The 230686-nt window shown below is 71.8% G+C and carries 192 protein-coding genes and 1 pseudogene (2 of these 193 cut by a window edge); 114 read left to right on the top strand and 79 right to left on the bottom strand.

What is annotated here, in order from left to right; genetic code table 11:
• On the top strand, positions 1 to 10920 hold the 3' portion of the coding sequence (locus tag EJC51_RS07365; RefSeq protein WP_126270306.1) for a non-ribosomal peptide synthetase. 165 nt of this gene lie to the left of the window's left edge; 10920 of the gene's 11085 nt are visible here — the last part of the coding sequence; its start codon lies beyond the left edge, outside the window; its stop codon occupies positions 10918 to 10920.
• Positions 10907 to 12607 (top strand): ABC transporter ATP-binding protein, encoded by a 1701-nt coding sequence (locus tag EJC51_RS07360; RefSeq protein ID WP_126276856.1) that lies wholly within the window; start codon positions 10907 to 10909, stop codon positions 12605 to 12607. Before EJC51_RS07365 ends, EJC51_RS07360 begins: the two co-directional genes overlap by 14 nt.
• Positions 12608 to 12634: 27 nt before the next feature.
• Here the strand turns inward: EJC51_RS07360 and EJC51_RS07355 are convergent, their stop codons facing one another.
• Positions 12635 to 13723 carry an alpha/beta hydrolase-fold protein gene (locus EJC51_RS07355; protein WP_126270305.1) on the bottom strand — a complete coding sequence of 363 codons (1089 nt, stop codon included), beginning with the start codon at positions 13721 to 13723 and terminating at the stop codon, positions 12635 to 12637.
• 93 nt (positions 13724 to 13816) lie between these two features.
• On the opposite strand from EJC51_RS07355, the gene EJC51_RS07350 reads away from it, so the two are divergent.
• Positions 13817 to 14035: an MbtH family protein gene (locus tag EJC51_RS07350; RefSeq protein WP_126270304.1), complete on the top strand. Its 219-nt coding sequence runs from the start codon at positions 13817 to 13819 to the stop codon at positions 14033 to 14035.
• Here EJC51_RS07350 and EJC51_RS07345 read toward each other — a convergent pair.
• Both EJC51_RS07345 and EJC51_RS07340 read right to left on the bottom strand, forming a co-directional pair.
• Positions 14010 to 15836: a glycoside hydrolase family 15 protein gene (locus EJC51_RS07345; RefSeq protein WP_126270303.1), complete on the bottom strand. Its 1827-nt coding sequence runs from the start codon at positions 15834 to 15836 to the stop codon at positions 14010 to 14012. The genes EJC51_RS07350 and EJC51_RS07345 overlap by 26 nt on opposite strands.
• Positions 15837 to 16004: 168 nt before the next feature.
• Complete coding sequence (locus EJC51_RS07340; protein WP_126270302.1) at positions 16005 to 16784, bottom strand: DeoR/GlpR family DNA-binding transcription regulator; 780 nt, start codon at positions 16782 to 16784, stop codon at positions 16005 to 16007.
• Positions 16785 to 16925: 141 nt separating this feature from the next.
• Here EJC51_RS07340 and EJC51_RS07335 point away from each other — a divergent pair, with 141 nt between their 5' ends.
• Both EJC51_RS07335 and EJC51_RS07330 read left to right on the top strand, forming a co-directional pair.
• Positions 16926 to 17816, top strand: coding sequence for an SIS domain-containing protein (locus EJC51_RS07335; protein ID WP_126270301.1), 891 nt, complete (start codon positions 16926 to 16928; stop codon positions 17814 to 17816).
• A 2-nt stretch (positions 17817 to 17818) separates the two neighbouring features.
• A complete protein-coding gene (locus EJC51_RS07330) occupies positions 17819 to 18679 on the top strand; it encodes a class II fructose-bisphosphate aldolase (RefSeq protein ID WP_126270300.1) in 861 nt (286 codons plus the stop codon).
• On the opposite strand, the gene EJC51_RS07325 is transcribed toward EJC51_RS07330, so the two are convergent.
• Positions 18669 to 19796: a methyltransferase gene (locus tag EJC51_RS07325; RefSeq protein WP_126276855.1), complete on the bottom strand. Its 1128-nt coding sequence runs from the start codon at positions 19794 to 19796 to the stop codon at positions 18669 to 18671. The two genes, EJC51_RS07330 and EJC51_RS07325, sit on opposite strands and share 11 nt — an antisense overlap.
• A gap of 85 nt (positions 19797 to 19881) precedes the next feature.
• Between EJC51_RS07325 and EJC51_RS07320 the strand changes: the two genes are divergently transcribed.
• Complete coding sequence (locus EJC51_RS07320; protein ID WP_126270299.1) at positions 19882 to 20523, top strand: alpha-ketoglutarate-dependent dioxygenase AlkB family protein; 642 nt, start codon at positions 19882 to 19884, stop codon at positions 20521 to 20523.
• A gap of 36 nt (positions 20524 to 20559) precedes the next feature.
• On the top strand, positions 20560 to 21804 hold the full coding sequence (locus EJC51_RS07315; protein ID WP_126270298.1) for an ROK family protein: 1245 nt from the start codon (positions 20560 to 20562) through the stop codon (positions 21802 to 21804).
• Between the two features lie 52 nt (positions 21805 to 21856).
• Here the strand turns inward: EJC51_RS07315 and EJC51_RS07310 are convergent, their stop codons facing one another.
• Entirely contained in the window at positions 21857 to 22696 is an 840-nt protein-coding gene (locus tag EJC51_RS07310) for a helix-turn-helix transcriptional regulator (RefSeq protein WP_126270297.1), read from the bottom strand.
• A 101-nt stretch (positions 22697 to 22797) separates the two neighbouring features.
• Between EJC51_RS07310 and EJC51_RS07305 the strand changes: the two genes are divergently transcribed.
• Together EJC51_RS07305 and EJC51_RS07300 are read left to right on the top strand one after the other, a co-directional pair.
• On the top strand, positions 22798 to 23505 hold the full coding sequence (locus tag EJC51_RS07305; protein ID WP_126270296.1) for an SDR family oxidoreductase: 708 nt from the start codon (positions 22798 to 22800) through the stop codon (positions 23503 to 23505).
• A gap of 33 nt (positions 23506 to 23538) precedes the next feature.
• Entirely contained in the window at positions 23539 to 23973 is a 435-nt protein-coding gene (locus EJC51_RS07300; protein WP_126270295.1) for an RpiB/LacA/LacB family sugar-phosphate isomerase, read from the top strand.
• A 28-nt stretch (positions 23974 to 24001) separates the two neighbouring features.
• On the opposite strand, the gene ilvY is transcribed toward EJC51_RS07300, so the two are convergent.
• Positions 24002 to 24853 carry an HTH-type transcriptional activator IlvY gene (gene ilvY / locus EJC51_RS07295; protein WP_126270294.1) on the bottom strand — a complete coding sequence of 284 codons (852 nt, stop codon included), beginning with the start codon at positions 24851 to 24853 and terminating at the stop codon, positions 24002 to 24004.
• Positions 24854 to 24941: 88 nt separating this feature from the next.
• On the opposite strand from ilvY, the gene EJC51_RS07290 reads away from it, so the two are divergent.
• Positions 24942 to 26414: a ketol-acid reductoisomerase gene (locus EJC51_RS07290; protein ID WP_126270293.1), complete on the top strand. Its 1473-nt coding sequence runs from the start codon at positions 24942 to 24944 to the stop codon at positions 26412 to 26414.
• Between the two features lie 5 nt (positions 26415 to 26419).
• Here EJC51_RS07290 and EJC51_RS07285 read toward each other — a convergent pair whose 3' ends face one another.
• Genes EJC51_RS07285 through EJC51_RS07270 form a run of 4 tightly spaced genes read right to left on the bottom strand, consistent with a single transcriptional unit; the run spans position 26420 to position 28734 of the window.
• Positions 26420 to 26611, bottom strand: a complete 192-nt coding sequence (locus EJC51_RS07285; protein ID WP_126270292.1) for a DUF1272 domain-containing protein — start codon at positions 26609 to 26611, stop codon at positions 26420 to 26422.
• 40 nt (positions 26612 to 26651) lie between these two features.
• Positions 26652 to 27563, bottom strand: a complete 912-nt coding sequence (locus EJC51_RS07280; RefSeq protein WP_126270291.1) for a phosphotriesterase family protein — start codon at positions 27561 to 27563, stop codon at positions 26652 to 26654.
• Complete coding sequence (locus EJC51_RS07275; RefSeq protein WP_126270290.1) at positions 27560 to 28144, bottom strand: DUF4865 family protein; 585 nt, start codon at positions 28142 to 28144, stop codon at positions 27560 to 27562. Before EJC51_RS07275 ends, EJC51_RS07280 begins: the two co-directional genes overlap by 4 nt.
• Before the next feature lie 17 nt (positions 28145 to 28161).
• On the bottom strand, positions 28162 to 28734 hold the full coding sequence (locus EJC51_RS07270) for a TetR/AcrR family transcriptional regulator (protein WP_166682837.1): 573 nt from the start codon (positions 28732 to 28734) through the stop codon (positions 28162 to 28164).
• A gap of 164 nt (positions 28735 to 28898) precedes the next feature.
• Between EJC51_RS07270 and EJC51_RS07265 the strand changes: the two genes are divergently transcribed.
• The 8 genes from EJC51_RS07265 (at position 28899) to EJC51_RS07230 (ending at position 37359) form a co-directional block, all read left to right on the top strand.
• Positions 28899 to 29180: an SHOCT domain-containing protein gene (locus EJC51_RS07265; RefSeq protein ID WP_126270289.1), complete on the top strand. Its 282-nt coding sequence runs from the start codon at positions 28899 to 28901 to the stop codon at positions 29178 to 29180.
• A complete protein-coding gene (locus tag EJC51_RS07260; RefSeq protein WP_126270288.1) occupies positions 29177 to 29950 on the top strand; it encodes an ABC transporter ATP-binding protein in 774 nt (257 codons plus the stop codon). The genes EJC51_RS07265 and EJC51_RS07260 overlap by 4 nt, the downstream gene beginning before the upstream one ends.
• The gene (locus tag EJC51_RS07255; RefSeq protein ID WP_126270287.1) at positions 29947 to 32508 is read left to right on the top strand and encodes an ABC transporter permease; all 2562 of its coding nucleotides are present in this window, start codon (positions 29947 to 29949) and stop codon (positions 32506 to 32508) included. Before EJC51_RS07260 ends, EJC51_RS07255 begins: the two co-directional genes overlap by 4 nt.
• Positions 32509 to 32668: 160 nt before the next feature.
• Complete coding sequence (locus EJC51_RS07250; RefSeq protein WP_126270286.1) at positions 32669 to 33757, top strand: S-(hydroxymethyl)mycothiol dehydrogenase; 1089 nt, start codon at positions 32669 to 32671, stop codon at positions 33755 to 33757.
• A complete protein-coding gene (locus tag EJC51_RS07245; protein WP_126270285.1) occupies positions 33757 to 34386 on the top strand; it encodes an MBL fold metallo-hydrolase in 630 nt (209 codons plus the stop codon). The genes EJC51_RS07250 and EJC51_RS07245 overlap by 1 nt, the downstream gene beginning before the upstream one ends.
• A gap of 195 nt (positions 34387 to 34581) precedes the next feature.
• Positions 34582 to 34944 (top strand): bifunctional 3-phenylpropionate/cinnamic acid dioxygenase ferredoxin subunit, encoded by a 363-nt coding sequence (locus EJC51_RS07240; protein WP_126270284.1) that lies wholly within the window; start codon positions 34582 to 34584, stop codon positions 34942 to 34944.
• Positions 34941 to 36101 carry an NAD(P)/FAD-dependent oxidoreductase gene (locus EJC51_RS07235; protein WP_208870693.1) on the top strand — a complete coding sequence of 387 codons (1161 nt, stop codon included), beginning with the start codon at positions 34941 to 34943 and terminating at the stop codon, positions 36099 to 36101. The genes EJC51_RS07240 and EJC51_RS07235 overlap by 4 nt, the downstream gene beginning before the upstream one ends.
• A gap of 127 nt (positions 36102 to 36228) precedes the next feature.
• Positions 36229 to 37359, top strand: coding sequence for an aromatic ring-hydroxylating oxygenase subunit alpha (locus EJC51_RS07230; RefSeq protein WP_126270283.1), 1131 nt, complete (start codon positions 36229 to 36231; stop codon positions 37357 to 37359).
• Between the two features lie 2 nt (positions 37360 to 37361).
• Here the strand turns inward: EJC51_RS07230 and EJC51_RS07225 are convergent, their stop codons facing one another.
• Entirely contained in the window at positions 37362 to 38108 is a 747-nt protein-coding gene (locus EJC51_RS07225) for an IclR family transcriptional regulator (RefSeq protein WP_097260481.1), read from the bottom strand.
• Positions 38109 to 38310: 202 nt separating this feature from the next.
• Between EJC51_RS07225 and betA the strand changes: the two genes are divergently transcribed.
• Both betA and EJC51_RS07215 read left to right on the top strand, forming a co-directional pair.
• Entirely contained in the window at positions 38311 to 39987 is a 1677-nt protein-coding gene (gene betA, locus EJC51_RS07220) for a choline dehydrogenase (protein ID WP_126270282.1), read from the top strand.
• A gap of 3 nt (positions 39988 to 39990) precedes the next feature.
• Entirely contained in the window at positions 39991 to 40827 is an 837-nt protein-coding gene (locus EJC51_RS07215) for a methylenetetrahydrofolate reductase (protein ID WP_126270281.1), read from the top strand.
• Between the two features lie 87 nt (positions 40828 to 40914).
• Here the strand turns inward: EJC51_RS07215 and purU are convergent, their stop codons facing one another.
• Positions 40915 to 41787 carry a formyltetrahydrofolate deformylase gene (purU, locus tag EJC51_RS07210; RefSeq protein WP_126270280.1) on the bottom strand — a complete coding sequence of 291 codons (873 nt, stop codon included), beginning with the start codon at positions 41785 to 41787 and terminating at the stop codon, positions 40915 to 40917.
• 216 nt (positions 41788 to 42003) lie between these two features.
• Between purU and EJC51_RS07205 the strand changes: the two genes are divergently transcribed.
• The 10 genes from EJC51_RS07205 to folP all read left to right on the top strand — a co-directional run bounded on the left by EJC51_RS07205 (position 42004) and on the right by folP (position 57185).
• Complete coding sequence (locus tag EJC51_RS07205) at positions 42004 to 43473, top strand: aldehyde dehydrogenase family protein (protein ID WP_126270279.1); 1470 nt, start codon at positions 42004 to 42006, stop codon at positions 43471 to 43473.
• Between the two features lie 20 nt (positions 43474 to 43493).
• A complete protein-coding gene (locus tag EJC51_RS07200) occupies positions 43494 to 44579 on the top strand; it encodes a quaternary amine ABC transporter ATP-binding protein (protein ID WP_126270278.1) in 1086 nt (361 codons plus the stop codon).
• Entirely contained in the window at positions 44579 to 46582 is a 2004-nt protein-coding gene (locus EJC51_RS07195) for an ABC transporter permease (RefSeq protein ID WP_126270277.1), read from the top strand. Before EJC51_RS07200 ends, EJC51_RS07195 begins: the two co-directional genes overlap by 1 nt.
• A gap of 13 nt (positions 46583 to 46595) precedes the next feature.
• Positions 46596 to 47558, top strand: coding sequence for an ABC transporter substrate-binding protein (locus EJC51_RS07190; RefSeq protein WP_126270276.1), 963 nt, complete (start codon positions 46596 to 46598; stop codon positions 47556 to 47558).
• Positions 47559 to 47753: 195 nt separating this feature from the next.
• A complete protein-coding gene (locus EJC51_RS07185) occupies positions 47754 to 50192 on the top strand; it encodes a GcvT family protein (protein ID WP_126270275.1) in 2439 nt (812 codons plus the stop codon).
• 13 nt (positions 50193 to 50205) lie between these two features.
• Positions 50206 to 51066 (top strand): bifunctional methylenetetrahydrofolate dehydrogenase/methenyltetrahydrofolate cyclohydrolase, encoded by an 861-nt coding sequence (locus EJC51_RS07180; protein WP_126270274.1) that lies wholly within the window; start codon positions 50206 to 50208, stop codon positions 51064 to 51066.
• A gap of 37 nt (positions 51067 to 51103) precedes the next feature.
• The gene (locus EJC51_RS07175; RefSeq protein WP_126270273.1) at positions 51104 to 52336 is read left to right on the top strand and encodes a sarcosine oxidase subunit beta family protein; all 1233 of its coding nucleotides are present in this window, start codon (positions 51104 to 51106) and stop codon (positions 52334 to 52336) included.
• Positions 52337 to 52361: 25 nt separating this feature from the next.
• Positions 52362 to 55607, top strand: coding sequence for a sarcosine oxidase subunit alpha family protein (locus EJC51_RS07170; RefSeq protein ID WP_126270272.1), 3246 nt, complete (start codon positions 52362 to 52364; stop codon positions 55605 to 55607).
• The gene (locus tag EJC51_RS07165; RefSeq protein ID WP_126270271.1) at positions 55600 to 56190 is read left to right on the top strand and encodes a sarcosine oxidase subunit gamma; all 591 of its coding nucleotides are present in this window, start codon (positions 55600 to 55602) and stop codon (positions 56188 to 56190) included. The genes EJC51_RS07170 and EJC51_RS07165 overlap by 8 nt, the downstream gene beginning before the upstream one ends.
• Before the next feature lie 167 nt (positions 56191 to 56357).
• Positions 56358 to 57185: a dihydropteroate synthase gene (gene folP, locus EJC51_RS07160; RefSeq protein ID WP_126276852.1), complete on the top strand. Its 828-nt coding sequence runs from the start codon at positions 56358 to 56360 to the stop codon at positions 57183 to 57185.
• Between the two features lie 38 nt (positions 57186 to 57223).
• On the opposite strand, the gene EJC51_RS07155 is transcribed toward folP, so the two are convergent.
• Positions 57224 to 58021, bottom strand: a complete 798-nt coding sequence (locus EJC51_RS07155; RefSeq protein WP_126270270.1) for an IclR family transcriptional regulator — start codon at positions 58019 to 58021, stop codon at positions 57224 to 57226.
• A 183-nt stretch (positions 58022 to 58204) separates the two neighbouring features.
• Here EJC51_RS07155 and glyA point away from each other — a divergent pair, with 183 nt between their 5' ends.
• Together glyA and EJC51_RS07145 are read left to right on the top strand one after the other, a co-directional pair.
• Positions 58205 to 59461, top strand: a complete 1257-nt coding sequence (gene glyA, locus EJC51_RS07150; RefSeq protein ID WP_126270269.1) for a serine hydroxymethyltransferase — start codon at positions 58205 to 58207, stop codon at positions 59459 to 59461.
• Positions 59462 to 59529: 68 nt separating this feature from the next.
• On the top strand, positions 59530 to 60912 hold the full coding sequence (locus EJC51_RS07145) for an L-serine ammonia-lyase (protein ID WP_126270268.1): 1383 nt from the start codon (positions 59530 to 59532) through the stop codon (positions 60910 to 60912).
• 149 nt (positions 60913 to 61061) lie between these two features.
• Here EJC51_RS07145 and EJC51_RS07140 read toward each other — a convergent pair whose 3' ends face one another.
• Both EJC51_RS07140 and EJC51_RS07135 read right to left on the bottom strand, forming a co-directional pair.
• A complete protein-coding gene (locus EJC51_RS07140; protein ID WP_126270267.1) occupies positions 61062 to 61604 on the bottom strand; it encodes an ATP-binding protein in 543 nt (180 codons plus the stop codon).
• 186 nt (positions 61605 to 61790) lie between these two features.
• Positions 61791 to 62114, bottom strand: coding sequence for a hypothetical protein (locus tag EJC51_RS07135; protein WP_059196871.1), 324 nt, complete (start codon positions 62112 to 62114; stop codon positions 61791 to 61793).
• A 331-nt stretch (positions 62115 to 62445) separates the two neighbouring features.
• Between EJC51_RS07135 and cds1 the strand changes: the two genes are divergently transcribed.
• A complete protein-coding gene (gene cds1 / locus EJC51_RS07130; RefSeq protein WP_126270266.1) occupies positions 62446 to 63579 on the top strand; it encodes an L-cysteine desulfhydrase Cds1 in 1134 nt (377 codons plus the stop codon).
• On the opposite strand, the gene EJC51_RS07125 is transcribed toward cds1, so the two are convergent.
• Both EJC51_RS07125 and EJC51_RS07120 read right to left on the bottom strand, forming a co-directional pair.
• Positions 63547 to 64053, bottom strand: a complete 507-nt coding sequence (locus tag EJC51_RS07125) for an SRPBCC family protein (RefSeq protein ID WP_126270265.1) — start codon at positions 64051 to 64053, stop codon at positions 63547 to 63549. The two genes, cds1 and EJC51_RS07125, sit on opposite strands and share 33 nt — an antisense overlap.
• A 70-nt stretch (positions 64054 to 64123) precedes the next feature.
• Entirely contained in the window at positions 64124 to 64936 is an 813-nt protein-coding gene (locus tag EJC51_RS07120; protein ID WP_126270264.1) for a DeoR/GlpR family DNA-binding transcription regulator, read from the bottom strand.
• A 271-nt stretch (positions 64937 to 65207) separates the two neighbouring features.
• Between EJC51_RS07120 and EJC51_RS07115 the strand changes: the two genes are divergently transcribed.
• Complete coding sequence (locus EJC51_RS07115; protein WP_126270263.1) at positions 65208 to 67493, top strand: hypothetical protein; 2286 nt, start codon at positions 65208 to 65210, stop codon at positions 67491 to 67493.
• A 7-nt stretch (positions 67494 to 67500) separates the two neighbouring features.
• Here EJC51_RS07115 and EJC51_RS07110 read toward each other — a convergent pair whose 3' ends face one another.
• The 4 genes from EJC51_RS07110 to EJC51_RS07095 form a co-directional block, all read right to left on the bottom strand.
• Complete coding sequence (locus EJC51_RS07110) at positions 67501 to 69939, bottom strand: right-handed parallel beta-helix repeat-containing protein (RefSeq protein WP_126270262.1); 2439 nt, start codon at positions 69937 to 69939, stop codon at positions 67501 to 67503.
• A gap of 109 nt (positions 69940 to 70048) precedes the next feature.
• Positions 70049 to 70654, bottom strand: a complete 606-nt coding sequence (locus EJC51_RS07105) for an Rv1733c family protein (RefSeq protein ID WP_126270261.1) — start codon at positions 70652 to 70654, stop codon at positions 70049 to 70051.
• A 175-nt stretch (positions 70655 to 70829) separates the two neighbouring features.
• Entirely contained in the window at positions 70830 to 71657 is an 828-nt protein-coding gene (locus EJC51_RS07100) for an MOSC domain-containing protein (protein ID WP_126270260.1), read from the bottom strand.
• Positions 71658 to 71699: 42 nt separating this feature from the next.
• On the bottom strand, positions 71700 to 72134 hold the full coding sequence (locus EJC51_RS07095) for a DUF6643 family protein (RefSeq protein WP_126270259.1): 435 nt from the start codon (positions 72132 to 72134) through the stop codon (positions 71700 to 71702).
• Positions 72135 to 72430: 296 nt separating this feature from the next.
• Here EJC51_RS07095 and EJC51_RS07090 point away from each other — a divergent pair, with 296 nt between their 5' ends.
• Entirely contained in the window at positions 72431 to 73735 is a 1305-nt protein-coding gene (locus tag EJC51_RS07090; protein ID WP_126270258.1) for a TerD family protein, read from the top strand.
• A gap of 7 nt (positions 73736 to 73742) precedes the next feature.
• On the opposite strand, the gene EJC51_RS07085 is transcribed toward EJC51_RS07090, so the two are convergent.
• Positions 73743 to 74936 (bottom strand): glycosyltransferase, encoded by a 1194-nt coding sequence (locus EJC51_RS07085; protein WP_126270257.1) that lies wholly within the window; start codon positions 74934 to 74936, stop codon positions 73743 to 73745.
• A 39-nt stretch (positions 74937 to 74975) separates the two neighbouring features.
• On the opposite strand from EJC51_RS07085, the gene EJC51_RS07080 reads away from it, so the two are divergent.
• Together EJC51_RS07080 and EJC51_RS07075 are read left to right on the top strand one after the other, a co-directional pair.
• Entirely contained in the window at positions 74976 to 75761 is a 786-nt protein-coding gene (locus EJC51_RS07080) for a glutamate racemase (RefSeq protein ID WP_126270256.1), read from the top strand.
• An 84-nt stretch (positions 75762 to 75845) separates the two neighbouring features.
• Positions 75846 to 76391 carry a hypothetical protein gene (locus tag EJC51_RS07075; protein WP_126270255.1) on the top strand — a complete coding sequence of 182 codons (546 nt, stop codon included), beginning with the start codon at positions 75846 to 75848 and terminating at the stop codon, positions 76389 to 76391.
• Between the two features lie 2 nt (positions 76392 to 76393).
• On the opposite strand, the gene EJC51_RS07070 is transcribed toward EJC51_RS07075, so the two are convergent.
• Positions 76394 to 77464 carry an O-antigen ligase family protein gene (locus EJC51_RS07070; protein ID WP_126270254.1) on the bottom strand — a complete coding sequence of 357 codons (1071 nt, stop codon included), beginning with the start codon at positions 77462 to 77464 and terminating at the stop codon, positions 76394 to 76396.
• A 270-nt stretch (positions 77465 to 77734) separates the two neighbouring features.
• Here EJC51_RS07070 and lnt point away from each other — a divergent pair, with 270 nt between their 5' ends.
• The 4 genes from lnt to EJC51_RS07050 all read left to right on the top strand — a co-directional run bounded on the left by lnt (position 77735) and on the right by EJC51_RS07050 (position 82683).
• On the top strand, positions 77735 to 79345 hold the full coding sequence (gene lnt / locus EJC51_RS07065) for an apolipoprotein N-acyltransferase (protein ID WP_126270253.1): 1611 nt from the start codon (positions 77735 to 77737) through the stop codon (positions 79343 to 79345).
• Between the two features lie 9 nt (positions 79346 to 79354).
• The gene (locus tag EJC51_RS07060; RefSeq protein WP_126270252.1) at positions 79355 to 79834 is read left to right on the top strand and encodes an NUDIX hydrolase; all 480 of its coding nucleotides are present in this window, start codon (positions 79355 to 79357) and stop codon (positions 79832 to 79834) included.
• 54 nt (positions 79835 to 79888) lie between these two features.
• A complete protein-coding gene (locus tag EJC51_RS07055) occupies positions 79889 to 80689 on the top strand; it encodes a 3-hydroxybutyrate dehydrogenase (RefSeq protein WP_126270251.1) in 801 nt (266 codons plus the stop codon).
• 68 nt (positions 80690 to 80757) lie between these two features.
• Positions 80758 to 82683 (top strand): helix-turn-helix domain-containing protein, encoded by a 1926-nt coding sequence (locus tag EJC51_RS07050; RefSeq protein WP_126270250.1) that lies wholly within the window; start codon positions 80758 to 80760, stop codon positions 82681 to 82683.
• Positions 82684 to 82725: 42 nt separating this feature from the next.
• Here EJC51_RS07050 and EJC51_RS07045 read toward each other — a convergent pair whose 3' ends face one another.
• On the bottom strand, positions 82726 to 84120 hold the full coding sequence (locus EJC51_RS07045; protein ID WP_126270249.1) for an MFS transporter: 1395 nt from the start codon (positions 84118 to 84120) through the stop codon (positions 82726 to 82728).
• Between the two features lie 285 nt (positions 84121 to 84405).
• On the opposite strand from EJC51_RS07045, the gene EJC51_RS07040 reads away from it, so the two are divergent.
• From EJC51_RS07040 to EJC51_RS06975, 14 genes are all read left to right on the top strand, one after another.
• Positions 84406 to 86295, top strand: a complete 1890-nt coding sequence (locus EJC51_RS07040; protein ID WP_126270248.1) for a phage tail sheath subtilisin-like domain-containing protein — start codon at positions 84406 to 84408, stop codon at positions 86293 to 86295.
• Positions 86296 to 86301: 6 nt separating this feature from the next.
• Entirely contained in the window at positions 86302 to 86745 is a 444-nt protein-coding gene (locus tag EJC51_RS07035; RefSeq protein ID WP_126270247.1) for a phage tail protein, read from the top strand.
• A gap of 327 nt (positions 86746 to 87072) precedes the next feature.
• A complete protein-coding gene (locus EJC51_RS49540) occupies positions 87073 to 87273 on the top strand; it encodes a DUF6760 family protein (protein WP_399584436.1) in 201 nt (66 codons plus the stop codon).
• Positions 87274 to 87277: 4 nt separating this feature from the next.
• A complete protein-coding gene (locus EJC51_RS07025) occupies positions 87278 to 88228 on the top strand; it encodes an eCIS core domain-containing protein (protein WP_126270246.1) in 951 nt (316 codons plus the stop codon).
• Between the two features lie 2 nt (positions 88229 to 88230).
• On the top strand, positions 88231 to 88848 hold the full coding sequence (locus EJC51_RS07020; protein WP_126270245.1) for a CIS tube protein: 618 nt from the start codon (positions 88231 to 88233) through the stop codon (positions 88846 to 88848).
• A gap of 3 nt (positions 88849 to 88851) precedes the next feature.
• A complete protein-coding gene (locus EJC51_RS07015) occupies positions 88852 to 90420 on the top strand; it encodes a phage baseplate assembly protein V (protein WP_126270244.1) in 1569 nt (522 codons plus the stop codon).
• Between the two features lie 53 nt (positions 90421 to 90473).
• On the top strand, positions 90474 to 90788 hold the full coding sequence (locus EJC51_RS07010; protein WP_126270243.1) for a hypothetical protein: 315 nt from the start codon (positions 90474 to 90476) through the stop codon (positions 90786 to 90788).
• A gap of 2 nt (positions 90789 to 90790) precedes the next feature.
• Positions 90791 to 91171, top strand: coding sequence for a GPW/gp25 family protein (locus EJC51_RS07005; RefSeq protein ID WP_207924882.1), 381 nt, complete (start codon positions 90791 to 90793; stop codon positions 91169 to 91171).
• Complete coding sequence (locus tag EJC51_RS07000; RefSeq protein ID WP_126270241.1) at positions 91168 to 93240, top strand: baseplate J/gp47 family protein; 2073 nt, start codon at positions 91168 to 91170, stop codon at positions 93238 to 93240. Before EJC51_RS07005 ends, EJC51_RS07000 begins: the two co-directional genes overlap by 4 nt.
• Positions 93237 to 94799, top strand: coding sequence for a phage tail protein (locus EJC51_RS06995; protein WP_126270240.1), 1563 nt, complete (start codon positions 93237 to 93239; stop codon positions 94797 to 94799). The genes EJC51_RS07000 and EJC51_RS06995 overlap by 4 nt, the downstream gene beginning before the upstream one ends.
• An 11-nt stretch (positions 94800 to 94810) precedes the next feature.
• On the top strand, positions 94811 to 96763 hold the full coding sequence (locus EJC51_RS06990) for a hypothetical protein (RefSeq protein ID WP_126270239.1): 1953 nt from the start codon (positions 94811 to 94813) through the stop codon (positions 96761 to 96763).
• Positions 96760 to 98790: an ATP-binding protein gene (locus EJC51_RS06985; protein WP_207924883.1), complete on the top strand. Its 2031-nt coding sequence runs from the start codon at positions 96760 to 96762 to the stop codon at positions 98788 to 98790. The genes EJC51_RS06990 and EJC51_RS06985 overlap by 4 nt, the downstream gene beginning before the upstream one ends.
• Positions 98783 to 100870 carry a DNA/RNA non-specific endonuclease gene (locus EJC51_RS06980; protein WP_126270238.1) on the top strand — a complete coding sequence of 696 codons (2088 nt, stop codon included), beginning with the start codon at positions 98783 to 98785 and terminating at the stop codon, positions 100868 to 100870. Before EJC51_RS06985 ends, EJC51_RS06980 begins: the two co-directional genes overlap by 8 nt.
• 10 nt (positions 100871 to 100880) lie before the next feature.
• On the top strand, positions 100881 to 101759 hold the full coding sequence (locus tag EJC51_RS06975; protein WP_126270237.1) for a Pvc16 family protein: 879 nt from the start codon (positions 100881 to 100883) through the stop codon (positions 101757 to 101759).
• Between the two features lie 93 nt (positions 101760 to 101852).
• On the opposite strand, the gene EJC51_RS06970 is transcribed toward EJC51_RS06975, so the two are convergent.
• The 3 genes from EJC51_RS06970 to EJC51_RS06960 all read right to left on the bottom strand — a co-directional run bounded on the left by EJC51_RS06970 (position 101853) and on the right by EJC51_RS06960 (position 105130).
• Positions 101853 to 102875: a TolB-like translocation protein gene (locus EJC51_RS06970; RefSeq protein WP_126270236.1), complete on the bottom strand. Its 1023-nt coding sequence runs from the start codon at positions 102873 to 102875 to the stop codon at positions 101853 to 101855.
• Positions 102876 to 102990: 115 nt separating this feature from the next.
• Complete coding sequence (locus EJC51_RS06965) at positions 102991 to 104256, bottom strand: MFS transporter (RefSeq protein WP_207924884.1); 1266 nt, start codon at positions 104254 to 104256, stop codon at positions 102991 to 102993.
• A 25-nt stretch (positions 104257 to 104281) separates the two neighbouring features.
• Positions 104282 to 105130, bottom strand: a complete 849-nt coding sequence (locus tag EJC51_RS06960) for a glycosyltransferase family 2 protein (protein ID WP_126270235.1) — start codon at positions 105128 to 105130, stop codon at positions 104282 to 104284.
• Between the two features lie 500 nt (positions 105131 to 105630).
• On the opposite strand from EJC51_RS06960, the gene EJC51_RS06955 reads away from it, so the two are divergent.
• The 8 genes from EJC51_RS06955 (at position 105631) to EJC51_RS06920 (ending at position 116751) form a co-directional block, all read left to right on the top strand.
• Positions 105631 to 106935 (top strand): sugar transferase, encoded by a 1305-nt coding sequence (locus tag EJC51_RS06955; RefSeq protein ID WP_244362542.1) that lies wholly within the window; start codon positions 105631 to 105633, stop codon positions 106933 to 106935.
• A 41-nt stretch (positions 106936 to 106976) separates the two neighbouring features.
• Positions 106977 to 108026, top strand: coding sequence for a Gfo/Idh/MocA family protein (locus EJC51_RS06950; protein WP_244362540.1), 1050 nt, complete (start codon positions 106977 to 106979; stop codon positions 108024 to 108026).
• 32 nt (positions 108027 to 108058) lie between these two features.
• Positions 108059 to 109033, top strand: a complete 975-nt coding sequence (locus tag EJC51_RS06945; protein WP_126270232.1) for an SDR family NAD(P)-dependent oxidoreductase — start codon at positions 108059 to 108061, stop codon at positions 109031 to 109033.
• Positions 109030 to 110169, top strand: a complete 1140-nt coding sequence (locus tag EJC51_RS06940) for a DegT/DnrJ/EryC1/StrS family aminotransferase (protein WP_126270231.1) — start codon at positions 109030 to 109032, stop codon at positions 110167 to 110169. Before EJC51_RS06945 ends, EJC51_RS06940 begins: the two co-directional genes overlap by 4 nt.
• Entirely contained in the window at positions 110166 to 110855 is a 690-nt protein-coding gene (locus EJC51_RS06935; RefSeq protein WP_126270230.1) for an acetyltransferase, read from the top strand. The genes EJC51_RS06940 and EJC51_RS06935 overlap by 4 nt, the downstream gene beginning before the upstream one ends.
• The gene (locus EJC51_RS06930; RefSeq protein WP_126270229.1) at positions 110852 to 111973 is read left to right on the top strand and encodes a DegT/DnrJ/EryC1/StrS family aminotransferase; all 1122 of its coding nucleotides are present in this window, start codon (positions 110852 to 110854) and stop codon (positions 111971 to 111973) included. Before EJC51_RS06935 ends, EJC51_RS06930 begins: the two co-directional genes overlap by 4 nt.
• A gap of 62 nt (positions 111974 to 112035) precedes the next feature.
• Complete coding sequence (locus tag EJC51_RS06925; protein ID WP_126270228.1) at positions 112036 to 115629, top strand: DUF4082 domain-containing protein; 3594 nt, start codon at positions 112036 to 112038, stop codon at positions 115627 to 115629.
• A 75-nt stretch (positions 115630 to 115704) separates the two neighbouring features.
• Entirely contained in the window at positions 115705 to 116751 is a 1047-nt protein-coding gene (locus tag EJC51_RS06920; protein ID WP_126270227.1) for a glycosyltransferase family 2 protein, read from the top strand.
• Positions 116752 to 116765: 14 nt separating this feature from the next.
• Here the strand turns inward: EJC51_RS06920 and EJC51_RS06915 are convergent, their stop codons facing one another.
• Positions 116766 to 117437: a YveK family protein gene (locus EJC51_RS06915; RefSeq protein WP_126270226.1), complete on the bottom strand. Its 672-nt coding sequence runs from the start codon at positions 117435 to 117437 to the stop codon at positions 116766 to 116768.
• A gap of 113 nt (positions 117438 to 117550) precedes the next feature.
• Between EJC51_RS06915 and EJC51_RS06910 the strand changes: the two genes are divergently transcribed.
• Together EJC51_RS06910 and EJC51_RS06905 are read left to right on the top strand one after the other, a co-directional pair.
• Positions 117551 to 119578, top strand: a complete 2028-nt coding sequence (locus EJC51_RS06910; RefSeq protein WP_126270225.1) for an O-antigen ligase family protein — start codon at positions 117551 to 117553, stop codon at positions 119576 to 119578.
• Complete coding sequence (locus EJC51_RS06905; RefSeq protein ID WP_126270224.1) at positions 119575 to 120474, top strand: glycosyltransferase family 2 protein; 900 nt, start codon at positions 119575 to 119577, stop codon at positions 120472 to 120474. The genes EJC51_RS06910 and EJC51_RS06905 overlap by 4 nt, the downstream gene beginning before the upstream one ends.
• A gap of 104 nt (positions 120475 to 120578) precedes the next feature.
• Here the strand turns inward: EJC51_RS06905 and EJC51_RS06900 are convergent, their stop codons facing one another.
• From EJC51_RS06900 to EJC51_RS06830, 15 genes are all read right to left on the bottom strand, one after another.
• A complete protein-coding gene (locus EJC51_RS06900) occupies positions 120579 to 121553 on the bottom strand; it encodes an SAM-dependent methyltransferase (protein WP_126270223.1) in 975 nt (324 codons plus the stop codon).
• A complete protein-coding gene (locus EJC51_RS06895) occupies positions 121547 to 122224 on the bottom strand; it encodes a class I SAM-dependent methyltransferase (protein ID WP_126270222.1) in 678 nt (225 codons plus the stop codon). Before EJC51_RS06895 ends, EJC51_RS06900 begins: the two co-directional genes overlap by 7 nt.
• Before the next feature lie 65 nt (positions 122225 to 122289).
• Positions 122290 to 123075, bottom strand: a complete 786-nt coding sequence (locus EJC51_RS06890) for a glycosyltransferase family 2 protein (RefSeq protein WP_244362537.1) — start codon at positions 123073 to 123075, stop codon at positions 122290 to 122292.
• Positions 123072 to 124196: a right-handed parallel beta-helix repeat-containing protein gene (locus EJC51_RS06885; RefSeq protein ID WP_244362535.1), complete on the bottom strand. Its 1125-nt coding sequence runs from the start codon at positions 124194 to 124196 to the stop codon at positions 123072 to 123074. Before EJC51_RS06885 ends, EJC51_RS06890 begins: the two co-directional genes overlap by 4 nt.
• Before the next feature lie 5 nt (positions 124197 to 124201).
• A complete protein-coding gene (locus EJC51_RS06880) occupies positions 124202 to 125824 on the bottom strand; it encodes a lipopolysaccharide biosynthesis protein (protein ID WP_126270220.1) in 1623 nt (540 codons plus the stop codon).
• The gene (locus tag EJC51_RS06875; protein WP_126270219.1) at positions 125787 to 126629 is read right to left on the bottom strand and encodes a YveK family protein; all 843 of its coding nucleotides are present in this window, start codon (positions 126627 to 126629) and stop codon (positions 125787 to 125789) included. Before EJC51_RS06875 ends, EJC51_RS06880 begins: the two co-directional genes overlap by 38 nt.
• Before the next feature lie 48 nt (positions 126630 to 126677).
• On the bottom strand, positions 126678 to 127811 hold the full coding sequence (gene wecB / locus EJC51_RS06870; RefSeq protein ID WP_126270218.1) for a non-hydrolyzing UDP-N-acetylglucosamine 2-epimerase: 1134 nt from the start codon (positions 127809 to 127811) through the stop codon (positions 126678 to 126680).
• A gap of 3 nt (positions 127812 to 127814) precedes the next feature.
• Entirely contained in the window at positions 127815 to 129074 is a 1260-nt protein-coding gene (locus tag EJC51_RS06865) for a nucleotide sugar dehydrogenase (protein WP_126270217.1), read from the bottom strand.
• Complete coding sequence (locus tag EJC51_RS06860; RefSeq protein ID WP_126270216.1) at positions 129074 to 129844, bottom strand: WecB/TagA/CpsF family glycosyltransferase; 771 nt, start codon at positions 129842 to 129844, stop codon at positions 129074 to 129076. The genes EJC51_RS06865 and EJC51_RS06860 overlap by 1 nt, the downstream gene beginning before the upstream one ends.
• The gene (locus EJC51_RS06855) at positions 129841 to 131007 is read right to left on the bottom strand and encodes a hypothetical protein (RefSeq protein WP_126270215.1); all 1167 of its coding nucleotides are present in this window, start codon (positions 131005 to 131007) and stop codon (positions 129841 to 129843) included. The genes EJC51_RS06860 and EJC51_RS06855 overlap by 4 nt, the downstream gene beginning before the upstream one ends.
• 281 nt (positions 131008 to 131288) lie before the next feature.
• Positions 131289 to 131882, bottom strand: a complete 594-nt coding sequence (locus EJC51_RS06850) for an acyltransferase (RefSeq protein WP_126270214.1) — start codon at positions 131880 to 131882, stop codon at positions 131289 to 131291.
• A gap of 128 nt (positions 131883 to 132010) precedes the next feature.
• Complete coding sequence (locus tag EJC51_RS06845) at positions 132011 to 132868, bottom strand: SDR family oxidoreductase (RefSeq protein ID WP_126270213.1); 858 nt, start codon at positions 132866 to 132868, stop codon at positions 132011 to 132013.
• Positions 132869 to 132995: 127 nt separating this feature from the next.
• Entirely contained in the window at positions 132996 to 137018 is a 4023-nt protein-coding gene (gene fxsT, locus EJC51_RS06840; RefSeq protein ID WP_126270212.1) for an FxSxx-COOH system tetratricopeptide repeat protein, read from the bottom strand.
• Positions 137015 to 138076 carry an AAA family ATPase gene (locus EJC51_RS06835; RefSeq protein WP_126270211.1) on the bottom strand — a complete coding sequence of 354 codons (1062 nt, stop codon included), beginning with the start codon at positions 138074 to 138076 and terminating at the stop codon, positions 137015 to 137017. The genes fxsT and EJC51_RS06835 overlap by 4 nt, the downstream gene beginning before the upstream one ends.
• Positions 138076 to 139767, bottom strand: coding sequence for a VMAP-C domain-containing protein (locus EJC51_RS06830; protein ID WP_126270210.1), 1692 nt, complete (start codon positions 139765 to 139767; stop codon positions 138076 to 138078). The genes EJC51_RS06835 and EJC51_RS06830 overlap by 1 nt, the downstream gene beginning before the upstream one ends.
• Positions 139768 to 139979: 212 nt before the next feature.
• Between EJC51_RS06830 and EJC51_RS06825 the strand changes: the two genes are divergently transcribed.
• The gene (locus EJC51_RS06825) at positions 139980 to 142040 is read left to right on the top strand and encodes a galactose-binding domain-containing protein (protein ID WP_126270209.1); all 2061 of its coding nucleotides are present in this window, start codon (positions 139980 to 139982) and stop codon (positions 142038 to 142040) included.
• Between the two features lie 57 nt (positions 142041 to 142097).
• The gene (locus EJC51_RS06820) at positions 142098 to 142700 is read left to right on the top strand and encodes a TetR/AcrR family transcriptional regulator (protein WP_126270208.1); all 603 of its coding nucleotides are present in this window, start codon (positions 142098 to 142100) and stop codon (positions 142698 to 142700) included.
• Here the strand turns inward: EJC51_RS06820 and EJC51_RS06815 are convergent.
• Together EJC51_RS06815 and EJC51_RS06810 are read right to left on the bottom strand one after the other, a co-directional pair.
• Positions 142697 to 144079 carry a Tat pathway signal sequence domain protein gene (locus EJC51_RS06815; protein WP_126270207.1) on the bottom strand — a complete coding sequence of 461 codons (1383 nt, stop codon included), beginning with the start codon at positions 144077 to 144079 and terminating at the stop codon, positions 142697 to 142699. The genes EJC51_RS06820 and EJC51_RS06815 overlap by 4 nt on opposite strands.
• Before the next feature lie 167 nt (positions 144080 to 144246).
• Entirely contained in the window at positions 144247 to 145692 is a 1446-nt protein-coding gene (locus tag EJC51_RS06810; protein WP_126276848.1) for a glyceraldehyde-3-phosphate dehydrogenase, read from the bottom strand.
• A 193-nt stretch (positions 145693 to 145885) separates the two neighbouring features.
• On the opposite strand from EJC51_RS06810, the gene gndA reads away from it, so the two are divergent.
• The 9 genes from gndA (at position 145886) to EJC51_RS06765 (ending at position 155529) form a co-directional block, all read left to right on the top strand.
• The gene (gene gndA, locus EJC51_RS06805) at positions 145886 to 147325 is read left to right on the top strand and encodes an NADP-dependent phosphogluconate dehydrogenase (RefSeq protein WP_126270206.1); all 1440 of its coding nucleotides are present in this window, start codon (positions 145886 to 145888) and stop codon (positions 147323 to 147325) included.
• Positions 147326 to 147578: 253 nt separating this feature from the next.
• Complete coding sequence (locus tag EJC51_RS06800) at positions 147579 to 149774, top strand: xanthine dehydrogenase family protein molybdopterin-binding subunit (protein WP_126276847.1); 2196 nt, start codon at positions 147579 to 147581, stop codon at positions 149772 to 149774.
• A gap of 17 nt (positions 149775 to 149791) precedes the next feature.
• The gene (locus EJC51_RS06795; RefSeq protein ID WP_126270205.1) at positions 149792 to 150250 is read left to right on the top strand and encodes a (2Fe-2S)-binding protein; all 459 of its coding nucleotides are present in this window, start codon (positions 149792 to 149794) and stop codon (positions 150248 to 150250) included.
• 49 nt (positions 150251 to 150299) lie between these two features.
• On the top strand, positions 150300 to 151772 hold the full coding sequence (locus EJC51_RS06790; protein ID WP_126270204.1) for a purine-cytosine permease family protein: 1473 nt from the start codon (positions 150300 to 150302) through the stop codon (positions 151770 to 151772).
• Entirely contained in the window at positions 151769 to 152317 is a 549-nt protein-coding gene (locus tag EJC51_RS06785) for a cysteine hydrolase family protein (protein WP_126270203.1), read from the top strand. The genes EJC51_RS06790 and EJC51_RS06785 overlap by 4 nt, the downstream gene beginning before the upstream one ends.
• On the top strand, positions 152314 to 153018 hold the full coding sequence (locus EJC51_RS06780; protein ID WP_126270202.1) for a Type 1 glutamine amidotransferase-like domain-containing protein: 705 nt from the start codon (positions 152314 to 152316) through the stop codon (positions 153016 to 153018). Before EJC51_RS06785 ends, EJC51_RS06780 begins: the two co-directional genes overlap by 4 nt.
• 10 nt (positions 153019 to 153028) lie before the next feature.
• Positions 153029 to 153697, top strand: a complete 669-nt coding sequence (locus EJC51_RS06775) for a hypothetical protein (RefSeq protein ID WP_244362533.1) — start codon at positions 153029 to 153031, stop codon at positions 153695 to 153697.
• Between the two features lie 93 nt (positions 153698 to 153790).
• Positions 153791 to 155020, top strand: a complete 1230-nt coding sequence (locus tag EJC51_RS06770; RefSeq protein WP_126270201.1) for an acyl-CoA dehydrogenase family protein — start codon at positions 153791 to 153793, stop codon at positions 155018 to 155020.
• 104 nt (positions 155021 to 155124) lie between these two features.
• Entirely contained in the window at positions 155125 to 155529 is a 405-nt protein-coding gene (locus tag EJC51_RS06765) for an SseB family protein (protein ID WP_126270200.1), read from the top strand.
• A gap of 249 nt (positions 155530 to 155778) precedes the next feature.
• Here EJC51_RS06765 and EJC51_RS06760 read toward each other — a convergent pair whose 3' ends face one another.
• The 7 genes from EJC51_RS06760 to EJC51_RS06730 all read right to left on the bottom strand — a co-directional run bounded on the left by EJC51_RS06760 (position 155779) and on the right by EJC51_RS06730 (position 162176).
• A complete protein-coding gene (locus EJC51_RS06760) occupies positions 155779 to 156768 on the bottom strand; it encodes an AraC family transcriptional regulator (RefSeq protein WP_244362531.1) in 990 nt (329 codons plus the stop codon).
• 265 nt (positions 156769 to 157033) lie between these two features.
• A complete protein-coding gene (locus tag EJC51_RS06755; protein ID WP_126270199.1) occupies positions 157034 to 157423 on the bottom strand; it encodes a MarR family winged helix-turn-helix transcriptional regulator in 390 nt (129 codons plus the stop codon).
• Positions 157424 to 157469: 46 nt separating this feature from the next.
• Complete coding sequence (locus tag EJC51_RS06750) at positions 157470 to 157814, bottom strand: VOC family protein (RefSeq protein ID WP_126270198.1); 345 nt, start codon at positions 157812 to 157814, stop codon at positions 157470 to 157472.
• A gap of 183 nt (positions 157815 to 157997) precedes the next feature.
• Positions 157998 to 159029, bottom strand: a complete 1032-nt coding sequence (locus EJC51_RS06745) for a LacI family DNA-binding transcriptional regulator (RefSeq protein WP_126270197.1) — start codon at positions 159027 to 159029, stop codon at positions 157998 to 158000.
• Positions 159026 to 159931, bottom strand: a complete 906-nt coding sequence (locus tag EJC51_RS06740; RefSeq protein WP_126270196.1) for a carbohydrate ABC transporter permease — start codon at positions 159929 to 159931, stop codon at positions 159026 to 159028. The genes EJC51_RS06745 and EJC51_RS06740 overlap by 4 nt, the downstream gene beginning before the upstream one ends.
• The gene (locus tag EJC51_RS06735) at positions 159928 to 160851 is read right to left on the bottom strand and encodes a carbohydrate ABC transporter permease (protein WP_126270195.1); all 924 of its coding nucleotides are present in this window, start codon (positions 160849 to 160851) and stop codon (positions 159928 to 159930) included. The genes EJC51_RS06740 and EJC51_RS06735 overlap by 4 nt, the downstream gene beginning before the upstream one ends.
• Positions 160848 to 162176 (bottom strand): ABC transporter substrate-binding protein, encoded by a 1329-nt coding sequence (locus tag EJC51_RS06730; protein ID WP_126270194.1) that lies wholly within the window; start codon positions 162174 to 162176, stop codon positions 160848 to 160850. Before EJC51_RS06730 ends, EJC51_RS06735 begins: the two co-directional genes overlap by 4 nt.
• 182 nt (positions 162177 to 162358) lie before the next feature.
• On the opposite strand from EJC51_RS06730, the gene EJC51_RS06725 reads away from it, so the two are divergent.
• The 15 genes from EJC51_RS06725 (at position 162359) to EJC51_RS49385 (ending at position 178393) form a co-directional block, all read left to right on the top strand.
• Positions 162359 to 164380 carry a beta-galactosidase gene (locus EJC51_RS06725; protein WP_126270193.1) on the top strand — a complete coding sequence of 674 codons (2022 nt, stop codon included), beginning with the start codon at positions 162359 to 162361 and terminating at the stop codon, positions 164378 to 164380.
• Positions 164381 to 164510: 130 nt separating this feature from the next.
• Positions 164511 to 166070, top strand: coding sequence for a glycosyl hydrolase 53 family protein (locus EJC51_RS06720; RefSeq protein ID WP_126270192.1), 1560 nt, complete (start codon positions 164511 to 164513; stop codon positions 166068 to 166070).
• Positions 166071 to 166262: 192 nt separating this feature from the next.
• Positions 166263 to 166550, top strand: a complete 288-nt coding sequence (locus EJC51_RS06715) for a helix-turn-helix domain-containing protein (RefSeq protein WP_097260320.1) — start codon at positions 166263 to 166265, stop codon at positions 166548 to 166550.
• A gap of 29 nt (positions 166551 to 166579) precedes the next feature.
• Positions 166580 to 167542: an SMP-30/gluconolactonase/LRE family protein gene (locus tag EJC51_RS06710; RefSeq protein WP_126270191.1), complete on the top strand. Its 963-nt coding sequence runs from the start codon at positions 166580 to 166582 to the stop codon at positions 167540 to 167542.
• Positions 167543 to 167603: 61 nt separating this feature from the next.
• Complete coding sequence (gene crcB / locus EJC51_RS06705; RefSeq protein ID WP_126270190.1) at positions 167604 to 168062, top strand: fluoride efflux transporter CrcB; 459 nt, start codon at positions 167604 to 167606, stop codon at positions 168060 to 168062.
• Positions 168059 to 168439, top strand: a complete 381-nt coding sequence (locus EJC51_RS06700) for a DUF190 domain-containing protein (RefSeq protein ID WP_126270189.1) — start codon at positions 168059 to 168061, stop codon at positions 168437 to 168439. The genes crcB (EJC51_RS06705) and EJC51_RS06700 overlap by 4 nt, the downstream gene beginning before the upstream one ends.
• Complete coding sequence (crcB, locus tag EJC51_RS06695) at positions 168436 to 168789, top strand: fluoride efflux transporter CrcB (protein ID WP_126270188.1); 354 nt, start codon at positions 168436 to 168438, stop codon at positions 168787 to 168789. The genes EJC51_RS06700 and crcB (EJC51_RS06695) overlap by 4 nt, the downstream gene beginning before the upstream one ends.
• A gap of 48 nt (positions 168790 to 168837) precedes the next feature.
• Positions 168838 to 169674, top strand: coding sequence for an undecaprenyl-diphosphate phosphatase (locus EJC51_RS06690; RefSeq protein WP_126270187.1), 837 nt, complete (start codon positions 168838 to 168840; stop codon positions 169672 to 169674).
• 158 nt (positions 169675 to 169832) lie between these two features.
• Entirely contained in the window at positions 169833 to 170516 is a 684-nt protein-coding gene (locus EJC51_RS06685; protein WP_126276844.1) for a FadR/GntR family transcriptional regulator, read from the top strand.
• Complete coding sequence (locus tag EJC51_RS06680) at positions 170513 to 171967, top strand: amino acid permease (protein ID WP_126270186.1); 1455 nt, start codon at positions 170513 to 170515, stop codon at positions 171965 to 171967. Before EJC51_RS06685 ends, EJC51_RS06680 begins: the two co-directional genes overlap by 4 nt.
• 76 nt (positions 171968 to 172043) lie before the next feature.
• Entirely contained in the window at positions 172044 to 173060 is a 1017-nt protein-coding gene (locus tag EJC51_RS06675; RefSeq protein ID WP_126270185.1) for an asparaginase, read from the top strand.
• A 108-nt stretch (positions 173061 to 173168) separates the two neighbouring features.
• A complete protein-coding gene (gene aspA / locus EJC51_RS06670; protein WP_126270184.1) occupies positions 173169 to 174581 on the top strand; it encodes an aspartate ammonia-lyase in 1413 nt (470 codons plus the stop codon).
• Between the two features lie 49 nt (positions 174582 to 174630).
• Positions 174631 to 175563: a glutaminase gene (locus tag EJC51_RS06665; RefSeq protein WP_126270183.1), complete on the top strand. Its 933-nt coding sequence runs from the start codon at positions 174631 to 174633 to the stop codon at positions 175561 to 175563.
• 71 nt (positions 175564 to 175634) lie between these two features.
• A complete protein-coding gene (gene mptB, locus EJC51_RS06660; protein WP_126270182.1) occupies positions 175635 to 177020 on the top strand; it encodes a polyprenol phosphomannose-dependent alpha 1,6 mannosyltransferase MptB in 1386 nt (461 codons plus the stop codon).
• Positions 177017 to 178393: a glycosyltransferase 87 family protein gene (locus tag EJC51_RS49385; RefSeq protein WP_126270181.1), complete on the top strand. Its 1377-nt coding sequence runs from the start codon at positions 177017 to 177019 to the stop codon at positions 178391 to 178393. The genes mptB and EJC51_RS49385 overlap by 4 nt, the downstream gene beginning before the upstream one ends.
• Before the next feature lie 59 nt (positions 178394 to 178452).
• Here the strand turns inward: EJC51_RS49385 and EJC51_RS48605 are convergent.
• The 3 genes and pseudogenes from EJC51_RS48605 to EJC51_RS06640 form a co-directional block, all read right to left on the bottom strand.
• Positions 178453 to 179289 (bottom strand): annotated as a pseudogene (locus EJC51_RS48605) (D-alanyl-D-alanine carboxypeptidase family protein); the annotation flags it as partial.
• Between the two features lie 134 nt (positions 179290 to 179423).
• A complete protein-coding gene (gene rho, locus EJC51_RS06645) occupies positions 179424 to 180551 on the bottom strand; it encodes a transcription termination factor Rho (protein WP_126270179.1) in 1128 nt (375 codons plus the stop codon).
• A gap of 245 nt (positions 180552 to 180796) precedes the next feature.
• A complete protein-coding gene (locus EJC51_RS06640) occupies positions 180797 to 181624 on the bottom strand; it encodes a class I SAM-dependent methyltransferase (RefSeq protein ID WP_126270178.1) in 828 nt (275 codons plus the stop codon).
• Between the two features lie 101 nt (positions 181625 to 181725).
• Here EJC51_RS06640 and EJC51_RS06635 point away from each other — a divergent pair, with 101 nt between their 5' ends.
• Positions 181726 to 182646 carry a zinc-binding dehydrogenase gene (locus tag EJC51_RS06635; protein WP_126270177.1) on the top strand — a complete coding sequence of 307 codons (921 nt, stop codon included), beginning with the start codon at positions 181726 to 181728 and terminating at the stop codon, positions 182644 to 182646.
• Between the two features lie 27 nt (positions 182647 to 182673).
• On the opposite strand, the gene EJC51_RS06630 is transcribed toward EJC51_RS06635, so the two are convergent.
• Complete coding sequence (locus tag EJC51_RS06630; RefSeq protein WP_126270176.1) at positions 182674 to 183072, bottom strand: nuclear transport factor 2 family protein; 399 nt, start codon at positions 183070 to 183072, stop codon at positions 182674 to 182676.
• A 105-nt stretch (positions 183073 to 183177) separates the two neighbouring features.
• Here EJC51_RS06630 and EJC51_RS06625 point away from each other — a divergent pair, with 105 nt between their 5' ends.
• Positions 183178 to 183909, top strand: coding sequence for a class I SAM-dependent methyltransferase (locus EJC51_RS06625; RefSeq protein ID WP_126270175.1), 732 nt, complete (start codon positions 183178 to 183180; stop codon positions 183907 to 183909).
• Between the two features lie 83 nt (positions 183910 to 183992).
• Here the strand turns inward: EJC51_RS06625 and EJC51_RS06620 are convergent, their stop codons facing one another.
• From EJC51_RS06620 to EJC51_RS06610, 3 genes are all read right to left on the bottom strand, one after another.
• Positions 183993 to 184757, bottom strand: coding sequence for a GntR family transcriptional regulator (locus tag EJC51_RS06620; RefSeq protein WP_126270174.1), 765 nt, complete (start codon positions 184755 to 184757; stop codon positions 183993 to 183995).
• 120 nt (positions 184758 to 184877) lie between these two features.
• The gene (locus EJC51_RS06615) at positions 184878 to 186044 is read right to left on the bottom strand and encodes a serine hydrolase domain-containing protein (protein ID WP_126270173.1); all 1167 of its coding nucleotides are present in this window, start codon (positions 186042 to 186044) and stop codon (positions 184878 to 184880) included.
• Between the two features lie 105 nt (positions 186045 to 186149).
• Complete coding sequence (locus EJC51_RS06610) at positions 186150 to 187118, bottom strand: acetylxylan esterase (RefSeq protein ID WP_126270172.1); 969 nt, start codon at positions 187116 to 187118, stop codon at positions 186150 to 186152.
• A gap of 126 nt (positions 187119 to 187244) precedes the next feature.
• On the opposite strand from EJC51_RS06610, the gene EJC51_RS06605 reads away from it, so the two are divergent.
• Entirely contained in the window at positions 187245 to 188627 is a 1383-nt protein-coding gene (locus tag EJC51_RS06605; RefSeq protein ID WP_126270171.1) for an 8-oxoguanine deaminase, read from the top strand.
• Positions 188628 to 188708: 81 nt separating this feature from the next.
• Here the strand turns inward: EJC51_RS06605 and EJC51_RS06600 are convergent, their stop codons facing one another.
• From EJC51_RS06600 to EJC51_RS06590, 3 genes are all read right to left on the bottom strand, one after another.
• A complete protein-coding gene (locus tag EJC51_RS06600; protein WP_126270170.1) occupies positions 188709 to 189296 on the bottom strand; it encodes an Rv1733c family protein in 588 nt (195 codons plus the stop codon).
• Between the two features lie 105 nt (positions 189297 to 189401).
• Complete coding sequence (locus EJC51_RS06595) at positions 189402 to 190166, bottom strand: ferredoxin reductase (protein ID WP_126270169.1); 765 nt, start codon at positions 190164 to 190166, stop codon at positions 189402 to 189404.
• Positions 190159 to 190764 (bottom strand): sulfite oxidase-like oxidoreductase, encoded by a 606-nt coding sequence (locus tag EJC51_RS06590; RefSeq protein WP_126270168.1) that lies wholly within the window; start codon positions 190762 to 190764, stop codon positions 190159 to 190161. The genes EJC51_RS06595 and EJC51_RS06590 overlap by 8 nt, the downstream gene beginning before the upstream one ends.
• Positions 190765 to 190946: 182 nt before the next feature.
• On the opposite strand from EJC51_RS06590, the gene EJC51_RS06585 reads away from it, so the two are divergent.
• Both EJC51_RS06585 and EJC51_RS06580 read left to right on the top strand, forming a co-directional pair.
• Positions 190947 to 191873: an NADP-dependent oxidoreductase gene (locus EJC51_RS06585; RefSeq protein WP_126270167.1), complete on the top strand. Its 927-nt coding sequence runs from the start codon at positions 190947 to 190949 to the stop codon at positions 191871 to 191873.
• Entirely contained in the window at positions 191870 to 192595 is a 726-nt protein-coding gene (locus tag EJC51_RS06580; RefSeq protein ID WP_126270166.1) for a GNAT family N-acetyltransferase, read from the top strand. The genes EJC51_RS06585 and EJC51_RS06580 overlap by 4 nt, the downstream gene beginning before the upstream one ends.
• Here the strand turns inward: EJC51_RS06580 and EJC51_RS06575 are convergent.
• Positions 192592 to 192984 (bottom strand): MarR family winged helix-turn-helix transcriptional regulator, encoded by a 393-nt coding sequence (locus EJC51_RS06575; protein WP_126276843.1) that lies wholly within the window; start codon positions 192982 to 192984, stop codon positions 192592 to 192594. The genes EJC51_RS06580 and EJC51_RS06575 overlap by 4 nt on opposite strands.
• 151 nt (positions 192985 to 193135) lie before the next feature.
• Here EJC51_RS06575 and EJC51_RS06570 point away from each other — a divergent pair, with 151 nt between their 5' ends.
• Positions 193136 to 194164, top strand: a complete 1029-nt coding sequence (locus tag EJC51_RS06570; RefSeq protein ID WP_126270165.1) for an ABC-2 transporter permease — start codon at positions 193136 to 193138, stop codon at positions 194162 to 194164.
• 172 nt (positions 194165 to 194336) lie between these two features.
• On the top strand, positions 194337 to 195140 hold the full coding sequence (locus tag EJC51_RS06565; RefSeq protein ID WP_126270164.1) for a putative protein N(5)-glutamine methyltransferase: 804 nt from the start codon (positions 194337 to 194339) through the stop codon (positions 195138 to 195140).
• Here EJC51_RS06565 and EJC51_RS06560 read toward each other — a convergent pair.
• A complete protein-coding gene (locus EJC51_RS06560; RefSeq protein WP_126270163.1) occupies positions 195130 to 195846 on the bottom strand; it encodes a DUF5666 domain-containing protein in 717 nt (238 codons plus the stop codon). The genes EJC51_RS06565 and EJC51_RS06560 overlap by 11 nt on opposite strands.
• Before the next feature lie 119 nt (positions 195847 to 195965).
• The gene (locus EJC51_RS06555; RefSeq protein WP_126270162.1) at positions 195966 to 198047 is read right to left on the bottom strand and encodes a SpoIIE family protein phosphatase; all 2082 of its coding nucleotides are present in this window, start codon (positions 198045 to 198047) and stop codon (positions 195966 to 195968) included.
• 245 nt (positions 198048 to 198292) lie between these two features.
• On the opposite strand from EJC51_RS06555, the gene EJC51_RS06550 reads away from it, so the two are divergent.
• The 4 genes from EJC51_RS06550 (at position 198293) to EJC51_RS06535 (ending at position 202351) form a co-directional block, all read left to right on the top strand.
• Positions 198293 to 199168, top strand: a complete 876-nt coding sequence (locus EJC51_RS06550; RefSeq protein ID WP_126270161.1) for a hypothetical protein — start codon at positions 198293 to 198295, stop codon at positions 199166 to 199168.
• Positions 199169 to 199287: 119 nt separating this feature from the next.
• Positions 199288 to 199656 carry a hypothetical protein gene (locus EJC51_RS06545; protein WP_126270160.1) on the top strand — a complete coding sequence of 123 codons (369 nt, stop codon included), beginning with the start codon at positions 199288 to 199290 and terminating at the stop codon, positions 199654 to 199656.
• Between the two features lie 100 nt (positions 199657 to 199756).
• Positions 199757 to 201772, top strand: a complete 2016-nt coding sequence (locus tag EJC51_RS06540) for an NADPH-dependent 2,4-dienoyl-CoA reductase (protein ID WP_126270159.1) — start codon at positions 199757 to 199759, stop codon at positions 201770 to 201772.
• A gap of 21 nt (positions 201773 to 201793) precedes the next feature.
• On the top strand, positions 201794 to 202351 hold the full coding sequence (locus EJC51_RS06535) for a PadR family transcriptional regulator (RefSeq protein WP_126270158.1): 558 nt from the start codon (positions 201794 to 201796) through the stop codon (positions 202349 to 202351).
• Here EJC51_RS06535 and EJC51_RS06530 read toward each other — a convergent pair.
• The gene (locus EJC51_RS06530; protein WP_059196970.1) at positions 202339 to 202863 is read right to left on the bottom strand and encodes a hypothetical protein; all 525 of its coding nucleotides are present in this window, start codon (positions 202861 to 202863) and stop codon (positions 202339 to 202341) included. The genes EJC51_RS06535 and EJC51_RS06530 overlap by 13 nt on opposite strands.
• Positions 202864 to 203036: 173 nt before the next feature.
• Positions 203037 to 204002, bottom strand: a complete 966-nt coding sequence (locus tag EJC51_RS06525) for a fibronectin type III domain-containing protein (RefSeq protein ID WP_126270157.1) — start codon at positions 204000 to 204002, stop codon at positions 203037 to 203039.
• A gap of 391 nt (positions 204003 to 204393) precedes the next feature.
• On the opposite strand from EJC51_RS06525, the gene EJC51_RS06520 reads away from it, so the two are divergent.
• Complete coding sequence (locus EJC51_RS06520; RefSeq protein WP_126270156.1) at positions 204394 to 205089, top strand: glycoside hydrolase family 75 protein; 696 nt, start codon at positions 204394 to 204396, stop codon at positions 205087 to 205089.
• A 35-nt stretch (positions 205090 to 205124) separates the two neighbouring features.
• Here EJC51_RS06520 and EJC51_RS06515 read toward each other — a convergent pair whose 3' ends face one another.
• Complete coding sequence (locus EJC51_RS06515; protein ID WP_126270155.1) at positions 205125 to 205886, bottom strand: SDR family NAD(P)-dependent oxidoreductase; 762 nt, start codon at positions 205884 to 205886, stop codon at positions 205125 to 205127.
• A 153-nt stretch (positions 205887 to 206039) separates the two neighbouring features.
• Here EJC51_RS06515 and EJC51_RS06510 point away from each other — a divergent pair, with 153 nt between their 5' ends.
• Positions 206040 to 206678 (top strand): TetR/AcrR family transcriptional regulator, encoded by a 639-nt coding sequence (locus EJC51_RS06510; protein WP_126270154.1) that lies wholly within the window; start codon positions 206040 to 206042, stop codon positions 206676 to 206678.
• 37 nt (positions 206679 to 206715) lie between these two features.
• On the opposite strand, the gene EJC51_RS06505 is transcribed toward EJC51_RS06510, so the two are convergent.
• From EJC51_RS06505 to dhaK, 3 genes are read right to left on the bottom strand one after another with little or no spacing between them, the layout of a single operon-like run.
• Positions 206716 to 207126 (bottom strand): PTS-dependent dihydroxyacetone kinase phosphotransferase subunit DhaM, encoded by a 411-nt coding sequence (locus tag EJC51_RS06505; protein ID WP_126270153.1) that lies wholly within the window; start codon positions 207124 to 207126, stop codon positions 206716 to 206718.
• Positions 207119 to 207718, bottom strand: coding sequence for a dihydroxyacetone kinase subunit DhaL (gene dhaL, locus EJC51_RS06500; protein ID WP_126270152.1), 600 nt, complete (start codon positions 207716 to 207718; stop codon positions 207119 to 207121). The genes EJC51_RS06505 and dhaL overlap by 8 nt, the downstream gene beginning before the upstream one ends.
• A 38-nt stretch (positions 207719 to 207756) precedes the next feature.
• Positions 207757 to 208749, bottom strand: a complete 993-nt coding sequence (gene dhaK / locus EJC51_RS06495; protein WP_126276842.1) for a dihydroxyacetone kinase subunit DhaK — start codon at positions 208747 to 208749, stop codon at positions 207757 to 207759.
• A 215-nt stretch (positions 208750 to 208964) separates the two neighbouring features.
• Between dhaK and EJC51_RS06490 the strand changes: the two genes are divergently transcribed.
• Positions 208965 to 211151: an RICIN domain-containing protein gene (locus EJC51_RS06490; protein WP_126270151.1), complete on the top strand. Its 2187-nt coding sequence runs from the start codon at positions 208965 to 208967 to the stop codon at positions 211149 to 211151.
• 112 nt (positions 211152 to 211263) lie between these two features.
• On the top strand, positions 211264 to 212793 hold the full coding sequence (locus EJC51_RS06485; RefSeq protein ID WP_126270150.1) for a carboxylesterase/lipase family protein: 1530 nt from the start codon (positions 211264 to 211266) through the stop codon (positions 212791 to 212793).
• A 19-nt stretch (positions 212794 to 212812) separates the two neighbouring features.
• On the opposite strand, the gene EJC51_RS06480 is transcribed toward EJC51_RS06485, so the two are convergent.
• Both EJC51_RS06480 and EJC51_RS06475 read right to left on the bottom strand, forming a co-directional pair.
• Positions 212813 to 213163, bottom strand: a complete 351-nt coding sequence (locus EJC51_RS06480) for a DUF8129 domain-containing protein (protein ID WP_126270149.1) — start codon at positions 213161 to 213163, stop codon at positions 212813 to 212815.
• A 66-nt stretch (positions 213164 to 213229) separates the two neighbouring features.
• Positions 213230 to 213580 carry a DUF6479 family protein gene (locus EJC51_RS06475; protein ID WP_126270148.1) on the bottom strand — a complete coding sequence of 117 codons (351 nt, stop codon included), beginning with the start codon at positions 213578 to 213580 and terminating at the stop codon, positions 213230 to 213232.
• A gap of 114 nt (positions 213581 to 213694) precedes the next feature.
• Between EJC51_RS06475 and EJC51_RS06470 the strand changes: the two genes are divergently transcribed.
• Positions 213695 to 214060 carry a four-helix bundle copper-binding protein gene (locus tag EJC51_RS06470; protein ID WP_126270147.1) on the top strand — a complete coding sequence of 122 codons (366 nt, stop codon included), beginning with the start codon at positions 213695 to 213697 and terminating at the stop codon, positions 214058 to 214060.
• A 15-nt stretch (positions 214061 to 214075) separates the two neighbouring features.
• Here EJC51_RS06470 and EJC51_RS06465 read toward each other — a convergent pair whose 3' ends face one another.
• Positions 214076 to 214639 (bottom strand): histidine phosphatase family protein, encoded by a 564-nt coding sequence (locus EJC51_RS06465; protein ID WP_126270146.1) that lies wholly within the window; start codon positions 214637 to 214639, stop codon positions 214076 to 214078.
• A 285-nt stretch (positions 214640 to 214924) separates the two neighbouring features.
• Between EJC51_RS06465 and EJC51_RS06460 the strand changes: the two genes are divergently transcribed.
• The 3 genes from EJC51_RS06460 (at position 214925) to EJC51_RS06450 (ending at position 217257) form a co-directional block, all read left to right on the top strand.
• Positions 214925 to 215146, top strand: coding sequence for a CbtB domain-containing protein (locus EJC51_RS06460; protein ID WP_097260223.1), 222 nt, complete (start codon positions 214925 to 214927; stop codon positions 215144 to 215146).
• Between the two features lie 25 nt (positions 215147 to 215171).
• On the top strand, positions 215172 to 215936 hold the full coding sequence (locus EJC51_RS06455) for a CbtA family protein (protein WP_126270145.1): 765 nt from the start codon (positions 215172 to 215174) through the stop codon (positions 215934 to 215936).
• A gap of 142 nt (positions 215937 to 216078) precedes the next feature.
• Positions 216079 to 217257 carry an acyl-CoA dehydrogenase family protein gene (locus EJC51_RS06450; protein WP_126270144.1) on the top strand — a complete coding sequence of 393 codons (1179 nt, stop codon included), beginning with the start codon at positions 216079 to 216081 and terminating at the stop codon, positions 217255 to 217257.
• Here the strand turns inward: EJC51_RS06450 and EJC51_RS06445 are convergent.
• The 3 genes from EJC51_RS06445 to EJC51_RS47650 are packed head-to-tail and all read right to left on the bottom strand — an operon-like array spanning position 217214 to position 221721.
• Positions 217214 to 218377, bottom strand: a complete 1164-nt coding sequence (locus EJC51_RS06445) for a KamA family radical SAM protein (RefSeq protein WP_126270143.1) — start codon at positions 218375 to 218377, stop codon at positions 217214 to 217216. The two genes, EJC51_RS06450 and EJC51_RS06445, sit on opposite strands and share 44 nt — an antisense overlap.
• Before the next feature lie 34 nt (positions 218378 to 218411).
• Complete coding sequence (locus EJC51_RS06440; protein WP_126270142.1) at positions 218412 to 221543, bottom strand: CHAT domain-containing tetratricopeptide repeat protein; 3132 nt, start codon at positions 221541 to 221543, stop codon at positions 218412 to 218414.
• A gap of 10 nt (positions 221544 to 221553) precedes the next feature.
• Complete coding sequence (locus tag EJC51_RS47650; RefSeq protein WP_165951336.1) at positions 221554 to 221721, bottom strand: hypothetical protein; 168 nt, start codon at positions 221719 to 221721, stop codon at positions 221554 to 221556.
• A 107-nt stretch (positions 221722 to 221828) separates the two neighbouring features.
• Between EJC51_RS47650 and EJC51_RS06435 the strand changes: the two genes are divergently transcribed.
• From EJC51_RS06435 to EJC51_RS06425, 3 genes are all read left to right on the top strand, one after another.
• On the top strand, positions 221829 to 222488 hold the full coding sequence (locus EJC51_RS06435) for a DUF6338 family protein (RefSeq protein ID WP_126270141.1): 660 nt from the start codon (positions 221829 to 221831) through the stop codon (positions 222486 to 222488).
• 53 nt (positions 222489 to 222541) lie between these two features.
• On the top strand, positions 222542 to 223399 hold the full coding sequence (locus EJC51_RS06430) for an oxygenase MpaB family protein (RefSeq protein WP_126270140.1): 858 nt from the start codon (positions 222542 to 222544) through the stop codon (positions 223397 to 223399).
• Between the two features lie 62 nt (positions 223400 to 223461).
• On the top strand, positions 223462 to 225702 hold the full coding sequence (locus tag EJC51_RS06425) for a serine/threonine-protein kinase (protein ID WP_126270139.1): 2241 nt from the start codon (positions 223462 to 223464) through the stop codon (positions 225700 to 225702).
• A 15-nt stretch (positions 225703 to 225717) separates the two neighbouring features.
• On the opposite strand, the gene EJC51_RS06420 is transcribed toward EJC51_RS06425, so the two are convergent.
• Positions 225718 to 226008 (bottom strand): hypothetical protein, encoded by a 291-nt coding sequence (locus EJC51_RS06420; RefSeq protein WP_126270138.1) that lies wholly within the window; start codon positions 226006 to 226008, stop codon positions 225718 to 225720.
• A 75-nt stretch (positions 226009 to 226083) separates the two neighbouring features.
• On the opposite strand from EJC51_RS06420, the gene EJC51_RS06415 reads away from it, so the two are divergent.
• Entirely contained in the window at positions 226084 to 227649 is a 1566-nt protein-coding gene (locus EJC51_RS06415; RefSeq protein WP_208870690.1) for a phytoene desaturase family protein, read from the top strand.
• A 17-nt stretch (positions 227650 to 227666) separates the two neighbouring features.
• Here EJC51_RS06415 and EJC51_RS06410 read toward each other — a convergent pair whose 3' ends face one another.
• Positions 227667 to 230686, bottom strand: the 3' portion of a protein-coding gene (locus EJC51_RS06410) for a HEAT repeat domain-containing protein (RefSeq protein ID WP_126270137.1). 943 nt of this gene lie beyond the right edge of the window; 3020 of the gene's 3963 nt are visible here — the last part of the coding sequence; the start codon falls outside the window, past its right edge — the gene reads right to left on this strand; it ends in the stop codon at positions 227667 to 227669.

Raw genomic sequence — 230686 nt, 5'->3', positions numbered from 1 at the left:
GCCACCCTGTTCGCCGACGTCCTCGGCTGGGTCGACAACGGCGGTACCGGGCCCGGGAGTCGGGAGATCGACGGCGGCGCCTGGAGCGTCACCGTCCCGGACGGCGTCGACATCGCCGAAGCCCAACTCGCCCTGGACGACCTGGCCGACTTCCCGGACCGCCCCCTCGGCACGGTCGGCCCCTCCAGCGTCCCGGCGCGGCTCGCGGCACTCGCCGAGTGGAACGCGACCGACGCCGACCGGGTCCGGCCCACGCTCGTGGAGATGTTCCGCGCACAGGCGCGGGCCAGGCCGGACGCCGTCGCTGTCGTCGACGAACACCGCTCCCTGACCTACCGTCAAACTGCCGAGGCATCCAGTCAGTTGGCCCATCACCTGATCGAACGCGGGCTGACCGCCGAGCAGATCGTCGGCATCTCCCTGGGCCGCTCCGCGGACATGGTGATCGGGCTCCTCGCCGTGCTCCAGGCCGGGTGCGCGTTCGTGCCGCTCGACCCGCGGTGGCCCGCCGCACGCCGGGCCGTCGTCATCGAGGACGCCGGGGTCGTCCTCCAGCTCAACGACTGCGGCGAACACGCCCCGGGCGAACCGGAGGCCGTCGCCGTCGACCTCGACGACTGGCGGTACGGCGGCTACCCCACCGACGGCACCGGGATCACCGTCCCCGGGACCGGACTGGCCTACGTGATCTTCACCTCCGGCTCCACCGGCCGCCCCAAGGGCGCGATGATCCGGCACGAGGCCATCAGCGAACGCCTGTTGTGGCAGGTCCACCAGATCCTGGGCTTCGGCCACGACGACGCCTCACTGTTCAAGGCGCCCCTGTCCTTCGACATCTCCATCAACGAGATCTTCCTGCCACTGGTCTCCGGGGCCCGACTGGTGGTCCTGCGCCCCGGCGGCGAACGCGACCCGCACCATCTGCTGAGCGTGATCGCCGAACACCGCGTCACCTTCACCTACTTGGTGTCCTCCATGCTGGACGTGCTGCTCGACATCGCGGGCGACTCCGGGCAGTTGGACAGCCTGCGGCACGTGTGGTGCGGCGGGGAGGTGCTGACCCCCGAGCTGTACGAGCGGTTCCGCACCCAGCTCGGCATCCCCCTGTACCACGGCTACGGACCGGCCGAGACGACCATCGGCGTCTCCCACGTCATCTACCGGGGTGCCGCCGAACGCCTGTCGACCTCCATCGGCAAGGCCAACCCCAACACCCAGCTGTACGTCCTCGACGACGAACTGCGCCCCGTCCCGGTCGGAGTCGGCGGCGAACTCTACGTCGGCGGCTTCCTCCTGGGCCGCGGCTATGTGAACGCCCCCGGCCTCACGGCCTCCCGGTTCGTCGCCAACCCCTTCGCCGGCGACGGCTCCCGCCTCTACCGCACCGGCGACCTCGCACGCTACGCCCCCGACGGCTCGCTGGACTTCCTCGGCCGCGCCGACAACCAGATCAAGATCCGCGGCATGCGCCTGGAGATCGAGGACGTCGAGATCGGCCTCGCGGAACACCCGGGCGTACGGCACACCTGTGTCACCGCCAGGAAGAACACCGCCGGCGGCACCTACCTCGTGGGGTACGTCATCCCGGCCGCCGGGAGCCAGGCGCTGCGGGCCGACGAGGTCAAGGACTGGGCCGCCGAGCACATGGTCGAGTACATGGTGCCCGCCCACATCGTCGTCCTGCGCGAGTTCCCGCTGACGGCCAACGGCAAGCTCGACCGGAACGCCCTGCCGGAGCCCGAGCTCGCGACCGGCACGCTCGTCCCGCCCGCCACCGACGACGAACGCGTGGTCTGCCGGGCCGTCGCCGACCTACTGCGCCTCGACGAGATCGGCGCCGACCAGGACTTCTTCCAGCTCGGCGGCGACAGCATCCTGGCGATCTCCCTGCTGAGCGCGCTGCGCGCCCAGGGCCTGCATGTCACGGCCCGGCAGATCTTCGCCCACAGCACTCCGCGGGCGCTCGCGGCCGTGGCGAGCCGTGAGAACACCGCCACCGTCGACCACCGTGACGTCCCGACCGGCACCGTCGTCGGCTCACCCGTCGTGCAGTGGCTCGGCGAGACCACGAACGCCGTCGACGGCTTCGTGCAGTCGGTGGTCCTGAACACGCCGGCCGACCTCACCGCCGCCGCCCTCGACGCACTCCTCACCGCCGTCGTACGGCACCACCCCATGCTGCGCGCCAGGCTGGTGCGCGGCGACCGCTGGAGCTTCGACATCCCCGAGCCGGACGGGACCACGGTGGCCTGGCAGGAGAGCGACCGCCCGCTGGAGGAGTGCGTCGCCCTCGCCACCGCCGGACTCGACCCCGACCACGGAGTGATGCTGCGGGCCGTATGGCGGCCTGCGGCACGGCAGTTGGTGCTGGCCGCCCATCACGTCGTCGTCGACGGAGTGTCCTGGCGCGTCCTGATGGCGGACCTGGCCACGGCATGGCGGCAGACAGTCTCCGGCACACCGATCGAACTGCCCCCGACCGGCACGTCCTTCCGGCGCTGGACCCAGCTGCTGGAGCGTGCGGCCTTCGACGCCGACAGCTCCTTCTACTGGCGTCCGCTGCCGGGCGACGACCAACTGCTGGGCAGGCGAGCCCTGTCGGAGACCGACACCGTCGCGGGCGAACGCCTGCACACCGTCACCGTCGGCCCCGAGGCCACCGCCGCCCTGCTCGGCGAGATCCCCGCCAGGTTCCACGCCGGCGTCAACGACGTCCTCCTCACCGCCCTCGCGGTCACCCTCGCCCGCTGGCGTCACGACCGGGGCCAGGACCAGACGTTCGCGCACATCGAACTGGAGGGCCACGGCCGCGAAGGCCGCTTCGTGGCGGACACCGCCGGGTTCGAACCCGAACTCGGCCGCACGATCGGCTGGTTCACCACCCTCTTCCCCGTGGTCGTGGACCCCGGTGCGGCGACCGACTTCACGGCTCCCGGCTACCTGGCCACCGCGCTCAAGGCCGTCAAGGAAGACCTCGCCCGGGTGCCCCACAACGGCGTCTCCTACGGCGCCCTGCGCTACCTCACCTACACCGAGTTCGACGCCCCCGCGCCCCAGGTGCTCTTCAACTACCTGGGCCGCTTCGACGCGGGCTCCGCCACCGACTGGCAACTCGCCCGCACCACAGGACAGTTGGGTGAACGGCGCGACCCCGCCATGCGGCTGCCACGCGCACTGGAGTTCAACGCGATCGCCGAACCCGCCACGGCCGGCGGCGCGTACGAGCTCGTCACCACCCTCTCCTGGCCCGACGGCCTGTTCACCGACGAGGACATCACGACGATCGGCACCTACTTCCGTACGGCCCTCACCGGGCTCGCCGCCCTCGACCAGGGCGGCCACTCGCCCAGCGACTTCGACCTGGTCCCGCTCACCCAGGCCGACGTCGACGCCCTCGACGGCCCGGACCTGCGGGACATCCTGCCGCTCACCCCGCTGCAAGAAGGCCTGTACTTCCACTCGGTCTTCGACGACGACTTGGCCGGGGCCTACGTCGAGCAGCAACTCCTCACGCTGGAGGGCGAGGTGGACGCCGACCGGCTGGCGGCGGCGGCCACCAGCCTCCTCACCCTCTACCCGAACCTGGCCGCACGGTTCGTGGCCCTCGCCGACGGCCGTGTGGTCTCCGTACTGGAGGGCGGCGTCGAGGCGCCGTTCCGCATCCTGGACCGCCCCGGCATCACCGACGACGAGATCCGTGCGTACGCCGAGCGCGACCGCCGCGCCGGGTTCGACCTCGCGACCGGGCCGCTCATGCGGTACACCCTCGTCCGAGCGGGCGCCGGGCGCAGCGTCCTGGTGCAGACCGTGCACCACATCATCGCCGACGGCTGGTCGGTGCCGCCGATGCTCCGCGCCCTGCTCGCCGAGTACCGCGCGCCGGGGACGACGTATCCGGTCGGTGGCTTCGCCGACTATGTGCGCAGGCTCGCCGAGCGGGACGACGAGGAGAGCGACCGGGTGTGGCGCACCCAGCTCGCCGAACTGCCCGGCCCCTCCTTCGTCGCCGAGGGCCACACCCCGTCCGACCGGTTCGCCGACACCTCCCGCACCCCGGCCGACGACATCGACACCGCCGCCCGGTCGTCCGGTGTCCCGCTCAGCGTGGCCGTGCACAGCGCCTGGGCGGTGACCCTCGGCGGCATCCTGCACGGCACGGACGTCGTCTTCGGCTCCACCGTGTCCGGGCGGGACATGGACGTCCCCGGCATCGAGAACATGGTGGGCCTGTTCATCAACACCGTTCCCGTGCGGGCCCGTTGGACCGGGACGACCACCTCGCGCGACCTGCTCGCCTCGGTGCGCGAACACCAGAGCGCGGTACGCCCGCACCAGCACGTCTCGCTGGCGAGGATCGGCCGTGCGGCGGGCGCGGGCTCTCTGTTCGACACCCTGGTCGTCTTCGACGTGGCGACCGACGTGGCGGCGTTGCGCGGACCGGCCGACGACCTGGTCGTCACCGGCATCGTGAACGAGGGCGCCCCGCACTACCCGTTGACCCTGGTCGTGGAGCGCACCCTCGACGGCCGCCCCCGCTTCAACCTGATCTACGACGGCGAGCTGCTGCAAGAGGCCGGAGCCCAGGCGATCCTGCGCACCTTCGAGAAGGCCCTCACCGGCCTGCTCACCCGACCGGACGCGCTGGTCGGCGACCTCGCCACGGAGAGCTCACGGCCGCCTGCCCGCGTCACTCCGACCACCCTGGGCGCCCTCTTCGACGCCGCCGCACGCCGCGACCCGGCGGCCACGGCCGTCACCCAGTGCGCCCTCGACGGCGGCACCCGGGCCCTCACGTATGGTGAACTGGCAGCCAGGAAGGGTGAGTTGGCAGGTGTGCTGGCCGCTGTCGGGGTCGGGCCCGGCAAGCGGGTCGCCGTCGCCGTGCCGCGCTCGCTGGAGCAGGTCGTGGCCCTGGTCGCCGTCGTCAGCGCGGGTGGTGCCTACGTCCCGCTGGACCTGGCGTACCCCGACGAACGCCTGGAGTACATCCTCGCCGACGCCGCCCCTCAGGTCGTCCTGGTGGAGGCGGGGCAGCGCGAGCGTTTCACGGAACTGCTGGCCCGGGCCGGCGTACCGGCGCGGCTGCTCGTCCAAGGCGACGAATGTTCGCAGTCACCCGTCCGGTGCGAAGCCGACTGGCACGATCCCGCGTACGTGATCTACACGTCCGGCTCGACGGGCCGCCCCAAGGGGGTCGTCGTTCCGCACTCCAGCGTGGTGACCCTCCTCGCCAACACCCGGCCCGCGATGGACTTCGGCCCGGACGACGTGTGGGTCCAGTTTCACTCCTACTCCTTCGACTTCGCGGTCTGGGAGCTGTGGGGCGCGCTGGCGCACGGCGGTGAACTGCTGGTGCCGGAGTACGGGCTGACCCGCTCACCGGTCGACTTCCACCGGCTGGTCCGCGAGCACGGGGTCACCGTGCTCAACCAGACCCCGTCCGCCTTCTACCAGTTCATCGAGGCCGACCGGCAGGCCGAGAAGCCGCTTCTGGCCCTGCGCCGGATCGTCTTCGGCGGCGAGGCGCTTGACCTCGGGCGGCTGCGCGGCTGGGTCGAACGACACGGAACCGGTCGGCCCGAGCTGGTGAACATGTACGGCATCACCGAGACCACCGTCCATGTCACCCACCGGGTGCTGACCGACGAGGACTTCCGGCCCGGCGCCGAGGCGAGTCCGATCGGCGGTCCGATCCCCGGCCTGGTCACCTATCTGCTCGACGATCGGCTCAGGCCGGTACCGCCCGGCCGCGTGGGCGCCATCTACGTCGCCGGTGATCAGGTGTCGCTCGGCTATCTGGGCAGGCCCGGGCTCACCGCGGGCCGGTTCGTGGCGGACCCGTTCGCGGGTGACGGCTCCCGTATGTACCACACGGGCGACCTGGCCGTCCGTACCCTCGACGGCGAGCTGGAGTTCGTCGGACGCGCCGACGAGCAGGTCCAACTCAAGGGCTTTCGCGTCGAGTTGGGTGAGGTGGAAGCCGCCCTGCGGGAACTCGACGGTGTGGTCGACGCGGCCGTCACCGTGGCCGCGTCCGGCGATCACCTCGTCGCGCACGTCGTGGGCCGGGTCCCCGGCGATCTCACCGCCCCGCTGTCCGCGAAGCTGCCCGCGCACATGGTGCCGGGCCGGGTGCTTTCGGTCGACGCCCTGCCCTTGACGGTCAACGGCAAGCTGGACCGGGAGGCCCTCGCGGAGCGGGCCGCCGCCGCACCGGACACTCCCACAAGCGCCAACGACTCCGTGCCGGCCGCACCGGGCGCCTTTACGGCCGCCAACGACTCCACGCTCGCCGCACCGGACGTCCTCACGGTCGCCAACGACTCCACGCTCGCCGCATCGGACGTCCTCACGGTCGCCAACGACTCCACGCTCGCCGCACCGAACGTTCTCACGGTCGCCAACGACTCCACGCTCGCCGCTCTCGTCGACATCTTCGCCGCGACCCTGCCCAGCGGAGCCGGTGTGGACGCCGACACCGACTTCTTCAGGGCCGGCGGAGACAGCATCGTCGCCATCACCGTGATCAACCGGGCGCGAGCGCTGGGCTTGCCGATCGCACCCCGTGACGTGTTCCTGCTCCGGACACCACGCGCCCTCGCCGAGCACCTCGACACCCGCGCCGCACCAGAGGCGCCCGCATCCGTCCGCCGCGACGACGGCCCGTTCCCGCCGACCCCGATCATCCTGCGCCAACGCCAACTGGGCGGCTCACTCGCCCGGTTCGCGCAGGCCCGTACCCTGCTCGTCCCCGAGGGCATCGGGCACGCGGACATCGAACGCGCCGCGAACGCCGTCGTGGCCGCGCATCCGGCGCTCCGGCTGCGGCTGCGCGTCGAGCACGGCGTCTGGGCGCTCGGCACCGAACCCGACCGCGCGATCAGCGTCGTACGCCATGAAACGACCGATGTCGATCCGACCACCGTGGCGAACGCGGCCGCCGGACGGCTCGATCCCGAGGCCGGGGACGTCATCGCGTTCGCGTGGCTGGAGCCGGCCCGCACCCTGGTGGTCACTGTGCACCACCTCGCCGTCGACTCCGTGTCCTGGCTGATCCTCCTGGACGACCTGGCCACCGCCCTGCGCGGGGAGCAGTTGGCACCCCCCACCACCTCGTACGTCGCGTACGCCGAAGCGCTGGCCCTTGGGTCCACCCAGGCCCTCGACGGCCTCGGGCACTGGCGCACCACGCTCCAGGCGCCCGCGTTGCTGCCCGAGGTCGGCGGGCTCCGCGAGACCACGGTCGTCCTCGACCCCGAGGTGAGCGACCACGTCACCCGCACCGCCCCGGCGGCCCTCGGCGTCGGCCTCACCGAGCTGCTGTGCGGCGCGCTGCGCACCGCGCTCACCCGTGTCCAGGCCACCCCGACCGACCTCACGATCGACCTGGAGCGGCACGGCAGGGTCCCCGCCCTGGAGCACCACGACTACACCCGTACGGTCGGCTGGTTCACCTCCGTCGCCCCCGTACGGCTCACCGCGCACACCGATCCCGTGGCCGCCGCGCACGAGGTCGCCGCACGCCAGCCGGACGAGCGGGCGCACGTCAGGTACGGCCAACTCCGTTACCTCAACCCGCAGTCGGCGCCGCTGCTCACCGCCCGGCCGCAGGTGCTGTTCAACTACCTGGGCCGCGGCAGCGAGTCCCAGGCGCTGCGCATCACCGGTGGCGAGCAGGGCAGCCCGTACGCCGTCGAGGTCAACGCCTGGCTGGACGAGGCGACCGGCGGTCTGCACGCCGCGTTCGTGCTCGCCGAGGGCGTCTCCGACGACATCGCCGGGTACTGGCTGGACGCCCTGGAGGCCATCGCCGACACCGCGGCGACGGCCGAGCGCACCGCCCCGGTCACCCCGCTCCAACGCGGCCTCTTCTTCCAGGCCCAGCTGGCGGGCTCGACCGGACACTATGTCGCGCAGAGCTGGTTCACCTTCGACCGGCGGCTGGACACCGAGGCGCTGGCCGAGGCGATGGCCCACGTCATCGCCCGCCACCCGGTCGTGGGCGCGGGGTTCACCGTCGGTGACGACGGCAACCCGGTGCAGGTCCTCAAGGCCGGGCGCCGGGTCGGTGTCCGTACGGTCGAGCTGTCCACGGAAGCCGAGGTCGACGCCCTGCGCGCCCGCGACCGGGACACCGGCTTCGACCCCGGTGAGCCCCCGCTGATCCGGCTGACGGTGGTCCGGCTGCCCGGCGGGCGGGACGGGCTGCTCCTCAGCTACCACCTGCTGCTGTGGGACGGCTGGTCCCGCGAGATCGTGCTGCGGGACCTCTTCGACGCCTACGAGGCATTTGGCGCAGGCGAGTTGGCGGAACCAGTGCCCGCCCTGCCGAGCTTCGAGGAGCACGCCAGAGCGCTCGACGCCAAGGACACCGCCGTGTCCGAACGCTTCTGGGCCGAGCACCTGGCGGCCCTGCCCGGCCCGACCCTGCTCGCCGGGCCGGCACCGACGCTGACCGACGACCTGCCGGGCACCCTCGTGCACACCGTCTCCACCGAACTGTCGGAGCTGTTGCGGGACGCGGCGAAGGCGCACGGGGTCACGCTCAACTCGGTGCTGACCGGGGCGTTCGGGCTGCTGCTGGGCGCCCGCACGGGGCGTGGCGACGCCGTGTTCGGGGTGACCGTCTCCGGGCGGGAGGGGGAGGGACTGGAGGACGTCGTCGGCGTGCTGCTCAACACCGTGCCGATGTGGACGCGGGCCCGGCCCGGCGACACGGTCCAGGAGTACCTCGCGGGGGTGCAGGCGGCCCGGGTCGCGGCGATGGAGCACGAGCACCTCGGGCTGGGCGAGATCCAGCGGGCCGGCGGCCACGACACCCTCTTCGACAACCTGTTCGTGTGGCAGAACTTCCTCGACCTGGACGCCTTCGCCACGATGAACGCCCGGCACGGCATCACCTCGGTGCAGGCCGACGACTCCACGCACTACCCGTACACCTGGGTCGTCACGCCCGGCGACCGGCTCACGGTCAAGCTGGAGCACCGCGACGGGGACCCGGCCGGTGCCCGGCGGCTGCTCGACGACTATCTGCGGGTGCTGGCGGACGTGGCCCGCTCGACCGGGCCGGTCGGTGCGCTGCCGGGGCTGGGACCGGTTCCGGTGCCCGGGATGCGGACGGACGTCGGCACGGACACCGTCGTCGACCGGTTCGACCAGGCGGCGGACCGTGATCCGGACCGGGTGGCGCTCGTCGCCCACGGCCGGCGGATGACTTTCGGGGGACTACGGGACCGCAGCCGGGCCGTGGCCGGAGTGCTCGCCGGGCGCGGCATCGGCCCGGAGCGGACCGTGGGGATCGCCGTGCCCCGCTCACTCGATTCGATCGTGGCCCTGTTCGCCGTACTGCGCACCGGTGCCGCCTATGTGCCGCTGGAACTGGACCACCCGGACGAACGGATCGCGGCGATCGTCGAGGACGCCCGCCCGGACGTGATCCTCACCGTGAGCCCGGTGGCACCCCGCCTGACCGGTGAACTCGTCGAGCTGGACCGGCCGCTGCCCGCCGCCGAACCGTACGTGACCTTCGCCCCCGACGACCCCGACCGGCTGCGGCACCCGGCGTACACGATCTACACCTCCGGCTCGACCGGAAAACCCAAGGGCGTCGTCACCGAGTACGCCGGACTCACCAACATGCTGGTCAACCATCAGCGCCGCATCTTCGAACCGGTGCTGGCCGAGCACGGCCACCGCGTCTTCCGCGTCGCGCACACCGTGTCGTTCGCGTTCGACATGTCGTGGGAGGAGCTGCTGTGGCTCGCCGACGGGCATGAAGTGCACATCTGCGACGAGGAGTTGCGCCGGGACGCGCCCCGGCTCGTCGCGTACTGCCTGGAACACTCCATCGACGTCATCAACGTCACCCCGACCTACGCCCAACAGCTCATCGCCGAGGGCCTGTTGGACGACCCGGACCGGCGGCCGCCGCTGGTGCTGCTGGGTGGCGAGGCCGTCACGCCCACGCTGTGGCAGCGGCTCGCCGACACCGAGGGCACGGTCGGCTACAACCTGTACGGGCCCACCGAGTACACCATCAACACGCTCGGCGTCGGCACGTTCGAGTGCCAGGACCCGGTGGTGGGCGTGGCCATCGACAACACCGATGTGTATGTCCTCGACCCCTGGCTGCGGCCCCTCCCGGACGGCGTGCCCGGCGAGCTGTACGTGTCGGGCATCGGCATCGCCCGCGGCTACCTCGGTCAACCCGGCCAGACCGCCCACCGGTTCGTGGCCTGCCCGTTCGGTGCCCCCGGCGAACGCATGTACCGCACCGGCGACCTCGTCGTCCGGCGTCCGGACGGCAACCTGATGTACCTCGGCCGCACCGACCAGCAGGTCAAGATCCGCGGCCATCGCGTCGAACTCGGGGAGGTCGAGGCCGCGTTCGCGGCTCACCCCGCGGTGCGATTCGTCGCCGCCGTCGCCCAGGCCGATCCGCAGGTCGACGGCGCCCATCGGCTGGCGGCCTATCTGGTGCTGGAGGGAGCCGAGTTGGCCACCGTCGCCGCCGAAGTGGGCGCGGGGCTGCCGGACTTCCTGCGCCCCACGCACTACGCCCGGGTCGACAGCATCCCGCTGACCGTCAACGGGAAGGCCGACACCAAGGCGCTCCCGGAGGCCAGACCGCTGGGCGCACTCACCACGGCGGGGGAGCGGGGGCCGCGGACCGCGACCGAGAGCGTGGTGTGCGCGTACTTCGCCGAGGCACTGGACCTGGACGACGACGAGGTGAGCGCGGAGGGGGACTTCGTGTCCCTGGGCGGACACTCCATGCTGGCGGTGCGGCTGGTCGGCCTGCTCCGCCGCGAGTTCGGCCCCGTCATCACCGTCCGAGACCTGTTCACCCTGCGGACCCCGGAAGCGATGGCCCGTCACCTCGATGACCGACTTGATGACCGACTCGATGACCGCTCCTGACGCGCGAGTGCCCCGCTCCGGGGCCGACATCCTCCGCATCGCCCTGCGCCGCAACACCGGCGCCATGGTCGGGGGCACCGTCCTCATGGGCCTGTACCAGGCCGGCGAGACGGCGTTCCCGATCGCGCTGGGCCTCATCGTCGAGCACACCCTGCGGGACCGCAGCCCCCGCGCGCTCGGCCTGTCGATCGCCGCGCTGGCCGTGATCGTCACGACCGTCTCGCTGTCCTGGCGGTTCGGGATGCGTGTCCTGCAGAAGGCCAACACGACCGAGGCCCACCGCTGGCGGGTACGGGTCGCCGCCTGCGGACTCCAGCCGGTGGCCCGGGACGTCGACCTCAAGTCCGGCGAAGTGCTGACCATCGCCACCGAGGACGCCGACCAGACCGCCGACATCATCGAGGTGGTGCCGTTGCTGATCAGCTCGCTGGTCGCGGTGCTGGTCGCCGCCGTCGCACTGGGCCTGGCGGACCTCAGGCTGGGCCTGCTGGTGATCGTGGGAACCGTCGCCATCCTGTCGATCCTCAGCGTCCTGTCCCAGCGGATCGGCGACAGCACCCAGGAGCAGCAGGCCCGGGTCGCGCGGGCCGGTGCGAAGGTGGCCGACCTGATCACCGGCCTGCGTCCGCTGCACGGCTTCGGCGGCAACCACGCGGCGTTCGCGTCGTACCGCACGGTCAGCACCGAGGCCAGACACCAGGCGATCACCGTCGCCAAGGTCAACGGCGCCTACGCGGGCGCCGCCCTGGCCCTCAACGCACTCCTGGCCGCCGCCGTGACCCTGACGGCGGGCTGGCTGGCCTTCGAGGGCCGCATCACGGTCGGCGAGCTCGTCATGGCCGTGGGGCTCGCGCAGTTCATCATCGAACCGCTCAAACTCTTCTCCGAGATGCCCAAGTACGTGATGATCGCGCGCGCCTCGGCCGAGCGGATGGCGCTGGTGCTGACCGCGCCGCCGGTGACCACGCCGGGCTCCGAACGCCCTTCAGCGGGCGCTGACGTGGAGATCGACTGCGTCCGGCACGGGACCCTGCGCAAGCCGAAGTTCCGTGTGGCGGCGGGCGAGTTCGTCGCGATCACCGCCTACCAGCCGCGGGCCGCCGCCGACCTCGCGGCCGTCCTGGCCGTGCGCGTCCCGCCCGACGCCTACGAGGGGGCGGTCCGGCTCGGCGGACGGGAGCTGGCGGAGCTGTCCGTCGAGGCGGTCCGCGAACACATGCTGGTGAACCCGTACGACGGCGAGATCTTCGCGGGCACCCTCCGCACCAACATCGACCCCTCGGGCAGCAGCCGCACCGTCGCGGAGGCCGTCGAGGCGTCCCTGCTGACCGATGTCGTCGCGCTGCACCGCGAGGGTCTCGACCACGCCGTCCGCGACCGGGGCGCGAACCTGTCCGGCGGACAGCGCCAACGCCTGTCCCTGGCCCGCGCGTTGGCCGCCGACTCCGACATCCTGGTGCTGCACGACCCCACGACCGCCGTCGACGCGGTCACCGAACAGCTCATCGCCCGCAACATCACCAGGCTCCGCCGCGGTCGGACCACCCTCGTCATCACCAGCAGCCCCGCCCTGCTGGACGCCGCCGACCGCGTCCTCGTCCTGGACGGCGGTGTGATCACGGCCGAGGGCACCCACCGCGACTTGCTGGCTACGGACGCGGGTTACTGCGCGGCGGTGGCGCGCTGACCGGGTCCGTCAATGTGCGCCGTCCCGTCAGCCCAGCGCCCAGGCGACATCCCTGAGCAGCGCGTGCCGCCACCCGGCGCGGTCGTGCTCCGAAGGCGACCGTGAGACCCGTACGGTGGCGCCGCACCGCTCGGCGAGGGACTCGACGAGGGAGCAGTGCGGCAGCATCGGCGTCTCGTGCTCGCCCACGTCGAAGGCGACCCGCAGCCCGGACAGATCGGGAAGCCCGTGCAGGCGCTCGGCGATGCTGCCGCCCACCGGGCCGCCGAACGGATCCGCCGACTCCATCGCACCCGGCGTCCACCAGAACGAGCCCGACTGACAGGCGACGTGCGACACCAGCTCGGGGAACTCCAGCGCCGCGTACAGGGCGCTGAGCCCGCCGAGGCTCTGCCCGGCGACCACCAGCCGCTCCGGGTCGCCCGGCACGCCCGACTCCGCGACGAGCGGCAGCAGTTCGTCCCGTACGGCCTGCCACAGCTCGGGCCGGCACGCGTACTCGGTCCTCCGGTCCTTGGCCGGAAGGAAGACCAGTGTGACGGGAGGCATGTCACCACTGGCGAACGCCGACTCGAAGGCGGTCATGGCCGGTTGCAGATGCAGCCAGTCGTCGCCGTCCAGCAGCAGCACCAACGGCCCGCCGCCGCCCACCGGATGGACCCGTACGGTACGGCGCCCACCGAGGCGTTCCCCGGCCCAGCGCAGCCGGGTGCGGGGCAGCGGCAGGACGTCGTCGGCGCCGAGGTCGGGCCAGTGCGGCTGGGGCGGGGCGTCCGGCGTGGCCGCGATGGACCGGTCGCCGCCCGCGCCCGCCGGGTTGAACGGGTCGGCGTACGCGGTGCCCTCGACGAGGAACTGGTAGGTGACCCGCAGTCGTTCGGGCATGCGCACCTCGGCGTACCAGCAGTCCGTGTCGCCCCACCGGCGCAACGCCACCCGGTCCGACCAGCTCTCGAAGCCGACGCTCGCCTCGGACCCGCGCCAAAGGAACAAGGTCACCCATCCGCCGTCACCGGAGGGCACCGAGAGCGGCCCTCTCGCCTTCGCCCAGAACGCCTCGGACCCGGGCTCGCCCGACAGCCCGAACTCGCCGAAGCCGAGGGTCCGCTGGGCCATGGGCGACTCCTTGTCGGCGAGAACGCGAAAAGCTAGGCTCGATCCAATTAGGCGAGCCTAACCTAATGTTGACGTCCGCAGGAGGTACTCGACATGAGCACCAACCCGTTCGACGACACCGAAGGCCGTTTCCTGGTCCTGGTGAACGACGAGGGCCAGCACTCGCTCTGGCCCTCGTTCGCCGAGGTCCCCGGCGGCTGGACGGTCGTCTTCGAGGAGAACACCCGGGACGCCTGCCTGGCCTATGTCGAGACCAACTGGACGGACCTGCGCCCCAGGTCCCTGTTCAGCCCAGCGCCCGGTCCAAGTTGAACGCCGCGCTGATCAGCGCGAGATGGGTGAACGCCTGCGGGAAATTGCCCTGTTGCTCACCGGTGTGGCTGATCTCCTCGGCGTACAGGCCGAGATGGTTGGCGTACGTCAGCATCTTCTCGAAGGCGAGCCGTGCCTCGTCGACCCGGCCGGCGTGCACCATCGCCTCGACGTACCAGAACGAGCAGATCGAGAACGTGCCCTCGTCGCCGCGCAGTCCGTCCGGGCTGGCCAGCGGGTCGTAGCGGTAGACCAGCGAGTCGGAGACCAGCTCCTGGGTCAACGCGTCCAGCGTGGACAGCCACTTGGGGTCGGTCGGTGCGATGAACTTCGACAGCGGCATCATCAGCACGGCCGCGTCCAGCACGTCGCCGTCCTCGTGCTGCACGAACGCCTGGCGTGCCTCCGACCAGCCCCGGCTCATGATCCGCCGGTAGATGGTGTCCCGGCACTCCAGCCAGCGGGGCAGATCGGCGGGCAGGCCACGGCGGTTGGCCATGCGGATCGCCCGCTCGATCGCCACCCAGCACATCAGGCGCGAGTACAGGAAGTTCTTCCGGCCGCCGCGCGTCTCCCAGATGCCCTCGTCGGGCTGGTCCCAGTGCGCGCACACCCACTCGACCAGGGCGCACACGTCGTCCCACTGGGCGCTGGAGATCGGCTTGGCCCACTTGTCGTAGAGGTAGATGGAGTCGATCAGGGCGCCGTAGATGTCGAGTTGGAGCTGGTCGGAGGCCGCGTTGCCGATCCGGACCGGCGCGGAGCCCTGATGCCCTTCCAGGTGCGGGAGTTCGGACTCGGTGAGGTCGGTGCGGCCGTCGATGCCGTACATGATCTGCAACGGCCCGGAGGGTTTGCCGTCGCCCGGACTGACGTGCTTGGTCACGAAGTTCATGAACGCCTCGGCCTCCTCGGTGAAGCCGAGGCGCAGCAGCGCGTAGACGCAGAACGCGGCGTCGCGCACCCACACGTACCGGTAGTCCCAGTTGCGTTCGCCGCCCAGCTGCTCGGGCAGGCTCGTGGTCGGCGCGGCGACGATCGCGCCGGTCGGCGCGTAGGTGAGGAGCTTGAGGGTGAGGGCCGAGCGGTGCACCATCTCCCGCCAGCGGCCCCGGTACTTGGACTGCGACAGCCAGCGCCGCCAGTAGGCGACCGTGGTCGCGAACTGCTCCTCGGCCTCGGTCCGCGCGCATCGGCGCGGCGACACGTCCCCGCCGACCTGGTCCAGCGCGAACACCGCCGACTCGCCCTCCGCGAGCTTGAAGTCGGCGCGCGCGTCCAGACCGTCCGTCTCCAGCGGCACGGTCGCGGTCAGGCTCAGCGACAGCTGGTCGGACTCGAAGACCGCCACGTCGCCGACCATACGCAGCCGGTGCTGCTGCCGGCCGTAGTCGAAGCGCGGGGCGACCCGGGTCCGGAACGGAATCGAACCCCGTACGCACACCACCCGCCGGATCAGCCGGTGCCGCTCCACCTCGGCCTTCTCGCCGTCGACGGGCATGAAGTCCTGGACCTCGCCGACCCCGTCCTCGGTGAAGAAGCGGGTGATCAGGACGTTGGTGTCGGGGAAGTAGAACTGCTTGGTCCGGGCCGGCACCGACGCCGCCAGCTCGAACGCGCCGCCCCGTTCCGAGTCCAGGATCGCCGCGAACACGCTCGGCGCGTCGAAGGACGGGCAGCAGTACCAGTCGATGGTGCCGTCCGTGCCCACCAGGGCCACGCTGCGCAGATCGCCGATGAGACCGTGCTCGGCGATCGGCAGATACGGCTGGTCGGGCCGGTTGGTCGATGGTCCGCTCATGGCAGCCTCCATGGCACCCAGCCTAGGTCGATCCGGTGGCGCCGGTGCCCGGAACGAGCCGGACGGCGCGGTGCGGGGATCTTCGTCGGCCACGTCGGACCGGCGGAGTGCGGGGATCGTCGCCGGCCGTCTCGGACCGGCGGGATGCGCGGATCTTCGCCGGCGGTCTCAGACCGCGACCACCCTGACCCCCGCCTCCTCGAAGCGCCGTACCGTCTCCGCGCCCACGGCCGTGTCCGTGACCAGGATGTCCACCGACTCGGCCGCGCAGATCCGGGCGAACGCCCGCTGCCCCAGCTTGCTGGAGTCGGCGGCCACGACCACCCGCTCGGCCCGCTCGCACAGCAGCCGGTTGATCGCCGCCTCCGCCTCGTCGGCCGCGGCGGCCCCGTGCGTGACGTCGAAGGCGACCACACCGAGCACGGCCACATCGAGAGTGATCTGGCTCAGCACCCCGTCCGCGAGCGGCCCGATGAGCTCGTACGACTGCGCCCGCGCGACCCCACCGGTCACGACGATCTTGAACTGGGGGCGTACGGCCAGCTCGTTGGCGATGTTGAGCGCGTTGGTGACCACGGTCAGCGCGGGCGAGCCGGACGCCAGGTCGCTGCGCACGGCCAGGGCGCGCGCCACCTCCGTGGTGGTCGTACCGCCGGTGAGCCCCACGGCCTCGCCGGGTGCGAGGAGATCGGCGACCGCCTTGGCGATGCGCTGCTTCTCGGAGGCGTGCCGGGCGGTCTTGTACCGCAGCGGCAGCTCGTACGACACCCCGTGCACGACCGCCCCGCCCCGCGTGCGCACGAGCATCTGCTGCTCGGCCAGCTGGTCGAAGTCGCGCCGGATCGTCGCCGCCGAGACCTCCAGCTCGGCGGCGGCCTCCTCGACCTCCAGCCGGCCGCGCTCGACGAGCAGTTCCAGTAGCGCCTTCCAGCGGGCGTCGCGGGACATGCGCACTCTCCCATCCTCGATCACCCGGCGACCCTAGCGCACCCCACGCGGCCGCCCGAATGCTTGATCCTGCTCGAAAGCTCGCTATATCTTGCATGAACAAGCATCTGATGAGCAGGTATCCAGGGGAGGGGCAACGACATGACGCATGTCGAGGACGAGCTGACGAGCCAGCCCGAGTGCTGGACCCGCGCGGCGGCCGAGGCGGACGGACACCGCGGGGTGCTGCCGGTGCCGGGGGAGCGGGTCGCGATCGTGGGGTGCGGCACGTCGTACTTCATGGCGCAGTCCGCGGCCGCGCTGCGCGAGGGCGCGGGGCAGGGCGAGACCGACGCCTTCGCCGCGTCGGAGTTCCCGCAGGGGCGGCCGTACGACCGGGTCGTCGCCCTGACCCGGTCCGGCACCACCACCGAAGTCCTGGAACTGCTCGGCCGGTTGAAGGGGCGGACCCGCACCACGGCGATCACCGCCGACCCGCACACCCCCGTGATGGCCGCCGCGGACGACGTCGTGGTGCTCGACTACGCGGACGAACGGTCCGTCGTGCAGACCAGGTTCGCGACGACCGCGCTGACCCTGCTCCGCGCCCACCTCGGACTGCACACCGAGGCAGCCGTCACCGACGCCCGCACCGCACTCGCCGACCCGCTGCCCCAAGGCCTCGTCGACTGCACGCAGTTCACCTTCCTCGGCCGCGGCTGGACCGTGGGCCTGGCCAACGAGGCCGGCCTGAAGATGCGCGAGGCCGCGCTGTCCTGGACCGAGGCCTACCCGGCGATGGAGTACCGGCACGGCCCCATCAGCATCACGACCAAGGGCACCGCGACCTGGATGTTCGGCGACGCGCCCGAGGGCCTGGCCGAACAGGTGCGGGGCACCGGAGCGCTGTGGGTGGACGGCGGCCTCGACCCGCTCGCCGAACTGGTCCGCGCCCAGCGGCTCGCCGTGGCCGTCGCGGCCGCCCGGGGCCTCGACCCGGACCGGCCGCGCCACCTCACCCGCTCGGTGATCCTCGCCGGCGCGCAGGAGTAGCCGTGCCTCTTGTCCCCACCGGCGACCTGGTCGCCGCTGCCGCCGCCGCGCACTGTGCCGTCGCCGCCTTCAACGTCGTCACGCTCGAACACGTCGAGGCGGTCGTCGCCGGCGCCGAGTCGGCGGCCGCCCCCGTCGTCCTCCAAGTGAGCGAGAACGCCGTCAAGTTCAGGCGGGGGCGGCTGCACCCCCTGGCCCGTGCCGCCGTCGCGGTGGCCGAACGTGCCGCCGTCCCCGTCGGGTTGCACCTCGACCACGTCCAGAGCGACGACCTGCTGCGGCAGGCGGCGGACGCCGGGTTCAGCTCCGTGATGTACGATGCCGCCCGGCTGCCCTACGCCGAGAACCTCGCCGCCACCCGCGCCGCGGCCGACTGGGCGCACGCCCAAGGCCTGTGGATCGAGGCCGAGTTGGGGCAGGTCGGCGGCAAGAACGGGGAACCTCCGCTGGACGCCCACGCCCCCGGTGCCCGCACCGACCCCGCCGAGGCCCGCGCCTTCGTCGCCGACTCCGGCGTGGACGCCCTGGCGGTGGCCGTCGGCAGCACGCACGCCATGACGACCCGGACCGCCGCCCTCGACCACGACCTCATCAAACGCCTGGCCGCGGCGCTCGACGTGCCGCTCGTCCTGCACGGTTCGTCCGGCGTGCCCGACGACGAACTCACCGCGGCCGTCACCGGCGGCATCACCAAGGTCAACATCGGCACCGCCCTCAACATCGCCTTCACCGGAGCCGTACGGGAGTACCTCGGCGCCCACCCCAAGGCGGTCGACGCCCGCACGTACCTGGCCGTGGGACGGGAGGCGATGGCGAGGGAGGTGGAGCGGACCGTCCAGCTGCTCGGCCGGGCTACTTCCTGACGGCCCTGAGCACCACGAACTTCGGGTCGCCGGCGACCAGTTCGCTGTTCCCGAACAACCGCCGCAGCGTCACGTGGTACCCCAGGTGACGGTTGCCGACCACCCACAGCTCGCCGCCCGGCCGCAACGCGCGCCGGGCGTCGGCGAACATCCGGCGCGCGGTGGCGTCGGTCGTGGCCTGATGGGAGTGGAACGGCGGATTGTTGAGCACGAGGTCCACACTCCCGTCCGGCACCCCGCTCAGCCCGTCCCCGACCCGGAACTCGGCATGCCCCGGCACGTCGTTCGCCTTGTACGTGGCCTCCGCGGAGGCCACCGCCTGGAACGACTCGTCGACGAACAGCACCTCGGCCTGGGGATTCGCCAGCGCCACCGCCGTCCCCACCACTCCGTTGCCGCAGCCGAGGTCCACGACGCGCCGGCCGCCCCTGCTGTCCGGCAGATGGCCCAGGAAGAACCGGGTGCCGATGTCGAGCCGGTCGGCACAGAAGACGCCCGCGTGGTTGACGACGGTGCGCCCGGAGACCGGTCCGATGCCCTCGGGCAGGGCGTAGCTGTACGGCCACGGGGTGGCGGCGGTCTCGCCGGACGGGTCCGGGGTGCTGAAGATCAGCCGGGCCTTCTTCTCGGCGAGGGAGGTGCGGGTCGGGCCGATGATCCGCTCGAAGAGCTTCAGCGTGGAGGTGTGGATCTCCTTCACCATGCCGGTGCCGACGACGACCGTGTCCTCGTGCACCCCGGGCGCGAGGCGCAGCAGCTGGTCCTCCAGCAGGGCCAGGCTCTTCGGCACCCGCACCAGCAGCACGTCGATCCGTCCCGGCGGCGGGTCCTGGGTCGTGAGCAGCCGTACCGCACCGGTCTCGACACCGTTGCGGGCGAGGTTCGCCCGGGTCGCCTCCTGGCTCAGGTACGAGTCCGTGATCTGCGTCGGCCCGTGCGCGGCCAGCGCTGTCACCAGGGCGCCCCAGCGGTCGCCGAGGACCACGACCGTGCCGGACAGCGGGACCTCCCGCAGGTGCCGCAGCAGGTACTCGTCGGAGGCGTCCCAGGCACGCAGCCGGTCACGCGGGTCATCGGGAAATCGGGCCAGCGTCAGCTCGCCCCAGGGCGTCGTCATACGGTCGTTCATCGTGCGTCCAGGCTAAGCGACCCGGGGACGCCGGCGGAGCCGCAGCTCAGCGCCTCTTGTCAGGATGGTGTGCATGGACGCCGAGCTGTTCCCCAGGTCCCGTACGGAGGTCGCGCCGGGCGCGGTGCACGTGCCCGACTGGCTCGACGCCGCACGCCAACGGGAGCTGCTGGCGGCCTGCCGGGACTGGGCCCGCCCGCCGGCCGGGCTGCGGACGGTGCGCACACCCGGCGGCGGCACGATGACCGCCCGGCAGGTGTGCCTGGGGTGGCACTGGTACCCGTACGGCTACGCCCGCACGGTCGTCGACGGCGACGGCTCCCCGGTGAAGCCCTTCCCGGCGTGGCTCGGGGAACTGGGACGTGCCGCGGCGCGGGAGGCCCTCGGGGTGACGCCTCCGCCGTACGACATCGCACTGATCAACTTCTACGACGGCGACGCCCGCATGGGCATGCACCGCGACAGCGACGAGCAGTCGGACGCGCCGGTCGTGTCCTTCAGCCTCGGTGACACGTGTGTCTTCCGGTTCGGGAACACCGAGACGCGGACCCGGCCCTACACGGACGTGGAGCTGCGCAGCGGGGACCTGTTCGTCTTCGGAGGGCCTGCGCGGCTCGCCCACCACGGCGTACCGAAGGTGTACCCGGGCACGGCGCCGCCGGAGTTGGGGCTGACCGGGCGGCTGAACATCACGCTGAGAGTCAGTGGCCGGTAGGCGGCCCGCGCAGCGGATCATGGGAGACTCGCCCTCATGAGCGGCAACGCGGACCCCCGGCCGGCGGGGGAAGGGACCACCTCGAGGACGCGGTTGGACCGGGGGCGCGGTGCGCTCGGGCCCGCGCTGGAGCTCGTGCACACCGGACGCGCCCCGACCCGGGCCGTGCTCACCGCCGAACTCGGCGTGACCCGGGCCACGGCCGGAGCCGTCGCCGCCGAGCTGGAGGCCCTCGGACTGATCAGGGTCGACGCCCGGCCCGGCGCCGCCGCCGGTTCCCAGGGCCGGCCCTCGCACCGCCTCGCGGTCGCCGAGGACGGGCCCGTCGTCCTGGCCGCCCAGGTGCACGCCGACGGATTCCGCGCGGCGCTGGTCGGACTCGGCGGCCGGATCGCCGCCACCGCACCCGCCCGCGAGACCGTCGACGCCGACCCGGCGAAGATCATCGGCTCGGTCGTCGAGGCCGGCGCCGACCTGCTGCGCACCACCGGCCTCCGCTGCGTCGGCGCCGGCCTCGCCGTGCCGTCCGCGGTCGCCGAACCCGACGGCAGCGCGCTCAACCCGCTCCACCTGGCCTGGCCCGTCGGCGCCCCCGTGCGCCGGATCTTCGCCGAGTGCGTGCGCGCGGCCGGCATCAGCGGACCGGCGTTCGCGGGCAACGACGTCAACCTCGCCGCACTCGCCGAGCACCGGCACGGCGCCGGGCGCGGCGCCCGCGACCTGCTCTGCGTGGCCACCGGACACCGGGGCGTCGGCGGCGCGCTCGTCCTCGACGGCCGTCTGCACACGGGCAGTTCGGGCCTGGCGCTGGAGGTCGGGCACCTCACCGTCAACCCCGAGGGCCGCCCCTGCCACTGCGGCAGCCGCGGCTGCCTCGACGTCGAGGCCGACCCGCTGGCGCTCCTCACGGCCGCGGGGCGCGAGCCGGGACCCGTGGTGTCCCTGCTCCAGCAGGCCATCGAACTGATCCGCGACCACTACGACGACCCGACCGTCCGCACCGCCGCCGAGACCCTCATCGACCGCCTGGGACTGGGCCTGGCCGGGCTGGTGAACATCCTCAACCCCGACCGCATCATCCTCGGCGGCCTGCACCGCACCCTCCTCGCCGCCGATCCCGACCGGCTGCGCGCGGTCGTCGCCGACCGCAGCCTGTGGGGGCAGAGCGGCGGCGTGCCGATCCTGGCGTGCACCCTGGACCACAACAGCCTGGTCGGCGCGGCCGAGTTGGCGTGGCAGCCGGTGCTGGACGACCCGCTCAGGGCCCTCGGGCCTGTCTGACAATTCCCGCCTGCCGCGCGACGCCTGGCACGCACGCTCGGCAGACAGGCCCCTAGCCCACCAGTGACTGGGTCCCGAGGACGGAGAGCAGCGCCAGCTTCTCGGCCTCCTCGGTGCCCGGCTCCGCCGAATACACCAGGATGTGCAGGTCGTTGCCCTCCACCCGGAGCAGATCGCAGTCCAGCGTCAGCAGCCCCACATGGGGGTGCTCGATCGTCTTGCGCGAGCCCTCCAGCCGGCCGACGACCCCCGCGTCCCACAGCTCGGCGAACCGCTCACTGCGCGCCCTCAACTCCGCCACCATCCGCCGCAGTTGCCGGTCGGCGGGATAGCGGCCGTACGTCGCCCGCAGCTCCGCGACCATCCCGGCCTCGAAGTCGCGCCGCTCCTGCGGGGTGTGCCGGACCCGGGTGGGCGCACCGGTGAAGTTGCGCCACACCCCGTTGCGCTCGAAGCCGCGCAAGCCCGACGGATCACCCATCAGCGCCGCGTACATCGGGTTGGCCACGAGCAGCGTCATCGCCGCGTCGGACACGCCGACGGGCGTGTCCACGAGCCGGTCCAGCAGCCGCTGGACGCTCGGCGTGATGTACCCGGGCACCGTCTCGGGCCCCGGCGGCACCAGCCCGGCCAGCCGGAACAGATACTCCCGCTCGTCCCCCGACAGCCGCAGCGCCCGGGCGAGCGCCTCGACGACCTGCCCGGACGGGTTGGCCGCCCGGCCCTGTTCGAGCCGGGTGACGTAGTCGACCGAGATCCCCGCCAGCAGCGCCAGCTCCTCGCGCCGCAACCCCGCCGCGCGCCGCTGTCCGCCGGCCGGCAGCCCCGCGGTCTGCGGCGCGACCCGGTCCCGCCAGCGGCGCAGTGCCTGCCCCAGTTCCGTCGTCGTCATGCCCCCAGTGAACCGCGCCGGGCGGGCGGCCGCCTGGTACTGGGAGTCCCAGGAAGAAGAGTCGTCTGGCTGCCCGCCCGGGCCGGAGGGAGGGTGAAGCCATGACCACCACACTGATCACCGGAGCGAACAAGGGCCTGGGCTTCGAGACCGCACGCCGGCTCGTCGCAGCAGGTCACACCGTCTACATCGGCGCCCGCGACGCCGAACGCGGCCGCCGTGCCGCCGAACAGCTGGGCGCCCGCTTCGTCCAGCTCGACGTCACCGACGACGCCTCCGTCCAGGCCGCCGCGAAGACCGTCGAGGCCGAGGGCGGCCTGGACGTCCTGGTCAACAACGCCGGCATCGAGGTGCGCGGCCCGGACAACGCCATCCCGACCGCCGCCGGCACCACCGCCGACGAGATGCGCACGGTGTTCGAGACCAACGTCTTCGGCGTCGTCCGCGTCACCCACGCCTTCCTCCCGCTGCTCCAGCGGTCCGCGGCGCCTGTCGTGGTGAACGTGAGCAGCGGTCTGGCCTCCCTGACCGCACTGTCGGACCCGGACTCGCCGGCCCACTTCTACCAGGCCATCGCCTACCCGGCGTCCAAGACCACCGTCAACATGATCACCGTGCAGTACGCGAAGGCCTTCCCGGAGATGAGGATCAACGCCGTCGAACCGGGCTTCACCGCGACGGACCTCAACGGCCGCACGGGCACCCAGAGCGTCGAGGAGGGCGCTGAGATCATCGTCCGCATGGCCATGAGCGGCCCCGACGGACCGACCGGCGGCTTCTTCGCCGCCCAGGGCACCCTGCCCTGGTGATCTGGCCCTGGTGATCCGCGTAGGCTCGCGACCATGCGGATCTCAGTCTCCTCGGACATGGACGAACCCGTGGCGCGAGCCCTGGTCGCCGAGCTGCGCGCACGCGGCCATGAGGTGACCACCCACGGGGCCCTCCAGCCCGGCGCCGACCCCCAGTGGGCCGCCTGCTCGGAGGCGGCGGCCCGGGAGGTCGCCGACGGGACGGCGGACCAGGCGGTCGTCTGCTGCTGGACCGGCACGGGGGCGTCGATCGCCGCGAACAAGGTCCCCGGCGTGCGGGCCGCGCTGTGCACCGACGCCTACACCGCGGACGGCGCCCGCCGCTGGAACGACGCCAACGTCCTCGCCCTCGGCCTGCGCCTGACGTCCGAGCCGCTGATGAAGGAGATCCTCGACGCGTGGTTCGCGGCCGAGGCCAGCGAGGACCCGGAGGACCGGGAGAACGTGGAGCGCCTCAGGGGGCGGTGAGGCTCCATGGGCTCCGACGTGGAGCACGTCAGGGAGCCGTGAGGCTCCACAGCGCGGCCACCAGCGGCCTGCGCAGATCGGCCCGTCGTACGCACAACCCGATCGGGAACGGCTCGGGCGGTGGGTCCGCCGGAAGCACCGCCAGCCGTTCGCGCACCGCACTGTGCTCCAGCACCAGCCGCGGCACCACCCCCGTACCGCAGCCGAGGGCGACCAGTGTCAACAGCCCTTCGTGGCCGTCAGGTTCGCAGACGACCTCGGGCGTTTTGCCGCGGGCCCGGAACCAGCGGTCGGCGGCGTCCCGGACGAGCCCGCGGTGGGGGAGGACGAAGGGCCCGTCGAGGCCAGGGTCGGGCCGGTCCCGGGCGGTGACCAGGACCAGCTCGGTCACCTCGACGGTCCGCCCCACCAGGGGCTCGGGCAGCCGTGCCGGGATGCCCGCCACGGCGACGTCGACCTCGCCCTCGTCGAGCCGGGCCAGCGCCGCCGCCGCGTCGCCGGTGCGCAGGTCGAGCCGTACCTGGGGGTGGGCGGCCCGGAACGGGGCCAACAGGTCGGGCAGCAGCGCCTGGCAGGCGGTCACCGTGGCGAACACGGCCAGCCGGCCGGTCAGTTCGGCCGGGTCGGGATGTTCCTCGCGGTAGGAGCGCCACAACTCCAGTGCCTGGACGGCGTATGCACGGAACCGATGCCCCTCGGCCGTCAGGGACACCCCGCGCGGCCCCCGGTCGAAGAGCCGGTGCCCGAGATCCGCCTCCAGCCGCTGCACGGTCCGCGTCAGCGTCGCCGGGCTGACATGACAGTCGAGGCTGGTCCGTCCGAAGTTCAGCGACTGCGCCAGGTGCAGAAAAAGACGCAGCTCCCGATGGTCGTCACGCACCAGATCACCTGCGCCTTTCATCTCCTGCAAGAGGCCGCTTCACATGTTGCGCTTGCCGCAACGCTCGCCGCGAGCCTACAACTCGACCATGACCTCGACCACGCACACCTCCCGTGTCTTCAGCCTCGAGACGATGGACGTGCCCGGCGGCACGGAGACCATCCTGCGCGGCGGCCGGCATCTGTTCCCGCTGCTGCCGCGGGCCTTCGCCGGCGTGCGCCGCATCGGTGTCCTCGGCTGGGGCCCGCAGGGCCGCGCCCAGGCCCTCAACCTGCGCGACTCCCTCGCCGGCACCGACCTCACGGTGGCCGTCGGACTGCGCCCCGGATCGGCGTCGGCGGCCGACGCCCGTACCCACGGCTTCACCGAGGAGGACGGCACCCTCGGCGACTGGCTCGCCGTCGCCGCCGACAGCGACCTGGTGATCCTGCTGATCGCCGACGCGGCGCTGGCCGCCCATCACCCCGAGATCTTCACGGTGTTGAAGCCGGGCGCCGGCATCGGCCTCTCGCACGGCTTCCTGCTCGGGCACCTCCGGGAGACCGGCGGCGACTTCCCGCCCGGGCACCCGGTGGTCGCCGTCTGCCCCAAGGGCATGGGCGACTCCGTGCGACGGCTGTACCAGCAGGGCGCGGAGGTCAACGGCGCCGGGATCAACAGCAGTTACGCGGTCCACGCCGACCCGGACGGCCGGGCCGCCGACCTCGCCCTGGGCTGGTCGGTCGCGCTCGGGTCGCCGTACACCTTCCGCACCACCCTCGACAGCGAGTACCGCTCGGACATCGTCGGCGAGCGCGCGATCCTGCTCGGCGCCGTGCACGGCATCGTCGAGACCCTGTTCACGCGCTACCGCCTCGCCGGGAACGACGAGGTGACGGCGTACGAACGCTCCTGCGAGAACGTGACGGGCCCGATCGCCCGCACGATCTCCCGGGCCGGGCTGCGCGCGGTCCGCGAGGGCCTCGACCCGTCCGCCCGGGACGTCTTCGACCGCGCGTACACCGCGACGTACGCTCCCGCTCGGGAGATCGTCGCCGAGATCTACGACGAGGTCGCCGACGGCACCGAGCTGCGCAGCGTGATCCTCGCCGAACGCCGCCTGGGCGCCCGTCCGATGAGCGAGATCGGCGGCTCGCCCATGTGGTCCGTCGCGGAGCGGGTGCGGGCCCGGCGCGGTGTGCGCGAGCTGCCCGTCGACCCGTTCACGGCAGGGGTCTTCGTCGCCACCATGACCGCCCAGATCGACGAGTTCGCCGACCGCGGCCACCCCTGGTCCGAGATCGTCAACGAGTCCGTCATCGAGGCCGTCGACTCCCTGCTGCCGTACATGCACGCCCGCGACGTGGCCCACATGGTCGACAACTGCTCCCGCACGGCGCGGCTCGGCGCCCGCCGCTGGGGCCCGCGCTTCCAGGCCGCGTACGAGCAGATCGCCTACCCGGCGGCCGAACGCCCGGCGGACGCCGCCCTGTTGTCCGCGTTCGACACCCACCCGGCCCACGAGGCCCTGGCCGCGGCGGCGAAGCTGCGTCCGCCGGTGGACATCTCGGTGCCCGCGTAGGTGTGTCAGGCCGGGTCCGTTCGGGCGGGGCGTGGTCGGGGGACCAGTTCGCCGCCGCAGTTCGGGCAGATGTTCTGCATGGCCTCGCTGCACGCGACGCAGTACGTGCACTCGTAGACGCAGATGCGGGCGGCGGCGTCGGGCGGCAACTCGGCCGTCTCACAGCGCTCGCAACGGTCGCGCATTTCCAGTGCCATGTACTCCCTCTCGGCGTCGCCCGGTGCCGATCATGCCCGTTCACCGCCAGTCGACGGCGAAGGCCCGGCCGGGGTTCACCGTCATCATGCGCTCCACCGCCTCGGCACCGACGGCCGCCACCAGCCGCGGCCGCACCCGGCGCAGCAGATACGGCATCCCCGGTCCGCCGTCGACCGAGCGGGCCGCCGCGGTCGTCGTGTCGCCGCCCAGCAGCAGCCGGTCGCCGTACCCTGCCTCGGCCAGGGCCCGCACCGCGTCCGGCATCCGCCAGTCGGTGGCGTGGTGGGCGCGCGACGGCCCGTCGAAGGCGAGCCAGCAGCCGGAAGCCGCCGCTTGCAGATGCGTGACCGAGTCGGGGGAGCGGTTGAGGTGCCCCAGGACCACCCGGTGCGGCGGCACGCCGCACTCGCCGCACAGGAGGTCCAGTACGTCCAGTGCGCCGGTGCCCAGTTCCAGGTGGACCGCGATCGGCGCCCCGGTCGCGTGGTGGGCCTCGGCCGCCGCCCGCATCGTCCAGCGCGCGTGCGCGTCGAGCGCGTGGAAACCGCCCGCCACCTTGATCAGCCCGGCCCGCACCCCCGACGTGCCGATACCGGCGGTGAGTTCGGCGACGAAGAGCTCCGCGAGCCGGGGTCCCCGCAGCTCCTCCAGGACCCGCTCGTCGTAGTGGACGGCCTGGTGCAGCCCGGTCGCGGCGACCACGGCGACCCCCGTCTCCCGGGACAGCGGCGGGAGATCGGCGGCCCGCCGCCCCATGCCGTACGGCGTCCACTGCACCACCGCACCGCCGCCCTCGGCCCGGAAGGCGACCAGCTCGGCGCGGGCCGCGGACACGTCCCGCAGCTCCTGGCCCGGCAGCCGAGGGCTGCCGAAGAACAGGTGGTCGTGCGCGTCGCACACCCCGAGACCCGCGGGGTCCACGTCGCCGAGGACCGTGCGGACCGCGCTCACCACTGGCGTCCGTGGGGCAGTCGGTCCAGGCCCGGCGCCGACAGGTGCAGGACCTGGAAGACATCGCCTTCCGCCTTGGGGGTGTCGTGCGCCCACAGCGAGAAGTGGACGAGCTCCCAGCGGGACGTGTCGACGGCGGCCGCGGCGAGCAGCGCCCCGTCCTCGCCCGCCCACCGCCTCGCCTCACCCGCCGCGTCCGCCGTGAAGTCGCCCAGCTCCACGCCCTCCGGCACGGGGCGACGCCGCCGCACCGCGACCCGCGCGGGAGAGCCGACGGCGCCGCCCTCCTCGTACGCCAGACCGGTCCACTGCCGCACCGAAGGCCGGCCGAAGTCGTCGCTCAGCCCCTGGAAACCGCCGCCCCAGAGAAAGGAGTTCATGCCCTCGACGCTGTTCCAGAGGTAGAAGGGCGCGTACTGGTTCACGGGGGAGCCATGCTCGCCGCGCTCCCGCATCAGATAGGCCTTCAGGCCCAGGCCCTCCCAGGCGTCGAGGAGATGTCCCTTGGCGGCGACGCGGGCCCGGATGACGTCCATGTCGTAGGTGGCGGGCAAGGTGAGCTCGTACTGCATGGCGTGCATGAAGAAGTGCCTCCCGGCTATCGAGGTGCGAGGAGCGACAGCAGCCCCCGGACGCCCGCGTCGAACGCTCCCGGCGAGCCGGCCGCGCGGGCCAGGACGTAGCCGCCCTGGACGGTGGCGACGACGGTGGCCGCGATGGCCTCGCCGTCCAGCGCGGGCGCGAACTGGCCCTGTTCCTTGCCCTCTTCGACGATCCCGGCGATCCGTTCCCGGAGCCAGTCGAGCGTCTCGTCGACCGGCGCGCGCAGCTCCTCGCTCGCGACGACGTCCGGGTCCATGGTCAGCCGGCCGACCGGGCAGCCGCGCAGCACGTCGCGCTCGCGCAGCAGATACGCCTCGATGCGCTCGTACGGTGTCCCCGGCCCGCCCAGTACTCCCTCCGCGGTAGCCCGCATCTCCTCGGCCGTGCGCCGGATCGCGGCCAGCGCGAGGTCGGGCTTGCCCTGGAAGTGGTGGTACATGCTGCCCTGCCCGGCGCCCGAGCGCTCCAGGATGGCCTTGGGGCTGGTGCCGACGTAGCCGCGTTCCCACAGCAGCTCGCGGGTGGACTCGATCAGTCGCTCCGGGGTGCTCATGGATTCACTGTACATACTAGTAGTTACAGAAAGCCAGAGGTCTGGGAAGCAGCGCAGTGCGTGCCGCCGTACTCCCGCGGAGGTACCCGCACTCCCGCCGGCCGTACGACGACCCGGACCCCCTCCCGGAGTCAGTCTCGAGACATCACCGGAACACCTCACTAGGGAGATGACCCGAGATGCAGACCCTGGCGCACTGGGACGGCGGGCCCGGCCCGTGGATCCTTCTCTTCCCGCTGATCTGGGCGGCCGTCGTCGTCGGCGCCGTCACCGTCCTGCGCCGCACGGTGTGGCGCGGCCGCGGCGGCCCCCGCCGGTTCGCCGTCGACGACAACTCACCCCTGACCGTGCTCGGCCACCGCTTCGCCTCCGGCGAGATCGACGAGGACGAGTACTGGCGCCGGCTCTCCGTCCTGGACGAGCAGTTCGGCCGCCACACGGGCAAGGGCGGTGCGGCATGACCGTCACGACCGAGGTGCGCACCGCCGCACGCGTGGTCGACGCGGTGAAGGTGTACGGCGGTGGCGACACCGCCGTCCGCGCCCTGGACGGCGTCAGCGTCGCCTTCCCCGCCGGCCGCTTCACCGCGATCATGGGGCCCTCGGGCTCCGGCAAGTCCACCCTCATGCACTGCGCGGCCGGTCTCGACACTCTCAGCGCGGGCGCCGCCTACATCGGCGACACCGAACTGGGCTCCCTCGACGACCGCCGCCTGACCCTCCTGCGCCGGGACCGGGTCGGATTCGTCTTCCAGGCGTTCAACCTGGTGCCGACGCTGACCGTGCGGGAGAACATCACGCTCCCGCTCGACCTGGCCGGCCGCAAGGGCGACCCGGAGTGGGTGGAGGCCCTGATCGACGTCGTCGGTCTGCGTGACCGCCTGCACCACCGTCCGTCCGAGCTCTCCGGCGGGCAGCAGCAACGCGTCGCCGTGGCCCGGGCGTTCGCCGGACAGCCGGACGTCGTCTTCGCCGACGAACCCACCGGCAACCTCGACTCCCGCTCCGGCGGGGAGGTCCTCGGCCTCCTCGGCCGCACGGTGCGCCACACCTCCCGCACGGTCGTCATGGTCACCCACGACCCCGTGGCCGCCGCCCACGCCGACGAGGTCGTCTTCCTCGCCGACGGGCGTCTGGTGGACCGGATGACCGCGCCGACCGCCGAACGGGTCCTGGACCGCATGAAGGCCTTCGACACGGGGACCTCCCCGGCCCCGGAGGCGTCGTCGTGAACGCCGCCGTACGCCTCAGCACCTCGTCCCTGCGCGCCCACAAGCGACGTTTCGCCGGGACCTTCCTCGCCGTGTTCCTCGGCGTCGCCTTCCTGGCGGGCACCCTCGTCATGGGCGACACCCTGCGCGCCAGCTTCGACACGATGTTCGGGCGGGCCACCAGCGGCACGGACGCCGTGGTCCGCAGCGCCGACGCCATCACCACCCCCGGCGAGAGCCAGGGCGTGCGGGCGCCGGTCCCCGCGGACCTCGTGGACGCCATCGAGACGGTCCCCGGCGTGGCCGCGGCCGCCCCCGACATCCAGGGCGCCGGCCAGCTCGTCGGCGCCGACGGAGACCCCATCGGCGGCAAGGGCCCGCCCACCCTCGCGGGCAACTGGATCACGGACCCCGAGCTCAACGCCTACCAACTGGCCGAGGGCCGCGCCCCCGCCCGGTCCGGCGAGGTCGTCATCGACCGGGGCACCGCCGAGCGGGGCGGCCTGCACCTCGGCGACACGACGACCCTGCGGACCCCCGACCCCGTGCGGGTGACCGTCGTCGGCCTGGCCACCTTCGGCGGCGAGGACGGCATGGCCCAGGTGACCTTCACCGGCATGACCCGGGCGGACGCCGAGAAGTACCTGACGGCCCGGCCGGGCGAGGCGTCGACCATCAAGGTCCGGGCCGCCCCCGGGGTCGGTCAGCAGCAGCTGGTGGACCGGCTGACTCCCGTGCTCCCCAAGGGAGTCGAGGCCATCACCGGCCAGGAGTCGGCGGAGGAGAACACCGACATGATCTCCAGCCAGTTCCTGACCGTCTTCACCCTCTTCCTCCTCGTCTTCTCTGGCGTCGCCCTGCTGGTCGCGACCTTCTCCATCCACAACACCTTCGCGATCGTCGTCGCCCAACGCACCCGCGAGAACGCCCTGTTGCGCGCCCTCGGCGCCTCCCGGCGCCAGGTCACCGCGTCGACCCTGGTGGAGGCCACCGTGGTCGCGGTGACCGCCTCGGTCGCGGGCCTCGCGGGCGGCATCGGCATCGCCGCGGGTCTGAAGGCCCTGTTCCCGGCGATCGGATTCCCCTTCCCCGAGGGCGACTTGGTGGTCAGCGCGCTGTCCCTGCTGCTGCCGCTCGCCGTGGGTACCGTCGTCTGCCTCGGCTCGGCGCTGCTGCCCGCCGTCCGCGCGGGCCGCACCGCGCCGATGGCGGCCCTGCGCGAGACGGCGGTCGACACCTCCGCCGCCTCCCGCGTCCGCGCCGTCACGGGGCTCGGCCTCGGCGCCCTCGCCCTGGGCCTGACGATCGGCGGCGTCCTGGTCACCCCGTCGCTGTGGCTCGCCGGCGCCGGAGCCGTGCTCGCCCTGGCCGCGTTCGTGGTGCTCGGCCCGGTCGCCTCCACCACGGCGGTACGGGTTCTCGGCAGCCCCCTCGACCGGCTGCGGGGCGTCACCGGCGCTCTCGCCCGCCGCAACGCCCTGCGCAGCCCGAGGCGGACGGCCGCCACCGCGAGCGCGCTGATGATCGGCGTCGCCGTCGTGGCCCTGTTCACCGTGTTCGCCGCCTCGCTGAAGGCGACCATGGACCAGACGGTCTCGCGCTCCTTCGCGGGCGACGTGGCCGTCAGTACCCCGTCGTTCGGCGCCGGCGGCAGCGGACTGAGCCCCCGGCTGGCGGGTGCCGTGGCCGAGCTGCCCGAGGTGGACACGGCCGTCGGCCTCGGCCGCGGGGTCGCCGAAGTCGACGGCAAGGGACGGGCGTTGACCGTCACCGACCCGCTCGCTCTGGCGCGCACCTTCGACCTGGGCGACGTGAGGGGCTCCCTGGCGGGCCTCGGCACCGACGGCATCGCCGTCACCGAGAGCGAGGCCGACAAGCAAAGCCTGAAGCCCGGCGACCAGGCCCGGCTCACCTTCACCGACGGCGAGACCAGGACCTTCACGGTCCGTGCCGTCTACGGACGCTCCGAACTGGCCGGCGACTACGTCATCACCCGCGCCGCCTGGGCACCGCACCGCACCCAGGACTCCGACACCCTGCTGGCCGTGTCGTTCAAGGACGGCGTCGACACGGACACCGGCAAGGCCGCGGTGGAGAAGGTGGCGGAGCACTACGGCAACCCCGAGGTGCAGACCCGGGACGAGTACGCGCAGTCGTCGGCGGGCGGCATCGACATGATGCTCACCCTCGTCTACGCCCTGCTGGCCCTCGCCGTCCTCATCGCCCTGCTCGGCATCGCCAACACGCTGACCCTGGCGATCCACGAACGCACCCGCGAACTGGGCCTGTTGCGGGCCGTCGGACAGACCCGCTCCCAACTGCGGGCCATGGTCCGCTGGGAGGCGGTCCTGGTCGCCGCCTTCGGCACCGTCGGCGGTCTCGGCCTCGGCGCCTTCCTGGGCTGGGTCCTGGTCAAGGCCTCCGACGGCGCGAGCGACAGCGCCTTCGCCTTCGCGATGCCGCCGGCGCGACTGGCGATCGTGGCCCTGGTCGGCCTCGCGGCGGGCGCCCTGGCGGGCCTGCGTCCGGCCGGCCGGGCCGCTCGCCTGGACGTACTGCGGGCCATCGCCACGGAGTGACGACGCCGGGCATCCGCACCGCTTCCGGGGGTCGAGGCAACTCTGTCGAGTTCCTTGACCCCCGGTCCGCACTCCATGATGCTGTGTTGCGGCAAATGAAATACGTGCCGTAATGAGCAACATCTGAATGCCGGACACGATCATCACCCGAGGAGTGGCCATGACGCACCAGGTCCGTGCCGTCGTCGCGCGGGGCAAGGGCGCCCCCGTCAGCCTGGAGACGATCATCGTGCCCGACCCGGGTCCGGGTGAGGCGCTGGTGAAGATCGAGGCCTGCGGGGTCTGCCACACCGATCTGCACTACCGCGAGGGCGGCATCAACGACGACTTCCCCTTCCTGCTGGGCCATGAGGCCGCGGGTGTCGTGGAGTCGGTGGGGGAGGGCGTCACCGACGTGGCCCCCGGTGACTTCGTGATCCTCAACTGGCGTGCGGTGTGCGGGCAGTGCCGGGCCTGTCTGCGCGGTCGGCCCCAGTACTGCTTCAACACGCACAACGCCAAGCAGAAGATGACCTTGGCCTCGACCGGCGAGGAGCTGTCGCCCGCGCTGGGGATCGGCGCGTTCGCGGAGAAGACGCTGGTGGCGGCGGGACAGTGCACCAAGGTCGACCGGTCGGCGTCGGCGGCCGCCGCCGGGCTGCTGGGCTGCGGGGTGATGGCCGGCATCGGCGCGGCCATCAACACCGGCGGCGTCGGACGCGGCGACTCGGTCGCCGTCATCGGCTGCGGCGGCGTCGGCGCCGCGGCGATCGCCGGGTCCGCTCTGGCGGGCGCGGCGAAGGTCATCGCCGTCGACATCGACGACCGCAAGCTGGAGACCGCGAAGAGGCTGGGCGCCACCCACACGGTCAACTCGCGTGAGAACGACGCGGTCGAGGCCATCCGCGAGCTGACCGGCGGCTTCGGCGCCGACGTCGTCATCGAGGCGGTAGGCCGGCCGGAGACCTACCAGCAGGCGTTCTACGCCCGCGACCTCGCCGGCACGGTCGTCCTCGTCGGTGTGCCGACCCCGGAGATGAAGCTCGAACTGCCGCTGCTGGACGTGTTCGGCCGCGGTGGCGCGCTGAAGTCCTCCTGGTACGGCGACTGCCTCCCGAGCCGCGACTTCCCCATGCTCATCGACCTCTACCTCCAGGGCCGGCTCGACCTCGACGCCTTCGTCACCGAGACCATCGCCCTGGACGAGGTCGAGAAGGCCTTCGAGCGGATGCACGACGGCGACGTCCTGCGCTCTGTGGTGGTCTTCTGATGGCCGCCCGCATCGAGCACCTCGTCACCTCGGGGACGTTCTCCCTGGACGGCGGCACCTGGGACGTCGACAACAACGTGTGGATCGTCGGCGACGACACCGAGGTGATCGTCATCGACGCCGCCCACGACGCCGAGGCGATCGCGGCGGCGGTCGGCGGGCGCACCCTGCGGGCCGTCGTGTGCACCCACGCCCACAACGACCACATCGACGCCGCGCCCGCGCTCGCCGAACGCACCGGCGCCCCGGTGCTGCTCCACCCGGACGACCTCCCGCTGTGGAAGCAGACCCACCCTGAGCGGGCGCCGGACGCCGAACTCACCGACGGACAGGGCATCTCGGTGGCCGGCATCGAGCTCACCGTGCTGCACACGCCAGGCCACGCGCCGGGAGCGGTCTGCCTGTACGCGCCGGCCCTGACGGCCCTGTTCAGCGGCGACACGCTGTTCTGCGGCGGACCGGGGGCGACGGGACGGTCGTACAGCCATTTCCCGACCATCATCGACTCGATCCGGGACCGGCTGCTGACGCTTCCCGGCGACACCGTCGTCCACACCGGGCACGGGGAGACGACCACCCTCGGCGCGGAGGCCCCGCACCTCCAGGAGTGGATCGACCGCGGCTTCTGACCGCTCCCACGGGGCTTTCGCACGGCGCCCGTTCCGCCTGTTTCCGCAGGTGGAACGGGCGCTTCGAGCTGCCCGGAGGCCCGTCCGCCAGGCCGTTCGAACCAGGCGTGGTGATGCCTTGACAACGGTTCGGAGCGGCCCGCAGACTGGCGTTGCGTCAATCGCAATCCGTTTCGCTATACGCACCGAGGTGTCATGATGATTCCCGCGTGCCGTCTCGCGGATCTCCCGCGAGGTGAGGCCCACCGGCTCGACATCGATCCGCCGGTCTCGGTGTTCCACACCGACGACGGCGAGCTCTTCGCCATCGACGACACCTGCACCCACCAGGACGCGTCGCTCGCCGACGGCTGGCTGGAGGGCTGCGAGGTGGAATGCCCGCTGCACGCCTCGAAGTTCGACCTGCGCACCGGCGCGGTGGACGCCCCGCCGGCCAAGCTCCCGGTGCGGACCCACGAGGTCGTCGTCGAGGACGGCATGATCTACGTCCAGTTGTCCCTGGCGGCTCCCAACCTGCCGCCCTGCATCTCGGCCCGGCTCGCCGGAGGTCCCGCGTGAGGACCGTCGCCGTGGTCGGCGCCTCGCTGGCCGGCCTGTCGGCGGCGCGCTCGCTGCGCAAGCAGGGCTACGACGGCCGGCTGGTCGTCGTCGGGGACGAACCGCACCGCCCCTACGACCGGCCCCCGCTGTCCAAGGAGTTCCTGGCCGGCAGCCTCGCCGAGGCCGAACTCGCCCTGGAGGGCGACGACGAGGACCTGGCGGCGGAATGGCTGCTCGGCACCCGCGCGGTCGCCCTCGACCACCGCGGCCGTAAGGTCCGGCTCGCCGACGGACGCGAGGTCCGCGCCGACGGCTTCGTCCTCGCGACCGGCGCCGCGGCCCGCACCCTGCCCGGCTCCGAGGGACTTGCCGGGGTGCACACGCTGCGCACCCTGGACGACGCCCGCGCCCTGCGCGACGAACTGGCCCGCGGCGGACGGCTGGTGGTGATCGGCGGTGGGTTCATCGGCGCCGAGGTCGCCTCCACCGCGTACGCCCTGGGCCTGGAGGTGACCGTCGTCGAGGCGGCCCCGACCCCGCTCGCCGGCCCGCTCGGCGAGGCGATGGGCGCCGTCGTCTCCGGTCTCCACGCCGACCACGGCGTACGACTGGTGTGCGGCGTCGGTGTGAAGGGGCTGAGCGGTGAGAGCCGCGTCGACGCCGTCCTGCTGGAGGACGGCCGCAGCCTTCCCGCCGACATCGTGGTCGTCGGCGTGGGTGCGCGCCCCAACGTCGAGTGGCTGGAAGGCTCCGGCATCGCCCTCGACAACGGCGTCAAGTGCGGCGCCGACGGCCGCACCAGCCTGGCCGGCGTGGTCGCGGTCGGCGACTGCGCCAACTGGTACGACCCGCGCGCGGGCCACCACCGCCGGGTCGAGCACTGGACCGGCGCCCGCGAGCGCCCCGACGCCGCGATCGCCACGCTGCTGGCGCAGGGCGCGGTGGAACCGGGGGTGCCCCGGCCGCCGTACTTCTGGTCCGACCAGTACGGCGTGAAGATCCAGTTCGCCGGTCACGCCGCCGCTGCCGACAGCGTGACCGTCGAGGCGGGCAGTGCGGACGGCCGTGACGTGCTGGCCGTCTACCGGCGGGCCGGCGACCCGGTCGCCGTGCTCGGGATGAACCAGCCGAGGCTGTTCACGCGCTGGCGCAAGCAGCTTGGCGCTCCGCGGTGAGCAGCGAGATGTGTCGTTTGTCGCCCGCGCCGCCGTTGTGGCTGGTCGCGCCCCGCGGCGGAGCCGCATATCGATACAGGCCCGCGCCCCTTCGGGGCGTGTCCGAATCCCCTCCGAGGAGTGCCCCGTGACCTCGACCAGCCTGCCGGACAGTCTGATCGCCACCCTTCCCGGCTCCTCCTACACGGATCCGGCGATCTTCGCCCAGGAGCAGGAGCGCATCTTCGAGACCATGTGGTTCTGCGTCGCGCGCGCTTCCGAACTGGCCAAGCCCGGCGCCTTCCGCACCGTCGACGTGGGCCGCGAGAGCATCCTCGTCACCCGCGGGCGGGACAACGCCATCCGTGCGTATTTCAACGTATGCCGCCACCGCGGCGCCAAGCTCTGCACGGAGGAGACCGGCGAGGTCAAGCGGGCCTTCCAGTGCCCGTACCACGCCTGGACCTACGACCTGAACGGCAAGCTGGTCGCGGCCCCCAACCTCACCAAGATGCCCGACGTCGGCCGCACCGAGTACGGCCTGGTGAGCGTGGCCGTGCGCGAATGGCTCGGCTATGTGTGGGTGTGCCTCGCGGAGAACCCGCCGTCCTTCGAGGAGGAGGTGCAGGGCGCGGTCGTCGAGCGCCTCGGTGACGTCGAGTCGATCGAGCGCTACGACATCGACAACCTCTCCGTCGGCAGGCGCATCACGTACGACGTGAAGTCCAACTGGAAGCTCATCATCGAGAACTTCATGGAGTGCTACCACTGCGCCACGATCCACCCCGAACTCACCGAGGTGCTCCCGGAGTTCGCGGACGGTTACGCCGCCCAGTACTACGTGGGCCACGGCGCGGAGTTCGGCGAGGAGGTGCGGGGCTTCACCGTCGACGGTTCCGAGGGCCTGGACCGCATCCCGGGCGTCGCGGACGACCAGGACCGCCGCTACTACGCGATCACGGTCAAGCCGCAGGTGTTCATCAACCTCGTGCCCGACCACGTGATATTCCACCGGATGTACCCGGTGGCCGTCGACCGCACGATCGTCGAGTGCGACTGGCTGTATCTGCCGCACGTCGTCGAGAGCGGCAAGGACGTCAGCCGGTCCGTGGAGCTCTTCCACCGCGTCAACCAGCAGGACTTCGACGCCTGCGAGCGCACCCAGCCCGGCATGAGTTCCCGTATGTACGCCAAGGGTGGTGTGCTGGTGCCCAGTGAGCACCACATCGGTGCCTTCCACGACTGGGTGAACGAGCGCCTGGGCCTGTCCCAGGGCTGACCTCAGCCCAGGTAGCCCATGCGGTGGCTGATCTCCTCGGCGCCCTTGACCAGCACCGGGGAGAGCTCGTGCAGCCGCTCCTCGGTGAAGCGGTAGGCGGGGCCGGAGGCGCTGAGCGCGGCGATGACCTCGCCGTCCCGGTTGCGGATCGGGGCGGCCATCGCGTGCAGACCGACCTCCAGCTCCTCCAGGGTGAAGGCGTAACCGCGCTCCCGCGCCTCGGCGAGGTTCTTCTCCAGCTTGGTCTTCGCGGTGATGGTGTGCGGCGTGACCTTCTTCAGGCCGGCCTCGGCGAGCAGCGCGGCGCGCTCCTTCGCGGGCAGGTGGGCCAGCAGGATCTTGCCGCTGGAGGTGGCGTGCAGCGGGGTCAGCTGGCCGACCCAGTTGTGCGCGGTGATCGCTCCGGGGCCGCGCACCTGGTACAGGTTGATCGCGTAGTGCTCCTGCATGACGGCGATGTTCACCGTCTCGCCGATCTCCTCGGCGAGCCGCTCGCACACGGGGCGGCCCTGCTGGGTGATGTCGATGCGCCCCGTGACCGCGCCGGCCAGCCGCACGATCCCGAAGCCGAGCCGGTACTTGCCGCGCTCGCCGGCCTGCTCGACCAGACCGCGCGCCTCCAGGGCGCCGAGCAGCCGGAACGCGGTGGACTTGTGGACGTCGATCTCACCGGCGACCTCACTGACGCCCGCCTCGCCACGCTGCGCGAGGATCTCCAGGACGCTGATCGCCCGGTCCACCGACTGCACGCCGCCGGCGTGTGAATTCGACGTTTCCGTATCAGTGCTGTAGTTGCTCACAGTGAAACTATACGCGCAGTAAACAACACGCCTGCAAGTAACGCACCCGAAACCAAGCCGTTTGAAGTTGCGCGGTTCGCAACCTGGTGCGTATGGCGCTACCAGCGTTAGCATGCCTCGCATATCTACGGCGCGAGCGAGACGAGGCACCATGGCTCCTGTGCAGTACGACTTCGTCATCGTCGGTGGCGGATCCGCCGGCAGCGCACTGGCGAACCGGCTCTCCGCGGACCCGGCCCACCAGGTGCTGGTGCTGGAGGCGGGCCGGTCCGACTATCCGTGGGACGTCTTCATCCACATGCCCGCGGCGCTGACCTACCCGATCGGCAGCCGCTTCTACGACTGGAAGTACGAGTCCGAGCCCGAGCCCCACATGGGCGGCCGGCGCGTCTACCACGCCCGCGGCAAGGTGCTGGGCGGTTCCAGCAGCATCAACGGCATGATCTTCCAGCGTGGCAACCCCATGGACTACGAGCGCTGGGCCGCCGACCCGGGCATGGAGACCTGGGACTACGCGCACTGTCTGCCGTACTTCAAGCGCATGGAGAACTGTCTCGCCGCCGACCCCGACGACGAGTTCCGCGGCCACGACGGCCCGCTGGTGCTCGAACGCGGCCCCGCCACCAACCCCCTCTTCGACGCCTTCCTCAAGGCCACCGAGGAGGCGGGCTACGCGCCGACGAACGACGTCAACGGCTACCGGCAGGAAGGCTTCGCCAAGTTCGACCGCAACGTCCACCGGGGACGCCGGCTGTCGGCCTCGAAGGCGTACCTCAAGCCCGCCCGCAAGCGCCCGAACCTCACCGTCAAGACCCGCGCCTTCGTCACCCGTGTCCTCTTCGAGGGCAAGAAGGCCGTCGGCGTCGAGTACCAGCGCGGCAAGGGGGCGCCCCAGCAGGTCCGGGCCAAGGAGGTCATCCTCTGCGGCGGCGCCATCAACTCCCCGCAGCTGCTCCAGCTCTCCGGTGTGGGCAACGCGGCCGAGCTGCGCGCCCTCGGCATCGACGTCGTCCACGACCTGCCGGGCGTCGGCGAGAACATGCAGGACCATCTGGAGGTCTACATCCAGTACGCCTGCAAGCAGCCCGTCTCCATGCAGCCGTACCTGGCGAAGTGGCGCGCCCCCTTCATCGGGCTCCAGTGGCTGTTCCGCAAAGGCCCTGCCGCCACCAACCACTTCGAGGCCGGCGGCTTCGCGCGCAGCAACGAGGACGTGGACTACCCCAACCTGATGTTCCACTTCCTGCCGATCGCGGTCCGCTACGACGGCTCCGTGCCCGCCGGCGGCCACGGCTACCAGGTGCACGTCGGACCCATGTACTCCGACGCCATCGGCTCGGTGAAGATCAAGAGCAAGGACCCGCGCGAACACCCCGCCCTGCGCTTCAACTACCTCTCCACCGAGCAGGACCGCCGCGAGTGGGTGGAGGCGATCAGAGTCGCCCGCAAGCTCCTCAACCAGCCCGCGCTCGCCCCCTACAACGACGGCGAGATCTCGCCCGGCCCGTCCGTCGAGACGGACGAGGAGATCCTCGCCTGGGTCGCCAAGGACGGCGAGACCGCTCTGCACCCGTCCTGCACCTGCAAGATGGGTCCCTCCTCCGACGAGATGGCCGTCGTCGACCCCCTGAGCATGCGGGTGCACGGCGTCGAGGGGCTGCGCGTGGTCGACGCCTCCGTCATGCCGTACGTCACCAACGGCAACATCTACGCCCCGGTCATGATGGTCGCCGAGAAGGCCGCCGACCTGATCCTCGGCAAGGAGCCGGCGGCGCCGTCGAAGGTCGCCTACTACCGCCACCGCGACGCCCAGAAGCAGGCGGGGTAGACGTTGGGCGCCGCAGGGCTACGGGCGCTACTGGAGAGCGTCCGCTACGAGGTGCTGCCCGCGAAGGCCACCGAGGACAAGGTCCTCGCCCATGTCCCGCGCGACGTCGTCGTCACCGTGACGGCGTCGCCGGTCAAGGGCCTGGAACCGACCCTGGAGCTGGCCGGCCGGCTCGCCGCGCACGGCTACCGCGTCGTCCCGCACGTGCCGGCGCGGCTGCTGCGGGACGACGCCCATCTGAAGGACGTCGTCGACCGGCTGGCCGAGGCGGGCGTGGCCGACGTCTTCGTCCCGGCCGGCGACGCCGACCCGCCCGCGGGCGGCTACGACGGGGCGCTGCCGGTGCTGCGCAGGCTCGGCGAGCTGGGCAGCCCGTTCGCCCGCGTCGGCGTCACCGGCTACCCCGAGAGCCATCCGCTCATCCATGACGACGTCACCGTCCAGGCGATGTGGGACAAGCGCGAGCACGCCACGTACATCGTGAGCAACCTCTGCTTCGACCCGAGGGTGCTGGGGGAGTGGCTCGTTCGTATACGAGCGCGGAACATCACCCTGCCCGTCCACGTGGGCGTCGCCGGGCCCGTGCAGCGGGCGAAGCTGCTGGCGATGGCCACGAAGATCGGGGTGGGGGAGTCGACGCGGTTCCTGACGAAGCACGCCTCGTGGTTCGTGCGGTTCGCGACGCCCGGCGGCTATGCCCCCGAGCGACTGCTGTCCCGCGCCGAGGCGGCCCTCACCGCGCCCTCGGCCGGGGTGGCCGGCCTGCACCTGTTCACGTTCAACCAGATCGCCGAGACGGAGAAGTGGCGGCGCGCGCTGCTGGACCGACTCGGCGCCTGAAGCCGTATACAAAAAAGGGTGCCTCAAGCCATATACAAAAAAGGGGGGCGGGGCCGATTCCGGCCCCGCCCCCTCGTCGCGGGTCGCTCAGCGGAAGACCACCGTGCGGTTGTCGTCCACCATCACCCGGCTCTCGCTGTGCCACTTCACCGCGTGCGCGAGCACCTGCGCCTCCACGTCCCGGCCCACCGTGACCAGGTCGCCGGGGTCGAGCGAGTGGTCCACGCGGATGACGTCCTGCTCGATGATCTGGCCCTCGTCGAGATCGCTCGTCACATAGTGCGCCGTCGCGCCGATCAGCTTCACGCCGCGCTGGTAGGCCTGGTCGTAGGGCTTGGCGCCCTTGAAGCTGGGGAGGAAGGAGTGGTGGATGTTGATGGCCTTGCCCTCCAGCTGCTTGCACAGGTCGTCCGAGAGGATCTGCATGTAGCGGGCCAGCACCACCAGGTCGATGTCCAGGTCCCGGACGAGTTCCAGCAGCCGTGCCTCGGCCTCCGCCTTGGTGTCCCTGGTGACCGGGACGTGGTGGAAGGGGATGCCGTAGGTCTCCGCGAGCCCCTCGAAGTCCCGGTGGTTGGAGACGATCGCGGGGATCTCGATGTTGAGGGCGCCGGTGCGCTGCCGGAAGAGCAGGTCGTTGAGGCAGTGCCCGAACTTGGACACCATGATCAGCGTCCGGGTCGGCGTCGACGCGTCGCTGAGCGCCCAGGTGAAGTGGTGGGCCTGCGCCACCGGCCCGAACCGGTCACGCAGTTGTTCAAGGCCGGTGTCGGGGTCGGAGACGTCGAAGTGGACCCGCATGAAGAAGCGGCCCTGAAGTCGGTCGTCGAACTGCTGGCTTTCCAGGATGTTTCCGGAGTTCCTGACGAGAAAGCCGCTCACGGCGTGGACCAGCCCGGCGCTGTCGGGACAGGAGACGGTGAGGACGTATTCGCGGCCAGGTTGCGGTCGAGGGGACATCGGGGCCTCCGTCGGTGCGTATTGCACAACACAGTGAGCGATACGCAACATAGTTGGCCGGAAGAGGGCTGCCGGTCAAGAGAGAGGGGTCGATGAGCCCCGTGCGAAATCGTCATCAGCCAACCCCTTGACGCCTGTCTGGACATTCGCCAGGGTGTTCCATCACAAGCAATCGGGTGCACAATGCGCAACGGCTTCCCTGGAAAGGCTCGGCGCGTGGCAGACCTGTACGTGGATGGACAATGGCGGGACGCGGTGGCCGGCGGCCACCGCGAGATCCGCTGCCCCGCAGACGGCACGGTCGTGGCGACCGTCTCGGAGGGAACCCGCCCGGACGCGGAGGCGGCGATCGCCGCGGCCCGCCGCGCCTTCGACGAAGGCCCCTGGCCGGGCACCCCCGAGCGGGAGCGCGGCGCGCTGCTGCTGCGCACCGCCGACCTGATCGAGCGCGACGCCAAGGAATTCGCCCGCGCCGAGTCCCTGGACACCGGCAAGCGGCTGGTGGAGAGCGAGTACGACATCGCCGACGTCGTCTCCTGCTTCCGCTACTACGGCGGCCTCGGCGGCACCGACACCGGGCGGGTCATCGACACCGGCCGGGACGACGCCGTCAGCCGCGTCGTGTACGAGCCGATCGGCGTGTGCGGACTGATCACCCCGTGGAACTACCCCCTGCTGCAAGCCAGTTGGAAGGTCGCCCCGGCCCTCCTGGCCGGCAACACGATCGTCCTCAAGCCCAGCGAGCTCACCCCCTCCACCTCCGTCCTGCTGCTGCGGGCGCTGGAGGAGGCCGGGCTCCCGGCCGGCGCCGCCAACCTCGTGCTGGGCACCGGGCCCGCGGTGGGCGCCCCGCTCTCCGAGCACCCGGACGTCGACATGGTCTCCTTCACCGGCGGCCTGGAGACCGGCAAGCGCATCATGGCGACCGCCGCGGCGAGCGTGAAGAAGGTGGCCCTCGAACTCGGCGGCAAGAACCCCAACGTCGTGTTCGCCGACGCCGACTTCGAGACGGCCGTGGACTTCGCCCTCACGGCCGTCTTCCTGCACTCGGGCCAGGTCTGCTCGGCCGGCGCCCGGCTGATCGTCGAGGACTCGCTGCACGACCGCTTCGTCGACGAGGTCGTCCGCCGGGCCCGGCTGATCCGGCTGGGCGGCCCCTTCGACACCGAGGCCGACACCGGGGCGCTGATCTCCGCGCAGCACCGCGACAAGGTGGAGGCCTACGTGGCCGCCGGGATCGCCGAGGGCGCCGTCCTGCGCTGCGGCGGCGAACGCCCCACCGACCCGGCGCTGGCGGACGGCCACTACTACCCGCCGACCGTCCTCGACGAGTGCCGGCAGGACATGCGGGTCGTGCACGAGGAGTCCTTCGGACCCGTTCTCACCGTGGAGCGCTTCACCGACGAGGACGACGCCGTACGCATCGCCAACGACACCGAGTACGGACTCGCCGGAGCCGTGTGGACGCAGGACGCCGGGAAGGCCCAGCGGGTCGCCCGGCGGCTGCGGCACGGCACGGTGTGGATCAACGACTACCACCCCTATGTGCCGCAAGCGGAATGGGGTGGCTTCGGGCATTCGGGCGTGGGCCGGGAACTGGGACCGACCGGCCTCGCGGAGTACCGAGAGCCCAAACACATCTGGCAGAACATCCGACCCCGGCCGCAGCACTGGTTCCGCGGCTGAACGCCGAAAGAAGGTCGAACGTGACCACACAGACCGAGGTGCCGCAGCGGGGCAGCACCCCTCAGGACTCGGGCGCGACCCCGGTCATCTCCGTGCGCAGGCTGTGGAAGGTGTTCGGACCGAAGGCCGACCAGGTGCCGGACTCCGAGGAACTGTGCGGCCTGACCCGCCGCGAGCTCATGGACCGCACCGGCTGTACCGCCGCCGTGCGCGACGTCCACTTCGACGTCTCGCCCGGCGAGGTCTTCGTCGTCATGGGCCTGTCCGGCTCCGGCAAGTCCACCCTGGTGCGATGTCTCACCCGGCTGATCGAACCCACCGCGGGCGAGATCGTCTTCGAGGGCGAGGACATCCGCCAGGCCGACGCGGCCCGCCTGCGCGACCTGCGCCGCCGCAAGTTCTCCATGGTCTTCCAGCACTTCGGCCTGCTGCCCCACCGTCGCGTCGTCGACAACGTGGCCTTCGGACTGGAGATCCGCGGGATGGGCCGGACCGAACGCACCAGGCGGGCCCAGGAGGTCGTCGAACTCGTCGGCCTCGCCGGCTACGAGAACTCCTACCCCGCGCAGCTCTCCGGCGGCATGCAGCAACGCGTCGGCCTCGCCCGGGCGTTGGCCGGCGACCCGGACGTGCTCTTCTTCGACGAGCCGTTCTCCGCGCTCGACCCGCTCATCCGCCGGGACATGCAGAACGAGGTCATCCGACTGCACCACGAGGTCGGCAAGACCATGGTGTTCATCACCCATGACCTCTCCGAGGCCCTCAAGCTCGGCGACCGCATCCTCATCATGCGCGACGGCAAGATGGTCCAGTGCGGCACCGGCGACGAGCTCGTGGGCGCTCCCGCGGACGACTACGTCAGGGAGTTCGTGAAGGACGTGCCGCGCGGTGACGTCCTCACCCTGCGCTGGATCATGCGCCCGCCGGCCGACGGCGACGCGCTGGACGGCCCTGAGCTCGGTCCGGACGTCGTGGTCAAGGAGGCCACCCGCGCGGTCCTCGCGGCCGACAAGCCGGTCAAGGTCGTCGAGAACGGCAAGCTGCTCGGCATCGTCGGCGACGAGGAGATCCTCGCGGTGGTCGCCGGGCAGGAAGGCGGCCACTGATGACCGTCGCGATCGAGAAACCCGAGAAGACCGAGAGCGTCGGGGAACGGGCCGCTCCCGCGAAGCCCGAGCGCAAGGTCAACCGGTCCATGGTGGTGGCGGCGATCTTCGTCGTCTGGCTGGTCCTCTTCGTCGTGCTGCGCGGCAAGCAGACCCTCGCGCTGGCCGCGGCCGACCTGACCGACCTGCACCGGTGGTTCAACGACGTCAACGACTCGATCGGCGCGAACCGCAACTCCAACCCGCTCTTCCTGTACTTCTTCAACGAGATACGCCTGGTCATCGACAACCTGGTGACCTTCGTCCAGGGCCTGATCTCGCAGCCGACCGGCGACCGCCCGGTCCCGCAGATCGGCTGGCTCGGGGTCGTCGGCATCGTCGGCTATGTCTCCTGGGCCGTGGGCAACTGGCGGGTCGCGCTCCTCGCGGTGGCCGGCTTCACCTTCCTCGGGCTCCAGGGCCTGTGGCAGGAGAGCATGGACACCCTGGCGCTCACCGCCTCGGCCGTCCTCGTGGCGCTGCTGTTCGCGATCCCGCTGGGCGTGTGGGCGGGGCTGTCCGACCGGTTCAACGCGATCGTGACGCCCTTCCTGGACCTCATGCAGACGATGCCGACCTTCGTCTACCTGGCCCCGCTGACGCTGTTCTTCCAGATCGGCCCGGCCTCCGCCACGACCTGCACCCTGATCTACGCGGCCCCGCCGACGATCCGCATCACCGCGCACGCCATCCGCTCCGTACCGGAGACCACGGTCGAGGCCGCCGACTCGCTCGGCGCCACCCGGCGGCAGTCCCTCCTCAAGGTCCTGCTGCCGATGTCCAAGCGGACCGTGGTGATGGGCGTCAACCAGACGATCATGGCCGCGCTGGCCATGGTGACCATCGCCGCCCTGATCGACGCGCCCGGCCTCGGCAAGACCGTCGTCCAGGCACTCCAGTCGCTCGACGTCGGCACCGCCTTCAACGCGGGTCTGGCCATCGTCGTCCTGGCGATCGTGCTGGACCGGGTCACCACCGCCGCGAGCGTGCGCGAGGAGGCGGCCCGCGGTTCCGGCAGCCGGTTCCTCGCCTGGCGCCGGCCGCTGCTGGGGGCGGGCGCGGCGGTCACCGCCGTGCTGATCTACCTGTCGCACACCTATGTGTGGGCGGCCGAGTTCCCCGGCGAGGGCAGCCTGGGCAGCAACATCGCGAGCGCCGCCGGCGACGCCACCACCTGGGCGCAGGACAACCTCTCGGGTCTCACCAACGGCTTCCGCGACGTGCTCACCAATGGTCTGCTCAACCCGTTCCAGACGCTGCTCACCGACTCCCCGTGGTGGCTCGTCGGCGCCGCCCTCGTCGCGCTCGGCGTCGTCCTCGGCGGCCGGACCGCGGGCATCACCACCGCGGTCTGCGTGGGCCTGCTGGTCGGCACCGGCCTCTGGTCGGACAGCATGACGACCCTCGCCTCCACCGTCGTCGCCACCGTCCTCGTGATGCTGCTCGGCATCGGCTTCGGGGTCTGGATGGCACGCAGTCAACTGGTGGACCGGCTGCTGCGACCCACCCTCGACGCGGCGCAGGTCATGCCGCCGTTCGTCTACCTCGTGCCGTTCCTCGCACTGTTCGGCGCGACCCGCTTCACGGCGATCGTCGCGGCCGTCGTCTACGCCGCGCCCGTCGCCATGAAGATCGTCGCGGACGGGGTTCGGAACGTGCCCGCCACCACCGTGGAGGCGGCCACCGCGGCCGGGTGCAACACCTGGCAGATCATCACCAAGGTCCAGCTGCCGATGGCACGCAGCGCCCTGACCCTCGCCACCAACCAGGGCCTGATCTATGTGCTGTCGATGGTCGTGGTGGGCGGTCTGGTGGGCGCGGGCGCCCTCGGCTACGACGTCGTGGCCGGCTTCTCGCAGGGCCAGCTGTACGGGAAGGGGCTTGCCGCGGGGCTCGCCATCGTCCTTCTCGGAGTCATGTTCGACCGGATCACTCAGGCAGCGGCTCGCCGCGCCGGCGCATAAGGAGCACCACACCATGGCAAGACACTGGCGGGCCGGCGCGGCCGGCATGGCGATACTCGGCCTCACCCTGACCGCCTGCGGCGGGGCGAAGGTCGGCGACGACAGCGCCGGCGGCTCGGGCGAGTCCGGCAAGTGCGGCACCTTCAACCTCGCGGTCAACCCGTGGGTCGGTTACGAGGCCAACGCGGCGGTCCTCGCCTACGTCGCCGAGAACGACCTCCACTGCAAGGTCAACCAGAAGGACCTCAAGGAGGAGATCGCCTGGCAGGGCTTCGGCACCGGTGAGGTCGACGCCGTCGTGGAGAACTGGGGCCACGACGACCTGAAGAAGAAGTACATCACCGGCCAGAAGACCGCCGTCGAGGCCGGCGCGACCGGCAACGAAGGCCTCATCGGCTGGTACGTGCCGCCGTGGCTGGCCAAGGCGCACCCCGACATCCTCGACTACAAGAACCTCAACAAGTACGCGGCCAACTTCAAGACCTCCGAGTCCGGCGGCAAGGGCCAGCTCCTCGACGGCGACCCGTCGTACGTCACCAACGACGAGGCGCTGGTGAAGAACCTCAAGCTCGACTTCAAGGTGGTGTACGCGGGCAGCGAGACCGCCCTCATCCAGGCCTTCCGCAAGGCGGAGAAGGACAAGGAATGGGTGATCGGCTACTTCTACGAGCCCCAGTGGTTCATGTCCGAGGTGCCGCTGAAGAAGGTCAAGCTCCCCGCGTACAAGACGGGTTGCGACGCGAACGCCGAGAAGGTCGCCTGCGACTACCCCGTGTACAAGCTGGACAAGATCGTCAGCGCGAAGTTCGCCAAGTCCGGCAGCCCCGCCTATGACCTGGTGAAGAACTTCACCTGGACGAACGACGACCAGAACACGGTCGCCAAGTACATCGCGGTGGACAAGATGAAGCCCGAGGACGCCGCGAAGAAGTGGGTCGAGGCCAACCGCTCGAAGGTCGACGCCTGGATCAAGTGACCCGCAGGTCACGAGCCGGTCGAACACGCCCGGTGGGCGGCGCGCACCCCCTGCGCGCCGCCCACCGGGCGTTCCCGTTTCCCGGCCGTTCCCCGACGTCAACGGACCTCTTGACACCCACCTGCACGGCAGGCACATTGAGTTGCGCAACCTGAATCACGTTGCGTCAAAAGCAACTCAAGCGGAGGTGCGGCGATGGCGGGACCCCGAGTGGTGATCATCGGAGCGGGTGTCGTGGGTGCGGCACTCGCGGACGAGATCTCCGCACGCGGCTGGACCGAAGTGACGGTGGTCGACCAGGGCCCGCTGCCCGCCACCGGGGGCTCCTCGTCACACGCCCCGGGCCTGGTCTTCCAGACGAACTCCTCCAAGACCATGACCGAACTGGCCCGCTACACCGTCGAGAAGTTCTGCTCCCTCGACGTCGACGGCAAGCCCTGCTTCCTCCAGGTCGGCGGTCTGGAAGTCGCGACCACCCCGGAGCGCCTCGCGGAACTGCACCGCCGGCACGGCTGGATCACCGCCTGGGGCATCGAGTCCCGGCTGCTGACCGCCGACGAGTGCGTCGAGCAGCACCCGCTGGTCGACCGCGACAAGGTCCTCGGCGGCCTGCTGGTCCCGACCGACGGCCTCGCGAAGGCCGTCCTCGCCGTCGAGGCGCAGATCCGCCGCGCGACCGAGCGCGGCGTCCGCTTCCTCGCCCGCCACGAGGTCCTCGACGTCCTCAAGGCCGACGGCGAGGTCACCGGCGTCCTCACCGACCAGGGCGAGATCCCGGCCGACATCGTCGTGTGCTGCGCCGGCATCTGGGGCCCGAAGATCGCCCGCATGGCCGGGATGAACCTCCCGCTGACCCCGCTGGCCCACCAGCTCGCCTGGACCGGCCCCGTCCCCGCGCTCGCCGGCCAGACCGAGGAGGCGGTCCGCCCGATCCTGCGCCACCAGGACGCCGACCTCTACTACCGCGACCGCTACGACGCCATCGGCATCGGCTACTACGGCCACCGCCCGATGCCCATCTCCGCCGACGACATCCGCGCCTTCGACGACGACGCCGAGATGCCCTCCGTCCTGAAGTTCACCGAGGACGACTTCGAACCCGCCTGGGCCGAGACGCAGTCGCTGCTCCCCTCGACCCGCGAGGCGAAGATCGAGGAGGGCATCAACGGCCTGTTCTCGTTCACCACCGACAACTTCCCGCTCCTCGGCGAGTCCCCGGACGTCAAGGGCTTCTGGGTCGCCGAAGCCGTCTGGGTCACCCACTCCGCGGGCGTCGGCCGGGCGATGGCCGAATGGCTGGTCGACGGCCACTGCTCGTCCTTCGACCTGCACGAGTGCGACGTCAACCGCTTCGAGCCGCACCAGCTCTCCCCGGAGTACGTCCTGGCGCGCGACTGCCGGAACTTCGAAGAGGTCTACGACATCCTCCACCCCCTCCAGCCGTCCGGGGACCCGCGCCCGATCCGCACCAGCCCCTTCCACGCCCGCCAGCAGGAGCACGGCGCCTTCTTCCTGGAGGCGAAAGGCTGGGAGCGCCCGCAGTGGTACGAGGCCAACGCGGGTCTCGTCGCGGGCCGCACCATTCCCACCCCCAACGACTGGGCCGCCCGGTTCTGGTCGCCCGTCGTCGGCGCCGAGGCCCAGGCCACCCGCGAGACCGTCGCGATGTACGACATGACGGCCCTCAAGCGCCTGGAGGTGAGCGGCCCCGGCGCCGCCGACCTCCTGGAGCGGCTGTGCACCGGCAAGGTCGCCAAGTCCGTCGGCTCGGTCACGTACACCCTGCTCCTCGACCACGACGGCGGCATCCGCAGCGACATCACCGTCGCCCGCCTCGCCCGCGACCTCTTCCAGGTCGGCGCCAACGGCAACCTCGACCTCGACTGGTTCACCCGCCACCTCCCGGCCGACGGCACCGTCCAGGTCCGCGACATCACGCCCGGCACCTGCTGCATCGGCCTGTGGGGCCCGCTCGCCCGCAAGGTCCTCCAGCCGCTGACGGACGAGGACTTCAGCAACGACGGCCTGAAGTACTTCCGCGCCAAGCGCGCCTACATCGGCAGCGTTCCCGTCACCGCCATGCGCCTGTCCTACGTCGGCGAACTCGGCTGGGAGCTGTACACCACCGCCGACCAGGGCCAGAAACTCTGGGACACCCTGTGGCAGGCGGCGGAGCCCCTCGGCGGCGTCATCGCCGGCCGCGGCGCCTTCAACAGCCTCCGCCTGGAGAAGGGTTACCGCTCCTTCGGCACCGACATGACCTACGAGCACGACCCCTACGAGGCCGGCGTCGGCTTCGCCGTCAAGCTCGACAAGGGCGACTTCATCGGCAAGGCCGCCCTGGAACGCCGCAAGTCCGACGTACGGCGCAAGCTCACCTGCCTCACCATCGCCGACCCGCACTCGGTCGTCCTGGGCAAGGAGCCGGTCTACGACGGCGACCGCGCCGTCGGCTACGTCACCAGCGCCGCCTACGGCTACACGATCGGCAAGGGCATCGCCTACGCCTGGCTCCCGACGGAACTCACCACCCCCGGCACGACCCTGCACATCGGCTACTTCGACCAGCGCGTGGAGGCGGCTGTCGCCGAGGAGCCCCTGTTCGACCCGACCATGTCCCGTCTGCGCGGCTGACCGGGGGAAGACGATGACCGCCCAACTCCTCGACGGCAAGGCGACCGCCGCCGACATCCGCCACGAACTCACCGAGCGCGTCGCGAAGTTGACCGCCCTCACCGGCCGCGCGCCCGGCCTCGGCACCGTCCTGGTCGGCGACGACCCCGGCAGCCGCGCCTACGTCGGCGGCAAGCACCGCGACTGCGCCCAGGTCGGCATCGCCTCGATCCGCCGCGACCTGCCCGCCGACGCCACCCAGCAGCAGGTCGAGGACGTCATCGACGAACTCAACGCCGACCCGGCCTGCACCGGCTACATCGTCCAACTCCCGCTGCCCAGGCACCTGGACGCCAACGCCGTACTGGAACGCATGGACCCGGCCAAGGACGCTGACGGCCTGCACCCCGTCAACCTCGGCCGGCTCACCCTCGGCGTCGAGGCCCCGCTGCCGTGCACCCCGCGCGGTATCGTCGAACTCCTGCGCCGCCACGACGTCCCCCTCGCCGGAGCCCGCGTCTGCGTGATCGGCCGCGGCATCACGGTCGGCCGCCCCATCGGCCTGCTGCTGACCCGCCGTTCCGAGAACGCCACGGTCACCCTCTGCCACACCGGCACCAAGGGCCTGGCCTGGCACGTCCGCGAGGCGGACATCGTCATCGCCGCCGCCGGCTCACCCGCTCTGATCACCCCCGACATGCTCCGCCCGGGCGCGACCGTCCTGGACGTCGGCATCACGCGCACCGACCAGGGCCTGGTCGGCGACATCCACCCGGACGCCGCCCGGGTCGCCGGCCGGCTGGCGCCGATGCCGGGCGGAGTGGGCCCCATGACCCGCGCGATGTTGCTCGCCAACGTCGTCGAGGCCGCCGAGAGGAACGCGAACACCGTATGAACCTGTTGCTGTCGCGCCGAGCGGACGGAGCCGTCCGATGAGCCCCCGAACCCCCGGCGCCGAGCTGCCGGAACACCCCGACTGGCTGTGGCGCACGCCCGAGCCGAAGCGGTCGTACGACGTCGTCATCGTCGGCGGCGGCGGACACGGCCTCGCGACCGCCCACTACCTCGCCAAGAACCACGGCATCACCAACGTGGCCGTGCTGGAGAAGGGCTGGCTCGCGGGCGGCAACATGGCCCGCAACACCACGATCATCCGCTCCAACTACCTGTGGGACGAGAGCGCCGGCATCTACGAGCACGCGCTCAAGCTCTGGGAGGGCCTGGCGGACGAGCTCGACTACCCGATCCTCTTCTCCCAGCGCGGTGTGCTCAACCTCGCCCACAGCCTCCAGGACGTCCGCGACAGCGTGCGCCGCGTGGAGGCGAACCGCCTGAACGGCGTGGACGCGGAGTGGCTGGACGCGGAGGGCGTGCGCGAGGTCTGCCCGATCGTCAACACCTCCCCGGACGTGCGCTACCCGGTCCTGGGCGGGACGTACCAGCCCCGCGCGGGCATCGCGAAGCACGACCACGTCGCCTGGGGCCTGGCCCGCTCGGCGGACGCGGCCGGCATCGACATCATCCAGAACTGCGAGGTCACGGGCCTGGACGTGGTCGGCAACCAGGTGGTCGGCGTCCAGACGAACCTGGGCCCGATAGCGGCGGGCAAGGTGGCCTTGTGCTCAGCGGGCCACACGTCCGTCCTGGCGGCCATGGCCGGCATCGAACTCCCGCTCCAGAGCCACCCGTTGCAGGCACTGGTGTCGGAACTCCTGGAACCGGTCCACCCCACGGTGGTCATGTCCAACGCCGTCCACGTGTACGTGTCCCAGGCGCACAAGGGCGAGTTGGTGATGGGCGCGGGCATCGACGCGTACAACTCCTACACCCAGCGCGGCGCCTTCCACATCATCGAGGAACAGATGGCCGCGGCCCTGGAGCTCTTCCCGGTCTTCGCCCGCGCCCACGTCCTGCGCACCTGGGGCGGCATCGTGGACGTGAGCCCCGACGCCTCACCGATCGTCGGCCTCAGCCCGGTGCAGAACCTCTACCTCAACTGCGGCTGGGGAACGGGCGGTTTCAAGGCGACGCCCGGCGTGGGCTGGGTCTACGCCCACACGATCGCCCACGACGCCCCCCACCCCCTCAACGCCCCCTTCTCGCTCGACCGTTTCACCACCGGCGCGCTCGTCGACGAGCACGGCGCCGCCGCGGTGGCCCACTAAGGGATCCTCAAGGGAGCCGAACGACATGCTGCTGATCCCCTGCCCGTGGTGCGGGCCCCGCGACGAGGCCGAGTTCCACTACGGCGGCCAGGCCCACGTGCCCTACCCGGAGACCCCGTCGTCCCTCACCGACGAGGAATGGGCCCGCTACCTCTTCTTCCGCGACAACCCGAAGGGCCCGTTCGCGGAACGCTGGAGCCACGCGGCGGGCTGCCGCCGCTGGTTCAACGCGATCAGGGACACGTCGACGAACGAGATCCTGACGGTGTACAGGCCAGGCGAGGAACGCCCGGAGACTCCTGCCCCCAGGTCAGCCGTTCCAGCCCGTCCGGCGTTTGAGGACGAGGCCCCTTCAGGGCCGACGGGGGTCCAGGGGGCGGAGCCCTCTGGCGGGGGCGAAGGGGCAGCGCCCCTGGTGGATGGGACGGGTAGGGGCGGCGTGGGCGAGACAAATCCCTACCGCCACCCCACCCGAGGCCGCATCACCCGCACCACCCCCCTCACCTTCACCTTCGACGGCACCGAGTACCAGGGCTACCAGGGCGACACCCTCGCCTCCGCCCTCCTCGCCAACGGCGTCATCCAGACCGGCACCAGCATCAAACTCGGCCGCCCGCGAGGCATCTTCTCCGCCGGCGTGGAAGAGCCGAACGCGGCCATCCAGATCGAGGAACCCTTCCCCGAGCCGATGCTCCCCGCGACCACGGTCGAGCTCTACGACGGCCTGGTCGCCACCAGCCTCCCCGGCCAGGGCCGCCTCGCCACCACCCCCGACCCCGCCCGCTACGACGCCGTACACGCCCACTGCGACCTCCTCGTCGTCGGCGCCGGCCCCGCCGGCCTCGCCGCAGCCGCCGCGGCAGCCCGCAGCGGCGCCCGCGTCATCCTCGCCGACGACCAACCGGAACCCGGCGGCAGCCTCCTCGGCACCGCCGAGCACCTCGACTGGGTGCGGCAGACCACCGACCTCCTGGCCACCGCCCCCGAGGTCCGCGTCCTGCCCCGCACCACCGTCTTCGGCTACTACGACGACAACCACCTCCTCGCCGTCGAACGCCGCACCAACCACCTCGGCGCCGCCGCCCCCGAGAACACGGCCCGCGAACGCGTCTGGCGCATCCGCGCCCGCAGGGTCGTCCTCGCCACCGGCGCCCACGAACGCTCCCTCGCCTTCCCGGACAACGACCGCCCCGGCGTGATGCTGGCCTCCTCGGCCCGTACCCACGTCAACCGCCACGGCGCCCTGCCGGGCCGTCGCGCGGTCGTCTTCACCACCAACGACAGCGCCTACGCGGCGGCGCTGGACATCAAGGCGGCCGGTATCGAGGTCACCGCGATCGTCGACACCCGCCCCGCACCGGGGGAGTGGGCGGACCGCGCCCGCGCGGCCGGCATCGAGGTCCTCCCCGGCCACGCCGTCGTCGGCACAGAGGGGGACCCGCGGATCACCTCCGTGACCGTCGCCCCGTACGGCGAGTCCGCGGGACAGCGGCAGTTCGCCGTCGACCTCCTCCTGGTCTCCGGCGGCTGGAACCCGGTCGCGCACCTGTTCAGCCAGTCCGGCGGCAAACTCCGCTACAGCGAGGAACTCGGCTCCTTCGTCCCGGACTCCGGCCGCCAGGCGGTCGAGGTCGCGGGCGCCGCGAGCGGAGTGTCCGACCTCGCCGGAGCCCTCGCCCAGGGCGCCGCCGCGGGCACCCGCGCGATCGAGGCCGAGGGCTACACCGCCGAGGCCCCTCGCCTCCCGGCCGTCGCCGCCCAGCCGTACACCCCGCCCATGCACGTGTACGTCGTCCCGGGCCCGTCGGACGCGCACGCCTCCCGTTTCGTCGACCTCCAGCGTGACGTCACCGTCGCCGACCTGACCCGCGCCACCGGCGCCGGCATGCGCTCGGTGGAGCACACCAAGCGCTACACCACGGCGGGCACGGCCAACGACCAGGGCAAGACGTCCGGCGTCCTGGCCAGCGGGGTTGTGGCCGAGCTGCTCGGCGTCGACATCTCGGCGCTCGGCACGACGACCTTCCGTCCGCCCTACACCCCGGTCTCCTTCGCCGCCCTCGCGGGCCGTGACCGGGGCGTCCTGAGCGACCCGGTCCGTACGACCGCCCTCCACGAGTGGCATGTCGAGCACGGCGCCCTGTTCGAGAACGTCGGCCAGTGGAAGCGCCCCTGGTACTACCCCCGGGACGGCGAGGACATGGAGGCGGCCGTCCTGCGCGAGTGCGCCGCGACCCGCGAGAGCGTGGGCTTCATGGACGCCTCCACCCTCGGCAAGATCGACGTCCAGGGCCCGGACGCCGGCGTCTTCCTGGACCTGCTCTACACCAACATGATGAGCACCCTGAAGGTCGGCATGATCCGCTACGGCGTCATGTGCCGCCCGGACGGCATGGTCTTCGACGACGGCACGGTCATCCGCGTCGCCCAGGACCGCTTCCTGGTCACCACGACGACCGGCAACGCCGCGACCGTACTGGACTGGATGGAGGAGTGGCTCCAGACGGAGTGGCCCGACCTGAAGGTCCACTGCACCTCCGTGACCGAGCAGTGGGCCACGGTCGCCCTGGTCGGCCCGAAGTCCCGCGCGGTCCTCGGCTCGCTCGCGCCCCAACTCGCCGTCGCCAACGACGACTTCCCCTTCATGGCATGGCGTGAGACGACCGTCGCCGGCATCGAGGCCCGGGTCTGCCGGATCAGCTTCTCCGGTGAACTCGCCTACGAGATCAACGTGTCGCCGTGGCGGGCGCGTGCCCTCTGGGAGGCGCTGTACGAGGCCGGCGCCCCGTACGGCATCACCCCCTACGGCACCGAGACCATGCACGTCCTGCGCGCCGAGAAGGGCTACCCGATCATCGGGCAGGACACCGACGGCACCGTCACCCCGCAGGACCTCGGCATGAGTTGGGCGGTCTCGAAGAAGAAGCCCGACTTCATCGGCAAGCGCTCCTACGCCCGCGCCGACGCGGTCCGCCCCGACCGCAAGCACCTGGTCGGCCTGCTCCCCGAGGACCCGGCGGCGTTCCTCCCCGAGGGCACCCATCTGGTCGCCGACCGTGTGCTGCCCGCCCCGCCCGTGCCGATGCTCGGCCACGTCACCTCCAGCTACCGCAGTGCCGCCCTCGGCCGGACCTTCGCGCTCGCCCTGATCAAGGGCGGCCGGGACCGCATCGGCGAGCGGCTCTACGCCCCCGTCGGCGACCGGTTGGTCCCGGTGACCGTCGCAAGCCCCGTCCTCTACGACCCCGAGGGAGCCCGCCGCGATGGCTGACACCGCACTCATCAGCCCCCTGGCCCACGCCGCCGGTCGGCTGGCCGCCGCCACCCGCGGCTCCGGCGGCGCGATCCGGCTGGCCGAACTCCCCTTCCTGACCCAGCTGAACGTGCGCTTCGACGCCAAGGGCCCGGCGGCGGAGGCCATCGGGCTGGCGCTGGGCCTCCAGCTGCCCCTGCAACCCAACACCGTGGTCCGCGCGGGGGAGTTGACCGCGGTGTGGCTGGGCCCCGACGAATGGCTGCTGGTGGACCGACCGGGCGGCGAACGGGAGTTGGAGAGCCGGATCAGGGAGGCCGCGGGCGCCGAACCGGTCTCCGTCACCGACGTCTCCGCACAGCGCACCACGCTCCTGGTCACCGGCCCCCGCGCCGTGGACCTGCTGGCCCACGGCTGCGCCCTGGACCTGCATCCGCGGGCCTTCGGCCCGGGCCGCTGCGCCCAGACCACCCTCGGGCGCACACAGGTGGTCCTGGTCGCCCGGGACGAACCCCGGGCCGGATTCTGGGTCCTGGTCCGCTCGTCGTTCGCCGGCTATCTGGCGGACTGGCTGCTCGACGCGGCGACCGAATACATCTGAGAGACGCCGCCGCCGGCATCCGCACCGAATCCATCTGAGACGCCGCTGCCGTCACCCGCACGGAAAGTCGAAACCCAGTGACCGTCACGACCCTCGGCACCGTCCCGCACCCGGGAGCGCCGGACATCCATCCGCCCGGGCTGCCCCGGCCCGGCCGGACGCTGGTCATGGGCGTCCTCAACGTCACACCCGACTCGTTCTCGGACGGCGGGCGGGCGTTCGAGGCGGACGCGGCCGTCGCGCACGGGTTCGCGCTGCTGGAGCAGGGCGCGGACATCGTGGACGTGGGCGGCGAGTCGACCCGCCCCGGCGCGGCCCGCCCCTCGGCCGAGGAGGAGCTGCGCCGGGTGCTGCCCGTCGTCCGGGAACTCGCCGCGGCGGGCGCGGTCGTCAGTGTCGACACGATGCGGGCCGAGGTCGCCGCCCGCGCGCTGGATGCCGGCGCACGGCTGGTCAACGACGTCTCCGGCGGCCTCGCCGACCCGGCGATGCTGCCGCTGATGGCCCGGGCGGGCCTGCCGTACGTCCTGATGCACTGGCGGGGCCACTCCGCCGACATGCAGGCGAACGCCCGCTACGACGACGTGGTCACCGATGTCCGCGACGAACTGCGCCTGCGGATCGAGGCCGCGCTGGAGGCCGGGATCGCGCCCGGCTCGCTGATCGTCGACCCGGGGCTGGGCTTCGCCAAGGAGCCGGAGCACAACTGGGAGTTGCTGGGCCGGCTCGCTGAGGTGGGCGCGCTCGGCCGTCCCGTGCTCGTGGGCGCCTCACGCAAGTCGTTCCTGGGCGCGCTGCTGGCGGACGGGACGACGGGACGGCCCCGGCCGGCACCGCAGCGGGACGCGGCGACGACCGCCGTGTCCGTGCTCGCCGCCGCGCAGGGGGTGTGGTGTCTGCGGGTGCACGACGTCGCCTCGACGCTGGACGCGGTACGGGTGACGGCCCGTTGGGGCGCCGAGGCGGGAAGGGGGAGGGCGGCTCAGGCCAGGTAGCCGGTAGTGGTGCCCATCCGCGGGCCGATCTCCTGGGGTCAGCCCAGCCAGCCCATCCGGTGGCTGATCTCCCGCGCACCCCTCATCAGCAGCGGCGCGAGTGCGTGGATGCGTTCCTCGGTGAAGCGGTACGCCGGTCCCGAGGCGCTGAGGGCGGCCACGACCTCGCCGTCCCGGGCCCGGATCGGGGCCGCCATGGCGTGCAGTCCGATCTCCAACTCCTCCAGCGTCACGGCGTATCCGCGCTCGCGCGCCTGGGCGAGGTCCTGCTCCAGCTTCGTCCGGGAGGTCAGCGTGCGCGGAGTCAGCCTCTTCGTGCCGGACGCCGCCAGCACGTCGTCGCGCTCCTTGTCGGACAGGTGGGCCAGCAGGATCTTGCCGCTCGACGTGGCGTGCACCGGGGTGAGCTGGCCGACCCAGTTGTGGGTGCCGACCGCGCCGGGGCCGCGGACCTGATGCAGGTTGACCGCGAAGTGCTCCTGCAGCACGGCGATGTTGACGGTCTCGCCGACCTCCTCACTGAGCCGCTCGCACACCTGCCGGCCCTGCTGGGTGACATCGAGCCGTCCCGTGACCGCACCGGCCAGCCGTACGATCCCGAAGCCCAGCCGGTACTTGCCCCGCTCGGCGGTCTGCTCCACCAGTCCGCGCGCCTCCAGGGCGCCGAGCAGCCGGAAGGCGGTCGACTTGTGGACGTCGATCTCGGCGGCGACCTCACTGACGCCCGCCTCGCCGCGCTGGGCGAGGATCTCCAGGACGCTGACGGCACGGTCGACGGACTGCACCCCGGTCGACGCCGGAGCCGTTGTTTCGCTATCCGCATTGGCGTTGCTCATGACGCAACTGTACGCGAACGGTCGGGGTCTGGCGCGGGCCGTCTTTACGCAATCAGAAATAGATGTACGACCGCTCCCTTGACAACCCCCGTGCCGCACAGAAAGCATGTTGCGCATAGCGATCGAGGTTGTGTTATGTGAGACAACCGGCCAGCAGCCCGCATGAACAGCAGGAGACCGCCGATGACCCTGTTCAACACGCCCCTGCATGAGCTCGACCCGGAGATCGCCGCGACGGTCGACGCCGAGCTGGGCCGTCAGCAGTCCACGCTGGAGATGATCGCGTCGGAGAACTTCGCTCCGCTCGCGGTCATGGAGGCGCAGGGCTCGGTCCTGACCAACAAGTACGCCGAGGGCTACCCCGGCCGGCGCTACTACGGCGGCTGCGAGCACGTCGACGTCGCCGAGCAGATCGCCATCGACCGGATCAAGGAGCTGTTCGGCGCCGAGTACGCCAACGTCCAGCCCCACTCCGGCGCCTCCGCCAACCAGGCCGCCCTGTTCGCGCTGGCCGCCCCCGGCGACACGATCCTGGGCCTGGACCTGGCGCACGGCGGTCACCTCACCCACGGCATGCGGCTGAACTTCTCCGGCAAGCAGTTCAACGTGGTCGCCTACCACGTCGACGACGCCGGTCTGGTCGACATGGCCGAGGTGGAGCGCCTGGCCAAGGAGCACCGCCCGAAGGTGATCATCGCGGGCTGGTCGGCGTACCCGCGGCAGCTGGACTTCGCCGAGTTCCGCCGGATCGCCGACGAGGTCGACGCCTACCTGTGGGTCGACATGGCGCACTTCGCCGGCCTGGTCGCGGCCGGGCTGCACCCCAACCCGGTCGAGCACGCGGACGTGGTCACCTCCACGACCCACAAGACCCTGGGCGGCCCGCGCGGCGGCATCATCCTGGCGAGGAAGGACTTCGCGAAGAAGCTGAACTCGTCGGTGTTCCCGGGCTTCCAGGGCGGCCCGCTGGAGCATGTGATCGCGGCGAAGGCGGTGTCCTTCAAGGTGGCCGCGAGCGAGGAGTTCAAGGAGCGCCAGCGGCGTACGGTGGAGGGTGCGCGCATCCTCGCCGAGCGTCTGACGGCCGCGGACGCCCGGGAGGCCGGGGTCAACGTGCTCTCCGGTGGCACGGACGTGCACCTGATCCTGGTGGACCTGCGCGAGTCGGAGCTGGACGGGCAGCAGGCCGAGGACCGTCTCCACGAGGTCGGCATCACGGTCAACCGCAACGCCGTCCCCAACGACCCGCGCCCGCCCATGGTGACGTCGGGCCTGCGGATCGGCACCCCGGCGCTGGCCACCCGCGGCTTCACGGCCGAGGACTTCACCGAGGTCGCAGACGTCATCGCGGCGGCCCTCAAGCCGTCGTACGACGTGGAATCCCTGAAGGCCCGGGTCAAGGCCCTGGCCGACAAGCACCCGCTGTACCCCGCCCTGTAACCGACACCCTCCCGCAGGGGCGTGCCCGTGACCCGTCGGCACGCCCCTCCCGTCCCCCGGAGCATGGCGTGGCCATCAGCGTCTTCGACCTGTTCTCGATCGGCATCGGCCCGTCGAGCTCCCACACGGTCGGCCCCATGCGAGCCGCCGCGCTGTTCGCCGCCCGGCTGAAGACGGACGGCCTGCTCGCCCAGACCGTGGCGGTCCGCGCGGAGCTCTTCGGTTCCCTCGGCGCCACCGGCCACGGCCACGGCACCCCCAAGGCGGTGCTGCTCGGTCTGGAGGGCAACGAGCCGCACACGGTCGACGTCGCCCAGGCCGACCTGGACGTCGAACGCATCCGCGGCACCGGACGCATCCGGCTGCTCGGCGCGGAGATCGGGCCGGCCCACGAGATCGACTTCGATGCGTCGACCCAACTGGTCCTGCACCGGCGGCGCTCGCTGCCGTACCACGCCAACGGCATGATCCTCTTCGCGTACGACGCCGACGGGGTGCCGCTGCTGGAGAAGACGTACTACTCGGTGGGCGGTGGCTTCGTCGTCGACGAGGACGCGATCGGCGCGGACCGCATCAAGGTCGACGACACGGTCCTGACGTACCCCTTCCGCACCGGCGACGAACTGCTGCGTCTGACGGTGGAGACAGGCCTGTCGATCTCCGCGCTGATGCTGGAGAACGAGAAGGCCTGGCGCACGGAGGAGGAGATCCGGTCCGGGCTCCTCGACATCTGGGAGGTCATGCGGGCCTGTGTCGCCCGCGGGCTGGGGCGTGAGGGCATCCTCCCCGGCGGTCTGAAGGTCCGCCGCCGAGCCGCCGCGGCCGCCCGCCAACTGCGCGGCGAGGGCGACCCGTTGGCCCGCGCGATGGAGTGGGTGACGCTCTACGCGATGGCGGTCAACGAGGAGAACGCGGCCGGCGGACGCGTCGTGACCGCACCGACGAACGGCGCGGCCGGCATCATCCCGGCGGTCCTGCACTACTACATCAACTTCGTGCCGGGCGCCGACGAGGACGGCGTGGTCCGCTTCCTGCTCGCCGCCGGCGCGATCGGCATGCTCTTCAAGGAGAACGCCTCCATCTCCGGCGCCGAGGTCGGCTGCCAGGGCGAGGTCGGCTCGGCCTGCTCGATGGCCGCGGGCGGCCTCGCCGAAGTGCTGGGTGGCTCCCCGGAGCAGGTGGAGAACGCGGCCGAGATCGGCATGGAACACAACCTCGGGCTGACCTGCGACCCGGTCGGCGGCCTGGTCCAGATCCCGTGCATCGAACGCAACGGCATGGCCGCGGTGAAGGCCGTGACCGCCGCGCGGATGGCCCTGCGCGGCGACGGACGGCACCACGTCTCCCTCGACAAGGTCATCAAGACCATGAAGGAGACCGGCGCCGACATGAAGATCAAGTACAAGGAGACCGCCCGCGGCGGCCTCGCCGTCAACGTCATCGAGTGCTGAGGCCGGGGCGTCCGGCAGGCCCGGGTCTTCGGCTGGACCGCGGCCGCGACGGCTACGGCGGACGGGTGCTCGGCGGCCCAACGGCGGCGCCGACGCGAGCGTCGGCTCCAGCCGGTGTCCTGAGGGCGGCAGGGGCTGTCACCGCCCGGTCAGCCGGCAACGGCCGACCGGGCGGGAGCATGTTCGGCCCTGCGGCCGTCGACGGCGTGCTCGATCTCGGCGAACACCCGCCCGCTCCTCTCCCCGCCCGCGCGCCGCGGCGGCCGCGAGGTGCCGGCGCCCACGGCGGCGGGCGCGGACAGCGCGAACCAGACGACCTTTCCCTCGTCGCCCTCCGCGCGCACCCCCCAGCTCTCACTGACGGCGGCCACCATCGCGAGGCCACGTCCACACGTGGCGAGCGAGTCGTCGTCCGTCATGGTGTCCACGGCCGGCAGACGCGGGTCGTGGTCGTGCACCGAGACCGTGAGCCGGTCGAGCAGCAGCTCGATCTCCACGGTGCACATCTTGTCGGGCTGGGCGTGCCGGTGGACGTTGGTGAGCAACTCCGTCACGCCGAGCGCCGCTCGGTCTATGAGGGGGTCCAGATGCCAGTAGCGCAACTGCGCAGAGACGATTCTGCGGACCTGGCCGATCCGCGACGGCAGGGCTTGCAGCTCCACCGTGCAGTGCCTGCTTGGGTGACTGATCACGGCTGCGACTCCCCGACTGAAGAGGTCCGGAAGAACACGGAGTTCGGATCGATCAGCAGGGTGCCTGGTGAAACGGCCGCCTGCTGCCATGCCCGGCGGGCTGGTTCGCAGCGTTATCGCCGGTAAACCCAGAGTGACGTGAGAACAGCGTGGCTCAAGGGGTGCGGAGCCGCAACTCGCGGTGCCTCACCTGTTGCGTCCCGCAGCCTTCCGTACGGCCTCTATGAACCGGCGCGCCGCCGGTGGCCCGGGCTCGCCCGGAGCGGGGTCGTGGTCGCCGAGCGTGAGCAGGTACCGCTTGCCGTTGAGGTCGGCGAGCGCGCGGTCGTCGGCGGCGAACCAGGGCTTGGAGGCGCGCACCGCCTGGACCGGCGCGCTGTCGATCTCGCTGCCGTAGCTGGTGAGCAGTTCCAGTCTGCCGTCGCTGATCCGGACCTGACCGGCCCGGGTGAGGGAGCGCAGCCGCTTGCCGATCCGTACGCCCGTGGCCTTGAACTCCGGTTCCGCCATGGCTCCCCGCCCCCTAGTGCGCCCTCGTCGGGCCGGTTCGTGACCGGCTGTCTGCGTGATCCAGTGTGCCCCCCGTGGGGACCTGCGTCCCGTCCGGTGAAGTCTGCCCGCACCAGGCGTCGAGCACCAGTGCGCATGAGGCGCGCGCTCCGGGCGCCCGGAGCACTCGTCCGAATGCGCCCCCAGGGCACTGCGAAGCGCGTCCTACAGGGTGGTCTTTGGGGTGCTCAAAGGTGTGTTTATGCAGGTGAGAAGCGTGCGGAAGGTGTTTATGATCGGTGGCGTCGACAGCGTGGTCCGCCGTCGACGCCACCCCCTTAGGAGCATCGCTGTGAGCACTCCCCAGCAGTCCCGGACGGGCGAGACCCTCGACACCCTCGACGTCGACCGCAGCGACGCGACCTACCGCGACTGGCTGAAAGAGGCCGTCCGCAAGGTCCAGGCCGACGCCAACCGCTCGGCCGACACCCATCTCCTGCGCTTCCCGCTCCCCGAGCGGTGGGGCATCGACCTGTATCTGAAGGACGAGTCGACCCACCCGACCGGCAGCCTCAAGCACCGACTGGCCCGCTCGCTGTTCCTCTACGGCCTGTGCAATGGCTGGATCCGGCCGGACCGCCCGGTGATCGAGGCGTCCAGCGGCTCGACGGCGGTCTCCGAGGCCTACTTCGCCGGGCTGATCGGGGTGCCCTTCATCGCCGTCATGCCGCGCACGACGAGCGCCGAGAAGATCCGCCTGATCGAGTTCCACGGCGGGCAGTGCCACTTCGTGGACGACCCGCGCAAGATGTACGAGGAGTCGGCCCGCCTCGCGGCCGACACCGGCGGCCACTACATGGACCAGTTCACCTACGCGGAACGGGCCACGGACTGGCGCGGCAACAACAACATCGCCGAATCCGTCTTCCGGCAGCTGGAGTTGGAGCGGTTCCCGGAGCCCGCGTGGATCGTCGCCACGGCCGGCACCGGCGGCACGTCGGCGACTTTCGCCCGGTACGTCCACTACACGCAGCGGGACACCCGCATCTGTGTCGCCGACCCCGAGAACTCCTGTTTCTTCGAGGGCTGGACCACCGGCGATCCGGACGTCACCTGCGACTGCGGCTCGCGCATCGAGGGCATCGGCCGGCCGCGCATGGAGCCGAGCTTCGTGCCCGGCGCCGTCGACCGGATGATGAAGGTCCCGGACGCGGCCAGCGTCGCCGCCGTCCGTGCGCTGGAGAGGGCGATCGGCCGCAAGGCGGGCGGTTCGACCGGGACCGGGCTGTGGAGCGCGCTGAAGATCGTCGCCGAGATGGTGGCCGAGGGGCGCCAGGGGAGCGTGGTGACGCTGCTGTGCGACCCGGGCGACCGCTACTTGGACAAGTACTACTCGGACGCGTGGCTGGCCGAGCAGGGCCTGGACATCACGCCGTACAGCGCGGCGATCGACTCACTGCTGGAGACCGGCGTCTGGCCCTGCTGAGGCCTGTTTCGTCAGCCGCCGGTCCAGTGCGGTGGCCGCGTCCCGGAACGCGCGCCCCAGTCCGGGCGCGGCGAGCCTCATGGCGAGGCGGTAGGCGGCGGTGCCGTCCGTCGCGAACGTCCAGCGCACATGGGTGCCGGTGCCCGAGGGGGCGAGCCGCCACTCCTCGACGAGGGTCCGGACCCCGGGCACATTGGCGACGTCCACGCGGTAGGCGTACACCTCCGGCTCCTTGGCCGCGATGATCGTCTCCTGGAAACGCCCGCCGCCCTTGAGATGTATCTCGCGGGTGGTGCCGTCGCCGGTGGGCCGGGCCAGCGTCACCGCGGCGAACCACTCCGCCCAGCCCGGCACATCATCCGCGAGCGCCCGGAAGACCTGCTCCGGAGGGGCGGACATGTCCCGTGCGAAGACCAGCCGTACGGGTGCCCGCTCGACGAAGTCGAGCCCCACCTCGCGCAGTTGGTGCGCCATGGCCCCACCCTCCTCGTAGTGAACGGAGGGTGTCACCGTAGCTGACGCACCATCAACTGTCTGTACCGGCTCAGTCCTCGCCGGCCACCACCAGCCGCCGCAGATGCTCGGCGACCTCCTCGCGCGCCGCCGTCGGCAGCCCGGCGTCCGTCACCAGCGTGTCGACCTGCTCCAGCGCCGCGAACGAACTCAGGCCCACCGTGCCCCACTTGGTGTGGTCGGCGACCACCACGACCCGGCGCGCCGACTGCACGAGGCGGCGGTTGGTCTCCGCCTCCGCGAGGTTCGGCGTGGACAGGCCGGCCTCGACCGATATGCCGTGGACACCGAGGAAGAGCACGTCGAAGTGGAGCGCGGCGATCGCCTGGTCGGCGACCGGACCCACCAGGGAGTCGGACGGGGTGCGCACACCGCCGGTCAGCACGACCGTGGCCGCGCCCTGCCGCGGGCCCGAGGTGCGCTGTGCCGCGTGGAACACGTCGGCCACCCGCACCGAGTTGGTGACGACCGTCAGATCCGGCACGTCCAGCAGATGGTGGGCCAGCGCGTACGTCGTCGTACCGCCCGACAGGGCGATCGCGCTGCCCGGCGCGACCAGTTCGGCCGCCGCGCGCGCGATGTCCTCCTTGGCCGACAGCTCCAGACCCGACTTGGCCTCGAAGCCCGGCTCGTGGGTGCTCGCCTCGACCACCGGCACCGCACCGCCGTGCACCTTCTCCAGGACACCCTGCCGGGCCAGCGCGTCCAGATCGCGGCGCACCGTCATGTCCGACACGCCGAGCTTGCGCGTCAGCTCGTTGACCCGGACGCCGCCGCGCCGCCGCACCTCGTCCAGGATGAGGGCGCGCCGCTGCTCCGCGAGGAGGTTCTGATTCTCACTCACGTACGCTCCGGTCCTTTCGCCGCAATCCGTTCGACACGCCCGGCGCACCGGCTCCCACCAGCCCGCGGACGTCCCATCCTCGCACGTGACGGTACGGGTCGCGGCACCGACTGTCACGACGCGCGCATGTCACCTTCACCCCGTCGTTCTCCCGTCCGTCACACGGATCGGGGAGATTCCGTGACGAGGGGTGCACGAGCCTCTCCCGGCGGAGATCCTTGAGCCCGCACCGACACATGCAGACGGCGCGTCACGGGGGAAGTGCGAAACAGTGGAACGTGCTCAGGAACGTGCCTCGACGACCGGCTCCGCCCTGGAGCTGCTGGTCCACGGGGTGGGCGGGACGACGCCCGAGAAGATGCTCGACGATCCGCGGACCGTGCGGATCAGCGGCGACGACACGGCGGCCGTGTTCCGGCGCGCCGAGGACGTCGACGCCGACACCGGACGACCTCGGGGGCGCGGCGAGGAGCCGGTGCCCGAGGCGTACGTCTGGTGCAATCTGACCTCCGGCAACTCCTCCCGCGCGCTGTGGCTGTTGCTGCTGCCGTTCATGGTGGTCAACCTCGCCCACTGGATGCGCCCGAGCGCCCGCGGCCGTACGCGGACGGTCCGCCTGTACGGACTGCTGGTGCGACTCGCCGCCCTGACCTTGACGGTGCTGCTGGTCGCGGCGGTCTGCGAGGTCGCCCTCGACCTGACCGCCTGGCAGTGCGCGGGCACGCGCGCGTGCGCCGACCGGCACTCCTGGCTGGGCTTCCTGTCCCCGACCGTCTCCGACGGCGGCTGGTGGAGCCGCCCCGGCCGCCGCCTCGCCGTCGCCGCCCTGCTGCCCGCCGCGCTGACCGGCCTGCTGTGGTACTTGTCCCACCGCACCTGGAACGCGTACGAGTCCCAGCAGCCCCTGACCCACCCGGACGAGCACGACGAGGACACCGCCCGCACCGCCCTCGGCCGCCCCGGCTTCTGGTACGGCCGCCGGCTGGTGGCCCGGCTGCGCGCCGCGCACACCGCCGCGGCCCTGCTGACCGTCGCCGCGGCCGTCGCCTCGGCGGCGGCCGGCTTCGACCGCCGTCCGGGCGGACCCGCCCCGCTCGACACGCTCGGCCGGCTGCTTCTCCTGGCGATCGCCGTCGGCGGGGTGATCGTCGTCTGGGTGGTGTGCCGCCGGGGCCGCAGCGAGCATCGCCTCGACCGGGAGCTCGACGAGCATCTCGTACGACGTCTCCCGCTCGCCGCGCTCGGGCTGCTCCTGCTCACCCTGGTGTACGCGGGCTGGGAGCGGCCGGGGTGGGAGTCGCGGGGGCGGCTGCCGGGGGACGCGACCTTCGGCGGCATCGCCCTGGTCCAGGGGCTGATCGTGATCGTCCTGGCCGTCGTCGCCCGTGTCCTGCACCGTACGCATCCCGATCCGCGTGCCGCGATGCGCGGCCTCGGCGGCCCCGCGGTCGCGATGCTGGCCTGCGCGCTCGGCGGGGTGATGTCCGGCGGGGTCTCCCAGCGGGTTGCCGACTGGCTGGACGGCACCGGCGCCTCGATCCCCGGTCCACCGGTCCTGCTGACCTGGCAGGCATCGGTGATCCCGCCGCTCCTCGTCGTCCTGCTCGTGCTCGGCGGCCGGCTGGGCCGACGCGCCTGGCGGCTGCGCCGGGCCGAGCTGACCGCCCTCGACACCGACTACCCGGGAGAACCCAAGGACCGGGCCCGCAGCCGCGGCATCGCCACCGCCCGCGCCCTGGCCACCCTCACCGACCGGGCGCCGCGCATCCTCGGCGTCACCTCCGCCGTCACCCTGCTCCTGGGCGCGGGCGCGCTGGTCGGCGCGATGACGACGCAGAAAGTGCCGGCCGAGGCGGCCGGAGACTCGTACGCCTTCCTCCAGGGCGCCGCCGACACCGCCCAGGCGCTCGGCTCCTGGCTGATCGGGTTCGGCTTCATACTCTTCGTCACCTGGGGCAGGCGCGCCTACAAGGACCCCTCCGCCCGCCGCACCATCGGCATCCTGTGGGACGTCGGCACCTTCTGGCCGCGCGCCGCCCACCCCTTCGCGCCGCCCTGCTACGCCGAACGCGCCGTACCCGACCTCACCTGGCGGGTGGCCACCTGGACCCGCGCCACCGGCGGCCGCCTGGTGATCTCCGGGCACTCCCAGGGCAGCGTCCTCGCCGCCGCCGCGGCCTGGCAACTGACCCCCGCCGACCGCCGGCGGGTCGCCCTGCTCACCTACGGCTCACCGCTGGAACGCCTCTACGGCCGCTGGTTCCCGGCCCACTTCGGACCGGCCGCACTCAGCGCCCTCCACCACGACGTCGCCTGCTGGCGCAATCTCTACCGGCCCACCGACCCGATCGGCGGCCCCATGCGCCTGTCCGGCGACTGCGGTCCCGAGGTCGACCACGAACCCCTCAAGGACCCCCTCGCCTACGGCCGAACCGAGCAACACCCGCTGCCGGCCCCGATCCTCGGCCACTCCGACTACCAGGCAGACCCCGCGTTCGCGCAGGAGCGGGCGAAACTGCTGGCGAGGCTGCGACCGGACGTACCGGCGCAGCGGTAGCGCCGGGTCAGGGGAGTTCCGGCAGGTCCTCCGCGAACAGCAGCGTCAGGTCGTCCTTGCTCGGCTCCTCGACGTGGGCGACCCGGCTCGCGTGCCGTTCCACCATCGCCTCGAAGGTCTGGCGGGCGGTGCGGCCGTTGCCGAACGCGGGGCCCTTCGGGATCGCCGTGAAGTACTTCAGCAGGGCCTCCGGCGCACCCGGCGCCAGCCGGTACTCGTGCTCGTCCGCCTGCTGCTCGACGATCCTCAGCAGTTCGTCGGGCGCGTAGTCGCCGAAGGTGATGGTCCGTGAGAAGCGGGACGCCACACCGGGGTTGACCGACAGGAAGCGCTCCATCTCGGCCGTGTAGCCCGCGACGATCACCACGACCGCGTCCCGGTGGTCCTCCATCAGCTTCACGAGCGTGTCGATGGCCTCCTTGCCGAAGTCACGGCCGGAGTCCTCCGGTGACAGGGCGTACGCCTCGTCGATGAACAGCACTCCGCCGCGCGCCTTGTCGAAGGCCTCCTGGGTGCGGATCGCCGTGGAGCCGATGTGCTCGCCGACCAGGTCGACGCGGGACACCTCGACGAGATGACCCTTCTCCAGCACGCCGAGGGAGGCGAGGATCTCGCCGTAGAGCCGGGCGACGGTGGTCTTGCCGGTGCCGGGGGAGCCGGTGAAGACCAGGTGCCGTTTGACGGACGCCGCCTTGAGGCCCGCCTGCTGCCGGCGGCGGCCGACCTCGATCATGTCGGTGAGGGCCCGCACCTCGCGCTTGACGCTGTCCAGGCCCACCAGCGCGTCGAGTTCACCGAGAACGGCCTTCGAGGTGCGCGAGGGCTGCTCCGGCTCGGCGGGGGTGACCGGCGGTTCCTGCTCGGTGGTGCGCTGCCCGGGAATGGTGCCGAGCAGGCCGGGGGACTGGCTCGCCGTCTGCACGGCGGTCTCCACCGCGGCGGGGGGCCGCAGGCCCGTGCTCTCGTCGCTCGTGCAGTCCTCGACGATCGGACCCGTGCCGGAACCGGTGTCGGGCCCCGCGTCCGCGAACTCGTAGCCGCCGCGCCCGCACCGCTCCGTGCGGCACTTGCGCAGGGTCGCGCGGCAGCCGTCTATGACGTGGAAGCCGTAGCCGGAGCTGCCCGTGACACGGCAGTTGAGGAAGCTGCCCCGGCCGCCCGCGGAGACGTAGAAGCCGGCCTCGGCCGGGGAGTCGACCGTGCAGCGCTCGATGGTGGGGTCGGCGCCCTTGGTGACGATCACGCCGGTCTGGGTGCCGTCCACCGTGCAGTTGTTGAGAGTGCCGCCGCTGCCGTGGTCGCGGAACCAGGCGCCGGTCGCGGCATCGCGGATCCGGCAGTCGTCGAGCTGTGCGGTGGCTCCGTCGCTCACCGACACGGCCGTGTTGCGGACCTGGGAGAGGTCGCTGTCGACGACGTCCGCGCGCGAGCCGCGGTCGAGGACGAACAGCGCGTCCGGCACGTCGTGCACCCGGCAGGAGTCCAGCACCGCCGTCGCGCCGTCGCTGACCCACACCGCCGGGTAGTCGCCGGTGCTGTCGAAGATCTCGCACTGGTTGGCGTCCACGCGGGTGCCCGGGTCCCACACCGACAGGCCGTTGCGCCCGAACTGACGCACCGTCGTGCGGGTCAGCGTCAGGACCGAGCGCGAGCGCAGGTCCACGGCGTTCTCGGGGATGTCGTGGATGCGGCAGTCGGCCAGCGTGAGCACGGCGTCCGTGTCGAGGGTGACCCCGTCGGCGGTGGTGCGGTGCACATCGCAGTCGGTGAGATGCGCGGTGGCCCGGCCCGTGACCTGGACACCGCTGCCCCGCACCTCGTAGACCTCGCAACCCACCGCTTCCAGCGCGGAGTTCTCGCCGGTCACCGACAGCCCCACCCCGGAGGCGTGGTGCACCCGGCAGCGCTCCAGGCGCGGGTGGGCGCCGCCGCGGACCGCGACACCGGCCTGACCGGCGGCGACGACCTCGCACTCCTCGAACACCCCGCCCCCGCCGTCGAGTACGGCGATGCCGACCCCGGCCGGGTTGTCGACCGTGCAGCGCCGCACCGTCGGGCGGGCGCCGCCGCGCACCTCGATGCCGGCCGCGGACCGGGTGACGATCCGGATGTCCGTCAGTTCGGGCGTGCCCTCCTCGACGAGCAGCGCCGGTGCCGCCGCGTCCTGGCCCTCCACATGCAGGTCCTGCACCACGGCCGAGGCCCGTACGGTGAGCGGCACCCCGTCCAGCGGCGCGATCCGTACCGAACCGGGGGAGCCCTCGGGGCCACGCAGGGTCACCGCCCGCTGCACGACGAGGTTCTCCCGGTAGGTGCCGGGGGCGACGGTGAGGACGTCGCCGTCGGCCGCGGCCTCCAGGGCGGCGGCGAGCGACGCGTACTCACCCGTGCGGCGCCGCCACCGCGATGTGCCGGTGTGCGTCACCTGGACCGTGCCCTGTGCCATGGCGTTGCTGTGCCCCCACCTCGTGGTACGCGGGTCTGGATGCCGAATGCCTCGGCCGGTCCACCGTAGCGTGCGTGCGGGTGGTGGGTTGACCAGAGTGGGAAGGCTGTCAGCTGCCGGTCCCGGTCCTGCCCCAGTCCGGGCCCGCCTTGGCCCAGGCCTGGTCCCAACGGGCGTACCGGCGACGGACCATGCGCCAGACGATCAGCCGCCTGCCGGCCTCGACGAGACCGATGCCGAGCAGGGCCGCGCCGACTCCGGCGAGGACCGCGTGCGTGGTGGCGGTCGCGGAGTCCAGGGGGCGGGCCACTATGCGGCCGTGGGAGTCCGTCCAGATCGGGAAGTGGTCGCCGCTGTGCGGGTGTTTGAGGTTCGCCATCGCCGGGCCGTGCTGCGCGGTGCCGTCCGGCGCGGTCCAGTCGGCGAGGACGCGGCTGCGCAGATCCCTGCCGGTGGTCGTCTCGGGATCGGCGTCCAGCGGGGAACGGCCCAGGGCGCGGGTCACGGTGGCCGTGACCTCGTGACGGGACGTCTGCTGCTGCCGGACGGACTGTTGTAGGGCGTCCTGGGCCACGCTGCCGACGACAGCGCCGGTCAGTGGTGTGGCGACCAGGATCAGCAGCAGTGCCGCGAGTGCGACCCAGGCCTCGGCGAGGTCGGTCGCACGGCGCAGCGGATTGTGCCGCCAGCGCCAGAGTCCGCTGATCGCTCGCACGGTCCGCACCCCCTTCCCGTTCCGTGATAACTCTCGGGACGGCAGATCACCCGCGGAGCCGGGCGAAGAGAGAGGGAAATCACCCGCGCCGGGCCCTTCTTATGAACTTCTCACACCTGCCAACGCCACGCGCCCTGGCGCTGGTTCCCGCGAGCGGCCCTCGAACGGATCTCTTCTACTCCAGGACCGAGACCGGGTCGCCGACGCGGATCACGCCCGGTGTGAGGGGGACGAGGTTCTGCCCGAAGACCAGCTTGCCGTCCAGACGCCGATGGCGGCCGAGCGTGAGCAGGGGTTCCTTGCCGCGCTCGGCGCTGTCCTGGTCGGTGGTGGTCACGACGCAGCGGCCGCAGCTCTTGGCGACGCGGAACACGACCTCGCCGATCGCGAGGCGGGACCAGTGGTCCTCGGCCCAGGGATCGGTGCCGGACACGACCACGTTGGGCCGGAACCGGTTCATCGGCAGCGGACCCTCGGCCGCGTGATCACCCTGCGCGATCAGGGAGTTGAGGGCGTCCAGGGAGGCGGTCGTGGTGGCCAGCAGCGGATAGCCGTCGGCGAAGCTGACGGTCTCGCCCTCGCGCGCGTACTCGGGGTCGACGGGCCGGCGCGTCGCGGGCTCGTCCATGTGCACCAGCCGGACGTCCGCGCCCAGATAGGCGCTGCACCAGGCGTGCACGGCCGGGTCCTCGGCGGGTACCGCCTCCACTTTGTCCCGGAAGATCTGCATCGGCACGGTGCCGAGCGGGCGCGGCACGGGCACCGTCAGCGGCTCCATGCCGGGTGCGGACAAGCGAACGCCGCCGCCGGGCAGAAGCTCGGCGGCGGCGAGCGCGATGCGCGGTTGCTGGCGTTGTGTGACGACCTTTCCCCCGTCGTCGATCAGCGCCCAGCGCCGGTCTCCGGCCAGCCCCCAGGGCTCCACGACGGCCTCCCGGGGCGCGAGGCCCCGGAACGCCTTGACCGGATGTACGTGAATCGACTGAAGCTGCGCATTCCCCATGGACCCATCGTGCCAGCAGGCACGGACAGTCCCGGGGTCGGCTCAGTAGCCGCGGTACTGCTGGTTGTTGTACGGGTCCTGGTACGGCGCCGGAGCGGGCCGGGGAGCCGCGGGGCGCATCGCCTCGTAGCCCATGCCCTGGTTCATCGGACGCGGCTGCTGTTGCTGCGGCCCGGGGTAACCGCGAGGCGCGGAGGCCTGCTGCGGGATGTAGGCGGCGGGCGCCTGCTGCAGCGGCGAGGGCTGCTGCGCCTGCGGGTAGCCGTAGGAGGGCTGGGACGGTCCCGCCGGGAGGGCGGGCAGCGCGGACGGCAGCGCGGGCAGATTGCTGCTGCTCGGCATGGCGTACTCGGCCGGGACCCGGATCGGGGCGATCTGCGGGGTGCCCCGCTCGGCCACGAGCGAGTCATAGATCGGAGTGTCCGGGAAGGAGGCGGAGTAGTAGCCGCCGCCATAAGTGGAGCGGGGGGAGGTCATGGCACATAAGTTAAGCCCACGATGTGCTGGTTGGGGAGACCGATAAGAGGGTTGTTTTCCGTGTCGGCAGTGGCCTGGGATCCCCAATGCGAGCGAACTCGGCAAAAAGGGACCGCTACCTGCGTTCGGATCCTGTAAAGGCCGAGTTCCGGGCGGGTTACCGGCGGTTGGAGAACGATCTTTCTGTGCGCGTCATGGGAGTTCGCCGTCTCGGGGAATAGGTTGGCCCTGTAGAGAACCAATGGGCTGCCGGGACATGCCTGGCGCGGTGACACGTGATGGGGGCGGACATGTCAATGCCGAAAGGATCCAATACTCCGGTGCCGGCCACGGCGCTGCGGGTCGAATTGGGCTGGAGCACCGGGCCGGGGGTGCCCGACGCCGACGCGTCGGCACTGCTCCTGGTCGGCGGCAAGGTGCGCTCCGACAGCGACTTCGTCTTCTACAACCAGCCCGTGCACTCCTCCGGCGCGGTCCGGCACGAGGGCAAGCGCAACGCCGGCGGTCAGGTGATCGACACGCTGCTCGTCGACCTCGCGCGCGTGGAGCCCGCGATCGAGACGATCGTGCTGGCCGCCTCCGCCGACGGCGGCGCCTTCGGACAGGTGCCGGGCCTCCACATCGAGGTCAAGGACGCCGCACAGGGCGCCGTCGTCGCCCGCTTCGACAGCACCGGCGCGACCGTCGAAACCGCTTTCGTGCTGGGCGAGTTCTACCGCCGTCAGGGCGCCTGGAAGTTCCGTGCCGTCGGCCAGGGCTACAGCAGCGGACTCGAAGGACTGGCCACCGACTTCGGCATCACGGTGGACGAACCCCAGCAGGCCGCCGCCGCGACGCCGACGGCACCGCCCGCGCCGGTGGTGGCACCCCCCGTCACCGCACCCCCGCCCATGCCCCCGGTGACCATGGCGCCTCCGCCCGCCGCACCGCCGGTGGCCCCTCCGGCAGCCCCGGCCCAGCCGGTCCGCCTGACGAAGGTCACGCTCACCAAGGCGTCCCCCTCGGTCTCGCTGACCAAGCAGGGCGGCACCTCCGGCGCGATGCGCGTCAACCTCAACTGGGAGGTGCGCAAGCAGTTCTCGGGGTGGGCCGGCAAGCTCGGCCGCCCGGTCGCCATGCACAACGACCTCGACCTCGACCTGTGCGCCCTGTACGAACTCACCGACGGCAGCAAGGGCGTCGTCCAGGCCCTCGGCAACGCCTTCGGCTCCCTGCACCGGCCGCCGTTCATCCACCTCGACGGCGACGACCGCACCGGCGCCGTCGCGAGCGGCGAGAACCTCACGATCAACCTCGACCACAAGCAGCTCTTCCGCCGCATCCTGGTCTTCGTCACCATCTACGAGGGCGCGCGCTCCTTCGCCGACCTGCACGCCACCGTGACCCTCCAGCCGCAGTACGGCGCCCCGATCGACTTCTCGCTCGACGAGTGCACCGTCCCCTCGACGGTGTGCGCGCTCGCCCTCATCACCAACACCGGCTCCGACCTGGTGGTCCAGCGCGAGGCCCGCTACCTGGTGCCCGAGCGCGGCGTGAGCCCGCAGCGGACCGTCGACTACGCCTACGGCTGGGGCATGAACTGGACCCCCGGCCGCAAGTAGCCCACCCTCACCCCTCTTCGGTGACGGTGTCCGGACGTGCGTAGGTGCGGCCCTTCCAGGCCGCACCGCGCCCCCGGTAGTGCTGCACCGCGGAGTCGACCGTCATCAGCAGATAGAGGAACGCCGTGAACGGCAGCAGCGGCGCGAGCCACAGCGGCTGCCGGTAGTAGCGGAGCATCGGCACGTACGTCCCCGTCATCACCAGCCACGCGGCACCGCCGAGGACGGCCGCCGTGGCGTCGCCCGCCACGAGCCCCGCGACCAGCGCCACGGGCGGCACCAGATAGACCAGGGCCAGTCCCGCCACCGTGCCGGTCAGCACCAGGAGGCTGTGCCGCAGCTGCGCGTAGGCGCTGCGCGACACCATGCGCCACAGGTCGTGCAGTCGCGGATACGGCCGCACGCTGTCCACCCGCTCCGCCAGGCCCAGCCAGATGTGACCCCCCGCGCCCTTGACCGCCCGCGCCAGTGCCACGTCGTCGATCACGGCGTGCCGGATCGCGTCCGGGATCCGCGCCCGCTCGGCGGCGTCGGCGCGCAGCAGCACACAGCCGCCCGCCGCGGCCGCCGTACGCGACCCCTTCTTCCCGATCCGGCGGAACGGGTACAGCTGGGCGAAGAAGTAGACGAAGGCCGGCACGACCAGGCGCTCCCAGGTGCTCTCCACCCGGAGCCGGGCCATCTGGGACACGACGTCGAACCCGCCGGTGCGCGCCGCCGCGACCAGACCGCGCAGGCTGTCGGGGGTGTGCGCGATGTCGGCGTCCGTCAGGAGCAGGTACTCGGGGTCACGCGCGCGTGCCAGGCCGATGCCGTGGCGCACCGCCCAGAGCTTGCCGGTCCAGCCCGCGGGCGGTTCACCCGGCGAGCCGACCGTCAGCGGCAGCCCGCCGTGCCGCCGGGACAGCTCCCGGGCGAGTTCTCCCGTGCCGTCCGTACTGCCGTCGTCGACGAGGAAGATCTCGGCCCGTCCCGGATAGTCCTGGGCGAGCAGCGAGGGCAGGCTCGCGGGCAGCACCTCGGCCTCGTCGCGCGCGGGCACGACGACACAGACCGACGGCCAGTCGTCCGGCTCCCGCCGTGCGGGGAGCCTGACGTCCGTGCGCCAGAAGAAGCCCTGGCAGAGCAACAGCCACAGCCAGGCGGTGAGGGATACGGCGGCGGTCCACGCGATGGCGCTCACGGGCGCAGTCTGCCCCACGGCGGCGGCCCGGAAGGGCTCATCGTCTATCGTGGCCGGGTGAAGATCGCGCTCATGGACTCCGGACTCGGCCTCCTCCCCGCCGCCGCCGCGGTACGCCGGCTGCGGCCCGACGCGGATCTCGTCCTGTCCTGGGACCCCGACGGCATGCCGTGGGGGCCGCGGACCCCCGAGGACATCACCGAGCGGGCCCTGGCCGTCGCCGCGGCCGCCGCCGAGCACACGCCCGATGTCCTGATCGTCGCCTGCAACACCGCGTCCGTGCACTCCCTGCCCGCCCTGCGCGCCCGCTTCGAGCCGGACCTGCCGATCATCGGCACCGTCCCGGCGATCAAGCCGGCCGCGGCCGGGGGCGGCCACGTCGCCATCTGGGCGACCCCCGCCACGACCGGGAGCGCCTACCAGCGCGGCCTGATCGAGCAGTTCGCCGTCGGCGTGGACGTCACGGAGGTGCCCTGCCCCGGGCTCGCGGACGCCGTGCACCACGCCGACGAGGCGGCCGTCGACGTCGCGGTCGCCGCCGCGGCCGCGCTCACGCCGGAGGACGTCACGACCGTCGTCCTCGGCTGCACCAACTACGAACTGGTCGCCGAACGCATCCGGGCGGCCGTCCAGCAGCCCGGCCGCCCGCCGCTGATCCTGCACGGCACGGCCGGAGCCGTGGCGGCCCAGGCCCTGCGCCGCATCGGCGCGGCCCCCGCGCCGGACACCGCCGCGGACGGCACGCTCACCGTCCTGCTCAGCGGACGCCAGGAAGCCCTGCCGGACACTGCCCTGACGTACGAAGAAGGAAGGTTCCTCCAGGCGGTCACCCCCGCCCGGTGACCGGGGCGGAGAAAGGCCCTTCCCGAACCGGTCACTCTCCGCGACGCGCTACCCGCGCGGCGAAACCTGAGTAACCTCATAGGCATGAGGGACCACCCCCACGGCGAGAACGTGCCGCATCCCCCTGTCTGGACCGGACGGGCCACCAACCGGTTCCAGTGGCTGCTGGCGCTCGTCGGCGCCGCGTGCCTGGCGCTCGGCATCGAACTGGCCGTCGACTCGGCCTGGACCACCGGCATCGCCCCGCTCGCGATGGCCGTCGTCGGCTGCATCGCGGCCGGACTGCTGGTCCTGTTCGGCACGCTCGCGTTCGTGCACGTCGCCCTGAAGGTCGACGAGGAGTCCCTGGAGGTGCGCTGCGGCCACATCGGCCTGCCGCGCCGCCGCATCCCCCTGTCGTCGGTGGCCGGCGCCGAGGTCGACCCGCATGTCACCCCGCGGCACTGGGGCGGCTGGGGCTACCGCTGGCGGCCCGAGAAGGGCACCGCCGTCGTCGTCCGCCGTGGTGAGGGCGTCCGGCTGAGCCTGTGGGACGGACACACGTTCACGATCACCGTGGACGACGCCGAGGCCGCCGTACAGATCATCCGGGACCGGCTGCGGCCGCGGACGCCCGGTGCGGCGCACTGAGGTCACGGAGCCAGTCGGCCGCCCGCGGGGCGTACCTCCGCCTCCCGAAGCGGTGACTCGTCCGTGAGCGGACGGGCCGTGGCCAGTCCCGCCAGCAGTCCGGCGCCGACAGACACCGTCGTGAAGCTGAGGGCGTTGCCCACCGAGGCGATCGCCGCGAGCACCGTCAGCGCCGCCCCGGCGGTGAGCACGACCGGTGCCGGACGCCGGGAGCGCCACAGCGTGTAGAGCATCCAGCAGAACACCCCGGCCAGCAGGAGCACACCGACGACTCCCTGTTCCGCCGCCTGCTGCAGCGATGCCGAGTGCGGCTTGCCGTCGGACAGCAGGGTGCGGGTCGCGGTGGCGCTGACCTCGCCGAAGCGGCCGGGGCCCACGCCCAGCGCGGCGTCGTGGTGCGCCAGGTGCAGGGCGTCGTGCCACAGGTCGATCCGGTGCCGGGTCAGCTGGCCCTCCAGCGACACGGTGAGCCCCTCCGGCAGCGCCTTCCCGGCGACCGCCCAGGGCAGCGCCGTGGTGAGAGCCGCCGTCAGAGCCAGCCCGGCGAAGCCCGCGCCCCGGTGGCCGCGCATCCGGCCGGCGGCGAGCGAGGCCAGCAGCACCGCGGCGCTCGCGAAACAGCCACCGACCGAGCCGAGGATCCCGGCCGTCACGACGATGCCTGCGGCCGCACCGCGCAACGCGAGCCGCCGTGCCGGGGTGCGCGCGGCCCACGCGGCACAACACGCGGCACCCGTGGACAGGGTCAGCACGGCCGCGGTGCCGCCGGCGTGACCGAGCGGTGCGACGATCTCGGGCCCGGGGGACAGCCGGGGGGTGGCCACCACCAGGCCGACCCCGGTCGACGCCGCCGCGCACAGCGCCGCGACCGGCAGGAGCGCGCCGCTGATACGGCCCGCCGCGTATCCGGCGGCCACCGCGAGGACCGCGAGCAGCACGCCCTCGGGACGGCCGTCGTGCACGGCCGCCGTGACCAGGGCCCACACGGCGCAGGCCCCCAGCACCACGACACCCGCCGCGTCAGAAACGTTTCGTCTGTCGCCGTCCTCCCCAGGACCGGACGCAGACGTCATCCCCGTGGATCCCACCAGACCCCCCGAACCGGTCTCCCCACGACCTGTGCCGGGCCCGCTCGTACGGCCGCCTGACCGACCGCACGCCGTCGCACCGCCGCCTGACCGGCCGCGCGACAAAGGCTCCGGCACACCGTAACCGCTGATGGACGGTTTGTGGACGAGTTGTGCAGGACGGATGTGGCACGGGTCGGCGGAGCGGGGCCGGTGGCCGTGCTGCCATGTGGACCGCGCTGTCGGTGCCCAGGTCACCCGCCGTACACTCCCGGAGTGACCGTCACCGCAACATCCGTGGACGAGTCGGACCAGGCTCAGCCGCTCGCCGCCGCCCCGCGCGGGGCCCGCCTCGTGCGCTTCGTCCCGGCCCTCGCCGCCGCGCTCTCCGGAGTGCTCCTCTACGTCAGCTTCCCGCCCCGCACCCTGTGGTGGCTCGCGCTTCCCGCCTTCGGCGTCTTCGGCTGGGTGCTGCGCGGCCGCAGCTGGAAGGCGGGCCTGGGCCTCGGCTACCTCTTCGGCCTCGGCTTCCTGCTGCCGCTGCTGGTGTGGACCGGCGTGGAGGTCGGCCCCGGGCCCTGGATCGCGCTGGTGGCGATCGAGGCGATCTTCGTCGCGCTGGTCGGCGCGGGCATCGCCACGGTGTCGAAGCTGCCCGGCGCCCCGCTGTGGTCGGCGGCCCTGTGGATCGCCGGCGAGGCGGCACGCGCGCGTGTGCCGTTCAACGGCTTCCCCTGGGGCAAGATCGCCTTCGGCCAGGCCGACGGCGTCTTCCTGCCGCTGGCCGCGGTGGGCGGCACCCCGGTGCTCGGCTTCGCGGTCGTCCTGTGCGGTTTCGGGCTCTACGACGTCGTCCGCGTCGCCGTCGCCAAGCGCCGTGGCCAGGAGATACGCAGGTCGGCCGCCGCGGTCGCCCTGCTGAGCCTCGTCGTCCCCGTCCTCGGGGCGCTGGCCGCCCGCCCGCTGGTCAGCGACAAGGCGGAGAACGGCACCGTGACCGTCGCCCTCATCCAGGGCAACGTGCCCCGCGCGGGCCTCGACTTCAACGCCCAGCGGCGTGCCGTCCTCGACTACCACGCGCGGGAGACCGAGCGGCTGGCCGCGAAGGTCAGGGCCGGCAAGGTGCCCAAGCCCGACTTCGTGCTGTGGCCGGAGAACTCCTCCGACGTCGACCCGTTCGCCAACTCCGACGCGCGCGCCGTCATCGACGGTGCCGCCAAGGCGATCGGCGTGCCGATCTCGGTCGGCGGCGTCGTCGAGCGCGACGGCAAGCTCTACAACGAGCAGATCCTGTGGGACCCGGTGAAGGGCCCGACCGACACCTACGACAAGCGGCAGATCCAGCCCTTCGGCGAGTACCTCCCGCTGCGCTCGCTCATCGGCGCGATCAACAGCGACTGGACCTCGATGGTCCGCCAGGACTTCAGCCGCGGCACCGAACCGGGTGTGTTCACCATGGCCGGCGCCAAGGTCGGCCTGGTCACCTGCTACGAGGCGGCCTTCGACTGGACCGTGCGCTCCGAGGTCACCGACGGCGCCCAGCTGATCTCCGTGCCCAGCAACAACGCCACCTTCGACCGCAGCGAGATGACCTACCAGCAGCTCGCCATGTCCCGCGTGCGCGCCGTCGAGCACAGCCGGACCGTGACCGTTCCGGTCACCAGCGGCGTCAGCGCGATCATCATGCCGGACGGGCGGATCACCCAGAAGACCGGCATGTTCGTCGCCGACTCCCTCGTGCAGAAGGTGCCCCTGCGGTCCTCCGAGACCCCGGCCACGAAGTTCGGCACCCTGCCCGAAATGCTGCTGGTCCTGGTGGCCGCGGGCGGGCTGGGCTGGGCGATCTCCGCGCGCGTGCGCAACAGGCGGGTGGAAGCGGACAGTTAGGGTCGGGGCATGGCTACTCCCGACTTCATCCGTGATCTCCGTGCCTCCGTCGGTCACCAGCTGCTGTGGCTCCCCGGGGTCGCCGCCGTCGTCTTCGACGGCGAGGGCAGAGTGCTGCTGAACCGCCGCTCCGACACCCGACGGTGGTCGCTGATCGGCGGCATCCCGGAGCCGGGGGAGCAGCCCGCCGCCTGCGCGGTGCGCGAGGTGTTCGAGGAGACGGCGGTGCGCTGCGTCGCCGAGCGGATCGTCCTCGTCCAGGCGCTGGAGCCGATCACCTACCCCAACGGTGACGTCTGCCAGTACATGGACATCACCGTGCGCTGCCGTGCCGTCGGGGGCGACGCCCGGGTCAACGACGACGAGTCGCTGGAGGTGGGCTGGTTCGACGTGGACGCCCTGCCGGAGCTGAACGAGTTCGGGAAGTTCCGCATCAAGCAGGCCCTGGCGGACGCACCCACATGGTTCGACCCCACTGGAACCGGCTGAAGTATGGGCTGCGGCCACATGGGGTGAGGTGCGGCGGCTGCCTAGGGTCGTGTCATGACAGCTGCGCGCGCCCTCCCGGCCCCCCACGCCCCCACGCTCGACCTCGGCGGCCGCACCGCCCTCGTCACCGGCGCCGCCGGCGGCATCGGGCGCGCCTGCGTGCTGCGGCTGGCCGCGGCCGGCGCGAAGGTGAGAGCGGTGGACCGGGACGCCGCGGGGCTGGAGGAACTCGTCGACGCGGCCCGCGACCTCGCGGGCGCCGTCGAACCGCACGTCCTCGACCTCACCGACCTGGACGCCGCCGAACTCGCCGCCGCCGGGACCGACGTCCTGGTCAACAACGCCGGGCTGCAACTGGTGCGCCCCATCGAGGAGTTCCCGCCCGACGTCTTCCACACGGTGCTCACCGTGATGCTGGAGGCCCCGTTCCGGCTCGTGCGGGGCGCCCTGCCGCACATGTACGGACAGGGCTGGGGCCGCATCGTCAACATCTCCTCGGTGCACGGACTGCGCGCCTCCGCCTTCAAGTCGGCGTACGTGGCCGCCAAGCACGGCCTGGAGGGCCTGTCCAAGACGGCCGCCCTGGAAGGCGCCCCGCACGGGGTCACCTCCAACTGCGTGAACCCCGCCTATGTGCGCACCCCCCTGGTCGAGAAGCAGCTCGTCGACCAGGCACGGGCGCACGGCATCCCCGAGGAGCGCGTCCTGACCGAGGTGCTCCTCCAGGACAGCGCGGTCAAGCGGCTCATCGAGCCGGCGGAGGTCGCCGACGCCGTCGCGTATCTGTGCGGCCCGCACGCCTCGTTCGTGACCGGCACGTCCCTGGTGCTGGACGGGGGCTGGACGGCGCACTGAGCCGTGCGGCCCTCCGGGGTTTTCCACAGGGCTGACGAGGTGAGCGTGCGATGAGGAATCCTGTGAGCATGTCCCGCGATCACGTGCAGTCCGCCGAACGCCCGACCGGCAGCGCCGAGGCCCCGTTCCTCGCCCTGCTGGCCCGGGGCGCGTCCGCCGACGCCTACGAGCAGCCGGTGCTGCTCGCCCGCGCCGAGGGACACCCCGCCGAGCGGATCGCCGCGCTGGAGGAGGCCAAGCTGGTCGCGCTGCGCGTGCGCTCGGAGCTGGAGGGCAGGCGCCGCCGCGAGGCCGAGCTGTCCGCGCTCTTCGAGACGGCGCACGACCTGGCGGGACTGCGCGACCTGGACGCCGTGCTGCGGGCGATCGTCCAGCGCGCCCGGTCGCTGCTCAACACGGACGTCGCCTACCTCAGCCTCAACGATCCGGCCCGGGGCGACACCTACATGCGGGTCACCGAGGGCTCCGTCGCCGCCCGTTTCCAGCAGCTGCGGCTCGGCATGGGGGAGGGGCTCGGCGGCCTCGTCGCGCAGACCGCCCGCCCCTATGTCACCGACGACTACTTCAAGGACGACCGCTTCCAGCACACCCGCACCATCGACGCCGGGGTGCGGGACGAAGGCCTGGTGGCGATCCTCGGCGTGCCGCTGACGCTGGGGGACCACGTCATCGGGGTGCTGTTCGCCGCCGACCGGCGTGCCCGGGTCTTCGAGCGGGAGCAGATCGCGCTGCTCGGCTCCTTCGCCGCGCTGGCCGCGGCCGCCATCGACACCGCGAACCTCCTCACCGAGACCCGCTCGGCCCTCGCCGACCTGGAGCGGGCCAACGAGATCATCCGCGACCGCAGCGGTGTCATCGAACGCGCCTCCGACGTCCACGACCGGCTCGCCGAACTCGTCCTGCGCGGCGGCGGGGTGCACGACGTGGCGGCGGCCGTCGCCGAGGTCCTGCACGGCACGGTCGAGTTCCTGGACGCCGGCGCCGCACCGGCCGACGCCCTGGAGACCTCCCGCGCCGAAGGACACGCGGTACGGCACGGCGACGACTGGATCGCCGCCGTCGCCGCAGGCGGTGAACTCCTCGGCGCGCTCGTCCTGCACGGCCACCCCGGACTCGACCCCGTAGACCAGCTCACCCTGGAGCGCGCGGCGATGGTCACCTCGCTGCTCCTGCTCGCCAGACGCTCCGCCGCCGAGGCAGAACAACGCGTTCGCGGCGAGCTCCTCGACGACCTCCTCGACGCCCGCGACCGCGACCCCCGCCTCCTGCGCGAGCGCGCCTCCCGCCTGCACGCCGACCTCGACGCCACCCATGTGGTCCTCGCCGCCCGCCTCGACGGCACCACCGCCGACGCCGAGCAGGAGGCCGACGCCCGCAGACGCCTGTGGTCCGCCGCCTCCCACCTCGCCGCCACCCGGCACGGCCTGGCCGCCGCCCGCGACGGCGGCACCGTCCTGCTGCTCCCCCTGAAACCCGGCGACACCGCGACCGCCCTGGCCCGCCGCACCGCCCGCCACCTCGGCACGGCCGTCCACGAGGCCGTCACCGTCGGCGCCTCCGCCCCCGTTGAGGACCTGGCCAGCCGCCCGGACACCGTGACCGCCGCCTACGAGGAGGGCCGGCGCTGCCTCGACGCGCTGCGGCTCCTCGGCCGCACCGGGGACGGCGCGGCCGCCGAGGACTTCGGGTTCCTGGGCCTGCTGCTGGCCGGCGACCGCGACATCACCGGCTTCGTCGACCGCACGATCGGCCAGGTCGTCTCGTACGACGAACGACGCGGCACGGATCTGCTGCGCACCCTCGACGCCTACTTCGCCTGCGGCATGAGCCCGGCCCGCACCAAGGACGAACTGCACGTCCATGTGAACACCGTCGCCCAGCGCCTGGAGCGCATCGGCCGTCTCCTCGGCGACGACTGGCAGAGCCCCGCCCGCGCGCTGGAGATCCAGCTCGCGCTGCGGCTGCACATACTCTCCGCACCCGCACCGCACTGACCCCCGCACGCGAGACGCGTACGGGGGCCGGCGGGCGGGTGATCAGACGGTGCGGGCGTCCGCGGTCGCCGTCGTCACGGACCCCGCGTCGGCCGTGGACTCGACGTCGGCCAGGTCCCGGTCGCGGGTCTCCTTGGCCACGCCCACCGCGATCAGCGTCAGCACCGCCGCGGCGATGACGTACAGGGCGATCGGCGTGGAGCTGTCGTAGTCGTCCAGCAGGGCGGTGGCGATCAGCGGCGCCGGGGCGCCCGCCGCGACCGAGGCGAACTGAGCGCCGATCGAGGCGCCCGAGTAACGCATCCGGGTCGCGAACATCTCGGCGAAGAAGGCGGCCTGGGGCGCGTACATCGCACCGTGCAGCACCAGACCCACGGTGATGGCGAGGATCAGGTTGCCGAAGTCACCGGTGTCGATGAGCGAGAAGAACGGGAACATCCACAGGCCGATGCCGGCCGCGCCGAGCAGATACACCGGACGCCGGCCGATGCGGTCGGACAGCGCGCCCCACAGCGGGATCACCGCGAAGTGCACCGCCGAGGCGATCAGGACCGCGTTGAGGGCGGTCTGCTTGGAGACGTCGGCCGCGGTGGTGGCGTAGACGAGGATGAAGGCGGTGATGACGTAGTAGCTGATGTTCTCGGCCATGCGCGCGCCCATCGCGACCAGGACATCGCGCCAGTGGTGGCGCAGCACGGAGACGAGGGGCAGCTTCTCCGGGCCGGTGTCCTGCTCGGCCTTGCGGGCCTCGGCCTGTGCCAACGCCTGCTTGAAGACAGGCGATTCATCGACAGAGAGACGAATCCACAGACCGACCATCACCAGGACACCGGAGAGCAGGAACGGTATCCGCCAGCCCCAGTTGGTGAAGGCGCTGTCCGAGAGGACCGCGGTGAGCAGGGACAGCACACCGGTGGCCAGGAGCTGGCCCGCGGGGGCGCCGGTCTGCGGCCAGGAGGCCCAGAATCCGCGCCGCCTGGCGTCGCCGTGCTCGGACACCAGCAGGACGGCACCGCCCCACTCGCCGCCGAGCGCGAAGCCCTGGACCAGGCGCAGCGCGGTCAGCAGCACGGGAGCGGCCGAGCCGACCGTCGCGTGCGTGGGCAGCAGACCGATCGCGAAGGTCGCCCCGCCCATCAGCAGCAGGCTCAGCACCAGCAGCTTCTTGCGGCCGAGGCGGTCGCCGTAGTGCCCGAAGACCAGGGCACCGAGCGGGCGGGCGGCGAAACCGACGGCGTACGTGAGGAACGACAGCAGGGTGCCGACCAGGGGGTCGGAGTCCGGGAAGAACAGCTTGTTGAAGACGAGGGCGGCGGCGGAGCCGTAGAGGAAGAAGTCGTACCACTCGATGGTCGTGCCGATGAGGCTGGCGGCGACGATGCGCTTCAGGTTGCCCGGAGTGGTGGGCGTGGGTGGAGCGGATGCTGCGGAGGCCATGAGCGCCACTTCCTCGTGTGCTGTGGGGACGGGTAGGTGCTGTACGTGCTGGCACACCGTAGGAAGGCGCAGGTCAGGCTGATATGTGGTGGGACACCATAGTTCAGCGGTGGAGTGTGAGCGTGGCCCCTAGGGACTGATCGGGAAGTCTGTTCGAGAACCTGCTCTATTTCCTTATTTCGCTCATGACTCGCATGGCGAGATTTGAGTAGATGGGTACTCATGCGCCCCGCGATGGCCTTCGCTGCAATGTCCCCAGGTGCACAGCGCATCAGGGGGGCTTGCATGCCGGATTACCGAGCACCAGGTGTCCATGTCGAGGAACTGACCGTCGCCGGGCCCGTGGCAGGGGTCGGCACGAGCACCGCGGCCTTCGTCGGACCCGCACTGCGCGGGCCCACCGGGGAACCGGTGAAGATCACCAACTGGACGCAGTTCACCGACCGGTTCGGTGAGTACATCAACGCCCCGCGCCGGTATCTGGCGCACGCGGTGCGCGGATTCTTCGACAACGGCGGCACCGTCGCCTACGTCGTACGGGTCGGTACCGCCACCCGGGCCGAGCGGACACTGACCGACCGGGGCACACCGGCGGACCCGGCACTGGTCGTCCGGGCGCGGGAGGACGGCCCGGCGGGCAACGCCATCAAGGTCGCCGTCCGGGACGCACAGATCGTGCGGGACGCCAAGGTCCTCCAGGTGAAGGCGGACCACGCGAACGCCACCGGGAGCGTGGTCACCCTGCCCTCGGCGGAGGCCGCCGGACAGTTCGTGGCGGGGGACCTCGTCGACGTCGGCGGCACGGTCGCGCAGGTCGACCGGGTGCGCGGCAAGGAGCTCGTGCTCACCGCCCCGCTGGCGGCCGACGTCCAGGACAAGACCGTACGCACGGCCGATCTCCAGACCGGGCAGCGGCGGTTCAGGGTCGACAAGCCGCGGGGCGTCGAGCGGGGCAGTGTGCTCACGCTCAAACAGGGCGCCACGACCGAGTCGGTGGTCGTCGAGCGGGTGAGCGGCGACGTGGTCGAGACCGCGGGCCCGCTGGCCAACGGCTACACCGGCGCGACCACCGTGACCTCGGCCGAGTTCGCGCTGGACATCACCGGCCCGAACGGGGTCAGGACCTTCGACGAGCTGTCGCTGGACCCCCGGCACAGCCGCTACTTCGCCGGACTGGTCTCCTCCCCGCTGGTCGAGGTGACCCTGCCGGAGGAGCCCGGCGTGCACGCGGCCCCGGGCAACCTGCCGGCGGTGCTCGCCGCGAGCCCGCTGGCGGGCGGCACCGCGGACCGGCTCGACGGCATCGAGGCCTCCGCGTACGAGACGGCGCTGGCCGGGCTGGAGCGGGTCGACGACGTCAGCATCGTCTGCGTACCGGACGCCGTGACCCTGCCCACCGTGCAGCAGAAGGTGGTCGAGCACTGCGAGCGGACCGGCGACCGGTTCGCCGTGCTGGACGCCCCCGACGCCGCCTCACCGCTCGCCGAGGGCGGGGTGCTGGGCCGCCGCGAGGAGCTGACCTCGGAGCGTGGCTACGCGGCCCTGTACTACCCGTGGCTGATGATCGCCGACCCGGCGGGCCGCGGCACGCTGGCGGTACCCCCCTCGGGCCATCTGGCCGGGATCTATGCCCGCAGCGACGCCGGACAGGGGGTGCACAAGGCGCCCGCGAACGAACCCGTCACCGGTGCGTTCGGGGTGACACGGGTGCTGGACACGGCCGGACTCGGCGAGCTCAACGACGCCGGGGTGAATGTCATCCAGTCGTTCGCCGGCAGTGCGCGGCCGGTGGTCTGGGGGGCCAGGACCACCGCGCCCCGCCACGAGACGGCCTGGCGCTACGTCAACGTGCGGCGACTGTTCCTGTTCATCGAGGAGTCACTCCAGGAGGGGCTGCGCTGGGCCGTCTTCCAGCCCAACGACCTCTCGCTGCGCAAGCGCGTCGAGCGCACGGTGAGCGAGTTCCTCACCCGGGTGTGGACCGACGGCGCGCTGTTCGGCGCGAGTGCCGCCGAGGCCTTCCACGTGAAGATCGACGACGAGAACAACCCGCCCGCGGTACGGGATCTCGGCCGGCTCGTGGTGGAGATCGGGGTGGCCCCGGTGCGGCCCGCGGAGTTCGTCGTCGTCCGGATCGGTATGTCGCAGGGCGGTTCCGAGGTCAGGGAGGGCTAGGCCGCGATGGCGCAGACAGGGGTACGGGTCGACCCGTACACGAACTTCAACTTCCTCGTCGAGCTGGACGGCATCGCCCAGGCCAGCTTCATGGAGTGCACCGGCATCGAGTCGGTCACCGAGGTCATCGAGAACCGGCAGGGCGGCCAGAACACGACCGTCCTCAAAGCCCCCGGCAAGACCACCTACTCCGACCTCACCCTCAAATGGGGGCTGACCGACTCCACCGAACTGTGGGAGTGGCGCCAGGCCATCATCGAGGGCCGGGTGCTGCGCAAGAACGGCTCGATCGTCGTGTACGACCTCGCCAACAAACGCGAGGTGGTGCGCTGGAACTTCGTCAACGCCTGGCCGACCAAGTGGGAAGGCCCCGCCTTCCACGCCACCGGGCACGAGACGGCGGTGGAGACCCTCGTCCTCGTCCACGAGGGCATCACGCGGGCGGTGTGACGTGCCGGACAGCCCTTCCGTGTTCAGCACGGAGTACGAGTTCACCCTGCCCCTGGGCTACCTCGACGGCGAGGGCACCCTGCACCGGGACGGGGTGATGCGGCTGGCGACCGCGGCCGACGAGATCCTGCCCATGAAGGATCCGCGGGTGCGGGCGCTGCCGCCGTACCTGATCGTCGTCCTGCTCGCCCGCGTGGTGGTCCGTCTCGGCACCCTGCCCGAGGTCAACCCGGGAGTCGTCGAGGGCCTGTTCTCCCAGGACGTCACCTACCTCCAGGAGCTCTACAACCGCCTCAACGGCCTGTCACCGCCGCTGCTCGCGGTCACCTGCCCGCACTGCGAGGCCGGCTTCGAGATGGAGGCCCCGCCGCCGGGGGAATCCACGGCTACCCCCTGGAGCGGGTCTACCAGGAGGTCGCCCACCTCGGACGACACGTCCACTGGACCCACACCGAGCTGATGAACCTGGAGCACACCGAGCGCCGCCGCTGGCTGCGCACCGTGCTCGCCCAGATCGACAGGGGGTGACGACATGGAGCAGCCGGAGCGGCCGGAACAGCCCGGGCGTCCTTCGTACGGCCCGACCGTGGGCGAGCGCCTGGCCGCGCAGGCCCGCGCGCTGCTCGCGCGCCGTACGGCCGACCCCGGCTGGCGGGCCGCGCTCGCACCGGTGCTGGCGCGGGGGCGGTCCCTGCCCGTGCCGCAGACGAGCCCGCGCCGCCGCACGGAGGTACGGGTGCCGCCGGTCGGACACGAGTCGCCACCCGCGCAGCTGGGCTGGCCGGATTCCGTGAACACCCCCGCGTCATGGCCGGCTTCACGCCCGGCGCCGGCTCCGGACGCCTCCCGGCACGAGGGCAGTCCGCTCCGCGGCGACCTGCGCGAGCGACTCGCCCCCGTCGTCGGCCCGGACGTGGACCGGGTGCGCGTCCACGACGACGAGCAGGCCGCCACGATCGCGGCGGCCCACGGCGCGGACGCCGTCACCCTGGGCGAGGACGTCTTCCTCGGCGGCCCGCGGGCCACGCGACCCGAGCGGCTGGCCCTGCTCGCCCACGAGGTCTGGCACGCCACCGAGCCGGGCCGCACCGGAGGCGCGCCGCACCGGGCCACGGCGAGCGGCGCGGCCGAGGAGGAACGCGCGGCGCTCGCCGTGGAGTCGGAGTTCCTGCACGGCCCGGCAGGCGTCCGTGTGCCGGGAGCGCCGCCTCACGAGGCCGCCGGACGGCCGCCGTCGCCTGCCGTCTCCCCACCGTCGACGCCTGTGCCCGCCCCGCCCTCCGCCACCGGATCATCCGCCACCGGCACCGCCGCCCACCCCATGACCGCCCGCCCCGACCGCCACTCCGAACCCCCCTCCCAGGCTCTGGACCCCCAGGCGCTGCGTGACGTCGTCCGCGAAGTGCTGCGCGGTGAGCTGCGGGACGGGGCGGCACGGCAGCTGCGGGCCGATCTCGCGATCGAGCTGGAACGGGGGGCCTGACGGTGGCCGCGCAACTCGCCAAGGCGCTGATCGTCGACACCCGCACCGGGGAGCGCACCCCGGTGATGTACAACCCCGACGAATACCGGATCGAGCAGGGCAACGAGCTGGCCGAGATCGGCATCCCGGGGCTCGCCGCCCCTCCCGTGCAGTATGTGCGCGGCCGGGTCCGCACCCTGACCATGGAGCTGTTCTTCGACACCTATGAGCAGCAGGAGGACGTCCGGACGTACACCCGGCGTCTGGTCCGGCTGCTGGACCCGGCGCCGCGCACCTTCGCCCCGCCGGTGCTGCTGTTCGTGATGGGCAGGTTCGCGTTCCGGTGCGTACTGGCCTCCGTCGACCAGCGGTTCACCATGTTCCTGCCCGACGGCACGCCGGTACGGGCGCGGCTGTCGGTGGCCTTCCGCGAGTACACCGAGGTGGAACTGGAGACCCAGCGGGGCTTCTTCGCCGGCCCACCGACCCTGCACAACATCACCGCCAAGGACACCCTCGCCGGTCTCGCGGCGGAATACCTGGGCGACCCGGCGCGCTGGCGGGAGATCGCCGACGCCAACCGGCTCACCGACCCGCTGCGCCTGCCGCCCGGCCGGCCCCTCGTCATCCCGGAGCGGTGAGCCATGGACACCTTCGCCCCCCGGGCCGAGATCAGGATCTCCGGCGTCGCCCTCGCCGCCGACGTGAGCCGCCATCTGCTCAGCGTCCGCTACGACAACTCCCTTGAACTGGCGGACATGTTCACCGTCGTCCTCGACAACAGCGGCCACCGCTTCACCGACTCACCGCTCTTCGAGCTCGGCAAGAACGTCGAGATCCACCTCGGCTACGGCGACAGGCTCACGCCCATGATGCTGGGCGAGATCGCCTCCATCGAGCCCGACTTCCCCGAGTCGGGGGCGCCGACGTTCACCGTCCGGGGCTACGACAAGTCGCACCGGCTGCGCCACGAGATGCCGGACCGGCCGGCGTTCCGCTTCAGCAACGACAGCGCCATCGCCGCGCAGATCGCCCTGGAGGCCGGCCTGATCCCGGTCGTCGACCCCGCACCGTTCTCGCACAGCGCGCTGCACCGCGCCTCCACCGACATGGCGCTGCTCAAGGAGCGCGCGGCGGCCAACTTCTTCGACGTGTACGTGTGGTGGGACAAGCTGTACTTCCGCTTCCCGCGCCCGCAGACCGAGGCACCGGTCCTGGAATGGGGCACCAACCTCTCCAGCTTCAGCCCTCGGGTGGCCAACTCCGGCATGGCCGGGACGCAGGTGGTGCGCGGCTACAGCCAGGAGCTCGCCCAGAGCGTCGTGGGCGTGATGAGCGCGACCGCGCTGGACCTGGACGCGCTGCTGGAACGGCTCGGCAGCGCCGCCCTCGGGGCGCTCACCGGGCTCGGGCGACGGGTCGTACGCGGCAGGCAGGTGGCCACCCCGCTGGACGCGATCGCCCTCGCCAAATCCCTTCTCCAGCAGCTCCTCGAAGGCATGTACGAGGCCACGGGCACCTGCGGGGGACTGCCCGAGCTGCGGGCGGGCCGGTTCGTGTCGGTGCGGGGCGTGGGGAAGCGGTTCAGCGGGATGTACCGGCTCAAGCGCGTGGTGCACACCCTCGACTCCCGGGGGTTTCGCAGCGAGTTCGAGGTGACGCAGCGCGCCGGGGCGCATGTGACGCAGCTGCTGCGCAAGGCGCTGTCGGAGGACCCGCCGCCGGACCGGCCCGAGTCTCCGCAGGGTGTCGTGGTGGCGGAGGTGGTCGCGGTGGACCCCAGCCGGTACGAGGTGTCGATCCGGTTCCCGTGGTTCTCCGACATCCCGGACGTGGTGGCGGCGCCCGTCGCCACCCCCATGTCGGGGTCGGACGCGGGGATGTTCTGCCTGCCGGGCGCCGGAGACCAGGTGCTGGTGGCGTTCGAACACGGCGACTTCAACAGGCCCTACGTCATCGGGTCGTTGTGGTCCACGACCACCGTCAAGCCGGTGACCGCCGCGCCCGGCGTCAACCTCGTCCGCCGCATCAAGACCCCGGCCGGGCACAGCATCACGCTCGACGACACCCCGGGCATGGAGAAGATCGTGGTCGAGCACACGTCGGGCAGCTCGCTCACCTTCACGGCGGGCGGGGACGTCGAGATCGTCGCCGTCAACGTCAAGGTGAAGGTGGGCGGCACGATGGACGTCAGCAGGCGGGGGGCGGTATGAGCGGCTACGTACTGACCACGGCGAGCACGTTCACCTGCCAGAACCAAGGGACCGTGAAACCTGTACCCCGGCACCCGCTGACGGTCAACGACAAGAGTGTGGTGACCGGGGAGGACTTCGTGGGCCTCACGGTCGCCGGCTGCACGAAGCCGAACCAGCCGCCCGCCGCCAAGACCTGCGTGAACGTGGTACCGCCGGTCTCCGCCTCCGGCGGCCTGCTGACCGTGAACGGCGTCGCCGCGGTCCTCACCACCGACGGGTTCACCGGCGCCACCGACGGGGTCATCCCGCCCGTCACACCCCAGGACCCGCCGACGGGCGGGGCATTGTCGGCGACCGCCGGCCAGAGCTGTCTGAAGGGGGAATGACCGTGGACGGCAAAGGCGTGGCCTTCCCGGTCGGCTTCGACGCGACCGGCGCGCTCGCCGAGTCCTCGGGGGCCGAGCGGATACGGCAGGCGGTACTGATCGTCCTCGGCACCCGGCCGGGGGAGCGGATCATGCGCCCGGACTTCGGCTGCGACCTGCACAGCCTGGCCTTCGCGCCCAACACCCCGGCCACCGCCAACCTGGCCCGCCACTACGTGAGTTCGGCACTGGCCCGTTGGGAACCACGCATCGAGGTCACCGAGATCACGGTCGGCAACGACCCCCGAGCCGCCGTCCTCACCATCGACCTCGCCTACCGGATCAAGAGCGACGAAGGCCGCCAGACCCTCTCACTGGCCTTCCCCCTGGAGCAGCCCTCATGAGCGCCGAGCGCGGTCGGCCGCTCCCGCCGGACCTGGACGACCGGCGCTGGGCGGACCTGGTGGCCGAGGCCCAGGAGCTGATCAAGCACTACGCCCCGCGCTGGAGCGACCTCGGCCCGGCGGACCCCGGCATCGCGCTGGTCGAGTTGTTCGCCTGGCTCGTCGAGGGCCTGATCTACCGCCTCAACCAGGTCCCGGAGAAGAACTACACCGCCTTCCTCAACCTCCTCGGCATCACCCGCCTGCCCGCCCTCCCCGCCGCCACCCTCCTCACCTTCACCGCCCAGCCCGGCCAGACCGCCACCGTGCCCGCCGGAACCTGGGCCCAGACCACCGGCAGCGAGTCCCAGGCACCGGTCGTCTTCCAGACGGAGTCCGAGGTCCTGGCCCTGCCCGCCGGGCTGTCGACGACCGTCCGCCACCTCGTCAGCACCGCCGACCTCCTCGGCGGCACGGACGGCGCGGAGCTCCGCGTCCCCGACGGCGGCACCGGCTATCTCCTGCTCGGCTTCGACCCCGCCTTCACCCAGCCCGTCGAACGCCTCGAGGTCTACGGCGAGCCGGGCCGGCCCGCCTCCGGCGAACCGGCGACCGTGAGCTGGGTGTTCTCGGCGGGCGGCACCGACCCCGCCAACTGGCCGGCCCTCACGGTGGAAAAGGACACCACCCGCGCCCTGTCCCAGGCGGGCCAGGTGCGGCTGCGCCTGCCCGCCGCCCCGCAGTGGGCGGCCGTCGACCCGGCGGGCTGGCCGTTCCCGGCGGCCGGTCCGAAGCCGGAGCCGGGCAAGCCGCGCCGCTGGATCGGCCTGAAGCTGGCCAACCCGAACGAGCCCGGCGATCCCGCACGGGACGCCGTGATCCGCGTACGGCACCTCCTGCCCAGCACCGTCCCGGCGACCACCGCACCGACAGCCGGCCGGGACGTCCCCGAGTCGCTCGGCACGGCGGGACGCGCCCCGCGCCAGACGTACGAACTGCGCAACCGGCCCGTCCACCGGCAGCCGGGCGGGGACTCCCCCTACGACCATGTCCGCGTCCTCGTCGACGGCGAGCGCTGGGCCCTCGCGGAGGAACGGGAGCCGGGACGGGACAAGGCCGTGCGCCTGGACCCGGTCACCGGGGAGGTCGTCTTCGGCACCGTCGGGTCCGTGCCGCCGCAGGGCTCCGACATCGCGGCCGTCTACCGGTACGTCGCCACGGGCGCCGCGGGCAACGTGCTGCCCGGCACCGTCACCACGCTCGCCGAGGGCGTGCCCGGGATCGTCTCGGTGACCAACCTCGTGCCCGGCACCGGCGGGCTGGACGAGGAGCCCATCGAGGAGACCAAGGCACGGGCACCGCGGTTGTTGCGCACCCGGGACCGGGCGATCACCGCGGAGGACTACGAGTTCCTCGCCCGGCAGGTGCCGGGGGTCGCGACCGTGCGCTGTCTGGCCCCCCGGACGCAGGAGAGGGACGGCCCGTCGGCGAGGTGGCTGAAGGGCGACCCGTGGACGTACGCCTCGATCCTGCGCGCGCCCGGTCATGTGAACCTCATCGTGGTCCCGGACCTCGGGGCGGCCGAACCGCAGCCGATGCCGCCGGTCGTCCTCGTGCACGACGTGATCGCCGCCCTGGACCCGCGACGCGAGGTGACCGCCCGCCTGGAGGTGCAGCCGCCGCGCTATCTGCCCGTCGACGTCACGGTCGACGTACGGGTCTTCAAGCGTGCCGTCGACATGCATCTGACCAGCGGTCTGGCGGCGGAGACGGCACGGGTGAAGGAGCGGGTCGCCAGATTCCTGCACCCGGTGTACGGGGGCCCGGGCGGGCGGGGCTGGCAGGTCGGGCAGAGCGTCCATCTGCCCGACCTGTACCAGGCGGTCCAGCCGGACACCGAGATCGGCTACCTCGCCGACCTGCGGATGCGGCCGGTGACCCCACCGCCGTACCACCAGACCGGCGAGGCCTGGAACAACGACCTGCACCGCCCCCTCCCGCTCCCGGCGGCCTACGGCCCGCAGGTGCAGCTCACCGACTACGAACTGGTCTGCTTCGGCACCTGCGACGCCACGGGGGCGGAGGAATGAGCACCTACCTCGACCACCTGCCGTCGGTCCTGCGCTCGCGGGACCTGGGCGACCTGCTGTCGGCCTTCGAGAAACTCCTCGACGGCATCGACGACGGGGTCGCCACCCCCGGCACCCCGGTCATGAGCACCATCGACGCGCTGCCCGACCTCTACGATCCCGCCCGCACCCCGGCGGAGTTCCTCCCCTGGCTGGCCGGCTGGCTGGGGTTCGAGCTGCGGTCCGGCTGGACCACCGAGCAGCGGCGCCGGGTCGTGGCCGGGATCATGCGGCTGCATCTGCTGCGGGGTACGTCCGCCGGGCTGGCGGGGCTGCTGGAGCTGGCGGTTCCGGTGCCGGAGCGGCAGCGGATCACGCTCGACGCCGGAGCCAAGGTGCTGTTCAGCAGGCCGGCGCCCGGCGAGGAGTCCCGGGTCAACGCCCTGCTCTCCCAGGGCCCCTACCTCCGTCCGGCCCCCGACCGCACCCCCGCCCACTCGGGGCTGGTCAGCCCGCAGTGCATGGCCATGACCCCCGACGGCGACCTGGTGGTGGGGGACGCCGGCGGGGTCGGCGCCGTGCCAGCGCCGGGGGTCTGGCGGATCACCCGGACCGGCGGGTACGCCGACTGGACCGGTGGCCCGCCCGTGCCGCGCCCCCTCGGCCCGGCGGGCTGGGCCCTCGCCCCACCGGTGGCCGTCGCGGTCGACGCGACGCCGCCCGGCTGGCGGCTGTACGTCCTCGACGTGCAGCAGACCGGGCTGCGGCTGTCGCGGGTGGACTCGGCGACGCCGTACCAGCAGCAGACGGTGGCGACGCACGCCTCGGTCAAGGGAGTCGTGGACGTCGCGGCGGCGGTGTGCGAGGCCGGCCGTCTCTACCTCCTCAACAAGAAGGACAAGCGGGTCCTCGACATCGACCTCGCCGCCCCGGCCGCCGTGCCGCGCACGATCGCGCTGCCCGGGCTGACGGTCCCGCGCTCCCTGCTCGTCGGCCCCGACGGTCGTCTCGTCATCGGTGACGCGCGCGCCGAGGGACCGGCGGAGCTGTTCCGGGTCGACCCGGCCGGGGGCGCCCCGACACCACTGCTGGCGAACGTCCCCCCAGCGGACAACCCGCTCCTGGCGCCGTACGCGATCCTCCAGGAGGACACCCACCTGCTCCTCGTCCTTGACGTGGGCCTCCAGCCCGACCAGGACCCCAACCGCCCCTACCTGCGCCGCACGCTGCGCCCGCCGGCCCTGTACCGGGTGGACCTGCGCGCCGACCCGCCCCGGGTGACCAGGGCGACCGAGCCGGGCGGCCTGGTGTTCCCGCGCGGGATGGTCCGCGGCGAGGGCACGGTCTACCTCTGTGACGGGGGCGAGCCGTTCAGCCGCGACGAGACGGGACCGAACGCCGCACTCCGCCGGAACTTCCGTGCCGCGCCCCACGAGATCGGGGTGATCGTGCACTTCGCCAGGACGGGCGCCACGACGGAGGACCAGCGGGCGGCCCTGCGAAGCCTCGCCGACGCCCTGGAACACGAGCGCCCGGCGTCCGCCCTGACCACCCGTCTGACTGCCATCGGCGCCAACTAAGGGGTTCCCAGATGACCGAGAGGCTTGTCCGCACCGACTACACGGACCCGACGGTCAGCCCGCCCGAGCCCCGCCAGGGGGACACCGGACTGCGCGAGAGCCGCCAGGACCAGGAGGGGTTCTACGTACCGCTGCACCGGCTGCACGGCTCGGCCCTGCATGACAAGGGCGTGGCCGTCGGGCTCGCCGTCGACACGACGGTGGGCCAGCAGGGCGTGCGGGTCGGGCCCGGCGTGGCGCTGGACGGGCGGGGCCGGCTGCTGCCGCTGGCCGTCGGCGGGCACGCCAAGCTGGAGGACGGAAGCCTGGTGACGGTCGCTCAGCTGGGGGTGGTGCTGTCCACACAAGGGCTGAGCGGCAGCCGGTACTTCACCATCGCCTGGGCGGAGACCTTCGACTTCACCGGCATCGCCGCAGGCGCCTTCAACACGGAGACCACCCCGCTGCTGCGGCTGCGCAAGCCCGAAGAGTTCGTCGACGACGACACGGAGATCATCCTCGCCGAGGTCGTGATCGACGCGGGCGGCAAGGTGACCGGGCTGGACGTCGTGAACCGCCGGGCGGTGGGAAGTTCCCCGAACCGTGTCCGGCTGTCCCGGACCGCCGTGGAAAGGGTCGGCGCGCTGGCCATCGCGAGCGAGGTGTCGGCGGGTGAGCTGCGGGCGCTGCGGAACGGCGGGCTGGTACTGAAGGCGCAGAGCCTGTCGGTACAGCCGCCGGACGGGGACGCCTCGGCGTTGTGGGTGGCACCCTCCTCCGGCCGGGTCGGCGTCGGCACCACGCAGCCGGAGGCACCCCTGGACGTCCAGGGCACCGCCGTCTTCCGGGACCGCGTCGGCATCGGAACCGCGGTCCCGGAGACCCAGCTCGACGTCACCGGCGGGGCCGTGGTCCGTGGCCCCGCCTCGGTCCACGGCACCAGCACGGTCCTCGGCACCACCGTCCTGCGCGGCCGCGTCGGCATCCGCACCACCACCCCGGACGTGGACCTCGACGTCGCCGGCGACGCGGTCGTACGGGACCGGCTCTGCGTCGGCCGCACCCAGGCACTGGCCCGGGTGCACGCCATCGACCAGGGCGGCTTCACCGACGAGGACAGCACGGGCGCGTCGACCGTCACGCATGTGCCGCTGCTCGCCCAGTCCGACAGCACGGCCATCGGCATCCTCAACGCGCAGAAGAGGCCGGCGTTCGCGATCAACATCGACGCGAACGGGGGCACGCCCGATCAGCGGGGGGTGCCGACGCTCTACGACAAGTACGACGGGTGGTGGCGGCCGGGGATCTCCCTGAAGAACGGCCGGGTGGGCATGGGCACCCAGGACCCCGAGTGCAAGCTTCAGGTGACCACCGACGAGGCGAACCTCTCGGCCCTGGCCGCCTACTCGGCCCACACCTTCGCCCTCCACGCGATCAGCGGCGACGGCACAGGACTGTTCGCCTTCGGTAAGCCGGCCGGCCAGTTCTGGGGCGACCTCGTCGTCTCCGGAAAGATCACGAAGAGCGCCGTCCAGTTCATGATCGACCATCCTCTCGACCCGGCCGGCCGCTATCTGAGCCACTGCGCCGTCGAGAGCGACGAGATGAAGAACGTCTACGACGGTGAGGTGGTCCTCGACGAGACCGGCGGGGCCGAGATCACCCTGCCGGACTGGTTCGAGGCGCTCAACGAACGCTTCCGGTACCAGCTCACGGCGGTGGGCCGCCCGGCCCCGGACCTCCACGTCTCCCGCAAGCTGTCGGACAACCGCTTCTCCATCGCCGGCGGCGAACCCGGCACCGAGGTCTGCTGGCAGGTCACCGGCGTCCGCCACGACGCGTACGCGCTGGCCAACCCGTTGGTCGTGGAGAGCGACAAGGAGGGTGAGGAGTACGGCCGTTACCGGCATCCGGAGGAGCACGGGGTCTCCGCCGACCTGAACGTCAACCACGGGTTGATGCCAGCGGCGGGGAGGCCGGGGTGAGCGGCCTGCTGGACGTCGACGGCTCTCCGAAGACCCCGCCTATCCTGGACAGCCTGCGCCGGCTCGACGCCCGGCTGGCGGAGGCCGTCGCGGCGGCCACGGCGTCGTACGGCTCCGGGGCCGCCCGGGACGCCTTCCGCGGCCTGCACACCGGCGCCGAGGACGTGGTCCGGCTGTTGGAGCGGGACCCGGGGGTCTCCGCGCTGGGGCCGGGGACGGCTGCCGGGCTCCCCGGAACCGCCTGGCTCGCCGAGCGCTACGACCTATCGGCGTTCGAGCAGAACGTCCTGCTGGTGGCCGTCGCCCCCGAGGTCGACCTGCGCTACGAGCGCCTCTACGGCTACCTCCAGGACGACGTGACCCGACGCCGGCCGACCGTGGAACTCATGCTCAACCTCCTGTGCCACGACGTCCCCGACAAACTGAGCCGCCGCTCGGCCTTCGCCGCGGACGCCCCGCTGCTGCGGCACCGGCTGGTGCGCCTGGTCCCCGACCCGCACCAGGTCGAGCCGCCGCTGCCGGCGCGGTACGTGGTGCCGGACGAACAGATCGTCGACGTGCTTCTGGAGGTGCCGGGACTGGACCGGCGGCTGGCGGGCTGGTGCCGACTCATGCCCACAGACCCTGGGCCGGTCGCCGAACAGGCCACGGAAATAAGGGACTTGCTGCTGGCCGGCCACCGGATCTACCTGCGCGGCCGACCCGGGTCGGGGCGGAAGCGGGCCGCCCGGACGGCCGCCGCTCTCCTCGGCAGGCCCTTGCTCCACGGCGAGCTGTCGTTGACACCGACCGACCCCTCAGCCTTCGACGAAGCCCTCTTCTGCTTCCTGCGCGAGGCCGAACTGTACGGTGCGATCCCCTTGTTGGACGGGGCCGACGCCCTGGACGCACCGCGGCGCGAGCTCGTGCCCCGCGCACTGGCCGAGGCGCCGGGGCCCGCCGTACTGACCGGCGTCGCGCCCTGGCAGCCGACGCCGACGTACCGTCAACATCCCTTGATCACCTATGAGTTCGCGGCCCCTGATGCGGTGGCGCGGCGGACGTACTGGGCCTCGGCCCTCGCCGGACGGGCGGTCGCGGCCGCCCATCTCGACGTCCTGGCCGAGCGCTACCCGCTCACCCCGCGCGCGATCACCGAAGCCGCCGACGCGACACGCGGCGACACGCTCCCCGAGCTCTCGGCGGCCGCCCGCGCCACCGTCGGGCACGAACTCGCCGAGCTGGCCGACCGGATCGAACCCCGGGCCCGGTGGGACGATCTCGTGCTGCCCGCGGACGAACTCGCCGCGCTGCGCGAGATCTGCGCGCGCGTGGCCGGGCAGGGCCGCGTCCTGCGGGAGTGGGGCTTCGGGCGCAGACTCTCCAGGGGCACAGGGGCCGGCGTCCTGCTGACCGGGCCGCCGGGCACCGGCAAGACCATGGCCGCCGAAGTCCTCGCCGGGGAACTGCACCTCGACCTCTACCGGATCAACCTGGCCGGCGTGGTCAGCAAGTACATCGGCGAGACCGAGAAGAACCTCGACCGGATCTTCGCCGCCGCCGAACGCGCGGGTGCCGTCCTGCTCTTCGACGAGGCCGACGCCCTGCTCGGCCGGCGCAGCGAGGTCCGCGACGCCCACGACCGCTACGCCAACATCGAGGTCGCCTACCTTCTCCAGCGCATGGAGGCCTTCACGGGCCTCACCCTGCTCGCCACGAACATGCGGCAGAGCCTGGACGAGGCCTTCACCCGACGGCTGGCGTTCACGGTCCGCTTCCCGTTCCCGGACGAGGTGAGCCGCGCCCGGATCTGGCGCGGGATCTGGCCCCAGGACGTGCCGCTCGCCCCCGACGTCGACACCGACGCGCTGGCCGCCCGGTACACGCTCAGCGGCGGCCACATCAAGAACGTCGCCCTGGCCGCCGCGTTCCTGGCCGGGGCGGGACCGGTGACGGCGGCCCACGTGCTGCACGCGGTGCGCCGCGAGTACCAGAAGATGGGCAAGGAGCTCGCGGACGAGGCCCTGCCCGGAGCGACCGATGGCTGACGCGACGGTGAGGACGCGGCTCCCCGCGAAGTCGGCGACCGCCACCACGAGCGGCCCGACGACCGAGGCCGCCAAGGCGCCGTCCGGCCCCGGTGGTCTCCTGGACTCCCAGCGGGCGGCGGGCAACCAGGCGACACACGAGACTGTGGCAGCCGTCCAGTCTCCGGAACCGACCGGGCTCAAGGGCCAGTTGGTGCGCATGGCCACCGACGCCGTCATCTCACAGCTGCCCGGAGGGCCGACCCTGCGCGTCACCGGGGCGGCCGTCTACGGCTTCGTGTCCACCCTGGCGCACGAGGTTTCCCTGGCGGATCTGGCAGCGGGCGTCAAGGAGCTGGCCACCCCTCGCAACCTCCGGGACTTCGTCCTCGCCTACGAGGCCGGTTCGATCCTGGGCTTCATCAGCCCGGTGACCGACCTGTTCGGGATCGTCGTACTGGCCGAGGAACTGAACAAAATGGCGGAGGACCTGGGCCGTGCGGCGTGGGAACACCCCGAGGAACTGATCGCCAAGGCCCGCGCGCTGGGAAACGACTTCCGGACCTTCCTGAAGGACACGGGCAAGAACCTCAGCGCGCTCGAACTCCTCAAGCACGCGATCGAGTTGCCGGACCAGGTGATGAGAGGGCTGGAGGCGAAGGCCGGCCAGATCGGCGGCCACGCCGCCCACGCCATGATCCTCCACTTCTCCGGCAAGGAGGAGGAGCAGCCCGCCCGCCCCGCCGAACCTCCCGCCGGCTACGCCGGTCGACTGGAGCGCTGGGCCGTCGAGAACCGCAAGAAGCTCACCAACACGCAGTGGTCCAGGATCGGTTACAACATCGGCTACGACGTCGGCGCGGTCGTCAGCAACACGCTGCTCCTCGTCTTCAGCTTCGGAGCGGGTGAGGCGGTCGCCGCGATCGGCGCCGAACTCGGCAAGCTGGGCGGCCTGTTGGCCCGCGTGGGCAATGTCGCCGAGAAGGTCGGCGCCGGTATCAAGGTGATCGAGGACCTCATCGCCGCCCTGCTGAGCAAGCCCATGCAGTGGCTCGAACCCGTCCTCAAGCCGTTCTTCGAACTCCTCGAACGCCTCAGGACCTTCCTCCTCGAACTCCTCGGCTTCGTCGACAAGAAGGCCGCCAAGACAGCCGTGACGACGCTGGAGAAGCACGCCGCGGAGGCAGCCGCCGCCCCGGACCCGCCGCATGCCCCGACGCCGACGGCGCCAGAACCGCATCCGGCACCGAATTCGCCCACCCCCGAACCACACCCGACGGCCCCGGAATCACACCCGGCTCCCAAGCCCTCGGCCGCCGAACCGCCGGTCGCACACACAGCCGCCCCGCCGCCCAAGTCCACCGCGGCCCCCAAGAAGGGTCCAGCCGCAAAGAAGAGCGCGCCCACCCTGAAGAAGACGACGACGAAACCGACGCCGAAGAAGACCACGTCAACCCCGAAGAAGACGACGAAACCGACGTCGAAGAAGACCGCGCCCACTCCGAAGAAGACGACGAAACCGACGTCGAAGAAGACCGCGCCCACCCCGAAGACCACCGCCCCACCCAAGAAGAAGCCCGCCGCGACCAGCGGGGGAGGCGCGCATCCTCGGCCCGTCGTCGAGCGGGTCGGAGCCGAGGACGGCTTCCACCCCCGTCTCGACCCGGAGCCGCGGTTCTTCGGCGACCTCGGCGGTCCGCACCACCATGTGCTCGACCAGCACGGCCGTCCGCTGCTGGCCGAGGGCTGGCTGCGGACCACCAAGGGCACGCGGCACGCCGATCAGGAACTGGGTGCCTGGCGGATGGGGGGCAAGGCGAGTGGCACGGATCAGGCGCACGGCCTCGGCAGGCAGTTCGGTGGCGACGGGCGCCATTTCAACCTGACGCCGCAGCCGAGTGAGCTCAACCAGGGGCCGGTCAAGGCTCTGGAAGGCGTCCTGGCCCAGGAGACGAAGGCGGGCCGGCGCTTCTACCTCCAGACCTACACCGACTACGCGGGCCCCGGCCGGGTTCCCAGCACCGTCGAGTACCGGGTGTTCGTCAACGACGGCGGCGCACCCCGACTGATCTACAGCCAGCGGTTCATCGCGTCGCACTGAGGGAGCCGCCGTGATCGAGCACATCGACCGTATGCTGCGGGACCTCCTGGTCGCCCGGGTCGACGGGCTGGCCGACAAGGCGCAGGTGCGGTTCGAGCCGCCGGACGAGAACTGGCGTACGTTCGTCGGCAACCTCTCGGGGCTCGCGCTGAACGTGTATCTGGTGGAGCTCCGGGAGAACCGGCAGCTGCGCACCAACGAACGCGCCCGCACCCAGCTCGCGGGCATCACCGTCAGCCAACTCTCCTCGCGCCGGGTCGACCTGCACTACCTGATCACCGCCTGGAGCCCGGCCACGCCGAACCAGGCCGTCGAGCCGACCGTCGACGAACACGCCCTGCTCTACCGTGCCGCCGCCGTCCTGCTCGCCGCCGAGCCGCTCGTCCCCGCCGAGATCTACGGTCCCGGAAAGCTGCCCGTCGCCTTCCCCCCGCTGCTCGCCGACGCCACCCTGCCCACCTCCGTGCTCCCTGCCGACGGCTTTCCCAAGTACGCCGAGTTCTGGGGCACGATGGGCGGCCGCCAGCCGTGGCGTCCCGGCATCCACCTGACGGTGACCGTGCCGGTGGCTCCCCGCGTCGAGGAGGTCGGCCCCCTGGTCACCACCCAGACGCTCCGCACCACCGTCGGCGGCGAGGCGCTGATCCGGATCGGCGGGACCGTGCTGACCGCGGACGGCACCCCGATCCCGGGTGCCTGGGTGAGGGTGGAGACCACGTCCGGCGACCCGGTCCACACCACCCGCACCACCCCTGAGGGCCGCTTCGTCGTCGACCGCCTCGCGGCCGGCCGCTACCGCTGCCGGGCCCGCGTGACCGGCCTCGGCGAACGGATACGGGAGTTCGACGTCCCCGGCCCGGCAGGCGGCTACGACGTCACCTTCGACTGACCCAGGCACTGTCAGGGGACCCTGCCTTTTTACGAGTTCACTTCACCGCCGAGGACCCGGACCTGCCACGCCACCCGGCTGACCACGCACGCCCTACAGCGGAGCCGGGGACGACGCCCCCGCGATCAGCAGGCGCGGCGTTCCCTTGCCGTCGGCGGGCACGCTCCACAGATCCGTGCTGCCGACCTTGCCCTCGGTGGGCAGGGCGTAGGCGACGGTGTCGTCGTCGAGCCAGGTGGCCTGGTCGTCGACGCTGTGGCGTTCGGCGAGCGGGGTCTCGCGCAGGGTGCGCAGATCGAGGACGTATTCACGCCAGAGGTCGGTGCGCGACAGCACCCGCTTCTTGAAGGCGACGCGGGTCCCGTCGGGGGAGAGGGAGGGGCACTCCACGTTCTCGACGAGCGTGGTCACCGACTTCCCCGAGATCGAACCCCGCACCAGATACGTCTTGTCGGCGGTGTTCAGGGTGGCGTAGAAGGTGTCGTCGTCGGAGGCGAAGGTGACGCCCCAGAAGTTGACGTCCGCCGCCTTGTACGGCTTCCCGTCCAGGGTGATCGAGAAGGTCTCCAGGCTGGGGACCAGCTTCATCGTGCGGGTGTCGAGGAGCGAGGTGCGGGTGGAGAAGAAGGCGGACGCGTACGACTCGCCGGAGACGAACACCGTCCAGGCGACGAAGCGGCCGCTCGGCGAGACCCGGGCCCGGCTCGGGATGCCCGCGAGCGGGAAGGTCCGTACGGTGCGCAGCTCGGCGTCCAGGAGCAGGGCGCGGTTGCTCTGCTTGAGGACGCCGGTGTCGGACTGGAGGCAGATGCCCGTGCCCGCCGCCGCGTAGAAGCGGGCGCACTTGAGGTCGGACGCGGTCCGGCCGGCGCCGGGGTCGGCGGACGGCACCGAGGCGACGGCCGTGCGGTGCGGGCCGGCGGCCGCGTTGACGAAGGTCAGGAGATTCTTGCGGTCGAGCGTCAGCTTCCCTGAGCTGACGGCGGGTCCGCCGGCCTGGGGCCGGTTCGCCTCGTCGGCGCGGTCGGCGGCGTGCAGGACCAGGCCGGTCGCCAGACCCGCGAGCAGGACGACCGCCGCGACGAGGATGAGCAGGCGGCGGCGGAGCGAAGTCATGGGGTTCCTTGCGGCGGTTGTCGGTTCTGTGCTGGTGCCCGGGGGCGCTGTGCCGGTCATCGCGGCTCGCCCGGCGGTCGTAGCACCACGCTGGTGCCGGAGGGCGGTGCGCCGGTCATCGCGGCCCGCCGGACGGTCGTAGCACCACGCCCGCGACCGCCGCGCAGCACAGCAGGCCGATCGCCGAGCCGGCGAGTGCCGTGCCGTCGCCCCACATGGTCCAGGCGGCGCCGAAGGCGAGCGAGCAGCAGAACCGGGCCAGCGCCTGGCTGGTGCCGACGATGGCGAGGCCGCTGGCGCGCAGATGCTCGGGCACGACCCCGGCCAGCGCGGCCGGCAGCACGCCGTCGGTGGCCGCGTAGAACGAGCCGTGCAGGGCGAGCACCGCGGGTACCAGCAGCGGGGTGTCCGGCGCCCACAGCAGCAGGGCGTACGCGGTGAGCAGGCCGACGTGGCCGGCGAGGAACACCGTGCGCCGCCCGATCCGGTCGGCCAGCGCGCCGAGCGGCACGGCCAGCAGCAGGAACACCACCGCGGTGCCCAGCGGCAGCAGCGTGAACCACTCCTCGCCGACCCCCGCCCGGCGCTGGAGCAGCAGATAGACGAACGCGTCGCTCACGGTGGTCAGACCGAGCAGCGCGGCACAGCCCGCGAGCGCCCGCAGCCGGGGCAGCCGCAGCAGGGCGAGGGCCTCCCCGACCCGGACGGGCGGCCTCGGCTCGGCCCCGGCACCGTCCGGCGTGTCGCGCCGCTTGCCGGGCACGAACAGCAGGAGGACGACCACGCCGAGCACGGCGACGCACGCGCTGACGCCGAACACGGCGTCGTAGCCGTCGGCCGCGGCCCGCAGGATGAAGAAGGCGGCCAGCGGGCCGAGCATCGCGCCGGTGGTGTCCATCGCCCGGTGCACACCGAAGGCCCGACCCTGCCGCTCGACCGGTGTGGACAGGGAGATCATCGCGTCGCGCGGGGCGGTGCGCAGCCCCTTGCCGGTGCGGTCCAGGGCCAGGACGGTGCCGAGGGCGCCGATGCTGCCGGCGAGCAGGAGCAGCGGCTTGCACAGCGCGGACAGGCCGTAGCCGAGCCCGGCCAGCAGCTTGTGGTTGCGGATCCGGTCGGCGAGGTGGCCGCCGGTGAGCTGGACCAGGGCGCTGACGCCGTTGTAGACGCCGTCGAGGGCACCGAAGCCCAGGGGGCTGAAGCCGAGCGTGGTCACGAGGTACAGCGGGAGGACGGCGGTGACCATCTCCGCGGAGACGTCGGTGATCAGGCTGACCGTGCCCAGCACGAGCACGACCGGGGCGACCTTGGGCCCCGGGCCGCGTCTTCGGTCCGGAGTGGCGTCCGCCTCCGGCGTGGCGGAGCGGTCGGTGAGGTACATGATCAGGACTCCTGGTGCGCCGCGTTCAGTTCTGCCGACTGCTGTCGTCCCGCAGCCAGGTGTCGAAGTCCCGTGCTCGGATGGCCTTCTGGGCCTGTCGCCGGGCGACGACCGCCGCCGCGGCGAAGACGACGACACTCGTGATCAGGGTCGGCTCCGCGCGGAGCATGGCCTTGAGGTCCGCCGTGCTGGTGCGGGCCGAGGCCTCCTCCGGCCCGCGATGCTCCTCGACCTGTGCCGTGGAGACCATGGCCCGGATCCGCCGTTTGATCAAGTCCCGCCAGGTGCGCGGCGGATGGACCACGACCCGCGCCCCGGCGACCACGCGCCGCTCCTCGGCGGTGAACGCCAGGGACGCCGCCAGGTCGTCCGCCATCAGCGGGGGCAGGGCGGCGATCCGGGCGTGCCCCTCCTTGGAGACCGCGATGACACCCCGCCCGAACAGGCCCTCGCGCACCGCCGGGAGGCGTTGCCACACCCGGTAGTAGGCGCGCACCCGCCAGGCGCAGCCGGCCAGCGGGAGGTGACGTTCGGGGGCGGTGGCGAGAACACCCGAGGCGCCGTCGGCCAGGGGCTCGGCGAGCGCTCGTACGTCCGCGCCCGTGAGGACGACGTCGGCGTCCACGTAGATCCGGGGGAAGCCGAGCGCGTGCTCGTCGCCCGCGCGCAGCGCCGCGTGCTTGGAGGGGACCGGGATCTCCACCACGGTTACGCGCGGGCCGCGTTCGGATGCGATCCGGGCCGTGTCGTCGGTGCAGCCGTTGCACACGACGACGATGTCCGGGCGGTCCTCCGCGGGGTCGTCCAGCAGCGAATCGAGGAGCCGGCCGATGACGCGCTCCTCGTTGTGAGCCGGGATCACGATGCTCGTCACCTGGGCAGTATGACGCCGGTGTCGCGAATGCGATGTGTGTTTCGTCCAACTGTTCCCGTGGCTGTGGTCAATGCTCTAGATTGAGAGCCGCCAGGCTGGTGAGGGAGGGGATTTGCCTCTGAAGGCATGCCAAGGCGCGGCCTCGGTAACCGGATGGGAAACTCTCATTGACCAACTTGCAAAGGGCATGAGGCGGTTGGGGAACCGTCGCAGTCCTTCTTGATTGCTTCTCGGCTCTGCTTTCTTGATTCCGGTGCCGCTGTGTGGAGGAGACACGACGGCACTGATCCAGCCCTGCCGCGGACGTGCGACGGTATGTCCTGATCTCTTGCGGCCAGGGGTAGCTGCGCCTGTGGTGGGGGGCCATGACCATTGAGGTCACGCATGAGCACTTGGATGCGGAACTTAGACGTCCGGTAGCTCGACGAAGACCCTGGGACCGTAAGTACCGGACCGTTCTGCTGGTCGCGGACGGCCTCGCGGCCGTTGCCGCGGCGTTGGTGATCCACGGAGCCTACGGCCGCTGGGCGGTGGCCCTCGTGCTGCCTCCGACCTGGATCCTGACGATGCTCGCCCATCGCACCTACGACCGCGGTGCCCTGGGCCAGGGCACCGAGGAGTACCGCAGGGTGCTGCGCGGCGCGGTCGCACTGCCGGCGCTGGCCGCGGCCGCGTACTGGCTGTTCACGCACGATGCGGCCCTTCTCCATGACATGACCATGGCCGCGATACCGGCTGTCCTGATCGCCCTGCCGGTCCGGCACCTGCTGCGCCGCAGACTGCTCAGGCGCTGGGCCCGCGGCCGGGACCGCAGCACGACCCTGCTGGTCGGACCCTCGCGCGGCATCCTGGAGCTGGTCGGCGTACTGCGTCGCGGCGGCGCACAGGAGCTGCAACTGGCCGGAGTGTGCCTGACCGACCCCGAGAACGCCACGGACATCCGCAAGTTGGGGATTCCCGTCCTCGGCGGCATCGACGACATGAACGACGTCGTGCGGGCCATGGGCGTCAACGCCATGGTGGTGCTCCCGGCGCCCGAGCTCGACGCCTTCGTCCTGCGGCGGATGTCCTGGACGGCGGCCGCGCAGGGCGTCGACTTCCTGCTGGCCCCGACGCTGGCCGACGTGTCCGCCGCCCGGCTCGCGGTCCGGCCCACCAACGGCGTGCCGCTGGTGCGGATCCAGGCGCCGAACCTCTCCCGGTTCTCCCGGCTGCCCAAGGAACTGCTGGATCGTTCCCTCGCCGCTGTCCTGCTGCTTCTCCTGGCACTGCCCATGCTGGTCGTCGCGCTGGTCGTACGGCTGGACAGCTCCGGCCCCGCACTCTTCCGCCAGCAGCGGGTGGGCCGGTACGGCGACCACTTCACCATGCTCAAGTTCCGGACGATGCGGCCCGATTCGGAGGCCCTCAAGGCGGAGCTGGAGCACCTCAACGAGAACAGCGACGGTCTGCTGTTCAAGGTGAAGGAGGACCCGCGCGTCACCCGCGTCGGTTCGTTCCTGCGCCGCAGCTCGCTCGACGAACTGCCCCAGCTGCTCAACGTGGTGCGGGGTCAGATGTCGCTCGTCGGCCCCCGCCCCCCGCTGCCGGCGGAGGTCGAGGAGTACACCGCGGACATCAAACGACGCCTGCTCGTCAAGCCGGGACTCACCGGGCTGTGGCAGGTCAGCGGCCGCTCCGACCTGCCCTGGGACGAGGCCGTACGGCTCGATCTCGGATACGTGGACAACTGGTCGATGGGCCTCGACCTGACCATCCTCCTGCGCACCGGGTCCGTGGTGGTGCGCGGAACGGGGGCCTACTGATGAGCCGGGACCTACCGAAGAACCGAGGAAAGAGGAGCGCTGTGACGCAGGAGCCGATGGGGGTCGCGGTCGTCGGGGCCGGTTACTGGGGTCCCAACCTCGTCCGCAACTTCCAGGCCAGCGAGCGGTTCCGGCTGCGTTGGCTGTGCGACCTCGACGTGGACCGCGCCCAGCGGGTCCTCGGCGGCTACTCCACCGTCCAGGCCACCGCCGACTACGCGGCCGTCCTCGCCGACCCCGAGGTGGCCGCCGTCGCCGTGGCCACGCCCGCCGGCACCCACCTCGACATCGCCCTGGCCGCCCTGCGCGCCGGAAAGCACGTCCTCGTCGAGAAGCCGCTCGCGGCGACCTACGCCGACGGCATGCGCCTGGTGACCGAGGCGGAGGACCGCGGCCTCACCCTGATGTGCGACCACACCTACTGCTACACGCCCGCCGTGGGCCGGATCAGGGACATGGTCCACTCCGGGGAACTCGGCGAGATCCACTTCGTCGATTCCGTGCGCATCAACCTCGGGCTGGTCCAGAAGGACATCGACGTCATGTGGGACCTGGCCCCGCACGACCTGTCGATCCTGGACTTCATCCTCCCCGCGGGCGTCGAACCGGTCGCCGTCGCCGCCCACGGGGCCGACCCGATCGGCGCCGGACAGGCCTGCGTCGCCTATCTGACGCTCACGCTCAACACTGGGGCCATCGCCCACGTGCACGTCAACTGGCTCTCCCCGACCAAGGTCCGCACCACCATGGTCGGCGGCGCCAAGCGCACCCTCGTCTGGGACGACCTCAACCCCCTTCAGCGGGTGGCGGTCTACGACCGGGGCGTGGACCTGGCCTCGCCGCAGGAGATCGGCGCGGACGAACGCCGGGACATGCTCGTCTCCTACCGCTCCGGCGACATGGTCGCGCCCGCCCTCGGGGAGAAGGAGGCGCTGCGCGGCATGGTCGACGAGTTCGGCGACGCCATCCGCGAGCGCCGGGCGCCGCTGACCGACGGCCGCGCGGGTCTGCGCGTGCTGGACATCCTCGAAGCCGCCTCCCGCAGCCTCGAGTTCAAGGGCGCGGTCGTCGGCCTGCGCGCCGGGCGCTGAACGAAGTGAACACACCTGAGAGGGCACAGCAGTTGAGCAGTGTTCGTGGCAAGAAGATCCTGGTCACCGGGGGAGCCGGCACCATCGGCTCCAACCTCGTCGACCTCCTCGCCGAAGGCGGCGCCCGCGAGATCGTCGTACTCGACAACTTCGTGCGCGGACGGCGCGCCAACCTCGCGCAGGCCCTGCCGAGCGGGGTGGTGGAGGTCGTCGAGGGCGACGTCCGCGACATCGACACCGTGAAGAAGGTGACCGAGGGCGCCGACCTGGTGTTCCACCTCGCCGCGATCCGTATCACCCAGTGCGCGGAGGAGCCGCGGCTCGCCAACGAGGTGCTGGTCGACGGGACGTTCAACGTCCTGGAGGCGGCGGCCGCGGCGGGCGTGTCCAAGGTGATCGCCTCGTCCTCGGCGTCCGTCTACGGCATGGCCGAGGACTTCCCGACGACCGAGCGCCACCACCCGTACAACAACGACACCTTCTACGGCGCCGCGAAGGCCTTCAACGAGGGCATGCTGCGCAGCTTTCACGCCATGTACGACCTGGACTACGTGGCGCTGCGCTACTTCAACGTCTACGGCCCCCGCATGGACATCCACGGCCTGTACACCGAGGTCCTCATCCGCTGGATGGAGCGCATCGAGGCGGGCGAGCCGCCGCTGATCCTCGGCGACGGCACGCAGACCATGGACTTCGTCGACGTCCGTGACATCGCGAGGGCCAATGTGCTGGCCGCCGAGTCGGACATCACCGACGAGGTGTTCAACGTGGCGAGCGGCACGGAGACGTCGCTGCGCGAGCTCGCCGACGGCCTCCTGGAGGCGATGGGTGCCGAAGGGCTGGAGCCGGTGCACGGTCCCGCCCGGGCGGTGAACGGCGTGAGCCGCCGCCTCGCGGACACCTCGCGGGCGGCCGAACGGCTCGGGTTCACGGCACAGATCGACCTGCGCACGGGCCTGAAGGACCTGGTCGAGTGGTGGCGCGCGGAGCGGGAGGCCGCCCAGTGAGCACCGACCGCATCCCGGTGATGATCCCGTGGCTCGGCGAGGAGGAGGCGCAGGCCGCCTCCGACGCCGTGCTGTCGGGATGGGTCGCCCAGGGCCCGCGCGTCGCCGCCTTCGAGAAGGCCTTCGCCGAACGGGTCGGCGCCGAGCACGGCATCGCCGTCAGCTCCTGCACCACCGCCCTGCACCTGTCCCTCGTCGCCCTGGACCTCGGCCCCGGTGACGAGGTCGTGGTGCCCTCGCTGTCGTTCATCGCCACCGCGAACGCCGTACGGTACGTCGGCGCCGAGCCGGTGTTCGCCGACGTCGACCTCGCCACCGGCAACCTGACCCCGGCCGCCGTGGACGCGGTGCGGACGCCAAGGACCAAGGCGGTGCTGGCCGTTCACCAAGGCGGCGTCCCCGCCGACGTGGCCGCCCTGCGGTCCGTCTGCGCCGACTGGGATCTGCCCCTGGTCGAGGACGCGGCCTGCGCGATCGGCTCCACGGTCGGCGGCAAGCCGGTCGGGCACGGGGCGCTGCTCGCCGCCTGGTCCTTCCACCCCCGCAAGCTCGTCACCACCGGCGAGGGCGGCATGCTCACCACCGACGACGCCGAGTGGGCCGCCCGGCTGCGCCGGCTGCGCGAGCACGGCATGAACGCCTCGGCGGCCGAGCGCCACGCCAGCAACAAGCCGGTCCTGGAGAGCTACCTGGAGGTCGGCTTCAACTACCGGATGACCGACGTCCAGGCCGCGATCGGCATGGTCCAGCTCGGCAAGCTCGACGCGATGATCACCCGCCGCCGTGAACTGGCGGCCCGCTACGACGCGTTGCTGCGTGACGTCCCCGGCCTCACCGTCGTACGCGATCCCGCGCACGGTCAGTCCAACTTCCAGTCGTACTGGGTGCTGCTGGACGCGGACTTCCCCGTCGGCCGGGACGAGCTGCTCGGCGCGCTCGCCGACGCAGGGGTCTCCGCCCGGCGCGGGATCATGGCCGCGCACCTCGAACCCGCCTACGCGGACCATCCGCGCGCCCCGCTGCCCGTCACCGAGCGGATCACCCGCGACTCGCTGATCCTGCCGCTGTTCCACACGATGACCGAGGCCCAGCAGGACCGGGTGGTCGCCGCTCTGCGCGAACAGGCCGGTGGATGACCGGACTTGTGATCGTCGGCGCCGGTGGCTTCGCCCGGGAGACCGCACAGGCGGTGCGGGACGCGGGCGAGTTCGAGCTGCTCGGACACCTCGACGACAACCCCGCCCTGCACGGCACCGAGGTGGACGGCGTGCCCGTGCTGGGCGCCGGCGACCTGGTGCACGACCTGACCGAGGCCCGGGTCGTGGTCTGCGTCGGCAACCCGCGGGACTACGCGGCCCGCGCCCGGCTGGTCCGCCGGTTCGGCCTGCCCGAGGAGCGGTACGCCACCGTCGTCCACCCGACGGCCGTGGTGTCCGGCACCTCGGTGATCGGCCCCGGCTCGGTGCTGCTCGCGCACTGCGTGCTGACCGCCGCGGTGCGCGTCGGCGCGCATGTCTCGGTGATGCCGCACGTCGTCCTCACCCACGACGACGTGATCGAGGACTTCGCGACGCTCACCGCGGGCGTCCGGCTGGGTGGGGGAGTACGGCTGGAGCGGGGCGCCTATGTCGGCTCCGGCGCCCTGGTCAGGGAAGGCACCACGATCGGCGCCTGGTCGCAGATCGGCATGGGCAGCAGCGTGCTCGGCGACGTACCGCCGGGCGAGGTCTGGGTGGGGAGCCCGGCCCGGCGGCTGCGTGAGGCGGGCGCCGCGGCGCTGGCAGAACTTGTGACGCGAACTATGGGGGGACCGGCCACGTGAACAACCAGATTCCGCTCGTGGACCTGAAGGCGGCCCACGAAGAGGTCGCCGAGGAGGTGCGGGCCGGCTTCGAACGGGTCCTCGCCCGCACCGCGTTCATCGGCGGCGACGAAGTACGCCAGTTCGAGCGGGAGTACGCCGACTTCGGCCGGGTCGGACACGTCGTGGGCGTCGCCAACGGCACCGACGCCGTCGAACTCGCCCTGCGCGCAAGCGGAGTACGGCCCGGCGACGAGGTCGTCGTGCCCGCCAACACCTTCATCGCCACGGTCGGCGCGGTCGCCAGGATCGGCGCCCGTCCCGTCCTCGCGGACTGCCTGCCCGACAGTCATCTGCTTGATCCCCAGGCCGCGTTGGCCGCCGTCGGCCCGGCGACCCGGGCGGTCGTGCCGGTGCACCTGTACGGTCAGATGGCCGAGGTGGACGCCCTCAGAACGCAACTGCCGGACCACGTGAAGGTCGTGGAGGACGCCGCCCAGTGCCAGGGCGCCACCCGCGACGGCCGGGCCCCCGGCAGCGGTGGCATCGCGGCCACGAGCTTCTACCCCGGCAAGAACCTGGGCGCCTACGGTGACGCGGGTGCCGTGCTCACCGACGACGAAGCGGCCGCCGATCTGGTGCGGGCCATCGCCAACCACGGCGGCGTCGCCAAGTACCGCCACGACGTGCCCGGGTTCAACAGCCGCCTCGACGGACTCCAGGCCGTCGTCCTGCGGGCCAAGCTCAGGCGGCTCGCGGACGGCAACGCGGCCCGGCGGGCGGCGGCGGAACGCTACGACGAACTGCTCACCGAACTCGCCGACGCCGGCCGGATCCTGCGGCCGGTGACGGCACCCGGCAACGTCCACGTCTGGCACCTGTACGTCATCCAGGTCACCGACGCCGACCGCGACGCCCTCGTCGGCAAGCTCAACGCCGAGGGCATCGGCGCCGGGGTGCACTATCCCGCCCCCGTCCACCTCACTCCGGCGTACGCCCACCTCGGCCACGAGCGCGGCGACTTCCCCCACGCCGAGAAGGCGGCGGACCGCATCCTGTCGCTGCCGCTGTACCCGCAGATCACCCCCGACCAGCAGCAGCGCGTCGTCGAGACGCTCACCGACGCGCTCGCCGGCTGACTGGTCCCCGTTCCACCCCGACCGCACGGGTCGGTCCTGCACAGCACCGCTGAGAGGTACACATGAACAGATGGAGCAGACGGCTCCAGGGCGTGCGCCTGGCCGTCGCAGCAGCATTGATATGGGCGGTGCTCCCACAGGCCGGAACCGCCCAGGCGGCCGCCGATCCGTGCGGATCGGGCTCGAACCCGATCGTCTGCGAGAACTCCAAGGCGGGCAGCCCGTCGACGGACTGGTACTCGCCCAACTCCTACGGTGACATCAAGGGGTTCACCACCAAGGAGAGCGTTCAGGCGGGGGACACCGTCCAGTTCAAGATCCAGTCGAAGACCTCGTACCGCATCGAGATCTACCGGCTCGGCTGGTACGGCGGTGACGGCGCCCGCCTGATGTCCACGGCGGCGCAGGCGGCGACGACCTACCCCGCCAACTACACGTCCAACCCGGCGAGTTGCACCAAGAAGGCCAGTACCGGCCTGGTCGACTGCGGCAACTGGCCCGTGACGGCGAGCTGGACCGTGCCCAGCGACGCCGTGTCCGGCCTGTACATCGCGAACCTGACGCAGACCGACGGCGACGGGCTGATGCCCTACCCGTTCGTGGTCCGCAAGGACTCCAGCACCTCCGACATCGTCGTGCAGACCAGCGACCAGACCTGGCAGGCCTACAACGACTACGGCGGCCAGGACCTGTACGGCGGCGCCGGGCCCGCGCCCGACGGCCGTGCCTACGAGGTCAGTTACAACCGGCCGCTGGACATCGGCGGCGACAACGGCATCTACGGCTCCGAGTACATGATGCTGGCCTGGCTGGAGCGCAACGGCTACGACGTCAGCTACCTCTCCGGCGTGGACGTCTCGACCCGCGGCGAGACCCTGCTGAAGAACCACAAGGTGTACCTGTCCTCCGGACACGACGAGTACTGGACGCAGGACCAATACTCCAAGGTCCTCGCCGCCCGCAAGGCCGGTGTGCAGCAGGCCTTCTTCAGCGGCAACGAGGTCTTCTGGAAGACCCGCCTGACGCCGAGCATCGACGGCGCGAACACCGCCAACCGCACCCTGGTCTGCTACAAGATGACCAAGATGGCGCAGAACAACGGCGTCGCCGACCCCAGCGGCCAGTGGACCGGCACCTGGATGGACCCGACCAGCACCCAGTACGGGCAGTCCTACCAGCCGCCGAACATCCTCACCGGCTCCATGTTCACGGTGAACGGCTACCGCGCCGACGCCATCACCGTCCCCGGCTCGTACGGGAAGAACCGGCTGTGGCGCAACACCTCCATCGCCAACCTGACGTCCAGTCAGACGGCGACCTTCCCGGAGGGCACCCTCGGCTACGAGTGGGACAGCGACATCGACAACGCCACCAGACCCGCCGGGGCCATCGACCTGTCGTCCACGACCGTGGACATCAACGACGGCAAGCTGCGCATGGACTGGGGCAACACCTACGGCAACGGCACCGCGAAGCACAGCCTCGTCGCCTTCCGTGACCAGGACTCCGGTGCCCTGGTCTTCGGGGCGGGGACCGTGCAGTGGTCGTGGGGCCTGACCAACCTGCCGACGTACAACCCGGAGGACCAGGTCGTCACCGAGGACGTCCGCATGCAGCAGGCGACGGTGAACCTCTTCGCCGACATGGGCGTCCAGCCGCTGACGCGGCAGAGCACGCTCGTCGCCGCCACCAAGTCCACCGACACCACCGGCCCGACGATCACCGTGTCCAGCCCCGCCTCCGGGGTCACCGTGCCCGCGCTGAAGCCGGTCACCATCAAGGGCACCGCCACCGACTCCGGCGGTGTGGTGGCCCGCGTGGAGGTGTCCACGGACGGCGGCACGACCTGGCAGGCCGCGACCGGGCTCGGCTCCTGGAGCTACAGCTGGACCCCGTCCACCCCGGGCTCGGCGTCCATCAAGGTCCGCGCCGTCGACGACAGCGTCAACATCGGCGCCGTCACCACCATCCCGATCACGGTCGGCCCGCAGGCCTGCCCGTGCACCATCTGGCCGGCCACGGCGGTGCCCGGCACCGTCAACGCGGGCGACGGCGGCTCGGTCGAGCTCGGCGTCAAGTTCCGTACCACGGTGGCCGGTTCGATCACCGGCGTCCGCTTCTACAAGTCGCCGTACAACACCGGCACCCACAAGGGCAACCTGTGGACCAAGGACGGCAAACTGCTCGCCACGGGCACCTTCACGGGCGAGTCGGCCTCCGGCTGGCAGCAGCTCAACTTCGCCACCCCGGTCACCGTGAAGGCCAACACCACCTATGTCGCCTCGTACTTCGCGCCCAACGGCGGCTACTCCTACGACACGACCTTCGCCGACAGCGACGCCGGCCTCGCGCCGCTGACGGCACTGAAGTCCGGCACCGACGGAGGCAACGGCCTCTACCGCTACACCTCGACGAGCGCCTTCCCGACCTCGGCCGCCTCCGGCAGCAACTACTGGGTCGACGTGGTCCTGGACACCTCCACGGCCAGCACCACCCCGCCCACCGTCACCTCCACCTCCCCGACCTCCGGGGCGACCGACACCGCGATCACCGCGCCGGTGTCGGCCGTGTTCAGCGCGTCCGTCGACTCCGACAACCTGACGTTCACGCTGAAGGACCCGGACGGCAACACCGTGCCGGGAGCGGTGACGCTGCCCGCGGCCAACAAGGCGACGTTCACTCCGTCGACCGAACTGTCCCTGCACACCAAGTACACGGCGACCGTCCAGGCCTCCGACGTGTGGGGCAACGCCATGACGGACCCGGTGACCTGGTCCTTCACCACCAGCGCCACCCCGCCCGCGGTCACCTGCCCCTGCACCCTGTGGAGTTCCTCCGCGGTGCCGTCCACGACCGACATGACCGCCGACCCCAACTCCGTCGAGCTGGGCACCCGGTTCACGTCCTCGGCGGCCGGCTGGATCACCGGCGTCACCTTCTACAAGGGCACCGGCAACACGGGCATCCACACCGGCAGCCTGTGGACCGACTCCGGGACCCTGCTGGCCAGCGGCACCTTCACCAACGAGTCGGCGACCGGCTGGCAGACGCTGACCTTCGCCACGCCGGTGGCGGTCACCGCGGACACGGCGTACGTCGTCTCCTACCACGCGCCGAGCGGCCACTACGCGGTCGACGGCGGCTACTTCGCCTCGGCCCACCAGTCCTATCCGCTGACCGGCACCGCCGACACCACGGCCCACCACAACGGGCTCTACAAGTACGGCACGGACTCGGCCTTCCCGACCGGCTCCTACGGTTCGGCGAACTACTGGGTCGGCCCGGTCTTCACCGCCACCAACCCCAGCGGATCGCTGGCGGCGGAGACGGCCTCCGAGGAGGGCGCGTCGACGGTGACCTACACCGCCGACGCGAAGCACCCCCTCGTCATGGCCGTCTCCGACAAGCTCAAGGTCGCGGACGTCGACGCCGGGCTGACCATCCTGAAGGGCACCAAGGCCGCCAAGAAGCTGCATGTCACGGCGGTCGTCTCCTACAACCGTGCCACGCACAAGGTGTCCGTCCACCTGACCGGTCCGCTGCCGGACGGCACGCGGTTCAAGGTCACGGTCACGGCCCAGGACAAGCACCACGACAAGGTGAAGTCCAAGACCTGGACCCTGACCAGCAAGACCGTCCGCAAGAAGAAGAACTGACCGACGAGAACCCACCGGTGGTGGTCTCCCGCACCCGACAGGGAGGCCACCACCGGGGATTGGCTACCCCCACCGATGAGCAGCGTCAGTGTTGTCATCCCGTGCTTCAAGTACGGCCATTTCCTCGCCGACTGCGTGAGCAGCGTCCTGGACGAGAACCCCGGTGTCGACCTCCGGGTGCTCATCATCGACGACGCCTCGCCCGACGACTCGGCGGACGTCGCCCGCAAGCTGGCCGCCTCCGACCCGCGGATCGAGGTCCACGTCCACGAGACCAACAAGGGCCACATCGCCACGTACAACGAGGGCCTGCTGGAGTGGGCCGACAGCGACTACGTGGCCCTGCTCTCCGCCGACGACCGGCTCGTCCCGGGCGCCCTGGCCCGGGCCGCCGCGCTCCTGGACGCCCACCCCGAGGCCGGCTTCGCCTACGGGCGTCCCCTGCGCTTCCAGCACGGCGGCCCGCTGCCCAAGGCCCGCACGCAGAGCACCGGTTCGGTCGTCTACCCCGGCCAGTGGTGGCTGGAGCGGCGCTTCCGGGAGGGCACCGGCTGCATCACCTCGCCCGAGGTGGTCGTCCGCACCGACCTCCAGCGCAAGGTCGGCGGCTACGACCCGGCCCTTCCGCACGCCGGTGACATCGAGATGTGGATGCGGCTCGCCGCCCACGCCGACGTCGGCTACATCCGCGGCGCCGACCAGGCCTTCTACCGCGTCCACGGCAACAACATGTCGACGACCGACTTCGGCGGCCAGCTCGACGACCTGCGCCAGCGCCTGATCGCCTACGACTCCGTGCTCGCCAAGTGCGGCGACCGGCTCCCGCACGCCGACCGGCTGGCCGACCAGGTCCACACCCGCCTCGCCCGCTACGCGCTGCGCCGCGCCTACCGCGCCTACGACCGGGGCCGCACCGGTGTCGTACCGGTCGACGAGTGCGTGGCGTTCGCCGAGCAGTGTCTGCCGGGCTACCGGGCGCTGCCCGAGTACCGGGCCCTGCGGCTGCGCAGACGGATCGGCCCGAAGGCGATGCCGTACCTCCAGCCGCTGGTGTGGTCGGCCGTGGCCGAGCGCGGGCGGGAGTGGCTGTGGTGGGAGTCCTGGAAGCGCCGCGGTATCTGATGCCCGTGAACCACTCAGCCCGCCACCGCGAGCTCCTCGACCGGACGAGGCTGCTCCGGGGAGCCGTCCTTCCGGCTCCTGCGGCGCAGCGCGAACTGGTCGAACCAGAGCGCGGCCAGCATGCCGCCGATGCCGCCGAGCAGCGCCGTCCCCGCCAGGGCGCGGGTCCTGGTGCCCTGTACCGGGGCCGCGCTGGGCGCCACCAGGACGGACGCGCTGATCCGCGAATCGGCCGCGATCCCCTGTGCTTCCTGCAACTCGGTCACATGCCGGGTGTAGACGTCGATGACCCGGCTGACCGCCGTGTCCGCCTCCGCGGCGCTCGCCCCCTTCACCTGCACCTGGAGCGAGGGAATGAGATAGCGGGGCGTCGCACTGGTGCCGCTGTTGCGCGGGATGAGCTGGTACGAGCCATGGACACCGGCGGCCGCCAGCTCCCGGCGCCCGGCGGGCGACTCCAGCTGCTGGACGACGCCGTACGACAGGGTGGCGAGCGGCGGTTGCAGGTTCGTCAGCTGGTTCGGCTGGTTCCCCGTGACCGGGGGCTTGAGGACGACCACCGCCGAACTGAGGAACCGCGGGGCGGGATGCAGCACTTGGTACGCTCCGGCGGCCGTCAGCACGAGCGCGAACACCAGCACGTACCAGCGGCGCAACAGCGCTTCGGCGACCTCACGAGGCGACACAGCGGCGATTCCTTCCGTCGCCAGCGATACTCGCATCAACCGGGGCAAGTCGCTACCGGATCACCCGGGTTGCGTCGAGAGCCGTTGCGAGGGTTGTGTCGAGGGGAGGGCTCATGAGCCTCGGTGACATTCTGGCGATCATGCGCAGGCGCTGGTACTGCATGGTGCCGCTCACCCTGCTCAGCGTCCTCGCCGGTGGCTATCTCTTCCGGACCGTCCCGGTGTCCTACGAGTCGCAGAGCTCCGTGACCCTGCTCGACTCCACGGCGATCGCCGATCTGGCGCCGACCTTCGGCAACCCCCTGTCGAACGCCGGAGGTTCGCTGGTCGTCACCGCCGACGTGCTGATCAGGACGTTGCAGTCGAACGACTCCGCCAAGGAGTTGCACTCCCGTGGCGTCACGGACCGCTACACGGTCGGCTTCGCCCCGAACGCCGACAGCCCGCTGCTCACCCTGAGCGTCACCGGCACCGACCGGGCGAAGGTGCTCCGCGAGACCACCACCCTCACCAAGTTCACCGGCGAGCAGCTGAAGGCCTTGCAGGCCGCTTCCAAGGTGCCGTCGGGGTACGCGGTGCAGTCCGCGCCGGTCGTCCTGCCCCAGACGCCCGTCTCCCAGCCCAAGAGCCGCTACCAGAACATCGCGGCGGTCGTCATCGTCGGCATGGTCGCCGCGTTCCTGCTGTCCATCCTGGCCGAGGGCGTCGCGGTGGTACGACGCCGGGGCCGCGCCCAGCCCGGATACGTCCCCCGACGCCACCGGGCCAGTCCCCCCGAGCGCCCCAAGGGCCTGCTGTCCCGGCGCCTGGACGCCACGACGATCCTCACCGGCTACCTGGCCCTGGCGTTCTTCGTGCCCTCGAACCTCACCCTGCCCGCGCTGGGCGGCGTCGGCACACCGGCCAACGTCTTCGCCCTCCTCGGCCTCCTCTGGTACCTCGCGACCTGGCTCGGCGGCCGCATCCTGCCGGCCCGGGGGACGAGGCTGGTGCGCGTGGTGATGTGCCTGCTCGCCGCGGCCGTCCTCCTGTCCTACCTCGCGAACGCGACCCGGGAGAGCAGCCACGAGGAGGTCCTCGGCGCCGACCGCGGACTCATCGGGCTCGGGGTGTGGGTGGCGCTGGTGGTGCTGGCCTCGGCCGGCATCCAGGAACGCAGCCGCCTGGAGACCCTGATGCGCCGCCTCGTCGTCATGGGCACCGTCGTCGCGCTGATCGGCTACTACGACTTCTTCGCCGCCACCAACATCGCCGACTCCATCCACATCCCCGGCCTCCAGTCCAGCACCGCCGGGATCAGCGCGATGGACCGTGGCTCCTTCACCCGGCCCCGCTCCACCACGGCCCACCCGCTGGAGTTCGGCGGCATGCTGGCCATCCTGGTCCCCTTCGCCGTCCACCAGGCCTTCGATCCGGTACGACGACACATGCGCGCGTGGCGCCGCTGGGCGCCGGTGGCGATCATGGCGGGCGCGCTTCCGCTGACGGTGTCGCGGACGTCCATCATCGGTGCCTTCATCGTCATCCTGGTGATGGTGCCCCGCTGGAAGCCGCAGCGCCGCTGGGCCGCGGTCGGCCTCATCCTGGGCTCGGTGGCGGGCTTCAAGGTGATCATCCCCGGCCTCATCGGAACGATCACCAACCTGTTCGCCAGCTTCCTGTCCAACTCCGACAGCAGCACGCAGGCGCGCACGGTGAAGTACAGCGCGATCGTCCCGTACTTCGACGAACACCCCTGGTTCGGCCGCGGGTTCGGCACCTTCACCCCCGACCTGTACTTCTTCACGGACAACCAGTACATGCTGACCCTGGCCGAGATGGGCATCCTGGGCCTGATCGCCCTGTTCGCGCTCTTCATCACCGGGATGCACACCGGCGGCGCCATCCGCCGCCTCGCTCGCACCGAGTCCGACCGCGAACTCGGCCAGGCGTTCCTCGCCTCGGCCCTGGTCGCCCTGGTCATCAGCGCCACCTTCGACGCGCTCAGCTTCCCCATGTACGCGGGGATGTTCTTCCTCGTCCTGGGAGCGGGCGGCAGCTACCTGGGCTTCGTGCGCCGGGAGGCCGACGCCGCCGAGGTGGTCCGCGCACCCCGTAAGGCAGCAGAACCCCAGCTCCCCCAACTCGTGGAGTCCCGATGAGCACCGTCGCCGTCGTCGTCGTCACCTGGAACAGCGCCGCGGTGCTCCCCGGGTTCCTCGCCGCCCTGCCCGACGGCATGGCGGGCCTCGACTGGCGGCTGGTGGTCGCCGACAACGACTCGGCCGACGACACGGTGGAGGTGCTCCACACCCTCGCCCCCGAGGCGACGGTCGTCCAGACGGGCCGCAACGCCGGGTACGCGGCCGGGATCAACGCGGCACTGGACGCGGCGGGGGACTACGGGGTCGCCCTCATCTGCAACCCGGACGTCCGGATGCGGCAGGGCTGCGCCAAACGCCTGGTGGACAGTCTCGGGAGCGGTGTGGGAATCGCCGTACCCCTGCTGTACGAGGAGGGCCGGGACACGCCGCATCGCTCCCTGCGCCGGGAGTCGACCGTGCTCCGGGCGCTCGGCGAGGCGATCATCGGCAACACTCGGGCGGGCCGCTTCCCGGCCCTGAGCGAGCTGGTGACCGACCCGAGCGCCTACCGACAGCCCACCCGGGCGGACTGGGCGACGGGCGCGCTGATGGCCATCTCGGGGGAGTGCATCGCCGCGTGCGGCAAGTGGGACGAGTCCTTCTTCCTCTACTCGGAGGAGACGGAATTCTGCCTGCGGGCAGGGGACTTGGGGTACGCGACACAGCTGGAGCCGAGCGCCGAGGCGGTGCACCTGGGAGGCGACTCCCAGGTGTCACCCCGCCTGTGGACGCTGCTCACCTTGAACCGGGTCCGCTTGTACGGCCGTAGGCATGGCCGCCTGGCGACGGCAGCCTTCCGCACGGCGGTCCTGCTCAGGGAGACCTCACGGGCGGCGCTGGGCCGCCCGGCAAGCAGGGCGGCAGCAGCGGCTTTGGTGCAACCGGGTGTACTGCACAAGACACCGGGGCCGTGACGCCGCTCAGGGGCGCGGGGCTGTATCAATATGCGGCTCCGCCGCGTGGGCGCGACCAGCCACAACGCACCTGTAGACGGCCCGCAACCTCTCCCGGCACGTCCTTAGCCGTTCCGGCACACCATCGCGATGAAATCATGCCCCACCTCAGGAAGTGCCGCGTCCTCCATCGCGAAACACCGCTCCAGCAGTTCCAGCGTCTCCGGCGACTGATCCCGGAAGTTATGGGCGATCCCGGAGAACGCGATATGCAACACCGTGCCCCCGTACGGCCGTTCCTCCACGACCTCGAACTCCCGCCGCAGCCCCGGCAGCAACGCCGCCGCGTCCACCGCCTCCGAGGGATCGTCCAGCACCATCGACATCCGGCTGGGCCGCACGACCCGCCGCTTGATCCGCCCGTCGGCCAACCGCCGCCGTTCCTCGGGAAGGCGGGCGAGAAGCGCGTTCGCCGCGTCGAGTTGCGCGTCGGTCCACTGGAAGCGCGTCGGCCCCACGAACTCGTCGATCACGAACAGGCCGTCGGGCTCGATGAGTTGGGCAAGACGGGGCAGCGTCTCGTCGAGTTTGTCGAAGTGGTGCAGGGACTGCAGGCCCAGCAGCACGTCGAAGCGTTCGCCGTCCGCGGTCATCTGATTGACGTCGGTGACCCGGAAGCGCAGGACGTCGGCGAGGCCTTCGTCCGCGGCGGTCCGGGTCGCGAAATCGATCCGCTCCGGCGCCACGTCCACCCCCTCCAGCAGGGAGAACGCGCCCGTCTTCGCCCACAGCAGCTCGTTGCCGCCGGTCCCGCAGCCCAGCGACAGCCCCCGCAGATCGGTGCGCGGCGCGAAGTGCTTGGCGGCCACGTACTGGGGGAAGGACACCTCCGCGTCCCCGGTCATCAGCAGATTCCACCGCTTGATCACCGAGGGGATCGCCCACCACTCGGTCAGCGACGGGTCGACCTGGGACCAGTGCTGGACCACCCGGGCCCCGCCCCGCACCCGCAACTTGGCCAGCACGGGGTTGAGTTCGAGCTTGCGCACCTTGCGCAGGAGCCGGTCCGCGTCATGTCTGTTGACCAGGTTGTTCAGCATGCGGTCTCCGTTCTCACGGCGATGAGCGACTTGGGGGCACCGAGCACCCGCTCGCTGAGCAGCACCGACCGGGGGAACAGGTAGCGCATCTCGGTGCGGGTCAGCAGCTCGATGTTGATCACGGCGTTCATGGCCGACTCGGGGCTGTCGGGACGGCTGTGGACCAGTGGCCAGCGTCGGACGAGGCGGGCCCGGGCGGCCAGCGGCAGGAACTGGAAGCCGGGCGCCACGAAGTGCGGCTCGACGGGGAAGTAGCGGTACGGCGTCTGGATCCAGTGCAGCGGGGCGAGCCGTTCGACCGCGGCGACGAACTTCTGCCGCTGGCTGTGGCCGCCGACGTGCTCGATGGTCGAGTTGGAGAACACCAGGTCGTAGCCGCCCTGGGCGCTCAGCTCCGCGGCCACCTCCGGGTCGGTGACGTCGGCGTTCTCCGCGGTGATCCAGTCGGGCAGGTCGGCGGGGTGCGCCTCCAGGTTGATCAGGTGGACGTGCTTGGCACGCACGGGCGCCCGCAGCCACATCTCGGCCGTGCCGCCCAGGTCCACGACCCGCATGCCCTCGATGCCGGGGAAGCAGCGCCGGAACCGCTCCCAGCGGGCGACACGCATCCGTTCGCCCAGCGAGCCGGGTGCGTCGACGAACTTGTTTCTGAGGGCGCGGGATCGGGGCATCGGGGCAACCACCTGACGTCGGAGCGGAACTGTAGGAGGAACGGAGGAGGGGGAGGCACGGGCTGTCACCAGTCCGTGTAGAAGCTGGCCGGGTTCACCAGGTACCGCACGGTCGGGTGCGGCACATGGCGCACCCGGTGCCGTCGGGCGTACCGGTGGATGAGCTCCCAGTCCTCCCGGGGCAGCACTTCCGGGGTGCGGCGCAGGCGGCTGAAGTGCAGGGAGCGGGTGCGGCGGGCGACGAAGGCGTTGGTGTCCAGGAAGGACTCGCGGGCGGCGCGGCGCCGGTCGTACGGGACCGACAGGATGTCCTTCTCGCTGCCGTCCGGCAGGACGCGGCGCAGTGCGGTGTAGACGCCGACGGGCGCGTCGGCGGACTCCAGGGCTCCCAACGCGCGTTCCAGATGGTCGGGTTCCCACAGGTTGTCGTCGTCGAGGAAGGCGACGTACCGCGAACGCGTGAGCCGGATGCCGACGTTGCGCACGACGCCCGCCACGCCCGTGTTGCGGGCCAGCGAGACCGCGAACAGCCTTGGGTCGTCCGGGAGTTCGGGGAGCCCGGCGCCGTCGTCGACCACGATCACGACGTGGTCGCGCACGGTCTGGTCCAGGGCCGAGCGGACGGCGGCGCGCAGGGCGTCGGGGCGCCGGTGGGTGGCGATCACGGTGGCGACCAGGGCCGAGGGCGGTGCCGGCAGACCGGCCGACAGCCGCCGGACCTCGGCGTCCTCGATGCGGCGCAGTCGCACCGCGGACGGCGCCAGCAGGACCTTGTTCCTGGCCTCGAAGAGCACCAGCCAGCCGAACACCGCCTTGAGCAGCGTCCACGGCATCCGCACGACGCGCCTCACGAGGCGGGCTCCGGGGTGACGAGGCGGCCGTCGGACAGCCGGTTGTTGCGCCACACGTTCCCGGCGCCCTTGTCGTTCCAGTGCGCGACGACGCCGTAGCCGCCCGAGGCGGGGTGGAACTCCGTCGAGAAGATGTTGTCGGTGACCTTGATCCCGGTGGCGCCCGTGGAACCGCCGTAGAGGGCGTACGCGCCGCCGGCGATCCAGTTGTCGTCGACGGTGACGTTGCGGACCACGCCGACGTCCGCGAACAGGCCGATGCTGCCCGAGGCGCCCTGCTTGAGGCTGGTCTCGTTGAGGAGGGTGTTGTGGCGGATGGCCAGGTGCCCGGTGTTGCCGCCGCCGCTGATCACCGCGTTGGTGTGCTGCCACTCGCCGCCGAGGTTCACGAACGGCTCGATGTCGTGGACGTAGTTGTCGTGGATGTTGCCCTGCCCCATCGACAGCGCGTCCCCGAACACGGAGATGTCGCACCAGCCGACCTCGATGGAGCTGCCGCCCATGTTGGACACCGCGTAGTCCACGCCGCCGTTGTCCGGGCCGGTGCCGGGGACGGCGGTGATGGTGGAGTGCAGGACGCGCAGTCCGCTGAAGCCGGGGCGCAGGTTGATGCCCCACCAGCTGTCCGAGGTGATCTTGGTGTCGATGATGGTGACGTTGTCGGCGTAGATGTCGAGGGAGCCGGTGATGTCCTGGCCCCGGATGACCGTGCCGTCGGTGCGGATGGTCCGGTAGCCGGTCTTCTTGGGGGTCAGGCGGGTGCGGGGGCCGGTGGTGCGGGCGTCGGGGAAGCCGCAGGCGCCGGGGGAGGCGCAGCCGGTCCGGGCGGCGGGCGCGCCGCTCGGGGTGGGCGCCTTCGCCGACGAGGACGGGCGGGCCGACGGAGTCGACGACGGGGACGGCGAGGCGGCCGGGGTTCCCGTCGCCTCGCCGGTCTCGGCCGACGGCGTGGCGCTCGATGCCTTCGGGGCGGCGCTCGTACGGCAGGACGGACGGTCCTTCGGGCAGCCCGCCGAGGCCGACTTGTCCGGTTCCGATCCCGAGCAGGCCGCGCTCGCGACCGTCAGTAAGGCCGCGAGCAGCAGCCCCTGGAGTGAGTGTCGGCGGGTGGGCCGTGACATCCGGGTCACCTCAAGTCCTGTTGGGGAGACCGGACCGGCGCGGTCGCCCGGTGCCGGCCGCGGTGGGGCCGGTCGACGCCGCGCAGGAAGTCGCGGCTGGGCAGGACGCACACCGTGTAGCCGGCCAGGGCGATCGTGCCGATGGTGAGCAGGGCGAGCGGGCCGTCGCCGAGCAGGGGCTCCAGGCCGAGGACGACCGCGGCCATCACGGCCCCGCCGAGGAAGGGCCACGCGCAGGCCCGGGCGATCCGGGCGACGCCGATGCCGCCACGGCCCAGGGCGAACAGGAACACGGGCACCACCAGGCCGCCGGCGACCAGGACATGGCCCTGGGCGACCCCGGCGGTGCCGTGGAGACGGGCGGCGACGAGCAGGACCGGGATCAGGGCGACCAGCCACAGTCCCTGCACCAGGAAGAGCGAGCGGCGCTGGCCGACCGCGACGAGACAGTCGTAGGCGAGTTCGCTGCCGATGCGGATCAGGCCGAGGGCCATCAGCCACGGCAGTGCCGAGGCGGCGGGTGCCCACTGGTCGCCGTAGATCAGGCGGATGACGGGTTCCGCGAGGCCGGCGAGCAGGACGCACAGCGGGACGGTGCCGGTCATCAGGACGCCGAGGGCCCGGCTGAAGCCCTGGGCGAGGGCCTGTGGTGAGTCGGCGAGGCGGGAGAAGCCGGCGAAGGAGACCCGGCGGGCGGCCTCGGAGATGATCCGCACGGGCCAGCCGGAGATGTTGAAGGCGAGGACGTAGAACCCCAGTGCGATGTTGCCCAGCGTCGCGCCGACCACCATGGTGTCGACGTTGACGACCGCGAGCGCCAGCATGCTCGCCCCCGCCAGCGGGAGTCCGAACCGCAGCAGCGCCCGGGCCTGTTCGGGGTTCCAGCCGTACTTGAGGGTGCCCGGCGCGGCCAGCGCGCAGCCGATCAGCGTCACCACGTTCCCGGCGACGGCCCCCACGGCGAAGCTCATCGCGCCCCAGCCCGCGAAGGCCAGCACCAGGGTCACACCGGTGCCGACGACGAAGTTGAGTCCGTCGATGACCATCCGCTTGCCCTGGGCGAACTCACGGGTGAGGAAGCCGCCCGGTACCTGGGCCACGCCGTCGATGAGCACGCACAGGCACATCACCCGCAGCACGCCCGCGGCGTCCGGCGAGTCGAGCAGACCGGCCACCGTCGGTGCGGACGCGAACAGTGCCACGTACAGCAGCCCGCTGGAGAGGGTGCTGAGGGTGAGCACGGTCGGCGCGAACCGCCGCGCGTCCCCCTCCCAGCGGACGATGGCCAGGCCCACGCCCAGTTCGTTGGCGGACAGCAGGACCAGCAGCACGGTCTGGGCGATGCCGTACACGCCCCATTCCGCGGGGCCGAGGGCGAAGCGGGCCAGGACGATGCCGGTCGCGAAGTTGCCCAGCCGCAGGACGACGGTGTTGATCAGGCTCCAGCGGGCGGCGGAGCGGACCTTCCGGCCGAGCGAGGGGGCGGGGGGCGCGGGGGGTTCTGCGGCTCCTACGGCTCCTACGGCTCCTGCGGCTTCTGTGGCTCCTGCGGCTTCTGCGATGAGGGGCGGAGCGGGCGCGTCGCTCGTCTCACCGGTCGCGCTGTCCGGTGCGCGGGCGATGTCCATGGCTCGACTCCTCGTCGCGCGGCTCTGCGGCGGATGCTCCGGCCATGACGGGCCGTGGTTCTTGGGGCTGGGCGGCGGTGCGCTCGTTCCCGGTGGACTGCGACCAGCTCGGCGGCCGGCGGATGGCGAGCGTCTCCTCCACGACCGGCACGTCGGCCGCCGGGTCCTGGTCGGTGGTCTCCGCCTCCTCCGGTGCGTCGGGACGCCGCTGCCGCCTGCGCGCCTCCACGTAGAAGACGGCGACCAGGCTGAGCACCAGCCCCGCACCGCCCGCCATGATCATGTACTCGAGCCGGGTCTTGGTCTGCGCCACCGGCGTCTGCGGGGCCACGATCGTCGTCATGCGGATCATGGCCTTGGAGGCGACCGACTGGTCCTGCTGGAACTGCTCCAGCCGCTCCTTGGCGTAGGCGGTCAGGATCTTGTCCGAGGACAGGACGGACGCCTTGTCGGTGCCGGTGACGGTCAGCCAGAGCAGCGGGCCCTGCGCGTTGTCGGCGAGCTTCGCCTCGAACGTCCCCTTCGCGCCACGGGACTTGAGCTCCCGCAGCGAGTCGTCGGAGTTGAGGTTGCGCGCCAGACTGTCGGCCATGCCGGTGAGCGAGGTCTGGGTGCTGAGGAAGGGATTGCCGTCGTAGGCCACCGTCGCCTTCTGGGAGTTCAGCAGCACCACCGTGCTCTGCGACTGGTAGGTCACGTGAACCACCCGGGTCACACCGAAGACCAGGCCTGCGGTCAGCAACAGCCCCGGCAGCAGGACGTACCAGCGCCTGCGCATGACTCGGAAGATCTCAGCGAGATCCATGGTCCCCCCTAGTGACCAGATGTTCGACGAGCATATGTTGCAAGCGGATCATATGGGGAGCGTTCGGTCCGTGGGTCTCGGTTGATCAGTGGGTCTCGGCCGGGTGCCCGAGGTGCCTCCCTTCACCAGCACCTCGGCGATGCGTTCGCTGGCCCTGCCGTCCCAGAGTTCGGGCCGGCGCGGGGCCGGTGGGGCGTCCAGAACCCGGTTCACCATGGCGACGATCCGGGCGGGATCGCGTCCGGCCAGCACGTTGGTGCCCTGCTCGACGGTGATGGGCCGCTCGGTGTTGTCCCGCAGGGTCGCACAGGGCACCCCGAGGGCCGTGGTCTCCTCCTGCACACCGCCCGAGTCGGTCAGTACGACACGGGCGGCGTCCTGTAGCGCGATGAAGTCCAAGTACCCGGCGGGCGGGACGAGTTGGATGCCCCCGGGCACGCCGAGCTCGGCCAGCTTGCCGGCCGCGCGGGGATGCACGGGCAGCACCAGCGGGCAGCGGCCGGCGATCTCGCCCAGGGCCTTGAGGAGTCCGGCGAGCACCTCGGGGTCGTCCACGTTGGCGGGGCGGTGCAGGGTGACCAGTCCGAACTCGCCCCGGGTCAGCCCGAACCGGTCCAGGACGTCGGAGGCGCGGGCCCGCTCCAGGTTGGCCAGCAGCGTGTCGATCATGACATTGCCGACCAGGTGGATCTGGTCCTCCCGGTACCCCTCCGCCCGCAGGTTGTCGACGGCGTCGGGGGAGGGGGCCAGCAGATAGTCGCTGACCCGGTCGGTGGCGACCCGGTTGACCTCCTCCGGCATGCTCCAGTCACGGCTGCGCAGGCCCGACTCGACATGCGCGAGCAGCGGCCCCGCCTTGGCGGTGACCAGGGCGCAGGCGAGCGTGGAGTTGATGTCGCCGACCACGACGACGATGTCCGGGGAGACCTCCTCCAGCAGCGGCTCGAAGGCGGTCATCACGCGTCCGGTCTGCTCGGCGTGGCTGCCCGAGCCGACGCCGAGGAAGCGGTCGGGCGGCCGGATGCCGAGGTCGGCGAAGAACACGTCGTTCATGGCCGGGTCGTAGTGCTGGCCGGTGTGGACGAGGAGCACCTCGGCGCCGCGGCGCTCCAGGGCGTCCATCACCGGTTTGATCTTCATGTAGTTGGGGCGGGCCCCGGCGACGCAGACGATCCGCGGCATGGTTCAGAGCACCTCGATCGTGGGGCCGGGGGACAGGCGGCGACGGCAGTCGAGGACGAACGGGGCCTGTTCGGCGATGAGTTCGTAGTCGAAGCCGTCGTGGTCGGTGAGCAGGACCACCACGTCGGCGGCGGCCAGCTCCTCCGCGTCCGGCTCGACCCGGACCAGCCGGGCGTCCACCGGGAGGCTCTCGACGACATGCGGGTCGGCGGCTCGGACCTGGGCCCCCATGTCGAGGAGCAGTTGGGAGATGCGCAGGGCCGGCGACTCGCGGGCGTCACCGGTGTTCTTCTTGTACGCCAGTCCGAGCAGCAGGACGCGGGAGCCGTTGACGGATCTTCGTCTGGTGTTGAACAGGTCGGTGATGCGCCGGGTCACGTACTCCGGCATGTGATTGTTGATGTCGTTGGCCAGCTCCACGAACCGGAAGCTCTGGCCGAGTTCGCGCTGCACCCGCCAGGACAGATAGGACGGGTCGATGGGCAGGCAGTGCCCGCCGACGCCCGGTCCCGGCGTGAACTTCATGAAGCCGAACGGCTTGCTGGACGCGGCCTCGATGGCCTGCCACACGTCGATGTCCAGATGGTGGGCGAACATCGCGATCTCGTTGACCAGCGCGATGTTCACATGCCGGAAGGTGTTCTCGAGGAGCTTGGCGAGCTCCGCCTCCTTGGGCGAGCTCACCGGCACGGTGGTGTCGACGAGTTGGGCGTAGAAGCCCTCGACCGCCTTCAGGGAGGCCTCGTTCACGCCCGAGACGACCTTCGGCGTCTCCTTGAAACCCCACACCGCGTTGCCGGGGTCGATCCGTTCCGGGCTGTACCCGAGATGGAAGTCGGTGCCCGCGGCGAGACCCGAACCCTCCTCCAGGAGCGGCGCGAACAGCTCCTGGGTGGTGCCCGGGTAGGTGGTCGACTCCAGGATCACCGTGGCGCCGGGGCGCAGATAGCGGCCGAGGGTGACCGCCGACTCCTTGATGTACCGCAGGTCGGGGGTGCCCTCGTGCAGTGGGGTCGGCACCGTCACGACGGCGACGTCGAAACCGCCGCAGTCGCGGGCCGACTCGCTCGCGCGGTAGCTGCCGTTGTCCAGCGCCGCGCGGATGCGCTCGGAGGAGACGTCCTCCACGAACGACTCACCCGCGGCGAGGCTCTTGATCCGGCGCGAGTCGACGTCGTACCCGATCACCTCGTGTCCGACCTCGGCGGCCCGGATGGCCAGCGGCAGGCCGACGTATCCCTGTCCAACCACGACGACGCGCATCAGTGACTCCTGTTCGCGGGAGCGGTCGACGGGGTGAGCCGGAAACGCTCGCGCGCCGTCATGAGGAGGAAGGCAGCATTGGTGGTGAGGTAGCGCCGGCCCAGGCGGCGCGGCTCCTGGAGCACGCGGTAGAGCCACTCCAGGCCCCAGCGCTGCCAGATGGCGGGGGCCCGCTTGGTGATGCCGGCCAGGATGTCGAAGGAGCCGCCGACGCCGTGCACCACACGGGCCCCGGTGCGCTCCCCGTAGGCGGCCGTGAAGATCTCCTTCTTCGGCGAGGTCATGCCGAGGAAGAGCATCTGGGCGCCGCTCTCGGCGATCGCGTCGGCGATGCCCGCCTGCTCGGAGTCGTCGAAGTAGCCGTTGCGGTGACCGGCCACCTTCAGGCCGGGGAAACGCGCGGCCACCCGCCGCACCATCTCCTCCAGCACCTCCTCCTTGGCGCCGAGGAAGTACACCGACACGCCCGCCGTCTCCGCCTCGGCCAGCAGCCGCAGGAACAGGTCGATCCCCGCCACCCGCTCCGGCAGCGGGGCCTTCAGTACCCGCCCGGCCCACACCACGGCCTGTCCGTCGGCGAGGACCAGATCGCAGCCGGACACCGCCTTGGCGAGCCGCTCGTCCCGCCGCATGTTGACCAGCTTCGCGGCGTTGACCACGCCGATCTCCAACTGCCTGCCGTCCCGCACCGCTTCGAGGCAGCGCTCGACGGTCTGGTCCATGGTCAACGGGTCCAGCTCGACCCCGAACAGGGTCTGACGCCCGCTCATATCCGACCCCCCTGCCAGGCGTGGAGCATCCAGCCGAACTCGTACGGGCGGCACTCGCGGTCCACGGACAGCGGCCGGTACACCCGGTCCAGGGACGCGAGCCGAAGCCCCGGAAGGGCCCGGGTGGTCAGTCCCCGGACGGCGCGGACGGCCTTCTTGGGGTCACCTCGGTAGACCTTGCGCCAGGTCACACCGAGTTCGTCGAGGATCAACGGTTCGCGGACGTCGGGGTGTTCGGAGAACTCGGACACCTCCGTCATCCAGCGCAGGCCCTTGCGGATCGCCGCGCCGAAGTCGCTGCCGCCCGCGTCGGTGAGATCGAACAGGGCGGTCGGCGCCATCGCGTGCTGGTGGACGCTGTAGACCGGGTAGCCCTCGATGACTCCGCCGGTGCGCGCGTCGTAGTGCCACCACCACTGCCCGCCGTCACCTTGCAGCTCGCAGATCCGCGTGGCGCAGGCCTCGGACGCGGCGAGTGCCTCGTCGTCCCCGTCGCCGCTCGCGTGCGCGAGGGCCAGGGCCTGGAGCGGATACGTCTGGTCGGCGAAGCAGCTGACATGCGCCCGGTACCAGGGCAGCAGGCCGGGCGCGGTCGCGTGCGGGAACAGCGGACCGGTGCCGATGCGGGCCTTCAGCAGCCGGTCACGGGCGGAGGTGAAACGTCTCTCCACATCGACCGTGTCACGGGCCGCCGCGTAGGCGGAGAGCACCCAGGCCGCCTCGACCGTGTACTGCGGCTTGTCGTACGCGTCCAGCGCCTCGACCCGCGCGACAGCGTCGGAGAGCTTGGGGTGCCCGGTCTCGGCGGCGGCCCAGGCGATCAGTGCCGCGTCCCCGAGGTTGGTCACCCCGGGCAGCGACTCCACCAGCAGTCCCGTGAACTCCTGGGCGGTGCGCCCGCCCAGCGCCGCCCGCTGCCGGTCCTCGGGCAGGAAGCGCACGCCGAGCGCGGTGATGGCCGCGTACCGGGTGCTGGTCCCGCGCCGGTCCAGGGCCCAGGAACCGTCCGGTGCCCGGCGTGCGGCCATGGTGAAGGCGAAGGCCTCCTTGCCGGGCAGCAGCATCGCCGGCAGACCCAACTCCGCCACCGTGAGCAGGCGTTGGGCGAGGGCGAGCAGCGACGGTTCCTCACGACCGAGCGCGGCCAGACGTGACATGGTCATCTTTGGGACACACCAACCCCCCTGTGGGCCCTGTTTTGGACAGACTGGTGAAACGTCGGGCCAAAATCGGCCTACGACGGAAGGCGGACGTCAGGCGTCCGAGCGGCTCTCACTCCTGGATGCGGGCACAGGTGTCCCCACCACCCCGTAACCCCCCCTGGGCACTACTGGCTTGTGCGGTCATTGTGCATGGACTGCACACTTCGCACACATGTTATGCCTGTAGATGTTCGATGATTTGGCCTTTGAGGGAAACAATTGGGAACGGCTGGAAACAGGAGTCATGCGCGCTCGACGAGTTCGCCGTCCTTCTCGTCGTACAGCCCGCCCGTCTGAGGGCACTCCCACGTGCCCGGATCGCGCTCCACCAGGCGTACGCCGGCCCGCCCGACCCAGCCGATCCGGCGCGCCGGCACACCCGCCACGAGTGCGAAGTCCGGAACGTCCTTGGTCACCACGGCCCCCGCCGCGACCAACGCCCAACGACCGATGTTGACCGGCGCCACACAGACCGAACGCGCCCCGATGGAGGCCCCTTCGGCCACGGTGACGGCCACGGCCTCCCAGTCACCGCCGCGCTTCAGCTTCCCCTCGGTGTCCACGGAACGGGGGAAGTAGTCGTTGGTGAACACGGCCGCCGGGCCGACGAACACCCCGTCCGCGAGCACGGCCGGTTCGTACACCAACGCGTAGTTCTGTAGCTTCACGTTGTCGCCGATCCGTACGCCCGGGCCGACGTAGGCGCCCCGGCCCACGATGCATCCGCCGCCCAGCCGGGCGTCCTCCCGGATCTGGGCCAGATCCCAGACCGTCGTCCCCTCGCCGATCGTGGCCGTCTCGTCGACCTGGGCGGTGGGCTGGATTCTGACGTTCATCGGGCGGAACCCTTCGTAAAGTCGCACGGAGCGCTCATCATCGATCACCGATCGCACTCTGGCTACGGCTTGCAGGGTTCCGTCACGTCAGGACGGCAGATCCGGCCACGTCCCACCAGCGGCGAGAGTCAGCCCTCCGCCGACCGGACGACGTCCGCGAGGGGCGTGGCGGGCCGGCCGATGAGGCGGGGCACGGCGTCGCTGACCCCGTCGAGTTCACCGGCCGCGATCGCCGTGTACGTCGACACCCACGCGTCGACCTGCCAGGGCGGGGCGCCGTAGGAGGCACGGGAGTCGTAGGCCTCCTCGACCGTCTCCGGGTGATAGGCGACCGTGCGGCCGCCCACCTCGGTGAGGATCGCCGCGGCCTCCGCGAGCGACAGGGACTCCGGACCGGTGAGGTCGTACACCGCACCGGCGTGGTCGTCCGGCCGGGCCAGGACCGCCGCGGCGGCCTCCGCGATGTCGTCCTGGGCGACGAACGCCGCCCGCCCGTCACCGGCCGGGCCCCGGACGACCCCGTCCTCGCCCACCAGGGCCGGCACGAAGTCGGCGTACATGTTGTCCCGCAGGAACGTGTAGGCCAGCCCGGTGGCGCGGATGTGCTCCTCGGTGTGGAAGTGGTCGCGGGCCAGCGTGAACGTGGCGTCGGGTGCCGCGCCGAAGAAGGAGACGTAGACGAGATGCCGTACTCCGGCCGCGACGGCGGCGTCCACGAACGTCCTGTGCTCGGCGAGCCGGTCGGCGCTCTCGGACGCGGACACCATGAACACGGTGGAGGCGCCGGCGAGACCGCGCACGACGGCGTCGTGATCGACGTACTCCGCCCGGACCGCGGTGGCACCGGGAAGCGCGGGCGCCCGCTCGGGGCTGCGCACGAGAAGCCGCTGTTCGGTGCCCCGCTCGGCGAGGATGCGGGCGACCCGCCCACCGAGGCGACCTGTGGCGCCGGTGACGACAACTGGCTGGTCCGGCGTTGGGGTCATGGCTGACATCACGTCCCTCGGTGAGCGCGTTCAGGAGTCCGCCCGCAACCTACTCCCCGGAGGGGGCGGGCAACGGTACGCCCAGGGGCACCGGTGTGCCGAGCCCCAACGACACCCCGAACGGTGGTCACCGGGATGGGGGGGTGAGGCTGGCTGTCGGTCCCAACAATGCGTGGACCTCGTCCCTCCGGTCCGTCGCCATGAACACCGTGATGAGGGCCTTCTTGGTGCTGGCCGTGCTGGGGTGATCGGCGCCCAGCGTGAGTTCACAGCGTTCCAGCGTTTCCTTGAGTAACGCCTCGGCGTCGTCGTGGAGTTGGAGGCGATACAGCGTGACGCCCAGATGGTGGGCGGAGGCGATCGTCGCGGGGTGATCCTCCCCCAGCACTCGGCGGCGCAGGCCGAGGACTTCCTCGTGCAGGCGGCGCGCCTCGTCGAGGTCGCCCAGGCCCCGCAGGGAGTTGGCCAGGTTGCTGGCAGTGGTGAGGGTGTCGAGGTGATGCATGCCGAGCAAGCGGCGGCGGCGTTCCAGAGTGTCCTCCAGGAGGCGGCGTGCCTCGGGCTGCTTTCCGAGGCCTCGCAGGGCGTTGGCAAGACTGTTGGCGGAGGTGAGGGTGTCGGGATGGTCTTCGCCCAGCACGCGTCGGCGGCGGCGGAGCGTGTCGTTGTGGAGCCGCCGAGCCTTGGCGTAGTGCCCGAGTGCGATCAGGGCGTTGGCCAGGTCGTGGGTGGTGGTGAGGGTGTCGGGGTGGTCCTCGCCCAGGATGCGGATGCGCTGTTGACGGACCTGCTCGTGGAGCTGCCGCCCCTCCTCGCAGGCGCCGGACATTGTGGTCGCCCGGGCCAGATATGTGACCCACGCGAGGGTGTCGGGGTGATCCGCTCCAAGGGTGCCTGAGCAGCGGGAGTGGAACTTCGCGCACACCTTTACGGCCTCCCGCACCTGACCGGTGCGCAGCAGATAGCGGACGGAGGCGATGAGAGGGCCGGGCCGATCGAAGAGCTCGGTCACGTCTGCTGCCGGACGCCCTGTCCGGTGGGGTTGCAGCACCGCCCAGCCGGTCCAGGACACGGGGTCGTCAGGGTCTCCGGGGTCGACTCCCGCCAGGATGGTGGTGACGCGGGAGCGCAATTCGGCGGCCTCCGTCTTGGTTATACGGTGGCGCAGGTACCTCCTGGTCAGTGTGTGGATCCGGAGGAGTGGGCCGTCGCCGTCGGCCAGGCCCCGGCGTTGGAGAGTCCTCACCTGGCCGGACACAGCCCCCAGCCAGTCGAGCGGGATCGGCGCGGCCGCGAAGTAGGCGGTGAGCCGTAGGAGGTCCGCGGCCTCCGGGTGTTCCGAGGCCAGCCCTGCGATCAGGGTGTCCAGGATGCGGACGAGGGTTTCCGGATTGCGAGCGGACGCTCCCTGTTTCATCACGGGAGTCGCGTTCTTGCGAATCAGTGCGAGGTACTGCCGGGCGGACATGCCCTCGGTGAGGACCTGGGCTGCTTGAGCGAGGGCCAGCGGGAGGTCGCCCAGGGTGTCCGCGATCGCGCTCGCCTGGTCGTCGGCGAGGCGGGGGTCCAGGCTCTGCAGACAGCGGCAGGAGTCCGCGCGAGGCAGGACCTCCACGGCGCTACCGCTGCCGAGGGCCTGCCACGACGGGTTGCGGGAGGTGATCAGCACGTGCCCGCCTCCGAACGGGACCCAGCCGTCCAGTAGCTCGGGATCGTCGGCGTTGTCCAGGACGATGAGCCATCGTTCCCGGGTGCGCAGATGGTGGAGCCCCGCCAAAGCGGCGGTCTTGATGCTGTCGTCCAGAGGGGCGGGGGACACCAGCCGGTGGGCCAACTCGGCGAACTGCAGAGGCAAGCGATCGAGTTGTGCATCGACCCACCAGACGATCTCGTACTGGCTGGCGAACCGGTGCACGTATTCCGAAGCGATCTCGGTCTTGCCGACTCCGACGATGCCGTGCAGAGCATGCGCTCGGCCTCCATGCCCGTCAGCGAGGTTCTCGCGCACCTCGCGAAGCAACTCCTCGCGTCCCGCGAAATGGGGGTTGCGTGGCGGTACATTCCTCCAGACCCGGGGTGTGCTGTCGGGAAATGCGGGTTGCGAAGGGGCGGTCGGAGCGGGGAACGCACGGGCGACAAGACCCTTGGCGGCTGTCACCACAGCGGCGGCAGCGGCGCCTTCATCGAGGCCGTGGAGTGAAGCCCGTACCTGTCGCCGCAGATCCTCGGAAAGACTGCGGACACCCTCAACCATCACGGAAGCGAAACGACCCTCCTCACCCAGCACCCCCGCCGTCTCCGCGTCATTCCACCGACGCCAACGGAAATAGGCCGGCGAGAACAACGCCAAGACCGCATGCCCGCCCCGGAACAACGCGTTCATCTGTTCGACGAGATCTTCCTGCGCCCCCGGATCCCACAGAGCGAGCCGGACCGCATACCCGGCCCTTTCCAACTGCCGGCCCACCCACTCCGCCCAGACCCGATCCGCCCCGGCATGACTGATGACCAGTGTCGGCGTCGAGCCGGCGGCGGCCTCCTCCGTTTCCGAGGAGGCCCCCATACGCGCCACATCAGCGCGCGAGGCAGTGGCGATCGCCTCCCCGTCGACCCGCACCGCAGCGCCACGCCCCGCCACGCCGGTCACCGCCCCCTTGACGCTGCGAGGACTGCCGAACCGCGGCTTCAGATACGCCGTGACCTCCGCACGGACGAGCTCCCGCACCGCCTCCACATCGTCGCGGAACTGCGCCCCCAGCAGCGCCTCGCGCACCTCCGGCTGGAACTCGAACGTCAACAGGCCGCCCATGTGTGCGCCTTCGGGCTCGACCACGCGACGGAGAATGCCCCCGAGGAAGACCTCGGCCAGATCCCCGCGCGACGAATCGCGCAGCAACGCGCGCTGGACGAGGCGGGCCATCGGCACGGTCAGCGTGGAGCGCGCCGACAGCAGGCCCGCCAGTCGCCAGGCCGCCGGAGAGGACGAGGCACGGAACCGGCGGATGGTGTCCCGCGCGGTCACCGGGGCTCGTCTGGTGAAGGGGCGTGGGGGAGCGCCCGTCGGAACCCCGGGCAGGAGCAACGCCGATGACCTGGCCCACCGTCCACTGCCCGCCGTCATCTCCGCCCAGCCCCGCAGCGGCCCCGGTTCCAGTTCGACCACCGGGACCGGAACCCCCATCGGGACGCCCTCCGCAGGGGGGCGCTCCGGATCCGCCACCTGCCACTGGGAGTTGGGCAGCCCCAACCGCGGGATGTGCACCAGCGTCGGACTGGGCGTCATGCCGACCCGGTTCCAGAGCGCGGCCGGCAGCAGATGGACCACGGCCACCTGGGAGTGCCGGGCCCAGTCGGTCAGCAGCCGGTGTGCCGCGCCGGACCGCCACATCGCCCCCACCGTGTCGCTGAGCACGAGGATCAGCTGGTCGCCCGCCGGGTCGACGACCTCGCGGGGATGTCGTGCCGGACGGTCCGCGGCGGGATGAGGCCGCAGCCCCACTGTGGTCCCGTCGGGGGAGGGGAACAGGTTCCAGCGGCGGATGTCACGGAAGGCGCCGAGGCGCACCACGTCGTGCTGCACCTCGTGGACCTCGTCCCGCCACAGGCTCATGGAGGGACCGCAGTCGACCACGAGCGCCAGGCTCAGCCATCGCGTCGGAGCCGGGCGCAGGACGGGCAGCAGGATGTGCTCGTCGACCAGTCGGGTGACGGTGGCTTCCTCGTCCAGTTCGAAGACCGTCCGGGACGCGACCTTACGGGTGAGCGGCTTCAACGCCCGCGCCAGCGCCAGGGTGTTCGGCAGGGAGGCGGCGGCCGGGACGTCGAGGGCGGTACCGGTTGGGGCCTCGCCGGGGGACTCCGGCACGTTCGTCGGGAGATGGAGGTCGAGGACGGGTTCGCCGTCGGAGGACGGGGCCTCTTGCCGGCTCCGGTGCGGCTCGGCGTTCTGTGGCTCGGGTCCTGCCGGCTGCTCGGGCACCGGCAGCGGCGGCGACGGGGGATCCGCGTCCGCCCGGGTGTCGGCCTGCGCCGGCGCCCGGTGGTCCCGCGTGAGCACCCGCTGCGCCAGCCACAGGATGTCCGCGAGCTCTTCGGGCGTGGGATCGTCCACCCCGCCCCAGGCCAGCAGCGGCAGGAGGTCCGAGATCACCGGGCGTCCGGACCGCTCAGCCGGTGCATGGTCGCCTCGGCCAGGTCGGCGAGGTCCTCCGGCGCCGTCCAGGCGCCCGCCAGGCGCAGCTGGACGGCGTTGAGCAGCTGGTCGGTCGCCAGCTCTCCGGTGTTGCGCCGGGCCAGGAAGGTGTCGATGACGCCGCCCGGGGCCCGCGCCTCGTCGGCGGCCTCCTGACCGATGCGCTGGACCAGGATGCGGTGCAGCTTCCTCTCGTTCGGCAGGGGCAGATTGAGCCGGATGCACCTGCGGAGAAAGGCGGGCGGGAACTCCCGTTCCCCGTTGCTGGTCAGGACGACCACGGGGAAGGCGTGACAGCGCACCCGGCCGCCGGTGATCCATGCCGTGCCCGACTGGTCCTCCGTACCGACGGAGACCCGCGGGGCGGTCTCGGACATCCGGACCAGTTCGGGAATGTCGAAGCGCCCCTCGTCCAGAACGGTCAGCAGGTCGCCCGGCAGATCGATGTCGCCCTTGTCGATCTCGTCGATAAGCAGGACCCTGGGGCGTTCGGCGGGCAGGAAGGCGGTGCCGAGCGGGCCGAGCTGGAGGTAGCGGCCGATGGTGTCGTGAGGCTCGGCGTCGGGCGCCGGCTGTTCCAGGCGTCGCAGGTTGGCGTCCTCCAGTCGGCGCAGGGCGTCGTACCGGTACAGCCCGTCTCGCAGTGTGGTGCGGCTGGTGACGGGCCAGCGCAGCACCGGCCCGAGGCCGAGGTCCTCGGCGACGCTGTAGGCGAGAGTGGACTTGCCGACACCGGGGACGCCCGTGACGAGCAGCGGGCGGCGCAGGTGGAGCGCGGTGTTGACGAGGTCGATCTCGGCGTCGTCGGCGATGTATCCGGCGCCGCGCTCCCTGTCCGCGGTGGACAGGGAGGGCACCACGTGGTCCGTGTCGATCTCGCCGTCGAAGACGCGCCAGGGCGGCTGGTGCGCGGCGAGCCGGTCGAGCCGGTCGGGGGCCGGGCCGTCCCCCTTGTAGATCCACCAGTCGTTCACGGCACCTCCGGTCGTGGGTGTCCCCGCTGTGGGGAAGAGCATCAGAGGAAAGCGGAGTCGGTGAGGAGGGCGGCCTCGACCGGGTGATGAGGGTCGTCGTACAGCAGCACCACCCCGGGGTCGACGCCCTTGCGCAGCGCCTTCACCGCCCGCGGCAGTTCGCTGACGTTCTTCACACGACGGAGGTTCTCCAGGCCGGGTGCCCCCGCGGGCGCGGAGTGCCCGAGGCGGCGCCACAGGACGACCGGCATCCCGAAGTGCAGCGCCGCGCGCCAGACCCGCTCGGCGTCGCGCGTGGCGATGGCCACACAGGCCGGGTGCGCGGAGTCCTCCCAGGCGTCGAGATGCCGCTCCAAGTCGCCGAGTTCCTCCTCGCCGACCCAGAAGACCGCCTCCTCGTGCTGGAAATCCGTCTGGTTGAGCCAGGTCCAGCGGGTCCACCACAGGTGGGCGAAGTCCGCGAGCTCCCGGGCGTTGGGACAGCGGACCACGACCTCGTACCGCTCGCCGAGACGCCACGGCCGGTAGAGGCCCAGATGGCACAGCCACTGGTCGAAATCGGTGTCCAACAGGGTTTCGGTGACGGCGAATTCGATGCGGCGCAGCTTCGGTGGCCGACCGCAGTCGGCGCCCCGGCGGCGCAGTGCCTCCGCCTTGGCCGTGAAGGTGCGCAAGCATTCCTCGACCAGCTCGCGGGCGCCGTCCACGGAAACGCGGAGGCGTTCGGTCGCGTTCTCGGGCGGCTGGACCCGCTTCCAGTCCGCTGCGTCGCGTGCCGACCGGAGCAGGATCTCCGCGAAGACCCGGTCCTGGTCCTGCGGATCCTGGTCGAGGCGCACCACCATCGTGACCTCGAATGTGTTGATCTCTGGAGGTGGCGGAGGCTCGGGCAGTCCGAGCCGGTGCCGTACCTCATGGACCCAGGAGGCGAGCGCGAAGCCGCGTCTTCGGCTCTCCCCGCCCCGGCCACCGCTGAACCCGGCCGCCAGCGCGTGCGCGAACACCAGTACCTTCGGCAGTGCGGTATCAGCCTGCTCGCGTTCGTCCAGGTCGAGGGCCCAGTCGTACAGGTCTCCTACGGGCATCGTGAACGGCGCGGCGACCCAGCCCGGCTCGCCCGTCCTGCCGAAGGAGCAGCGGTAGGCCTTTTCCGCCCAGTCGCCCGGAGCGACCCCGTGCAGCAGTTCCTTGAGCCGGGCCCAGGCGGATGCGTCGAGGCTCGTCGGAGTCCGCGGCGGGACCGGGTCGCCCGTTCCTTGCAGCGCCTGTAACAACAGCAGGGAGAGATGGTCCGGGCCGCGCACCTTCTGGAGCGTGAGGCCGCTGGCGCGCAGCCGTTTGCGGAACGCCTCCTGACGTTCCGCGTGGACGTCCTTGATCGCCGCGGCCGGCAGCCCCAGGTCCTGATCGTCCGACAGCAGGAACACCAGGCGCTTCAGGCCCCGCGAGGTGGCTTCCTCGAACTCCAGCTCGGTGTAGGACAGATGCTCCAGGTCGCGGACCGGTGAGCCGTAACGGAAGCCGATGATGCCGACGTAGACATCGGCCGTGCCGACCTGTTCCCGGCAGTAGTCGGCGGGTTTGTCGTCCCGAGCGGTGAAGTACGCCATGTCAACAGGCACATGACCGGCCCGGTGCACCGCCTCGACCGCCGCGTCGACGAACGACAGGTCGGCCGGATACGTCCGCAACTCGGAGGTATGGCTGAGGAACACCCGCCGTGGAACGGTCACGCACCCACTCCATAAGAACGCACTGCCTGAACAGCCCTGCTCACCAGATTAGTCAGCGGCGGGGCCGCGCGTGTACCGGACGTACCGGCACCTTCGTATCAGGTCAACCGTCCCGGACCCTTGACTCGCTACCCTCCAGTAGCCATTCTCGTCCCACAGATTTGCGCCGGTCATGACAAAGATGCATGGCCGCCGACCGAGGGACGTGGGTCATGACCAAGCCTCGACGCCCGTACGGCAGACGCAAACACGTCACCGTCGTGTCGCTCCTCCTCCTCGTGCTCGCCATCGCCCTCGGCCCCACCCCGAGTTCGGCGGCCGCGAGCGACTGGTGGAACCCGACCGCGCGTCCCGCGCCGGACGCGCAGATCAACGTCACCGGCGAGCCGTTCACCGGTACCGACTCCGCCGGTGAGGTACGGGGGTTCGTCGACGCCCACAACCACCTCTTCTCCAACGAGGCCTTCGGCGGCCGGCTCATCTGCGGCAAGGTCTTCTCCCCGCAGGGCGTCGCCGACGCGCTCAAGGACTGTCCCGAGCACTACCCCGACGGCACCCTCGCGATCTTCGACTACATCACCCACGGCGGCGACGGCAGGCACGACCCGGTCGGCTGGCCGACGTTCAAGGACTGGCCTGCGTACGACTCGATGACGCACCAGGCCAACTACTACGCCTGGCTCGAGCGCGCCTGGCGCGGCGGGCAGCGGGTGCTCGTCAACGACCTCGTCACCAACGGCGTGATCTGCTCGGTCTACCCCTTCAAGGACCGCAGTTGTGACGAGATGACCTCGATCAGGTTGCAGGCCAAGCTCACGTACCAGCTCCAGGACTACGTCGACGCGATGTACGGCGGCCCCGGCAAGGGCTGGTTCCGGATCGTCACCGACACCGCCCAGGCCCGGCAGGTGATCAAGGCGGGCAAGCTCGCCGTCATCCTCGGCGTCGAGACCTCCGAACCCTTCGGCTGCAAGCAGATCCTCGACATCCCGCAGTGCAGCAAGGCGGACATCGACAAGGGGCTCGACGAGCTCTACGACCTCGGCGTGCGCAGCATGTTCCTGTGCCACAAGCTCGACAACGCGCTGTGCGGCGTCCGCTTCGACGAGGGCGGGCTCGGAACGGCCATCAACGTCGGGCAGTTCCTGTCCACCGGCACCTTCTGGAAGACCGAGAAGTGCAAGGGCCCCCAGCACGACAACCCCATCGGCACCGCTCCCTCCGCCGCGGAGGCGGACCTGCCCGCGGGCACCGAGGTGCCGACCTACGACGCCGACGCGCAGTGCAACGTCCGCGGCCTCACCGACCTCGGTGAGTACGCCGTGAAGGGCATGATGCAGCGCAAGATGATGCTCGAGATCGACCACATGAGCGTCAAGGCCACCGGCCAGGCCCTCGACCTCTTCGAGGCCGCCGACTACCCGGGCGTGCTCTCCTCGCACAGCTGGATGGACCTCAACTGGACCGAACGCGTCTACTCCCTCGGCGGGTTCGTCGCCCAGTACATGCACGGCTCCGAGGGCTTCGTCGCCGAGGCCGCCCGCACCGACGCGCTGCGCGAGAAGTACGGCGTCGGCTACGGCTTCGGCACCGACTTCAACGGCGTCGGGGACCACCCCGGGCCGCGCGGCGCGAACACCTCGAACCCGGTGAAGTACCCGTTCAAGAGCGTCGACGGCGGCTCCGTCATCGACAAGCAGACCACCGGCTCACGCACCTTCGACTACAACACCGACGGCGGCGCCCACGTCGGCATGATCCCCGACTGGATCGAGGACATCCGCCAGGTCGGCGGGCAGGACGTCGTGAACGACCTCTTCCGGGGCGCCGAGTCCTACCTCGACACCTGGGGCGCCACCGAGCAGCACCAGGCCGGCGTCAACCTCGCCAAGGGGCGGACGGCGACGGCCAGTTCCTCGGAGTGGAACCCGTTCACCAGCTACCAGCCGGGCCGCGCCGCCGACGGCGACGACGGCACCCGCTGGGCCAGCGACTGGAGCGACGACCAGTCGTGGCAGGTGGACCTGGGCGCCACCCACCTCGTCTCCCGCGTCACGCTCGACTGGGAGCGGGCGTACGGCAAGTCGTACCGGATCGAACTGTCCACGGACGGCACGAACTGGACGACCGCCTGGTCCACCACCTCCGGCGACGGCGGCCTCGACACGGCCAAGTTCACCGGGACACCCGCCCGTTACGTCCGGGTCCACGGACTCGCCCGCGGCACCGACTGGGGATACTCGCTCTACGAGGTCGGCGTCCACAGCGCCTGACAGGACCTCCACGAGGTCGGCTTCACGGCGCCTGACACCACGACGGGGGACGCGCACATGGCACGCATGCCGTCGGCACAACGGCGTCGGCAGCTCACCGAGGCGGCGATCCGGGCGATGGCCCGGGACGGCGTGGCCCGGACCACGACCCGTTCCATCGCCGCCGAGGCGGGCGTCTCCCTGAGCGTCTTCCACTACTGCTTCGACTCCAAGCAGGAGCTGGTGGAGGCGGTCATCACGACCATCACCGACCACTACGTCGGCATCGTGAAGGAGGCCCTGAAACCCAGGGCCTCCCTGGAGGAGACGGTCCGGGCCGGCTTCCAGGCGTATTGGGACCATGTGCGCGCCCACCCCGACGAGCACATGCTCACCTACGAACTCACCCAGTACGCCCTGCGCCGGCCGGGGTTCGAGCATCTGGCGCGACGCCAGTACGAGCTCTACGGCGAGCTCTACACCGACATCATCGAGCAGCTGTCCACCGCCATGGGCTTCCAACTCCGCGTTCCGGTCCCGGCGTTGGCCCGGTATCTCGCCGTCATGACCGACGGCCTGACCCTCAACTACCTGGTCCTCGGCGACGAGGACGCCTGGACGGACATCCTCGACACCGTCACCGCCCATATCGCCGGGCTGGTCTCGCCGGACAGGCCCTAGGCGCGCAGCGGGTTCGTCCCGGTCGCCGCCAGCAGGTACCAGGCGGTCGCGCCCGTGTGCCGGTACGGGTAGTAGCCGAACCCGAAACCGGTGTCGAGCGGGCTGCTCGCCGACACGACGCCGGACCCGGCGGCCACCGGACGGGAGCCCAACGTCTGTCCGCCGCCCAGCAGTTCCTGGGCCCGCTCGACGGAGGCGAGGAGGTTCCGGGCGCGCTTCTCGTCCCCGGCGGCACAGCGGTCGCGAAGCGCGAGAGCCAGGTGGGCCGTGCCCTCGAACCACACGCCGTTGCGGTCCGGCTTGGGCTGGCCGGAGGCGATCGGGGCGTCCTCGTCGGCCAGCAGGCTGGCGGAGCTGAAGGTCACCCCCGCGTACGACTGGCCCGCCGGCACCGTGCTGTTGGGGCGGTCGGCCGAGTCCAGGACGGCGAGTTCACGTGCGGCCCAGTCCAACGATCCTGAGTGGGAAGGGGAGTTGAGGGCCAGGTGGGTCCAGGTCTGCGTGTCCTCGGGAATCGGGGACTTGTTGATCGTCACACCGTCGTTGGTGCCGGTGTAGAAGAAGCCGCCCTCCGGCTCCCACATCTTCTCGACGAACTTCCTGGCCACCGACCGCCGTTCCCGCCACACCCGGTCCCCGGTCAGTCGCGCGAGCTGTCCGAACAGGCCGACCAGGTCGGTGTTGTGCTCGGTCGAGGTGAAGGGCAGCTTCGCGTTCGCCCCGTCGACGCCGAACTTGAAGCCGCCGAGCGGCTCGTCGGTGCGGCCCACCCGGTCGATCCACTCACCGATCCGGACCGCGCCCACCAGGAACCGGCGCTCCCCGGTGCGCCGGGCGAGCGCGGCCAGCGCGATCCCGGCCCACGCCATGTCGCCCACGGCCGTACCGGTGAAGCCGAACTGCCGGCCGACGTTGGCCTTGCCGTCCGCCCGGACGAACCCGTCCGGCTGCGGGGAGCCGTCGTAGAAGGTGTACGGGCCCACGTTGTACGCCTGCCGCAGCCGGCCGTCGTCGTGGTCGGGGTCGTGGGCCTGCGCGTACAGGAGTGCGTCGCCGAGCACCGTGGCCCGGGACGTGCCGTCCGCCGACCGGCCCGCGAGCAGCGCCAGGATCGTCAGCGCGTTGTCGTAGGTGAACGCCGTGCTGAACAGGCCGGCTTGATCGGTGTAGCTCTGCGCCAGCCGGACCGTGCCGTGCTCCGGATAGGCGTCCATGGCGGCGGCGAGGAAGGCCTGTGCGTGATGCCGGGCGGCGCCCGGGCGCCGCGGCGCCGCTTCCGCCGTACCCCCACCGGCCGCGGTGAGGACCGCGGCGCCCGCGCCGAGTCCGGTCCCGATGAGTGCGCGACGGCTGAGTGCCGGGCCTTGGCTGCCGGTCATGGGTCTCCTAGGAGGGATGCACGAGAGATCTGAGAGCGCTCTCAAGAACGCGCGCGCTCATTCTGCTGTCACCGCTCGCCCCGGTCAACGGATGCGCGCCGACAGCGAGTTGAGGCACAGCAAAGCGGCCCCGGGAAAACCCGGGGCCGCTTCGTGAGGAACGTGGATCAGACCGCCGTCGACGGGAACGTCGGGTACTCCACCCCGGAGACGTGCTGCACGACCCGGATCACCTGGCAGGAGTAGCCGAACTCGTTGTCGTACCAGAGGTAGAGGATCGCGTTGTCGCCGTCGACCTTCGTCGCGCCGGCGTCGACGATCGACGCGTGGCGCGAGCCGACGAAGTCCATGGAGACGGCGTCGGGGGCGGTGGTGAAGTCGATCTGGCGCTTCAGCGGCGAGTTCAGCGAGACGTCGCGCAGGTAGCCGAGGACCTCCTCGCGGGTGGTCTCGCGGCCCAGCCGCAGGCTGAGGATGGCGATCGACACGTCCGGCACCGGCACGCGGATGGAGCTGCCGGTGATCGGGGCCTTGAGGTCGGGCAGGGCCTTGGCGACGGCCGAGGCGGCGCCCGTCTCCGTGATCACCATGTTGAGCGGCGCGGAACGGCCGCGGCGGTCGGCCTTGTGGTAGTTGTCCAGCAGGTTCTGGTCGTTGGTGAACGAGTGGACCGTCTCGACATGGCCGCGCAGCACGCCGTACTCGTCGTCCATCGCCTTCAGCGGCGGCACGATCGCGTTGGTGGTGCAGGACGCGCAGGACAGGATCTGCTCGTCCGGCTTCACGGTGTCGTGGTTGACGCCGTGCACGATGTTCGGGACGTCGCCCTTGCCGGGCGCGGTGAGCACGACCTTGTCGATACCGGGACGCAGGTGCTGCGAGAGGCCCTCGCGGTCGCGCCACTTGCCGGTGTTGTCGATGAGGATCGCGTTCTTGACGCCGTACGCCGTGTAGTCGACCTCGGACGGGTCGTTGGCGTAGATCACCTTGATGGCGTTGCCGTTGGCGGTGATCGTGTCGGTCGCCTCGTCGACGGTGATCGTGCCCTGGAACTGGCCGTGGATCGAGTCGCGGCGCAGCAGCGAGGCGCGCTTGACGAGGTCCTGGTCACCGCCGCCGCGGACCACGATGGCGCGCAGCCGCAGGCCGTTGCCGGAGCCGGACTTCTCGATGAGCAGGCGGGCGACGAGGCGGCCGATGCGGCCGAAGCCGTACAGGACGACGTCGCGGCCCTCGCCGCGCTCGATCTTGTTGGCGCCGGTGGCACCGGCGACGGCCTCCGCGGTGAAGGCCTCGACCGTCAGGCCGCGGTCGTCGGCGCGGTAGGTCGCGGCGAGCATGCCGATGTCGATCTGGGACGGGCCGAGGTCCAGGGTGGTGAGCGCCTGGAGGAAGGGCAGCGTCTCGGTGACCGACAGCTCCTCGCCGGCGATCTGCCGGGCGAAGCGGTGGGTCTTGAGGATGCTGACCACCGACTTGTTCACCAGGGAGCGGCTGTGCAGCAGGACGGTGACGTCCCGCTCGCGGTGCAGCTTCCCGATGATCGGGATCATCGACTCCGCGATCTCCTCGCGGGTCTTCCAGTTGGTGAACGAGTCCTCGTTGACAGTCACAAGATCCATCTTTCGAGCTAGGCAGCGCTCATATGTTAACCACATGTTCGTCTGCCCCTTCGGACGGGGTGGGGCGAAGGCGGCTGACGGTTTCGGCGGAGGGCATCGAGAAGAACCGGCCCGCCGCCCGTACCAGCGGGCACAGGGCCGCGTGCCCCGCCAGACCACGCCACCGATCCAAGGGACGGACCACATGAACGCAAGCGCATCCATCGGTGTCACCGGACTGGGCGTGATGGGCCGCAACCTGGCGCGGAACTTCGCCCGCCACGGGGCCACGGTCGCCGTCCACAACCGCTCGGCCGGACGGACCCGCGCACTGGTCCAGGAGTTCGGGCACGAGGGCACCTTCGTGGCCGCCGAGTCGGCCGAGGAGTTCGTCGCCGCGCTCGAACGCCCTCGGAAGCTGATCATCATGGTGCAGGCCGGCCCCGCCACCGACGCGGTCATCGAGGAGTTCGTCCCGCTCCTCGACGCCGGCGACATCGTCGTCGACGGCGGCAACGCCCACTTCGCCGACACCCGCCGCCGCGAGGCCGCCCTGCGCGAGCGCGGCCTGCACTTCGTCGGCACCGGCATCTCCGGCGGCGAGGAGGGCGCACTCAACGGCCCCTCCGTGATGGTCGGCGGGTCCACGGAGTCGTACGCCGTGCTCGGCCCCCTCTTCGAGGGCATCAGCGCACACGTCGACGGCGAGCCCTGCGCCGCCCACATCGGCACCGACGGCGCCGGGCACTTCGTGAAGATGGTCCACAACGGCATCGAGTACGCCGACATGCAGCTCATCGCCGAGGCGTACGACCTGCTGCGCCAGGTCGCCGGGTACACGCCGGCCGAGATCGCGGCGGTCTTCCGCCGGTGGAACGCGGGCCGCCTCGGCTCGTACCTCATCGAGATCACCGCCGAGGTCCTCGCCCACACCGACCAGGCCACCGGCGCGCCCTTCGTCGACGTCGTCGCGGACGCCGCGGGCCAGAAGGGCACCGGCCGCTGGACGGTCCAGACGGCGCTGGACCTCGCGTCCCCGGTCACCGCGGTGGCCCAGGCCACGTTCGCCCGCGCGGCCTCCGGACAGTCCGACCTGCGCGCCGCGTACCGAGGCCTGCCGGGCGGCACCACCCCGCCGCTGAGCCGCACCGAGGCCGAGCGCTTCACCTCCCAGGTGGAGCACGCGCTGTACGCCTCCAAGGTCATCGCCTACGACCAGGGCTGGACGATGATCCAGGACGCCGCCGCGGAGTACGGCTGGAAGATCGACCTCGGCGCCGTCGCCCGCATCTGGCGCGGCGGCTGCATCATCCGGGCCGCCTTCCTGGACCGCATCCGCGCGGCCTACGCCGCCGACCGGGACCTGGTCAGCCTGCTCGGCGAGATGGAGTTCGCCATGGAGATCACCGACGCCCAGGTCCCCTGGCGGGAGACGGTCGCCTCCGCGACCCGCCGGGGCATCCCCGTCCCGGCCATCTCCGCGGCCCTGGCCCACTACGACACCCTCCGCGCCGAACGCCTCCCCGCCGCCCTCCTCCAGGCCCAGCGCGACTACTTCGGCGCCCACACGTACGCCCGCGTGGACCGCCCCGGCCAGTTCCACACCCACTGGGCCACCCCCGGCCGACCGGAGACGACGAACTGACGACGGCCCCCGCCGCCGCTCGGCCCGGGCCGACAAGGTCCGGGCACCGCACCCGCCCTCGGCCGCCCTCCCCACGTCCCCGGAGAGCCACACGGACGGTCGAAGTGGCGTTGCGACGGCCGGTGTTCAAGAGGAGATGCGCCCGCGACGCAACCGATGCCCGCACAGCACCCTCCTATCTGCTGAACCAACCGCACACACAGGACGTTCACAGGGGGAGTGCGCCGTGGCAGAGCTGTCCCGCCGCCGGTTCGTGGTCTACACGCTGGCGGCGTCCACGCTGACCGTCGCGGCCCCGCTCGGCTGCGACGCGCCGGCGGCCGAGGGCGCGACCGCCCGGCGATCCGACGTCGTCGTGACCGGCACCGACGACGAGATGCTGGTCCTGGAGATCACCCGGGACAACAAGGTCGTCGTACGCCTGCCGCGCGTCGAGGTCGGCCAGGGCGTCACCACCGCCGTCGCCATGATGATCGCCGAGGAACTCGACGCCCGGCTCACCGACGTCGACATCCCGCTGGCCGAGGCCCGGACCAAGGGCAACCAGTACACCGGCGGCTCCAACTCGGTCAGTTCGCTCTACGGCCCCGCCCGCAACCTCGCCGCCACGGCCCGCGCCCGGCTCGTCACCGCCGCGGCGCGCCGCTGGCGGCTGCCCGCGCGCGTGCTGCGCACCCGGGACACCATGGTCGTCGCCCCGGACGGCCGCACCGCCACCTTCGGCTCGCTCACCGAGACCGCCGCCCGGGTCCGTCGCCCCCGCGTGTCCAGCAAGCCCAAACCGGCGTCCCGGCACCGCGTGATCGGACACCCGACGACCCGCATCGACGCCCACGACATCGTCACCGGCCGTGCGCGCTACACCGGGGACCTGTCGGCGGCCGCGGCGAAGCCGACCGTGGTGGCCCGCCCGCCCACGCTCGGCGGCAAGGTCGTCTCGGTGGACGACCGCGCGGCCCGAGCCCTGCCCGGCGTCCTGGAAGTGGTCAGGATTCCCGGGGGAGTCGCCGTGGTCGCGGAGTCCTTCCACTACGCCTTCAAGGCACGGGACGCCCTGAGGATCACCTGGTCCGACGGACCGTTGGCGGAGCTGTCCGACGCGGCCATCCGCTCGCGGCTGCGAGCCGCGGTCCCGCCCCTCGGCAGACCGCCGCGCGGATCGGCCCAGTTGGAGGAGCGGTTCGAGTTCGCCTTCGTCGGCCACGCCCCGATGGAGGTCCTCACCGCCGTCGCGGACGTACGGGCCCGCCGTGCCGAGATCTGGTTCTCCTCCCAGTCGCCGATGGGCGCGCGGGAGGACATCGCCTCGGCCGTCGGGCTGCCGGCGTCCGCCGTACGCGTCCATGTCGTGCGCGGCGGCGGCTCGTTCGGGCGCCGGCTGGACCACGACGCGGCCATGGAAGCGGCCCTCATCTCCAAGAAGGCACACCTCCCGGTGAAGCTGATGTGGAGCCGCGCCGACGACATCAAGCACGGCCGGATGCGCCCCGCCTTCCAGCACCGCATCCGGGTCAGCCACGCCCAGGGGCGGGTCGTCGCCTTCGCCCACGCGACGGCCTCGGTGAGCGAGGCGTGGGAGGGGAAGTCCGCGCTGGGCGGCACCAGGGGAGTCGTCACCTCCGCGCAGGGCGGCACCAGGGGAGTCGTCACCTCCGCGCGGGGCGGGACCGCAAGGGGCGCCACTTCGGCGCGGGGCGGGACCGTACGGGGCGCCACCTCGGCGCGGGGCGGCATCACCGCCGCCGCCACCTCCCCGCTCCCCAGCGACAGCGGCCTCTACAACTTCGGGAAACTGTCCGGGGATTCGGGCTCCGTCGAGCTGGCGATGCCGCTCGGCGCCTGGCGGTCGGTGGATTCCGGGACCGTGCGGACGGCCGAGGAGATCGTCGTCGACGAGATCGCCCGGACCCTGGGCAAGGACCCGGTGGCGTTCCGCCGTACGACACTGCGCGGCAAGGCGGTCAGAGCGGTCCTCGACAAGGTCGCCACCGCCGGACAGTGGGGGCGGACGATGCCCGCCGGACAGGCCCAGGGCGTCGCCGTCCACGAGGAGTACGGGTCCTGCGTGGCCTGCCTGGTCGAGATCGACGCCGTCGACCCCGAGAACCCGCGGGTCACCAAGGTCGTGATGGCGGCCGACGTCGGGACGGCCGTCAACCCGCGCGGACTGGAGGCCCAGCTCATGGGCACGGCGGTCGACGGCATCTCCACGATCCTGCGGGCCGGCCTCCACATCGACCGGGGTGCCGTCCGCGAGAGCAGCTACGCCGACTTCCACTGGGCCCGCCAACGCCACGCCCCCCTCCACTTCGAGGCCCACATCCTCCCCACGGGCGGCGAGCCGGGCGGCGCCGGTGAACTCGGCGTCCCCGCGGCGGCCGGCGCCGTCGCCAACGCCTACGCCCGCGCCACCGGCACCAAACCCCGTCGCTTCCCCCTCAACTTCTGATCGATGGAAGGCCTCTGATGCCCCGTCACACCTTCGTCCTGAACGGCAGACATGTCACCGTCGACGCCCCCGACGACATGCCGCTGCTGTGGGTGCTGCGCGACCTGCTGGACGTCACCGGCCCCAAGTACGGCTGCGGTGTCGGTGTCTGCCGCGCCTGTACGAGCCATCTCGACGGCGCCGAGATACAGCCCTGCGTCGTCCCCGTCGCCGACTGCGCCCGGCGCGAGGTCACCACCATCGAGGGCCTCGCCGACGGCGACACCCTGCACCCCGTGCAGCAGGCCTGGCTCGACTGCGACGTCTCCCAGTGCGGGTTCTGCCAGCCAGGGCAGATCATGGCCGCGGCCGCCCTGCTGAAGAGGACGCCCGAGCCGACCGACGCCGACATCGACGCCATCGAGAACGTGTGCCGCTGCGGGACGTACTCCCGTATCCGGGAGGCGATCAAGAAGGCGGCGACCGCCGGAGACTGAGTCACCTGGGTAAGGTCCACTCAGCCTCAAGTGGACAGGTAGGTCGCTGATGACGAACGCCCGGGAATCCCTCGACAACAGCCCGAGACAGCTCCAGGTGGAGACGCACGGCCTCGACGTGATCGGCGACGCCGAACGCAAGGGCACCCCGCGGACGCTGTTCTGGCCGTGGTTCGGTGCCAATGTCTCCATCCTGGGACTGAGCTACGGCGCCTTCGCGCTCGGCTTCGGCATCTCCTTCTGGCAGGCCCTGATCGCCGGCGTCATCGGCATCGTCTTCTCCTTCCTGCTGTGCGGCTTCGTCGCCGTCGCGGGCAAACGCGGCTCCGCCCCGACGATGGTGCTCAGCCGGGCCGCGTACGGCGTCCGTGGCAACCGGCTGCCGTCGGTGATCTCCTGGGTGCTCACGGTCGGCTGGGAGACGGTCCTGTGCGCCCTCGCCACCCTGGCCACCGCGACCGTCTTCGACCGGCTCGGCTGGGGCGGCGGCACCGGGACCCAGGTGGTCGCCCTGATCGTGGTCGCCGGGCTCACCGTCGTCGGCGGGGTCATGGGCTTCGACGTGATCATGCGGCTTCAGACCCTGATCACCGTGGTCACGGGGGTGCTGACGGTCGTGTACGTGTGTCTCGTCGCCGACCACATCCACTGGAGCACCGTCAGTGACCTCCCGGCGGGCTCCGCGCAGGAGTTCATCGGCGCGCTGGTGTTCATGATGACCGGCTTCGGCCTCGGCTGGGTCAACGCCGCCGCGGACTACTCCCGCTATCTGCCACGCACCTCGTCGAGCCGGGGCGTGATCGGCTGGACGACGTTCGGCGCGTCGGTGGCACCGCTGCTCCTGCTGGTGTTCGGGCTGCTCCTCGCGGGCTCGTCGACCGCTCTGAACGCGGCCGTCGCCGCCGACCCCATCGGCGCGCTGACCACGATCCTGCCGACGTGGTTCCTGGTCCCGTTCGCCGTGGTGGCGGTGCTGGGCCTGGTCGGCGGCGCGGTCCTGGACATCTACTCGTCCGGCCTGGCGCTGCTGTCGGCGGGCCTGCGCATCCCGCGCCCGCTGGCCGCCCTCGTCGACGGCGTGCTCATGATCGCGGGCGCCGTCTACATCGTCTTCTTCGCCGACGACTTCCTGGGGCCGTTCATGGGCTTCCTGACCACCCTCGGCGTCCCGATCGCCGCGTGGTGCGGCATCCTGCTCGCGGACGTCCTGCTCCGCCGCCGCGACTACGCGGAGCCCGACCTCTACCGCCCCGACGGCCGCTACGGCGACGTCCCCCTGACGCCCCTGCTCCTCACGCTGGCCGCGACCGCCGTCGGCTGGGGCCTGGTCACCAACGCGTCCGCGGACTGGCTGACATGGCAGGGTTATCTCCTCGACCCGCTGGGCCTGGGCGGCAAGTCGGGCGCCTGGGCCTACGCCAACCTGGGCGTCCTCGCGGCGCTGGCGCTGGGCTTCCTGGGCACGCTCACGCTGCGCCGAGGACGGGTGCGTGAGCAGGAGGCGCAGGTGAGCGCCGTATGACCACCGGCCATCTGACGGTCATCGACATGCAGCGCGTCTTCGCCGACCCGGACAGCCCCTGGGCCACTCCGCGGTTCGCCGAGGCCGCGCAGGGCGTACGACGCCTGCTGCCGGCCTTCGGCGACCGGGTGACGTTCACCCGCTTCGTGGCCCCGGAGCGGCCGACCGGCGCCTGGCGGGCCTACTACGAACAGTGGCCGTTCGCCCTGCAACCCCCGGACGCCCCCCTCTGGTACCTGACGGACGACTTCGCGACCACCGCCGCCCACGTCCTCGACGCCCCGACGTTCGGCAAATGGACCCCGCAACTGGCCGCACGCGCGGGCCTGCAAGGGCCCCTCTACCTCACCGGCGTCAGCACCGACTGCTGCGTCCTGTCCACGGCGCTCCCGGCGGCGGACGCGGGTGTGGAGGTGGTGGTCGTCGCCGACGCGTGCGCGGGAGCGGACGACGACTCCCACACGAAGGCGTTGCAGCTGCTGAGCCTGTACCGACCGCTGGTGAGGGTGAGCACGGTCGCGGAAGTCCTGGCGGACAGGACATGAGTCAAGCCCGGGTGGCCCTGCTCGGCGGCGGCTTCTCCACGGACGACGACGCCCTCCTGGACGACTGGATACTCACTCACGCCCGCACGTCCCGGCCCCGGGTGTGCTTCCTGCCGACGGCGAGCGGGGACGCGGCGGGGTACGCGGAGAGGTTCCTCGCCGCCTTCGAAGCGCGCCGGAACTGCGCCCCTTCCGTCCTGTCCCTCTTCCGCAGAGAGCTCGACGACGAGGCGCTGCGCAGCCGGCTGCTGGCGCAGGACGTGATCTACGTGGGCGGCGGCAACACGGCGAACCTCCTCGCGGTCTGGCGCACCCACGGAGTGGACCGGCTGCTCCGTGAGGCATGCGACCGCGGCACCCTGCTCTGCGGTATCAGCGCGGGCGCCAACTGCTGGGCGCAGGCCTCCCACACGGACTCCTTCGGCCCGCTCACGGCCCTGCCCGACGGCCTCGGCCTCCTGACCGGCTCGGTCTGCCCGCACTACGACTCCGAACCGGGCCGCCGCCTCTCCTATCAGCGGTCCGTGGCCACCGGCGCGCTCCCCGACGGATGGGCACTGGAGGACGGAACAGGCGCGCTCTTCACGGACGGCCTGGTCACGGAGGTCGTGACGCGAGACCCGGCCGCCCGGGTGTACCGCGTCGAACGGGACGGAGCGGGCGGTGTCCGGGAGCGGCCTCTGGCGGGCCGGCTGCTGTGAGACTGTCCGGGTGATCGAGCCCAGACCCGTTGTGTCCGCCGACGAGATGCACGCCCATCTCGTCGACCAGTTGAACCATGCCCTCACCCGCCCCGGGATGTTCGGCGGCGAGTCCGCGATCCTGATGCTCGTCGAACACCTTCTCTTCATGGAGGGGGAGCCCGGGTCCCGCTGGGACGTGGTGATCCAACCCCTGCGTGAGCGGGGCGCGTTCAGCGCCGTCGGCGTCAAGGGCGTCTTCCGCGACCTGATCCGGGGCAGCGACGACCACGACGTGGGCTCGGTGCACGCCGAGTTCGCCCACCGGCGTGGCTGGCTCAAGCCGGACCGGCTCCTCGACTCCCGTACCCATCAGGCGCTCCTGGACCGGGTCCGCGACTGGGCCGCCGAGGACAGGCAATGGGCGGACGTCGTCGCCGAGTTCGGGGAGCCGTCGATCCTCTTCGGCGGCACCAACCCGAGGTACGGCAAGACCCTCGCCTACGTCAGCGAGGACCGCGACCACCCGATGGTGTTCTTCCACCTCTGGAACGGCAACCTGGATCAGGCGTCCCCCGTGTGGGAACCGGCGTACGAGCAACCCGTCCTGTGGGCCGTGCGCTTCGGTGACGCGCACTTCGACGAGGCCTTCGTCCGCACCCCCGCCGGACACCGCCTCCGCCCCCGGCATCCGGCGTAGTTGGCGTTATCCAGTGGGTACAGAGCGGCGGTTGCCGTGTTCAATCACACGTATCGCGACCCGTTCGGACGTCCCCACACGTCAGGAGGCACCGTGATCGCCGCTCCCGAACCGGAACTCACCGCGGAAGACATCATCGAACGGGCCGTGCGGCTGCGGCCCGTGCTGCTCGAACGCCAGCCGGAGACCGAGCGGCTGACGCACTACCCGAAGGACACCCACGAGGACTTCCTGCGGGCCGGCTTCTACCGGATGCTCCAGCCGCGCCGGTACGGCGGATACGAGTTCGGCCTGCCCGTCTTCTACCGCGTGGTCACCGAGATCGCCCGCGGCTGCCCCTCCACCGGCTGGTCCCTGTCCCTCACCGCCGCCCACGTCCTCCAGGTCGCCGGGTACTTCGAGGAGCGGGCCCAGGACGAGATCTTCGGCGCCGGCGGCGACTTCAGGGCGGCGTCGACCGTCGCTCCCGTCGGCGTCGCCCGCCCCGACGGCGACGGCCACGTCGTCCTCGACGGCACCTGGCCGTACTCCTCGGGCGCCCCCTACTCCACGCACTACCTCGGCCAGACCCTGGCGGCCGGTGATCCGCCGGGCCCCGTGCTGCTGTTCGTCGCCCCGCGCTCGGCGTTCACCGTGCTCGACGACTGGCACGGCGTCCTCGGCCTGCGCGGCAGCGGCTCCCACAGCGTCCACATGGAGAACGCCCGCGTCCCCGCGTACTTCACCCGCGAGGCCAACCTCGTCGACCTGCCCGTCGAGGGCGGCAGCACCGGCTCGAAGCTGCACGGCAACCCGATGTACGCCCATCGGGCGCCGAGTTTCTACCACGGCGAACTGGCCGCCGTCATGACCGGCATCGGATACGCGGCGGCGGACGAGTACGCGCGCATCCTGTCCGGCCGCCCCCTCCTCCTGGAGCCCGACCGCACCCGCGCCGACCTGCACGACTACCAGCGCCACCTCGGCGAGGCACTCGGGCTGATCCGTACCGCGGAGGCGGCGCTCCAGCACACGGCCGCGGACTGGATGGAGACCTGCCGCCGCGGTGTCGCCGGCGAAGCGCCCTTCAGCATGGCGGAGGACAACCGGCTCGCCCTGATGTTCCTCAACGCCGGACGCCTGGCCTGGGACGCCGTGCAGAACATCCTCTTCCGCACGGCCGGCTCCCGGCACGCCCGCGACGGCGAGCGCATGCAGCGCTACTTCCGGGACGCCGCCACGTACTGGACGCATGTCGGCCCCAGCATGGCCGAACCCCTCTTCCGCAGGGTCGGCTGCGACCGCCTCGGCCTGCCCTCGGACCACATCCCGCTGATTCCCTGATCCACGGAGGAATGTCACACTCCGGATCGGGTACGTGAGCAGGACCGCGCCCGGGACCGAGCACCCGGGCGAGCCGTACGACCACCGCTACCAGGGGATTCACCATGGACACACCCGCGCACGACAACACCACGCCGGCCCGGCGGGCGCTGGACGCGCTGGCCGAGAACACCGAGGACACGGTGGCGCTGGACACGCTGGTGAGCAGTGACGTCCTCGTGCCGGTGCCGGACGACGCCAGCGAGGAGGACGCCGACGACCCCTCGGCGGTGGCGCTGCCGGTCATCGAGCAGCCCGGCGGTGACCCGGTGGTGCCGGTGTTCACCTCGGAGGACGAGATGGCCGGGCTGCTGCCCTTCGTCTCCCGCTACCGGCTGGTGCCGCTGGGCGCACTCGCCGCCGAGTGGCCGACCGACGATCTGGCCCTCACCATCGACGCCGCGTCCGCGCACCCGCTGACGCTCACCTCGGAGGGCGTGCGCACCCTGCTGGGCCGCTCGCACGGCTGACCGGGGGAGGGGCCCGGCCACCGGTGACGGAGGGGGAGCGGCCGGGCCCGGTGGACGGAGCGCGGGCCGCCTCCCGCTGCCGCGCTCCGGACGACGGTGAGGCGCCGCTGGGGGAGGAACGGCGCCGACTCCGCTCCTCCCCGGACGTCCACGATCGACGTGATGTGACGATATGACCACGGAGCGGTGGCGTCGCTCCGGGTTGCGCGGCACCTGTCCGCAAAACGCGGAGGATTGCGGCGGACCGGGTCACGTACCGCGCAGCGTGCGCGAGGGCGTCTCACCGAACCGCTCCCGGTACCGCGCCGCGAAGCGGCCCAGATGCGCGAACCCCCACCGGTGCGCCACGTCCGACACGGTCGTCACCCCCGGCCCCGAGGCCCGCAGCTCGGCGTACACCCGTTGCAGGCGTACGTCGTCCACGTACGCCATCGGCGACATTCCGACGTGCCTGCGGAACGCCTCCTGGAGCGTGCGCACACTGACCTGCGCGATCCCCGCCAGCCGGGCGGCGTCGTACGCCTCGGCCGGCCGCTCCTGTACGGCGTCCATCACCCGCTTGACCGAGGCGGGCCGCATCGGTGGCGGCGCGGGAGCCTGAAGTTCCTCCCGGTAGCTGTGCTCGGCCGCCAGCAACACCCCTTCGAGCAGGGTCTGTTCAATGCGCGAGCGGATCAGAGGACGCTCCAGCAGCCCGAGCGAGGTGTCCTTCTCCAGCAGCGCCCAGGTGGCCAACTGCGCCCAGCTGCGGCCGGGTCCGTCCCGCACGTCGACCGACGGCCCGAAGACCGGCGGGCGGGACAACGGCCGGTCGAGCAGGGACTCGAGCGTGTGATGGAGGGCCTGTTTGCCGATCTTCACGGTGAGTGCCTGGCAGTCGGGGGACCAGGCGTCGATCCGGATGTGCCGGGACGGATCGAAGAAGACGGCGCTGCCCGTCGTCGCGAACACGACGTCCCCGCGCCCCTGTTGGACGCTGAAGCACCCCCGTACCGGAACGGCTATGTGATAGGCGCCGGGCTCGGCGAAACCGCAGCGGATCTCGGTGCCGAAACAGACGTCGCCGACCGTGAGCGAGCCGAGGTCCAGCACGCTCAGACTCGTCGCGAAGTCCTCGGTGGGACCGACGACCTGTAGATCCAGGTCGTAGTAGTGGGCCGCGATCGCCTCGTGCGCCTCCTCCAGGGAGCGCGTCGCGTACGAGCTGAAGTCGGCCGCCCGGCCCGGTACCACGGTCACTGCGGATTCTCCGATCTGTGCGCGCAGTACTCCGTTCAGCATGGCCACGCGCGCGACCGGGCACACCCCGTCCGCTTCCGTTTTTCACAGCCTCTTCTCAGCGGCGGGGATTCCGCGAGGATTCAGCGCCCGTCCCGGGGCTCGGCGGCTGCCGATGCCACGGTGTTCGACTGCTTCCCGGCCAAGGAGGACCTCGACCGTGACCCGGTCGAAGCGACCGGTCCCCGATCCTGCGGGCGGCGCCATCCGCGCCCGGAGCCGAGTCTCAGTCGCCCAGCATGCGCCCCAGCGCCTCCCGCTGGAGCGGCAGGACCTCGGCATGCAGATCGCGCCCCTTGCGGGTCAGCGCCACCCACACGCCACGCCGGTCCTCCACGCAGACGGAGCGCTCCACCAGACCGTCCTTCTCCAGCCGGCCGATCAGCCGGGAGAGCGCACTCTGGCTGAGATGGACCCGCCCGACCAGGTTCTGCACCCGGCACAGGTCGCCCTCCGCCGGGGCCTCGGCGGCGAGGAGGTCGAGCACCTCGAAGTCGCTCGCGCCGAGCCCGTGCGGGTGCAGCACCCGGTCGATCTCGCACATCGTGCGGGCGTGGACCGCCAGGATGTCCCGCCACTGTTCCTCGAGCCGGGTGCCGGCCGCGTTCACTGCCATGCCCCCATGTTAATGCGCATGCATCCATATCGGGGCAGGGGCGGCCTCAGCTGTCCTGGGTGATGCCGATGAGGTTGCCGTCCGGGTCCTTCACGGAGGCGATCAGCTTGCCGCCGCCGACGTCCGTGACGTCCTGGAGCAGCTCGGCTCCCGCGTCCAGCAGCCCGGCGAGACGGGCCCGGATGTCGTCCACGTGCCAGTACGGGACCGGGCCGGTCATGCCCCGCGCGTGCCCGTTGGGGTCGAGACCCACGTCCTGACCGGCGTCCTTGAAGCCGACGTAGTACGCCTCGTCGGCATACGGCTCGGTCTGCAGCAGGGCGCTGAAGACAGCCTTCGCGCGGGCGACGTCCTTGACGGGGTAGATGATGGTCTTCAGTCCGGCGGTCATGGTGTGCTCCTCCGTGGGGATTCCGTCCGGGTTTTCGGCGGTGGTTTCACCGTAGGACGGGGGAGGGGGAACCGCTTCTCCGATCCTGACCGCTTGCCGGGAGGGGCACGGGCCGCCGTACGAGGAAGGGGCGCGCCCCCGGCCGAACAGCCGGTTGCGCGCCCGTGCCGAAGAAGAACACCCTCAGGTCGAGTCGCGTTTCACGAGCTCGGTCGGCAGGATCACCGCCATCGGGTCCTCGCCGTTGATCTGCGCCAGCAGGACCCGCACCATCTCGGCGCTGATCCGGTCGTAGGGCTGGCGGATCGTGGTGAGGGCCGGGGTGGCCTCCAGCGCGGCGACGGAGTCGTCGAAGCCGCCCACGGACACGTCCTCGGGGACCCGCCGGCCGGCCCTGGCCAGCGCGGCGAGCGCCCCCTGGGCCATCAGGTCGGAGGCCACGAACATGGCGTCCAGATCGGGGGCCTGCGCCAGCAGCCGCTCGGCCCCCGCCTCGCCGCTTGCGCGGCTGTAGTCGCCGGAGACGACGAGCCGCTCGTCGATCGCGATGCCCGCGTCCGTGAGCACCTCCTTGTAACCGGCGAGCCGGTCCACCCCGCCGGGGGTGTCCAGCGGGCCGCTGACCATGGCGATCCGGCGCCGCCCCAGCGACAGCAGATGGCGCACCATGTCGCGGGCGCCGTCCCGGTCGTCCGCGGCCACGTAACTCACCTTGGCGCCGGACCCCATCGGCTTGCCGCACTGCACGAGCGGTACGCCCGCCTCGCGCAGCTCCTCCGCGACCGGGTCACCGGAGTGGCTGGAGACCAGCAGCACCCCGTCGACGTGCCCGGCGGTGATGTACCGCGTTATGCGCCGCCGTTCGTCCTTCGTGCCCGCCAGCATCAGCAGCAGCGGGATGTCGTGCGCGGCCAGCGCCTGGGTGCAGCTGCTGAGCAGGACGTTGAAGTTCGGGTCCTCGAAGAACCGCTCCTGAGGCTCCGTCAGCAGGAAGCCGATGGAGTCCGAACGTCCGGTGATCAGCGACCGGGCGTGCCGGTTGACGACGTAACCCGTCTTGCGGATCGCCGAGTTGACCGCTTCCTGGGCGGCCGGGCTGACGTAGTGGCCGCCGTTGAGCACTCGCGAGACCGTGCCGCGCGAGACGCCTGCCTCGCGCGCCACGTCGTGGATCGTCGGCGGCTTGCGGCGGCCCCCCGTGTTGCTCATGGTCATGACTTTACGGCCCCGGACAGCAGATCGAGACTCCAGAACCGCTGGATGACCATGAAGAGCGCGATCAGCGGGAACACCGCGAGGAACGCCCCGGTGATCACCAGGGTGTACAGGGCCGGGGTGTTGGCGCCCTGCTCCAGGAGCGTGTACAGACCGAGCGTGATCGGGAACTTCTCGTCGTCGCTCAGCATGATGTAGGGGAGCAGGAAGTTGTTCCAGATCGCCACGAACTGGAACAGGAAGACGGTCACCATGCCGGGGACCATCATCGGCAGCGCGACCCGGCTGAAGATCCGCCACTCGCTCGCCCCGTCCATCCGCCCGGCCTCCACCACGTCCGCGGGCACGGCGGCCTGGGCGTAGATACGGGCGAGGTAGACACCGTACGGCGAGAGGATCTGCGGCAGCAGCACGGACAGGTACGAGTCCGTCAAGTCCGCCTGCGCCAGCAGCAGATACTGCGGCACGGCGAGGATGACCGGCGGCATCAGCACACCCGCGAGCAGCACGTTGAACATCGTCTCGCGGCCGCGGAAGCGGTAGATCGCCAGCGCGTAGCCGCTGAACGCCGACACCACCGTGGACAGCAGCGCGCCGCACCCGGCGTAGAAGGCGGAGTTGCCCATCCACTGCCAGTAGACGCCGCCGCGGTAGGCGTTGAGGTCCTTGAGGTTGTCGACGAAGCCCGAGCCCGGCAGGAACGTGAAGGTCGAGAACAGTTCCTCGCCGGACTTGGTGGAGGCGATGACCACCCAGGCGACCGGGAGCAGCGTGTAGAGCGCGCCGATCAGCAGGGTGAGCGTGGGGACGAGCGCGATCCGGCGGCGCAGGGGCGGGCCCTGGGCGGCGCCGGGCGTGGTGCCGGCGGCCGGCTCCGCCTTGCGGACGGCAAGAGAACTCATCGTGCTGCCTCCTGCTTCTGACGACGGTTCGCGGCCCGCAGGAACCCGAAGGACAGCAGCAGTGTGGCGAGCGCGATGATCACGGCCTGGGCGGCCGCCGCGTAGATGTCGTTGGTGCCGAACGCGTCCCGGTACACCTTCATCAACGGGCTCCACGTCGTGGACACCGAGTTGGTGAGGGGCTTGAGGGTGGTCGGCTCGTTGTACACCTGGAGCGTGGCGATGATCGAGAAGAAGAAGGTCAGCACCAGCGAGGGCGCCACCATCGGGATCTTGATCTTCAGTGCGACCTGGCGCGGGGTGGCCCCGTCCAGCTTCGCCGCCTCGTACACCTCGGCCGGGATGGCCTGGAGCGCGGTGTAGATGACGATCATGTTGAAGCCGGTGCCGCCCCACACCGCGATGTTGGAGAGGGCGAGGTACAGCGGACCGCCGTCGAGCAGGTCCGGCTGCGGCAGGCCGAACTTCTCCAGCAGGTAGTAGAACGGGCTGACGTCCGGCAGGTACAGGAAGCCCCACAGCATGGCCGCCACGACGCCGGGGATGGCGTACGGCAGGAAGATCGCGAGGCGGGTGAAGGGGGTGAACCGGACCTTGTCGCTGTCGAGCATCAGCGCGAAGAGCAGGGCGAGGCCCAGCATCACGGGGACGACGATGCAGCCGTAGCCGAGGACGCGCAGCGCGCCGTGCAGCAGCTCGCTGTCGTGGAGGGCGGCCGTGTAGTTCGACAGGCCGGCCCAGACCTCGTCGCGGGCGCCCTTCCCGAGGCCGAGGCCCGAGACGTGCACCTTGCGGAAGCTGAGCCAGACCGCGTACCCGATGGGCAGCGCGAAGAAGACCAGGAACAGGACCGTGGCGGGGATGAGGAAGGCATACGGGGCCCCCTTGACCCCGTACGACTTCCGGCGTGCGCTCGTCACTCGGAGACCCCGAAGCCCTGCTTCTTGAGGTCGGCGACGGTGGCGGCCTGCATCGTGTCCAGGGCCGCGGCGAAGTCCGACTTGTTCTTGGCGGCGGCGCCGAAGGCGTCGTTGAAGGCCGTGTAGGCGACGTTCACGTTCGGGCCCCAGGCGGAGGGCGCCGTGGTCTTCGCGATCTCGGCGGCCTTGGTGTAGAAGTCGGCCTGGTTCGAGAAGTACTCCGGCGCCTGGGCGAAGGCGCCCGAGGTCTGGGCGTTGGTGGCGGCCGGGTAGATGCCGCTCTCCTTGGCCAGCGCGGTCAGGGCCGCGTCGTCGGTGTTCAGCCAGGCGGCGAACTTGGCGGCGGCCTCCTGGTGCTTGGAGTCCGTCGTCACGGCCGTCGAGGAGCCGCCCCAGCTGCCGGTCTTGTTCTCGCCCGCGGTCCACTGGGGGAGCGGGGCCATGGCCCACTTGCCCTTGGTGTCGGGCGCGGCCGTGGTCAGCGTGCCCGGCGCCCACACGGCGGAGACCCAGGCGATCTGCTTGCCGGTGTTGAGCGCCTTGTTCCAGGCCGGGGTGTACATCGGCTGGTTGTCGATGGCGCCCTCCTTGACGAGGCCGCCCCAGAAGTCGGCGACCTTCTTGGTGGCCGCGTCGTTGATGCCGACCTTCCACTTGTCGCCCTCGGTGGTCCACCACTTCGCGCCGGCCTGCTGGGCCAGGCCCGCGAAGAGGCCGGAGTCGTTGGCGGAGAAGGTGGTGAGGTCCGTGCCGGGGGACTTCTTCTTCAGCGCGCGGGCCGTCTCGGCGAACTCGTCCCAGGTGGTGGGGACGGTCAGGCCGTACTTCTTGAAGAGGTCCTGGCGGTAGTAGAACATCATCGGGCCGATGTCCTGCGGGACCGCGTAGACGGCGTCCGTGCCCAGCGTGGTCTGCTGCCAGACACCTTCGGCGAACTTGCCCTTCGCGTCGCCGACGTTCTTCGCTATGTCGGCGAGGGCGTCGTTGCTGACCAGCGTCGGCAGCGCCTGGTACTCGGCCTGGACCAGGTCGGGGGCCTTGCCGGCCTTGTGCGCGGTGAGGATCTTGGTGACCAGTGTGTCGCCGGACGCCTGCTTCTTCACCGTGACGGTGATCTGGTCCTTCTTGCCCTGGCCCTTGTTCCAGAGGTCGACGACCTTGTCCATGCCGGGGGTCCAGGTCCAGTACGTCAGCGAGACCGGCCCCGATTCGGTCTTCGAGTCGCCGTCGTCCGAACCACAGGCGGCGAGCGCGGTGGCGCCGAGGGCGACGGCGACGGTGGATGCTGCCACTCTGCTGAGCCGGCTGCGCTTCGTGATGGGCATGGATCTCTCCCCTGACCTGGGTCCCCGCCTGCTGCGAGAACCTGCCATGCTTCTGTGAGCGTTCACAGTAGAGAAACATCCCGGACACTTGTCAATGGTTGTTGCTGTGCGGTTATGTTGGGATCGCACCGCTGATCAAGTCTGTGCACGTTCCCAAATGATCGATTTCACGGGAGAGATCCATGCCGGAGACCAGCCCCAAGGGCCTCACCAGGCTCGCCTTCGGTGGGGACTACAACCCCGAGCAGTGGCCGGAAAGCGTGTGGCAGGAGGACGTCCGCCTGATGCGCGAGGCCGGCGTCACCATGGTGAGTGCCGGAATCTTCTCCTGGGCGCTGCTGGAGCCGTCACCCGGGGTGTACGACTTCGGCTGGCTCGACCGCCTGTTGGATCTGCTGCACGAGAACGGCATCCGCGTCGACCTCGGCACCCCCACCGTGGTGCCGCCGGTCTGGTTCTACCGGGCCCACCCCGACGCCCTGCCCGTGACGGCGGAGGGCATGCGCCACGAGTTCGGCTCCCGGGGCGCGATCTGCCACAGCAACGCCGACTACCGCGCCGCCGCCGCGAACATCACGACCAAGCTGGCCGAGCGCTACGGCGCTCACCCGGCGCTCGCGATGTGGCACGTCCACAACGAGTACGGCGTCCCCGTCTCGGCCTGCTATTGCGACTCCTGCGCCGCCCACTTCCGCCGCTGGCTGGCGTCGACGTACGGCACGGTCGACGCCGTCAACGAGGCCTGGGGCACCGCGTTCTGGGGCCAGCGCTACGGCGGTTTCGAGGACATCAACCCGCCGCGCCTGAGCCCCACCGTCGGCAACCCGGCCCAGGCGCTGGACTACAAGCGCTTCGCCGACGCCACCATGCGCGAGAACTTCGTCATGGAGCGGGACATCCTGCACCGCCTCGCGCCCGGCATCCCGGTGACGACCAACTTCATGACCGCCCTCAGCCAGTGCGACTCCGTCGACTACTGGGCCTGGGGCCGCGAGGTCGACATCGTCACCAACGACCACTACCTGATCACCGACGGCCGCCGCACCCATGTGAACCTGGCGATGGCCGCCGACCTCACCCGCTCGGTGGCCGGGGGAGCGCCCTGGATCCTCCTGGAGCACTCCACCTCGGGCGTCAACTGGCAGCCCCGCAACCCCGCCAAGGCCCCGGGCCAGATGGCCCGCAACTCCCTCGCCCACGTGGCGCGCGGCTCCGAGGGCGCCATGTTCTTCCAGTGGCGCCAGTCCCGGCGCGGCGCCGAGAAGTTCCACTCCTCGATGCTCCCGCACGGCGGCACCCACACGCGCGTGTGGCGCGAGGTCGTCGAACTCGGCGCCTCGCTCGACTCGTTGAGCACGATCCGCGGCACCCGCACCGAGGCCGACGTCGCCGTCCTGTGGGACTGGCACTCCTGGTGGGCGCAGAGCCTGGACTGGCGCCCCAGCGAGGACCACGACGCCCGCGAGCGCGCCGACGCCTTCTACGAGACGCTCTACGACCGCCACCTCACGGTCGACTTCGCCCACCCCGAAGCCGACTTGTCGAGGTATCCCCTTGTCGTCGTACCGGCCCTCTACCTGATGACCGAGGCGGCCGGGACCAACGTCCGGGAGTACGTCGAGAACGGCGGCACCCTCGTCGTGTCGTACTTCTCCGGCATCGTCGACGAGCACGACGCCGTGCACGAGGGCGCCTACCCCGGCCCGCTGCGCGACGTCCTCGGCCTGACGGTCGAGGAGTTCTCACCGCTGCTGAAGGACCAGTCGGTGCGTCTCACCGGCGCCGACGGCTCCGAGCTCAGCGGCGACGTCTGGACGGAGTTCGTCGTCCCGCGCGGCGCCGAGACCGTGTGGACGTACGCCGACGGCCTCACCGCGGGCCACCCGGCCGTCACCCGGCACCGCTTCGGCCAGGGCTCCGCCTGGTACGTCTCCACCCGCCTCGGCGCGGAAGGCCTCGACGCGTTGCTGGGCTGGGCCACCGACGACGCCGGGATCACGCCGCGCGCCGACCTGCCCCGCGATGTCGAAGTGGTGCGCCGCACCGGCGAGTCGGGCACCTACCTGTTCGCCATCAACCACACCGGCTCGGACGCCAAGGTGCCGTTGGAGGCCTCCGGCACCGAGCTGCTGACCGGTGAACGCGCCGCGGGCCGCCTGGAGATCCCGGCGGGCGCCGTACGGGTCGTACGACTCGACGGCTGAGCGCGGGCCCCTGGGGCCCCACCGACTCCCCTCCGCCCGTGCGAGCCGCGAGCCGCGGGTGGAGGGGCCCCTTCGCCGTCCTCGGCGAAGGCACCCCCAACCCCATTTGTCGAAGGGACGACGGACGACGATGTTCCATCCCAGACGCACCCTGCGAGCCCTGCTCCTCCCGCTCACCGCGGGGCTCGCCCTCACCGCCCTGCCCGCACAGACCGCCCAGGCGGCGAGCACGCTGACCAACGGCGGGTTCGAGTCCGACGGCGCGGGCGTGGCCGTCCCCGCCGGCTGGTCCGAGTACGGCACGACCGCCGCCTCCTACACCGAGTCCGGCGGCCACGGCGGCAGCTACCGCCTCACCCACTACTCGTCCTCCGCCTACAAGGTGGAGACGTACCAGTACCTGTCCGGGCTGACCAACGGGAGCTACAAGCTCACCGCGTGGGTCCGCTCCGGCGGCGGCCAGAACTCCGCCTACATAGCCCTGAAGAACTGCGGCGGCACCGACCAGCGCACCGACCTGCCGGTCTCCCCGAGCGGATGGCTGCACATCGTCGTGCCGGTCAACGTGACCAACAACCAGTGCACGATCAGCATCAACAGTGACGCGAACGCCGGCAACTGGATCAACGTTGACGACCTGACCTTCGCGTCCGGTACGTCCAGTACGTCGATCAAGGGTTCCGACGTCTCCTCCCTCGCCAAGAGCGAGGCCCTGGGCGGCACCTACCGGACCAGCTCCGGCACCACAGGCGACGCGCTCGCCATCCTGAAGTCCGCCGGACAGAACTACGCGCGCGTCAAGGTGTGGGTCAACGCGGCCGACGGCTACAACGGCAAGACCCAGGTCCTGGCGATGGCCAAGCGCATCAAGGCGCAGGGCATGAAGCTGCTGGTCGACTTCCACTACTCCGACACCTGGGCCGACCCGGGCGCCCAGACCGTGCCGGCCGCGTGGTCGGGCCACAGCTACAGCCAGTTGAAGACGGACGTCTACAACCACACCTACGACGTCCTCAACGCGCTGAAGGCGCAGGGCACCACGGCCGACATGGTCCAGGTGGGCAACGAGATCAACGGCGGCATGCTGTGGTCGGCGGGCTCCACCGACAACTGGTCGCAGCTCGCCGGGCTGCTCAACTCCGGCTACAGCGCGGTCAAGGCGGTCAGCTCCTCCACCCAGGTCGCGCTGCACCTCGCCAAGGGCGGTGATCTGAGCGGCACCCGCTGGTGGTTCGACAACGCGGTCGCGGCCGGCGTCAAGTTCGACGTCATCGGCCTGTCCTACTACGGCTACTGGCACGGCTCGCTCTACGACTTCCAGACGACCCTGGACGACGCGGCCTCGCGTTACGGCAAGCCGGTGTTCGTCGCCGAGACGGCCTACCCCTTCCGTCTCGACAGCGACGACTCCTACGAGAACATCATCGACCTCACCGGCGAGCTGGTCTCCGGCTACCCCGCCACCACGGCCGGCCAGACCCGCTGGATGAACGACGTCGCGAGCATCGTGGAGGCCGTGCCCAACGGCCGTGGCCTCGGCGTCTTCTACTGGGAGTCGACCTGGACCGCGGTCACCGGCAACGGCTGGGACCCGACCGACTCCTCCTCCGGCAACGGCTGGGAGAACCAGGCGCTGTTCGACTACGACAACAAGGCGCTGCCCGCGATGGCGTGGTTCAGCCACCGGTAGTCCCCGTCGGACAGGGGGCCCGGCCGCGCGGACGCGGCCGGGCCCCTTTGTTGTCCTGTGCGAGTACCGAACTGCCTTTTCTCGCAAGTGCGTGCGGTACCGGACAAGGTGTGAGAAGTCCATCCATGACGGCGTCGACTGCGGGACAGTGGGAACACGCGGTTTCGAGGAGGTCGAACGGAGGCGCACGACATGCTGAGGACTCCCGTCAGTCAGCGTCGGCTGGACATCCTGGAGTGGCTCAAGGACCCGGTCGCGCACTTCCCTGCCCAGCGCCGCGGCTGCCCGGCCGAGGACGGCGTCACCGCGGCCGCCGTCGCCGCCAAACTCGGCGTGCGGCGCCAAGTCGCGGACACCCACCTGGAGTTGCTCGCCGACATCGGCCTGCTGCGCACCAAGCGGGTCCGCCGCCGGGTCTACTACCGGCGCGACGAGGTGCGAATAGCCGAGGTGGCCCGCATGTTCGAGAAAGGCTGGTAGACAGAGCAGCGCGAGAGAGGCGGTAGTTCGTGGAGCGTCCACAGAAGCTGGTCCCGCACCGGTACGTGTCCATCGGCGGCCACGGCCCCGAGGACGTCGTCGCCGACAGCCGGGGCCGCGTGGTGACCGGTGTGGCGGACGGCCGCATCCTGCGCCTGGACGGCCTCGCCGATCCGGCCGCGACCCGCGTCGAGGTGCTCGCCGAGACCGGCGGCAGGCCGCTCGGCCTCGAACTCCTCGCGGACGACGACCTGTTGGTGTGCGACGCCGAACTCGGCCTGCTGCGCGTCGACCTCACCGACGGCCTCGTACGCATCCTCGCCGACTCGGTGGCGGGGGAGCGGCTGCGGTTCTGCAGCAACACCGTCGCCCTGTCCGACGGCAGCATCTGTTTCACGGTCTCCAGCCGCCGCTATCCCCTCGACCAGTGGATCGGCGACATCGTCGAGCACACCGGCACGGGCCGGCTGCTGCGTCTCGCGCCCGGCAGCGAGCGGCCCGAAGTCCTCGCGGAGGGGCTGCAATTCGCCAACGGACTGGCCCTGAGCTCCGACGAATCGTTTCTCGTCGTCGCCGAGACCGGCGCCTGCCGCCTCGCCCGCCACTGGCTCACCGGACCGCACGCGGGGCGTACCGAACCCTTCGCCGAGAACCTCCCCGGCATGCCCGACAACCTCTGGCGGGCCGGCCCCGACGGACCGATCTGGGTCTCCCTGGCCGGCCCCCGCGTCCCGCCGCTCGACCTGCTGCACCGAGCCGACCCCGCCGTCCGCCGTGCCGCCGCCCGCCTGGCGGTCCGCGCCCCGTTCCGCCCCACCGGCACGATCGGCGTCCTGGCCGTCGACGACTCCGGCGGGACCGTCCACCACCTCACCCGCCGCCACTCCGGCTTCCGCATGGTCACCAGCGTCTGCGAGGCGGCCGGCCATCTTGTCCTGGGCAGCCTGTGGGAGCGGGGCATCGCCCTGTGCGAGCCGCCCACCGGTAAGTGACCCCGGCGTTACCCTGTTGACCGGCCGTGATCAGGCCGTCCAGGCAGGGAGACGTACGACCATGACAGCCCCGGAGACCGAGAGCCTCCGTGTCCCCACCCCGCGACGACCGCCGGTGCTGCGCGGTCAGGCGTCCGTCGTGGCCGTGGTCGCGCTCGGCGGCGCGATCGGGGCGACCGCCCGCTACGCGCTCTCCCTCTGGTGGCCCCTCCAGCCGGGCGGGTTCCCCTGGGCGACCTTCTGGACCAACGTCGTCGGCTGCGCGGTCATAGGCGTGTTCATGGTGCTCATCACCGACGTCTGGGCCGCCCACCGGCTGGTCCGCCCGTTCTTCGGCACCGGAGTCCTCGGCGGCTTCACCACCTTCTCCACGTACGCCGTCGACATCCGCAGACTGATCGCCTCCGGCCACCCCGGCACGGGACTGGCCTACCTCGCCGCGACCCTCCTCGCGGCTCTCACCGCGGTGTGGCTCGCCGCGACCGCCACCCGCCGCGTCCTGAAGCGGAGGCAGCCATGACGAGGCTGACCGGAAGTGCCCTGCGCGTGACCGTGTTCGTCGGCGAGAACGACACCTGGCACCGCAAGCCCCTCTACAGCGAGATCGTGCACCGCGCGCACACCGCGGGCCTCGCCGGTGCCAGCGTCTTCCGCGGCATCGAGGGCTTCGGCGCCTCCTCCCTGATCCACACGTCCCGGCTGCTGTCGCTGAGCGAGGACCTGCCCGTCGCGATCGTCATCGTCGACACCGAGGACCGGGTCCGGGCCTTCCTGCCCCAGCTCGACGAACTCGTCACCGAGGGCCTGGTCATCCTCGACGACTGCGAGGTCATCCGGTACGTCGGCCGCGACGCCGACTCCGGCAAAACGGACGGCAAGGGTAAGAGGTCGTTGTGAACTGGCTGCTGGTCGTCGCGGGTGCCATGGTCGGCGCCCCGCTGCGCTACCTCACCGACCGCGCCATCCAGTCCCGCCACGACTCGGTCTTCCCCTGGGGCACCTTCGCGGTCAACGTCACCGGCTGTCTGGTGCTGGGCCTGGTCACGGGAGCGGCGGGACCGCACGTGCGGTTGCTGCTCGGCACGGGACTGTGCGGGGCGCTGACGACGTACTCGACCTTCTCCTACGAGACGCTGCGGCTGGCCGAGACCGGGGCGGGGCTGTACGCCCTCGCCAATGTCGGCGCGAGTCTGATCGCCGGTCTGGGAGCGGCGTACGTGGGCGTGGAGCTTGCCCAGGCGGTGTAAAACTGTGGCCGCCTTGTCTCGTCCTCCCTGCCGGAAGAACTGGATCCCATGAGCGTCATCAGCGTCGGTCAGGCCGTCGTCCTCGGAGCCGTCGAGGGGGTGACCGAGTTCCTGCCGGTCTCCTCCACCGGTCATCTGAAGATCACCGAAGGGCTGATGAACATCCCCGTCGACGACGACGCCGTCGTCGGGTTCTCGGCCGTCATCCAGGTCGGCGCGATCGCCGCCGTGCTCGTGTACTTCCGCAAGGACATCGCGCGGATCGTCTCCGCCTGGTTCCGCGGGCTGCGCGACAAGGAGGAGCGGTACCACCACGACTACAAGTTCGCCTGGTGGGTCATCTACGCGACCATTCCGATCGTCGCCGTGGGCCTGGCCGCCAAGCCGCTGATCGAGGGGCCGCTCGCCTCGCTGTGGGTCGTGGCCGGCTCGCTGATCGCGGGCAGCGGCGTGATGTGGGCGGCCGACCAGATGGGCCGCCACAAGCGCGGCGAGGACGACACCTCGTTCAAGGACGCGATGCTCGTCGGCAGCTCCCAGATCCTCGCGCTGCTCTTCCCCGGTTTCTCCCGCTCCGGCGCCACCATGTCCACCGCGCTCATGCTCGACCTGGACCGCGTGGCCGCCACCCGCCTCTCCTTCTTCCTCGGCATCCCGGCCCTGACCGGCGCGGGCATCTACGAACTCAAGGACGCCCTCGGCACCGGCGCGGGCGCCGCCCCCCTGGTCGTCGGCACGGCCGTCTCCTTCGTCGTGGCCTACGCCTCGATCGCCTGGCTGCTGAAGTTCGTGGCGAAGCACTCCTTCAACGCGTTCGTGATCTACCGGATCGTCGTCGGTGTCCTGCTCTTCGGCCTGCTCGCGACCGGCGTGCTGGACAGCTGACCGGCCGGGACGGGGCGTGAGCCGGCATTCAGCTCTCACGCCCCGTGAAATTCTCCTTTCAGGTGCCTTGACAGCACCCTCCCGCCGCCCGGAGTATCTCTCCCGTGAACCTGTCAGACAGCCGGACAGCCGGACAGCCCCCGCGGCGCATCAGCGCCATGGAAGCGGTGCTGGCGCATCTGCGCGACGCCATCGAGCGCGGTGACTACGCCATCGGCGACAAGCTCCCCTCCGAGGCCGAGCTCTGCCGCACGCTGGAGATCAGCCGCCCCGTGCTGCGCGAGGCCCTGCGGGCGCTCCAGACCATGGGGCTGACCGTCTCCAAGACCGGCAAGGGCACCTTCGTGGTCGCCAACGCCGTGGAGGACCCCACCTTCGGCGACTACGCGGCCAGCGACCTGCTGGAGGTGCGCCGGCACGTCGAGATCCCCGTCGCCGGGTACGCGGCCCTGCGCCGCACCCCGGAGAACCTCGACCACCTGGCGCATCTGCTCGACCGCATGGAGCGGGAGACGGACACCACCGCGTGGGTCGCGATGGACACGCTGTTCCATCTGGCCGTCGCCGAGGCCGCCCAGAACCCGGTGTTCCGCCGGGTCATCGAGGAGATCCGGGACGCACTGGCGCGTCAGTCGGCCTTCCTCAACGAGCTGGGCGGGCGCCGTGAGCAGTCCAACCGCGAGCACCGGGCGATCGTCGAGGCGCTGATCGACGGTTCCGAACACGACGCGGTGGAGGCCATGTCCCACCACCTCGACCGCGTCGAGACCACCCTCACCGACATCGTGCGTCCCCCTGGCAAGGGCACGGACACCCCCACGGAAGGCGACCCCCAGGCGTGAGCGAGCAGTCCCTGCACGACGACGTGCAGAAACGTTCCGGCCATGTCGACGCGGGAGACGAGGGATACAGCAAGTCCCTCAAGCACCGGCACGTCAACATGATCGCCATCGGCGGTGCCATCGGCACCGGCCTCTTCCTCGGCGCGGGCGGCCGCCTCGCCGACGCCGGCCCCTCCCTGTTCATCGCCTACGCGGTCTGCGGCATCTTCGCCTTCCTGGTGGTCCGCGCCCTCGGTGAACTCGTCCTGTACCGCCCCTCCTCCGGCGCCTTCGTGTCGTACGCCCGGGAGTTCCTGGGCGAGAAGGGCGCCTACGTCGCAGGCTGGATGTACTTCCTGAACTGGGCCACCACCGGCATCGCCGACATCACCGCCGTGGCCGTCTACACCCACTACTGGGGCATGTTCTCCGACATCCCCCAGTGGGTGATCGCGCTCATCGCGCTCGCGGTCGTCCTCACCGTGAACCTCATCTCGGTGAAGATGTTCGGCGAGCTGGAGTTCTGGTTCGCCATCGTCAAGGTGGGCGCGCTCGTGGCGTTCATGCTGATCGGCATCTTCCTGCTGGTCACCCAGCACGAGGTCGGCGACACCACCCCGGGCCCGGCCCTGATCACCGACCACGGCGGCGTCTTCCCCAACGGCCTGCTGCCCATGCTGCTGATCCTCCAGGGCGTCGTCTTCGCCTACGCCTCGGTGGAGCTGGTGGGCGTCGCGGCCGGCGAGACCGAGAACCCCGAGAAGATCATGCCGAAGGCGATCAACTCGATCATGTGGCGCGTGGGCCTCTTCTACGTCGGCTCGGTCGTCCTGCTGTCGATGCTGCTGCCCTGGAACAAGTACACCGGCGGCCAGAGCCCGTTCGTGACCGTGCTCTCCAACATCGGCGTCCCGGCGGCCGGCGGCGTGATGAACCTCGTCGTCCTCACCGCGGCCATGTCCTCCCTCAACTCCGGCCTGTACTCCACCGGCCGCATCCTGCGCTCCATGGCCAAGTCCGGCTCCGCGCCCAAGTTCACCGGCGTCATGAGCCGCAGCCAGGTCCCCTACGGCGGCATCCTGCTCACCAGCGGCATCTGCGTCCTCGGCGTCGGCCTCAACGCCGTCGTCCCCGCCGACGCGTTCGAGATCGTGCTGAACTTCGCCGCGATCGGGATCCTGTCCACCTGGGGCATGATCATGGTCTGTCACCTGCTCTTCTGGCAGAAGACCGAGAAGGGCGAACTGACCCGCCCCGGCTACCGACTGCCGGGCTCCCCCTGGACCGAGATCGTGACGCTGGCGTTCCTCGCCTCCGTCCTGGTCCTGATGTACGCCGACGGCGGCGTCGGACGCACCACCGTGCTGTGTCTGCCGCTGATCATCGGGGCGCTGGTCGCCGGGTGGTACGCCATCCGCGGCCGGATCGCCCGGACGGCGGCCGAGACCCTCTCCGCAGGCGCCGACACGTGAGCACGCACGTGAGCGCCGAGATCCACCCCACCGGCGGCCACGCGTGATCCGCGCGGCGCACCCTTAGAAGGCAGTTATGTTGAGCAGTTTCGTCGCGGACGCACCCCTGATCCGCGAGCCCCTCCACGCTCCCGTCGCCCACCTCATACGCGGCGGGGTCGTGGAGGGCATCCACTACGGTTCCGTCGTCGTCCTCGGTGCCGACGGCCGCGTCGAGTTCCAGCTCGGCGACATCGAGGCCGCGTTCTATCCGCGCTCGGCGCTCAAGCCGGTGCAGGCGGTCGCCATGGTGCGGGCGGGGCTGCCGCTCGACGGCGAGCTGCTGTCGCTGGCCGCCGCGAGCCATTCCGGCGAGGAGCGGCATCTCGCCGGGACGCGACGGATCCTCGAACTGGCCGGTGTCGGCGAGGACGCCCTGCGCAACGTTCCCGACATGCCCTTCGGTCCGGGGGTGCGGGACGAGTGGGTGCGGGAAGGGCGCGCGGCCTCGCGGCTCGCCCAGAACTGCTCCGGCAAGCACGCGGCGATGCTGTACACCTGTGTGCTGAACGGGTGGCCCCTTGAGGGGTACCTCGACCCCTCGCATCCGTTGCAGCAGGCCATCGCCGAGATCGTCGAGGACCTCACCGGGCAGCGGATCGCGAGGGTGACGGTGGACGGGTGCGGGGCCCCGCTGTTCTCCGTGTCCCTGAACGGGCTGGCCCGTGCCGTCTCGCGGATCGCCTCCGCGGTGCCCGGTACGCCCGAGGCGCGGGTCGCCGACGCGATGCGCGCGCATCCGGAGATGGCGTCCGGGGCGGGGCGGGACGTCGCCGCGCTGATGCGGGCCGTACCCGGGCTGCTCGCCAAGGACGGGTTCGAGGGTGTTCAGGTCGCCGCGCTGCCTGATGGGCGGGCGGTTGCCGTGAAGATCGCGGACGGGGCGAACCGGGCGCGGATTCCCGTGGCCGCGGCGGCACTCGCGTGGGCCGGGGTGTCTCCGGAGCTGCTCACCGAGTTCCAGGGCGAGGCGCTGCTTGGGGGCGGGGAGCCGGTGGGGTGTGTGCGGCCGGTTCGGTCGCTGGAGCCCGTTGTGGTCTCTGCTTGCGCCTAAGGACGTGCCGGATCTGTTGAAGGGCGACTGCGGGCCGGTTGTGGCTGGTCGCACAGTTCCCCGCGCCCCTAAGACACTCACCCCTCTCAGAAAGAGGAACCGAACCTCATGACCACCGTCGTCGCCCGCAGTGAGCACGATCTCCTCGGGTACCGGGACATCCCCGCCGACGCCTACTGGGGTGTGCACACCCTGCGGGCCACCGAGAACTTCCCCATCACCGGGACGCCCATCTCCGCCTACCCGCATCTCATCGACGCCCTCGCCGCCGTCAAGGAGGCCGCCGCTCTCGCCAACGAGGAGCTGGGGCTGCTGGAGCCGCGCAAGGCCGCCGCCATTGTCGAGGCCTGCCGGGAGATCCGGGACGGGAAGCTGCACGACCAGTTCGTCGTCGACGTGATCCAGGGCGGGGCCGGCACCTCGACCAACATGAACGCCAACGAGGTCGTGGCCAACCGGGCGTTGGAGCTGCTGGGGCACGCGAAGGGCGAGTACCGGCATCTGCACCCCAACGAGGACGTCAACCTGGGGCAGTCCACCAATGACGTCTACCCGACCGCGGTCAAGATCGCGACGGTCTTCGCGGTCCGTGGACTGCTCAAGTCGATGGCTGTACTACAGGACTCGTTCGCCCGTAAGGCGGTCGAGTTCCGTGACGTGCTCAAGATGGGCCGTACACAGTTGCAGGACGCGGTGCCGATGACGCTCGGTCAAGAGTTCTCCGCGTACGCCGTCATGATTGACGAGGATCGCAACCGTCTTGACGAGGCGGTCCAGTTGATCCATGAGATCAACCTGGGGGCTACTGCCATCGGCACCGGGCTCAACGCCCCCGCCGGGTACGCGGAGGCCGCGCGGCGGCACCTGTCCGCCATCACCGGGCTGCCGCTCGTCACGGCCGCCAACCTGGTCGAAGCCACCCAGGACTGCGGGGCGTTCGTCCAGATGTCCGGTGTGCTCAAGCGGATCGCCGTCAAGCTGAGCAAGAGCTGCAATGATCTGCGGCTGCTGTCGTCGGGTCCGCGTGCGGGGCTCGGGGAGATCAACCTGCCGCCCGTGCAGGCCGGTTCGTCGATCATGCCCGGCAAGGTCAACCCGGTGATCCCCGAGGTCGTCAACCAGGTCGCCTTCGAGGTGATCGGCAACGACGTGGCCATCACCATGGCCGCCGAGGCCGGCCAGCTCCAGCTGAACGCCTTCGAGCCGATCATCCTGCACTCCCTCTCGGAGAGCATCACGCACCTGGGCGCCGCCTGCCGCACCCTCGCCGAGCGTTGCGTGGACGGCATCACCGCCAACACCGAGAAGCTGCGCGCGAGCGTCGAGAACTCCATCGGTCTGGTCACCGCCCTCAACCCGCACATCGGGTACGAGGCCGCCACCGACATCGCCAAGGAGGCCCTTGCGACCGGCCGCGGTGTGGCGGAACTGGTGCTGGAGAAGGGGCTGTTGCCTGCCGAGACGCTCGCCGACCTGCTGCGGCCCGAGGTCGTCGCGGGCAGTGGGCAGGCCCTGGCCTGATCAGTCCCCGCACCTGGTGGATGCGCGTCCCGACCGGCCCGGAGGCACAATGGTGATCATGAGTTCGTCCCTGACCTTCGAGCCGGTCCTGGAACGCATCGCCGAGGAGATCGAGCGCACACCGGGCCGGGGCCGCCCCGCCGACTACATCCCGGCGCTCGCGGCCTGCGACCCGCGCCGCTTCGGCATGGCCGTCGCGGAGCTCGACGGCACGGTCTACGGCGTGGGGGACTGGCGGCAGCCGTTCTCCACGCAGTCCGTCACCAAGGTCTTCACGCTCGCCCTCGACCTGGCCCGCGAGGGCGACGAACTCTGGGAGCACGTGGGCCGCGAGCCCTCCGGCAACCCCTTCAACTCCCTGGTCCAGCTGGAGTACGAGAACGGCATCCCGCGCAACCCCTTCATCAACGCGGGCGCCCTCGTCGTCACCGACCGGCTGCTGACCCGTACCGGAGACGCGGCGGGCGAGCTGCTCGCGTTCCTCCGCGCGGAGAGCGGCAATCCCAAGCTGGAGTTCGACGAGGAGGTCGCCGCCTCCGAGTCGGCCCACGGCGACCGCAACGCCGCGCTCGCCCACTTCATGGCGTCGTACGGCAACATCCACAACCCCGTGCCCGGCCTGCTCGACCAGTACTTCCGGCAGTGCTCGCTCATGGCCTCCTGCGCCGACCTGGCCCTGGCGACGAGCTTCCTGGCCCGGCACGGCATCCGCGCCGACGGCACCCGGCTGCTCACCCGCAGCCAGGCCAAGCAGGTCAACGCGGTGATGCTGACCTGCGGGACCTACGACGCGGCGGGCGACTTCGCCTACCGGGTCGGCCTGCCGGGCAAGAGCGGGGTCGGCGGCGGCATCATCGCGGTGGTGCCGGGGCGGTGCACGCTGTGCGTGTGGAGCCCGGGGCTCGACGAACGCGGCAACTCGGTCGCGGGCGTCGCGGCGCTGGACAGGTTCACGACGCTGACGGGCCTGTCGGTCTTCTAGGGCGTCTTCTTGACACAGGTGTGCCACACCCCCGTCAATTTCCGGCCACCTGACAGCGAAACGCTCCCAGCGTGGTCGACCTACGCCGCTGCCAGATACTCGGCCTGGCCGGAACCACCGTCCTCGCGGCAGGCGGTGAAACGGCCGGCGCCCTCCCTGTGAGAGACCTTCTCGGGCCCGCCTCCGTACACGCCGCCGTCGGTCTCATCGGCGTCTACTTCGGCGTCGTGCTGCTCATCGCGGCCTGGGCGCTGCTGGGCCGGCTGGTCAGGACCACCGAGCCGCCCACTCCGCGCGAACTGCTCCTCGTCCTGGCGCTCTGGGCGGCACCCCTGCTCCTCGCCCCGCCCCTGTTCAGCCGCGACGTCTACAGCTACCTCGCCCAGGGCGCCATGGTCGACGCCCACATGGACGTGTACGCGCACGGCCCCGCACAGCTCGGCGGTCCGCTCGCCGACGAGGTCGCCCCGATCTGGCGGCACACCGGGGCGCCGTACGGCCCGGTCTTCCTCGCCGTCGCCTCCGCGCTGGCCGGCCTCACCCGCGGCGAACTTCCGGCCGGCCTCTTCGGCATGCGCCTCGTCGCGCTGTCGGGCGTGGCCCTGATGGCGGCGGCGCTGCCCCGGCTCGCCCGGCACAGCGGCGCCGACCCGGCCGCGGCGCTCTGGCTCGGCGCCCTCAACCCGCTCGTCCTGCTCCACCTGGTCGCCGGCGCCCACAACGACGCGATCATGCTCGGGCTGCTGGGCGCGGGCCTGGTCGCGGCGCTCGGCCGGTGGCCGGTCGTGGGCGCCGTGCTCGTCACCCTCGCCGCGCTGGTCAAGGCGCCCGCCGTGCTCGGGCTGGCCGCGGTCGTCGTCCTCCAGACCCGGGCCGGCCGGCGCCCGGCGAAGGCCGTGGTGACCACCGCCGTCGCCGCGGCGGCCACCACGGTCGTCGCGACCGCCGCCGCCGGGACGGGGTACGGCTGGATACGCGCCCTCAGCACACCGGTGTCGCCCCAGAACTGGGCCCTCACCAGCCTCCTCGGCCGCGCCACCGGTGCCCTCCTGGAACACCTCGGCAGCGACCTGGCACCCCTGGCCGTCCCCGTCTGGCACGCGCTCGGCATCGCCCTCACCGCGGGCCTCGTGGCGGCCATATGGTGGCGGCTGCGGCCACGCCCGGTGTACGCGCTCGGCCTGAGCCTCGCCACGGTGGCCGCGTTCGGCCCGGCGATCCGCCCCTGGTACGCCCTGTGGGGCCTGTTCCTCATCGCCGCCGCGGCACCCACCGCGTCGGTACGGCACCGGGTGGCGGCCGTGACCGGTGTCCTCGCGCTCGCCACCCTGCCCAGCGGCGGCCCGGCCGACGCCGGCCAGTTGGTGCTGGCCGTCTCCGGGGGCGTCCTGGCCCTGGTCGTCCTGTGGCAGGCCCACCAGACGGACCGGGCGCCCGCATGGGGTCGTACGGCATGAACCCGCCCCGCACCGACCGCGGCCGACTGCTGCTGCTCCTCGCGCTCGCCACCGCCGTCACCGTCTTCACCGCGACCGTGCCGCTGCTGCGCGACTGGTTCGACCTGCGCGTCTACTACGGGGCCGTGGACAGTTGGGTCCATCACGGCGGGCGGCTGTACGACTACCGGGTGCCCGGCACCACGTACGGCTTCACCTACCCGCCCTTCGCCGCCGTCGCCATGCTGCCGATGGCGCTGCTGCCGCTGTCCGCCGCGATCGCGGGTTCCGTGCTGCTCAACGCGGCGGCGACGGCTGTCGTCGCGCGGGTGCTGATCGGACGGCCGCTCAGGCGCTTCGGCTGGTACGGCTGCGCCCTCGCCGTGTGCGCGCTGGCCCTGTTCGAGCCGCTGCGGGACACGTTCAGCTTCGGCCAGGTGAACCTCCTGCTGCTGGCCCTGGTGCTGACCGACGCCTGGCTGCTCGCGACCGGGCGGGGCCGGTGGGCGGGCTGGGGCATCGGTCTGGCGGCGGCCGTCAAACTCACGCCCGCGCTGTTCATCGGCCTTCTGCTGCTGGCCGGGCGCCGCCGGGCCGCCGCCGTCGCGACGGCCGTGGCGGGCGGGGCCACCGCCCTGGCGGTGTGGGTGGCCCCGGACGCCTCCCGCTTCTACTGGACCCAGGCGATGTGGGACACGACACGGGTGGGACGCCTGGACTACGTCTCGAACCAGTCGCTGCAAGGGATTCTGGCGCGGCTCGGGGAGACGGACCGAGCGGCCTGGGCCGTGGCGGTGCTGCTGGCGCTCGGCGTCTGGGCGGTCCGCGCGCGTACGGCCGCCGCCGCGGGGGACTGGACGGCGGCGTTCGCGCTGACCGGGCTGACCGCCTGCCTGGTCAGCCCGATCACCTGGGTGCACCACCTGGTGTGGCTGCTGCCGGCCTTCGCCGTGCTGGTGCGCGCCGGGCACGCGCGCGTGGCCGGCGCCCTGTACGCGGTGCTGTGCACCAGCGTGGTGTGGCTGTGGTTCGACGACGCGTCCGGCGTCGACGGGTTCCTCGGCAGCAACACGTACACCTGGATCACGCTCGGTCTGCTGCTGTGGCTGCCGACCGGTCAGCCGCGCGCGGCCCGCCCGTTCCTGGCCCGCAGGGCGAAGGCGACGACGCCCGCACCCAGTGCCGACGCGCCGACGATCATCCCGGCCCGTGTCCAGTCGGGCCCGCGCTCCGGCACGGTCGCCGCGGCCACGGGCACGGCGGCCGGGCCCGGCCGCGGTCTGCCGCGCAGGGCGTCCAGCGACCCCACGGCCGCGACGCGGCCGGCCGCGCCGAACCCCCAGTCGAGCAGCTCCCGCGCCTCCTCGTACACGGCGAAGCCGCCGCCCGCCTGAGGGTTCATGACGGTGACGACGAGGGTGCGCCCGCCCCGCTTCGCGGCGGCGACGAGGGTGTTGCCGGCGTGGCTGGTGTAGCCGTTCTTGATGCCGACCAGCCCGTCGTACCGCTCGACGCCGTCGGCGCCGGTGAGCAGCCGGTTGGTGTTCTGGATGGCGTACGACCAGCCGCCGCCCCCGGGGAACTTCGCCTGCGCGGTACGGCAGTACCGGGCGAAGTCGGGGTTGCGCAGCCCCGCCCGCCCGAAGACGGCGAGGTCGTAGGCGGACGAGACCTGACCCGGCGTGTCGTAGCCGTCGGGGGAGCGCACATGCGTGTCCAGAGCGCCGAGCGCCCGGGCCTTGGCCTGCATCCGGACGGCCGTGGAGCGCCAGCCGCCGCTGAGCCCGGCGAGGACGTGCACGGCGTCGTTGCCGGAGTTGAGGAAGACCCCGCGCCACAGATCGGCGACCTGGTAGGTCTGTCCTTCCCGCACCCCGACCAGACTGCTGCCGTCGCCGACGTCGGCCAGTTCGTCGTTCCCCACCCGGTGCCGGATACCGGCGGGCAGCAGCGGCAGCACGGTCAGCGCGAACAGCGTCTTGAGCGTGCTGGCCGGCGGCAGCCTGCGATGCGCGTCGTGCGCCGCGAGCACCTCCCCGCTGTCCGCGTCGGCCACGACCCACGACAGCGCGGAGACGTCCGGGAGACGCGGCGCCTGGCCGAGCGGCCGCACCTGGGTGCCGGAGCGGTACAGCAGCCGCGGCTGCGGGGCGGAGGCCCGCGCCCCGCCGGGCGCGTCGGGGTCGGAGCCGGTGGACGCGACGGCCGCGGCGGGGGCGAGCACGAGCAGGCCCGCCGTGCACAGCGCACAGGCCGACGCGACAGCCCGGGAAGGAAATCCGATGGTCATACCGCAAACGTAGGAACGGAGCCGACATCTACCCGGCTGCCCGGGCCGTACGGGACGCGCGAGCACCCGGACGGGGGATGGGCCGACGACGGACCAGGGAGAGGCGGCGTCGGCCCGGACGAGCCGACGAGGCGTCAGGCCGCGGGCAGCGTCGGCTGGATGCGGTGGACGAACGTCGCGTTGTCCGGGGTCTCGCGCATGCGCTCCAGGAGCGTCTCCAGGCCGTCCTTGTCCCGCAGGGCCCGGCGCAGCCCCCGTGCGGCCGCCAACTCGGCCGGGGGCAGGAGGAGTTCCTCGCGGCGGGTGCCGGAGGGGTTGAGGGAGACGGCCGGGAAGACCCGGCGGGCGGCGAGTTCGCGGTCGAGGCGGAGCTCCATGTTGCCGGTGCTCTTGAGCTCCTCGAAGAAGAAGTCGTCGGCGCGGGAGCCGGTCTCCACCAGGGCGGTGGCGAGGATGGTGAGCGAGCCGCCCTCCTCGGCCGCCCGGGCGGCGCCGAAGAAGCGCTTGGGGCCGATCAGCGCGGTCGCGTCCACGCCACCGCTGAGCGTGCGGCCACCCGAGGCGGCGGCGTTGTTGTGCGCCCGGCACAGCCGGGTGAGCGAGTCGAGCAGGATCACGACGTCCTCGCCGGCCTCGACGAGCCGCTTGGCCCGTTCGATGACGAGCTCGGCGAGCGCGATGTGCTGCTTGGGCGTGCGGTCGAACGTGGAGGCGTACACCTCGCCGCGCACGGAGCGCCGCATGTCGGTGACTTCCTCCGGGCGCTCGTCGAGCAGCACCACCATCAGCCGGCACTCGGGGTGGTTGCCGGCGACGGCCGCCGCGATCTGCTGGAGCAGGACCGTCTTGCCGGTCTTCGGCGGGGCCACGATCAGACCGCGCTGGCCCTTGCCCACGGGGGCCAGCAGATCGGTGACGCGGCCGGTCAGACCGGACGCGGGGTGTTCGAGGCGGATGCGCTCGCGCGGGTGGAGCGGTGTCAGGTCGCCGAAGCGGCGACGGTTCCTGTCGGGGGTGCGGCCGTTGACCCGGGCGACCTCGGTGAGGGCGCGCTGGGTGCCGCGGACACCGTCGACGAGGTCGCCCTTGCGCAGGCCGTGGCGGCGGATCAGCGCGGGGGAGACCTGGAGGTCGGTGGGCTGCGCCAGCAGGCCGGCGGAGCGCAGGTGGCCCTTGCCGCCGGCGTCGATGTCGAGGACGCCGGTGACGGCGCGGACCGGGGATTCCTGCTGGATCGGGGGGTGTTCGAGTGTGGTGGTCATGATGGTGGGTCCTTTCACGGACGTACGGCATGAGGCATGCGGAAGGGAGAGAGGCCGCGAACGAGAGGGAAGGCGGACACAGTGCCTTCGAGCGGCGGGAAACCAGCCATCGGACCCGTGTGGTCACGAGGCGGTGGGAAGAGGCCGGTACGGCGAGTGCGCCGATCGGCGGACTGTGGAGAGAACTGGCACCGGCGCCCACGACTGGGCGTACACAAGTGCTAGCAGGACCGTACCACGCCGGTTCAGCGGGTGGCGAGGAGTCCGTAGAGAAGCGGGATGCGCGGCTCGGGGAGCCGCCACCAGCCGGACGGGGTGCGGACCATCTGCGGCCAGCGCGGCCACGGCAGCTCGTCGCTCTCGGTGAGACGCCGGATGGTCAGTCCTGCCCGCACCAACGCGTTGAGGACCTCGCTTATTCCGTGCATCCACTCGTAACTGTCCGTGGCCCCCTCGACGGCCGGCCCGTCGGTGTACGTGTGGGTCGCGTCCCGGCGCACGGCCCCGGCGCCGCCGAGGTAGTCGTGGCGCAGCAGGAGTTCCGGCCCTTCTCCCGGGGCGGGCTTGGGGCCGAGGGAGTTGAGGAGGGGATGGAACTCGACGACGTACAACTGGCCGCCCGGGCGGAGGAGTTGGGCGATCACACCCGCCCACCGCTCCAGGTCGGGCAGGTAGCACAGGGCGCCCTTGCCCGTGTAGACGACGTCGAACCGCCGCCCGCCCAGGGCCGCTTCGGCGTCGTACACATTGGCGTGCACGTAGTCGACGTCGGCGCCCGCCTTCGCCGCGATGTCCCGCGCCGCCGCCACCGAGGCGGCCGAGAAGTCGAGGCCGGTCGCGCGGGCGCCGCGCCGGGCGAAGGCGATCGTCTCGGTGCCCAGATGGCACTGGAGGTGGAGCACGTCGCGGCCGGACAGGTCGCCGAGGTCGTCCCACTCGAAGCCGGCGAACCACCGGGCCGGGTCCAGGTCCTCGTCGAGCCCGTAGAACCGGCTGGCGAGGTGGACGGGTGTGCGGGCGTCCCAGTTCGCCTGGTTGGCCCGCATGAGCCGCGCGTGCTCGTCGGTGGTCATGGGGCCATCCAAGCGGCAACGGGCGTGGAGTGGTGGGAAGAAGTCCGGATCGGCCACGGTTGGGGTCGGGGAATGGCCGATGGCGACCGGAGGGACTGGCAATGCGCGCATTGATCGTGGACCCGGAGGCACCCGGACGACTGAGCCCGGGGGAGGCGCCGGAGCCGGTACCCGGGCCGGGGCAGGTCCTGGTGGAGGTCCGGCACAGCTCCCTGAACGCCGCCGAACTGTACTTCGCGGAGCGCGGCGCACCGGGCGAGGTGATCGGCTTCGACTCGTCCGGCGTCGTCGTGCGCGCCGCCGCGGACGGCACGGGCCCCGCGGTGGGCAGCCGGGTCGTGGGATTCGGGGAGGGCGGCGGATTCGCCGCGTTGCGGGCCCTGGACGTAGCCGACCTGGCCGTGGTCCCGGACGGCGTCGACCTCGGCGAGGCCGCCGCCCTGCCCGTCGCCGCGGGCACCGCCCTGCGCGCGCTGGAACAGGCGGGACCGCTCCTCGGCCGCCGGGTCCTGGTCACCGGGGCGTCCGGCGGAGTGGGAGGCTTCGCGGTGCAGCTCGCGGCGCTCGGCGGGGCGTACGTCATCGGCGTGGCCGGTTCCGAGGACGGGCGCCGGTGGGTCGGGGAGCTCGGGGCCGACGAGGTGGTGGCCGGGCCCGAACAGGTGACGAAGCCGGTCGACATCGTCATCGACAACGTCGGCGGTGCCCAACTCGGCGCCTCCTACGCCCTGTTGGCGTCCGGCGGCACCGTGCAGAGCGTCGGCTGGGCGTCCGGCGGGGACGCGGTGCTGCCGGTCGGCTCCACCCTGGGCAGTCCCGCGCCGAAGTCGATCGTCTCGGTCTACAACGGCGGCGGACTCACCGACCGCCGCGCGCAGTTGGACCGTCTGCTCGCCCTGGTCGCCGCCGGGAAGCTGCGGGTGCCGGTCGGCTGGCGGGGGCCATGGGACAAGATCGCGGACGCCGTGGCGGCGTTGGGCGAGCGCCGGCTGCGCGGGAAGGCGGTGCTGGACGTGGGCTGAGCCGGCCCGCTCGCGGACGCGGCCGTCTCACGCGAGCCGCGCCCGCGCCTCCTCCTCGATGCGGGCGAACTGGGCGCCCATCGCCTCCGCCAGGGCCTGGGCGCCCGACAGCGGGCGGACCATGACCGTGAACTCGTCGATCAAGCCGTCGCCGTTGACGTGCAGGAAGTCGCAGCCGGTGAGCCGGCGGTCGCCCACCCGTGCCTCGAAGACCAGGGCGTGGTGCTCCCCGTCCGTGCCCTCGATCTCCCGTACGTAGCGGAAGTCCTCGAAGACCCGCGAGACGCCGTGCAGGATCGCCGCCGTGATCGCCTTTCCGGGGTACGGCTTGAAGACGACCGGGCTGGTGAAGACGACGTCCTCCGCCAGCAGTGCCTCGACGGCGTCGAAGTCCCAGGCCTCGACCGCCTCGCGGAAAGCGCGCATCCGACCTCACCTCGTAGTCAATTAATTGAGTAAGTGCGTTTGAGGGTAGACCGCGGGGGGCGGGATGTCCACGGGCGCGGGCGGGCGCTCCCCTAAGCTGACGCGATGTTCAGCCCCGAAGGCCCGAGCCTCCGCGAACTCGCCGTCCAGGCCCTGTCGTCCGTGGAACGCGGCTACGACCTGCTCGCCCCCAAGTTCGACCACACGCCGTTCCGTACACCCGACCCCGTGCTGGACTCCGTCGGCCGGGCCCTGGCCCGCAGGGGTCCCTTCGACGCCGGCCTCGACCTGTGCTGCGGGACCGGTGCCGGAGCCGGGGTGCTCGCGCGGGTGTGCCGGGAGAGCGTGACCGGGGTGGACTTCAGCAACGGCATGCTCGCCGTGGCCCGAGAGCGCGTACGGCCCGCCGCTGCCGGGCCCCGCGTGGACTGGGTCCGCGCCGACGCCCGTGCCCTGCCGTTCGGCGCCGCCTTCGACCTCGTCGTCAGCTTCGGGGCGTTCGGGCACTTCCTGTCGCGCGAGCTGCCCGGGCTGTTCGGCCAGGTCCGCTCCGTGCTGCGACCGGGCGGCTGCTTCGCGTTCCCCGTCGTCGCACCGCCCCGCCCGGGGTCCCTCGGCTACTGGATGCTCCTTGGCTTCGACCTGGTCATGCGGGTACGGAACGCCGTCTGGCGGCCGCCGTTCGTCATGTATTACCGGGCCTTCCGGCTGGGGGACGTCCGCCGGGAACTGGAAGCCGCGGGCTTCCGCGTCGACCTCGAACCCCTGCCCGAGTTCGGACGCCGGGGTGACGGCAGCCCGCGGGTGCGGATGATGGTGGCGAGCCTGCCCGGCTGAAGGACCGCTTCCTGCGGCCGGCACGGCTCCGACGGCAGGAGAACGGCAACGGCCTGTGGCTGGTACGGCAGTTGAGCGACTCGTCACCGCACGGCCGGATCCCGCGGACTCCGTGGTGCGGCCGTACTTCCGTCGGCCGGCAGCGTGAACTCGTAGACCAGCGCGCCCTGTCGGTCGTCGAGCACCAGGTCGGTGATCTCCAGTGGCCGGGCGTACTGGTCGTGCACCCGCCGGGTCACCCGTACCGCGGGCGCGTCCGCCAGCGGGGTGATGGAGTCGCGGTGGTGCAGGGTCAGGCCCGCCCTGCGCATCCAGTCGTAGGCCCGCCACAGCTGCGCCGAGGCGGTGCCGTCGGCCCGCTCCCGGTACCGGGCCAGCTCCTCGACCTCGGCGAGCGCCACCGCGGAGAAGGACGTCACGGCCGTACGGCGGCCTCCCGAACCCGCCGACTCGTAGCGGTGCACCAGCGTCGGCCGGTGCGGGGCGAGCCCGAGCGCCTCGGCGTGCTCCGGCGGGGGAGTCTCCCAGGTGACGGTGGCCCGGTCGGCGGCGACGGCGGGAGCGGCGCCGACCGGAAACGCGAGCGCCGACGGGGCCCGGACCGGCTCCCCGGGCAGGGCGGCATGGCTGCCGCGCCGGTCGGTGGCGACCATGCCACCGCGCCGGAGCACCTCCAGAGCCTGCCGTACGGTCTCCCTGCTGACGCCGTACCGCTCGGCCAACCGCCGCTCGCTCGGCAGCCGTTCACCGGGCGGGACGGTGCCGTCGCGCAGTTCCCCGAGGAGTTGCGTGGCGACCTTCCGGTACAGCGGTTGGTCCTGGACCTGGTGCGGGGTGGTGCGGGCCATGCCGCGCCTCCTGTAGTGACGTGCCGTAGCCGTGCGGGCTCATTGCGCCACCAGATCTAGCATTGGTCTAAACCACCTGGGAAGAGAGGCCCGCCGGTTCGGCCGAAACCGGACCGCCCGTCACAGGGCGCTGTAGAGGGCCTCGACGAGCGCCGTCTTCCGCGGATCGTCGGCGATTCGAGGCCCCATGCGGTTCATGACGTACCCGAGTGACACCCCCGCCTCCGGGTCCGCGAGACCGCAGGAACCTCCGAAGCCGTCGTGTCCGAAAGCGCGCGGGTTGGGTCCGTACGATCCCCCGTCCCCGCTCAGCCACAGCCCGAGCGCCACCTCGGTGTCCCGGCCGAGCCCGGCGCCCAGCACCAGGTCACGGCAGCTGCCCTGCCCCTCGCGCACCCGCTCGGCCGCCTCGGGGGACAGGACGCGACGGCCGTCCCAGGTCCCCCGGCATGCGAAGACGCCGTACAGCTGGGCCACCGCACGCGCGGTGCCGTGCCCGTTGGCGGCCGGGATCTCCGCGGCCCGCCAGGCGGCCGAGTTGGCGTCCGCCGCGCCCATCAGGGGGTTGGCCAGCGCGGCCAGCGCCAGGGGCGGCAACTGCACGGCCGCCGCGCCCTGTTGGCCGTTCGCCGGCGGTGCCATGTGTTCCAGCTCCGCCGCCCGGCCGTACTCCTTCTCCGGCAGGCCGATGCTGAAGTCGATGCCGAGCGGCCCGGTCACCTCCCGGCGCAGGAAGGCCCCCGGCAGCAGTCCCGACACCCGCCGTACCACCTCCCCGACCAGGAAGCCGTAGGTCAGCGCGTGATAGCCCGACTGAGTGCCGGGCTCCCACCAGGGCTCGGTCGCCGCGAGCCGGCGTGTGGTGAACTCCCAGTCGTAGAGCTCCTGGAGGGAGTGCGGCTCACGCGGCCCGGCCAGTCCGGCCCGGTGCGACAGCAGATGCCGTACGAGCACCTTCTCCTTGCCCGCCGCCGCGAACTCCGGCCAGTAGGTGGCCACCGGTGCGTCGAGGTCGAGCAGCCCGCGGTCGGCGAGCACGTGGGCGCACAGGGCCGTCGGTCCCTTCGACGTCGACCACACGTTGACCAGCGTGTCCCGCTCCCACGGGCGGGTGCGTGCCGCGTCGGCCCAGCCGCCCCACAGATCCACCACGGTCCGGCCGTCGACCGTCACGGCCACGGCGGCGCCCAGCTCGCCCCGGTCCCGGAAGTTCTCCTCGAACGCGGTCCGCACCGCCGCGAACCGCTCGTCGCAGTGGCCTTGGACCAGGGATTCGTGCTCGGACATGGGCGGCCTCCGTGTCGCACACCGGAAAGCCGGGCCGCGACGCTGCGACCCGGGCCCATTGAACGTACCGACTGGTCGGACTGGAGGGAAGGTGTGCGACGTCCGTCAGAGGTGCGAGCGCAGCCAGCGCAGCTTGACCGCCTCCTGGTAAGGGCCGCCGCCCTCATGGTCGTTGAAGTCGTACACCTCGATCTCCCGGTCCTCGTGCGCCCAGTTGTTGAAGGCGGCGAAGACGGTGGAGGGCGGGCAGACCGTGTCCTCCAGGGCCGTCGAGAAGAGGGCCGGGGCGCTGCCGCGCGCGGCGAAGTGGACACCGTCGAAGTAGGAGAGGGTGCGCAGGGTGTCCTCGGTGCGGCCGCGGTGCGTCTTGAGGAACATGCCGATCTCGCGGTACGGGTGACTGTCCGTCATGGTCGTCGCGCGCGGGAAGTGGCACAGGAACGGCACGTCCGGCGCGACCGCCACCAGGTCCGGCACCAGGCCGCCCACCGCGAGGGTGATACCGCCGCCCTGGCTGACGCCGGTGACGGCGGTGCGCGCGGGGTCGACGAGCGGATGCGAACGGGCCGCCTCGACGGCCCGCACGGCGTCGGTGAACAGGCGGCGGTAGTAGTAGGTCTCGGGCGACTCGATGCCCCGGGTCATGAAACCGGGGTAGGCGGGCCCCGCGCCGACCGGGTCGGCCGTGGCACCCCCGCCGCCCCAGCCGCTGCCCTGGCCGCGGCTGTCCATCACGAAGTGCGCCCGGCCCGAGGAGGCCCACAGCAGATGCTCGTGCGGCAGCCCGCGCCCGAGGCCGTACCCCATGAACTCCACGATGACCGGGAGCGGTTCCTCCGCTCCGGCGGGCAGGGTCAGCCAGCCCCTCACCGGGTGACCGCCGAACCCGGCGAACGTCACGTCGTACACCCGCACCGTGGACAGCCCCGTGTCGACGGGCTCGAAGCGGGCGTCCAGGTCGTGCTCCCGGGCCTCCTGGAGGGTCTTGGACCAGAACGCGTCGAAGTCCTCGGGCTCCGGCGAAGTGCTGCGATACGTGCGGAGCTCATCGAGGGGAAGGTCGAACAGGGCCATGTAGGACCGCCTTTGGGATGAGGTGCGGATGAGACGTGTGGATGACAGGTGCGGATGATCACACCGTACGTGGGTGGTCCGACGAATCACCAGGCCCTTGCCCGGTCACGGGCCTACGATGGCGCCATGTCAGCTGCCTCCGAAGTGCCTGTTCGGAATGTCGAACTGCTGGTCAGGGACGCCGACCTGCTCGTCGTCGACGGGGAGCGGGAGATCCGGGGCGGCTGGGTGGCCGTCACAGGTGGTCGGGTCACCGCCGTAGGAACGGCGGGGAACGAACCCGAGGCCGATACGACCGTGTCGGCCGCCGGCCGGCTGGTCACGCCCGGGCTGGTCAACACCCACCACCACATCTACCAGAACCTCACCCGCTCCTACGCCCCCGCCGTGAACGGCACCCTCTTCGACTGGCTGACCACGCTCTACCCGCTGTGGGCCGCCCTCGACGAGGAGGCCGCTTACGTCTCGGCGTACGTCGGCATGGCCGAACTCCTCATGGGCGGCTGCACCACGTCCTCCGACCACCTCTACGTCCACCCACGCCCGCGCCTGGTCGACGCCGAGATCCGCGCCGCCCGCGACATCGGCTTCCGCTTCCACGCCACCCGCGGCTCGATGACACGGTCCGTCGAGGACGGGGGACTGCCGCCGAAGAGCGTCACGCAGTCGATCGACGAGGTGCTCGCCGACAGCGAGCGGCTGATCAAGGCGCATCACGACCCCGAACCGGGCGCCCTGATCCGGGTCGCGCTCGCGCCCTGCTCGCCGTTCTCGGTGACCAGGGAGGTCATGACGGCCACCGCCGAACTCGCCGAGCGGCATGACGTCCGCCTCCACACCCATCTCGCCGAGGACCACGACGAGGACACGTACTGCCTGGAGACGTACGGCTGCCGGCCCGTGGAGTACTTCGAGGACTGCGGCTGGATGAGCGACCGCACCTGGGTGGCGCACTGCATCTACCCGAACGACGCCGAGCTGCGCCGCCTGGCGGACGCGGGCGTCGGTGTGGCCCACTGCCCCAGCTCCAACATGCTGATCGGCGGCGGCACGGCCCGGGTGCGGGAGATGCGCGAGCTCGGCCTGCCCGTCGGCATCGGCTGCGACGGCTCCGCCTCCACCGACCACGCCTCCCTCTGGATGGAGACGCGGGGCGCCCTGCTGCTCGGCCGCTACCGCGGCGGCCCCGGCGCCATGACCGCCCGGGACGCCCTCGACATGGCCACCCGCGGCTCGGCCCGCTGTCTCGGCCGCGCCGACGAGATCGGCCATCTGCGCCCCGGCGCCTGCGCCGACCTGGTCGTCTGGGACCTCCACGAGATCGCCCTCGCGGGTGCGTTGACCGACCCCGTGGAGGCGTGGCTGCGCTGCGGACCGGCGCGCGCGTGGACGACGGTGGTCGCGGGCCGGGTGCTGGTGGACCGGGGGGAGCCGGTGCTGCCGGGGCTGCGGGACGCGTTGCGGGACCACGGCAGGGTGGCGCGGCGGATGCAGGGCATCGACGGGTGACGCCCGAGGGTGCGGGGCCATGAGAGGCAGGGCATCGAGCGCGAGCGGTGACGACCGGGACGGCGGCCGCGGGGCGTCCGCTCATGCCGGCCGGCGGCGCGTCCACTCCGGTTCCGTACGGGCCCACTCCGCCTCCCACTCGGCGAGGCGGCGGCGGGTGGCCACATGGCGTACGGCGAGCCGGCCGAGAAGGATCACGCCGACCGTCCCGGCGCTCGCGCACACGCCCATGGTGACGGTGTGCTGCCAGACGGAGACGGCGTCCGTCGGCTCCGGGACGTTGCGCCCCCGGCTGTCGAACCACACCGTGACCATGTCACCGTCGCGCGACCCGGCCGGCACCCGGGCGGTGGCCGTCCTGCGCCCCTCGCCCGGCTCGGTCCAGGTGACCGTCGTGCGGAAGGTGTGCGCCCGGCTGCCCTGGACTGTGGGCAGTTCGTTCGGGATCCCGCCGACGACCTCGGCGCGCACGCTGTGGCGGTCGGCGCGCTGGGCCACCGCCACCGCCTGCGCCTCGGAGTGTGCCCACCGGGCCGTCAGCGCCCCGGCCAGCGGCGCGACGACGAGCAGCAGCAGGACGACGACCAGCGTTGTCCACGCCTCGACGACGTCCGACCGGCGCCGCAGCGGATTGTGCCGCCAGCGCCAGCCGCGGACCCGGGTTCGCATGTCGACCTCCTCGCACTGGTGCGAGTGCCCACATCGGTCTCCGATACCCCGTATGCAGGCCATTGTCCACCCGGAGTCCGTGGCCGCGCACGGCGTCGGGAGGGGTCAGCCGAAGCGCTCGATCCGGATCCGGTCCACCGGCTGCCCGGCCGCCACCAGCAGCCGTGACGCGTGCTCGGCGAAGGCGTTGGACCCGCACACATAGGCCTCCCACCCGCCCTCCGGCGCCTCGGCCAGGAGCGGCGCCACATGGGCGGCGGCCATACGTCCCACCGGCACCCCCGCGGGCGCGCTCCGCGTGAACACGGGTGTGGTCTCGGCACCCAACTCGCCCGCGTAGATGAGCTCCTCGGGACTGCGCGCGGACACCAGGAGGCGCAGCGGGACGTCCGACCGCCGCGCCCGGCGGTGCCGCACCATCGACATCAGCGGTACGACGCCGGAGCCGGCGCCGATCAGCAGCGCGGGCCGGTCGCCGGGCCAGGCGAAGAAGCCGCTCAGCGGGCCGCGCACCTCGACCTGGTCGCCGGGCCTGGCCACGGTGTGGAACCAGCCCGACACCTCACCGCCCTCGACATGGTCCAGGGTCAGCTCGATGTGCCCCTCGTCGTCGGGCGCGGAGGCGATCGAGTAGTGGCGCTGGGCCACATAGCCGTCCTCGGCCGTCAGCCGCAGCATCAGGTGCTGGCCGGGCAGATGCCCCGCCCAGGCGGGCACCGCGAACCGGTAGGTGGCGGCGTGCGGAGTCTCCCGGCGGATCTCGGTGAGCGTGGCCGTCTGCCACAGCGCGGCGGCCCGGTTGCTCACGGCGATGCGCCCGGGCACGGCGAACCGCGTCGGCGGAGTGAAGGTCGAGAGGGTCTCAGTCACCGGAGTACCGCTGCTCCTCCCACGGGTTGCCCCGCGCGTGATAGCCGTTCTGCTCCCAGAACCCGGGCTCGTCGTGGTCGAGGATCCGCAGCCCCGCGATCCACTTGGCGCTCTTCCAGAAGTACAGATGCGGCACCAGCAGCCGCGCCGGACCGCCGTGCTCGGCGGACAGCGGCTTGCCGTCGAACTCCCAGGCGAGCCACGCCCGTCCACCGGTCAGGTCCGCCAGCGGCAGGTTCGTGGTGTACCCGGTGTGCGAGTACGCGACGACATGGGTGGCGGCCGCCCGCGGGCGTACGGCGTCCAGGAACGCGTCCAGGGACACGCCCCCGAACCGGACGCCGAACTTCGACCAGCTCGTCACACAGTGGATGTCGCCCTCGTACACCGAACCGGGCAGCGCGTGCGCCTCCTCCCAGTCCCAGGTGCGGGGTTCCTCGACCAGCCCGTCGACACGGAAGGTCCAGTCGGCCGGCGACAGCTCCGGCGTGACCTCCGCGGACAGCACGGGCCAGTCGTCGCCCGCGTCGTACTGACCGGGTGGCAGCCCGGCGTCGGGGACGCGGGGGCGTCCGGTGAAGCCTCGGGTGACGTTCATGGTTCAACCGTACGCTGTCGACGCCCCTGCTCCGTCCCTGGTCAGAGGGTCTGATCATGACGGCCGTATGAACACCGCCGCATTCATTAAGCGCGTATGAACTCTCCGCCGCCCGGGGAATAGCCGTCCGCCGATCTTCCTTGCCGTCTGATGCCCGGCGCGAGCGAAGGAGAGTGGGAGCCATGCCCAAGGCGTACGTGTTCACGCGGTCCGGCGGACCGGAGACGGAGGCCCTCGTCGAGGTCGACCGGCCCGTCCCCGGCCCCGGTCAGATCCTGGTCGCGGTGCGCGTCGCGAGCGTGAACCCCATCGACTGGAAGCTCCGCACCGGCTACCGCCGTCCCACGGACTCCGGCGAACCGGTCTTCCCGGTCGTCTTCGGCAGCGAGGTCTCGGGCGTCGTCGAGGAGATCGGCGCGGACGTGGACGGGTTCGCCGTGGGCGACGAGGTGTTCGGCAACACCGCGGCCGGTGGGTACGCCGAGTACGCGCTGCTGCCCGCCGCGCTCACCGCGCACAAGCCCGCCGGGCTGTCCTTCGCCGACGCCGCGACCCTGCCCGTCGCCGCCGCGACCGCGTACGACGGGGTCCGCCAGCTCGACCTGCCGAGCGGGGCGACGCTGCTGGTCACCGGCGCGGGCGGCGGGGTGGGTGCCGCTGCTGTGCAGATCGCCCGGGCGGACGGGGTGCGGGTGCTCGGCGTCGCGAGCGAGGGCAAGAAGGACTTCGTCGAGTCGCTCGGGGCCGTCCACGTCCCCTCCGGGCCGGGCTGGACCGAGCGCGCCGCCGCGGCGGCACCGGACGGCGTCGACGGGGTCTACGACCTGGTCGGCGGCGCGGTGCTGGCCGAGGCGGCGCAGCTCCTCACCGACCGGACGAAGCTCATCACCGCGGGGGCGCCGCCCGAGGTGGTGGCCGAACTCGGCGGTGCCCGCGTCGCCCGGGCCCGCACGACGGCCGTCCTGGACGCCCTGGCCCGGCTCGTGGTGAACGGCGGCCTCGACCCGCACGTCATCCGGCGCTTCCCCCTCGACGAGGCCGGCGAGGCGCTGCGTACCGTCGAGGAAGGCCACGCCCGCGGCAAGGTCGTCATCGAGGTCGCCCGATGAGCGAGCTCGGCACCGCGCGCGTGGACGCGGCCCACGTCCTGGACAACCCCGCCCTGGCCTCCCTCACCGGCCCGCACGCCCACTTCGCCGAACGGCGTGGCCGCGTCCTGCGCTACCCCGTCGACGTCTCCCCGTGGCTCGCGCTCCCCGAGGACCCCACCCCGGACGACTGGGCGGACCTCGCGGCGCTCGCGGGTCCCGGCGCCGAGGTGCCGCTGCCGGGCTTCCGCGGCGAGGTGCCGGAGGGCTGGGAGGTCACGTTCCGGATGGAGGGCGTGCAGTTCGTGGACGACGGACTCGCCGCCGCCCCCGAACCCGAGGCGGTGCTCCTCGGCCCCGCCGACGTCCCCGAGATCCTCGACCTGATCGAACGCACCCGGCCCGGCCCCTTCCTGCCCCGCACCATCGAGCTGGGCACCTACCTGGGCATACGACGGGACGGCGCCCTCATCGCCATGGCGGGGGAGCGGCTGCACCCGCCGGGGTGGACCGAGATCAGCGCGGTCTGCACCGACCCCGCCTTCCGCGGCGAGGGCCTGGCGACCCGGCTGATCCTCGCCGTCGCGCACGGCATCAGGGAGCGGGGCGAGACCCCGTTCCTGCACACGAGCGCCCGGAACACCAACGCCATCCGGCTGTACGAGGCCCTCGGCTTCCGGCTGCGCCGCACGACCGCGTTCGCGGCGGCCCGCGCCCCGGAGCGGCTGGTGGCGGTGTCCTAGGAACGGTCCGTGCCGGGGGCGTTGTAGCGCGCGAGATAGCCGGCGAACCGTACGAGATCCTCGTCCGGCCAGTCCGCCAGCCGCTCCTGGAAGGCGGCCCGGCGGCTCTCCGTGACCTGGGCGAGGATCTCCCGGCCGGCCTCCGACAGATGCAGCACCTGCACCCGGTGGTCGTCCGGGTCCACCCGCCGCTCGACCAGCGCGGCCCGCTCCAGGGCCGCCACCTGGCGGCTGACCGTCGACTTGTCCAGGGCGTAGTGCGCGGCCAGGTCGGTCGCCCGGCAGCCGTCGCGCTCCTCCAGGTGTCCGAGCAGGGTGTACGAGACCAGCGACAGCTCGGGGTGCATGCGCCCCGCCGAGGCCCGGGCGCGACGGGCGAAGGCCGTCATCTCGCGCTGGATGCTCTCGACGGCTTCGGTCGCGTCCACGAAAACCCTCCTCCGGACCCTCTTCCAGTTCTGGTTGTATAGTACAACTTGAAGTGAGAGTTGTATAAGCCAACCACCTGTTGCCCACCATGGAACTCGGAGGTCACGCACGATGAGGTCGCCCGCGCTGCGCCATGTGCTCACCCACCTGGTCACCCCGCTGCTGATGTGCCTCGGCATGGGGCTCGCGTACATGGGGGCGTTCGTGACCCCGGAGCCCCACCATCTGCCGGTCGCCGTCGTCGGCTCCGGCCCTGAGGCGAAGGTGTTCGCCCAGACCGTCAAGGACAAGGCGGGGGAGGCCCTCGACGTCCGTACGGTGGCCACCCGCGTCGAGGGCGTCGACCTGCTGACGTCACGTGAGATAACCGGCGCCTACGTGCCGAGCGCGAAGACGCCCGAGCTCGTGATCGCCAGTGCCGCCTCCGACATGGACGCGCTGGCCGTGGAGAAGGTCTTCACGCCCGTCGCCGCCGGACAGGGCGTGCCGCTGAAGGTGACCGACGTGGCCGCGCCCGTCGCCGACGACCCCACCGGGCAGGGCCTGTTCTTCCTGCTGATCGCGCTGAGCATCGGCTCGTACGCCTCGGTCGCCGCGCTCGGCGCCGCGGGCGCGGGCCTGCCCATGAGGGTGCGGGCGCTGCTCGCGGTCGGTGTCTCCGCGGTCGTCAGCGGCATCGGCGCGCTGCTCGCCGGGCCCGTCTTCCATCTCGCCCACCACGACCTCGCCGGCCTGTGGGGCATGGCGTGGCTCTACTCCGCGGGCATCCTGCTGATCGGCGTCGGCCTGCACACCTTCCTCAAGCGCTGGACCACCCTCGCGATGATGGTCCTGTTCGTGATGCTCAACTTCACCAGCTCCGGCGGCCTGTACCGCCCCGAGCTCCAGAACGGCTTCTTCGGCACCCTGCACGCCTTCTGGAACGGCGCCGGGTTCGTCGAGGGCGCCCGCAGCCTGCTGTACTTCGGCAGCGACGGCCTGGCCCGCAACGTCTGGACGCTGGTGATCTGGCTGCTGCTCGGGCTCGCCGCCACGGCGGTCGCCGCCGCCTACGAGCGGGGCAGGGAGCCCGAGGAGGTCGCCCCGGCGGTTCAGGAGGCCGACGTGGACGAAGAGGTGGAGGAGACGGTCGGGGTGTGATCCTTCGGGTAAGGTGGCCGTCCGGTCGGGGACGTTCCCGGCCGCTTGACCGAGGAGGTGAGACCCATTACCGCTGTGTCAGGTCGGGTGCTCGCTCCCCGAGTCGGCGCGGATCACCGGTAACAGGTGACCGCGAGAGCGCCCTTCGGCTACCGAAAGGCCCTCGGCTTCCATGCCTCCCTTGTCTCCCTCTTCCCCCTCCGCTCCCGCTTCCCGTGACGCCGTCGTGGCCGCGCTGCGCGCCGCCGGCTGCGTCTTCGCGGAGGACGAGGCGGAGTTGATCCTCGCCGCCGCCCGCACCCCGGACGAGCTGGCGGCCATGGTGGACCGCCGCGCGACCGGCGTCCCCCTCGAACTCGTCGTCGGCTGGGCCGGGTTCCGCGGTCTGCGCATCACCGTCGAACCCGGGGTGTTCGTGCCCCGGCGCCGCACCGAGTTCCTGGTCGAGCAGGCCCTCGCCCACGCCCCGGCCGCGTCCGTGGTCGTGGACCTGTGCTGCGGCTCGGGCGCCGTCGGCGCGGCCCTGGCCGACGCCCTCGGCGGCGCCGAACTGCACGCCGCCGACATCGACCCGGCCGCGGTGCGCTGCGCCCGCCGCAACGTCGCGGCCCACGACGGTCACGTCCACGCGGGCGACCTCTTCGAGGCCCTGCCCGAGCGGCTCCGCGGGCGCGTGGACATCCTCGCGGCGAACGTGCCGTACGTCCCCACCGAAGAGGTCGCGCTGCTGCCCGCGGAGGCCCGCGACCACGAACCGCTGGTGGCCCTGGACGGCGGCTCCGACGGCCTCGACGTACTGCGCCGGGTGGCCGCCGAGGCGCCCGACTGGCTCGCCCCCGGCGGCTGCCTGCTCGTCGAGACGAGCGAGCGCCAGGCACCGGCGGCCGTCGACGTCTTCACCCGCAGCGGCCTGACGACACGTCTGCTCGGGTCGCAGGAGCTGTACGCCCACGTCGTGATCGGCGTCAGGTCGTAGCGCCGCTCTCTGACGGCGACGGAGACGGCTCCGGTTGGTCACCGGGGCCGTGTCCGTGTCCCGGGAACCCGCCGCGCCAGTTCTCCGGACCCGGCATCCTGTCCCGCCACTTGCCCGGGTCCGGCTTCTCCCAGGTGCCGGCGACGGCGCGGTCGGCGGTCCTGGTGCCGTCGCCGGAGCGGGTGCCGGCGAGGTAGAGCGTGTCGCCCTTCTTGAGGGCGTCCGCCCCGGAGCCCTTGTCGCCGTCCCGCAGCACCGTGGCGTCGGACGGCACGGTCCACGTCCACCGGGCACCGTCCTCGCTCTTGACGGTCACCTGGTCGCCGTCCACCTTCTCCACGGTGCCGCGCTGCCACACCCGTACGACCCACTTGCCGGTGTCGCGGTCCTTCACCGTCGACTCCCCGTGCACCCCCTCGCCACCGCCGAGCCACCAGCCGTGCGGGTGCCCGGGTCCGCGCTCGCCCGGTGACGGTGATGCCGAGGCGGAGGGCGTCGCTCCGCCGTCCGAACCCGACGAGGTCGCGGCGTACGCGAGGGCCGCGCCGCCGAGCGTGAGGGCGGCCGCGGCCGCCGCGGCCGTCACCGCACGCGAGCGGACGGACCGGCGCCGCCACCGGTCCCGCAGCGGAGTGGGTTCCCCGGGCCCGCCGGGTCCGACGAGCACCTCGGGCCGCGTCGCTTCCTGATCCGGATCGTCCGTCATGGCTCGCTCCCACCGGCGTGCTGGCCCCATGCCCTGCCTTGATGTGATTGTCCTGGGCGGCCGATAAGAAGCGGGTAATGCCTGCCTGTGAATCCTCGCGCGCGGAACGTCCGCGAAGATCAACTCGGCGTCTGGGCGCGGGCGATGAGCAGGGCCACGTCGTCGGAGTTGTCCGGCTGGTGGAGGGTGCGGACCAGGAGGTCGCAGACCTCCTCCAGGGCCCGGTCAGGGCCGTCGAGCAGCTCCAGGAGGGCGTCGAGGCGTTCGTCGAGCGGGTGCTGGCGGGTCTCGACGAGGCCGTCGGTGTAGAAGACCAGCCGGTCGCCGGGGTCGAGGTCGACGGTCGTGGTGGAGAACGCCACCCCGCCCACGCCCAGCGGCGCCCCCGTGGGCAGTTCGAGGAGCTCCGGCTTGCGTCCGGCGCGCAGCCGGACCGGCGGCAGATGCCCGGCGTTGGCGATCCGGCACTGCCGCAGATGCGGGTCGTGGACGGCGTAGACGCAGGTCGCGATGGAGTGGTCCAGATCCTGCGTGATCCGGTCGAGGTGCTCCAGGAGCCGGGCCGGTTCGAGGTCGAGGGAGGCCAGGGTGTTGGTCGCGGTGCGCAGCCGGCCCATGGTGGCCGCGGCGTTGATGCCGCTGCCCATCACGTCGCCGACGACGAGCGCGGTCTTGCAGCCGTCGAGCGGGATCACGTCGAACCAGTCGCCGCCGACCTCGGCCGTGGCCCCGGCCGGCTGGTAACGGGAGGCGACCTCCAGGCCGCCCGTGACCGGCGGATGGCTGGGCAGCAGACTGCGCTGGAGGGTCAGCGCGGTGTCGCGGGCGTTCTGGTACCAGCGGGCGTTGTCGATCTGCACGGCCGCCCGCGCCGCCAGCTCCCGGGCCAGCAGCAGGTCGTCCTCGCTGAATGGCAGCGGATTGGCCGTGCGCTTGAGGTCCAGGGCGCCCAGTACCTCACCGCGCGCGATCAACGGCACCGCCAGATACGAGTGCACGCCCGCGCGGGCCAGCAGCCCGGCCGCCTCCGGGGAACGGGCGATGCGCGGCAGGTCGGCCTCCTCGACCTCGGCCACCAGCACCGGGTCGCCGGTGCGCACACACTCGGTGACCAGGCGGTCCGGGCCGTACCGGGCGACCTGTCCGGGAGGGTCCGCCGCGTCGAGCGCCGGCGAGGCCTCGTCCTGCGCCTTGACGGCGAGGGCGCGGATCACGGCCGGCTCGGTGGGGCCGAGGCTGCTGCGCCTGCCCTCCACCACCGCCTCCAGCAGGTCCACGGCCGCCATGTCGGCGAGCTCGGGGACGGCGACGTCGGCCAGCTCGCGGGCCGTGCGGTCCAGCTCCAGGGTGGTGCCGATCCGTGCGGAGGCGTCCGCGATGACGGCGAGCCGCCGCCGCGCGGCCTCCGCCTCGACGGCCGCCCGGTGCTCCTCGGTGACGTCCACGACCGAGGCGGCCACCCCCAGGACGGTGCCGACGGCGTCCTCCAGCCGGTACAGCGAGATCGACCAGGCGTGCTCCTCGTCCGGGTCGGCGGGGGTGTGCCCGACGGTCTCGTGGTCGACGAGGGGGCGGCCGGTCTTGAGGACGTGGAGTGCGGCGGCCTCCAGGGCGTCGGCGTCTATGTGGGGCAGCACCTCGTGGATCGTGCGGCCCAGGTGGTCGTCGGCGGGGACGCCGTTGAGCCGTTCGAGTGCCGGGTTGACGGAGACGTAGCGCAGGTCGGTGTCCAGGACGGCGAGGCCGATGGGGGAGTGCGCCACCACCCGCGTCGACAGCGCCACTTCCCGCTCCAGGCCGCGCACGGTGGACTGGTCGGCCGCGAGCCCCAGGGCGAACACGTCCCCGTGGTCGTCGAGGAGGCGCATGTTGCGGAACTCCACCAGGCGTGTGGTGCCGTCCTTGCGCCGGATGGGGAAGGCGCCCGCCCAGCTCTGCCCGGTGGCCATGACGTCGGCGAAGAGCTTCACGACGAGGTCGAGGTACTGCTCGTGGACCATGATCCGGGCGGCGTACTGGCCGAGCGCCTCCCGGGCCGAGTAACCGAACAGCTCCTCCGCCTGCGGACTCCACAGCACGATGCGGCCCTGGGCGTCCAGCACCACCGAGGCCACGCCCAGCACATCGAGCAGCCCGCTGGGCCGTACCGCCCCGCGCACCGGTTCGTCGCCCTCGGCGACGGGAGACCGGGCTGCACTCATCGCACGCACCGCCTTCGACCGTCCACACGGCACGTCGTCCCCCGTGCCGACTCCCCTGTTCTACCGCGTTCAACCGTCTCTGGGGCGCCATCGGCGTCCTCCTCCACCATCCCTCAACACGGCGGAGCGCGTCCTGCCAGACCAGAAGTTCGGTTCCCCGTTCCCTGATTGGTCTGTACATGACCACTCGGGGACGCCACACTGTCCGCCGAGCGCACCCACCCCCCTCCGAGGAGCCGCCCGCCATGCCCCTGCGCACCCGGCAACGTTGCCGAGCCGCCCTGACCGGACTCGTCGCCCTCGCCGCCGCCGCCGCCGTCCTGTCGACCGCCCCGCCCGCGAGCGCCGCCGACACCTGGACCGAGGTCGGCTCCGACCGCGCCGACCCGCTCACCGAGAGCCAGGGCCTGACCTCGGTCGAGGTCCCGGCGAACAGCGCCAACCGCTACACGGGCATCGGCACCATCCCGGTGAGCGTGAGCAGCCGCGGCTGGAACCACGTCGGCGACCCCGACGCCTCCTACGACGGCTACTACATCGAGCCCTACCAGGCGGACTCGGGCACCGCGAAGATGTACCGGGTGCAGTCCCCGGGCGGCGCATGGTCGGAGTACGTCCACACGCTCGGCGGCGGGGAGGCGCTCAACAACTCCTGGGTCGCCATCGCCCCGTCGGGCCAGTGGATGCTGTCCGGCGAGTACGGCACCATGACCCGCTTCCTGGTCTTCCCGACCCCCGGCGTCAACGCGAGCACCTCGCCCTCGGCGAACCTCCCGCAGGCCTCCACCGTCACCCTCGACCACGCCGTGCGCGACGTACAGGGCTGCGACTTCGTCACCGCGACGCGGCTGCTGTGCTCCTCCGACGACCCGGCGGGCACCCTCTTCGGCATCACCAAGCCGCTGCTCCAGATCGACCTGGCCGCCGAGCCGGGCGCGAGCGACGTCACCGGCCATGTCACCGCGCTGCGCCAGCTCCCGCTGCGCAGCTCCTGCTCGGGCACCTTCGAGGCCGAGGGCATCGACTACGACCGGCGTACCGGCACCCTGCGGGTGATCGTCGTCTCGCCCGGGTTCTGTGTGCTGACCGACAGCAAGACGTACCGGTTCACCAAGAGCTGAGGCCGAAGGGCCGGGTCCGCCACTGGTCCCGGCCCGGCGGTGGTGCTTTTCTGAAGGTGTGGCGCGGTGCACGGGGGAACTCGTGCGACCGCGCCGTCGCCATGAGAGGAGCGATCACGATGGATCGTGTGCGCATGCACGAGGAACCCGTCTCCCTGGAGATCAGCGGGTGCAGCAAGGAGGACGCCCGGATCGTGTTCGACGTGCTCTGCCAGTGCTTCGAGTCCGACCGGTCCGCCGAGGACGTGCCCCAGCAGCTCCACGAGACCCGCCCGATGGTGTGGCTCGGCACCTTCGAGGTCACCGACGCCCACGAGTGCGCGGCCCCGCCCCGGCTCTCGTCCTCCGTCGAGGCCGACGCGCAGGGCGGCTACTGGGCCATCGAACGGCTGCGCTCCACCCTCGACTCCCTGTTCGCGGTCCGCGACCTCTCCTCGGCCTCCGGGGACCAGGAGCGGGAGCTGCATGTTCTGCTGGAGAGCAGGTGACCTGCGGCACATCACCCCGGGGCTGGTTCTGCAACTAGTTGCATAAACCGTGCGCGGTCCTCTACAACAGGAGGGACGACACCGCGCACGGAGGCCTGCCATGAGCCGTTACCCCCATCTGCTGAGCCCGCTGGACCTGGGTTTCACCACGCTGCCCAACCGCGTCCTCATGGGCTCCATGCACGTCGGCCTGGAGGAGGCCGAGCGTGGCTTCGAGCGCATGGCGGCCTTCTACGCCGAGCGGGCCCGCGGGGGAGTGGGCCTCATCGTCACCGGCGGCATCGCGCCCAACGACGCGGGGCGGCCGGGCGAGGGCGGCGCGAAGCTCACCACCGAGGCGGAGGCCGAGCAGCACCGGGTCATCACCGAGGCCGTGCACCGCGAGGGCGGCCGGATCGCGATGCAGATCCTGCACTTCGGCCGGTACGCCTACCACCCGGACCTCGTCGCCCCGAGCCCCCTCCAGGCGCCGATCAGCCCCTTCCCGCCCCGTGAGCTCACCGACGCCGAGGTCGAGCAGACCATCGACGACTACGCCCGCGCCGCCCGCCTCGCCCGGCAGGCCGGTTACGACGGCGTGGAGATCATGGGCTCCGAGGGCTACCTGATCAACGAGTTCATCGCCGCGCAGACCAACCGGCGGACCGACCGCTGGGGCGGGTCGTACGAGAACCGGATGCGTTTCCCGGTGGAGATCGTGCGGCGGGTGCGTGAGGCGGTCGGCGAGGACTTCATCATCGTCTACCGGCTGTCCATGCTGGACCTGGTCCCCGGCGGCTCCACCCACGACGAGGTCGTCACCCTCGCCCAGGCCGTCGAGGCGGCCGGAGCGACGATCATCAACACCGGCATCGGCTGGCACGAGGCCCGCATCCCCACCATCGCCACCTCGGTGCCGCGCGGCGCGTACGCCTGGGTCACCAAGAAGCTCATGGGCGCGGTCGGCATCCCCCTCGTCACCACCAACCGCATCAACACCCCCGAGGTCGCCGAGGAGTTGCTCGCGGAGGGCTACGCGGACATGGTGTCCATGGCCCGCCCCATGCTCGCCGACCCCGACTTCGTGAACAAGGCCGCCGCCGGCACGCCCGAGGCCATCAACACCTGCATCGGCTGCAACCAGGCCTGCCTCGACCACACCTTCAGCCTTCAGATCACCTCCTGCCTGGTCAATCCGCGCGCCTGCCACGAGACCGAGCTGGTGCTGTCCCCGACCCGGCTCAAGAAGCGCGTCGCGGTCGTCGGTGCGGGCCCGGCGGGCCTCGCCTGCTCCGTCTCGGCCGCCGAACGCGGCCATGACGTCACCCTCTTCGACGCCGCGAGCGAGATCGGCGGCCAGCTCAACGTCGCCCGCCAGGTCCCCGGCAAGCAGGAGTTCGACGAGACCCTGCGCTACTTCCGTCACCAGCTCGACCGGCACGGCGTCGACGTCCGCCTGAACAACTGGGTCGCCGCCGAGGACCTCTCCGGCTACGACGAGGTCGTCGTCGCCACCGGCGTCACCCCCCGCACCCCCGACATCCCCGGCGTCGACCACCCGAGCGTCGTCGGCTACCTCGACGTCCTGCGCGACAAGGTGCCCGTCGGCGACCGCGTCGCGATCCTCGGTGCCGGCGGCATCGGCTTCGACGTCGCCGAGTTCCTCACCGACAGCGGCGACAAGGCCCACGAGGACCCGGCGACGTACTTCCGCCACTGGGGCGTCGACATGGACCACACCGGCCCGGGCGGCCTCGCCGCCCCCGAGCGCCCCGCCCCGCCGCGCACCGTCCACCTGCTCCAGCGCAAGACCAGCAAGGTCGGCGCCGGGCTCGGCAAGACCACCGGCTGGATCCACCGCACCGAGCTCAAGCACCGGGGCGTCACCATGGTCCCGGGCGTGCGCTACGACCGCATCGACGACGCCGGACTGCATGTCACCGTCGGCGAGGAGAGCACGGTCCTGGAGGTCGACACCGTCGTGCTGTGCACCGGGCAGGAGCCGCGCCGGGACCTGTACGAGGAGCTGGTCGCCGCCGGAGTGAGCGCCCACCTGATCGGCGGCGCCGACGTGGCCGCCGAGCTGGACGCCAAGCGGGCGATCAAGCAGGGCACCGAGGTCGCGGCCGCCCTCTAGGGGCGTCCCTAGGATGACCCCATGTCACTCCCGCACGCGATCCTGACCGCCCTGCTGGAAAAGCCGTCCTCGGGCCTCGAACTGACCCGCCGGTTCGACCGGTCGATCGGCTACTTCTGGTCGGCGACGCATCAGCAGATCTATCGCGAGCTGGGAAAACTGGAGGCCGAGGGGCACATCCGGGCGCTGCCGTCGGAGCAGCCCGCGCGCGGGCAGAAGAAGAGCTACGAAGTCCTGCCCGCGGGCCGCGCCGAACTGGCCCGCTGGACGGCCGCCTCCCAGGACCCCAAGCCGTACCGCGAGACGCTGTTCCTGCGGCTGCGGGCGGCGGCCGCCATCGGCACCGAGGGCGTCGCGGGCATCGAGACCGATCTGCGCCGCCATCTGGAACTGCACCGGCGCCAGTTGTCGGAGTACGAGGAGATCGAGCAGCGCGACTTCCCGCCGGGCAAGGACAGCCCGCAGGACCGGTTGCAGCACCTGATCCTGCGGGCGGGGATCGATCTGGAGACCTTCTGGACGCGCTGGCTCACCCACGCGCTGGAGGAGTTCGCGCAGCTGCCCGATCAGAGCCGGTAGGGCTTGGCGCGGCGGCGCAGGAACCAGGCCGCCGCGATGCCGCCGATCCCGACGAGCGCGGCGCCGGCGCCCAGGGTGAGCGGACCGTAGTCCTTGATGCCGCCGCCGAGGCCGCCCATGACGCCCCGGGAGGGTGAGGCGGTCGCGGAGATGGTCGGCGTGGAGGCCGTCGAGACGATGACGGACTGGGTGCCCGCGGTGGCGTTGTTGGAGCACATGACGACGACCGTGTACGTCCCGGGGCTCACGTTCGACCAGGCGGCCGACTGGAGGGAGTTCGTCCCCGACAGCGTCACCTGACGGCCCTGGGCGAAGTTCGCCTGGCTGCTGTTGAGGAGCGAGGCGGTGCCCCAGCTGCCGTTGACCTGGGTGCAGGCGCTGGTCGTCACCGAGACCGTGGAGCCGGTGGTGCTCACGGAGATTCCCGAGGCCGCGACCGCCGGGGAGACGGCCAGCGCGGCGCCTGCGGCCGCGGCGAGGCCGGAGCGGAGGAGAAGCTGACTTGTACGCATGGACTGCCCTCCGGCGGCACGGTTGGCGGTACGTCCCATGCGCCGCCGAGGATCGGAAAAGGCCCGTGCGCCTCAGGGGCAGCCAACGTCCACCCGGCCCGCCGCGCATGCGGACCGCCCCCGGGCAGGTGACGGATTACCTCGTCCGGCGCAAGCGCGCCGTCGCGGCGGGGTCAGGCGCCGGTGGTGACCGACCGCTCCGGCGACCAGCCGCCCCAGGTGCCGTCGGGCAGCCGGGCACGCACCCGCAACCGGTGCACGGCACCCGCCTCCCGCCCCGCGTAGAAGCTGTACGTCGCCCGCTCGGTCGGCGCCGTCCCGCCGTACACCAGTGAGGTAGCCGGACGTCCGTCCAGCCGGATCTGGTATTCGGTGACCACACCGTCCGCGCGCGGCGGTACCCAGGAGAGGTCGAAGTAGTACGCCCCGTCGCCGGCCCGCCGGGTCGTGGCGCGGAAGTCGGTGGGGGCCGTGCCCCGCCCGTCGTCGGCGCCGGGGGTGGTGGTGAGGCGGACGGCGGCGCTCGCGGGGGAGACGTTGTCGGCCGCGTCGCGGGCGACCACGGTGAAGGAGTAGCGGACGCCGGGACGGAGCCCCGTCACCACGCTCGCCGTCTGGTTCCCGCCCACACTGTGGATCTTCGTGCCGCCCTGATGGATGTCGTACGACACCACACCCACGTCGTCCGAGGCCGCGGACCACGACAGTTGCACCGCCCGGCCGCCGACCACCCGCCCCGTCACCTCGTCCGGACGGGTCGGCGCCGAGGTGTCCGTCCGCGTGGCCGCCGGGGTCGTCGCCCGGACCTCGCGGCTGGGCGGGCCGAGCCGGCCGGCGGTGTCCCGGGCCCGCACGGTGAACACATAGGTGGTGGACGGCCTGAGCCCGGAGACGTCCACCATGTGCTCGGAACCCGGTACATCCCGCACCTTCGTGGTGCCGCGATACACCTCGTAGCCGTCGATCCCGTCCGCCGCCGACACAGCGCTCCACATCACATGCGCGCTGGTCGCGCTGCCGGCGGCGGCCGTGACGCCCGCAGGGGCGCCGGGGAGCCCGCCCTCGTCGGCCTCGGCGCCGCCCCAGCCGCAGCCCGCCAGCAGCAGGAGCGTCCCGCAGAGAACGGCAACGCGTCGCACGAGTGCGCCTCCCCGGGGCAATGGTCCGGACCAATGCGATGTCACTCACTATGCAGCGCTGACGTGGTCGCATCAAGAGGGGCGGCATTGGTGAGCACGGCGGACGGTTACGTATGCTGAACCACCTCACGGCGAACTCCCTTCGAGGGCTCGGGAGTTCATGCCGTTGGCGCGGGCCGCTGTCGTCGCTGTCCCCGCGCCGGACGCGGGCGGCCGGGCAGCCGGAGCCGACGCAGGCTCAGGTGCCCGGCCCCTGTCGGAAGTTCGGGCGGGGCGCACGCGCCCACGGGGGTCGTGCACCGTCCGGCCCCCTCAGGGTGGCCGGGTCCGCGATCCGGCATCAGATTGGGCTGAGTGTCCGTCAATGTCCCCCAGGAGAGGGTCCCTTATCGTGCGTGTCCAGTCGCTGACGCTGGCCGCGGCAGGCGCCGCCCTGCTCGCCCCGACGACGTCGCCCGCCGTCGAGCCCCTCGCCTTCCAGGAGCCGGTGGTGCGCCACGAGGGCGATGTCCGCGCCGCCGACCTGCTGGCCAAGGTGCGTGACTGCGCCCCCGTCTCCCGCGGCCGGTACGCCACCGACGACGGCCTGCCCGCCACCGTCCGGGTCTGCGGCACCGACGAGGCGGTGTTCTGGAAGGCCGACATGGACATCGACTGCGACGGCCGGCCCGGCCGGTACTGCAACCGGAGCACCGACCCGCTGTTCTCCCCCGCCACCGCCTACCAGCAGGCCGACGGCCGCTACCTGAGCGCCGAACGCCTGCCCTACATCGTGGTGCCCACGCCGAGCGGCGTCTGGAACTACCGCGACAGCGGCGTCCGGGGCGGCTCGGTCGCGGCGGTGATCTACAAGGACCGCGTGCAGTACGCGGTCGTCGGCGACGTCGGCCCCCGCGGCATCATCGGCGAGGCCTCCTACGCCAGTGCCAAGGCCCTCGGTATCCGCCCCGACCCGCGCGGCGGGGGCACGCCCTCCGGGGTGACCTACATCGTCTTCAAGGACTCCCAGGTCAAACCCATCGAGGACCATGCGGCCGCGATCGCGACGGGGGAGCGGTTGGCGCGGCTGTTCGTGCGCGGGCGGTAGCCGGCGCGCCCTTTCGTGCGCGAGTGCCTCAGACCTCAGACCGCCGACCAGCCGTTGTCCACGGCCAGCACCACGCCGTTGATGTTGCTCGCCGCGTCCGAGGCGAGGAACACGATCGCGGCGGCCTGTTCCTCCGGCTCGGAGACGCGGCCCACGTTGCCGAAGTAGGGGCCCAGCGCCTGCGGGCCGTGGGCCTCGCCGTCGATGTCGACGGCGATCCCCGTCGCCGTGCCGCCCGGGGCGATCGCGTTGGTCCGGATGCCCTGGTCGCGGTACATCACGGCGAGGTTCTTGGTCAGGCCCACGACGCCGTGCTTCGAGGCCGTGTAGGCGGCGCCCGCGGCGCTGCCCCGCAGCCCGGCCTCGGACGCGGTGTTCACGATGGCACCCTTGCCCGCCTTCAGCAGGTGCGGCAGAACGGCCCGGGTGAGCAGGAAGGGCGCGGTCAGGTTGACCCGGATGACCCGCTCCCACTCCGCGTCGCTCACGTCCGCCGCAGCCGACATCCGGTCCATGATCCCGGCGTTGTTCACCAGCACGTCCACACCCCCGAAGCGCTCCACGGCGGTCGAGGTCACGCGGTCGACGACGGCCTGCTCGCTCAGGTCGCCGGTGACGGCGACCGCGGAGCCGCCCGCCTCCTCGATCTCGCTGACGACCTTCGCCGCCGTCTCGGCGTTGAGATCCGCCACCACGACCTTCGAACCCTCCGCGGCGAAGGCCAGGGCGGCGGCCCGCCCGATGCCCGAGCCCGCTCCGGTGACGATGACGCTGCGTCCGTCGAGTCCAGTGGCCATGGCGGTTCCCTGTCTGTGCGCTGCGAGGGCGACGTACGAGCGTGACGTGCCCGGTGTGCCGTGCTGCCCTCACTCTACGACTTAATGTCTGCGAGTGACATAAAGTCGTGGTGGAGAATTCCGGGAGACGATCACCGCCAGCCGGAGGACGACATGACCGCAGCCCGCGGACGCACGGGACGACCGCCGCTGACCGAGGAACGCCGGGCCGAGACCCGGCTGGAGATCGCGCGGGCCGCGGTGGACCTGTTCGTCGGCCAGGGTGTCGCGGCCACCACCGGCGAACAGATCGGCCAGGCGGTCGGCGTCTCCGCCCGCACCGTGTGGCGCTACTTCCCGAGCAAGGAGAGCTGCGTACGGCCGCTGTTCTCGGCCGGCATCGACGTGATCGCCGACTGGCTGCGGGACTGGCGCCCAGGCCAGCCCCTGGAGCGGCTCTTCGACCACCGGCTCACGGCCGACCCCGGCTTCGTCGCCGGTCCGGAGCGGGCGACGGTCGGCGCGCTCGTACGACTGACCCGCACCGAACCCGGCCTGCGCGCCGTCTGGCTCCAGACGTACGACGAGGCGGAGCCGGTGTTCGCCCGTGCTCTCGGCGAGCGGGCCGGGCTGCCCGCGGACGATCTGCGGCCCACGATCCAGGCGGCGATGTTCAACGCGGCCCTGCGCGCGGCGGTGGAGCACTACGCCTGGCGCGTCGAGGGCGGGGAGACGGACGCCGCGAGGGCGGAGGCCGAGCTGGCGGACACCATGCGCGCGGCCCTCGCCGTCGCGGCGCGGGGGCTCTCCTAGGGGGCTCTCCTGGTGGGTTCTCCTTGAGGGGGCTCTCTCAGACCTTGCGGTATGTGTAGGCCTCCGCTGCCGCCGCCTCCACCGCCGCCAGGTCGGCGCCCGTCGACGCGGTGACGACCGCCGCGATCGCGCCCTCCACGAACGGGGCGTCCACCAGGCGGGTGTGGTCGGGGAGCTCGTCGCCCTCCGCGAGCAGCGCCTTCACCGTCAGCACGGCGCTGCCCAGGTCGGTGAGGACGGCGACGCCCACCCCCCGGTCCACCGAGGCGGCGGCCGCGGCGATCAGCTCGGAGCTGGTGCCGAACCCCCCGCCCTCGGTGCCGCCCGCCGGGGCGACGGGGACGTCCACGCCGCCCCCGGCCAGCCCCTTGGCCAATGCCGCGACCGAGGCCGCCACCTCCGCGCTGTGCGAGACCAGCACGATCCCGACGAGCTCGCCGTCACTCACCGTTCGCCTCCGCGAGTGCCGCGACCAGCAGTGACGACGACGTGGCGCCGGGGTCCTGGTGCCCGATGCTGCGCTCGCCCAGATAGCTCGCCCGGCCCTTGCGGGCCTGGAGCGGCGTCGTCGCCAGGGCGCCCTCCTCCGCGGCGGCCCGCGCGGCACCGAACCCGTCGCCGAGCGCGTCCACGGCGGGTATCAGCGCGTCGATCATGGTCTTGTCGCCGGGTGCCGCCCCGCCCAGGGCCATGACGGCGTCCACCCCCGCACGGAAGGCGTCGGCGAACTGCCCCTCACTGACCTCGGCATCCTCCCCGAGCGCCTTGCCGGTACGCCGCAGCAGCGTGCCGTACAGCGGCCCCGAAGCCCCGCCGACCGTGGAGATCAGCTGCCGTCCGGCGAGGACGAGCACCGCACCGGGGGTCGCCGGGGCCTCCTTCTCCAGTACGGCCGTGACGGCGTGGAACCCGCGCTGGAGGTTGCTGCCGTGGTCGGCGTCCCCGATGGGGGAGTCGAGGGCCGTGAGCCGCTCCGCCTCACGGTCCACGGACGCGGCGGTCGCCGTCATCCAACGGCGGAAGAAGTCGGCGTCGAGCACTGGATCTCCTTGCGTGGTAGGTCGGTTGACGGTCCGGCTCACATGCCCCAGCGCAGCCCCGCGGTCTTCACCGGCGCGTCCCACAGCCGCAGCGTCTCCTCGTCGACCTGGCACAGGGTCACCGAGGCGCCCGCCATGTCGAGGGAGGTGACGTAGTTGCCGACAAGTGTGCGGGCCACGGCCACACCGCGCTCGGTCAGCACCCGTTGCACCTCGGCGTTGAACCCGTACAGCTCCAGCAGCGGGGTCGCGCCCATGCCGTTGACCAGCAGCAGCACCGGGTTGCGCGGGCTCATGTCGTCGAGGACGGCGTGGACCGCGAAGTCGGCGATCTCGCGCGAGGTCATCATCGCCCGCCGCTCCCGGCCCGGCTCGCCGTGGATGCCGATGCCCAGCTCCAGCTCCCCGTCGGGCAGGTCGAAGGTGGGGCTGCCCTTGGCGTACGTGGTGCAGGCGCTGAGCGCGACGCCGAAGCTGCGGGAGTTCTCGTTGACCTGCCGGGCGATCGACTCCACGCGCTCCAGGGGCTGCCCCTCCTCGGCGGCGGCTCCGGCTATCTTCTCGACGAAGAGGGTGGCGCCGGTGCCGCGCCGGCCGGCGGTGTAGAGGCTGTCGGTGACGGCCACGTCGTCGTTGACCAGGACCTTCGCCACCTGGATGCCCTCGTCCTCGGCGAGTTCGGCGGCCATGTCGAAGTTGAGGACGTCACCGGTGTAGTTCTTCACGATGAACAGCACGCCCGCGCCGCTGTCCACGGCCGCCGCCGCCCGCACCATCTGGTCGGGCACGGGGGAGGTGAACACCTCGCCGGGACAGGCCGCCGACAGCATGCCGGGGCCCACGAACCCGCCGTGCAGCGGCTCGTGCCCGGAACCGCCGCCGGAGACCAGGCCCACCTTTCCGGCCACGGGGGCGTCCCGCCGTACGATCACCCGGTTCTCCACGTCGACGGTGAGTTCGGGATGGGCTGCCGCCAGTCCGCGCAGCGCGTCCGCGACGACGGTCTCGGGGACGTTGATGAGCATCCGCATGGGTACCTCCTGGCCGAGCGTGAACGGGATACCTGATGGATGCAGTATCGAACGTCCGGCGGCGAAGGTCACCACGGGCGGCCGGTACGGGTCGGTTGTCTTCAGCTGGTCCATACCAAACCCTTGACATGTCCATCTCTCACTTCTTAAATCACGCAGTGAACTAAGCCTCCCCGCCCCCCACTTCACGCCGCCGCGGCGGCGCAGGAGATGACGTGCTCCGACTCCCCAGACCCCGTACCGCCGCGGCCGCTGTGGCCGCCGCCCTCGCCGCCTCGATCCTCACCGGCCTCCAGCCCGCCGAGGCCGCGGCCGCCGCCCTGCCCACCGGGTGGGCCACGGTCGTCAACGCCGGCAGCGGCAAGTGCCTGGACGCCCGCTCGGCCGCCACCGTCAACGGCACCGCCGTACAGCAGTACACCTGCAACAACACCACCGCCCAGCAGTGGAGCCTCACCGCCACCAGTGACGGCTACGTCCGGATCAACAACCGCAACGACCCCCAGCAGGTCGCCGACGTCAGCGACGTGTCCACCGCCGACAACGCGGCCGTGCACCTGTGGACCTACGGCGGCGGCGCCAACCAGCAGTGGCTGCCCGTCGACGAGGGCGGCGGCGCCTACCACTTCGTCAACCGCAACAGCGGCAAGTGCCTCGACGTCCCCGCCGCCTCGACGGCCGACAGCGTCCAACTGGTCCAGTACACCTGCAACGGCACGGCCGCCCAGCGCTTCCAGGTCGCACCCGTGAGCACCGCGCCCGGCGACGTCGACCTCGGTCCGAACGTGGTCGTCTTCGACCCGTCGATGCCGTCGTCCACGATCCAGAGCCGCCTGAACCAGATCTTCCAGCAGCAGGAGACCAACCAGTTCGGCTCCCAGCGGTACGCCGTGATGTTCAAGCCCGGCACCTACAGCAACGACGTCAACGTCGGCTTCTACACCCAGGTGTTGGGGCTCGGGCAGTCACCCGACTCGGTCACGATCAACGGCGCCGTGCATGTCGAGGCCGACTGGTTCCCGCCGCAGAACGCCACCCAGAACTTCTGGCGCGGCGCCGAGAACCTGTCCGTCAACCCGACGGGCGGCACGGACCGTTGGGCGGTCTCGCAGGCCTCCGGCTACCGGCGCATGCATGTGCGCGGCAACCTGGAGTTGAGTGACGGCGGCTGGTCGAGCGGCGGCTTCATGGCCGACAGCAAGATCGACGGGCAGGTCCGCTCCGGCACCCAGCAGCAGTGGCTCACCCGCAACTCCCAGCTCGGCAGCTGGACCGGCTCCAACTGGAACATGGTCTTCGTCGGCAGCCAGGGCGTCCCGGGCAACAGCTTCCCCAACCCGCCCTACACCACGGTGAACCAGACGCCGACCGTCCGCGAGAAGCCCTTCCTGTACGTCGATGCCGCGGGCGCCTACAAGGTGTTCGTGCCGGCCGTGCGCACCAACTCCTCGGCCACCACGTGGGCGAGCGGCAGCGCCCCGGGCACCTCGCTCGGCATCGACCAGTTCTACGTCGTCAAGCCGGGCGCGACCGCCGCGCAGATCAACTCGGCGCTGGCCGAAGGGAAGAACCTCCTGGTCACCCCCGGCGTCTACCACCTCGACCAGACCCTGCGCGTGACCCGCCCCGACACCGTCGTGCTCGGCCTCGGACTCGCCACCTTCGTGCCCGACAACGGCGTCACCGCCATGACCGTCGCCGACGTCGACGGCGTGAAGCTCGCGGGCATCCTCTTCGACGCAGGCACCACCAACTCCCAGACCCTGGTGGAGATCGGCCCGTCCGGCGCCGCCGCCGACCACGCCGCCGACCCCACCTCGCTGCACGACGTCTACTTCCGCGTCGGCGGCGCCGCCGTGGGCAAGGCCACCACCAGCCTCGTCGTCAACAGCGACGACGTGATCGGCGACCACATGTGGATCTGGCGCGCCGACCACGGCACCGGCGTCGGCTGGACCACCAACACGGCCGACACCGGACTGGTCGTCAACGGCGACGACGTCACCATGTACGGCCTGTTCGTCGAGCACTACCAGAAGCACCAGACGATCTGGAACGGCAACGGCGGCCGGACGTACTTCTACCAGAACGAGATGCCCTACGACCCGCCGAACCAGGCGTCCTGGATGAACGGCTCCACCCAGGGCTACGCCGCCTACAAGGTCGCGAACTCGGTGACCAGCCACCAGGCCTACGGGCTCGGCAGCTACTGCTACTTCAACGTCAACCCGAGCGTCACCGCCGAGCACGCCTTCGAGGTCCCCAACACCCCGAACGTGCGCTTCCAGAACATGGTGACCGTCTCGCTCGGCGGCACCGGGACGATCCGGCACGTCATCAACGACCGGGGCGGCCCCTCCAACTCCTCGACGAACGTGGCCAACCTGGTGAGCTATCCGTGACGTCCGGCGACTGGATCGTGTTCGCCCAGTGAACAGTGTTTCACCGGAGGCTGGTCAAGCGCGGCCTCCGGTGTGACACTCGGCGCAACACAGATCCTTCAAGGAGTCGTCGATGAGCAGGAGCGAGTCTCCCGAGGCCGGCACGACAGCCGGTGTGGTGCGCGGCCGCCGCGAAGCCGGTCTCGATGTCTTCCGCGGCATCCCCTACGCGCAGCCCCCGGTGGGGGAGGCGCGGTTCGCGGCGCCGCGGCCCGCCGAGCCGTGGGAGGGGGTGCGGGAGACGACCGCCTTCGGGCCGCCGCCCCCGCAGGAGCCGTTCGCCCCCGACGTCCCGGCTGTCGCGCCCTGGTCCCTGCCGACCGGCGACGACTGGCTCACCGTCAACGTCTGGACACCCGAGGCCGACCCGGCGGCCCGCCGTCCGGTGATGGTGTGGATCTACGGCGGTGCCTACAAGCTGGGCGCCGCAGACGACCCGGCCTACGACGGCGGCCGACTCGCCAAGGACGGGAACCTGGTCGTCGTCACCCTCAACTACCGGGTCGGCATCGAGGGGTTCCTCCACATCGAGGGCGCGCCCGCGAACCGGGGGCTGCTCGACCAGGTCGCCGCACTGGAGTGGGTGCGCGACAACATCACCGCCTTCGGCGGGGACCCCGGCCAGGTCACCGTCTTCGGCGAGTCGGCCGGCGCCGGGTCCGTCGCCGCGCTGCTGGCCATGCCGCGGGCGCGCGGTCTGTTCCACAGGGCGATCGCACAGAGCGTGCCGGGCACGTACTTCTCGGACGCGCTGGCCCGGGACATCGGCGAGGCCGTCGCCGGGGAGCTCGGACTGCGCCCGACGGTCACCGACCTCGCGGGAGTGGACCCGCGCAAGCTGCCCGAGGCGGGGGCCGCGCTGGGCCGCCGTATGCGCGGCTTCCTGCCCCGGTGGGGCACGGTCGCCCTCACCGCCACCCCGTACTCCCCGGTCGTCGACGGGGACGTCCTGTCCGTCGTGCCGTGGACGGCCCTGGCGGAGGGTTCGGCGCGGGACGTGGAGCTGATCGTCGGGCACAACCGCGACGAGTTCCGCCTCTTCCTGATGATGGGCGGGCTGCTCGGCAAGGTCGACGATCAACTGGCGTCCGCCGCGCTGGCCGCGTTCGGGCCGGCCGCCGACGCCGAACAGGCCTATCGCGCCGCGTTCCCCGACGCCCCGGCGGAGCGGCTCTTCGAACTCGTCCAGTCCGACTGGCTGTTCCGCATGCCCTCCCTCCGTCTGGCGGACGCGCAGACGGTCGGCGGCGGTCGGGCACACCTCTACGAACTCACCTGGTCCGCCCCGGTCCACGGCGGCGCGCTCGGGGCCTGCCACGCGCTGGACGTCCCCCTGGTCTTCGGTCCGCAGGGCGGCGGACTCGGCAGCATGCTGATCGGCCCCGAGCCCACGCCCGAGACCGAACAGCTCTCCGCGTACGTACGGTCCGCGTGGACCGCCTTCGCGAGCGGGGGCGACCCCGGCTGGCCCGCGTACGACCCCGAGAACCGGCTCACCCGCCTCCTCGACACCGAACCGACGGTGACCGCCTATCCGGAGGAGGCCTCACGCCGGATGTGGCAGCGGCACGTCTTCGAGGCGCTGCCGCTGATCGCGGGCTGACCGGTCCGCCGGGCAGGTCCTAGGTGCGGTCGCCCTTCGGCCTGCCCCGCTGGTCGGGGGTGCCGTGCGGGGGCGGGCTGTGCGGCTCCGGCGACGTCGTCGGCGACACCGGGGAACCGTGGCGTCCCGCGCGTGCCTCGGGGCGCAGCGCCTGGGGATCGCCGGCCGTCGGCTCCGCGCCGGCGTCCAGCTGCTCCAGGCGCGCGGTCAGCACCTCGGTCACCGGGAGCCGGTCGGCGTGGGTGCGCTCGTAGGAGAGCAGCGTCTCCACCTCTTCCGGGGCCAGCGATCGCACGCGGCTCTCCAGGCCGCCGATGGGCAGATGATCGTAGTCGGGCAGCGGCAGGCCGCTGCGGCCGCCGTCGGCCATGGAACTCACTTCCCTCGGCACTGTGCGCTGTACGGGCTCGTGGGCCGTGGATCGACCACCGCCCGGCTAGCCGCCGCCGAACGATCCGCTCTTGCCGTCGGTCCACCGGCGGCGGGACTTCTCGGGTCCGGTCCGGGTGCTGCTGTTGCCGAAGGCGGGCATCTCGTGCGGGGTGAGGCGGTGGTCGCTTCTCGGCACCTCGTCGGGCTCCCTGTTCTCCGCGACCTCGCGGACGGGCCCGCCCTCCGGCAGCCGCGGCTGCTCCTCGGGGCTCGGCGGCGGAGGCTCCCGGCGACGGACGCGCGCGCCCATCCAGAAGGCGCCCAGCAGCAGGGCGACGACGACCAGGCCCGCCACGATCAGCCCGACGCCCAGGGCGCCGCGACCCGCGGCCATCTCCATCCATGCGCTAGTCATGATCCCGCGAGTACCCCCGGCGTCCGGTGTGAACCCGACCGCCCCGACCGGCGGAAACCTCCGGGGACGGGGTTTGACGCGACCTGGGGCGGCTACCCGCGCGGTGTGACAGCGATGACACCCCAACAGGAGCTCATCCGGTTCCTGGAGGACCGTTTCGCGTGTGCGCAGGCGTGCACCGAATGCGCCCGGGCATGCGCGGTGCGTGCCAGCCTCGTGGATCCGGACGGGACCGAGCAACAGGAACTCGTACGACGCAAGGGCATCATGTGCGCGGAGGTGTGCGACGCGACCTGCCGGGTGCTGTCCGAGCAGAACCGGCTGGACGAGGGCGGCATCCGCGTCCAGCTGGAGTGGTGCCGGACGGTCTGCCTGGAGTGCGCCCACGCCTTCGACGACGAGCCGGGAGCGGAGGACGCGGCGAAGGCATGCCGGGAGTGCGCCCAGGCGTGCACGGACTTCATGGCCACGCTGAACTGAGACGGGGCGCGCCTCCTACAGCGGCCGCCCCATGCGCACGTTCCAGCGTCCCGCTCGCCCGCTGAGTTCGACGGCGGTGAGCGGCGGTACGTCTGTGCGCCAGAAGGCCGATGCCGGTGCTCCCAGGGCGCGGACGAGAGCCGCGCGGACGATCTCGGGTTCGGCCACGGCGATCGTCCAGCCCGTCTCCGCTTCGAGTGCGTCCAGCCATGCGCCGACCCGTTCGCACAGCGCGGCCACCGACTCCCCGCCGTGCGGCGCCTCTTCGGGGTCGGACAGCCAGCGCGCCAGCGCCTCCGGTTCCGCGGCGCCCACCTCGGCCAGCGTCGAGCCGCGCCAGCGCCCCGTGTCGAGGGCGGCCAACTCCGGTGCGTCCAGGCCGTCGAGGCCGAGCGCGCCGGCCGTCTCGCGGCACCGCATGGTGGGGGAGGAACAGACCCGGTGGGCCGTCGGGAGCGTGCCCGCGGCGGCCTTCGCGCTGCGCAGCCCGGAGGCGTCCAACGGGCAGCCGTCGTCGAAGCGGGCCTCCCGCAGGGCCTCGCTGATCGCGGGTGAGATCAACATCACTCGGCTGGTCATCCGTCCATTCCCCCGCTCAACACCCTTTCCGTACCGTGTATTTGACATGCGCACAGCGCTTCAGGGGCGCTCGTGGCCGGACCATGCGCTCTTGGCCGCGTCTCTCCCACGCGGTACCTTCTCGTGGATATCGACGACGGTTCGGTGGAAGCCGGTGGGATTCCGGCACGGTCGCGCCACTGTATGCCGGGCACGCTCCTGAAGGGCGGGCCGGGTGAGTCAGACCCGCCCCGTCGTCCTGTGCACCACCGAGACGGGACGCGAGTTCCCCCAGGAGGCCCTGCCATGGCGCAGACCGTCGCCCAGCCGACAACCAGTTCCACCGCCGTACCCGCCAAGCTGCCGATCGGCGCCATCGTCCCCTGGGCGGTCTTCTTCGGCGTCCTGATGCTGGTCCTGCTCTACTTCGTCGGCGCCGAACAGGGCGCCACCTCCCTCGTGTCGGGCGAGGGGGTCCACGAGTGGGTGCATGACGCCCGCCATCTGCTCGGCTTCCCGTGCCACTGACAGCGGCGAGGAAGCGTATCCGCGCATGAACTCCGCAACTGTCAGAAACTTCCTGGTCCGCGGCATGCTCGCGGGCCTCGTCGCGGGTCTGGCCGCGCTCGTCGTCGCGTACTTCCTCGGGGAGCCGCGCGTCGATCAGGCCATCGCCTTCGAGGAGGCCCACGCGCACGAGCACGGCGGCGAGGAACTGGTCAGCCGTACGCTCCAGTCCACCGCGGGCCTGTCCACCGGCGTCCTCGTCTACGGGGTCGCCTTCGGCGGCATCGCGGCGCTGGCGTACTGCTTCGCGCTCGGCCGGATCGGCCGCTTCGGGCCGCGCGCGAGCGCGCTGCTCCTGGCGGTCGCCGGGCTGGTCGCGGTGTACGTCGTGCCGTTCCTCAAGTACCCCGCCAACCCGCCGGCCGTCGGTGACCCCGACACGCTCGACCAGCGGACCGCGCTGTTCTTTCTGATGATCGTCCTCAGCGTGCTGCTGACGGTGGGCACGGTCATCCTGGGCAAGCGTCTCGCACCCCGGCTGGGCAACTGGAACGCCACCCTGGCCGCGGGCGCGTTCTTCGTCCTCGTCGTGGGGCTGGCGTACGCGTTCCTGCCGTCGTTCAACGAGGTGCCGGAGCACTTCCCGGCCGCCCTGTTGTGGCAGTACCGACTCGCCGCGCTCGCCGTGCAGGTGACCCTGTGGACCGCCTTCGGGCTGGTCTTCGGGCTGCTGGCGGAGCGGCAGCTCGCACCGAAGCCGGCCGAGCGGTCGGCGGGCGCCGGGAAGCAGCCGACTCCCGTCGCCCACTGAGCCGTTCACGACGACCGGTCAAGGGCCCTCGTCTCGCGGGGGCCCTTTCGTGTGCCTCGGTGCGGCCTTGCCATTCCCTATTTCTGGAACACGTTCTACCGTGTGCGCCGTCAGGACCGGTCCCGGGGAGCCTGGAGGCGCCGTGCATCTCGCATACACACCCGAGCAGCAGCGGCTGCGCACCGAACTGCGCGCATACTTCGCCGGGTTGGTGCCGGACGACGCGAACGCGCGGCACGGCGACCGGCGGGAGCAGAAGCGCTTCTACCGCGAGATCATCCGGAAGCTGGGCGCCGACCGCTGGCTGGGCGTGGGCTGGCCGAAGGAGTACGGCGGCCGCGGACTGACCGCGATGGAACAGTTCATCTTCTTCGACGAGGCCGCCCAGGCCGGCGTCCCGCTGCCGCTGATGGCCCTGAACACGGTCGGCCCGACGATCATGCGGTACGGCACCGACGAGCAGAAGGCCTACTTCCTCCCGAAGATCCTCTCCGGCGAGATCGACTTCGCGATCGGCTACAGCGAGCCCGACGCCGGCACGGACCTGGCGGCCCTGAAGACGCGCGCGGTGCGGGACGGCGACGCCTACGTCGTCAACGGCCAGAAGATCTGGACCACCAACGGCGACACCGCCGACTGGGTGTGGCTGGCGACCCGCACCGACCCGGCCGCCCCGCCCCACAAGGGCATCACCATGCTCCTCGTCCCGACCACCGAGCCCGGCTACTCCTGCACCGTCATCAACACCCTCGCCGGCCACGACACCACCGCCAGCTACTACGAGGACATCCGCGTCCCCGTCTCGCGCCGCGTCGGCGAGGAGAACCAGGGCTGGCGGCTGATCACCAACCAGCTCAACCACGAGCGCGTCACCCTCGCCGCCCACGGCACCATGGCGATCCGCGCCCTGCACGACGTCCAGCGCTGGGCCATGGAGACCAAGCTCGCCGACGGCCGCCGCGTCGTCGACCTGCCCTGGGTGCGCCGCCGTCTCGCCCAGACCCATGCGAAGCTCGACGCGATGAAGCTCCTCAACTGGCAGATGGTGAGCGCCGTCCAGAACGGCACGCTCACCCCCCAGGACGCCTCCGCCGTCAAGGTCTACGGCTCCGAGGCCCGCCGCGAGGCCTACGCCTGGCTCATGGAAGTGGTCGCCGCGGCCGGCGCGCTGAAGGAGGGCTCCGCGGGCACGGTGCTCCACGGCGAACTGGAGCGCGGCTACCGCTCCGCGGTCATCTTCACCTTCGGCGGCGGCAACAACGAGATCCAGCGGGAGATCATCTCGTGGATCGGTCTGGGGATGCCGCGGGTCCGTCGCTGACCGGGGGGCGGGGCCACAGGACCGGTTCGGCGGCGGGCATGGTGAAGACCCGCCCGTCGTCGGCCGGGTCCCGGGCCTCGTGGAAGCGGAACAGCAGCTCGTCCCCGTACCGTCCGAGCACCTCGATCTTGCCCCGGGCGTGCGAGGCGACGTAACGGAAGCGCCGGGCCAGGCCGTTGAGGCTCGGGCGGGTCCGCTCCAGCAGGCGGAGGGTGTCCTGGACGGAGACCTGGAAGGATTCGTCGCCGTGCACGGGACGGCACTGGAACAGGTAGTACGGGGCGATGCCCGCCGCCGTCAACCCGTTGAGGAGGCGCGCCAGTTCGGCCGGATCGTCGTTGACTCCGCGCAGCACCGGCGTCTGGTTGATCACCGACACCCCACGGTCCAGCAGCCGCCCGATCTTGTCGAGCGCCGGCGGTGTCAGCTCCCGGCTGTGATTGAAGTGCGCGACCACGACCACCCGGCGTCCGGTGCGCCGCACCGCGTCGAACGAGGCGAACAGTTCCGTGGTGAGGCGGTCGGGGTCGAAGGCCGGCACCTTCGTCCCGATGCGGACGGTGCGGACGTGCGGCACGTCGCAGAGTGCCTCGAAGACCCGGTCGAGGCGGGCGGGGGACAGCATCAGCGGGTCGCCGCCGGTCAGCAGGACGTTGTCGATCTCCTGGTGGCGCCGTATGTAGTCGATGCCCGCGGTGACGTCCAGCCGGGTCTCCGGGCCGTCGCCCGCGGAGATGTGGTGCGTGTCGTCGGCGGCGAGGGTGAAACGCTTGCGGAAGCAGAAACGGCAGTACGCGGCGCAGACCCCGGTCAGCAACAGGAGTGCCGTACGCGGGTACTTGTGCTGCAAGCCGGGCACGTGTGTGTTGGCCGCCTCGTCACTGGCGTCGTAGGAGAAGTCGCCGCCCAGCTCGCCCGCGTCCGGCAGGACCAGCCGGCGCAGCGGGTCCGCGGGGTCGCCCCAGTCCACCAGCGAGGCGTAGTAGGGGGAGACCCGGAACTCGAATTCCGCCAACACCGGCCGCAGCGCGGCCAGTTCGGCACGGGACAGGCCCGTGATCTGCTCCGGGTCGCGGATCACCCGCGCCGGTGCGGTCCTGCGGCCGTCGTTGTCGTCCATGTCCCCCCTAGGGCGGCGCCGGCGGCCGGGCCGGTCATCCGCCGACGTGGATCAGCGTGGCCCAGCGGGTCGGCAGGTCCGGGTGTTCGTCCCGCAGTCGGCTGCTCACCTCGTTGACCACTACCCGGGGAGAGGCCTCGCTTCCCCTGTTGCCCACAAGTGCCCGGTAGAAAGCGTCCGTTGTGTACACGGCCACCCGGTCGCCGATCGGCCACAGCGTGCCCACCGCGTGCCGGAACCCGGCGAGCCGGAGCGTGGCGCACAGGTGAACGGCCTCATCGGTCAGCACATCGCCGCCCCGGGCCGTCTCACAGGCCGACAGGTAGACCAGCTCGGCTCCTTCCGGCGTCAGCCCGGCCAGCTCGGCGAGCGTCAGCGGTCCGTCCGCGGTGATCAGCCCGCTGCGGGACGGGTCCTGTGGCCGGCACACGGCATGGCAGGCGAAGTGCGCGTGGGTGGCCGTCGACAGGGCGCCCAGCACCGCCTCCCGGGTCGCCTCGGCCCCGATGAGCAGCTGTCCGCCGCCGAGCAGGGCACGCACCCGGCCCGCCTCGTCCTCGGTCGCCGGCAGATCGCCGTACCCGTCGGTGTGCGGCATGGCGACGACCATCGGGCGCCTCGCCGCGGCCGGTTCGGACGGGGTGAGCGTCCGCAGGGTCGGGGTGTACGAGGAGACCACGCAGTCCAGGGCGCAGAGCCGGGCGGCGTCCCCCGAATCGCGGCGCTGTGCGGCGTGCAGGGGCAGCAGGGTGAGTTCACCGGTCGGCGACCACCACAGGGCGGGCCGGGCGCCGGGCTCGGCCGCACGGTCCAGTGACAGCCGGGCGAGGACCGGGCCGACGACGGCGTCCCACAGCCAGGCCAGCACCTCCTCCACGTCCGCCTCGACACGACGCCGGGCAGCGGCGTCACCGCGCGCGGCGGAACGGCGGTCGAGTGCGTCGTAGAGCGCGGCGACCCGCGCCGAGACCGCCTCCGGTGTCGCGTCCGGGAGCGGCACTACGACGATGCCGTGCCCGGTGACGGCGAGGGCGTCGCTGCGGTACCGGCTGATGTTGACGACCACCACCGGACCGCCGGCCGCCGCCGCGTGCGGGTCGGGGGCCAGGCGCCGGGGGAAGCTGCTCAGACCGGGTCGTCGGCGGATCTCCTCGGTCAACCGGATCAGCCGGCGTGCCGCGCGTTGCCGTGCCAGGGTGAGCCCGTGGTCGGCGTCGATCCGGCTCGTGGTCGCGGAGCCGAGGACTTCGCGCAACTGCCGGTACTCGTCGGCGAGATCGGGCGCGCGCTCCTGGAGGTCGTCGATCGCCGTCCGGTGCTCGACGAGTTGCCGCAGCAGCACACCGCGCCCCTCCTCCAGCAGCCGCACGGCCTCCTCCGGGCGATCGAGCCGCAGGGCGCAGGCGGCCGCGTCACGGATGCCGGAGCCCAGGCGCATGAGCTGCATCTCGCGGTTGCGGCGGGACGTCAACTCGCCCACGGTCAGCGGCAACAGGGCGGCGATCCCGCTGAACCCCGCGAGCGCCCCGGCCCAGTCGCCGGCCAGGGCCGCGGCCTCGCCCCACGCCTCGTAGGAGTTCCACCGCACCCACAGTGGAGCAGTCTCCAGCAGCGCCGACGCCCGGTAGGCCCGCACCGCCGACGAGAGGTCGCCGGGGTCGCCGGAGAGGCGGTGCCGGTGTCTGTGGGCGAGCCCCAGGTGATTGAGGCGGTGACCCGCCTCCGGGTCGTCCTCGGTCGTCATGGCCACGGCCTGCTCGGCGTGCCGCACGGCCTCGGCGACCACCTCCGCGGGCATCCCGTCCGGCGGGATCTCGGTCGGCAGCAGGGTGGCGACGAGGTTGGAGCGTACGAGCGGCGCGACCGGGTGTCCCGGCGGCAGCAAGCCGATCGCCTCACGGAAGGCCTCGGCCGCCTCCCGGCCCGCCCGGATGTCGTCCTCGTCGGCCTGGGCCAGCGCGTTGCCGAGGTCGCACAGCAGCATGGGCCGCATCGGATGGTCCGGCCCCGTCTCGTCCAGGCAGTCGAGGAGCAGGTCGACGCCGTCCGTGAGGGCGTCCGGGTGGTGGGCGTGCTTGTGCCACAGCAGGAGGGCGGACGCGTGGTTCATCCGGACGCCGATGCCGTTGACGTACGGCGTCGGGTGGTCGGCCATCTCGGCCAGGGCCTGTTCCTGGACGAGGATGGCCTCGCTCATCGCGTGGCGATCGCCGACGAGCTGTCCCCGGTCGCGGAGCGCGTTCCCGAGGTTGGTCAGATGGCCGGCGCGCAGTGACGGGTCGAGGTGCGGGTGATCGAGCACGAGCGGCAGCAGCCTGATCGCGTCGTCGAAGGACTCGACGTGGTTGGCGTAGCGGCCCCGGGTCCACAGCGCGGCGCAGTGGTTGCCGAGCCTGACCGGGTAGTCGGGCGAGAGGGTGGCCGTGGCCTTCACGGCGGCGAGCGACACGGCGACCGCGCGGTCGAGATGTTCCCAGCGGCCCGTCTGCTCGACGTTCTGCTGGAGTTGGACGCCGAGCCGGTCCAGGTTCCGGGCGTTGTCGGGGTCCAGCCGGACCGCGAGGTCCAGCAGTGCGACCGCGTCGTCCGACAGGGCGGAGTCGTGGGTCACTGCGGCAAGGCGACCCGTCGCCGTCCCGAGCTTCGCGACCCGCTCGACCAGCAGCGGGTCGTCCGGTGCGGTGTCCTGGACGACGTCCCGCAGCAGGTCGACCAGGTGGGCGAGCAGCCGGGTGTCGCCGGTGGCCGTGGACAGGTACCAGAGCCGGATGATCTCGTCGTCGACCCCCTCGTCCTCGTCCTCCGGTTCCGGCTCGTCGAGGTTCACGACGAGCGTGGACTCCGGATCGAAGTCGTCGTCGCCGTCCTCGACGAAGGTGATCCCGTACTCCTCCTGGAGCCGCCGCCGATGGGCTGCCGCGCGCTCGGCGTCCAGCTCGGCCCGGGGTCCCGCGCCCAGCCGGGCGCGCAGGAGGTGGAACGGGATGAGGGTCATCAAAGACCCGAGGCCGACGGACGAGCGGCCGGGGAGCGCCTCCGTCAGGCGTGCGGCCGTGTCGAGCGCGCTGTCGCCCAGCACGTGCCGGACGTCACCGGTCGCACGGTAGCCCTCCATGCGGTCGACCAGTTCCTGGCACAGGCCGGTCACGTCCTCGTCGGGGGCCACGCGTCCCGCCTCAGTCGTCCCCGCCCGGGGACGGCGGGGGTGGTGGCGGGGCCGGTGACGTGTCCGGGAGCGCGGTCTCGTCCGCGAGGACCTGCCCGCCCCGGTGCTCACCGTCGTCGTCCAAGAGGGGCGGGAGGGGAGGCAGTTCGGGGACCGCGCCGCTCTCGTCCTCGCTCACGGGCACCTCCTAGTGCACGCACACGTCATGATGACTCCGGTATGCCGGACTTCGACCACCGGCGGCCCTGCAACTGTGCCATCGATCACCAAGCGGGGGAGGGGCCGATGCCCAGTACTCTGGCCGGACTCGTACTGTTCGTGGCCCTGCTCGTCCCCGGATATGCGTACCAGCGCCGCCGTGCTCGCGCCGTGCCCGAACGGGAGCACACCGCGTTCACCGAGACGCTGTCGGTGGTCTTCGTGAGCGTGATCGTGGACTGGGTCGTCCTGGCCGCCTTCGCGTTCCTCGCCCACTTCCTCCCCCGTGCGACGCTCGACCCGGCGCGGCTGCTCGACGACCCGAACCGCTACACGGCCGATCACTTCCTCGCCGTGGTCCTGTGGTCGGCCGCGTTCCTGGCCGTCGCCGCGCTGCTGGGGCACGCCCTGGCGGCGCGTCCGCCGCACCGGCCCGGCCGACGGCTCGGCGAGGCCCAGCAGTCCGCCTGGTGGCTGGCCTTCCACGAGCATCCCGACGCCACGGTGCACATCGGCTGCATCCTGCACGACGGCTCGTACGTCGCGGGCATCCTGCACAGCTACAGCAGGGCCTCCGCCGAACACGGCGACCGGGACCTCACCCTGCGCGGCGAGATCACCTACCGGACGGCCCGCGGCCGGGTCGCGGCGGCCCTGCCGAACGTCAACCTCGTGGTGCTCAGCGCCCGCGACATAGCCGTACTGACCGTGACCTACGTCCGCCCCCAGCCGGTCGCCGCCGAATGAGGCCCTGCCGGGCCGCTTGATGACCCCCGCGCGACCTGGTCACACTGACAGGTATGGACCCCCTTCGAGCAGGTGACCCAGGACTGTTCACCCCGAACTCGGTCACCTGGCAGATGCACGGCGACCCGATGATGTGGGTCGCCGGTGTCCGTGCGCTGTATCTCCAGGCCCTGCATCCGCGTGCCGTGCGCGGGGTCATGCAGAACTCCGACTTCCGGCAGGACGCCTGGGGCCGGCTGCTGCGCACCGCGAACTTCGTCGGGACCACGACGTACGGCACCACGGAGGCCGCCGAGCGGGCCGGTGCCCGGGTGCGGAAGATCCACAGCATGCTGTCCGCGACCGACCCCGACACCGGCGAGACCTACGGCGTCGACGAACCCGAGTTGCTGCTCTGGGTGCACTGCGCGGAGATCGACTCCTACCTCCAGGTCGCCCGCCGCTCCGGATTCCGCCTCACCGACGAGCTCGCCGACCGCTACATCGCCGAACACCGGGTCAGCGCCCGTCTGGTGGGCCTCGACCCCGACGCCGTACCGGCGAACCAGGCCGAGATGGCCGCCTACTTCGAGAAGGTGCGGCCCGAACTCGCCGCCGGACCCGAGGCACGCGCCGTGGACGACTTCCTGCTCCGCCCGCCGACGCACCCCCTGCTCGTCCCGGCGCGCGAGGTGCTGTGGCGGCGCGTGGCACACCTGGCGTACGCCGCCCTGCCGCCGTACGCCCACGCGTTGTACGGCAGACCGGCCCCGCGACCCGCCACCGTCACCCGCCAATTGCGTGTCACGGGCACCCTGTTGCGCTGTGTTCCCGCACGTCTGCGCTGGCAACTGCCGCCCAAACACATCCTCCGGGCCATGTCACGCCTTGGCCCCGGCTCCCGCCCGGCACCGTACAAAGTCGGGAGATAGCTCGCCATACTGGACGGACCAGGGGTGGGGCGGCGCGACTTCGACGGGGGCGATCGCAGCAGATGGGGGACAGCAAGCTGATCCAGGGCCGCTACCGGTTGCTCGACCTGATCGGGCGCGGCGGCATGGGCGAGGTGTGGCGGGCCCGCGACGAGTCGCTGGGCCGCCATGTCGCCGTGAAGTGCCTCAAGCCGCTCGGCCCTTCCCATGACCAGAGCTTCACCCGCGTCCTGCGCGAGCGGTTCCGGCGGGAGGCCCGGGTCGCCGCCGCCCTCCAGCACCGCGGGATCACCGTCGTCCATGACTTCGGCGAGGACGACGGCATCCTCTTCCTCGTCATGGAGCTGCTGGAGGGCCGCAACCTCAGCCAGCTCCTGGAGGACAACCGACAGCATCCGCTGCCCGTCGCGGACGTCGTCGACATCGCCGACCAGGTGGCCGCCGCGCTCGCCTACACCCACCAGCAGGGCATCGTGCACCGCGACCTGAAGCCCGCGAACATCATGCGGCTGACCGACGGCACCGTGAAGATCTGCGACTTCGGCATCGCCCGGCTCGGCCATGACATCGGCTTCACCTCCCGGCTCACCGGCACCGGCATCGCGATGGGCACCCCGCACTACATGTCGCCGGAGCAGATCGGCGGCTCCGAGGTCGACCAGCGCAGCGACCTGTACTCGCTGGGGTGCGTGCTGTACGAGATCACCACCGGGGTGCCGCCCTTCGACCTCGACGACGCCTGGGCGATCCTCGTCGGCCACCGCGACACCCCGCCCCGTCCGCCGCGCAGCCACCGCGCCGAGGTGCCCGCGTACTTCGAGAAGATCATCCTGGACCTGCTGGCCAAGCAGCCCGAACAACGTCCGCACGACGCACGCGAGGTGGGGCGCCGCATCAGCCTGGGCCGCACCACCCCGACGTACGTGCCCACCGTGGTGACCCCGCAGCCGACGCTCCGCCCGGCCCTCGAACCGCCGTCCCGTGCGACCCGCCTGCCCTCCTGGACCCGGGGGATGACCACGGGCCACAAGGCTGTCGGACCCGGCGTCGGCGCCGCGCCGCCCGCGGAGGGCGCGGCCCTGACCGGCGAGTGGATCCCGCGCACGGTCGTCGCCAGGCCACCCGAGCCCGTCCCCGACGAGCCGCCCGCGCCGTCCCAGGAGGCGATCACCGCCCTGGCCGGACGGCACAACGCCGGGCTCAGCCTGGGCCGTCTCGGGCGCTGGGCGGAGGCGGGCGAGGTGCACCGCGCGGTCGCCGCCGAACGCGAGCACCTCCTCGGGCCCGACCACCCGGACACCCTCGCCAGTCACTACGAGGTCGCCTTCACCCTCTCCCGCACCGGCCGCGCGGCCGACGCCCTGCGCGAGTACAAACTCGTCGCCCGCGCCCGCAGCCTCGCCCTCGGCCCCGACCACCCCGACACCCTCGCCGCCCGCCAGGAAATGGCGTACGTACTGGGCCAGCTGGGACGGCACTTCGACGCCCACCAGGTCTACTCGTCCGTCCTGGCCGCCCGTGAGCGCACCATGGGCGCCGACCATCCCGACACCCTGCGCTGCCGGCACAACCTCGCCTTCAACCTCAGCCGGCTCGGCCGCCTGGAGGACTCCTACCGCATGGCCCGCGACGTGGCCGCCGCCCGCAGCCGCGTCCTCGGCCCGACCCACCCCGACACCCTGGTCACCCGTTACGAAGTCGCCTACGCGCTCGGCCAGTTGGGCCGCTGGCCGGAGGCGTTGCAGACCTACCACGAGGTCGCCGAGGCCCGCGCCCAGGCCCTCGGCCCCGACCACCCCGACACCCTCGCCGCCCGCTACGAGGTCGGCATCAGCCTCGGCCGCCTCGGCCGCAGCGCCGAGGCCCTCCAGCTCTACCGTGACCTCATCGAGGACCGCACCCGCGTCAACGGCCCCGCCCATCCCGAGACCCTGCGCGCCCGCCACGGCCTCGGCGTCAACCTCGGCCGCCTCGGCCGCTGGGAGGAGGCCCTCGCCGAGTCCCGCGACGTGTGCGCCATCCGCGAGCGCGTCCTCGGCCCCGAACACCCCGACACCCTGGTCAGCCGCCGCGAGGTCGCCGTGGGCCTGGGCTGGCTGGGCCGCTGGGCCGACGCGCTCACCGAGTACCGCCGCGTCGCCACCGCCCGCGAACGCGTCCTCGGCGCCGGCCACCCCGACACCCTCGCCAGCCGCAACGACGAGGCCCACTGCCTGGAACAACTCGGCCGCGGCGCCGAGGCGGTCGAGCTGTACCGGAGGGTGGCGGTCCTGCGTCAGCAACACGCGGCGGGCGGCGGCTGAACCGGGGACGACGCCTCAGCGCGGGCGGCCCGGGAACTCCGGAAACGCATGATCCGAGCCGGTGATCACGGTCCAGCACCGCAGACAGTGGATCCGGTCCTCGTCCTCGCTGAACCCGAGATCCTCCGGCTGACCCGGCGCCGCCCGGGCCACCGCGAAGTCGATCGGACGTTCGAGGAAGCACTCGGGGCCGCCCTGCTGGTGCCAGAACGGGTCGACGGCGGACGACGGGTGGTACCGGACCGCGTTCCCGGCCCGCACCAGATGGTCGATCAGGTCGTGCATGTGCTGCCGCGTGTGCTCCATGCGCCGAGTCTGCACGCCACCGCAGAGGGCGTCGCCCCTCTGGCCGACCTAGATCATCGCGTGTTACGAAGGGGCATGCCTGCACTCCCTGGACACACGTACGACGTCGTCATCGTCGGCGGCGGACACAACGGCCTCGTCGCCGCCGCCTACCTCGCCCGGGCCGGACGGTCCGTCCTGGTCCTGGAGCGGCTGGACCACACCGGCGGCGCCGCGATCTCCACCCGGCCCTTCGCCGGCGTCGACGCCCGGCTGTCGCGCTACTCCTACCTGGTCAGCCTGCTGCCGAAGAAGATCGTGCGGGATCTGGGCCTGGACTTCCGCGTCCGTACGCGCACGATCTCCTCGTACACCCCCGTGGAGCGGGACGGCCGCCCGACCGGCCTCCTGGTCGGCGGCGGCGAGCGGCGCACCCGCGAGGCCTTCGCGCGGCTCACCGGCGGCGAGCACGAGTACCAGGCCTGGCAGCGCTTCTACGGCATGACCGGCCGCGTCGCCGAACGCATCTTCCCGACCCTCACCGAACCGCTGCCCACCCGCGAGGAACTGCGCCGCCGGGTGGACGACGAGGAGGCCTGGCGGACCCTCTTCGAGGAGCCGATCGGCGTCGCGGTCGAGGACCGTTTCGCCGACGACCTGGTCCGGGGAGTCGTCCTCACCGACGCCCTCATCGGCACCTTCGCCGACGCCCACGACCCCTCCCTCAAGCAGAACCGCTGCTTCCTCTACCACGTGATCGGCGGCGGTACCGGCGCCTGGGACGTCCCCGTCGGCGGTATGGGCGCGTTGACGGACGCCCTGGCCGCGGCGGCACGGGACGCGGGCGCGGTCCTCGCCACCGGCCACGAGGCGGTGCGGATCGCCACGGACGGCCGTACGGCGGAGGTGACGTACCGGACGGACGGCGACGAGAGCGTCGTCGCGGCGCGGCACGTCCTGGTGAACGCCTCCCCGCAGGCGCTGGCCGAGCTGACCGGAGACGCGCCCCCCGACCCTGCGGAGGGCGCCCAGCTCAAGGTGAACATGCTGCTCAAGCGGCTGCCGAGGCTGCGGGACGCCTCCGTCGACCCGCGCGAGGCGTTCTCGGGGACCTTCCACATCGCCGAGGGCTACGAGCAGCTGGCCGTCGCCCACGCGGAGGCCGCCGCGGGCCGGCTGCCCTCCGCACCGCCCTCGGAGATCTACTGCCACTCGCTCACGGACCCGTCGATCCTGGCGCCGGAGCTGGTGGAGCAGGGGTACCAGACCCTGACGCTGTTCGGACTGCACACGCCGGCACGCCTCTTCGACGCCGACAACTCCGGGGTGCGCGAGGAGCTGTTGAAGGCGACCGTCGCCCAACTCGACGCCCATCTCGCCGAGTCCATCGCGGACTGCCTGGCGACCGACGCGGAGGGCCGCCCCTGCATCGAGGCCAAGACCCCACTGGACCTGGAGCGCGACCTGCGGCTGCCCGGCGGCAACATCTTCCACCGCGACCTGGCCTGGCCGTACCGGCAGGAGGGCACGGGGCGTTGGGGCGTCGAGACCCGGCACCCCAACGTGCTGCTGTGCGGGGCGGGAGCGGTGCGTGGGGGTGGGGTGAGTGGGGTGCCGGGGCATAATGCGGCGATGGCGGTGTTGGAGGACGTGGCGGGTTGAGGGGTCGGCACCCGCCGTCAGGCCGACGGCTGGTGCCAGGCGAGCGTGAGGGGGTAGCGCTTCGCCAACTCCTCGTATCGGGAGCGGACTCGTTGGAGCGGAAGCCGGGCGGCGGTGGCATACCTCGGCAGGGCCGACTCCTCGACCTTCTGCTGCGGGTCGATCCCGGGAGCGATACCGTCACGGTCCCTGGAGAGCAGCACCCGGTCAACGTGGTCGCTCTCCAGGGATGCAAGGGCCCAGAGTGCGTCGCGCCGTGTCATCGCACCGCTGTGAGTCATGGCCTCGTCCAGCGCCTCGCGCGCCCCTGTGTCTCCTAGCTCCATCCGTGCCGTAAGCACTCGGAAACGGAGTCGGGGGAGGTCGTCCGCCCACAGTTCCGACAGCGGCTCGAGCGCCCTTGGATCGCCGATGCCGGCAAGCGCCTCGACCAGGTGCATCAGCAGGTCGTCGTCCGGGGGTGATGTGTCGGCAGCAACCCTGAGAGCGCTCAGGAGCGGGGCAACGGCCCTGCGGTCGCCCAGCCGGCCCAGTGCTTCCACGACCGCCTTGGACGGGGTGCCACTGTCATCGATCAGGGCGTCGAGCAGGGGCTGCGCCGCCCGGGAGTCACCGAGATGCCCGAGCGCCTGCGCGACGACGGGATCCACGCTGTGCCGGGCCGAGGTCAGTATGCCGAGCAGGGGCTCCAGGGCCCTGGGGTCGCGGAGGTTTCCGAGTGCGATCACCACTGCGGTGCGCGCCGCTCTCTTGCTGTCGGAGAGGGCGTCGATGAGGGGCTGGACCGCTCGTGGGTCGCCCAGCTCCCCAAGGGCCGTGGCGACGGCGTGGTTCGTGGTGCCGTCGGGGGCCGTGAGGATACCGAGCAGGGGTTCCACCGCCCGGGGGTCCCCGAGCGTGCCGAGCGCCTGGACGACAGCCGTGTGCACCTCTCCGCTGGTGTGGGGGAGGGCGTCGATGAGGGGCTGGACCGCTCGTGGGTCGCCCAGCTCCCCAAGGGCCGTGGCGACGGCGTGGTTCGTGGTGCCGTCGGGGGCCGTGAGGATACCGAGCAGGGGTTCCACCGCCCGGGGGTCCCCGAGCGTGCCGAGCGCCTGGACGACGTCGTCGTGCGCTGCCCCGTCTTCGTTGGTCAGTGCGTCCAACAAGGGGTCCACGGCCAGCGAACCGTCCAGCCGTGCCAGCAGCAGCGACGCCTCGCGCCGGACGTCTGCGCGCTGGTGTCGGCTCGCTTGGACGATGGGCTCCACCGTCTCGGGAAACAAGGCAAGGTACTTCTCGCCGATGTGTCGACGGACATCCCGGTCGGCCGAGATGTAGGCCTCCATCATGGCCTGGGCCATCTCGCCGTGTCGTGGCGCCTGGGTGTTGTCAATGCACCACAACAGGAACACGACGGCCTGGGGAGGAAGCCGTCTTGAGGCCACGGCATCGGCCAGATCCGCGAGTTCGCCGGTCGTCGGCTCCCAGGCCGAGGACCTCTTGACCCACCCAAGAGCCCACGCTGCCGCAGTGGCCTCGCAGGGTCCCCTGGACAGGGTGGACGTGAGTTTCGAGGTCAGATCAGGGACCGTGACGAGTCTGCGGGTGTAGGCGGTCTCCATGAGGGCCAGCGCGGCTTCGACGACCACCGCGGGCTCGGGCTCATCTAGGAGTGCGACCTGGTTCCGGACCCAGTCGTGCAGAGCCTCCTCGTCGATCGGTGCCGACCGGCCCAGGACCGTGGCGGCGGGGCCGGCGAGGCGGTGGTACTGGGAGGGATCAAGCAACCACTCGGCGACGATCCGCCGGCTGAGAGCGGCGGCCCAACTGGAGCCTCCCACCTCTTCGAGAGTGAGGTCGGCGACGGTGTCCGCGGGGCCGATTCCGTCGTGTTCGGTCAGCTCGGCGACGAACCGGGTGATGATGTCGGCCGCAATCTCCTCGCTGACGTTGGGTTCATCGGCCAGGCAGGCACACGCGAGCGCGGCCCGCGCCCGTGCCGTCGTGGCCGCGTCCTCCCCGGGCAACGGCGTGGCGATGGCCCGGAGAACATCGTCCACGTCATCGTCGTTGCAGGTCATCACGGTCAGCCGGATGGCCTCCCGCCAGTTCTCGGCGATCGCGGCCTCCACGCGATCCATCGATGTCTCGACGGGGGAGGTCTCCGCGGTCAGCGCGCCGATCTGTTCCGCGAGTGACATCTGCCGATTGCGGTCCGGATATCTCCGTGCGATGAGCGCCAGGCCCGCCAGGTACTCCTGAAAGGTCAGATGACGGAATTCATAGACGGGGACCAGTTCGCCGTCATGGCTGACGTGCCCCGATTCGACGAGGATTCCGGTCTGCCGTTCCAGGCGGCGCAGGAATTCGACCGCGGACCGCCTCCGGACCGGGCGAACGGCGGGAAACTCCCGGCGCATCCGCTCCAGGGTCTCGACGACCTTGTCCTGCCGGATCTGCTGGTCCCCTGACGCACACATGGAATACGCGAGGTACTGCAACTGCGGGAGCGCCTCGTGGGGATCCATGCGCTCGTCCACGTCACTGCGCCAGTGCAGCAACACGTCGACGGCCTCCCGGTAGAGGTCCGCCCGGCGGCTCGGCAGCTTCCCGACCTTCTTCTTCACCAGCGCCATCGTGGTGAGCAACATGGGGCTGCCGGTCAGACGCTCGATGCGATCGGTGCTGTGGATGTCCCGGATGAGTTCCCGGGCCGCCGACTCACGCCGCGCCGGCGGCTCGGTCACCACGCACCAACGGCGGGCGAAGTCGTCCTTGTCCTGAGGCGTCAGCTCCTGGACCGTGACGTGCTCGAAGCCCCGGGTGATCCGCAGCTTCATCTCCCGGTATCCGACGATCCTGGACGTGACGATGATGGGGGCTTCGGGATAGGCGAGGTGTATCTTCTCGACCTTGCGGCAGAACCGGGCCCGCAGACCGGTGTCCGAGATCTCGTCCAGGCCGTCGATGAGCAGCAGCACCCGGCCCTCCCGTATGCGGCGCAGCAGGAGCGGGGTGAGCTCGGCGGCCTCTTCGCTGGAGAACTCCGTGTCGC

It is taken from the genome of Streptomyces aquilus (genome assembly GCF_003955715.1).
Taxonomy (GTDB): Bacteria; Actinomycetota; Actinomycetes; order Streptomycetales; family Streptomycetaceae; genus Streptomyces; species Streptomyces aquilus.
This window is presented reverse-complemented; position numbering and strand designations above follow the sequence as displayed.

Excerpts from the sequence above, each read along its gene's own strand:
- EJC51_RS07240 (WP_126270284.1), top strand. The coding sequence starts at position 34,582 with ATGATGATTCCCGCGTGCCGTCTCGCGGATCTCCCGCGAGGTGAGGCC.
- EJC51_RS06990 (WP_126270239.1), top strand. The coding sequence starts at position 94,811 with ATGACCGAGAGGCTTGTCCGCACCGACTACACGGACCCGACGGTCAGC.
- folP (WP_126276852.1), top strand. The coding sequence starts at position 56,358 with ATGGGCGTCCTCAACGTCACACCCGACTCGTTCTCGGACGGCGGGCGG.
- EJC51_RS06545 (WP_126270160.1), top strand. The coding sequence starts at position 199,288 with ATGGATCGTGTGCGCATGCACGAGGAACCCGTCTCCCTGGAGATCAGC.
- EJC51_RS06860 (WP_126270216.1), bottom strand. The coding sequence starts at position 129,844 with ATGAGCGGGCGTCAGACCCTGTTCGGGGTCGAGCTGGACCCGTTGACC.
- EJC51_RS49385 (WP_126270181.1), top strand. The coding sequence starts at position 177,017 with ATGAACCCGCCCCGCACCGACCGCGGCCGACTGCTGCTGCTCCTCGCG.
- EJC51_RS06900 (WP_126270223.1), bottom strand. The coding sequence starts at position 121,553 with ATGCTGAACAACCTGGTCAACAGACATGACGCGGACCGGCTCCTGCGC.
- EJC51_RS06510 (WP_126270154.1), top strand. The coding sequence starts at position 206,040 with ATGACCGCAGCCCGCGGACGCACGGGACGACCGCCGCTGACCGAGGAA.
- EJC51_RS07125 (WP_126270265.1), bottom strand. The coding sequence starts at position 64,053 with ATGGCGCACCAACTGCGCGAGGTGGGGCTCGACTTCGTCGAGCGGGCA.
- EJC51_RS06730 (WP_126270194.1), bottom strand. The coding sequence starts at position 162,176 with ATGCCCATCACGAAGCGCAGCCGGCTCAGCAGAGTGGCAGCATCCACC.
- EJC51_RS06590 (WP_126270168.1), bottom strand. The coding sequence starts at position 190,764 with ATGAACGTCACCCGAGGCTTCACCGGACGCCCCCGCGTCCCCGACGCC.
- EJC51_RS06745 (WP_126270197.1), bottom strand. The coding sequence starts at position 159,029 with ATGACCATGAGCAACACGGGGGGCCGCCGCAAGCCGCCGACGATCCAC.
- EJC51_RS06465 (WP_126270146.1), bottom strand. The coding sequence starts at position 214,639 with ATGACCAGCCGAGTGATGTTGATCTCACCCGCGATCAGCGAGGCCCTG.
- EJC51_RS07305 (WP_126270296.1), top strand. The coding sequence starts at position 22,798 with ATGACCACCACACTGATCACCGGAGCGAACAAGGGCCTGGGCTTCGAG.
- crcB (WP_126270190.1), top strand. The coding sequence starts at position 167,604 with ATGACAGCCCCGGAGACCGAGAGCCTCCGTGTCCCCACCCCGCGACGA.
- EJC51_RS06895 (WP_126270222.1), bottom strand. The coding sequence starts at position 122,224 with ATGCCCCGATCCCGCGCCCTCAGAAACAAGTTCGTCGACGCACCCGGC.
- EJC51_RS07345 (WP_126270303.1), bottom strand. The coding sequence starts at position 15,836 with ATGAGCGGACCATCGACCAACCGGCCCGACCAGCCGTATCTGCCGATC.
- EJC51_RS07355 (WP_126270305.1), bottom strand. The coding sequence starts at position 13,723 with ATGGCCCAGCGGACCCTCGGCTTCGGCGAGTTCGGGCTGTCGGGCGAG.
- EJC51_RS07260 (WP_126270288.1), top strand. The coding sequence starts at position 29,177 with ATGACCGTCACGACCGAGGTGCGCACCGCCGCACGCGTGGTCGACGCG.
- EJC51_RS07135 (WP_059196871.1), bottom strand. The coding sequence starts at position 62,114 with ATGGCGGAACCGGAGTTCAAGGCCACGGGCGTACGGATCGGCAAGCGG.
- EJC51_RS07015 (WP_126270244.1), top strand. The coding sequence starts at position 88,852 with ATGGACACCTTCGCCCCCCGGGCCGAGATCAGGATCTCCGGCGTCGCC.
- EJC51_RS06790 (WP_126270204.1), top strand. The coding sequence starts at position 150,300 with ATGACGAACGCCCGGGAATCCCTCGACAACAGCCCGAGACAGCTCCAG.
- EJC51_RS06445 (WP_126270143.1), bottom strand. The coding sequence starts at position 218,377 with ATGGACGACAACGACGGCCGCAGGACCGCACCGGCGCGGGTGATCCGC.
- EJC51_RS06625 (WP_126270175.1), top strand. The coding sequence starts at position 183,178 with ATGTTCAGCCCCGAAGGCCCGAGCCTCCGCGAACTCGCCGTCCAGGCC.
- EJC51_RS07195 (WP_126270277.1), top strand. The coding sequence starts at position 44,579 with ATGACCGTCGCGATCGAGAAACCCGAGAAGACCGAGAGCGTCGGGGAA.
- EJC51_RS07290 (WP_126270293.1), top strand. The coding sequence starts at position 24,942 with ATGACCTCGACCACGCACACCTCCCGTGTCTTCAGCCTCGAGACGATG.
- EJC51_RS07270 (WP_166682837.1), bottom strand. The coding sequence starts at position 28,734 with ATGTACAGTGAATCCATGAGCACCCCGGAGCGACTGATCGAGTCCACC.
- EJC51_RS07165 (WP_126270271.1), top strand. The coding sequence starts at position 55,600 with ATGGCTGACACCGCACTCATCAGCCCCCTGGCCCACGCCGCCGGTCGG.
- EJC51_RS07190 (WP_126270276.1), top strand. The coding sequence starts at position 46,596 with ATGGCAAGACACTGGCGGGCCGGCGCGGCCGGCATGGCGATACTCGGC.
- EJC51_RS07035 (WP_126270247.1), top strand. The coding sequence starts at position 86,302 with ATGGCGCAGACAGGGGTACGGGTCGACCCGTACACGAACTTCAACTTC.
- EJC51_RS07095 (WP_126270259.1), bottom strand. The coding sequence starts at position 72,134 with ATGACCTCCCCCCGCTCCACTTATGGCGGCGGCTACTACTCCGCCTCC.
- EJC51_RS07175 (WP_126270273.1), top strand. The coding sequence starts at position 51,104 with ATGAGCCCCCGAACCCCCGGCGCCGAGCTGCCGGAACACCCCGACTGG.
- EJC51_RS06765 (WP_126270200.1), top strand. The coding sequence starts at position 155,125 with ATGGACACACCCGCGCACGACAACACCACGCCGGCCCGGCGGGCGCTG.
- EJC51_RS06885 (WP_244362535.1), bottom strand. The coding sequence starts at position 124,196 with ATGTCACGGCCCACCCGCCGACACTCACTCCAGGGGCTGCTGCTCGCG.
- EJC51_RS07025 (WP_126270246.1), top strand. The coding sequence starts at position 87,278 with ATGGAGCAGCCGGAGCGGCCGGAACAGCCCGGGCGTCCTTCGTACGGC.
- EJC51_RS07275 (WP_126270290.1), bottom strand. The coding sequence starts at position 28,144 with ATGCACGCCATGCAGTACGAGCTCACCTTGCCCGCCACCTACGACATG.
- EJC51_RS07285 (WP_126270292.1), bottom strand. The coding sequence starts at position 26,611 with ATGGCACTGGAAATGCGCGACCGTTGCGAGCGCTGTGAGACGGCCGAG.
- EJC51_RS07360 (WP_126276856.1), top strand. The coding sequence starts at position 10,907 with ATGACCGCTCCTGACGCGCGAGTGCCCCGCTCCGGGGCCGACATCCTC.
- EJC51_RS06740 (WP_126270196.1), bottom strand. The coding sequence starts at position 159,931 with ATGAGTTCTCTTGCCGTCCGCAAGGCGGAGCCGGCCGCCGGCACCACG.
- EJC51_RS06635 (WP_126270177.1), top strand. The coding sequence starts at position 181,726 with ATGCGCGCATTGATCGTGGACCCGGAGGCACCCGGACGACTGAGCCCG.
- EJC51_RS06720 (WP_126270192.1), top strand. The coding sequence starts at position 164,511 with ATGTTCCATCCCAGACGCACCCTGCGAGCCCTGCTCCTCCCGCTCACC.
- EJC51_RS06475 (WP_126270148.1), bottom strand. The coding sequence starts at position 213,580 with ATGACTAGCGCATGGATGGAGATGGCCGCGGGTCGCGGCGCCCTGGGC.
- aspA (WP_126270184.1), top strand. The coding sequence starts at position 173,169 with ATGACCACCGTCGTCGCCCGCAGTGAGCACGATCTCCTCGGGTACCGG.
- rho (WP_126270179.1), bottom strand. The coding sequence starts at position 180,551 with ATGACCACCACACTCGAACACCCCCCGATCCAGCAGGAATCCCCGGTC.
- EJC51_RS07250 (WP_126270286.1), top strand. The coding sequence starts at position 32,669 with ATGACGCACCAGGTCCGTGCCGTCGTCGCGCGGGGCAAGGGCGCCCCC.
- EJC51_RS06620 (WP_126270174.1), bottom strand. The coding sequence starts at position 184,757 with ATGGCCCGCACCACCCCGCACCAGGTCCAGGACCAACCGCTGTACCGG.
- EJC51_RS06515 (WP_126270155.1), bottom strand. The coding sequence starts at position 205,886 with ATGGCCACTGGACTCGACGGACGCAGCGTCATCGTCACCGGAGCGGGC.
- EJC51_RS06600 (WP_126270170.1), bottom strand. The coding sequence starts at position 189,296 with ATGCGAACCCGGGTCCGCGGCTGGCGCTGGCGGCACAATCCGCTGCGG.
- EJC51_RS06480 (WP_126270149.1), bottom strand. The coding sequence starts at position 213,163 with ATGGCCGACGGCGGCCGCAGCGGCCTGCCGCTGCCCGACTACGATCAT.
- EJC51_RS07070 (WP_126270254.1), bottom strand. The coding sequence starts at position 77,464 with ATGACGTCTGCGTCCGGTCCTGGGGAGGACGGCGACAGACGAAACGTT.
- EJC51_RS07325 (WP_126276855.1), bottom strand. The coding sequence starts at position 19,796 with ATGACGACGCCCTGGGGCGAGCTGACGCTGGCCCGATTTCCCGATGAC.
- EJC51_RS06875 (WP_126270219.1), bottom strand. The coding sequence starts at position 126,629 with ATGGATCTCGCTGAGATCTTCCGAGTCATGCGCAGGCGCTGGTACGTC.
- EJC51_RS06880 (WP_126270220.1), bottom strand. The coding sequence starts at position 125,824 with ATGGACATCGCCCGCGCACCGGACAGCGCGACCGGTGAGACGAGCGAC.
- purU (WP_126270280.1), bottom strand. The coding sequence starts at position 41,787 with ATGTCCCCTCGACCGCAACCTGGCCGCGAATACGTCCTCACCGTCTCC.
- EJC51_RS06570 (WP_126270165.1), top strand. The coding sequence starts at position 193,136 with ATGAGGTCGCCCGCGCTGCGCCATGTGCTCACCCACCTGGTCACCCCG.
- EJC51_RS06925 (WP_126270228.1), top strand. The coding sequence starts at position 112,036 with ATGAACAGATGGAGCAGACGGCTCCAGGGCGTGCGCCTGGCCGTCGCA.
- EJC51_RS06460 (WP_097260223.1), top strand. The coding sequence starts at position 214,925 with ATGGCGCAGACCGTCGCCCAGCCGACAACCAGTTCCACCGCCGTACCC.
- EJC51_RS06485 (WP_126270150.1), top strand. The coding sequence starts at position 211,264 with ATGAGCAGGAGCGAGTCTCCCGAGGCCGGCACGACAGCCGGTGTGGTG.
- EJC51_RS06530 (WP_059196970.1), bottom strand. The coding sequence starts at position 202,863 with ATGCGTACAAGTCAGCTTCTCCTCCGCTCCGGCCTCGCCGCGGCCGCA.
- EJC51_RS06755 (WP_126270199.1), bottom strand. The coding sequence starts at position 157,423 with ATGGCAGTGAACGCGGCCGGCACCCGGCTCGAGGAACAGTGGCGGGAC.
- EJC51_RS06965 (WP_207924884.1), bottom strand. The coding sequence starts at position 104,256 with ATGTACCTCACCGACCGCTCCGCCACGCCGGAGGCGGACGCCACTCCG.
- EJC51_RS06565 (WP_126270164.1), top strand. The coding sequence starts at position 194,337 with ATGCCTCCCTTGTCTCCCTCTTCCCCCTCCGCTCCCGCTTCCCGTGAC.
- EJC51_RS06750 (WP_126270198.1), bottom strand. The coding sequence starts at position 157,814 with ATGACCGCCGGACTGAAGACCATCATCTACCCCGTCAAGGACGTCGCC.
- EJC51_RS07090 (WP_126270258.1), top strand. The coding sequence starts at position 72,431 with ATGCCGAAAGGATCCAATACTCCGGTGCCGGCCACGGCGCTGCGGGTC.
- EJC51_RS06425 (WP_126270139.1), top strand. The coding sequence starts at position 223,462 with ATGGGGGACAGCAAGCTGATCCAGGGCCGCTACCGGTTGCTCGACCTG.
- EJC51_RS06585 (WP_126270167.1), top strand. The coding sequence starts at position 190,947 with ATGCCCAAGGCGTACGTGTTCACGCGGTCCGGCGGACCGGAGACGGAG.
- EJC51_RS07300 (WP_126270295.1), top strand. The coding sequence starts at position 23,539 with ATGCGGATCTCAGTCTCCTCGGACATGGACGAACCCGTGGCGCGAGCC.
- EJC51_RS07045 (WP_126270249.1), bottom strand. The coding sequence starts at position 84,120 with ATGGCCTCCGCAGCATCCGCTCCACCCACGCCCACCACTCCGGGCAAC.
- EJC51_RS06535 (WP_126270158.1), top strand. The coding sequence starts at position 201,794 with ATGTCACTCCCGCACGCGATCCTGACCGCCCTGCTGGAAAAGCCGTCC.
- EJC51_RS06435 (WP_126270141.1), top strand. The coding sequence starts at position 221,829 with ATGCCCAGTACTCTGGCCGGACTCGTACTGTTCGTGGCCCTGCTCGTC.
- EJC51_RS06540 (WP_126270159.1), top strand. The coding sequence starts at position 199,757 with ATGAGCCGTTACCCCCATCTGCTGAGCCCGCTGGACCTGGGTTTCACC.
- EJC51_RS06920 (WP_126270227.1), top strand. The coding sequence starts at position 115,705 with ATGAGCAGCGTCAGTGTTGTCATCCCGTGCTTCAAGTACGGCCATTTC.
- EJC51_RS06970 (WP_126270236.1), bottom strand. The coding sequence starts at position 102,875 with ATGACTTCGCTCCGCCGCCGCCTGCTCATCCTCGTCGCGGCGGTCGTC.
- EJC51_RS07110 (WP_126270262.1), bottom strand. The coding sequence starts at position 69,939 with ATGGCACAGGGCACGGTCCAGGTGACGCACACCGGCACATCGCGGTGG.
- EJC51_RS06615 (WP_126270173.1), bottom strand. The coding sequence starts at position 186,044 with ATGTCCGAGCACGAATCCCTGGTCCAAGGCCACTGCGACGAGCGGTTC.
- EJC51_RS06415 (WP_208870690.1), top strand. The coding sequence starts at position 226,084 with ATGCCTGCACTCCCTGGACACACGTACGACGTCGTCATCGTCGGCGGC.
- EJC51_RS06690 (WP_126270187.1), top strand. The coding sequence starts at position 168,838 with ATGAGCGTCATCAGCGTCGGTCAGGCCGTCGTCCTCGGAGCCGTCGAG.
- EJC51_RS06610 (WP_126270172.1), bottom strand. The coding sequence starts at position 187,118 with ATGGCCCTGTTCGACCTTCCCCTCGATGAGCTCCGCACGTATCGCAGC.
- EJC51_RS06455 (WP_126270145.1), top strand. The coding sequence starts at position 215,172 with ATGAACTCCGCAACTGTCAGAAACTTCCTGGTCCGCGGCATGCTCGCG.
- EJC51_RS06865 (WP_126270217.1), bottom strand. The coding sequence starts at position 129,074 with ATGCGCGTCGTCGTGGTTGGACAGGGATACGTCGGCCTGCCGCTGGCC.
- EJC51_RS06935 (WP_126270230.1), top strand. The coding sequence starts at position 110,166 with ATGACCGGACTTGTGATCGTCGGCGCCGGTGGCTTCGCCCGGGAGACC.
- EJC51_RS06780 (WP_126270202.1), top strand. The coding sequence starts at position 152,314 with ATGAGTCAAGCCCGGGTGGCCCTGCTCGGCGGCGGCTTCTCCACGGAC.
- EJC51_RS06715 (WP_097260320.1), top strand. The coding sequence starts at position 166,263 with ATGCTGAGGACTCCCGTCAGTCAGCGTCGGCTGGACATCCTGGAGTGG.
- EJC51_RS07340 (WP_126270302.1), bottom strand. The coding sequence starts at position 16,784 with ATGTCCCGCGACGCCCGCTGGAAGGCGCTACTGGAACTGCTCGTCGAG.
- EJC51_RS06905 (WP_126270224.1), top strand. The coding sequence starts at position 119,575 with ATGAGCACCGTCGCCGTCGTCGTCGTCACCTGGAACAGCGCCGCGGTG.
- EJC51_RS06470 (WP_126270147.1), top strand. The coding sequence starts at position 213,695 with ATGACACCCCAACAGGAGCTCATCCGGTTCCTGGAGGACCGTTTCGCG.
- EJC51_RS06795 (WP_126270205.1), top strand. The coding sequence starts at position 149,792 with ATGCCCCGTCACACCTTCGTCCTGAACGGCAGACATGTCACCGTCGAC.
- EJC51_RS07185 (WP_126270275.1), top strand. The coding sequence starts at position 47,754 with ATGGCGGGACCCCGAGTGGTGATCATCGGAGCGGGTGTCGTGGGTGCG.
- EJC51_RS06995 (WP_126270240.1), top strand. The coding sequence starts at position 93,237 with ATGAGCACCTACCTCGACCACCTGCCGTCGGTCCTGCGCTCGCGGGAC.
- EJC51_RS06725 (WP_126270193.1), top strand. The coding sequence starts at position 162,359 with ATGCCGGAGACCAGCCCCAAGGGCCTCACCAGGCTCGCCTTCGGTGGG.
- EJC51_RS07100 (WP_126270260.1), bottom strand. The coding sequence starts at position 71,657 with ATGGGGAATGCGCAGCTTCAGTCGATTCACGTACATCCGGTCAAGGCG.
- EJC51_RS06580 (WP_126270166.1), top strand. The coding sequence starts at position 191,870 with ATGAGCGAGCTCGGCACCGCGCGCGTGGACGCGGCCCACGTCCTGGAC.
- glyA (WP_126270269.1), top strand. The coding sequence starts at position 58,205 with ATGACCCTGTTCAACACGCCCCTGCATGAGCTCGACCCGGAGATCGCC.
- EJC51_RS06675 (WP_126270185.1), top strand. The coding sequence starts at position 172,044 with ATGTTGAGCAGTTTCGTCGCGGACGCACCCCTGATCCGCGAGCCCCTC.
- EJC51_RS06665 (WP_126270183.1), top strand. The coding sequence starts at position 174,631 with ATGGTGATCATGAGTTCGTCCCTGACCTTCGAGCCGGTCCTGGAACGC.
- EJC51_RS07040 (WP_126270248.1), top strand. The coding sequence starts at position 84,406 with ATGCCGGATTACCGAGCACCAGGTGTCCATGTCGAGGAACTGACCGTC.
- EJC51_RS06820 (WP_126270208.1), top strand. The coding sequence starts at position 142,098 with ATGGCACGCATGCCGTCGGCACAACGGCGTCGGCAGCTCACCGAGGCG.
- EJC51_RS06430 (WP_126270140.1), top strand. The coding sequence starts at position 222,542 with ATGGACCCCCTTCGAGCAGGTGACCCAGGACTGTTCACCCCGAACTCG.
- EJC51_RS06855 (WP_126270215.1), bottom strand. The coding sequence starts at position 131,007 with ATGACCATGTCACGTCTGGCCGCGCTCGGTCGTGAGGAACCGTCGCTG.
- EJC51_RS07055 (WP_126270251.1), top strand. The coding sequence starts at position 79,889 with ATGACAGCTGCGCGCGCCCTCCCGGCCCCCCACGCCCCCACGCTCGAC.
- EJC51_RS06845 (WP_126270213.1), bottom strand. The coding sequence starts at position 132,868 with ATGACCCCAACGCCGGACCAGCCAGTTGTCGTCACCGGCGCCACAGGT.
- EJC51_RS07350 (WP_126270304.1), top strand. The coding sequence starts at position 13,817 with ATGAGCACCAACCCGTTCGACGACACCGAAGGCCGTTTCCTGGTCCTG.
- EJC51_RS07265 (WP_126270289.1), top strand. The coding sequence starts at position 28,899 with ATGCAGACCCTGGCGCACTGGGACGGCGGGCCCGGCCCGTGGATCCTT.
- EJC51_RS06555 (WP_126270162.1), bottom strand. The coding sequence starts at position 198,047 with ATGAGTGCAGCCCGGTCTCCCGTCGCCGAGGGCGACGAACCGGTGCGC.
- EJC51_RS07335 (WP_126270301.1), top strand. The coding sequence starts at position 16,926 with ATGACGCATGTCGAGGACGAGCTGACGAGCCAGCCCGAGTGCTGGACC.
- EJC51_RS06640 (WP_126270178.1), bottom strand. The coding sequence starts at position 181,624 with ATGACCACCGACGAGCACGCGCGGCTCATGCGGGCCAACCAGGCGAAC.
- EJC51_RS07050 (WP_126270250.1), top strand. The coding sequence starts at position 80,758 with ATGTCCCGCGATCACGTGCAGTCCGCCGAACGCCCGACCGGCAGCGCC.
- EJC51_RS06630 (WP_126270176.1), bottom strand. The coding sequence starts at position 183,072 with ATGCGCGCTTTCCGCGAGGCGGTCGAGGCCTGGGACTTCGACGCCGTC.
- EJC51_RS06910 (WP_126270225.1), top strand. The coding sequence starts at position 117,551 with ATGAGCCTCGGTGACATTCTGGCGATCATGCGCAGGCGCTGGTACTGC.
- EJC51_RS07310 (WP_126270297.1), bottom strand. The coding sequence starts at position 22,696 with ATGACGACGACGGAACTGGGGCAGGCACTGCGCCGCTGGCGGGACCGG.
- wecB (WP_126270218.1), bottom strand. The coding sequence starts at position 127,811 with ATGCCGCGGATCGTCTGCGTCGCCGGGGCCCGCCCCAACTACATGAAG.
- EJC51_RS06575 (WP_126276843.1), bottom strand. The coding sequence starts at position 192,984 with ATGACGGCCTTCGCCCGTCGCGCCCGGGCCTCGGCGGGGCGCATGCAC.
- EJC51_RS07180 (WP_126270274.1), top strand. The coding sequence starts at position 50,206 with ATGACCGCCCAACTCCTCGACGGCAAGGCGACCGCCGCCGACATCCGC.
- EJC51_RS06825 (WP_126270209.1), top strand. The coding sequence starts at position 139,980 with ATGACCAAGCCTCGACGCCCGTACGGCAGACGCAAACACGTCACCGTC.
- gndA (WP_126270206.1), top strand. The coding sequence starts at position 145,886 with ATGAACGCAAGCGCATCCATCGGTGTCACCGGACTGGGCGTGATGGGC.
- EJC51_RS06850 (WP_126270214.1), bottom strand. The coding sequence starts at position 131,882 with ATGAACGTCAGAATCCAGCCCACCGCCCAGGTCGACGAGACGGCCACG.
- EJC51_RS07315 (WP_126270298.1), top strand. The coding sequence starts at position 20,560 with ATGAGCGGCAACGCGGACCCCCGGCCGGCGGGGGAAGGGACCACCTCG.
- EJC51_RS07320 (WP_126270299.1), top strand. The coding sequence starts at position 19,882 with ATGGACGCCGAGCTGTTCCCCAGGTCCCGTACGGAGGTCGCGCCGGGC.
- EJC51_RS07075 (WP_126270255.1), top strand. The coding sequence starts at position 75,846 with ATGAGGGACCACCCCCACGGCGAGAACGTGCCGCATCCCCCTGTCTGG.
- EJC51_RS06980 (WP_126270238.1), top strand. The coding sequence starts at position 98,783 with ATGGCTGACGCGACGGTGAGGACGCGGCTCCCCGCGAAGTCGGCGACC.
- EJC51_RS07000 (WP_126270241.1), top strand. The coding sequence starts at position 91,168 with ATGAGCGCCGAGCGCGGTCGGCCGCTCCCGCCGGACCTGGACGACCGG.
- EJC51_RS06815 (WP_126270207.1), bottom strand. The coding sequence starts at position 144,079 with ATGACCGGCAGCCAAGGCCCGGCACTCAGCCGTCGCGCACTCATCGGG.
- EJC51_RS07155 (WP_126270270.1), bottom strand. The coding sequence starts at position 58,021 with ATGAGCAACGCCAATGCGGATAGCGAAACAACGGCTCCGGCGTCGACC.
- EJC51_RS06560 (WP_126270163.1), bottom strand. The coding sequence starts at position 195,846 with ATGACGGACGATCCGGATCAGGAAGCGACGCGGCCCGAGGTGCTCGTC.
- EJC51_RS06685 (WP_126276844.1), top strand. The coding sequence starts at position 169,833 with ATGGAAGCGGTGCTGGCGCATCTGCGCGACGCCATCGAGCGCGGTGAC.
- EJC51_RS07060 (WP_126270252.1), top strand. The coding sequence starts at position 79,355 with ATGGCTACTCCCGACTTCATCCGTGATCTCCGTGCCTCCGTCGGTCAC.
- EJC51_RS06700 (WP_126270189.1), top strand. The coding sequence starts at position 168,059 with ATGACGAGGCTGACCGGAAGTGCCCTGCGCGTGACCGTGTTCGTCGGC.
- dhaK (WP_126276842.1), bottom strand. The coding sequence starts at position 208,749 with ATGCGGATGCTCATCAACGTCCCCGAGACCGTCGTCGCGGACGCGCTG.
- EJC51_RS06605 (WP_126270171.1), top strand. The coding sequence starts at position 187,245 with ATGTCAGCTGCCTCCGAAGTGCCTGTTCGGAATGTCGAACTGCTGGTC.
- EJC51_RS06550 (WP_126270161.1), top strand. The coding sequence starts at position 198,293 with ATGCCCCTGCGCACCCGGCAACGTTGCCGAGCCGCCCTGACCGGACTC.
- EJC51_RS06420 (WP_126270138.1), bottom strand. The coding sequence starts at position 226,008 with ATGGAGCACACGCGGCAGCACATGCACGACCTGATCGACCATCTGGTG.
- EJC51_RS06835 (WP_126270211.1), bottom strand. The coding sequence starts at position 138,076 with ATGCTCTTCCCCACAGCGGGGACACCCACGACCGGAGGTGCCGTGAAC.
- EJC51_RS07245 (WP_126270285.1), top strand. The coding sequence starts at position 33,757 with ATGGCCGCCCGCATCGAGCACCTCGTCACCTCGGGGACGTTCTCCCTG.
- betA (WP_126270282.1), top strand. The coding sequence starts at position 38,311 with ATGGCTCCTGTGCAGTACGACTTCGTCATCGTCGGTGGCGGATCCGCC.
- EJC51_RS07170 (WP_126270272.1), top strand. The coding sequence starts at position 52,362 with ATGCTGCTGATCCCCTGCCCGTGGTGCGGGCCCCGCGACGAGGCCGAG.
- EJC51_RS06785 (WP_126270203.1), top strand. The coding sequence starts at position 151,769 with ATGACCACCGGCCATCTGACGGTCATCGACATGCAGCGCGTCTTCGCC.